Source organism: Thalassotalea litorea, from assembly GCF_005843925.1.
Classification (GTDB): Bacteria; Pseudomonadota; Gammaproteobacteria; order Enterobacterales; family Alteromonadaceae; genus Thalassotalea_A; species Thalassotalea_A litorea_A.
The window spans coordinates 1-185,585 of sequence record NZ_VCBC01000011.1 but is presented as its reverse complement, the minus strand read 5'-3'; the positions used below and the strand labels follow the sequence as shown (position 1 = coordinate 185,585).

147 protein-coding genes and 1 pseudogene are annotated in these 185,585 nt (G+C 44.6%); 38 read left to right on the top strand and 110 right to left on the bottom strand.

Annotated features, from left to right (window positions below):
* Window positions 1–620 precede the first annotated feature (620 nt).
* A complete protein-coding gene (locus FE810_RS12280; protein WP_138320352.1) occupies window positions 621–1,370 on the top strand; it encodes a hypothetical protein in 750 nt (249 codons plus the stop codon).
* 118 nt (window positions 1,371–1,488) lie between these two features.
* On the opposite strand, the gene fadA is transcribed toward FE810_RS12280, so the two are convergent.
* From fadA to ppa, 3 genes are all read right to left on the bottom strand, one after another.
* The gene (gene fadA / locus FE810_RS12275) at window positions 1,489–2,652 is read right to left on the bottom strand and encodes an acetyl-CoA C-acyltransferase FadA (RefSeq protein WP_138320366.1); all 1,164 of its coding nucleotides are present in this window, start codon (window positions 2,650–2,652) and stop codon (window positions 1,489–1,491) included.
* 16 nt (window positions 2,653–2,668) lie between these two features.
* Window positions 2,669–4,837, bottom strand: coding sequence for a fatty acid oxidation complex subunit alpha FadB (gene fadB / locus FE810_RS12270; RefSeq protein WP_138320351.1), 2,169 nt, complete (start codon window positions 4,835–4,837; stop codon window positions 2,669–2,671).
* Between the two features lie 373 nt (window positions 4,838–5,210).
* Window positions 5,211–5,759: an inorganic diphosphatase gene (gene ppa, locus FE810_RS12265; protein WP_138320350.1), complete on the bottom strand. Its 549-nt coding sequence runs from the start codon at window positions 5,757–5,759 to the stop codon at window positions 5,211–5,213.
* Between the two features lie 376 nt (window positions 5,760–6,135).
* On the opposite strand from ppa, the gene FE810_RS12260 reads away from it, so the two are divergent.
* The 3 genes from FE810_RS12260 to FE810_RS12250 all read left to right on the top strand — a co-directional run bounded on the left by FE810_RS12260 (window position 6,136) and on the right by FE810_RS12250 (window position 9,999).
* On the top strand, window positions 6,136–8,130 hold the full coding sequence (locus tag FE810_RS12260; RefSeq protein WP_138320349.1) for a sodium-translocating pyrophosphatase: 1,995 nt from the start codon (window positions 6,136–6,138) through the stop codon (window positions 8,128–8,130).
* A gap of 208 nt (window positions 8,131–8,338) precedes the next feature.
* The gene (locus FE810_RS12255; RefSeq protein WP_138320348.1) at window positions 8,339–9,520 is read left to right on the top strand and encodes a tetratricopeptide repeat protein; all 1,182 of its coding nucleotides are present in this window, start codon (window positions 8,339–8,341) and stop codon (window positions 9,518–9,520) included.
* Between the two features lie 41 nt (window positions 9,521–9,561).
* Entirely contained in the window at window positions 9,562–9,999 is a 438-nt protein-coding gene (locus tag FE810_RS12250) for a hypothetical protein (RefSeq protein ID WP_138320347.1), read from the top strand.
* A gap of 104 nt (window positions 10,000–10,103) precedes the next feature.
* Here the strand turns inward: FE810_RS12250 and FE810_RS12245 are convergent, their stop codons facing one another.
* The 15 genes and pseudogenes from FE810_RS12245 to FE810_RS12175 all read right to left on the bottom strand — a co-directional run.
* Window positions 10,104–10,844: a phosphoadenylyl-sulfate reductase gene (locus FE810_RS12245; protein WP_246037045.1), complete on the bottom strand. Its 741-nt coding sequence runs from the start codon at window positions 10,842–10,844 to the stop codon at window positions 10,104–10,106.
* A 5-nt stretch (window positions 10,845–10,849) separates the two neighbouring features.
* Window positions 10,850–12,571, bottom strand: coding sequence for an assimilatory sulfite reductase (NADPH) hemoprotein subunit (cysI, locus tag FE810_RS12240; protein ID WP_138320345.1), 1,722 nt, complete (start codon window positions 12,569–12,571; stop codon window positions 10,850–10,852).
* Complete coding sequence (locus FE810_RS12235) at window positions 12,571–14,379, bottom strand: assimilatory sulfite reductase (NADPH) flavoprotein subunit (protein WP_138320344.1); 1,809 nt, start codon at window positions 14,377–14,379, stop codon at window positions 12,571–12,573. Before FE810_RS12235 ends, cysI begins: the two co-directional genes overlap by 1 nt.
* A gap of 559 nt (window positions 14,380–14,938) precedes the next feature.
* Entirely contained in the window at window positions 14,939–16,948 is a 2,010-nt protein-coding gene (locus FE810_RS12230) for a hypothetical protein (protein WP_138320343.1), read from the bottom strand.
* A 114-nt stretch (window positions 16,949–17,062) separates the two neighbouring features.
* The gene (locus FE810_RS12225) at window positions 17,063–18,799 is read right to left on the bottom strand and encodes a Na(+)/H(+) antiporter subunit D (protein WP_138320342.1); all 1,737 of its coding nucleotides are present in this window, start codon (window positions 18,797–18,799) and stop codon (window positions 17,063–17,065) included.
* Window positions 18,789–19,043: a hypothetical protein gene (locus tag FE810_RS12220; protein WP_138320341.1), complete on the bottom strand. Its 255-nt coding sequence runs from the start codon at window positions 19,041–19,043 to the stop codon at window positions 18,789–18,791. The genes FE810_RS12225 and FE810_RS12220 overlap by 11 nt, the downstream gene beginning before the upstream one ends.
* Window positions 19,044–20,558 carry a proton-conducting transporter transmembrane domain-containing protein gene (locus FE810_RS12215; RefSeq protein ID WP_138320340.1) on the bottom strand — a complete coding sequence of 505 codons (1,515 nt, stop codon included), beginning with the start codon at window positions 20,556–20,558 and terminating at the stop codon, window positions 19,044–19,046.
* Window positions 20,555–22,096, bottom strand: coding sequence for a monovalent cation/H+ antiporter subunit D family protein (locus FE810_RS12210; RefSeq protein ID WP_138320339.1), 1,542 nt, complete (start codon window positions 22,094–22,096; stop codon window positions 20,555–20,557). The genes FE810_RS12215 and FE810_RS12210 overlap by 4 nt, the downstream gene beginning before the upstream one ends.
* On the bottom strand, window positions 22,096–22,452 hold the full coding sequence (locus FE810_RS12205; protein ID WP_138320338.1) for a cation:proton antiporter subunit C: 357 nt from the start codon (window positions 22,450–22,452) through the stop codon (window positions 22,096–22,098). Before FE810_RS12205 ends, FE810_RS12210 begins: the two co-directional genes overlap by 1 nt.
* Window positions 22,449–23,426: a DUF4040 domain-containing protein gene (locus FE810_RS12200; protein ID WP_138320337.1), complete on the bottom strand. Its 978-nt coding sequence runs from the start codon at window positions 23,424–23,426 to the stop codon at window positions 22,449–22,451. Before FE810_RS12200 ends, FE810_RS12205 begins: the two co-directional genes overlap by 4 nt.
* A complete protein-coding gene (gene mnhG / locus FE810_RS12195; protein WP_138320336.1) occupies window positions 23,426–23,752 on the bottom strand; it encodes a monovalent cation/H(+) antiporter subunit G in 327 nt (108 codons plus the stop codon). Before mnhG ends, FE810_RS12200 begins: the two co-directional genes overlap by 1 nt.
* Entirely contained in the window at window positions 23,749–24,039 is a 291-nt protein-coding gene (locus FE810_RS12190; protein WP_138320335.1) for an MrpF/PhaF family protein, read from the bottom strand. The genes mnhG and FE810_RS12190 overlap by 4 nt, the downstream gene beginning before the upstream one ends.
* Window positions 24,039–24,533 (bottom strand): Na+/H+ antiporter subunit E, encoded by a 495-nt coding sequence (locus tag FE810_RS12185; protein ID WP_171022349.1) that lies wholly within the window; start codon window positions 24,531–24,533, stop codon window positions 24,039–24,041. The genes FE810_RS12190 and FE810_RS12185 overlap by 1 nt, the downstream gene beginning before the upstream one ends.
* A 234-nt stretch (window positions 24,534–24,767) precedes the next feature.
* Window positions 24,768–25,631: a universal stress protein gene (locus FE810_RS12180; RefSeq protein ID WP_138320333.1), complete on the bottom strand. Its 864-nt coding sequence runs from the start codon at window positions 25,629–25,631 to the stop codon at window positions 24,768–24,770.
* Window positions 25,632–26,018: 387 nt separating this feature from the next.
* Window positions 26,019–26,330, bottom strand: a pseudogene (locus FE810_RS12175) (SLC13 family permease); the annotation flags it as partial.
* Window positions 26,331–26,559: 229 nt separating this feature from the next.
* On the opposite strand from FE810_RS12175, the gene efpL reads away from it, so the two are divergent.
* A complete protein-coding gene (gene efpL / locus FE810_RS12170) occupies window positions 26,560–27,132 on the top strand; it encodes an elongation factor P-like protein EfpL (RefSeq protein WP_138320332.1) in 573 nt (190 codons plus the stop codon).
* A 75-nt stretch (window positions 27,133–27,207) separates the two neighbouring features.
* Here efpL and FE810_RS12165 read toward each other — a convergent pair whose 3' ends face one another.
* A complete protein-coding gene (locus FE810_RS12165; RefSeq protein WP_138320331.1) occupies window positions 27,208–29,796 on the bottom strand; it encodes a glycoside hydrolase family 3 C-terminal domain-containing protein in 2,589 nt (862 codons plus the stop codon).
* Between the two features lie 21 nt (window positions 29,797–29,817).
* A complete protein-coding gene (locus FE810_RS12160; protein ID WP_138320330.1) occupies window positions 29,818–31,665 on the bottom strand; it encodes a sodium:solute symporter family protein in 1,848 nt (615 codons plus the stop codon).
* A 144-nt stretch (window positions 31,666–31,809) separates the two neighbouring features.
* Between FE810_RS12160 and FE810_RS12155 the strand changes: the two genes are divergently transcribed.
* Window positions 31,810–32,826, top strand: a complete 1,017-nt coding sequence (locus tag FE810_RS12155; RefSeq protein ID WP_138320329.1) for a LacI family DNA-binding transcriptional regulator — start codon at window positions 31,810–31,812, stop codon at window positions 32,824–32,826.
* 3 nt (window positions 32,827–32,829) lie between these two features.
* Here the strand turns inward: FE810_RS12155 and FE810_RS12150 are convergent, their stop codons facing one another.
* From FE810_RS12150 to dusA, 8 genes are all read right to left on the bottom strand, one after another.
* The gene (locus tag FE810_RS12150; RefSeq protein ID WP_138320328.1) at window positions 32,830–33,822 is read right to left on the bottom strand and encodes a DUF2333 family protein; all 993 of its coding nucleotides are present in this window, start codon (window positions 33,820–33,822) and stop codon (window positions 32,830–32,832) included.
* Between the two features lie 23 nt (window positions 33,823–33,845).
* The gene (locus FE810_RS12145) at window positions 33,846–34,283 is read right to left on the bottom strand and encodes a copper chaperone PCu(A)C (RefSeq protein ID WP_138320327.1); all 438 of its coding nucleotides are present in this window, start codon (window positions 34,281–34,283) and stop codon (window positions 33,846–33,848) included.
* 121 nt (window positions 34,284–34,404) lie between these two features.
* Entirely contained in the window at window positions 34,405–34,737 is a 333-nt protein-coding gene (locus FE810_RS12140; protein WP_138320326.1) for a hypothetical protein, read from the bottom strand.
* An 80-nt stretch (window positions 34,738–34,817) separates the two neighbouring features.
* Window positions 34,818–35,030, bottom strand: a complete 213-nt coding sequence (locus FE810_RS12135) for a PspC domain-containing protein (RefSeq protein ID WP_138320325.1) — start codon at window positions 35,028–35,030, stop codon at window positions 34,818–34,820.
* A gap of 214 nt (window positions 35,031–35,244) precedes the next feature.
* Window positions 35,245–35,907 (bottom strand): phage shock protein PspA, encoded by a 663-nt coding sequence (gene pspA, locus FE810_RS12130; RefSeq protein WP_138320324.1) that lies wholly within the window; start codon window positions 35,905–35,907, stop codon window positions 35,245–35,247.
* 2 nt (window positions 35,908–35,909) lie between these two features.
* Window positions 35,910–36,230: a hypothetical protein gene (locus FE810_RS12125; RefSeq protein WP_138320323.1), complete on the bottom strand. Its 321-nt coding sequence runs from the start codon at window positions 36,228–36,230 to the stop codon at window positions 35,910–35,912.
* A gap of 624 nt (window positions 36,231–36,854) precedes the next feature.
* Complete coding sequence (locus tag FE810_RS17095; protein ID WP_171022348.1) at window positions 36,855–36,998, bottom strand: hypothetical protein; 144 nt, start codon at window positions 36,996–36,998, stop codon at window positions 36,855–36,857.
* 353 nt (window positions 36,999–37,351) lie between these two features.
* On the bottom strand, window positions 37,352–38,341 hold the full coding sequence (gene dusA / locus FE810_RS12120; protein ID WP_281278332.1) for a tRNA dihydrouridine(20/20a) synthase DusA: 990 nt from the start codon (window positions 38,339–38,341) through the stop codon (window positions 37,352–37,354).
* A 749-nt stretch (window positions 38,342–39,090) separates the two neighbouring features.
* Here dusA and FE810_RS12115 point away from each other — a divergent pair.
* Complete coding sequence (locus FE810_RS12115; RefSeq protein WP_138320321.1) at window positions 39,091–39,987, top strand: hypothetical protein; 897 nt, start codon at window positions 39,091–39,093, stop codon at window positions 39,985–39,987.
* Between the two features lie 201 nt (window positions 39,988–40,188).
* Here the strand turns inward: FE810_RS12115 and FE810_RS12110 are convergent, their stop codons facing one another.
* Entirely contained in the window at window positions 40,189–40,827 is a 639-nt protein-coding gene (locus FE810_RS12110; protein WP_138320320.1) for a hypothetical protein, read from the bottom strand.
* Window positions 40,828–41,124: 297 nt separating this feature from the next.
* Between FE810_RS12110 and FE810_RS17090 the strand changes: the two genes are divergently transcribed.
* Window positions 41,125–41,301: a hypothetical protein gene (locus FE810_RS17090; RefSeq protein WP_171022347.1), complete on the top strand. Its 177-nt coding sequence runs from the start codon at window positions 41,125–41,127 to the stop codon at window positions 41,299–41,301.
* Window positions 41,302–41,423: 122 nt separating this feature from the next.
* Here the strand turns inward: FE810_RS17090 and arsH are convergent, their stop codons facing one another.
* The 18 genes from arsH to FE810_RS12020 form a co-directional block, all read right to left on the bottom strand.
* Window positions 41,424–42,203 carry an arsenical resistance protein ArsH gene (gene arsH / locus FE810_RS12105; protein ID WP_212744506.1) on the bottom strand — a complete coding sequence of 260 codons (780 nt, stop codon included), beginning with the start codon at window positions 42,201–42,203 and terminating at the stop codon, window positions 41,424–41,426.
* Window positions 42,204–42,357: 154 nt separating this feature from the next.
* Complete coding sequence (locus FE810_RS12100) at window positions 42,358–43,104, bottom strand: hypothetical protein (RefSeq protein WP_138320319.1); 747 nt, start codon at window positions 43,102–43,104, stop codon at window positions 42,358–42,360.
* A gap of 46 nt (window positions 43,105–43,150) precedes the next feature.
* Window positions 43,151–44,632: a DUF7133 domain-containing protein gene (locus FE810_RS12095; protein ID WP_246037044.1), complete on the bottom strand. Its 1,482-nt coding sequence runs from the start codon at window positions 44,630–44,632 to the stop codon at window positions 43,151–43,153.
* 121 nt (window positions 44,633–44,753) lie between these two features.
* Window positions 44,754–46,169 carry a c-type cytochrome gene (locus FE810_RS12090; protein WP_138320318.1) on the bottom strand — a complete coding sequence of 472 codons (1,416 nt, stop codon included), beginning with the start codon at window positions 46,167–46,169 and terminating at the stop codon, window positions 44,754–44,756.
* 137 nt (window positions 46,170–46,306) lie between these two features.
* On the bottom strand, window positions 46,307–48,247 hold the full coding sequence (locus FE810_RS12085; RefSeq protein ID WP_138320317.1) for a CRTAC1 family protein: 1,941 nt from the start codon (window positions 48,245–48,247) through the stop codon (window positions 46,307–46,309).
* 21 nt (window positions 48,248–48,268) lie between these two features.
* The gene (locus FE810_RS12080; RefSeq protein WP_138320316.1) at window positions 48,269–51,073 is read right to left on the bottom strand and encodes an Ig-like domain-containing protein; all 2,805 of its coding nucleotides are present in this window, start codon (window positions 51,071–51,073) and stop codon (window positions 48,269–48,271) included.
* A gap of 29 nt (window positions 51,074–51,102) precedes the next feature.
* A complete protein-coding gene (locus tag FE810_RS12075; RefSeq protein WP_138320315.1) occupies window positions 51,103–51,822 on the bottom strand; it encodes a DUF6445 family protein in 720 nt (239 codons plus the stop codon).
* Window positions 51,823–51,830: 8 nt separating this feature from the next.
* Window positions 51,831–52,598, bottom strand: coding sequence for a hypothetical protein (locus FE810_RS12070; protein WP_138320314.1), 768 nt, complete (start codon window positions 52,596–52,598; stop codon window positions 51,831–51,833).
* A gap of 41 nt (window positions 52,599–52,639) precedes the next feature.
* A complete protein-coding gene (locus FE810_RS12065) occupies window positions 52,640–54,016 on the bottom strand; it encodes a family 16 glycosylhydrolase (RefSeq protein ID WP_138320313.1) in 1,377 nt (458 codons plus the stop codon).
* Window positions 54,017–54,018: 2 nt separating this feature from the next.
* Window positions 54,019–54,996 (bottom strand): family 16 glycosylhydrolase, encoded by a 978-nt coding sequence (locus tag FE810_RS12060; protein WP_138320312.1) that lies wholly within the window; start codon window positions 54,994–54,996, stop codon window positions 54,019–54,021.
* A gap of 58 nt (window positions 54,997–55,054) precedes the next feature.
* Window positions 55,055–56,812, bottom strand: coding sequence for an Ig-like domain-containing protein (locus FE810_RS12055; RefSeq protein WP_138320311.1), 1,758 nt, complete (start codon window positions 56,810–56,812; stop codon window positions 55,055–55,057).
* A gap of 79 nt (window positions 56,813–56,891) precedes the next feature.
* The gene (locus FE810_RS12050) at window positions 56,892–60,581 is read right to left on the bottom strand and encodes a TonB-dependent receptor (protein WP_138320310.1); all 3,690 of its coding nucleotides are present in this window, start codon (window positions 60,579–60,581) and stop codon (window positions 56,892–56,894) included.
* A 148-nt stretch (window positions 60,582–60,729) separates the two neighbouring features.
* Window positions 60,730–62,163: a sulfatase-like hydrolase/transferase gene (locus tag FE810_RS12045; RefSeq protein ID WP_138320309.1), complete on the bottom strand. Its 1,434-nt coding sequence runs from the start codon at window positions 62,161–62,163 to the stop codon at window positions 60,730–60,732.
* Window position 62,164: 1 nt separating this feature from the next.
* A complete protein-coding gene (locus FE810_RS12040; protein ID WP_138320308.1) occupies window positions 62,165–63,592 on the bottom strand; it encodes an aldehyde dehydrogenase family protein in 1,428 nt (475 codons plus the stop codon).
* The gene (locus FE810_RS12035; RefSeq protein ID WP_246037043.1) at window positions 63,589–64,743 is read right to left on the bottom strand and encodes a mandelate racemase/muconate lactonizing enzyme family protein; all 1,155 of its coding nucleotides are present in this window, start codon (window positions 64,741–64,743) and stop codon (window positions 63,589–63,591) included. Before FE810_RS12035 ends, FE810_RS12040 begins: the two co-directional genes overlap by 4 nt.
* 366 nt (window positions 64,744–65,109) lie before the next feature.
* Window positions 65,110–69,915, bottom strand: coding sequence for an Ig-like domain-containing protein (locus tag FE810_RS12030; RefSeq protein ID WP_138320307.1), 4,806 nt, complete (start codon window positions 69,913–69,915; stop codon window positions 65,110–65,112).
* 432 nt (window positions 69,916–70,347) lie between these two features.
* Window positions 70,348–71,814: a sulfatase-like hydrolase/transferase gene (locus tag FE810_RS12025; RefSeq protein WP_138320306.1), complete on the bottom strand. Its 1,467-nt coding sequence runs from the start codon at window positions 71,812–71,814 to the stop codon at window positions 70,348–70,350.
* Window positions 71,815–71,841: 27 nt separating this feature from the next.
* Window positions 71,842–73,368, bottom strand: a complete 1,527-nt coding sequence (locus FE810_RS12020; protein WP_246037042.1) for a sulfatase-like hydrolase/transferase — start codon at window positions 73,366–73,368, stop codon at window positions 71,842–71,844.
* Between the two features lie 292 nt (window positions 73,369–73,660).
* On the opposite strand from FE810_RS12020, the gene FE810_RS12015 reads away from it, so the two are divergent.
* Window positions 73,661–76,105: an alpha-amylase family protein gene (locus FE810_RS12015; protein ID WP_138320305.1), complete on the top strand. Its 2,445-nt coding sequence runs from the start codon at window positions 73,661–73,663 to the stop codon at window positions 76,103–76,105.
* A 201-nt stretch (window positions 76,106–76,306) separates the two neighbouring features.
* Here FE810_RS12015 and FE810_RS12010 read toward each other — a convergent pair whose 3' ends face one another.
* The 4 genes from FE810_RS12010 to FE810_RS11995 form a co-directional block, all read right to left on the bottom strand.
* On the bottom strand, window positions 76,307–77,056 hold the full coding sequence (locus tag FE810_RS12010) for a FadR/GntR family transcriptional regulator (protein WP_138320304.1): 750 nt from the start codon (window positions 77,054–77,056) through the stop codon (window positions 76,307–76,309).
* Window positions 77,057–77,165: 109 nt separating this feature from the next.
* Window positions 77,166–77,801, bottom strand: a complete 636-nt coding sequence (locus FE810_RS12005) for a 2-dehydro-3-deoxy-6-phosphogalactonate aldolase (RefSeq protein WP_138320303.1) — start codon at window positions 77,799–77,801, stop codon at window positions 77,166–77,168.
* The gene (locus FE810_RS12000) at window positions 77,782–78,699 is read right to left on the bottom strand and encodes a 2-dehydro-3-deoxygalactonokinase (RefSeq protein ID WP_138320302.1); all 918 of its coding nucleotides are present in this window, start codon (window positions 78,697–78,699) and stop codon (window positions 77,782–77,784) included. Before FE810_RS12000 ends, FE810_RS12005 begins: the two co-directional genes overlap by 20 nt.
* 3 nt (window positions 78,700–78,702) lie before the next feature.
* Window positions 78,703–80,271 carry an MFS transporter gene (locus FE810_RS11995; protein ID WP_138320301.1) on the bottom strand — a complete coding sequence of 523 codons (1,569 nt, stop codon included), beginning with the start codon at window positions 80,269–80,271 and terminating at the stop codon, window positions 78,703–78,705.
* A gap of 447 nt (window positions 80,272–80,718) precedes the next feature.
* Between FE810_RS11995 and FE810_RS11990 the strand changes: the two genes are divergently transcribed.
* Window positions 80,719–82,704 carry a glycoside hydrolase family 127 protein gene (locus FE810_RS11990; RefSeq protein WP_138320300.1) on the top strand — a complete coding sequence of 662 codons (1,986 nt, stop codon included), beginning with the start codon at window positions 80,719–80,721 and terminating at the stop codon, window positions 82,702–82,704.
* A gap of 60 nt (window positions 82,705–82,764) precedes the next feature.
* Here the strand turns inward: FE810_RS11990 and FE810_RS11985 are convergent, their stop codons facing one another.
* Window positions 82,765–84,072 carry an MFS transporter gene (locus FE810_RS11985; protein ID WP_171022346.1) on the bottom strand — a complete coding sequence of 436 codons (1,308 nt, stop codon included), beginning with the start codon at window positions 84,070–84,072 and terminating at the stop codon, window positions 82,765–82,767.
* 288 nt (window positions 84,073–84,360) lie between these two features.
* Between FE810_RS11985 and FE810_RS11980 the strand changes: the two genes are divergently transcribed.
* The gene (locus FE810_RS11980; RefSeq protein ID WP_138320298.1) at window positions 84,361–85,314 is read left to right on the top strand and encodes a zinc transporter ZntB; all 954 of its coding nucleotides are present in this window, start codon (window positions 84,361–84,363) and stop codon (window positions 85,312–85,314) included.
* Between the two features lie 64 nt (window positions 85,315–85,378).
* On the opposite strand, the gene FE810_RS11975 is transcribed toward FE810_RS11980, so the two are convergent.
* Window positions 85,379–86,221 carry a LysR family transcriptional regulator gene (locus FE810_RS11975; RefSeq protein WP_138320297.1) on the bottom strand — a complete coding sequence of 281 codons (843 nt, stop codon included), beginning with the start codon at window positions 86,219–86,221 and terminating at the stop codon, window positions 85,379–85,381.
* A 130-nt stretch (window positions 86,222–86,351) separates the two neighbouring features.
* Here FE810_RS11975 and rimK point away from each other — a divergent pair, with 130 nt between their 5' ends.
* The 4 genes from rimK to FE810_RS11955 are packed head-to-tail and all read left to right on the top strand — an operon-like array spanning window position 86,352 to window position 89,612.
* A complete protein-coding gene (rimK, locus tag FE810_RS11970; RefSeq protein WP_138320296.1) occupies window positions 86,352–87,257 on the top strand; it encodes a 30S ribosomal protein S6--L-glutamate ligase in 906 nt (301 codons plus the stop codon).
* The gene (locus FE810_RS11965) at window positions 87,258–88,292 is read left to right on the top strand and encodes a succinylglutamate desuccinylase/aspartoacylase family protein (protein ID WP_138320295.1); all 1,035 of its coding nucleotides are present in this window, start codon (window positions 87,258–87,260) and stop codon (window positions 88,290–88,292) included.
* On the top strand, window positions 88,292–88,726 hold the full coding sequence (locus FE810_RS11960) for an ATP-dependent zinc protease family protein (RefSeq protein WP_138320294.1): 435 nt from the start codon (window positions 88,292–88,294) through the stop codon (window positions 88,724–88,726). The genes FE810_RS11965 and FE810_RS11960 overlap by 1 nt, the downstream gene beginning before the upstream one ends.
* 16 nt (window positions 88,727–88,742) lie before the next feature.
* Window positions 88,743–89,612, top strand: a complete 870-nt coding sequence (locus FE810_RS11955) for a mechanosensitive ion channel family protein (RefSeq protein WP_138320293.1) — start codon at window positions 88,743–88,745, stop codon at window positions 89,610–89,612.
* Between the two features lie 62 nt (window positions 89,613–89,674).
* On the opposite strand, the gene FE810_RS11950 is transcribed toward FE810_RS11955, so the two are convergent.
* The 6 genes from FE810_RS11950 to FE810_RS11925 all read right to left on the bottom strand — a co-directional run bounded on the left by FE810_RS11950 (window position 89,675) and on the right by FE810_RS11925 (window position 96,502).
* On the bottom strand, window positions 89,675–90,568 hold the full coding sequence (locus FE810_RS11950; protein WP_246037041.1) for a sugar phosphate isomerase/epimerase family protein: 894 nt from the start codon (window positions 90,566–90,568) through the stop codon (window positions 89,675–89,677).
* Window positions 90,569–90,578: 10 nt separating this feature from the next.
* The gene (locus FE810_RS11945) at window positions 90,579–92,312 is read right to left on the bottom strand and encodes a GMC oxidoreductase (RefSeq protein WP_138320292.1); all 1,734 of its coding nucleotides are present in this window, start codon (window positions 92,310–92,312) and stop codon (window positions 90,579–90,581) included.
* A gap of 66 nt (window positions 92,313–92,378) precedes the next feature.
* Window positions 92,379–92,972, bottom strand: coding sequence for a gluconate 2-dehydrogenase subunit 3 family protein (locus tag FE810_RS11940; RefSeq protein WP_138320291.1), 594 nt, complete (start codon window positions 92,970–92,972; stop codon window positions 92,379–92,381).
* 11 nt (window positions 92,973–92,983) lie between these two features.
* Window positions 92,984–94,210, bottom strand: coding sequence for an MFS transporter (locus tag FE810_RS11935; RefSeq protein WP_138320359.1), 1,227 nt, complete (start codon window positions 94,208–94,210; stop codon window positions 92,984–92,986).
* 41 nt (window positions 94,211–94,251) lie between these two features.
* Window positions 94,252–95,304: a sugar phosphate isomerase/epimerase family protein gene (locus FE810_RS11930; protein WP_138320290.1), complete on the bottom strand. Its 1,053-nt coding sequence runs from the start codon at window positions 95,302–95,304 to the stop codon at window positions 94,252–94,254.
* A 22-nt stretch (window positions 95,305–95,326) separates the two neighbouring features.
* On the bottom strand, window positions 95,327–96,502 hold the full coding sequence (locus tag FE810_RS11925) for a Gfo/Idh/MocA family protein (RefSeq protein ID WP_138320289.1): 1,176 nt from the start codon (window positions 96,500–96,502) through the stop codon (window positions 95,327–95,329).
* A 303-nt stretch (window positions 96,503–96,805) separates the two neighbouring features.
* On the opposite strand from FE810_RS11925, the gene FE810_RS11920 reads away from it, so the two are divergent.
* Window positions 96,806–97,522 carry an AraC family transcriptional regulator gene (locus tag FE810_RS11920; RefSeq protein ID WP_138320288.1) on the top strand — a complete coding sequence of 239 codons (717 nt, stop codon included), beginning with the start codon at window positions 96,806–96,808 and terminating at the stop codon, window positions 97,520–97,522.
* Window positions 97,523–97,620: 98 nt separating this feature from the next.
* Here the strand turns inward: FE810_RS11920 and FE810_RS11915 are convergent, their stop codons facing one another.
* Window positions 97,621–98,919, bottom strand: coding sequence for an amidohydrolase family protein (locus tag FE810_RS11915; protein ID WP_138320287.1), 1,299 nt, complete (start codon window positions 98,917–98,919; stop codon window positions 97,621–97,623).
* Window positions 98,920–99,155: 236 nt separating this feature from the next.
* On the opposite strand from FE810_RS11915, the gene zur reads away from it, so the two are divergent.
* The gene (zur, locus tag FE810_RS11910) at window positions 99,156–99,590 is read left to right on the top strand and encodes a zinc uptake transcriptional repressor Zur (protein WP_138320286.1); all 435 of its coding nucleotides are present in this window, start codon (window positions 99,156–99,158) and stop codon (window positions 99,588–99,590) included.
* A 40-nt stretch (window positions 99,591–99,630) separates the two neighbouring features.
* Here zur and FE810_RS11905 read toward each other — a convergent pair whose 3' ends face one another.
* From FE810_RS11905 to priA, 15 genes are all read right to left on the bottom strand, one after another.
* On the bottom strand, window positions 99,631–99,843 hold the full coding sequence (locus FE810_RS11905; RefSeq protein WP_138320285.1) for a DUF2375 family protein: 213 nt from the start codon (window positions 99,841–99,843) through the stop codon (window positions 99,631–99,633).
* A 103-nt stretch (window positions 99,844–99,946) separates the two neighbouring features.
* Window positions 99,947–101,038, bottom strand: coding sequence for an alanine racemase (alr, locus tag FE810_RS11900; protein ID WP_138320284.1), 1,092 nt, complete (start codon window positions 101,036–101,038; stop codon window positions 99,947–99,949).
* Window positions 101,039–101,059: 21 nt separating this feature from the next.
* Complete coding sequence (dnaB, locus tag FE810_RS11895; protein WP_138320283.1) at window positions 101,060–102,472, bottom strand: replicative DNA helicase; 1,413 nt, start codon at window positions 102,470–102,472, stop codon at window positions 101,060–101,062.
* 193 nt (window positions 102,473–102,665) lie between these two features.
* A complete protein-coding gene (locus FE810_RS11890) occupies window positions 102,666–104,210 on the bottom strand; it encodes a SpoVR family protein (RefSeq protein WP_138320282.1) in 1,545 nt (514 codons plus the stop codon).
* Window positions 104,197–105,495 (bottom strand): YeaH/YhbH family protein, encoded by a 1,299-nt coding sequence (locus FE810_RS11885; protein ID WP_138320281.1) that lies wholly within the window; start codon window positions 105,493–105,495, stop codon window positions 104,197–104,199. The genes FE810_RS11890 and FE810_RS11885 overlap by 14 nt, the downstream gene beginning before the upstream one ends.
* A 71-nt stretch (window positions 105,496–105,566) precedes the next feature.
* On the bottom strand, window positions 105,567–107,501 hold the full coding sequence (locus tag FE810_RS11880; protein WP_138320280.1) for a PrkA family serine protein kinase: 1,935 nt from the start codon (window positions 107,499–107,501) through the stop codon (window positions 105,567–105,569).
* A 451-nt stretch (window positions 107,502–107,952) separates the two neighbouring features.
* A complete protein-coding gene (locus FE810_RS11875; RefSeq protein WP_138320279.1) occupies window positions 107,953–108,906 on the bottom strand; it encodes a DUF4097 family beta strand repeat-containing protein in 954 nt (317 codons plus the stop codon).
* A 12-nt stretch (window positions 108,907–108,918) separates the two neighbouring features.
* On the bottom strand, window positions 108,919–109,443 hold the full coding sequence (locus FE810_RS11870) for an anti-sigma factor (protein WP_138320278.1): 525 nt from the start codon (window positions 109,441–109,443) through the stop codon (window positions 108,919–108,921).
* Between the two features lie 2 nt (window positions 109,444–109,445).
* Window positions 109,446–110,009, bottom strand: a complete 564-nt coding sequence (locus FE810_RS11865) for an RNA polymerase sigma factor (RefSeq protein WP_370738935.1) — start codon at window positions 110,007–110,009, stop codon at window positions 109,446–109,448.
* 187 nt (window positions 110,010–110,196) lie between these two features.
* Window positions 110,197–110,589: a YbaN family protein gene (locus tag FE810_RS11860; RefSeq protein WP_138320276.1), complete on the bottom strand. Its 393-nt coding sequence runs from the start codon at window positions 110,587–110,589 to the stop codon at window positions 110,197–110,199.
* Window positions 110,590–110,602: 13 nt separating this feature from the next.
* A complete protein-coding gene (locus tag FE810_RS11855; protein WP_138320275.1) occupies window positions 110,603–110,968 on the bottom strand; it encodes a gamma-butyrobetaine hydroxylase-like domain-containing protein in 366 nt (121 codons plus the stop codon).
* Window positions 110,969–111,039: 71 nt separating this feature from the next.
* A complete protein-coding gene (gene hslU, locus FE810_RS11850) occupies window positions 111,040–112,368 on the bottom strand; it encodes an ATP-dependent protease ATPase subunit HslU (protein ID WP_138320274.1) in 1,329 nt (442 codons plus the stop codon).
* Window positions 112,369–112,385: 17 nt separating this feature from the next.
* Window positions 112,386–112,904: an ATP-dependent protease subunit HslV gene (gene hslV / locus FE810_RS11845; RefSeq protein WP_138320273.1), complete on the bottom strand. Its 519-nt coding sequence runs from the start codon at window positions 112,902–112,904 to the stop codon at window positions 112,386–112,388.
* Window positions 112,905–113,079: 175 nt separating this feature from the next.
* On the bottom strand, window positions 113,080–113,673 hold the full coding sequence (locus tag FE810_RS11840; protein ID WP_138320272.1) for an SPOR domain-containing protein: 594 nt from the start codon (window positions 113,671–113,673) through the stop codon (window positions 113,080–113,082).
* 106 nt (window positions 113,674–113,779) lie between these two features.
* Window positions 113,780–116,005: a primosomal protein N' gene (priA, locus tag FE810_RS11835; RefSeq protein ID WP_246037040.1), complete on the bottom strand. Its 2,226-nt coding sequence runs from the start codon at window positions 116,003–116,005 to the stop codon at window positions 113,780–113,782.
* Window positions 116,006–116,532: 527 nt separating this feature from the next.
* On the opposite strand from priA, the gene rpmE reads away from it, so the two are divergent.
* Complete coding sequence (gene rpmE, locus FE810_RS11830) at window positions 116,533–116,745, top strand: 50S ribosomal protein L31 (RefSeq protein WP_138320271.1); 213 nt, start codon at window positions 116,533–116,535, stop codon at window positions 116,743–116,745.
* Window positions 116,746–116,889: 144 nt separating this feature from the next.
* Window positions 116,890–117,375: a ribonuclease E activity regulator RraA gene (gene rraA, locus FE810_RS11825; RefSeq protein ID WP_138320270.1), complete on the top strand. Its 486-nt coding sequence runs from the start codon at window positions 116,890–116,892 to the stop codon at window positions 117,373–117,375.
* Window positions 117,376–117,450: 75 nt separating this feature from the next.
* Here rraA and FE810_RS11820 read toward each other — a convergent pair whose 3' ends face one another.
* From FE810_RS11820 to FE810_RS11795, 6 genes are all read right to left on the bottom strand, one after another.
* Complete coding sequence (locus FE810_RS11820; RefSeq protein ID WP_246037039.1) at window positions 117,451–118,329, bottom strand: TraB/GumN family protein; 879 nt, start codon at window positions 118,327–118,329, stop codon at window positions 117,451–117,453.
* Window positions 118,330–118,724: 395 nt separating this feature from the next.
* The gene (locus FE810_RS11815; RefSeq protein WP_138320269.1) at window positions 118,725–120,125 is read right to left on the bottom strand and encodes a M20/M25/M40 family metallo-hydrolase; all 1,401 of its coding nucleotides are present in this window, start codon (window positions 120,123–120,125) and stop codon (window positions 118,725–118,727) included.
* 12 nt (window positions 120,126–120,137) lie between these two features.
* The gene (locus FE810_RS11810) at window positions 120,138–123,296 is read right to left on the bottom strand and encodes an efflux RND transporter permease subunit (protein ID WP_138320268.1); all 3,159 of its coding nucleotides are present in this window, start codon (window positions 123,294–123,296) and stop codon (window positions 120,138–120,140) included.
* Between the two features lie 3 nt (window positions 123,297–123,299).
* Window positions 123,300–124,394, bottom strand: coding sequence for an efflux RND transporter periplasmic adaptor subunit (locus FE810_RS11805; protein ID WP_138320267.1), 1,095 nt, complete (start codon window positions 124,392–124,394; stop codon window positions 123,300–123,302).
* A 114-nt stretch (window positions 124,395–124,508) separates the two neighbouring features.
* Window positions 124,509–124,850, bottom strand: coding sequence for an iron-sulfur cluster insertion protein ErpA (gene erpA, locus FE810_RS11800; protein ID WP_138320266.1), 342 nt, complete (start codon window positions 124,848–124,850; stop codon window positions 124,509–124,511).
* A 182-nt stretch (window positions 124,851–125,032) separates the two neighbouring features.
* Complete coding sequence (locus FE810_RS11795) at window positions 125,033–125,767, bottom strand: DUF6776 family protein (RefSeq protein ID WP_138320265.1); 735 nt, start codon at window positions 125,765–125,767, stop codon at window positions 125,033–125,035.
* Between the two features lie 103 nt (window positions 125,768–125,870).
* On the opposite strand from FE810_RS11795, the gene FE810_RS11790 reads away from it, so the two are divergent.
* The 4 genes from FE810_RS11790 (at window position 125,871) to hemL (ending at window position 130,498) form a co-directional block, all read left to right on the top strand.
* The gene (locus tag FE810_RS11790) at window positions 125,871–127,565 is read left to right on the top strand and encodes a chloride channel protein (RefSeq protein WP_138320264.1); all 1,695 of its coding nucleotides are present in this window, start codon (window positions 125,871–125,873) and stop codon (window positions 127,563–127,565) included.
* Window position 127,566: 1 nt separating this feature from the next.
* Window positions 127,567–128,004 carry a CopD family protein gene (locus FE810_RS11785; protein WP_138320263.1) on the top strand — a complete coding sequence of 146 codons (438 nt, stop codon included), beginning with the start codon at window positions 127,567–127,569 and terminating at the stop codon, window positions 128,002–128,004.
* A gap of 191 nt (window positions 128,005–128,195) precedes the next feature.
* Window positions 128,196–129,215: an aspartate carbamoyltransferase gene (locus FE810_RS11780; RefSeq protein WP_138320262.1), complete on the top strand. Its 1,020-nt coding sequence runs from the start codon at window positions 128,196–128,198 to the stop codon at window positions 129,213–129,215.
* A 2-nt stretch (window positions 129,216–129,217) separates the two neighbouring features.
* On the top strand, window positions 129,218–130,498 hold the full coding sequence (gene hemL / locus FE810_RS11775; protein WP_138320261.1) for a glutamate-1-semialdehyde 2,1-aminomutase: 1,281 nt from the start codon (window positions 129,218–129,220) through the stop codon (window positions 130,496–130,498).
* 50 nt (window positions 130,499–130,548) lie between these two features.
* Here hemL and FE810_RS11770 read toward each other — a convergent pair whose 3' ends face one another.
* Together FE810_RS11770 and FE810_RS11765 are read right to left on the bottom strand one after the other, a co-directional pair.
* Window positions 130,549–131,418 (bottom strand): glycosyltransferase family 2 protein, encoded by an 870-nt coding sequence (locus tag FE810_RS11770; RefSeq protein WP_138320260.1) that lies wholly within the window; start codon window positions 131,416–131,418, stop codon window positions 130,549–130,551.
* A gap of 147 nt (window positions 131,419–131,565) precedes the next feature.
* Entirely contained in the window at window positions 131,566–132,603 is a 1,038-nt protein-coding gene (locus tag FE810_RS11765) for a glycosyltransferase (RefSeq protein ID WP_138320259.1), read from the bottom strand.
* Window positions 132,604–132,643: 40 nt separating this feature from the next.
* Between FE810_RS11765 and FE810_RS11760 the strand changes: the two genes are divergently transcribed.
* Window positions 132,644–133,639, top strand: coding sequence for a 2-hydroxyacid dehydrogenase (locus tag FE810_RS11760; RefSeq protein ID WP_138320258.1), 996 nt, complete (start codon window positions 132,644–132,646; stop codon window positions 133,637–133,639).
* Here FE810_RS11760 and mrcB read toward each other — a convergent pair.
* From mrcB to FE810_RS11680, 16 genes are all read right to left on the bottom strand, one after another.
* On the bottom strand, window positions 133,636–136,008 hold the full coding sequence (gene mrcB, locus FE810_RS11755) for a penicillin-binding protein 1B (RefSeq protein WP_171022344.1): 2,373 nt from the start codon (window positions 136,006–136,008) through the stop codon (window positions 133,636–133,638). The two genes, FE810_RS11760 and mrcB, sit on opposite strands and share 4 nt — an antisense overlap.
* Window positions 135,998–138,592 carry an ATP-dependent helicase HrpB gene (gene hrpB, locus FE810_RS11750; RefSeq protein WP_138320256.1) on the bottom strand — a complete coding sequence of 865 codons (2,595 nt, stop codon included), beginning with the start codon at window positions 138,590–138,592 and terminating at the stop codon, window positions 135,998–136,000. Before hrpB ends, mrcB begins: the two co-directional genes overlap by 11 nt.
* Before the next feature lie 223 nt (window positions 138,593–138,815).
* Window positions 138,816–139,676 carry an alpha/beta hydrolase gene (locus tag FE810_RS11745; RefSeq protein ID WP_138320255.1) on the bottom strand — a complete coding sequence of 287 codons (861 nt, stop codon included), beginning with the start codon at window positions 139,674–139,676 and terminating at the stop codon, window positions 138,816–138,818.
* A gap of 422 nt (window positions 139,677–140,098) precedes the next feature.
* Window positions 140,099–141,025: a ribonuclease E inhibitor RraB gene (locus FE810_RS11740; protein ID WP_212744505.1), complete on the bottom strand. Its 927-nt coding sequence runs from the start codon at window positions 141,023–141,025 to the stop codon at window positions 140,099–140,101.
* Window positions 141,026–141,141: 116 nt separating this feature from the next.
* Window positions 141,142–142,029 carry a uroporphyrinogen-III C-methyltransferase gene (cobA, locus tag FE810_RS11735; RefSeq protein WP_212744504.1) on the bottom strand — a complete coding sequence of 296 codons (888 nt, stop codon included), beginning with the start codon at window positions 142,027–142,029 and terminating at the stop codon, window positions 141,142–141,144.
* The gene (locus tag FE810_RS11730) at window positions 142,026–144,782 is read right to left on the bottom strand and encodes a nitrate reductase (protein ID WP_138320254.1); all 2,757 of its coding nucleotides are present in this window, start codon (window positions 144,780–144,782) and stop codon (window positions 142,026–142,028) included. The genes cobA and FE810_RS11730 overlap by 4 nt, the downstream gene beginning before the upstream one ends.
* Window positions 144,783–144,815: 33 nt before the next feature.
* Window positions 144,816–145,202, bottom strand: a complete 387-nt coding sequence (gene nirD, locus FE810_RS11725) for a nitrite reductase small subunit NirD (RefSeq protein WP_138320253.1) — start codon at window positions 145,200–145,202, stop codon at window positions 144,816–144,818.
* 15 nt (window positions 145,203–145,217) lie between these two features.
* Window positions 145,218–147,749, bottom strand: coding sequence for a nitrite reductase large subunit NirB (nirB, locus tag FE810_RS11720; RefSeq protein ID WP_138320252.1), 2,532 nt, complete (start codon window positions 147,747–147,749; stop codon window positions 145,218–145,220).
* A 55-nt stretch (window positions 147,750–147,804) separates the two neighbouring features.
* Complete coding sequence (locus FE810_RS11715; protein ID WP_138320251.1) at window positions 147,805–149,007, bottom strand: alginate export family protein; 1,203 nt, start codon at window positions 149,005–149,007, stop codon at window positions 147,805–147,807.
* A 13-nt stretch (window positions 149,008–149,020) separates the two neighbouring features.
* The gene (locus FE810_RS11710; RefSeq protein WP_138320250.1) at window positions 149,021–149,869 is read right to left on the bottom strand and encodes an ABC transporter ATP-binding protein; all 849 of its coding nucleotides are present in this window, start codon (window positions 149,867–149,869) and stop codon (window positions 149,021–149,023) included.
* 255 nt (window positions 149,870–150,124) lie between these two features.
* Window positions 150,125–151,054 carry an ABC transporter permease gene (locus tag FE810_RS11705; protein WP_212744508.1) on the bottom strand — a complete coding sequence of 310 codons (930 nt, stop codon included), beginning with the start codon at window positions 151,052–151,054 and terminating at the stop codon, window positions 150,125–150,127.
* A gap of 120 nt (window positions 151,055–151,174) precedes the next feature.
* Window positions 151,175–152,518, bottom strand: coding sequence for an ABC transporter substrate-binding protein (locus FE810_RS11700; RefSeq protein WP_246037046.1), 1,344 nt, complete (start codon window positions 152,516–152,518; stop codon window positions 151,175–151,177).
* Window positions 152,519–152,873: 355 nt separating this feature from the next.
* Window positions 152,874–153,962: a CmpA/NrtA family ABC transporter substrate-binding protein gene (locus tag FE810_RS11695; protein ID WP_246037038.1), complete on the bottom strand. Its 1,089-nt coding sequence runs from the start codon at window positions 153,960–153,962 to the stop codon at window positions 152,874–152,876.
* Window positions 153,955–154,572: an ANTAR domain-containing response regulator gene (locus FE810_RS11690; protein ID WP_138320248.1), complete on the bottom strand. Its 618-nt coding sequence runs from the start codon at window positions 154,570–154,572 to the stop codon at window positions 153,955–153,957. The genes FE810_RS11695 and FE810_RS11690 overlap by 8 nt, the downstream gene beginning before the upstream one ends.
* A 208-nt stretch (window positions 154,573–154,780) precedes the next feature.
* Window positions 154,781–155,287 carry a hypothetical protein gene (locus tag FE810_RS11685; protein WP_138320247.1) on the bottom strand — a complete coding sequence of 169 codons (507 nt, stop codon included), beginning with the start codon at window positions 155,285–155,287 and terminating at the stop codon, window positions 154,781–154,783.
* Window positions 155,288–155,293: 6 nt separating this feature from the next.
* Entirely contained in the window at window positions 155,294–155,992 is a 699-nt protein-coding gene (locus FE810_RS11680; RefSeq protein ID WP_138320246.1) for an alginate export family protein, read from the bottom strand.
* Between the two features lie 202 nt (window positions 155,993–156,194).
* Here FE810_RS11680 and thpR point away from each other — a divergent pair, with 202 nt between their 5' ends.
* The gene (gene thpR / locus FE810_RS11675; protein WP_138320245.1) at window positions 156,195–156,785 is read left to right on the top strand and encodes an RNA 2',3'-cyclic phosphodiesterase; all 591 of its coding nucleotides are present in this window, start codon (window positions 156,195–156,197) and stop codon (window positions 156,783–156,785) included.
* Window positions 156,786–156,939: 154 nt separating this feature from the next.
* On the top strand, window positions 156,940–157,860 hold the full coding sequence (locus FE810_RS11670) for a UbiA prenyltransferase family protein (RefSeq protein ID WP_138320244.1): 921 nt from the start codon (window positions 156,940–156,942) through the stop codon (window positions 157,858–157,860).
* Between the two features lie 237 nt (window positions 157,861–158,097).
* Here FE810_RS11670 and pepB read toward each other — a convergent pair whose 3' ends face one another.
* Window positions 158,098–159,387: an aminopeptidase PepB gene (gene pepB / locus FE810_RS11665; RefSeq protein ID WP_138320243.1), complete on the bottom strand. Its 1,290-nt coding sequence runs from the start codon at window positions 159,385–159,387 to the stop codon at window positions 158,098–158,100.
* A 109-nt stretch (window positions 159,388–159,496) separates the two neighbouring features.
* The gene (locus tag FE810_RS11660) at window positions 159,497–163,045 is read right to left on the bottom strand and encodes a thrombospondin type 3 repeat-containing protein (protein ID WP_138320242.1); all 3,549 of its coding nucleotides are present in this window, start codon (window positions 163,043–163,045) and stop codon (window positions 159,497–159,499) included.
* Window positions 163,046–163,318: 273 nt separating this feature from the next.
* On the opposite strand from FE810_RS11660, the gene sfsA reads away from it, so the two are divergent.
* The 7 genes from sfsA (at window position 163,319) to panC (ending at window position 169,382) form a co-directional block, all read left to right on the top strand.
* Window positions 163,319–164,026 carry a DNA/RNA nuclease SfsA gene (sfsA, locus tag FE810_RS11655; RefSeq protein ID WP_138320241.1) on the top strand — a complete coding sequence of 236 codons (708 nt, stop codon included), beginning with the start codon at window positions 163,319–163,321 and terminating at the stop codon, window positions 164,024–164,026.
* Window positions 164,027–164,188: 162 nt separating this feature from the next.
* Entirely contained in the window at window positions 164,189–164,638 is a 450-nt protein-coding gene (gene dksA, locus FE810_RS11650) for an RNA polymerase-binding protein DksA (RefSeq protein ID WP_138320240.1), read from the top strand.
* Window positions 164,639–164,646: 8 nt separating this feature from the next.
* Window positions 164,647–165,576 (top strand): tRNA glutamyl-Q(34) synthetase GluQRS, encoded by a 930-nt coding sequence (gluQRS, locus tag FE810_RS11645; protein WP_138320239.1) that lies wholly within the window; start codon window positions 164,647–164,649, stop codon window positions 165,574–165,576.
* A 316-nt stretch (window positions 165,577–165,892) separates the two neighbouring features.
* Window positions 165,893–167,200 carry a polynucleotide adenylyltransferase PcnB gene (gene pcnB / locus FE810_RS11640; protein WP_212744507.1) on the top strand — a complete coding sequence of 436 codons (1,308 nt, stop codon included), beginning with the start codon at window positions 165,893–165,895 and terminating at the stop codon, window positions 167,198–167,200.
* Window positions 167,201–167,202: 2 nt separating this feature from the next.
* Entirely contained in the window at window positions 167,203–167,694 is a 492-nt protein-coding gene (folK, locus tag FE810_RS11635; protein ID WP_138320237.1) for a 2-amino-4-hydroxy-6-hydroxymethyldihydropteridine diphosphokinase, read from the top strand.
* Window positions 167,695–167,742: 48 nt separating this feature from the next.
* Window positions 167,743–168,537 (top strand): 3-methyl-2-oxobutanoate hydroxymethyltransferase, encoded by a 795-nt coding sequence (panB, locus tag FE810_RS11630; RefSeq protein WP_138320236.1) that lies wholly within the window; start codon window positions 167,743–167,745, stop codon window positions 168,535–168,537.
* A gap of 2 nt (window positions 168,538–168,539) precedes the next feature.
* Window positions 168,540–169,382, top strand: coding sequence for a pantoate--beta-alanine ligase (panC, locus tag FE810_RS11625; RefSeq protein ID WP_138320235.1), 843 nt, complete (start codon window positions 168,540–168,542; stop codon window positions 169,380–169,382).
* Here panC and panP read toward each other — a convergent pair.
* Genes panP through FE810_RS11605 form a run of 4 tightly spaced genes read right to left on the bottom strand, consistent with a single transcriptional unit; the run spans window position 169,379 to window position 173,421 of the window.
* Entirely contained in the window at window positions 169,379–171,013 is a 1,635-nt protein-coding gene (gene panP / locus FE810_RS11620; RefSeq protein WP_138320234.1) for a pyridoxal-dependent aspartate 1-decarboxylase PanP, read from the bottom strand. The genes panC and panP overlap by 4 nt on opposite strands.
* Before the next feature lie 44 nt (window positions 171,014–171,057).
* Entirely contained in the window at window positions 171,058–171,720 is a 663-nt protein-coding gene (trmB, locus tag FE810_RS11615) for a tRNA (guanine(46)-N(7))-methyltransferase TrmB (RefSeq protein ID WP_138320233.1), read from the bottom strand.
* Window positions 171,720–172,493 carry an ABC transporter permease gene (locus tag FE810_RS11610; RefSeq protein WP_138320232.1) on the bottom strand — a complete coding sequence of 258 codons (774 nt, stop codon included), beginning with the start codon at window positions 172,491–172,493 and terminating at the stop codon, window positions 171,720–171,722. Before FE810_RS11610 ends, trmB begins: the two co-directional genes overlap by 1 nt.
* 1 nt (window position 172,494) lies before the next feature.
* Window positions 172,495–173,421, bottom strand: a complete 927-nt coding sequence (locus FE810_RS11605) for an ABC transporter ATP-binding protein (protein ID WP_138320231.1) — start codon at window positions 173,419–173,421, stop codon at window positions 172,495–172,497.
* A gap of 183 nt (window positions 173,422–173,604) precedes the next feature.
* Between FE810_RS11605 and FE810_RS11600 the strand changes: the two genes are divergently transcribed.
* Window positions 173,605–174,066 carry a hypothetical protein gene (locus FE810_RS11600; protein ID WP_138320230.1) on the top strand — a complete coding sequence of 154 codons (462 nt, stop codon included), beginning with the start codon at window positions 173,605–173,607 and terminating at the stop codon, window positions 174,064–174,066.
* A gap of 47 nt (window positions 174,067–174,113) precedes the next feature.
* Here FE810_RS11600 and FE810_RS11595 read toward each other — a convergent pair whose 3' ends face one another.
* Together FE810_RS11595 and FE810_RS11590 are read right to left on the bottom strand one after the other, a co-directional pair.
* Window positions 174,114–175,475 (bottom strand): MFS transporter, encoded by a 1,362-nt coding sequence (locus FE810_RS11595; RefSeq protein ID WP_138320229.1) that lies wholly within the window; start codon window positions 175,473–175,475, stop codon window positions 174,114–174,116.
* A 134-nt stretch (window positions 175,476–175,609) separates the two neighbouring features.
* Entirely contained in the window at window positions 175,610–176,017 is a 408-nt protein-coding gene (locus tag FE810_RS11590) for an acyl-CoA thioesterase (protein ID WP_138320228.1), read from the bottom strand.
* A 245-nt stretch (window positions 176,018–176,262) separates the two neighbouring features.
* Here FE810_RS11590 and FE810_RS11585 point away from each other — a divergent pair, with 245 nt between their 5' ends.
* From FE810_RS11585 to FE810_RS11575, 3 genes are all read left to right on the top strand, one after another.
* Window positions 176,263–176,958, top strand: a complete 696-nt coding sequence (locus FE810_RS11585; protein ID WP_138320227.1) for a 2OG-Fe(II) oxygenase — start codon at window positions 176,263–176,265, stop codon at window positions 176,956–176,958.
* 14 nt (window positions 176,959–176,972) lie between these two features.
* Window positions 176,973–178,550 (top strand): amidohydrolase family protein, encoded by a 1,578-nt coding sequence (locus tag FE810_RS11580; protein WP_138320226.1) that lies wholly within the window; start codon window positions 176,973–176,975, stop codon window positions 178,548–178,550.
* Between the two features lie 420 nt (window positions 178,551–178,970).
* The gene (locus tag FE810_RS11575) at window positions 178,971–179,558 is read left to right on the top strand and encodes an outer membrane beta-barrel protein (RefSeq protein ID WP_138320225.1); all 588 of its coding nucleotides are present in this window, start codon (window positions 178,971–178,973) and stop codon (window positions 179,556–179,558) included.
* 101 nt (window positions 179,559–179,659) lie between these two features.
* On the opposite strand, the gene pssA is transcribed toward FE810_RS11575, so the two are convergent.
* From pssA to FE810_RS11560, 3 genes are all read right to left on the bottom strand, one after another.
* A complete protein-coding gene (pssA, locus tag FE810_RS11570; protein WP_138320224.1) occupies window positions 179,660–181,000 on the bottom strand; it encodes a CDP-diacylglycerol--serine O-phosphatidyltransferase in 1,341 nt (446 codons plus the stop codon).
* Window positions 181,001–181,165: 165 nt separating this feature from the next.
* Window positions 181,166–182,446, bottom strand: a complete 1,281-nt coding sequence (gene gabT, locus FE810_RS11565; RefSeq protein ID WP_138320223.1) for a 4-aminobutyrate--2-oxoglutarate transaminase — start codon at window positions 182,444–182,446, stop codon at window positions 181,166–181,168.
* A 96-nt stretch (window positions 182,447–182,542) separates the two neighbouring features.
* Window positions 182,543–183,994, bottom strand: a complete 1,452-nt coding sequence (locus FE810_RS11560) for an NAD-dependent succinate-semialdehyde dehydrogenase (RefSeq protein WP_138320222.1) — start codon at window positions 183,992–183,994, stop codon at window positions 182,543–182,545.
* A 111-nt stretch (window positions 183,995–184,105) separates the two neighbouring features.
* Between FE810_RS11560 and FE810_RS11555 the strand changes: the two genes are divergently transcribed.
* Window positions 184,106–185,041: a LysR family transcriptional regulator gene (locus tag FE810_RS11555; protein WP_138320221.1), complete on the top strand. Its 936-nt coding sequence runs from the start codon at window positions 184,106–184,108 to the stop codon at window positions 185,039–185,041.
* Window positions 185,042–185,585: the final 544 nt, after the last annotated feature.

The following is a 185,585-nucleotide window of genomic DNA, read 5'->3' as shown; positions in this document are numbered from 1 at the left end:
GTAACTGACATATAAACGTATTATTAAATAAATTAATAAAGACTCATGTGTCACAAATCATTAAGACTTTTCTATTTGCTCTTACGAGCTAATGGTAAAATCAATCTTAACGTGAGTGCCCACACAAATTGCTTGATAACTAATTGTTAAAGATCTGTACACAGATGTACTTACGTCGAATTGATTCATGGAAGAATATTCATTCGACGGCTCCTTGTTATGGGAGCGAAAACTAAATCACATTCGCTTAGTCTTCAATTCGCTGCAGGCCTTGCCCGAAGCAGGATGCGCATTCTACGCTATCCGGTTTTGATGTCAACCGCTTTTTGATAATTAATTCGAAAAAGTTGTTTTCGATTATTTCTCAGTTTCGGTTGTGATAACCGGGTTAAACCCGTGTGGTTATCGTATCAAAACACTTCGTTGGGATGTCCCGTGGAAGTGGATGCGCATTTTAGAGATTTTGAGTTTCCCGTCAACTCTTTTTTTCAAAAAATTTCATTTATTTGCAGAACTGGACGATAATTAAACAAAAGGGATTTTATGTTGATTATTAATTGTCCTTGTAGTTAGATAGGAGGGGCATAGTATGAAGTATTGACCTAAAAGAACATATATCTATGAAACGCCTATTTTGCTTAGTTTTACTCATATGCAGTAACCTAGCGCTTACCTCTGCAAGCTTCGCTATCGAAGCCAGCAAGCAAGAGCAATTACTACAGAACCTATTTGAGGCTCAGTTGTCTAGTACTAACTCGATGAAACGCAGTGTTAGTAGCTTGATTAAACATTACCCCCACCACGAAGCCTTCATACTCGATTACAGTTTTAAAAATTATCCGCAGCATTATAAACAGATAATTCGCGGAGCGTTATCTGCTAACCCACATTCAAGCGACGATGTTGTTTCGATGGCGCTTGCCTATGAAGTTGCTGCATGTAACGAGATTATCGCAACCGCCATTGATGCCGAGCCTGGTTATGCGAGTGATATTGTAAAGACTGCGACCCAATTGCGACCAAATGAACTCGACCAAATAGTGCGCGTGGCGATCACCACTAAACCCATTATGGCGGATAGCATTATTAATAGTGCCGCAAAAGAAAATCCTGATGCATTTGAATTGATCATGACCATGGCTTTTGAAGAGCTTCCGGATATGTTTATGTCACTTTTGAATAATGCATTTTCAAATTTTCCGGAAAACTCTGAGGAAGTTGTCGAGATCGCGATATCTTCATCGGAAAAAGTCGATGCTAGATTAGTGGTAGATAAAGCCGTACAGGCAGGGTTAAGTCAGGAAGCTGCCGTAAAAGCGGCAATCGCCGGCGGCGCTAAACAAGATGCCTGGGCACAAAATAATCGCTAATTGACGACCGGTAATTTACTGGGTCTTAAAATCCATTCCGCTTAACACATAGAAAAGCCAGCATAACGCTGGCTTTGTTGTTTGTGCAGTTCAGTGCCCTATCTATAAATTATAAGCTTTACACACGTTCAAAGACGGTAGCGATACCCTGCCCTAAACCAATACACATGGTTGCCAAACCAAGACTTGCATCTTTCGATTCCATTAAGTTAATCAAGGTTCCAGAAATTCTTGAGCCGGAACAACCCAACGGATGACCTAATGCGATGGCGCCACCATTGAGGTTAATTTTGTCATCTATCTGATCAAGCATACCTAACGACTTAATACAGGATAACGCCTGAGCCGAAAATGCTTCATTAAATTCAGCCAATTCGATATCCGCTATTGAAAGGCCAGCACGCTTTAACGCTTTTTTCGTTGCGGGTACCGGACCAAAGCCCATAGTAGCAGGATCGCAACCGGCAACACCCATACCACGAATTTTAACGCGAGGGGTTAAACCTAATTGTTTTGCTTTTTCTGCTGACATTACCAACATCGCACTGGCACCATCTGATATTGCAGAAGATGTACCAGCCGTAACCGTCCCATTGACAGGGTCAAAAACCGGACGTAAGCCAGATAAGCTTTCTACCGTACATTCTGGGCGAACAACTTCATCATGGTCAACCATGGTTAGTGCGCCTTGTTGATCATGTCCGGCAATTGCCACAATCTCATTGGCCCAGCGACCTTCCAAATGCGCTGCATGTGCACGTTGGTGAGATCGAGCCGCAAACTCATCCTGCATTGCTCGACTAATTCCATGCTGACGGCCTAGCAATTCTGCCGTAAGCCCCATATTACCTGAGGCTTTAGCCATGTATTTGGCCATCGCGGGTGCAAAGTCGATGTCATACATCATAGGAACATGCCCCATATGCTCAACACCTCCAATCAGATAGACATCACCAATACCGGCCATAATACTAGTCGATGCATCATGTAACGCTTGCATTGATGAGCCACAAAGGCGGTTTATGGTAACTGCCGCTACGTGTTTTGGAATACCTGCCATTAACGCGGCATTTCGAGCAATATTAAAGCCCTGCTCTTTGGTTTGCTTAACACACCCCCAGATGACATCTTCGATATCCGCTGGATCTAACGCTGGGTTGCGCAATAAAAGAGCACGCATTAATTGTGCTGATAACTCTTCAGCACGAACGTTTCTAAAGACTCCACCCTTGGAGCGCCCCATAGGCGAACGTACGCAATCAACTATTACTACTTCATTCATCATAATTTGTGCTCCCTTAACCTTTCTTTACATCAGTCGAGAAGTAAGACTTACCTGATGCCGCCATATCACGCAATCCATCAGTGACTTGATAGTATTCACCCAAATGCGCATAGCTATCCGCCATCGCGATAAACTGTTGCAAGCCGATCGTTTCCAGATAACGAATTGGACCACCTCTAAAAGGTGGGAATCCGAGACCATAAATCATCCCCATATCGGCTTCAGCAGCACTGGCAACTATCCCTTCTTCCAGACAACGAATGGTTTCATTCACCATAGGGATCATTAATCGAGCAATTATCTCATCTTTGCTAAACTCAGCGCCTTGCTTAGTTACAGCATTCAAGAGTTTTAGGCTATCCTGACTTAAGGTCTTTTGCGGACGACCGCGCTTGTCCTTTGAATACTCATAGAAGCCAACACCATTTTTCTGGCCATAACGGCTGTCATTCACCAATAAAGAAATTGGGTCATTATCAATTTGAGCCATACGAGTTGGGAAACCATCGGCCATTACATGGGTACAATGATTTGCAGTATCCAGACCAACAACATCAAGCAAGTAGGCAGGTCCCATCGGCCAACCAAAGTCTTTTTCCATCACTTTGTCGACGGTTGCGATATCTGCCCCTTCTAACACCAATTGACTAAAACCGGCCAGATAAGGAAACAGCACGCGGTTGATATAAAAGCCTGGGCAATCATTAACAACGATCGGTGACTTACCCATGCTCGCCGCATAAGCGACAACACTCGCGATGGTTTCGTCACTGGTATCTTTACCGCGGATAACTTCCACTAATGGCATTTTGTGTACGGGATTAAAAAAGTGCATCCCGCAGAAACGTTCCGGTCGATTCACGCTCTCGGCAAGTAAATCAATGGAAATAGTTGATGTGTTCGATGCGATAATTGCGCGGTCAGAAACGAACCCTTCCACCTCTTTTAATACAGACGCTTTCACATTTGGGTTTTCAACGACCGCTTCAACGACGATATCAGTATCTTTAATGCTGTCGTAATTAAGACTCGGGGTAATATTATTAAGTACAGACGCCATTTTCTTAGCGTTCAAGCGACCACGCTCAACCTGCTTGCCTAAAATATCAGCAGCGGTGCTTAATCCTAAATCGAGCGCTTTGTTATTAATGTCTTTCATCACGATCGGTGTGCCTTTATAAGCCGATTGGTATGCGATACCACCGCCCATAATGCCCGCACCTAATACCGCCGCACGCTCAATTTTTTTATCAATGGATTTTGCAGCCTTTTTGGCTTTACCCTTAACGACCTGATCCGATAGGAACAAACCCACTTGAGCCGCAGCCGCATCGGTTTTGGCCAGCATGCCAAATGCCTGGTTTTCCATTAGCATGGCTTCTGTTCTGTTCAGCAATACCGATTTTTCCAACAGCTTAACAACAGCCATTGGTGCCGGGTAATGCTTACCTGCTTTTGCGACAACCATACCTTTGGCGGTGTTAAAGCTCATCACATGTTCAATTTCAGAAAGTTTTACTGGCTCGAGTTTTTCCTGGCGTTTCGCTTGCCAGTCCAACGTTCCCGAGATCGCCTGCTTTAACATTTTAATTGCAGAATCACGAAGATTGTCTGGTGCCGCGACAGCGTCAATTGCATTGAAAGACAGGGCTTCATCCGCTTTATAGGGCTTACCGGTTGTCATCCATTCCAAAGCATTATCAACACCGATAATTCTCGGTAAGCGCACAGTGCCACCAAAACCCGGCATTAAACCCAGCTTTACTTCTGGCAGACCGATTCTTGCAGTGGTATCGGCAATACGATAATCACAAACCAGCGCGGTTTCACAGCCGCCACCTAACGCAAAACCAGTAATGGCTGCGATAGTCGGGATCTGTAAGTCTTCAAACTGGTCAAATATATCGCTACTGCTTTTAAATACACCAGCGATTTCATCATCTGGGGTTTTAAACATTTCTGTAAATTCAGTTATGTCCGCACCCGCGATGAAAGCAGATTTTGCCGATGTCACGACAACACCTTTAGCTTCGCTGTTCGCCGCGATCGCTTCTATGGCACTTTTGTATTCTTGTAATGTTGCCAGATTAAGAACATTGACTGAACCTTTGGCATTGAATTGCAACTCTACGATACCATCGTCGAGTAACTGGGCAGTTAGGCTGTCGCCTTGATATAACATGCCGAAACTCCTTCTTTGAATATGAGGATTGTCTTGTTGTAACGAGAAAGAAATACCACGCTCCAATTGACATTCGTTTGTCTGGGCGGGTTGCCTGACCCATTCAGTAATTTCGATGAATGGTAATTTAACAGGCGGATTGGTATTTATTTTAGTTGTCTGAGTGTGCCTTGTCCTGCAAAGCAAAGCAAGTTTTTTTAAACAAGCGTTTAAAGTACGCGTTTAACCTAGTCATTAAAGCAGAAATTGATTGAAGAGCAAGTCTATGGATCGGTAAGAAACTAATTTAACTCATTCAAATCATTGAAATATCCATAGCCAAAAACAAAAAAAGCACCCGAAGGTGCTTTTAAGTTTGGAAGTGACCGCACTTTTAGAAAGCCGGTTTGTCTTCCGTGTCTTCGTAACGCTTAACACTCGATAAAATTTCTTCTTTCGCCGCTTGAGCGTTGGCCCAACCTTCAATCTTCACCCATTTGTTTGGTTCAAGATCTTTATAATGCTCAAAGAAGTGAGCAATTTGGTTCAGCAATAATTCTGACATTTCAGTCGCTTCGTTAATGCCACGATAGATAGTGGATAACTTATCAACCGGTACTGCCAATACTTTCGCATCTTCACCAGATTCGTCGCTCATATTCAAAACACCAATTGGGCGACAACGAATTACCGCACCTGGCATTAGAGGGAATGGCGTCGGGACTAAAACGTCTACCGGGTCACCATCTAACGATAGAGTATGAGGCACATAGCCGTAGTTCGTTGGGTAGTGCATACAAGTTGACATAAAACGGTCTACGAAAATAGCACCCGAATCTTTATCAACTTCATATTTTACCGGATCGGCGTGAGCCGGAATTTCAATGATTACATTAATTTCATCAGGTAAATTATTACCTGCAGGTACTTTGTTAAGGCTCATGGCTCTTCCTACTAGTTAGGCTAGATTTTCAAAAGGGCATTATTATACCCAGATAAAATATAAATTCGAGATATTCGCTGACAAAACAAACAATATTTTCACAGTATTTGGCTCAAATCACTCAAGAAAACCTAACATTGACTACACTTTTTGCTGAACTAGGAGTAATGTAACAATTAACCGTGCGCGGTCTAGGTAGTTAAAATCGGGGTTCGCAGTATCAGTATTACCCAGTTTCTGGATAAATATCCAGGGTTAGCTGTTTACTATCGGGGTTCCACCGTATGTCCATGTTGTCTTATCGGTAACTCAACAGAGATCGAAAATAAGAACAAGTATTCACAAAACCTGTGATAACAAGAACAATGGGGATTCTATGGATAATCTACTTTATCTACCACCTGTCCTGGGCCTAGTCGGCCTGATCTTTGCGTTTATTCTCTATACCATTATCAAGTCTTATAAGCCTGGAAGTGCTAAATTAGAGAAAATCGCCAGTCAAATTCATATTGGCGCGATGGTTTTCATGCATCGAGAGTACAAGATGCTCGCCATATTTTCATTAGTACTTATCGTACTTCTATACTTTTTCGTCAGCCCGAATACGGCTCTGGCCTTTTTTGTCGGCGCTATTTCATCTGCTTTGGCTGGATATATTGGTATGTTTACGGCAACCAAAGCCAATGTCCGAACCACCAATGCCGCGCACGAACAAGGTGCAGGCCCGGCACTAACGGTAGCATTTTTTGGCGGTTCCGTAATGGGACTTTGCGTTGCATCTCTCGGTTTAATCGGTCTGGGCACGCTTTATTGGTATTTCGGTGGCGACCCTGAAACCACACATTACATTCATGGTTTTGGCATGGGTGCATCAACCGTCGCATTATTTTCCCGTGTCGGTGGTGGTATCTTTACGAAAAGTGCGGATGTTGGTGCCGATTTAGTCGGTAAAATTGAAGCTGGAATTCCAGAAGATGATCCGAGAAATCCAGGCGTTATTGCCGATAATGTCGGGGATAATGTTGGTGATGTTGCGGGCATGGGCTCTGATATTTTTGAATCCTATTGCGGTTCGATGATCGCATCGATTGCGATTGCCTCGACCATGGCTGTCGACTTACTCGGTGATCGTAATGCCCTTATGGCATTGCCATTAATGCTCGCTTCCCTTGGTTTAGTCTGCTCTATTCTCGGTATTTTAATCGTTAAAGTAATGTCCGGAAGTAAAGCGGAATTGGCCTTACGAGCCGGGACAATCTCTGCCGCAGTTATCTTCATTGTTGCTTCCTATTTCCTTATCGACTGGTTTGGTATTAATTCAGCGATTTGGGGTGCCGTTTTAGTAGGTGCGATTGGTGGTATCGTGATCGGTCTGGTTACCGAGTTTTACACATCAAGTTCACCGGTGAGAAAGATTGCACGTGCCGGAGAAACAGGACCCGCAACCGTCATGATCACTGGATTGTCGGTGGGTATGGAGTCCGTGGTAGTGCCAATATTAACGATTTGCGCCATTATTTTTACCTCGACCCATTTAGCAGGATTGTATGGGGTTGGTATAGCAGCCGTTGGAATGTTAGCAACCGTGGGCATTACTATGGCCATTGACGCCTACGGACCTGTCGCAGATAACGCGGGTGGTATTGCAGAAATGGCTGGACTTGGCGAAAAGACCCGCGAGATTACCGATTCTTTAGATGAATTAGGGAATACCACTGCGGCAATCGGTAAAGGTTTCGCCATCGGTGCAGCAGCACTCGCCGCGTTGGCAATTATTGCCGCTTACGTTGAAACCATGGGAGCGAAAATCGAAGATTTCAACCTTCACCTTGGCGACCCACAAGTACTGATTGGTCTGTTTATCGGTGGTATGGTGCCGTTCTTTATCGCATCAATCACTATGACTGCAGTTGGTGATGCCGCCTTTACGATGATTCATGAGATCCGCCGCCAATTTCGTGAAATTGATGGTTTATTAGAAGGCAAAGCGGAACCCGATACTGCCCGATGCGTAGATATTGCCACTACTGCCGCATTAAAGAAAATGATCCTGCCAGGTGTCATTGCCGTTGGCGTGCCGGTTATTGTTGGTTTTGGCCTAAGCCCACAAGCCCTGGGTGGCACACTAGGTGGCGCATTACTCGGTTGTGTATTAATGGCCTTGATGATGGCAAATGCGGGTGGTGCCTGGGACAACGCGAAAAAATATGTGGAAAAAGGTAACTTAGGTGGCAAAGGTTCTGAAACCCATGCGGCGACCGTGGTTGGTGATACCGTCGGTGACCCGTTTAAAGATACCTCAGGTCCATCGATGAATATTTTGATTAATGTTATGGCAATTGTATCGCTGGTAATTGCACCAGTTTTATAGCGCAAGCCATACAAAATAACCGAAAAAGGGAGCGATAATGCTCCCTTTTTTATGACTGGATGGCATCAAGCGCTATGCGCGCCCTGCAAGAGCCTACAATGTCGTTTGCAAGTTGAGCGCAAATTTGAGAATCTGTTTAGTTACATCGCCCGGGTTTAAGAAGCGGCGAGCTTGCATTAAAAATAATAATTCAGAGTATTAACAACATATGAAGCGCTCCATTTACACAAAGGTTTTTAAACTCCTATCTACTATTTTACTGGTTACTGGGGCGCTATCAGCGCCTTTGTCGGCAAAAGAAAATCGTGCACAGAAGCTTGAAGAATTCGGTGCGTTGATCGTAAATGTGCTTAATGAGCGTGATGCCGAAGCTTTTTGTCGCCAAATAGATTTCAACGACTTAGCCATGCGAGCGGCGAAAGATATTTTTGACAAAAAATCCGAGCAATCCGATTATGCCAGAGGTTTTAATAAAAGCTCGGCACAAATTTGTGAAAGAGTTGTAGCAAATCTTGAGTACGCTGAGGGTAAAACAAAGTTTCGTGGCATTGTCGAGCGTGATGGCCAGAAAAGAATTGTTGTTCGATTTGATTTGGGAGATTCTGGCTTTGACTATGTTGAATATCGAGTTAAAAGTCTGAACAACGAGTATCAGATATTCGACTGGTATCAACTGACTACTGGTCAGCTGGTCAGCGAGACTATTGGCGCCATGTCAAAATTGATGATGGATCCTAATCCTGGGATCTTGAAAAAGCTGTTAGACATTAAAACAATAGACAAAGACCTGTCGAGTCAAATGACAACAATGTTTCAGGCATTTCGCGATAAACGATTCAAAGACGTACTGACTGCGTATGAGTCGCTGCCCGATCCAGTGAAGTACTCTCGCATCATCATTACCTACGCTATGGCAGCGGCGAATCATTCCGGAGATGAAGCCAAATACAAGGGTATGTTATCGGTATTAGCAGAACATCACAGCAGCGATCCTTCCGCGGCATTTATGCTAGTCGATTACTACTACTATCAAGGGGACTGGGATAAGGTTTTGGCTTCTATTGATACACTTGAATCGAGATTTGGTAAGGATGCGATGCTTGAATTACTCAAAGCGAATGTGTACTGGGGCAATGGTGATTATCTGAGCCTTGAGCAACACGCAAAAAACGCCATTGCAATGGAGCCTGATTTCGAAGATCCATATTTCACGCTAGCACAAGGCTATATTGAACTGGAACAGTTTGAAAATGCGACCAATATTTTTGACCTGCTCGTAAACAATTTTGGCTATTACTTCAGCAAAGAAGAATTCGCTGCTGACCCAAGTTTTTCTATATTTGTCGCTTCTCAGGCTTTCGCAAACTGGGCTCATATTCACGAGGATTAATTTGCAGTAGCGGGGAATTTATCTACTGACAAAGACTAAAAATGACATTTAAATTTCCAATATTAATATCATTAATTCCTGTATTCATTGCCATCGCGGTCATACTAGCAGGCGTATATACTCGTTATAGAGATGGTAAGAGCACCGGCATTTATGTTTCCTTGGCCGGCTTTGGTTTTCTGGTGTTGTTCGGTCCGATGCTGTTTTTGGACACGGTTAAAGTATCGAGCAGGCAAATCGTTCAAAGTACTGGCTTTTGGTTTCATCAAACTCAAAAACACATCAACCTGACGCAAACACAGTACATTGAAATCAGTGGCAGCGAAGATGGTAAAGGTAAAACCTTAATCGTTTGGAAAGCATATAGTGCAGATGGTAGTGTTCATATCGTAGATCCAGGAGATTTATGGGAAAGCAACACGGAAGAAATTGTAGGCTATTTGGCTAATCAGGGTTTCGAGGTGAGGCAAATAAAGTAACCAAACACGCAATCAAGTAACACGTTAAAAGTTTACTACCAGAGCAGCGTCTGCAAAGTTTTGCTTTAGCTGCTCTAGTTTTATACCTAAGCACATTTAGCTGGTTAAATCCCATCCCCATCGGTATGCAATCCACATTCGCGTTGCATGCCATTAAAGCGAGTATCCTGCTCTTCCATTTGTGCAGATAAAGGCAAGCTCGAATGCTTATCGCCAACCGAGACATACCCTTGCTCCCATAAAGGGTGGTAAGGCAGATTATTGGCGGTAAGATATTCGTGAACTTGTTTATTACTCCAATCAATAATTGGGTGCACTTTAAAACGCCCACGGATCACCTGCAATACAGATAGACTCTTGCGATGATCGGTTTGACTGCGACGCACCCCGGAAAACCAGGTATTTACATTCAATTGTTCAAGCCCACGTTCTAGAGGTTCGATTTTATTGCGCTGGTTATAGTCTTTGAGAGCGACTTCATCCTGCTGCCATTGCTCACCATAGCGAGCACGTTGCCAGGCTGGGGAGATATCTGCACGAACGACATGAAGATTTAAGTTAAAACGTCGAGTGAGATCATCAATAAAGCGATAAGTCTCTTCAAACAAATAGCCAGTGTCGGTCAAGATCACCGGAATATTGGGTTGAATCTGCGTCATCATATGCAACATGACTGCAGACTGAATACCAAAGCTTGAAGTTAAGGCAAAGTGGGTGGGCAGGTTTTCTAATGCCCACGCAACTCTCTCAACAGCCGATTTTTGTTCGAGTTGCTGATTCCATTGCAACAACAATGAATCCGGCAAGGAAGCTGGAAAGCGGTTATTTACCGCGAGATTTGTCATAATCATTACCCATAAAAGTCAGTCGCACTGACTTTCACTTCGTCTACGATCCCTTCTCGAATGACAAAGTCACCAAAGCCTTCTTCATCATTACGTTTTTCAACCCACAACCCTATCAACTCATCAATGTCAGTCAATATCTGGCTGGAACTGATATTATCTTTGTACAGTTTCGGCACTCGGGTTCCGGCAATGTTGCCGCCCAGGTACAGATTGTATTTGTCTGGGCCGCGACCCACTAAGCCAATTTCTGCGAGCATGGCGCGACCACAACCATTGGGGCACCCTGTTACGCGAAAGATGATATGTTCATCTGCAATCCCATGTTTCGCTAACAAACCTTCAATTTGCGTCACATATCCGGGTAAAAAGCGTTCAGCTTCTGCCATCGCCAGCGGGCAGGTTGGAAACGCCACACAAGCCATAGAATTTTTACGCTGATTACTAACCGTTGCATCCATTAAGCCGTGAGTTACGGCGATGTCTTCAATGCGGGCTTTATCTGCTTCATCAACACCAGCAACAATCAAATTTTGATTGGCCGTCATACGAAAATCACCTTGGTGAATTTCGGCTATCTTACGCACGCCGGTTTTCAGTGGTGCCTGTTCGGTATCTTTGATGCGACCGTTTTCAATAAATAACGTTAAATGATGCTTATTATCGACACCTTCAACCCAACCAATGCGATCGCCGCGTTCGGTAAATTGATAAGGTTCTGATGCCGCGAATTTAATACCAGCACGGTTTTCCACTTCTTCTTTGAAACGATCACTACCTACACGATCAAGAGTGTATTTGGTTTTCGCGTTTTTACGGTTAACGCGATTTCCCCAATCACGCTGTGTGGTTACAACCGCGGCAGCTACGTCCAGCGTTTTCTCTAGCGGAATAAAACCGAAATCATCGGCACGACGCGGATAGGTGGATTCATCACCAAATGTCATCGCCAGCCCACCACCGACAAGAACGTTAAAACCGATAAGCTTGTCACCATCGCCAATAGCAACAAAGTTCAGGTCGTTAGCGTGCACATCCACATCATTTTGCGGCGGGATCACAACCGTGGTTTTAAACTTACGAGGCAGATAGGTTTTGCCTAAAATCGGCTCAACATCATCATTCGTCTGTTCAACTTTTTCGCCATCCAACCAGATTTCCGCATACGCTTTGGTTTTAGGAAGTAAGTGCTCGCTAATCTTAATGGCCCAATCATAAGCTTCCTGATGCAGCTTAGATTCCACTGGATTCGAGGTGCAAAGCACGTTGCGATTGACATCACCTGCCGTTGCGATCGAGTCGATTCCAATTTTATTTAACGTTTGGTGCATTAACTTAATTTTTGGCTTTAACACCCCGTGAAACTGGAACGTCTGACGAGTAGTTAAACGAATGCTGCCATAACTGGTGTGATCATCGGCGAAGGTATCAATGGCAAGCCATTGCGCTGGGCTAATGACCCCACCGGGCATACGGGCACGCAACATCACATTATGTAATGGTTCCAGTTTTTGCTTGGCACGTTCCGCTCGAAAATCTCGGTCATCCTGCTGATACATGCCGTGAAAGCGTATTAACTGAAAGTTATCGGACGTAAAGCCACCGGTGATTTCATCGGTTAGATCGTTGGCTATGGTACCGCGCAGATGATTACTCTCGGTTTTTATCCGTTCGTTTTCAGCCAAAGTACCCTGGACAATAACGTCTTCTGGAATATTGCCTTTCATTAATAAACGTCCTTTTGATAGCGTTTTTCAATTCGCATTTGTTTCAAATAGTCTTCTGCTTGCTGTTCGCTTTTACTACCTTGTTCGGCAATGATCTCAACCAATGCCTGGTGAACATCTTTCGCCATACGTGACATATCACCACAAATATATAAATGAGCGCCCTGCTCAAGCCACTGATACACTGCTTGTGCATTTTGCTTTAGCTTGTGCTGAACGTAGACTTTTTGTTGCTGATCACGTGAAAAAGCGACATCTAGACGACTCAGCTCACCGGATTTCAAATAAGCCTGCCATTCGGTTTGATAAAGAAAGTCCTGAGTAAAGGTTTGATCACCGAAGAATAACCAGCTTTTACCATCGGCATCGCGCGCACTGCGCTCCTGCACGAAGGCTCGAAACGGTGCGACACCGGTACCCGGACCAATCATAATGACATCGGTGCTGTCATTTTCGGGTAAACGAAAGTTATTGTTGTGTTCAATAAACACGTCAATTTCATCATCCGCCTGCAATTGCTCAATCAAATATGAAGAAGCGGTACCCGCACGTAACTCGCCGTCGATGTCAAATTGCATCAGTCCCACGGTTAAGTGCACTTCTTCATCCACTTCCTGCTGCGAGGATGCAATTGAATACAAACGAGGCGTTAATGCCGGTAGCAAATCAATCAATTCCTGAGCCGATAGTTGTCCCGGGTATTGTTGAATGATATCGACAAACTGTATTTGGTTTATCAGCTTTCGGGTTTGCTCACCATCGGCAAGAATATCTGCAAGCGCTTCGCTGTCAGATATCTGCTGCCAACGAATTAAAGTGGCTTTTGCTAACGCACCAATCTCTCGTTTACTCACCAGAGCCTGAGTCAAATCAAGTTCTGCGCCATCAATATTGACGAGTTCACTGCCATTCAATCCCAAAATCTCTAAAATTTTTGCAACTGCAGTCGCTGAATTTTTTGGCCAGATCCCAAGGGCATCACCCGGTTGATATTGAATACCGCTATCAGCCAAATCAATTTCCAAGTGTTGTACCACTTTGTTGGAATCGCGGCCGGTGATTTTCTGGTTTTCCAGGATCACCGCAGTGTATGGGCTTTCCTTGGTATAAGGGCTAGCGTGTATTGAGCTTGCTGCTTCATTACCGGCAACCGGAAGTTGCACAACCTGAGCGGTATTGGCGGCAAATAGCTCTTTTACTTTTTCAAGCTGAGCGGTTTGCCAGACATCAGAGTCAGATTGATAATCTACATCACAATCAACACGTTCAGATAATCGACTAGCGCCTAGCTTTTCCAGATACTGGTCAAAGTCTTTACCTGTCTGACAATAAAATTCATAGCTTGAATCGCCAAGTGCCAGTACAGAATACTGCAAGCTTTCGAGCTTAGGCGCTCGTTTGGAAGATAAGAAGTCATGTAAAGCCATGGCATCATCCGGTGGCTCACCCTCACCATTGGTACTGGTGATGATCAATAAATGGGTTTCATTCTTGATATTTTTTGGCTTGTAATCGCCCATGTTAACCAGTGTGGCGGCAATCCCCATCGACTCGGCGTTTTGCAATACCTTTTCTGCAACACCTTTGGCGTTACCGGTTTGCGAGCCAAATAAAATAGTAAGACTCGACTGAGCTTGAGCAGCGGCAGCTGGAAGCGCAGCGCCCCCCTCGCCTTCACTTTTGGCAGCCAGGTAACCACTGGCCCACGCCAGTTGCAACGGCGAATATTGATGGATAACCTGCTGTAACTGCTTGAGCTGATCGGCGCTCAAGCTGGCAGCGTTATCATTGTTTGCTTTAACCAACATGCTTTGTCCATAAATAGAGACGGAAGAATAATGGCTAAAGGATAAACATTGCTCAGTAAAACTTAAAAGAATAGATAACCATTTTTTATTCCAAAAAAGCATACAAGAGTTTATCAGGATGATTTTGAATTGTGTTAAAACCAGCGGGTTTCAGGAATACTACGAGGTTTTAGGGATTTTTCGCTTCGAATGACGTATTTTACATAGTCATGCAAAAATTAAAGAAGCTTTGACCATACTCGTATATCCACCGAAATAGTGAAACACACTAAGTGCAAATTAACAGTTACCCCGTTAAAGGTAAGTAGCAAGCCCGTCAAAAACACCAAGATTTTGGTGCTAAGAATTCCTGAAAAAGTTGAGAATTTTCACAAATATTCCTTCTTTTTCCGAGAAATTAGTTGATTTCAAAAATAGGAATCTTAGTTAATGCAACGGTATAAAATTCCTGAAATTCCCGAAACCTGAAATTTTGACAATTGTGTTAATTATCCCGATGCAATAAAAAAAGGAGTTTGATGCAAATGGCATCAAACTCCTTTTTTAAAAACATCTGTCGTTAAAGCTGAAAAATGTACATGTTTTTCGAAGATACGAACAAGGTATTTTCGTCCGCGGATAAAATCATTTTAATGCGAGAAGTAGGCATGTTTATTGTCTCGATATCGAAGCTTCCCACAGCTCTGTATGAAACAGCTTCAGGGCTTTGTAGTAAATCACCTACCTCGTACTCCCGTATCAAACAAGAGTATTGTCTACCATTGCCTGTGCAATACAAGGCGTAAGCCAAATCTCCCGCTTTGTTAAATTCTATAGTTTCTATCGTTTTCCCATCTTCAGTAATTGTAGGTAACGACAAAGCAGAATTAAATTCCGAATCAAACACATTCAATACCCGGTTTTGAGCAGAGCCATCTGCAGAAGCTAAAAGCAATGTTCTTTCACCGGTTAGATTAACTTTCTTTCCTGCACTGGTATCGGTCATTCCCTCATACGTTTTATGCTCTTGTGTCAGGAGATTGTATGTCGACAGTGGAAGACCACCGGAGTGAGCGATCACGAATACTGTTTTATCTCGGCTTAAAAGCGCACTTGAATAATTTGCTTCAAGAGTGTTCCACGTAGTTTCTTCAGTTTCAATATCTGTGCTAACCAAATAGTCTTGATAATGGTTAACAGAAACAAGTTTGCCGTTACTGTCTTGATATACCTGCTGACCGACATGACCAGGTAAATCGATTTCTTTGATAAAATCGTAATTATTAGCATTGACCATGGTTAAGGAATCATTAGTAGCATCTTGGATTAAAAACAGATAATTACCATCATTACTGACCAATACACGATCGACACTTGCATCGATATCGATAGCTAGAGGCTCCCATTTACCGCTATTATGCTTAATTGCGTGCCAACTACCATTTACCTGCCAGTACAAAATGTCCCGAAAAGCATCGTATATGCCAGAAGTCCCATTGAATCCGGAATCACCAAGTACAAGGAAATCTGTTGATGCTGCTTCATTGGTTATTTGTTCTTTAATCAATATTTCAATTGGTGCTGACTCTACTTTAGAGTTTTGTACCACTTCTAAAGAACCCGATTCCATTATTGGGTTAGCAACTAATTCGATTCTATAAGGAGATAAGTGACGAATTGCCGTGACATCCAGATTTGAAAATTTCTCATTTAGGCTAGCTACGGTTTGATTTTGCAATCCACAGCCTATCAGGCTTGCTTGAATCGGTTTGCCGACGTGATGCACCTTAGGGAAGAGGTTGTAAAATTCTCCATCTCCTCCTGCTTCATAATTTACATCGAAGTAGTAAGCTTTATCTAATCCTACAGAGCTGTCCTGGGTAACCTTTACTCGAGCACTATGTATTCCGCAAGAGGCGACTGAAGTTGCAAAGTTAACATTCAGCTTGTCACCATCAATGGCATAATCCATGTGTAACCAATCGGATTCGTCACCTTCATAAGAGGTAAGGAATGAAATTGAATCGGAGGAAATATCCAGGCCTTTGTAATCAATTTCAATCGAGTGGGCTTCAATTTGATGGCGATCCGCCAACTCTACATCTCGGTCAGGTACCGACGGTTGCTTAACAATATGGTAAGTTAGCTCTAAAGAGTCTTCGCCAAACACCTGATTACAATTGGCATCAAAACAGCCATATATTGTCAGAGTAGATTTGTATTCTCCTAATGGGAAATACAGAATGGGCTGCAAAGCCTCTAAGGTAATGGTTCCATTATTGGAGTTAACAATTTCAGCGGAGATATCAATGATAATGTTTCTGGTTTGTTCAATAACAAAATAAGCGTTCTTACCTTTTGCAATCTCATCCCTTACTTTATTAGAGATTCGTACCGATATATCAGCTGTTGGATAGGCTTGGCTTCCTTCGTACTCATAAATACTCACGGAATCCTGTGCGATCGATAAACCGGCGTCCCCGCCCTCCTTTGAAGAGCTACCTTCCGAACCGCCACATCCGGCAACAAATAGAGTCAACAAAAAACTCAAGAGAATCCTGTGTGATTTGGACTGGATATAAAACATCATCCTAATTTCCTTTATTATTATTAAAGTTAGAAGTTCACTAAATTTTTTAGTTAATACGCGCCTTGCATCAATGAAAGTGCAACAAAACGATAGTTTGTCGCCTTCCATACATCACTACACGTAATAAAGAATCAAAATCCCCGCCAACAGGAAAGCGACCCAGAGCACCATGGTTTCAATCGGCCAGAGTTTGGCAAAGTAACCTTTGGGCTGGTTTTTATCGTCATCGTAAGACATTCTGATTAATCGTCGGATGCCTATATTTGCCAGTCTTTCCAGCTTATTCATCATTTGCATGACGGAATAGTAAATGGGCACTACAAACCCAGGCGTTAGTTTGCGATAAAACCAGTCGGTATCGAGGTTGGTCGAAGGCAGCTCTGGCGGATACATATTCCTTAAATTTAACCAGGCAAAGGCAAGTGCGGAGAAGAATAGCAATTGCAATTGGGTTAGCACATGGGTTATGTCATAAGGTTGGTAATCAACTTCCCATGGCAGTAACGCATAAACGGTTTGTGCCGGGAAGGTACCTATGATGATACATAGCGTCGCGGCAATCGTCATCGCCGCTAACATGTTCTTTGGCGGCTCCGTAGTACGAATACCAGAATCATGGGCGAAGAAGGCAAAATATGGAATTTTAATACCTGCATGGTGGAATACACCGGCTGCTGCGAATAATAACGCCAACCAGACATAGTCATAACCCTCGGCAACCGCAGCGCTCATGATCATCGATTTCGATACAAAGCCACTAAACAGTGGGAACGCCGATATCGATGCGGCGCCAACAATACAGAGTATCGTGGTTTTCGGCATGCTTTTATACAGCCCGCCAAGCTCCGAACCGTTAATGCGCCCCGTCATGTGCAGCACCGCTCCCATGCTCATCATCAACAAGCCTTTAAAGATGACATCGTTAAAGGCGTGGGCAACGGCACCGTTTAGGGCTAATGAGGTACCGATACCAACACCAACGACCATAAAGCCGACTTGGTTAATCATGCTGTATGCCAATACCCGACGCAAATCGTTTTCGATTACCGCGTAGAAAATTGGGAAACAGGCCATAGTTACCCCAATCCAAACGAGTAGTTCGGTTCCGGGAAAGCCTCGGGCAAGTGAATAGACGGCAACTTTAGTGGTAAAAGATGCCAGGAAGATTGCTCCGGTAGGAGTCGATTCCGGATAGGCATCGGTTAGCCAGTTATGGAAAAACGGGAACGCACATTTGATCCCAAATGCAATAAATATTAACCAGGAACCCAGCTTTAAGATGCCATCATGTTCAAGACCGATTTCTTCAAACCGGACACTACCGGTTTGGGTAATAAAAATTACCGCGCCGGTCAGTAGTAAAACCCCCGAAAGCACTTTCATCACGATATAGCGCATTCCGGCACCATAGGCACGATCAGTGCGGCGGGCCCAGATCAAAAATACTGAGGTTAATGCTAACAATTCCCAAAAGATAAACAGGGTAATTAAATCACCGGCAAATACAGCGCCGACAGCACTGGCCGCATAACTTAAGCCCGCAACATGCTGCATGGTATCTTTTAAATGCAGGGCATACACTACGGCGATAAACGCGGCTAAATGGAACAGGTAGCCAAACATCAGGCTGAGTTTATCAACTCTTACTGGCTCGAGTTCAAGTCCCAGTAGTTGAAAAGTCCAGTAAACCCCGGGATCTATTGCTGCGAGTTGTAATGCGCCCCAAACAGGCGCCAATAACATGATGACGCTACGCAGATGACCACGCAAAAATATCGCTGCGAGTGAGCCGATTAACAGTGGTAGAAATGGCGGTAACTGTGGCAATAACTCTAGCAGGCTACTTATCATAGTAGGTTTCCTCCCGCATCAGGATTTTTCGCATCACTTTGGCAATCAATACCAAAATTACACAGCCTACAAAACCATATATGGCGTAAAACGCCGGAATATTTTCCCAGTCATGATAAATGTGGCGATGGACGATAAAATCGGCGACCACCAACAACACACAAATTACATAGAACACTTTAAGTATCATGCTGATATTTTCTGGCTTCTCGAAAAAGCCCGGTTTGTTATGCTCGTCACTCATCTATGACTGTCCTCTAAACTCGGTAGACACGTCAGGTATCAAATTAATCAAATCAATAATCGGCTGTGGATAGAAGAACAGTGCCACGCAAGCAGTTGATGTTATGCCGATAGCAATCAGGCTAGGTAATGGCGTTTTTATCGTTTCAGCTCTGCTCCATGGCTGTTGATTTTCATCCGGCGGGGTTAAGAACGCTTTTATCGGGATAGGTAAAAGGTAAACAATATTTAACAGCGTACTTATGGTTAACACCACCACAATAATTAACTTATCTGCCTCTAATGCGCCTGCAACCAAATACCATTTACTCCAGGTTCCGGCCATCGGCGGTAAACCGATGATGCTAAGCGTGCCAATCGCAAAAGCGACCATAGTTAACGGCATTTTTCTGCCCAGACCTACCATTTCACTAATGTTCTTTTTGTGAGAGGCCACCATGATGGCGCCGGCACAAAAGAATAAGGTGATTTTGCCGACCGCATGGGTAACGATGTGCAGGGCAGCACCTGCCGCTGCAATGGAAGATGCCAGTAAGGCACCAACAACAATATAGCTCAGCTGACTAACCGTAGAATAGGCTAACCGCGCTTTTAAGTTGTCCTTGGTCATGGCAACACATGATGAAAGTAGAACCGTTGCCGCAGCGATATAAAGCATCAAATCGGTGGTCATTATCTGACTTAGGTTTTCGATACCAAAGATATAAATAACCACTTTTAGAATGGTAAATACTCCGGCTTTTACCACGGCAACCGCGTGCAATAACGCACTTACCGGAGTAGGTGCAACCATCGCCGCAGGCAACCAACGGTGAAAAGGCATCAATGCCGCTTTACCAATGCCGTAACAAAATAGCACAAGCAGTAGCGCAATCAGGCCATCTGACTGTACGTCGGTGAAAATACCGCCAGGGGTAAAATCAAGTGTACCGGCGCTAACCCAGGTACCTAAAATGGCAAACAATAAAAATGCGATGGAGGTACCCAGTAAAATACCCAGATAAACTCGCCCGCCACGTTTGGCATCATCAGTACCGGCATGGGTAACCAGAGGGTACGTCGACAGCGTCAGTAATTCGTAAAAGATAAATAAGGTTAATAGGTTAGCGGAAAAACAAATTGCCATAACCGTACTGATTGCCAGAGCGAAGCAGACATAAAATCGGGTCTGGTTTTGTTCATTATGACCACGCATATAACCAATGGCGTATATGGTGGTAATGATCCACAAAAAGCTGGCGACTAACGCAAACAACACACCTAAAGGTTCGACGGAAAATGCAATTTCCAACCCGGACAATAAGCTCACCCAGGTTGTCGCCATCGTTATCTGATTAAAGGTGTTATCAGTAATACCTAATACTAAGGTAAACAGAGTAATGGCGGTTGCAATCGACACAGTCTCACGAAGATTTGGGTATTTACCGGTTAATACAACAAGTACAGCGCCAATCAGCGGGACAATGATCGTAAGGTTTATCAGTAAAGAAGGTTCCAGAGCAGACCAGATATTCATCGCGCGGCTCCCAATTCAGAAGCCGACTGAGAAGCCGATTGAAAAACTGCTTGAGCACTAGGTTCAAACAACCAGTTAGCTGCGGCATCGGCAGCGGTAACGCTAAGTGAGGTATCAATACCAAAGTAGATATTAGCGACAGCCAGGATCCACATCGGCACTAGCATCATTAATGGTGCTTCTTTTATGGTTTTGTCAGAAGCGCTCTGTACAGGATCTTTAAAATATGCCGCTTCAAGAATTCGGCCAATATAGACAATCGCAAGTAATGAGCCAATCAGCACTAAAAATGCAATCATCCAATGTTGCTGCTCTAGCGCAGCCGTCACTAAATACCACTTACTGACAAAGCCAGCGGTAAGTGGCACGCCAATAATACTTAAACCCGCTATGGTGAACGCAGCCATGGTCCATGGCATTGTTTTACCGAGACCTCTAAACGCCTTAATATCGGCCGAGCCGGTTCGCATAAATACCGCGCCAACTGCCATAAACAGTGCGCCTTTCATTAATGCGTGATTAAAGATATGCAGTAAACCGGCCATCAGGCCAGCTGTCGTAACCAAGCTAATACCGAGGATCATGTAGCCAATCTGGGCCACACTACTGTAGGCGAGCATGGTTTTAACATTGCTTTGCACTGTGGCGACAAAAGAACAGTTGAAGATAGCGACAATCGCCAGAACGAGGAGAATAACATCCATCCCCATGGAATAGAAAACGTATTCAGCGCCATAGATGGTAAAGATAAAGCGAATCATGACGTATACCGCAACTTTGGTCGCGGTACTCGCTAAAAACGCACTTACTGCCGATGGTGCGTGAGTATACGCCGGCGGTAACCACATATGCAGAGGGAATAAGGCTAGCTTGATACTCACACCGACAAGAATAAAGGCAAGGCCGGTATTCAGGGTGCGATTGTATTCGAATTCTCCGATTCGAGCGGCCAAATCCAGCATATTCAATGTACCGGTTTTCATATACATCATGCCGACACCAATGAGTATGAATGTGGCACCAATGGTTCCCATTACCAAGTATCGGAATGCCGCAGTCAGCGCTCTTCTGTCAGATGCTAAACTCACCAGAGTATAAGTGGCGAGTGAAGAGATCTCCAAAAATACGAACAGATTAAAAGCATCACCGGTTGTTAAGATCCCAGATAACCCGGTAAGGCACAATAGATGCGCGGTATAAAACAAGGTGTGTTGGCTTTGAGGGATTTCTGTCGCAATGCTGTCTTTTGCATACACAAGAACCAGCGTTGAAATACCGGTAACAACACTTAAAATCAAAGCGTTGGCAACATCGAGGCGCATTTCAATGCCCCAGGGCGGCTCCCAGCCACCTAAGGCATAACTCAAAACGCCCTGATCTAATGTCACCATCAATAACGAAACGGCAATACAAAAACTAATACCACTGACAATGGTTGCCAGTAACCAGGCAAGCTGACTTCGGCCTAAAAGCATACACAAAGGTGCCGCAATCAACGGCAGCACTATGGGTAAAACAGGAAAGTGCTGTTCAAACATCAGATTAGCGCGTCCTTGTCTTCAAATTCATTTTCTTCAACGGTACCGTAGGCGCGTTTTATTCTTACCACTAACGCAAGACCAACGGCCGTGGTAGCGACGCCAACGACGATGGCAGTAAGAATAAGCACATGGGGTAACGGGTTTGAATAACTGGTTATACCATCAGCAACGATTGGTGCGCTGCCGCCCTGTACTTTACCAATTGAGATATACATCATAAACACGGACGTCTGAAAAATGTTTAGCCCAACAATTTTCTTCACCAGGTTATTTGCAGAGATAACAATGTAAAATCCTGCCATCATTAAAAATACAACTATCCAGTAGTTGTAATAATCCACTATAAAACTCATTGAATGTTCGTCCTTTCTGCTTGCGCAGCGAATCCATAAAAAATACCGAGCATGGCTGCGAAAACCGTTATACCGATACCGAATTCGATAACAATAATGCCGATATGCTGGCCCACAACCGGATCGCTGGCCAGAACGTTGTAATCGAGGAAATTACCGCCTAGGAAGAAACTTGTCACGCCAGTCCCGGCGTAAATTAGTACACCCAATGCGGCCAGAACCTTCAGGAAATTGGGTCGAACAACATGGGTGGCCAGCGGTAAACCAAACACCAGGGCATAAAGAATAACGGCGGCAGCCGCAATAACCCCGGCCTGGAAGCCCCCGCCGGGGCCATAGTCACCATGAAATTGTACGTATAACGCGAACAATATCGTCATCGGGATCACTAACTTAGCGACCACTCTCAATACAAGGTGCGACTTTAAACCAGAATCAATGGCCACACCACCCGGCTTTGGCATCCCTAACAGGCTCAGCACCCCAATTGCCGCAGCAAAGACCACAGCGGTTTCACCTAAGGTATCAAACGCTCGGTAACTGGCCAAAACGGAGGTCACCATATTCGGTAAACCGATTTCTTTAGGAGACTCTTCGATGTAGCGAGGTGCCACGTGTTGATGAGCAGGGTTATCGGGATGACCAAAAGGTGGCATATCCAAGGTGCCGTATATTAATGCTGCACCCGTTATGATAACCACCAACAGTGGTAGCAATGCGGTATGGTTATTGGCTTTTTCTTTTCGACCGGTTAACGCCAATGTGCCAAGCATAAGAACGGTCGATATCCCGGCACCAACGGCGGCTTCAGTAAATGCCACATCAACGGCATCAAGGTTTACGAAAATCAGAGCCGAAAGAAAACTGTACAAACCAAACAGCATAACTACCGCGAACAGATCTTTTAAGAAGATAACCCGCAAAGCCGTTATTGCCAGCATGCCGAGCAAGACCAGGTCTATTAACTCAACCATTAGTCATTGTCCCCTTTTTTACTCTCGCGGATTTCTGCCAAGGTTAACAGCCCACCGTGTCTGGCAGATTTAGCCAAGGCATGTGATGCGGTAGGACTGGTTAACAACAGGAAAATCAAAATAAACAGAAGCTTAACGGCTACCAAATCAAAATCAGTACGTAGAATCAAACCCGTAATGATTAAAATGGTCGCAATCGAGTCGGTAACACTAGCGGCATGTACCCGAGTAAAAAAATCTGGAAATCTGAATAAGCCAATAGCACCTGTGAGACTAAAAAAAGCGCCTAATATCAACAAGATTGTGCTGATAACTTCCAATATCATTTGGACTTCTCCTGTGTGTCCTCATCCGGTTCTGATGCTGTATATTCGAAAAAACGCAGTACAGCTATCATGCCGATAAAATTAATTAGCGCATAAACAATGGCAATATCGAGGAAATCGGGACGCCCATTAAGAAAACCCATTATGGCGATAAACAAAGCGGTTTTGGTACCGACCATATTCACACCCAGAATGCGATCGTAAACGGTATCAGCTTTCAAAGCTCTGGCCAATGCCAGTGCCATTACCGAAAGTATTGCAACCGAAGTTGCTGCCAGCGCTAACATCAGTTTTTCTCTCCTGTTGCCTTTGCAATCTTGCTCGCCATTTCACCTTGTTGTAGCGACTTGATGGATTTTTCATCAAGCGCATGAACCGTTACATAATCATCGTCAATATCAACGCTCAGCGTACCTGGAGTCATAGTGATCGAGTTAGCATAGAGCACTCGGGAATGTTCCGGAATGTCAGTGACAGGTAATTTAGCCGTGGCAGGAGACAGTTTTTTAGAGCTACCCCAGACTAGCTTTGTAACTTCCAGACTAGATAACACCACCTGGCCGATAAGCCAGACGATATAACGGAAAAAACGAAGACTGAAAGACAGCTGTTGCGGCTCTTTATCTGTTTTATCCATTCGCCAGATTAACAGCACCACCAAGGCAACGGATACCAGGCCAAATCCCAGTAACAGAGGCTTAAAATATCCTGACAGCAATAGCCAGAATATTGCGAGTATAAGTGTCCAGGTTGTTAAGTAAATTATTGTTTTTCTATCCATAAGTGACTTTGAATACATTTTGACAACCTACCAAGGTAGCAAAATCATTTTTTATCCATTAGTAATGTTTTTACTGAATCGTATTTATATTATTTGGAAGTAAGGATGCGTGACATTATCTTACAGCAGATTGATTCACTCGCATAAGCGGAGCGTTATCGCCTGACTTCATTAACCAAACTGTTAACAAGGTTTTCTAATTCTTTTTTGCATTCTACTCAATTAAACTACTTGTTACTTGTTACTTGCGATGATCAAAGAATCAGTGCGTAAATGGTGTATCACTTTCTCAGCGACATTGCCTATCAACATGCCTTGTAATCCTCGCCTACCCAAACTCCCCATAATGACCAGTTCCGCTTTTAGCTCATTGGCACAATGAGGAATCGCTCTCTCTGGAGCCCCTGCTGTAACGTGCAGTTTTACATCGGGAATGTCATACCCATTAAGTAATTCAGTGAGTTGCTCTTCCCCTTCAATGCGGTGCTCCCGTGCATACTCCTGAACATCAATAATGTCCAATTCCCTTAAAATATTAGAAACTGGTAAGCTATATACCAGATGTATGGAGCAATCAAATTTCTGCCCCCATTTTTTTGTCCATTCCAGAATAGCATGATTTAATTCGCGATGAACGTCATCTTTTGCCGCAGGGTCGATAGCCGCAAGAATCACATGCTTCTTACGCCAACCTTGTTGACTGGCAATAAGCACAGGTACCTGCAAGCTACGAATCAACGCCCAGTCGCAAGGCGTATGAAATAACGTTTCTGAACGATGGCCTGCCTTCACAACTAAGTCGAAATCTTTTTCATTGGTGTAATCGACAACCCAATTAACAATGTCGTCGGTTACCACAACCTGACTTTTAATTGAGCCTTGTGGTTGATGGTTAGCAAAAACTTCCGTTACAGAATCTGCTAAAATTTTGCTTTGCTTATCTACACTGACTTCATCGTGTTGTTCAGTAGCAGTGATTTTGATAAAACGTACCACATCGATTTCAGTCCCTAATGGACCTGCAATATCACGAGCTTTCTTTAACGAGCAATTATTAGTTTCATTAAGATCGGTGATCACTAAAATCGATTTAGGCATAGCTATCCTGCAAAATTCAAAACAACAATTAATCTATAGAGTAAATATTACCTCGTCAAGACAGCTGCATGCTTTACAAGCAGGGCAATAGGCCTGCATGCATGTTAACGTTATGAATAACATTAACATATTTAGTCCGCGAACAAAGAGGTTTCCCCTAATCCCTAGCTAAAAACAAAGAAATGTAAATGAATGTGAATAGCCCTGCAATAGCACACATTTTGAGTTGATAAGCTGGCGTATATGTTAGTGAGCCGCCGCGTTGAACTTGAATTTGACTGTCTTCAGGGCGTTGTAGTGACATAGTGATTTCCATTGCACAAGGGAATTGTGTTCCTACAGGACCATAATCATTATCGGTTACGGTAAACGATAAAGTTCTAATATTTAGACGTGCAATCTCATCTCATTAAAAATGATGGCAGTGTTTAAATAGCGGATTACCATCAAACAAACCCAACTTAAGGCTAACGACACTACCACCCACATCAAAATGATTAAAGGCACACCAACTCTGACAAAATCACTAAACGAATAACGACCTGCATTCATAACCAATAAGTTAGTTTTATACGCCACAGGCGTTGCATAACTGAGGTTGGCGCCAAATAACAGCGCAAGAACAAACGGCTCCGGTGAGGCTCTCAACTGCTGGGCAACCGAAATCGCGATTAGCGTTCCGATAACTGTAACGGCAGTATTCGAACAAAGAGTGCATGCACTCTTTGGTAATAAAGGTTAATTATTTAAAATTAACCCGGCCACGGGAACAATCAAGGCAACATTTCCACTTCAATTGGCGTGAAAAACCCTCATTTTTGTTGAGTTAACTGTAACCTTTGTATAGGCATCGTGGTACTGCAGACTTGAGAGTACCCTAAGAACTTTGCTATCTTTCCCCTAACGTTTTCAACAAAGAGTTTTAGTTATGCCAAAGGCAAGTGAAATTAAGAAAAATGCCGCGATCGAATTTAATGATGGCGTTTACATTATTAAAGATATCGAGCGTTCGGTGCCCCAAGGGCGTGCGGGCGGAAGCTTGTACCGCATGCGTATGTACAATGTGGTTACAGGTCACAAAATTGACGAAACCTTTAAAGATTCAGAAATGCTGAATTTTGCGGATTTAGTACGTCGACCAGCAACATATTCCTATGTTGATGGTGATGAATACGTGTTTATGGATGACGAAGACTACACGCCGTATAACATCAACAAAGAAAACATCAGTGATCAGGTGCCATTTATCACTGAAAGTACTCAAGGTATCTATGCCATTATTGTTGATGAAAATCCGGTCGGAATTGATTTACCTGCAAGTGTTGAACTTGAGGTGACTGAAACCGAACCATCGATAAAAGGTGCGTCAGCAACATCGCGCAACAAACCGGCAACGCTGTCAACAGGTCTTACGATCCAGGTTCCAGAGCATATTTCTTCTGGCGATATGATCAAAGTGAACACCGAAGAGCGCAAATTTATGGGTCGTGGCGACAAATAGTTTTATTCCCTAATAAAAAAGCTAGCTCAGGTCTACCTTAGCTAGCTTTTTTTGTTTTATGTCTTTATATGACGGCTATTTAGCCACATAACTAAACGATTTACTCAGGCCTACATTGTCACTCGAATTGCCGATAAGAACCTTAAATTCGCCGGGTTCTGCTAGCCAGTTATTTGTTTTTTCATCCCAGAATGACATATCGCGTTTATCAATCTCGATAACCACATCCTGACTTTCACCAGGCTCTAAGAAGACTTTTGTAAAGCCTTTTAATTCTTTATACGGGCGCTTAACCGTCGAATGAACATCATGCAAATATAACTGCACCACTTCCGCACCGACGCGGTCTCCGGTATTTTGAACATTTACCTTAACTTTAAAACTGCCTTCACCGGCAAACGTATCCGATGGCAGGCGTAAATCACTGAGCTTAAAATCCGTGTAGGATAAGCCATGACCAAAGGCGAATAAGGGCTCTATGTTTTGCTGTTCAAACCAACGGTGACCGATAAATACGCCTTCTTTGTATAGCGATTCAACTTTATTGTAATCATCCAAAGCAATCGCTGGAGAATCTTCAAGACGTTTCGGGAGGGTCATTGGCATCTTGCCGCCGGGGTTTACATCACCAAATAACACATCGGCAAAGGCATTACCGGCCTCTTGCCCGCCGTACCAGCCCCATACAATCGCTTTGGCGTCCTGCTCCCATGGCATTTCAACGGCAGAACCTGCAACTAAAAATACTAACGTATCCGGGTTTGCGGATAACAACTTACTGATGATTTCATCCTGGGAATTAGGTAATTTCATATCGGGACGGTCTATCGCTTCGCGATCATCGCCATGGCTCAAACCACCGAAATAAATTACCGCATCGGCATTTTTCGCCGCGGCAAGATATTCCTCTTCCGACGCAAACAAGCTACCCGGCGCATCCCAACCAAGCACATATTCGCCACTACCACTGTAGTTGATGGTGAATTCGTATTCCGTGCCGGCGGTTAGCTCCGCCTCAGCGGTAAAACTCTGTTTATCGGCGCCTGTTGACTCAGTAATCACGGAATCACCATTGATAGCAATATCGATATCGCCAGCAACTTCCAGGTTCAAGGTATGTATCCCGGACTGTAAAGGCTTAACCTGAGCCTTCATGGTCACATAAGTCTGCTCAGCATTTGTCGCTTTGTATTCAGAGTTAACAATCCAGTTTTCGCTAACCAGCTCATTTCGTTCTGCATCCTTATAATACGCAACCGTCCACGCTGGTGTTCCGGTCCAGTGACGACTGGCAATGTAATCGGCAGCTATTGGCGCTAAAGAACTGGAGCGCGCTCGCATCACCTGGATATTCACACCTTCCCCTAACGCATTTTTCAGCCCTTCTAGCGGTGTTACTTCGTACAAAGATTTAACTTCTGAAGAGCCACCACCCTGGCCATGTTTTTTATCGGTATTGGGACCAAGTACCAAAACATTCTTCAGCCTACTTTTATCAAGAGGCAGGATGTTGTCCTGGTTTTTCAGCAGCACCACACCATTCGCGCCAATGGTTCTGGCGGCTTGCTGATGCTCTTTGGTATTGCGACTGCCCGCCATGCGATTTTCATCGAATAAGCCAACACGCTGCATCAATCGCAAGACCCGACGGACTTTATCGTCTAAAACCGATTCTTCAATCTTGCCGTCTTCAATCATTTTCTGAAAAGGCTTGGCCAGAAAGTAATCGTCGTAATTTTCAACGTTGGTACCCATTTCCAAATCCAGGCCGTTAACAGCCGCATCATAGGTATTAATATCGACATTCCAGTCGGTTAACAGTACTCCATCAAAGCCCCACTCACCTTTTAAAATATCCATCACCAGATGTTTCGACTGGTTAGCATTGGTACCACGAAATTCGTTGTACGCGCCCATGATGGAATAAACGCCACCTTCTTTAACCGCAGCTTCAAACGCCGGCAGATACACTTCCCTTAACGTTCTTTCATCCGGTTTAGCATTGACGCCAATACGGTTTAGCTCCTGAGTATTGAGCGCATAGTGTTTGGCATTGGCCGCCACATCATGGCTTTGAATGGCTTTCACTTCTGGCACAACCAAAGTGGCAGCCAAAAATGGGTCTTCACCCATATATTCAAAATTACGACCATACAAAGGCAGGCGAGCCAGATTAATTCCCGGACCTAAAATAATGTCTTTGCCCCGCTCTCGGGCCTCTGCACCGAGCACATTACCATGCAAGGTCGCCATGGTTGGATCCCAGCTTGCGGCAACCGAGGTTAAATGCGGTAAATACGTTGAGTGATCATCATCCCAGCCAGCCGAGTCCCAACTGTAACGTTCGATTTGATGACGAACACCATGGGGACCATCAGATAACCACAATTCTGGGATCCCGAGTCGTTCGATAGTATCAATATGAAACTTACCACTGGCATGCACCAGGGAGATCTTTTCTTCCAGGGTTAATTGCTGCAAAAGCGTTTCTACGTTGCTTTCAACATCTGCGAGTCTGGCCTGTTTATTCGGGTAGCTTGTTATCGCCTCAAGATTGTCCGCACCTTTAGAAGATGCCGAACTATTATCATCCGATGATGGCGCTGGGCTACAAGAAGCAAGCGTAATTGCTACCGTAGCCGTCAGTAATTTCACCTTATTCATAATCAATCCTAAATCCAATCGTTAATCTGTTGTTAATGCTTTTTGCCCTTGCGGGCCATGCTCATCTTCATCCGAAAGTCTATCCCACCACATCCGTTTTAAGTAGGCGGATGTCACTACGGCAACACCCAGAGCGATATAAAGTTCGGTCCATGACTGAATCACCAAAAATATCGCAGTCGCGGTTAATGATGTGTGCCAGACAATGCCAACGACAACGTTGGTAATGTCGCGAACAAACTGTCGGTTTGGCTCAAAATCTGGTTCGCTGCTTTGGATCTCAGCAATGACCGGTTGCCAGAAGCCCCATGGACGGGTTTTTTTATAAAATTTCATTAACGTTTGCATGTCTTCAGCCGGCGTTAAATACGTAGCAACAATACACCCGATAAACGACGTGACAAATAGTATTGGGAAACCTTCTAAAGGAGAAAGGTCAACAAACGCTAAAGGAATGGTTGTCACCAGGCCGGTTAACATACCGAAGAAATAACCATAGCCATTGAATCGCCACCAGTACCACTTCAGCATGTTCGCAGCGGTGTAACCGCCCCACAGCGCCGACACTAACCACATAATGATTTCATTTAGCGATGGTACAAACAAACCAATGGCCGTGCCGATAACTACGAATATTAACGAAACCAAATAACTGACTTTGACATAGGTTTTATCGTCCGCGTTCGGATTCATGTATTTTTTGTAAATATCATTGACCACATACGCAGGGGCGGCATTGGTAGTTGCGGCAAATGTCGACATAAAGCTGGCCAGTAAACCGGCGACTACGACGCCGAGCAATCCTGTCGGAATGTAATTGCTCAATGCGAACGGCAGAATTTGTTCAAAGTCCACATCCGGGCCCATTGCGGTTAAATCCGGAATGAAAAACGCCAGAGCCAAAACAGCAAGACCGGTGATCATCATATAACGAGGGATAATCAAGACAACGTTAACAAACCAACTCATTTTCGCCGCTTCCACAGGGGTTCTCGCAGAAAGTATGCGCTGCATATCATAGTTTGGCGCAGGTCCTGCCATGCTCGACAAAATGCCTTTAAACAAGACCAACATCATAAAAATGGTGAATAATGAATAGCCATCATCGATGATGCGTTGATTGGCAGAATCGAGAATGCCACGCCAGTCCATATCGAGTTGCCAGCCAAAACTAAGGTCATACCATCCAGCTGGTGTCACGGCCGCCAGCATCTCTGGCGAAACCTGCATCATCGCGATAACACCAATCGCAATACTCGCAATGGTCATAATAAAGAACTGTAAAACTTCGGTAATAACAACCGAGAACATCCCGCCTTTAACCACATAGACGGTGGTTATTGCGGTAAAGATAAGTCCGTAGGCAATTTCATTATGACGAGGATCGACCGCAAGTTGCCAGGGTAAAAACGCGGCAGCGAATTTGCCGATGCCGACAAAGCCATAGGCAAGAAAACCCAACACCGAAAACAGCGCAAATATAACGACAATTAAATGACTTAGTTTGGCCCCCTTCCCCTCACCAAAGCGAAAAGTAATCCACTCGGCGCCGGTCATCACCCCAGAGCGGCGCAGCCAGACAGATAAAAATATCATTAAAAATATTTGGTTAAAGGTAGGCCACAACCACGGAATATATATGCTTTTCAGGCCATAAATAAACAATAGATAGACCAGCCACATCGTACCGCTGATATCAAACATCCCGGAAGCGTTGGATAACCCCAGGTAATACCAGGGGAGGGATTTTCCCCCTAAAAAGTAGCCTTCAATATTTTTCGAGGCGCGTTTGGAGATCCAAAAACCCACCGCTAAGGTGGCAATTAAATACAAGGCAATGATGCCTAAATCGAGGGATGTTAAATTCATTATTATCGTAGTGCTCAGCAAAAAAACTTGCATTTTGACGTTTAAAACGCAAAATGTAACCGGTTACCATACAATCTATAACGATTTAAGCTAAATTACAATCGACGATTTAAAACGCAGTTAATTAACGATGTTGACAGGGATATGAAAGAGAAAAACGTCACGATTCGAGATGTTGCAAAACATCTTGGGGTATCAATAGCAACCGTATCCAGGGCGATAAGCCAACCGGATCGCGTTAGCAAGAAGAGTTTGGAACGAGTCCAAAAAGCGGTAAATGAACTCGGTTATCGACCAAACCTGCTGTCCCAAAATTTTCGCTACAAACGATCCAACACCTTAATCGTACTAATCCCAAATATTGAAAATTTATTTTTTTCGCAATTAATTCGGGGGATAGAATCCGTTGCTCAGCAGGCGGGTTTCAATGTGCTGCTAGGAGATACGCAAGACAGTCCAGAGCGGGAGCTTAATTATATTAATCTGGTAGAGACACAGCAGGCCGATGGCATCATTCAGCTCGCCACATTTAACCCAGAATTTTCGATTATACCTTCCACTAAAATTCCATTGGTTTCCGCCGGTGGCAGTGCCAACACCCCCTATCCGACAATACGGATTGACAATATTCATGCTGCAGCAGATATCGCCCGACACTTAATTGCGTTAGAACACACAGAGTTTGCGGTGATCACAGGTCTGAAAAATGATCAAAATACCCACGAACGGTTAAAAGGGTTTTGCGATACATTGCTCGACCATAGCTTAAGCCTACCTGATACCCGAATTTATAGCGGTGATTATTCGCTCGCCAGTGGCTATGAAAACGGACTACGGATCATCGCTAAACCTGAATCACAAAGACCAAGCGCTATTTTCTGCTTTAATGACGAAATGGCGATGGGGGCTTGTAAGGCAATAAGAGAGGCGGGGTTAAACATACCGGAAGATATTTCCGTGATAGGCTTTGATGGACTACAAATTGGCGAGTACAATGAGCCCGCATTAACAACAATAATGCAGCCTGGACGCTCCTTAGGGGAACAGGCTGCTCGTTATATCTTACAATGGATTGATGGTGATAAGCCCGATTACAATGACGTTATCGTTGAACATCAGCTACTCATTCGTCAAAGCTGCGACAAGCATAAGGTTAAATAGTCTTTAACCTTTACTTAATAACTCTCGTAAATCAATTAATGCCGCATTGGCGCGGGAAATATAGTTCGCCATCACCAGGGAATGGTTTGCTGACAATCCAAAACCGCTACCGTTTAATACCATCGGGCTCCATACCGTTGCCTGACTCGCTTCTAGCTCGCGGATAATTTGCTGTAAGCTTACGCCGGCATTTTTATCTTTTAAAACATCGGCAAAATCTACCTCTACCGCCTTTAAAAAGTGCAGTAATGCCCAGCAAGCACCTCTGGCTTCATAAAACTCATCGTCAATTTTCCACCAACTGGTTTTCACCATCCATTCAGCACTGCCTTGGGTCGACTGGCGAGCATTGCGATCACCAGCGAGATCCGTATTTAGCTGACTACGACCAACACTGGCACTCAAACGCTGTGAGTAGCTGCCTAATCGTTTTTCTACTTCTCGTAACCAATCATGAAGATTGTCTGCTCGTGCATAAAATTGTGCACCTTGCTGCTCCGGATCGGCGAGAATGTTGCGGAACTTGTACAAATCCTGAACGCCTTTTTTGTACATACTTTCCGAGCTGGGAAACGCCCATTTGTGGGCATCATTATTAAACTTTGGCTGCGCGCTTTTTAAAAATTTATTTTCCGAAGATTGCGATTGCGAACGAGAAAATGACTGACGCATGGCTAAGGACAAATCTCGCGTCATTTCCAATGCGCCATATTCCCAGGCAGGGATGTTATCAAGGAACACCGAGGGCGGCATAATATCATTTGCCAGATAACCACCGGGTTTGTCCCAGAGTTTTTCCGCAACCTTGATCAAGGTTGTGGTTGTGGTGTAGCCGACAACGGGATCGACATTGTTCGCCTGTGCTTCTTTTACTGCGACTTCTTTGACATTAAAGGTATCCGGTTCAAAGCTCCAGAAAACTCCTAACAGATAGAACAGGAACGCAATCACAACACCGATGATGGCGAGTGTTCGAAAAGACGTAAAAAAAGCCATAATAATTTCCTTTGGGATATTAACTAGTGATTATGCGCAGGTTTCAAACCTTTAACCGGCATTGTCACTGTCGTTTGTTGCTCATTGTCAAAATGCAATACAACATCAACCTGTTGTCCCGCTTTCACAGGCATGGTCGGGTTGAAAACCATCAAATGCAATCCGTGAGGTTGCAAGGTGACTTCTTCGCCCGCCTTAATAATAATAGAATCTAGCTTCCCCATTTGCATCATGCCATCTTTCATGGTGTGTTCATGTATCTCAATTTTCTCGCTGACGACGCTAGTCACGCTGGTAAACGTTATGTCTTTAGCACCAGAATTTTTTATCGTCATATACGCAGAGGTGACTTGGGTGCCTGGAATAAGCTCACGCATGTAGGGATCGGTTACTTCAATGTCCAGGGCAAATGCAGACGGAAGCAAAAACAGTAAACAGATTAGAGAAATGATTTTCTTCATGGAATAGTACCTCAACGACTCATGCTTTTTATTAGTGAGTAACAATAATCTCTTATTTATCAATACTCAGCAAGTTGCTTTTGCTCGTCGTTGCTGTGTTTATCTTATATTGCAACAGTGGTTACTCGGTTGTCGGTTCTCTGCACAACAACCAAATAACAAAGCCAAACAATAAAATTGGCCAAAATACGCTTAGCCCGACAACTGCTAATCCCGTCAATGCGGCCAAAAGCACCAGAATCAATGTACCAAACACGCTGATAAATAAGGTTAGGCCTACAATAAAAAATATCACCCCAATCAGGGCAGCAATGGCAATGGCCTCTATCGGCTCAACAGCTTGGTCGTCAATCACAATATCCATACCCAACCAGGCAAACATGGTGTTGCCAAACAGGTAGGTTAGCAACAAGGTAGCAATGATGGCCAGAAACAGAGACTTAGTGAATGACATAATAACTCCTTTGAATACGCCGTGAATAACAACGAAATGCGCAGGTATTACGCAGATATTGCGCAGGTATTAGCCTGCGCTTACAGGTAACGATTTGGCATGATTAAGGCTGCGACACCGTAAGCGACCAAAGTAACCGTTGGCATCATAATCAGTGCCAGAATCGCCAGCACCCTCACCACGATGCGTGGCATTGAAAAATGGCGAGCGAGGCCTGCACAAACACCACACAATTTTTTATGAACCTGATCTTTCGCAATTGACCGTTCAATTTTATATTTAACTTTACTCATACATCCTCCGCTAACGCGCCTGTTTAGACGAGCTTAACCGCTGAAATAGCGACTTAATCCAAATACGCCAGCACCGATAAAAAAGGTGATTACCGGCACTAACCATAGTGTCATCATTATTGAAAACGGAAACATGACTTTCTCCTTATCCATTCAGCAAATTCAGTTCGTTAAGAATTATTACTGAACCCTTTCTAAAACCTATGGTTGCCAACTATCCGTTGGCAACTTTCTTCTTCATTGCCTGCAATTCTTGTTCTATCGACTCTTCAGCCTCTAACTCATGAAATTGACTTTCCAGGGTTTTCGCCTCGGTCAAATCGTATGCTTCAACCTGAGCTTCTATACCGTCGACTTTTTGCTGAAATTTTTCGAATCGTAAAATGGCATCATCGATTTGCTCAAACTTTACGGTTTCACGCACTTTTAAACGCACTTCTGCAGATTGCTGACGCTTTACACTCGCTTCCTGGCGTTGTTTTGCTTCATTGAGCTTTTCCTGAAGACGGTTGCTATCGGTTTGAATCGATTCCAGCAACTTTTCTACTTGCACCAGTTGCGCTTCAATATCAGCGATAACCGGTTGGCATTGTTGTTTGGCAAGCAATGCCTGGCGCGCCAGATCATCACGACCTTTATTAATCGCTAACTCTGCTTTTTCCTGCCATTGCGCCGCTTTTTCAGTTTGCGTTCGCAACTGACGAGTCAGTGTTTTCTTCTCAGCGATTTGCTTGGCGGCCGAGGTGCGAACCTCGACCAAAGTTTCTTCCATCTCCTGAATGATCAAACGGATCATTTTTTCAGGGTTTTCCGCCTTATCCAGCAAGCTGTTGATGTTGGCGTTAATGATGTCGGTTAAACGAGAAAACGTACCCATTTTTATTCTCCTGATTTATCTTGTGTTTTATCTGAATCCGCATCGTCTTTATCGAAGTTGCTGATTTCACGAATGGTGACGGTTGGTACACCTTTATCCGTTACATACTGTGCATCGATTTTGAAGTTGTGCACTTCTTGAGCAATGCTGTTTTTAACTTGCTGGTGGAGTTGGTTCGCAACCATGCGACCTTGATTTTCCACCATCATGTCCAGGGCCGTTTGCAAAGACACTAACTGCTCAGCCTTTGCACCCGTGGTAAATAAAGTACTGGTTACTAGTACTAAAGAGGCGATACCGATTTGTTTGCTTAACGTGTTCATTTTCAACCCTTACCATACTGATTCGTATGTTTTGCTAATTAATGACTTAATCTTGTATAAGTACTTACAAGTGCTGTGCCAATTTGTTATTTTTTGTTAAGTGACTGTTTTCAAAGGGGTATATTAAAGAGTGATTTTTAATCATGGGAAGAGGCGTAGAAGAATCGATAGATCTATTAGCATATTTAACCAATGAGTTGGTGAAATTGACCAACATTGCATTTAGCTGTTGCCAAAGGTGCCAAAATTCGTAGTTCCAGAGAACCGAGAAGCGCTCCAGACACCGGGTAATCGATCCTCAAGGCTGATGAATGGCAAAAAAGGGGCGCTGATGTGTTGGTGAAAAAAACTGAAGATTTAAGATGGATAGAGAAAGCAGAAACTAGAAGCGGAAACTAGAAGCGGAAACTAGAAGCAGAGACTATAAGCTGAGAGAAGAAAGAACCCGGCCTTTGATTAGAATAAAGCGGATATACATTACAAGCCTGATTTTAAGGTATTAGTTTTAAGGTATTGCTTCTGATGTATTAGTTTTTTAGATATCAGAGCTCAGATTTACGAAGGCTTAAGGTATTTTCAGGTCTTTACCGATATTCTGAGTTTTAGAATTGAGGGATTAAGAGGTTACGTGTTTTTGGCCGAGCGCATTTGCGACTCATGAACGGATTCTACGTTTTCACGCTCCAGTAACGAAGCAATAATCGAACTACCTAACAAACAGGCCGCTGGCAGCATTAAAATAGCAAAAAATATCATTAAATTGGGCATATCAGCCTCGTCCTAATCTAAGTTGAAGAGCGCAAGCCTGGTGACTTTGCAAATTTATCCGGCTTAAAAAACCGTACATTCCGTATTCGCGTTTAAACCTGTCCCGGTTTGGATTTACTCTTTAGTCGCAGCAAATTACAAAAAGGTTCAGTTTTCTGCAAATTTATTTCCATTAATTTTCGAAATCTTTACGTTCCAAAAGGCTATCCGGTTCATTTTGCCGCATCGAAAGTCAAAATTTCCGTAAATAGGAATTCAGTATGGTTGGGGATAATGACAAGGAAGATATACAAACAAATACGGGACAGCCATTGTGTCCCGTTATTAACAAAAGCTCACGAAAGCGATAGCGCTTATTCGGTATCCGGCTGACCTGTCAGGGCATATGCCTCACGAAGCACATGAGAATTAGCCCCTTCTTTACCAGCGTTTTCCGATAAATAACGACGGAATTTACGGGCGCCAGGTAAGCCATTACACAAGCCCAGCATATGACGAACGATATGCCAAACCCGAGGGGTGTGCTGACCTGGTGCTGCAGGCGCTATCTGCTTATCAATATACTGACACATGTGATCGATAATCTCTTCGCGAGTTAATATCGGTGTATTCTTACCATAAATCACCTGATCGGCACTCGCCATCAAATAAGGGTTTTGGTAAAACTCGCGGCCAATCATCACTCCATCGATATGTTGCAAATGCTCTAACGATTGCTCATACGTGGTGATACCACCATTAATGGATATTTTAAGCTGCTCAAAATCCTGTTTAATTTGATACACACGGGAATAATCCAACGGTGGAACTTCACGGTTTTGTTTTGGGCTTAAACCACTGAGCCAGGCTTTACGGGCGTGAACAATAAAGTGTTCACAACCTGCTGCTGATACGGTTTCAATAAACTTGTGCAGAAACTCGTAGCTATCCTTATCGTCAATACCGATACGAGATTTTACCGTAACAGGTACCGAAACCGCCGCCTGCATATCACTGACACATTGCGCCACCAGCTCAGGCTCTGCCATTAAACAAGCGCCAAAACGACCGTTTTGGACCCTGTCCGACGGACAACCTACATTGATGTTGATTGCGTCATAGCCGCGCTGCTCGGCAATTTTGGCGCATTCCGTCATTGCTTTGGGATCGCTACCACCGAGCTGCAACACCACAGGATGCTCTTCGTCATTAAAAGCGAGGTAGTCGCCCTTGCCAAACAGAATCGCCCCGGTGGTTACCATTTCGGTATACAACACCGTGTGTTTACTCATTACCCGGTAGAAATAACGACAATGGCGATCAGTCCAATCCAGCATTGGCGCCACAGAAAGTCTATCGTTCACACAAATTTACTCAAAAACTAAAGTGCTGCAATTATAACGCAGAAAAAATCGGCGGTCAGGTCTTGAATTTCGCAATCGTCCGACTGATTGCGACTGATTAATGAATAGAGAAACAAGAGCAATTTCTTTCATCGAATATGCGCCTGTGGCATAAGCCTGAAAAACACCTTGGCTCTTATCGATAATGATAGTGGTTTGGTATTAAACAAACTCAAAAATATCCGGACGGATAGTGCCCATATTTGACTCTACAAAGAAAAACAACGGTTGAGCATTTAGTAGCAAAGCAAGTGCTATACATGGAGTTACTTTACCAACCTTATCTTTAGAATCGTTAAAGTTGGTGTTTTTAATCTCAGCATAAAAAAGCAATCAGTTTCACTATCATAAAATCGCCCCTTTTTCTCGGTAGCCCGCCTCCAAAATGCAATGCGACCTGATTCACGAAAAATCGATTCTCATTTTAATTGCAAAAATCTCGTTTGATCTGAAACCTCTGGACATTAAAAGCCACAACCAGTTGGGAGAGTTTCTTTTATCAAGATGCACGGTTCAGGACTGGAACCCATTAAATCAGATTGAAGGTTTAGTTCATTAATAACAACACATTACGACAAAGCACTGTCAGTGTTTAATCAACCCAGAATCCGACACCCTTCTTAAATCAACCACTTACCATGATGGCACGACGTTTGCTCAGTGTTCACTGCTGTACGATCTGTAACGTTAACCATGAGGAAATATTCAACATGAATATTCGAACCCTAATTTGTACAGTGATAGTAGTTTTGGCATTTGTCACTACAAAAAGCATGGCAGCTGCAATTGTTATGGAAGGAAACTACATTAAAACCGCTGTATCCGATGACGGTACGCTGGGATATGAAGGATTGGGAATTCTTTATGATCCAACTGGCACACAATCGTTTACCAATGATGTATTAAGTCCTGGCACTTCCTGGGAAATATTTTCAATCTCCTCCAATCAGACTGGATTGCTAGTTAACCGAAATCATGGGCATGATGATATCGAAGGCAATCTGTTTTTCATCAATTCACCGACCGAATACGGCAATTACGCAGGCTGGGACGCCATATACGAAGATTATTTCTGGCTTTCACTTAGATATTATTTCGATGACAACCTGCAGACTATCTTTATTGAGACTTTTATCTATGCGGTACAAGACCTAAATAACGTATCGTTCTTGCGAGCAATTGACCCTGATCAGGACTTTAGTGGTTATGGCTATTTTGAAACGTTTAACCTAAGAGGTTATGAAGATGCTCGACCGGAAGATTTTGTCTATGCGGTTGGGCCGGGGTCAGGCAGCATCATGGGCCTTTATAGTAACAGTGATTATTACCACAACACAGCATCCACAAACCCATGGTCTGAGGATCCACAGGATTATTTGAACGGTGGTGCGTTAGGCTATGGCGATCAGGCCATAGGTATTGCTGTAGACTTTGGTGATATCAAAAAAGGGGAGGTCGTTAGATTTGCATACCAATATATGTTTGGTCCAAATCTGGACACAGCATATGATCCAATCGTCACGCGGGTCGATGTGCCTGAGCCAACAAGTTTAATTATATTAGCTTTGTCAGTATTAGGAATCAGATATAGAAGCTTTACCAGATAACCATTAAAAAGGACGCTTCGGCGTCCTGTTCCCTAAACGCCCATCACGATATGATTTCGGCAAAGTTCTTTGAGAGAAATCGTAGGTCAGGTCTTGAATTTCGCAATTGAAACCTGACTGCTACCCCCTTGAAACGAAAAGCTCAACCATCTGGCTGAGCTTTTATTCGATCCAGTTAACACAGTTTCGGAACTGAACTAATTAATTCATCGTTTGATTATTTTTCAAAGATATTTTCTTATCTTCAATGTATCTTGAATCAAGGAAAGTAACTGAAGAACAGCTATCATCCCATATGGGTTCTTTCAGGATCCACCTGTAATCTGTCTCTAACCCAAAATGTCCTAGCTTGGCTTCCTTAATTAAATTACCACTTTTAAAGTCAATGACCATGGCGTACCAATCATTTTTCTCATGGGTTTTATCAGTCCCCCAATACGCCACATAACCACAGACAAAAGGAATTGAAAAATAGCCAAATTTTGGAAAGTCGACTTTGGTGGGAATGATATTATCTTGCGTAATATAAAACCAATCGTCCGTAACCCACCCGGAAACTTGGCGCTTCTTATTATTTTTATATTTGCTTTCGATAGCAGTCTCAAGGTCTTTCTTATTTTGGGCTTCACACGTGTTGAAAATTAAATGATCATCAATAATTCGTAAATCGATAACCCAAGCAATAAAATCTGAATTCACCGTTAATCTGGAACAGTAATACATACTTAAGTCATTATCGAATTCTACCTCTTCCCCTAAGGAAAACCAGTTATCAGCTTCCTTAGCAGCAAGTTGCCCAATTGAAAACAAAAACAGAGCAATTATTGAAAGTGCCTTCATATAAATTCCCGATATATAAAGATATAGTTAAAACTCAACCATACCAAAAAGCTCTCAGGACGCTTGGATACAAATTTAAACAAATAAATTTTTCAAGTTTTGGAAGAATAAACTAAGCAATCCACTCCCCTTTAAGGTATTGATTCAATTAAAACAATCAATAGAAAACAAGCTGCTAGCGGTTAATACCACTGACCAAGATGGGCGACATTGCGGATAAATGTCTGGAAAAGGGCGAGCAACTTTTTGAGGTTTTAGTACACTAAAAATTAGGTCTGCTGTTTTTGAGGGCGTATTATGCAAGAAACGAATGCTAATAAAGTATCATCTGACTCCGAAGAAACTGAGGAGTTGAGAAACCAACACCGCCAGGAGACGCTGAAAACTCGAACGCCAAAGCGTGATGAGCGTCACCGGGATGAGCGTCACTGGGATGAGAAAGAAGAGCCGTGTTTTGTCTTAGGCTATAACTAATAGCCATCTACCTTCAGGAAAACGCTCTATTGTGTTTTGAAGCGAAGCAACTGCTGCGCCCATTTGTCCTGAACACCCAGCCACTGAAGCAAGCTTTGGAGCTAGGTTTCGGTGGGCCTGGCTTAACAGCAAGATGCTTTCACTCCCAGTTTCTCAGGACTGCAGCACGATGTTTTAGCTTTTGACGTATTAGCTTTTGACGATTCGATAACATCGGCTTGAGCAACCTGCTTTGCAATGCGCGCTTTCATTTGCGTGTTTCTCTCGCTGTAGCGGTCAACCAGCATGTCTTTGTTGTCACGTGTTAATAGCGTGAACTTCATTAGCTCTTCCATCACATCAACAATACGCTCTCGATATGCCGATGCTTTCATCGAACCATCATCGTTAAATTCCTGCCAAGCTTTGGCCACTGAAGATTGATTAGGGATAGTTAACATTCGCATCCAACGGCCTAGAATTCGCATATTATTCACCGCATTAAAGCTCTGCGAACCGCCACTTACCTGCATGACCGCCAGAGTTTTTCCTTGGGTTGGGCGCACCGCGCCATCGCTTAACGGGATCCAGTCAATCTGGTTTTTCATTACCCCAGACATATTGCCGTGGATTTCCGGCGATGACCAAACCTGAGCTTCTGACCATTTCACCAGCTCGCGAAGTTCCTGCACTTTCGGGTGCTGCACAGATTCGCCATTATCAAATAGAGGCAGGTCTTTTGGGTTAAAAAACTTTACCTCGGCGCCAAAATGCTCAAGCATTTTTCCGGCTTCGATGGCCGCATACCGGCTCATAGATTTTTTTCGTAGTGAGCCATAAAGCACGAGTATGCGTGGCTTGTGGTTACTTGTCGCCATTGCTTCAGGCGTAAAGTTAAAGGTTTCGTTTTGCAAATAGTCCATAATTTTCTCCTGGTTTCTGGACATTTTGCTTATAAGACGAAGGTAATTTGAAAAAGACGAAATTATTTTAATAAATTATTGTATTCGCAAGACTCTTCCTGATTAACAGACAAAAATATATCCAAAAAGTTAGACTATTTAAGAAATGCTATGTTTACTGGCGCTTAAGTTTTGCCATCATTAAGCTACGCCTAGTACTTAATAATAGCCGTAAGCCCAAGCGCCCCAATAAAAAACTCGCACCGCCTATACCCGCAAAAAGTACAATGTTAGTGCCATAGTATTCATACATCAGCTCGTTAACAAAAGCCCCCGGAAATATGTACTCAGGATCAACCGCTAGTTCTTCGAAGATGATGCTGGATTGCACGACGTTTATGACCAAAAAGTAATACGATTCCATAACCAACAAAAATAAAGTGACAAATATGAGATAAAGGATTAATCCGGTTATATTCACCAATATCCCGGTCTTGCCACTCGAGTATTTCTCTAACCCAGCATAGTAAATACTTACCAACAACAGCGGTAGTAGATAAACCAGTTCACTTTTGTTAAGTGAAAAAAAGCCAGTAACAAACATAACCAACAAGACTAATCCGAAGCCTGCGCTAAACCTGAAAAAGCTTCTGTTAATTTGGGCCATAAAACTGGGCACTTTTTTGCCAGCTAACAGTCCACCTAAGCTAAGTGAAAGTAGAGTGATTAGAGCTATTGATATGTAGTGTATTATCGAAAAATAGTTCTCTGGAAAATTTTTCGAAATTAATGCGTGCATGCGCTGTGAATAGGAAGCATCTGAAAAGATAAAATCCGGAAAATAAATTACCAATAATCCAAATAGGACAAATAACGCGAACGAGAGCCCGCCTAATACATCCAGTGCTTTGTATTTACTCATTTTATTCAAGAATACACTCAGCAGAAAAATTCACCATAGCAATCCATTATTTCTCAGACAACTGATTCAAGGTGTAATAAACCTTATCAACACTTACCTGACGGCCTTTTGTATCGCGAAGGCCAGTAAAGTCTATCTGCACTACTCTGTCGGCGGCTAACGGCAACAAAACATCAATAGATTTACCATCATCAGCTAGGGTTACTTTAGAGATATTTAGCGATTCGAGATTCTTTTTCGGCGAGCCATAATTGCTGGAATAATGATAGTTCCAGTGCTGAGCGGTAAAGCTTGCAAGCGTTACCGAGCCTTTATCGAGCTTGTCGGTGAAAGTCAGGGTAAAACCCTGAGCATTCAGTTTGATATCAAGCAACTCAAATGGATTGGTGCCATCCCACACCACTTTTTGCAGACCAAAAGGCTTGCCACCAACAGCGCCCCAACCGCCAGCTGTCTGACCGATCCAGAGCTGGCCCTGGCTATCAAATTCGGCGCGGATATTGCCACTTTGAAACTTATTCATAAAGTTGATAACCGCCCCCTGATACTGACCATTAACCTTATCCAGCAACACCCGAAATACATTCGACTGAGTTTGATCGCCGATAAAGATCTGCCCGGCAAATGGTCCGAACTTACCTTGTGATTGATCCCATTCCGGATTTCCCGGCGAGTTAGACACTTCAATATGCGGGATCCAAACCACCGGTTTTTCGCTCATTGCCGCCAGTTCCTCGAGCGACATTTTCGCGACGCTGTCGCGGGAAAAACCCTCGATATCAATAAGCGATACCGGGTGGCCGTAAAACTTGCCCTTGCGCAATAAATGCATTTTTGAGGTGGGAACCCAATCGCCCTGATTGTCGGTAAAGAACACCTCCCCTTGTGGGCTTGCGCCTATACCTGCAGGAGAGCGAAGCCCCCAGGCGTAGGGTGAGTACTCACCTTGTGGGCTAACCTGATAAGCGAAACCGCGATGCCCGCCAGCACTACCCATGGCACCTAAGGTAAAAGCATCAGGATTGTTATGAGAAAGATTTAACGTGCCGTAGTAATTACCATCTAAGTCTTTCGCTGGGCCAAAGTTATATTCATGGTAATTATCATGAAAATCCCACTCACCGGCGAAGAACTGATAGCTGTCGGCAACACCATCGTTGTCGGTATCGGTTATTCGCGTTAATTCTGGCTTTTGCGCCACCACAATAGAACCATCATCATCCACCAATAGGCCAGTAGGTTCATGCAAACCTCTGGCAAACTGTTTCCAGGTTTCGTTCTTATAGGTCCAAACTTCACCAAGGCGGGTAGCGACATAAATGGTGCCATTTTTATCACTGTCGAGGCCGGTAATGTGAAACTGCACATCTTTTGGGGTGGTGATGGTTTCAATGTGATAACCATCTGGTTTGTATTGGTGCTTTGGCGCCTGATCGGCGTTTGCTGAAAATACCGCTAACGTTGCGACTAACGTCAGTGCCAGGGGCATAATTGCAAGCGGACGAGGTGTTGATAAATATCTGGTCATAATGATGTCTTTTTTATTATTTAATCGGTATCGATTTTAGCTTTAGCGCTTTGAATTAGCTTTTAGTCTTAGCGCTTTGAATTAGCTCTTTGAATTAGCTCTTTGAATTAACGCTTTTTATTTACATGGGATGTATTTGTGCGCTGACCAGAAAACTGGCAGAACCTTTATCATTGAGCTTAACGCGCTGCATTGTGTAATCTTTTTCGTCACTCGTTTCAGGCGTATTTGTACCCGGTACATTCCACGTTAATTTCCGCGATTTCGGCAGACGAATCGTTAACTCTTCGCCAGCGGTACCTGTCACCTGATAATGAATATCCAGTTGCTTTGATGTAACCGCCTTAGCACTTACCTGTACCTGATGACTTCCCTGTGTATAGCGAAACACGGGTTCGCCATGTTGCATTTGATACCCCATAAAGCGACAGCTTTCCTGAGTATCGAACGTAAGAGCCTTAGGCGAATGAAACACCCAATCGCCGAGTGGAATACTGGCATCTTCACCGCGACCGCCAATGTTAGGACCTATATTGAGAAACTCTCCCTGCCACAGGCCAACAATATCGCAACTACGGGAGTTAAAGGCATAGTTGATCTGTTGAGGGGTGGCTACAGAAATGGAATAGGCTGGCAAGTTCGTGACTTTGATGCGCTGCACCAGGGTTTCCCCTTCAGCATTTAAATTAAACTTTTTGTTTAACATGATTTTCTGAGCCCGGGTGGATAGTGCAAACTTTTTAATGCTCATATCATCATTGGTGGCAATCAATACCAGATTGCGTTGCCCGGGTTTACTGTCCGCCGAACGATAGGTGATTTTGAGTGTCTGCTTACCCCTTGCAACGACCCAGGTTGGAAACCATTCGCCAAAGCGGTTATCTCGGGCAATGGGCTTGCCATCGACCTCAAAATCGATATCCGCTTTTGCGCCCCACTCTATCCAAATCCGCGTATCTTCATCGCGACTGGTATAAAAATCTCCGGAAAATTCAATAATGTAATGCTGAATTTCTGGCAACCGAAAGTCGGCGAGATTTTTAGGCAAAGTTCCAGATTTCACCAATTTGTCATCACTTATGGTTCGATCATCCTTGCTTTGCATTTGATAAAGTTTGTAGGTCAGTCCATCAAACCCCTGACGCTGAGAGAGGATATAGGCAACGATAGATTGCAGTTGCTCAGAATTAAATACGCCCTTAAACCCTGGCATCCCGGCGTTCATAAAACCGGACTCGATGTTAGCAAGGATTTCAGAGGGCTGACTGCCGTGCACCCACTCACCATCTTTTAAGTTAAAGCCAGAACCACCGCTTAAGTCTTTACCATGGCAAGAAGCGCAAACCTGTTCAAATAAGGTTTGCCCTTGCGCGGTCACCGCAGAGTTTTGCGATAAGGTTGTTAGTAACTGATTCTGATGTGCATTTTTAGGCTGGTTTTCGACATTATTGGCAAGTGTTAAGCCACTGAACAGAAATAAACTAGCCGCAGTCATTCGGGTAAAAGCCCCGTATAATGCGCTTCCTTGGCGATTCATGATGATTGTACAACCCGGGCAAACTTGCCTATGCAATTAATAATGTTAGATAAAAACTATCTACCTGCCCGGTAATTGTCAACAATTTACAAGTAATTTAACGCCGTATAACGCCATCATTAAAAAAGGCTAAACGTTTAGCTTCCGGCTTTCAGGTTCTGATTAACTGCGCTTTTAGCGATCGTCAACTTCTCGCCATCAGGCCAGGTAACCGTTAAGGTATCGACTTGCTCACACCCGCCTAGCCCAAAATGCAGATAACGCTGGGCGCCGTTAGAATACGCGGCACTGGTGGCACCAAGGCGTTTAACCTGGGCGTTACCGCACGCAGTAACTGTGACGAGTGCGCCAAGTGGCGACGTAGCATTTTTCGGTGAGTTACCAACCTCGACACTGAGATAATTGCCAGCATTGTTCGCGCCATGATTATTGAACAGATGCCATTTGCCCCGCTCCTGGCCAATGATTAAATCCATGGCACCATCGAGATTAACATCCATCGAGCTTATGCCCATACCGATAGCGCCAAGCTCGTTCATGACAATATTATGCTCGCTTACTTGCTCAAAACCCTGGCCGTTATTGAGGAATACCAGAGCTTTGTTTTGAGTCACCAGATAACCACGAACGGTGATCACCAAATCACTAAATCCGTTGTTATCAATATCGGCAACCGTTGCACCGGTTGTGTGAGTGTCAAAGTCCAGATTCAGCGCTTTGCTTGCATCGACAAACTTGCCGTTGCGATTCTCCAGCATGATATCGGCAAGCCCGGATAACTCATCTTGTTCAACGATATATTGAGCGCCTTGTGGCGCCTTTTCTAGCTGACGAAGTATGCCGGTTGACGGTGACCAGATATTACCAGCGATGCGCCAGTTGCGATTGCCGATGTAACCTATGTATGTGCCTTTCTTTTCAGGATTATTCAGAGTATCGGGAAAGCCCAAAACATCACTGCTATCTAATTTGAGATTACGGCCAGAATGAGTTTCGCCGCTAAATTGGTAATCGTATGCCGACTCGCCAAGATGCAGGGCTTTATTTGGCCACTGCGATTGCAGATTTTCAATGGTAAGCACTTCACCAGCTTGTAGGTGATTAATATCAAATGCTCCGCGTTTATTGTAAAAACCCCATGCATTGAGTTTTTTATTGTAAAAGTTTTCGCCAGCGTTAAAATCTTTGCCGCGGGTAAAAAACAAATCGAAATCACCATCGTTGTCGTAATCGATTTCGCTAATGCTGGTGACATCTTTGAGTTTGAACGGAAATATAGCGTCGGATACGTCAGTGAAACTGAAATTGCCCGTTCCCTGATAAGCTTTTATCGCCCCATGTCCATACATCAAAATATCGACAAGATTGTCCTGATTAAAATCGGTAATTAACACCTTCTGACCATCAACAAACGATGCGGGTAGTGTCGCCTTTAATGTCAGCTCGCCATCGGTGTTCTCATACAAATAGTTTTCACTCTTCCCTTTCTTTTCTCGCGAAGGAAAAGCAAAGTTGAGCAAATCTAAATCACCGTCATTATCGATATCGACAAATTTAACGGTGCGACCCCGCATCATCGCCAAAGGCTCGTTAAAGTCGGCAAGCGGTGTGAACTGGCGCTGCTTGCTAACCTGATATATCTTGGAATTGCGAGCATTGCTGCCAGAACCACCACCACGAGAGATAATCAATTCGACATTACCATCAGCATCAAAATCAGCGGCTGACACGCCATGGGAGTCTCCCATTAATACATCATAGGGCTTGCTAAATTTGCCCCGGTTATTCCACATCACCCGAATCGCAAAACCGTGATCGTTAATAATTAGATCGTCATAACCATCCTGATCTAAATCGGCGACAACAGGCGCATCCCACTGTCGACGATTTTTCTCTTCACGGGGAAAACTTTTGGTCGAGGCTTTAAAGTCTACCATTGGCGTTGTTGTTGCTTTCTCGATATTGGCATTCGTTGTGCCCGTTTCGCTGTTAGCACCTGAGTTAGACGCGGCGTTTTGACAAGCCGCCAGCACAGTTATTGCGAAAGGTAAAAAGCATAATTTTGTTATTGTTGTCATGACTCAATGTACTCACATGGTTTACTTTTGAGATGAAAAAACATCCGCATTGCGTGAAGAAATCAGCAATCGTTTCAAGCTCAATGCGAATAGTAAGAGCAACGACCAGGTCATCGCACCACCACCTCCAGAGCCTCCGTCTGAACTTGTACCAGAATCACTGCCAGAGCCGGTATTGCCGCCAGAGCCGCTCGCGGCATTAACCTGAATATCTACATAAGCACTAAAACCACCATCGTTACTGGTAACCGTAATACGACTGCTACCTTCTGCAACCGCGGTAACTAAGCCGGTTGCATTTACGGTTAACACATTGGTGTTTTCACTTTGCCAGGTAAAGGTTTGATTGGTCGCATCCTGAGGAATGATATTCGCCACTAACTGCAAGGTATTGCCAATATCCAGTGTCGTTTGTGCTGCACTTAGCTCGACCGCCGTTACCGGAATATGAGTCGTTACTGTCTGGGTATCAACACTCAATAACAACACATCCATTGGCTGCATGGTAAAACCAGAAGTCAGCGTCTTTGCATTGATAATATTGGTTATTTGTTGCGGTGTACCGGTATCGGTCGCAAGCTGGATTTGCAATGCCTGCTGACTGGTATTGATAAGAGACATAACCTGGCGCTGCAACCCTTCATCAAAATACTGATTGGTTAACACACCAAACACAGGTTCTTCTAAAGCCGTTTGAGCCGCCGTTGCGGTGATTTTAACCGTTGCTGCATACCGGTTTTGATACAAATCAGTGATTTCTGTCGCCATGGTCAGAACATCCGAGGCCGGTATATGTACAGCCTTGGCAAATGCATCAATCGTACTACGGTTTTGACCTTGCTCGGTTTGCCCAAAACTTTGTGCAAGGCCGACAACTAACGCTGAGTTGTCCGCACTAACATAATCAACCAACGCCTGGTAATCCGTGTCACTGATAAAACTTGTGGGTGGGATCACTAACGTTTGCTCATTAGCGTTCAGTTGAGACAAAGTCTTGGGTGTCACAAAACCGACTGGAATATTGGTGATTTTCAAGGCCTCATATACCAGAGACATCTGCTGTGTATATCCGGGATCCTGAATCGCGGTATCCTGACTAAAATACAACATCAAATTACGCTGTTTCGGCACCAGATTCGTTACCTGATTACCATGGGCATTGATTTCTTTAAATGCCCTACCGTAGGCATCAAGCTGTATTGGCTGAGTCACACTGGTGCCAATAAAATCGGCGCGGGTATCGATACTGCCGTCATCCTTGCGGTTCCAAACCCAACTGGTGAAATTAGCCGTACCCTGAGTAACAGCTAACCAGATGGCGGCTCGGGTAAATTCTGCCGACATATGAAAATCACGCCAGCGGGCACCTGAAAGTCCATGCCATTCCGAGTCATAATATAATTTGTCAGGGGTAATGGATTTGAAAAAATCCAGCATCATTGCCTGGGAGCGCCATTCAAGACTATAGCGCTGGCGCCAGTCCTGGGCGTGGCGTACATCCCATTGCGCATCAAAGGACGACATTTGGCTATCAACACCCGGCATATCGACTAAATTAGCAATGGCTTCAAAGTCCAGACCTTCATCATGATATTGCGTATACAGCGATCGCTCGCCCATAATTTTTATGTGCGTTTTCGCCAAAGGATCAACACTATGCACGCTGGTATGTAAATACTCAAACCAGTCATTGACGCGATCCATATTAAATCGATTCCAGTCATACCAAACCGCACTGCCCTGCAAAGACATTGACAGAGGGATGGCATAGGCGTCGATGGCTTGCTCAAAACTGCTGTAGCTTGTTCCGTATTGCTGATTAAGCTTGCTAATATCCGAATATTTTGCCGCCAGCCAGTCTGCGAATTTGGCATAGGTGTAGTCGGATAAGCCGCGGTACGCATTGACCCCTCCCGCCCTTATCGAAAAGGTTGGTTCATTGGCCAGCATATGTACGCGTTCACGATCACCAAGTAATTCAAGGCCAGGTGTTAGCTGCAATTCTAACGTGGTGTCAATCCACTGTTTTACATTAGGGTTGTCAATATCGTAATCGGTAAATAGTCGGGTTCCGCTGGCAAAAGCCTGGGGATATTGGTCTCGCAACCAGGAATTTTGCGGCACGATATGGCCGAGAAAAAACTGTATTGGGGTTCGGTTCGCGGTTTTTTCTGCGTCAATTCTTTGCTGAAAATTGATCCTGCGCCAATTATTTAACGCGCTATCATTTTGTAAATCCTGTACCGAATAATATACCTCACCACCGCGACCAAAGGCCTGGGAAATATCTTCGTCTTTGGGTTGCCAGAAAAACTTACTGGCAATGACTTTATTGTCGCCAAGTCGATAAAAATCCTTGTCCTGCACTAACGTGCCCTGGGATAAATCCGGTGCGTTTGTCAGGCTAATATCGCCATCTATCTGTTGTTGTAATTCCGCGATTGCCGCATCGGCAACCTCGATGGCATCGGCTAGTTCATCAAAGGGCAACCCCGTAGCACCAACAGGGTCATTCTGACTGAAGTTTTTGGCATTATACATTGCCTGAACCTGTTGCGGATTGGCTCGGTCCCACGGCGCGAAGACATCTTTAAATAAGCGAATCGTGGTTTGAGATACCTGCGCATAATCTGTGGTTAAACCCAACGCTTTGGCTTCAGCAACTTTTGCATCCAATTGCTGTGATTTCTGTTCAAGTTGGGTTTGTAAGTCGCTAAACGCTTGTGCATTTGTCGCCCCGTCATAAATGCCCGCCATCACCGACATAGGCATGCAGAGGCTAATGGCGAGCACAGCCGAACTGCTCAGGTTAAATATTCGTTTCATAACAAGTCTCTAATTTATTATTTTTATGGTTATTTGGTTGGCGTGAATTCCACAAAGAAATTTGCCGTCAGGCGACCCGTTGTCGGATCGGCATTGACATCATGTTCCGGGTTTTCGATATAGGCAGAGTGCAACAAGGTTGACGGATAAATCACTAGCCGATTGGGCCGATAATCCACGTGCTTGATTAACTCAAAATGATCGGTCGAATCGGTGATGTATTTTTGCTCCGGGCCACCACATTGATCCAGGTGTTGCTGAGCCGTTTCCAGATATCGTGGCTTACGGTTGTCATTAATATTCTCAAAACCACTTGGCTTATGGCGATAAAAACCCGTACCCCCGAATTGCCCCGGATTAAGGTAATGGATGATCGCAAAACTAAAGCACGAGGTATTGTCATAATGGGGAATACATTGCAATAATTGCAATCTATTCTCAGGCTGAGTCAGCAACGAGTAACTGCCATTTTTAGGGTTCATTCGCAAATCCCGTGGCACCCCAAATACCTGATACAGCACTTTTGCGGCATGCGTCAGTACGGTCATACCGTAATCTTTTGATACCGGTGCCCGCACGCCGGGATAAAATGACTGTTGGTGATTGCGGTCACGATATTGCATGCCCGCAGCTTCCAGAATTGGCGCTGCGGTATCAAGCATAAAATCATCAATGACAAATATCGGCGTCTGCTCATGGCCTACCCGAAATGCCTGTTGTTGCATTCCGGGGTTCAGATGCATAGACATGGTGCGAACTACTTGGCTGCTTGAATTTCGAAATGCTTGCCAAATTTACGGCCAATAGGTTCTTCGCCGTCAACTTCGGTTAAATAGATGACCCAGGCATATTTGCCCGCAGGAAAAGAAGACTGCACATTGTTCATTGGCAAGTTAAATTTACCTGGCTTTTTCACCAAATATTTTAATGAGCCATGTTCTTCCCAGTTTTCGCTATCCAGCAATTTAATCCATAACTGACGCTCTTGCGTAATGTCATAGCGCACTTCCAAGTCCAGGTCTTGATCGCCATCAACGCTTGTTGGCCATTCAACTTTTTTTACCACGTCACGTTTAGCAAAACCCAAAGGCGCAGCCGCAGGCTTTTTAAACACCTTCTGGTCGAGCACTTGTACATTGACATTCGTCGGCGGCGCCAAACGGTCATTCCAGTTTTTTGCTCTTGGGGTCAGGTATGCGGAAACGCGATAATTGCCCGGCGCCAAATCTTCGGTATCTAACGTAAAGTGATATTTACCACTTTTTTTGATCCGCTTCATCGAACGTTTAACCGTGGTCCAATCATCGCTATTTTGAAAAGCGACATGCAAATCGCGTGTTTTTTTCACCGCCACTTCTAAATGCACTACAGGCTTTTCAGTGAATCCAATTTGCTCTTGTGCGGAAAGGCTAACGATTTCATCGGTTTTGGCGAGCGCGGTTTGCTGGACACACATAAGGGTCATCGCCAACCCAATCAAACTGAAGTTTTGCCAAAGTTTTTTCTTTAAAGTTAATGTAAACATTTATCTATCTCCCCATACTTACTTCGTCGATATAGCTACAGCTAAAGTTTTATAATGTTAATATCGTCGATATAGACTTCACTGGCATCGCCCTGGACATCTTCTTTGCGAATGACAATCCGCAGTCTGTCTTTTCCAGACGATGTTTTTTGTTGTACAAATTGCGTTTCAACCTGGGTCCATTGGTTAACCTCAACCTTCGAAATATCAATCGGCTTAAGGACTTGCCAGGGATCTTCCAAAATAGCGGTAATCGCCTTTAAACCACTGGCATTTTTTTTCAGGACTTTCATGGTTAACTGATAGTTACCTGGCGACAAGTCAATTGAACCATCGGCGGCAAAAGCTACCACTTCGTTTTCGGTAAATGGTTTTTGATGGGCAAATTTGAGGCTTTTGCGCCCGGTATTGAAGACAAAGTCGTCATGCTCGGTAATGTTCAGGTAATTACTGCTTTTATCGTCTATCCACCAGAATTTTTGATAACCATTTCGCGATTCAGGTTTGTAAACAACTTCACTTAGATACGGACCTTCAAAGCCAAAGAATGCCGGTTGTAACAGGTTGTCGTTTGGTTGTTGCCAAACACGAACATAATCAATTTCAAAATCGACAGGTAGCTCATGTTCCTCAGGGATGCCATGCCAGGGAAACACTTCCGAATCAAACCATAGCTCCAACGGGTTATTGAGCAACCAGGTATCCCCCATCTCTTTCTGGGTAGCGTGATGTACTAATTCCCCGTCGAGATACATTTTCAATCCATCCGGTAGCCATTCAACGCCATAGGTATAGAATCTTTCTGCCGTGCGTTCTGGTAAATCGTGACCATGCTTCCAGACTTTATTCTTTTTGGGGTGACCCGGGCGCCAGTCATGAATAGATGTCACAAAGCGCTTTTCAGGTTTGCGAGAACCGGTCTTTACCCGGCCAATTAATTCGAAAACATCCAGTTCCTGCTGGTAGCCCGTTCCCCAAAATGCGCCCGTCATCGCTGCATCTGGAATTTTCACCCGCACTTCCATATACCCATACAAAAATGTGTGATGGCTGATCACCGCCGCGGTGGTAATGTTTTCAAACTTGTCAATTTCTTGTCTGGCCGGTGGTGCTCCGACAAATGGGTAGTCTGGCTGCCATTGGGTACGCAGTTTTAGCATGCCATTTTCTAAACGCACATTATGTGGGGCAAACTGAGAAGGTGCGCGACCTTTCCATAAATAAAATTGTTGATCTGTGCCCTGCACATACCATTTAAAAGTATCAAGCTTGGCTCCGTTAAATTCATCGGAGACATCCTGGTTAAGTACCCAGTTTTTTTGGCTGTTTTGTTCAGACAGTGGCATGACTGGCGCAGCGATGACACTACTACAAATCAATAAGCTGGTAATAAACAGGCTGTTTTTCAATAGGTTCATCGTTATGGTTTCTTCTTGTACACTCGGACCCAGTCGACTTGCATAGCACTTGGATAACCGTCTGCCGTTGCCGCTTCAGGTACCTGACAACGGTTCAGGTTTTGTGGGCAATCTCGATAGCTAACCTGGGGAAACCTTAACCCTAATGACAGCGTCACATGCATTGGCAGGTGCCAATATAAATTCGGTTTTTCAGCGACTTTTTTGCCATCTAAATACCAGGTAATTTTATCTTCGCTGACTTCGGCGCCGTAAACGTGAAAATCATCACGAACATCGAAATCGGCATGTATTTTATTTTTCGTTAGTTCAGGGAATTTACCTGGCCTTTTCCACACTTCCTTACCGTTCTCGATAATACGGGTGTGTAAGTTCATATCGATAACTTCCGGACCATCATATTTTTGATATGTCCCTTCAATCCACTCAGACTGTTGCAACTCGACGATATCGACTTCCGAATAGGTCGGCTCGCCTTCTTTGGTGCCCTTAAGGCCCATCTTTGCAACTTCATCATTCAAACTGTAAATCCAAAATGCCGGACTCGAACCTGGGAACGTGGGCACGCCTTTAATACGCGCTTCGTAATACCCATAAGTTTGATAGCCATAGCTTCTGATGATGCCAGAGGTATAAAATAGATCTACATCGACTTTACGACGATTCTTGTTCCATCGTTTTGCCGTATGCTCAGAGTAATCAATTTGAATATTTAACAAGCCATCTTGTTGCCAGACATTATCCGGTTCCCAAGACCAAGGCCCCCAATCCGCAGGATCTTTATTCCATTTGTTCGCATCAATATCACGATTATCAAATTCATCGGATAGAGAATTAACCAGTTGCCATTGTTCTGATAATTGCGCAGGCAATACGGGTTGATAAGTCAGAGACGCACCGTCATCAGTAGATGGTTCACTGCTGCAGGCCATAAGTGTCAGACAAAGCAAGCCGACAAGTGAGGAAGTTGTTTGTTTCATAAGAATATCCAAAATGAAGGGAAAAAAGCCGCAACGTGTGCGGCTTCAATCAGTAACGCTACTTAACTTCTACGATGCCGTAGTTATCAAGCAAAATGGATTCAGCATTGCCTAAACCGTATACATCCCAGAACATAAATACCGCAGTAGAAACATTCCAGTGATCCGGTACAGTCCACTCACCATTCCCCGATAATGGGTTAGTAAATTCAACCAGCTGCCAGTCGGTAGTCGGTTTTAAAGTTGCCGTCACAGTACCCGCTATCGCACGACGCGGGTCAAAGCCAGCCAAACCGTCACAACCATTACATAACCAAGGTAACAGGGTATGCTCAAGCTTAACGTCTTCGCCATCTGCAGGTAGTTGATTCAACTTAGCCCAAACGGAGAACTTAAAGGTACGACCAACAGAAGCTTCACCACGACCATAGGTCGCTGCATGGTAGTTAAATACCTGGTTCCACTGTTGTTGCACGACATTGAGTACTCCATTGGCATCGCCATTCGAAGTAATCTGTAATGCCATGCCATCAAAGCCGCCAGCAACATGTACCGCTGAAGGACCCCAGCCACCACCATTGAGACCTAAATCTGATACATAGAATGTCGTACCATCCGCATTTGGCTCAGGATCACAGGCATAGTTGCGTTGCGCGGTGACTTCAACCGTTTGGCTCTTCACGTCTTCACCTTCGGTAGCTCCGGTATAACCGGTTTTGTAACCTACAGTGATCGTCGCCATATCGCCGGTACCAAGATTGTTGGTAAAGCTTCCAGTTTTACCGAATCCACCCGTGTCTTCTTCACTCAGGTAAACCGCATTGCCAGCATCAACCGTCCAGTCATAGGTGTAATCACCCATTAACTCGTCATTCACAATGGTTGGTTCCACTTCAATACCAATTGCGGAACAAGTTGGTACGTTCTTAGTACCTAATGGCGCGCCTAGTTCATTGAAATCCTGGTTTGCCACACTTAAGTAAAAACCTGCTGTTACCGTTACATTTGCCGTTGCAGACAAGTTAGGATTCTCTTCACTGTATGCGGTTATTGTTGTTTCACCGCGCCCTTCACCAGTGATAAGTCCCATATCGTCTACGGAAGCGACGGTAATATCCTGAGTGGAATACGTCAGATTGGAATTACACGCGTAAGCTGGCAACGTTGCCGTCAAAGCCTGCTTGGTTTCGCCTGCCGCCAATTCAATATCAAAAGCCTGAACACCAGTAACCGGGTCACTGATGGCATTAATGGTAAAGGTTAGATTACGTTTTTCACCGGATTCTTGTGCTGGGTATTCATAACCATTATCAACAATGTAGGAAATGTTATAGGTAACGGTTTTTGGGAAATCCAGGTAGCCATCGCCGGTTGGATTACCGTCAGCATCGGTAGCACCACGTACATCGGTGTCATCACATAGTCGTAATGCCTCATCGAATTGATCGGTATTTACCAATAACTTGGTACCATCTTCAGAGACTGAAAACGGTGAAATGTATTGATTTTGACCAAGGCCCGGTATCTGCGGGGTAATAAATGATGGATGTGTCGCTTCAAACAGAAACTCACGGGTCAGTACTAAGCCATCAGACGTTGCCGTTAGCGGCTGGCCATCAACCATAGCACCTTGTAATAAATCAATTTCCAGTGTGCCTTCCATTTCATCGGTTTCAACCACAAATGGCTCTTCGCTGAAGGTTACCGGAAATTTGGAATTAAATTCGTAATCTTTGCCTTCTTCGACACCACAAGCGGCTATAGCTAGGCTTAGCGCTGAAACTGTCGTTAGTTTTTTCAGTAAGTGTGTTTTCATCTTACGTCTCCAATTTTTTACCCCGAGCCGCACAATAACAGCTCGGGTATATTTCTTGTTCTAAGGTTTTTAGTTTTGTCTAGAATACGGCTCTGACACCCAAACGGAAGTGACGGCCGTTGTTATATACGGCTACTGTCCGGTCTGACGTTACGCCGCCATCGAAATAGTTACCATCATCAAGAACAACCTCATCCGAGGTATTACGCTTATCGTACGCGGTGTAAAAATCACGTCGAACATCATCCGTCAGGTTGGTCGCCTGGAATGTAATACTTAGGTATTGGTTAATGGCATAACTAGAACTGAAATCTAAACGGCTCGTCGAATCTTGCCAAATTGCACCACCATAGATGCCATCATCGACAAGTTGCTCGCTACTAAAGCGGTGCGCAAGACGCAACATCAAGCCATATTTTTCATAGAATACTGTGGTGTTGGCGGAATGTTCAGGTGTGAATTCCATTGGTAACGGCTGAGTGTAATACCCTGTAGTTCCAATTTCTTCGACCTCATTTTCCGATTCCTGATAGGTGTAGTTGAAGCTCATACCTAGACCAGAAAGTACGCCCGGCAACATGTCATAGTTCTGGGTGTAACCAAACTCTAAGCCAGTAATTTGCGCGCCTACACCATTTTTAATGGTATCAATATTGGCGGTATGACATTCGATTTCCCAATTTGTCGAAGAGAAACCAGCAACATAGCGGTGCGGCATACATTGATCAGCACCACCAGGCATACGGTTGGCATCGTAATCCAATAACAAGTCGGCATCAGCTAACTCATACTGAGTTCGAACATCTTTATAGTGGAAAGGTGTGGTGATCTCACGCTCAATCTTTTTGATATCCTTATGGAAAAACGCAAGAGATACCATGCCTGATTCGTCAAAATACCATTCCCAGGACACATCAAGGTTTTTCGATTCCAATGCTTCGAGATTAGCATTACCAGAGAAGCCGTTGGCCGTATCATCCCAAACGTTTTCGCTAATACTTAATGCAGGGTTTAATGAATCGAATCGAGGTCTGGTCATGGTTTTAGAAACCGCGAATCGACCAATCATTTCATCATTAATGGCATAGTTTAGATTCAAGCTAGGTAACAAATACTCATGCGTTGCTGCACCTTTGACCGGCGCTTCACGACGAGACGAGTTGTCTTGATTACCATTAGGACCGACAAACGAGGTTGAGCGATCCAGATACGGCCAGATTTCACCCTGGTTACTAAAGCCCATATGGTTACGGCCAGATGCCGCCACTAAATTGCCATTTACATCGGTAATTTGATTGGGCAAACCATCCATACGCACGAGCTGTGGTGTATCACCGGTGTAATCGATATAGACCAAACGGTTGGTATCCATACCACCTGGTAATACCCAGTTTCCGTTCACATATGGCGTGGTAGCATCGTTGGTGTAATCATAACCATGGGTCAATGCCCAGTCCCAACAACCGGTTAACTGATCTTCATTGGCTGGAGCCCAGCGAGTGTCAGCATTACCACTGATAGGGTCAACACCTCGAATCGCTTCTGGACACTGCGGTGAACCTTCAATATCGCCAAGACGACGCTCAATTAGCAGGTTATATGGGTCCAGCATATGTGGTGCGCGGTAATAGTTAATACCACCTACACCTTCAGAGCGGTTATCATCTTTGACGTAGCGCAAACCGACATTACCGGTTAGACGTCCATCAAGTAATTCAAAATTAAGTTTTGCATAAGCGGCGATGGTATCGGTTTGAATATTTCGTGTACCCTGGGTATTTTCACTTACGCCTACGGTGCCAGCATCTCGACCAGAAAACTCTTCAACGGCTTTGTATGCATCAAGCATAGGCCAGCCCCCCCAGAATGCAGCACTTGTATCGCTCACAATACCTTCCCCGAAATTATCATATGGGAAGGCTTCACCTGACATCATATCGAGCACCCCGATAGACTGCATGCCCACGGTTTCATAGGACACATTCGGGTTGGAGTTATCAATTAACGCCGTACCGGTATTCACCGTTTCATTTTGGGTATAAACGTCTTTTTCACGCTCAGAGTATTTACCACCAAACTCGAGGGAAGTAATACCAAACTTGTCGATTTCCCAATCAAAATCAACACGCAGTGAAACGTTATTATCGGTCTGTTCGTTATCACGGAAGTTCAGAGAGCCTAAATGGTTTGCACGCAGATCAAACGGGTTAAAACGGCTTGTTACCGAAGTTACACTACCATCATAAGGGTCAAAAACTGCTGGGGTCTGACCCATACTGAATGAACATTCCTGACCTTGGCTACAATCATAACCAATAGGTTCAATAATATCCGCAGGCATATTATCTAAAATACCAGCGCCAGTTGTTCCCCAGGTCGCCGTAGACAAACCAATATGCTTAATGGTTTCATCTAAGGTGTTAGAGTAACCGGCAAGAACACTCATAGTGAGCGAGTCGGAAAAATCGTGTTCAATGGCAAGCGAGACCACATCGGTGGTTAAATCGCGTTCACCCTGGGTGCGGTTAAAGAAACCACTGGCCTGACGGGAATAAGAACTCACCAAAGTGTTGCTATCGAGATCAACCTGATTCCATTCGGTAACCGGGTCTTCTGGGCTTAACGACACCACGGGTGCGAAATTTAAACGGAAATTGTGATAATCCGTTTCTACATTTTGCTGAGTATGGGTGATATCTAGCTGAATATTGGTGCTATCCAATGGTTGCCATTCAATCCCTGATGAAATTGTCATTCGATCACGGGTGTTGGTAGAAATAGAAACATCTGTAAAATCGCGGGCAGTTACATAAAGATCGCCTTCTACTAACGCTTGTGTTTCCGGATCATAGTTTAATAGACTCTCGATTGGATTCAGGATCTTATTGCCAGCTTCATCAAGAACATAGCTGCCATCATCATTGCGTTGGTAACCCAATACCCGAATCGGCTTACCTGTTGCCGCATCGGTTGCAGTACGGCCGCTACTAGCGTCTAAATCAACGATTTCCAATGCAGATTCAATATAGGTTGAGTTTAAACGGTCTTGTCTGGTCTCTTGTCTGTCTTTCGTCGCAGTAATGATGAAACCTAACGTATCGTCCATAAATTTATCGGCAAAACTACCAACAATGGAGCCATCATACTTATCAGAAAAATCATTGTAACGCGCTTCAACGCTCAATGATTTTCGACTTTCATTCAACTGCAATGGTTTAACGGTTCGCAGAACAACCGTTGCACCTAGTGAACCTTCTTCCTGGTCTGCTGACGATGTTTTGATAACATCAATGGAGGAGAGTATATCGGATGAGAACGAGCTTAGATCGACACTTTGAGTAGATTCAGCGTTTGCCTGATCACCTGAAAGACCACTGGTTAGCGAGACACCATTCATGGAAATCTGGTTCATATCCGGATTGGTACCACGAATTGAAATTCGTGCGCCTTCACCACCTTCTTCAATAACACTAACGCCCGTTACACGAGATAACGCATCGGCAATGTTTTTATCGGTTGATTTACCGACATCTTCGGCGTGAATTGAATCACTGACGCTGTCGTTAAATTTTTTGGCGTTGATCGCTTTTCTTAAGCTGCCCTTAAAGCCAGTAACTTCAATAACTTCAATTTCGCTACTTTCCGTTTCCGGACGTTCAACAGCTTCTTCAGCCGAAGCTTGCTGCTGCTCTTGAGCTACAGCTTGCTGTGCCATCAAAGACGCAATGATTGCGGCGGTAATTGCCGAAACCTTAAAATTGTGTCTCATTCCCCTCTCCTCTTGTTGTCATTATTTTTTAAGAAAAAGGCTCTGATTTACACCAGTTAATCCAATAAAGACATGCATTATTGAGTTAACAACATCGGGTGTACTCCCAGACTCCCATTTTCGCTTGGTTTTATGTTTTAACTTTCTGTTATTTCACTTTATTTGAGCGCTTGCTGCCTTCCACCGGTTTTAGGTGGTACATATCCATTCGCTCAATGTCGTAATTTTCAAATTGTCTTTTTAACAGCCAACGCGGTCGTTCAAGTTTCGACTCCCAGGCAAATAGCTGCTTAAACATATCCCGAACCTTTTCCGGATGCTCCGCCGCCAGGTCGTATTGTTCTTTTAAGTCTTCGCTGATGTTATAAAGTTGCGCTGGTCGATCGGGAAAGCGCATCAATTTCCAATCGCCAACGCGAATGGTGCCACGTACGTCTTTTTTCCAAAAAAGCACTTCATGTGGACGTTCTTGCGTGTCTTCGGTTAAGAAAGGCACAAGATCAACGCCATCGATGTCAGTTAACTGATCCGCATCACCGTTCGCGGCAGCATAAAATGTGGGTAACAGGTCCATTTGGCTAATTGGATAACGGTATTTGCTACCGGCTTGTATATGTGCAGGCCATTTCATCAGAAACGGTACGCGTAAGCCGCCTTCTAAATGATTTGATTTAGTACCACTTAGAGGCCAGTTGCTTGATGCATTGCGATCACTGGGACCACCATTATCATTGGTAAAAACCACAATGGTGTTTTCTTCAAGGCCAAGCTCTTGCAGTTTGTCGAGGATTTTCCCAGTGGCTCGATCCAACGCTAAGGTCATCGCCGCTAAGGTTTTACGCTCGCCGGTTAATTCAGGGAATTTGTCCAGATCTTCTTGGGTTGCATCCATTGGCGTGTGTACCGCGTTGAATGAAACAAAGGCAAAAAATGGCGTTTTCTTTTGAGCATTGCGCTCAATAAAATCAATGGTTTCATCGGCCAACACATCAGTCAGATAGCCTTCGTGTTCGCCCATCACTTTAAAATTACGCTCCATCCAGTCCAGCGGACTAGGTGGCGCTTTTGAATACGAGAAATAACTGCGAGCACCACCCCTGAAACCATAAAACTCATCAAATCCACGCTTTAGCGGATGAAATTTATCAGCACCGCCCAGATGCCATTTACCGTAAAATGCGGTGGCATACCCTTGAGACTTGAGATAATCGCCCATGGTTTTCTTATCAACCGGGATCCCCATATCGTTGTTATCTGCCGCCGAGTTCGGACTCATGTAGCCCGGCACATTGTTTTCTTCAAAGCCAAAACGCTGCTGATACATACCTGTCATCAGGCCGGCACGTGAAGGGCCACAAGTTGGGTCGGTAACATAGGCTTGTTCAAACAGCACACTTTGTTCAGCTAGCTCATCCAAACGCGGCGTTTTAAATTCTTTGCTGCCGTGAAAACCAAAATCGCCATAACCAGCGTCATCTGCCAGCAATAAAATGATATTTGGTTGTTGCTGTTGTTCTTGCTCAGTTGCTGCCTGCAACGTCAACGGCAATACCGCCAAAATGAGTAAAATTAACTTCTTCATATTATTCATTCACCAATACAGAAACGCGTTTTAACGTCATGTATTCTTCTAAACTGTATTTCGAGCAGTCTTTCCCAACGCCTGATTGTTTTAATCCGCCATGAGGTAACTGCACCGAGTAATGGGCTTCGTTAATACAAACACTGCCGGCCTGAATTTTTTCCGCAGCCTGCAAACCGCGTTGCAAGTTTGTGGTATAGACGTAAGCCGCCAGACCAAACTCGTTATCATTGGCAATGGCAAGAATGTCGTCATTATCCGAAAATGGCAGTACCGCAAGCACCGGACCAAAAATCTCTTCCTGAACCACAGACATGGTTAAATCAACGTCAGCAATAATGGTCGGTTGCAGGTAAAAGCCGTTACCGGCAAGCTTGTCGCCACCGGTAATTACCTTGGCACCATTGGATACTGCCTGTTCAATCAAACCAATAACGCGATCGCGCTCTTTGCCATTGATCATCGGACCCATTAAGCGACCTTCACCGCGACCCGCCTGCAGGGTTAATTCTTCTGCACGTTTACCCGCACGAGTTAAAAACTCTAAGTAAACGGACTCATGGACAAAACAGCGATTCGGAGATACACAAACCTGACCAGAGTTAGCAAATTTCAAATCAACGATATCCTGAACTGCTTTGTCTAAGTCGGCATCGTCGTATACAACAACCGGGGCGTTACCACCAAGTTCAACGGAAAAATGCTTTAAGTTAGTCAGGGAGTTCTTCATACAGTTCACACCGGCATTGGTGGAACCTATCATGGTGAACAACTTGGTTTTATCGCTGGTTAATAGCGGATCGGTAACATTGTACTGATCGCTGGAAATCATATTGATGACGCCGGATGGGATCCCAGCCTCTAGCGCGATCTCGGCACATCGCAGACTTGCCAATGGCGTGACCTGAGAGGGTTTGATAATGGTTGAGCAACCTGCAGCCAATGCCGGACCAATTTTATAGCCAACATTGAGCAATGGAAAATTCCAGGCCAGATAACCGACCACAACACCAAGTGGCTGGCGACGCATGTAATGTAAAAATCGACCGTCGGGATCAGGGATAACCGGTTGTTCAATGCGCTTAGCTTCTTCAATAAAGTAACGTAAACAGGTTACCAGCATGCCAAAGTCATATTCCGCATTGTCATAGGGTTTACCGGTTTCTGAAATCAGAATGCTGATGATATCTTCTTTGTTTGCTTCCAATAGGTCGGCATAGGCCAAAATCAGCGTTTCTCGCTGACTTAATGGCATTGAAGACCATAATGCAAAACCTTTATCTGCGGCAACTAAAGCCTGTTCAATGTGCTCTGGTTCAGCCTGAGGGGCATGTGCTACCACCTCACCTGTCGCCGGATTTAATACTGCAAAGGTTTCTTTGCTGCTGATTAGCTGACCATCAATCAGCATTTTATATTGAGCGTTCATAATGTTTCTGTCGTACTCACGTTAAATTCTTTCAACATATCCAAATCAATCTGGACACCTAATCCGGGCTCTGATGGCACGATTGCCTGACCCGAAACGACGCTGATATTGCGCGTGTAGAGTTGATCTCTTAATGGGTTTTCAGTGCGATCGTATTCCAGCAATAATTTCTTTTCTTCCGCACGACCTGGCTCTGGATAAGCGGTTGCTAAAAAGTGCACGGCCGCTGCCAGATTCAATTGCGTACCCCAAACATGGGGGATCATATTTAACCCTTGCGCCGAAGCTAAGGCACGGATTTTCAATGCTTCACTCGGACCGCCACAATAGGCTAAATCAGCCTGAACCAGCTGTACGCCACCTGTTTTTAACAGGCGTTGAAATCCATATCGAGTTTGTTCACATTCGCCAGTAGCAATGGCAACGGAAGTTTGGTCCTGAAGTTGACGGAATAATTCGGGGTGTTCGGGTGAAAGGGGCTCTTCAAACCAGACGTAGTTATGTTGCTCTAACACCTTGGCAATGCGAATGGCTTCCGGCAAGTCATAAGCGTGGTTTGAGTCTGCGGCCAAAATTGTATTAGGCAGTGCCTGGCGCATCGCAACAATCAACTGCTCATCAAAGTCTGGGTTCTTACCGACTTTGATTTTCATTGCTTTGTAACCTTGTTCAGCGTACCCGATTGCTTCTTCGACTAACACTTTTAGCAGCATCTGCTCGGGTAAGTCTTGAAAATACATGCCGGTGGCGTAGCAGTCAATACGATCTCTAAGCTTGCCGCCCATTAACTGGCTGACACTCACATTCAGAGCTTTGCCTTTGAGATCCCATAGGGCCATGTCGATACCGGACATACCGGCCATCATGATGCCTGAACGAGAAAAATCTAACGATGCTCGCCACATATGATGCCAAATAGCATCCGTGCCAAGAGCGTCCATAGCTAAGATTCGTGGCGCATAAAATTTTTCAATGGCGCCCTGGATAACATCGGCAGGACCATAACACTCACCCCAACCTGATAATCCTGTATCAGTAATGACTTCGACTAATAGCACGTTGCGCTGATTATAAGACCATTGAGAAAACCCAAAAGGTTGTTGCAATTCACAGCGCACATGGTGCGTTTTTATACATTCTATTTTCATCATTTGCCTGGTTATAAAGTCGTCCCTACTGGGAAGTGTTACGGGAAAAAACAAATCTTTTCTACATTATGACACCAATATAAACATATGATGTTTATATAATCAATATTTTTAATAACATTAAACAATGTTTTTCACCCACAACAGTGAGTTAAAACTAACCATACAGCTGCCTTTTTCGAGCAAGTAACTGGTAGACCTGAGGTGAGCGCGTGTTTACTCACCAACAAGAGCAAGTAAACACCGGTGGAAGGGATTATCTTAACGAAAGGTAACCATAAAAAAGCTCAACAATAATGTTGAGCTTTTGTTAAGTAAATGGTCATTTACAATATTTTCAGGTAAGCAAGTACCATTCAGGTTGTGGTGCTAATGCAATACACCTGTGACATCAAACTCACGGAAGCCGACATTTTGAGTACCTGGTGCTTCCACCACTAAGCGAATACGGCTTGCGGTCAGTGCGCTATCTGGCGTTGCATAAGTCCAACCGTTGACATTCGCATTGACCCAGGGAACCATGTCTTCCCAATTACCATTGTTGTATCGTTGCACTTTCCAGCGTGAGATTTGATAACTCGGAGCATTATCTTCTCTTACCGCAAACTCAAATTGACTGGCGGTGGTAAACAAATATTCAATCCAAACCGTTTCACCTATACCACTTTCCGTCGCTCTTGCTTCAACCACAAGATTGTCATCGTGAACATTAATAATTCGGTTGGGATCCCAATTTCCGCTATCAACACTATAGGTCGTCGCATTTGCCAGCGGCACCGGGTCACCAGTCGGTGGGGCAACAGGTTCGCTCACGGTTATCGATACCTGATCAGTCAGATCATTAACCGTTGTCACTGTAATATTGACGGTACCTGCGCCGACGGCGCTAATATTGCCGTTAGCATCGACCGTAGCAACCCCAGTATTGCTCGAGGCGTAAGTTACACTAAGATCATCGGCATCAGTCGGGGTGATGGTCACCGTTGTGGTTGTGGAATCACCCACATTTAATTCCGTATTCGCCACCACTAAGGTAACCGATGTTGCCGGATTTGCTGGATTTTGTGGTTCGCCAGATGAAGGTTGACCACCGATGACTAATTCAAAGTCATCGACATAGTACTGGCCGCCCTGATTATTCCACATCCAAAGGTTATAATTGTCTGCATTGTTCCCGGTTGTAAACGTAATCGACTGCTGCACATAGGTCTGGCTGGTAAATAGTGAGTTTTCAATAAAGGTATTGGTACTCAGATTCGTAACGCCGATATAGAAAGACTGACCTTGTCCACCAACTCGGCCCCAGACCGATAAGGTATATTGCGTGTTGGGTTCAAGCACTAACTGCTGATTCACGCCACCATTGCCATTTATAAGCGCGGCATTGTTTCCACTGTGGGCATTATTATTGATGACGTTACCGCCATTAATGGTCCAGTTAGCCGCGCCCTCTTCAAAGCCGGGGTTGAGCATAAGATTCACCGGCACTTCTGGTACCTCAACCGCAACCACGGTTATTTGTACCGTCGCCGTCAAGTCATTCACGGTCGTTGCGGTGATATCGACCACGCCTTCGGCATGGGCCACCACCACACCAGCACCATTAACACTGGCGATGCTGTCGTTGCTTGAAGTAAAGGTAACCGTTACATCGTCTGCATCCGCTGGCGTTACCGTTGCAGTTAAGGTGGTACTTTCATCTATCGTCAGCTCGGTAACGGGTGATGTCAGGCTGATAGCAGTAGCAGGATTGGCCGGAACTTCAGGCTCGACGGTGCCGGTAACCACCAATTCGAAATGATCAGCATAATATTCACCGCCCTGGTTATTCCATAACCAAATGTTGTAATTATCATTACTCTCGCCGGTGGTAAAGGTGATGGACTGTTGTACATAGCTAGTGCTCTCAAACAGGGTATTTTCGATAAAGGTACCCGTGGTTAAGTTAGTAACCCCCACATAGAAAGACTGACCCGCACCGCCAACACGTCCGAAAGCTGACAAGGTATAAATGGTATTGGCTTCAAGGACGATTTGTTGATTCGCCCCGCCATTGCCATTCACCAACACACCATTGGTACCACTGTAGCTAAAGTTGCTAATACTACCGCCATTGATGGTCCAGTTTGCAGCGCCCGCTTCAAAACCCGGGTTTAACAAAATGCCACCCGGCTCTGGTATCGCCGGTGGTGCTACATTGACCGTTACCGAATCGGTTAAATCATTCACAGTCGTGGCTGTAATAATCGCAGTGCCGACCGCAAGGCTGGCTACCAAGCCATTACCATCAACGGTGGCCACGGTTTGGTTGGATGAGGTGTAAGTCACGCTCGTGTCATCAGCATCTGCTGGTAACACCTGAGCGCTGACCGTGGTTGTTTCACCAATAATCAAATTGGCATCAACAATCGACAGATTAACTGACGTCGCAGGATTTGCGGGATCTATGGGATCCGTTGGCGTTTCTCCCGATAATGCTAGTAACAAAGTATCAATGGCAAAACCGGTTTCTGGGTCGGCAATAATGTGTTGCGCAGGAACACCCGGACTTATCCAGTTAGCCGGAATATTTCCGAACACCCTAGGGTCAGGTTGCATCGGCTGACGGCGCGGATCGTCCAAGGCGGTTAAGTTTTGATTTAAGGTAAGCGCAGCAATGCTCAGACCTGCAGGTGCCGTTTGCGTGTGACAACTCAGGCAAAAGGCATTTTGGCTTGAATCAGGTCGCGGAGCATCTAACAATAGCGGTCCTTCCGGGAAGTTAATATCATCACGAACACCGGTTAAACCATCAGCGATATTACCAAGGTGCGCAGCATAATCCGCAGTATAATCGTGATAACAAACATACTGGCTGTAAGTTGGTTTACCGTTGTTATTCAGGACTTGACTGAGTTGGTTATGGGTAGCAGCAGGCACAGTATTGGCAACCGCACTCCAGTCTCTGCCGGTCCAGTTAGTAACGCTGCCGTTGATACCGGCTAAGGTGCCGCTGGCATGATTACAGGCAACTTCGGCATTAACCTGCTCGGCGAACGCTTTAAAGTTATCAATCCAGCCGGTAAAACCCGTTGCATCACCAAGGCCGATAACCAGGTTACCTGGGGTTAAGGTAAACAGGGATGCATTGTTGCTGGTAAAGGTATCAATCTCCATGCCATTAACAAAGGTGCTAATGGTTTGATTGCGATTGCTCAGTTGGAAACCAAGATGAGTCCAGGCATTGGCATTGATGGTCTGAGTCGATGTGACAACATGTACCTCCTGGCCGCTAGCATTAACGAATACAATTTGATTGGTATTGCGAACCCGAATTTCGCTGCCATCCGGGAAAGCGATCAGACTGCGAGTGCCGGTTGTGGTTCTTGGATCGATAAAAATACTGTAATACCAGCTCGTTGCAAGAACATCGCGGGTTTGCATCGGGATCTCAAACTGTAGTCCAGCAGTATCGCCATCAAGCCAAAAGCCTTTACCATGGATACCGCCATGGGCAATATACTCGGCTCGCCCTTCACCTAAAATTTCCCCCCGACTTGGGATACGCCATTCAGAATCGGGGATATTTCCGGATAAATCGGGCAATCCACCAGTGGCAGCATTTTGCAAATAGCCTTCGCGCAAATCACGGTTGGCATTGCCCCCCTGGGTAAACCCCATCCAGACCGCATGCGCCATGTTGGCGTTGATAAAACTATTTGGATTCAGGTAATCATCAAACGCAACCTCATCACTAGAACGGCCGGTGCTCATTAACCAGGTCACATCCGCCGGTGTTACCGGGCGCATATTAAGGTGATAATTAAATCGGTGTTCGTTAGAGTCGAAGAAGGTGGTATTGCCTGAGTTGCTATCCGGCAATTGTCTCGGATTATTCAAATTATTACGACGACGGTTACGGGAATCTCCGACTCGCATATACCGCTCCGCGTAATTAGCGCCTTCATATAGTTCCAGCATCCGATGCTGGGAATCTAAGGTTCTAATTGGGAAATCAATATTGTTGAGCTGGTTATCCAAAACCACCATCTTGCCGCGGGTCCAAAGCCCCATCATTACCCGACCATTTAGTTTAGAGTGCTCTTCAAAGTCACCATTACAACCGAATCCAGGTACACAATCGATGTCCAACCCTTCACTTTGGGCATAATCATTTAAACGAGTAAAATAGGTCGTAAACGTAATATTATCGCCATCTTTATCCATCCACGGATAGGTACCAAATTCATAGTCTTCTTCGATCAGACGACCTTCGGAGTCGCGAAAAGGATGCATTGCCAGGCCATAGCGTTGATTGATAGTGTTATCGAACGGCGCATGACCCATCGGACGGATATCCGTATTTTGCCATTGTCTGACATCACAGGCCTGAGCGATCTGTTGGTTACCATCATTATCTGTGTAAGTCGGATTATCCGGATTTTGCGGTACCAGATAAGCGATGTCGGAACTGGAATTACGGCGGGTGCCGTCATTGTCATACCAACTATAATTGCTGCTAGGGTCGACTCGCATCGTCATCATTCTGCCATCACTAGTAATGGTTGGTTCAAAGAACGAATCGATATTAAAGACATTCCCGGTAATTTCCCGAAGTTCAGTTACCTCAACAATCTGGGCATTTACGGTTTTAGGGTTTTCCACACGAACTCTGAGCTCGGTGCCAAACAGTTGCCGCGAGTTGCTTCCATTGTTGGCACGTATGACAGTTAAATCATAGCAATCATCGGCACCATTAGGATTCGCTCCATTGATATCACAGGTAAATGGATTGCGAACCGCAGAGTTAGGCGCCATAGTCGGATCGCACAGGCCCGCGTGACCGCTACCACCATCTCCGGCGACAGTATTATTGCGCACGCCAGCCTCTAACGGCGCAAACTGATTTGGGTTCGCGAGAATAAACGTTCCCGCTGGTGAATTCATAAACGGCGCATCCATCTTTTCAGGTACCTGCAGACGAAATGCTACCTGCAATCCGGTGTCCAGATATTCGGGACGATGAGCCAGACCAACACGACCATCAGCACTGGTTTGCAGCGGTGGAATGGTGGGTTTGATGTATTGTAAGTTTTCTTGGGTGTGAACTTGCCGTTCAATGGTTGGCACTTCAGGGAGTGCCAGCACCTGTGCTGACAGCAAGGTTAATACGAAAGCAGATTTTATTATTTTCATTAGTTTCTCCTAACAAAATCACACTTCCATATGTTGATTTTTCATCGGGTTTAATGGTCATTTAACCTTACGTTGATAGCGTTATCGTTTGGTTTCGTTTTTGACCTGAGTTATTTTACTGCACACCTAAAACATATGATGTTTAAGAAAGATCTATGATTGAATAAATCTCATCTATGTTGCTTGAGAATATATCTATGAATTGCAAAGATCAAATTCTAAGCAGAAAATTTTCTTTCAGGATTACAATAAAAACGTTTCAAGATAGGGAGTTAGAGCTTCTTCGTTGCTGTTAGCCCTTTAACACGTTGGTGTTGAAACGTCTTATCGAAATGACAGCCAACCGGAATTTTAGAAAATTATTCTTGAGACAATGATGAAAAAGCCAGGTAGTCACGATGTACTACCTGGCTTTTTAGGGGGAGAAACGAGTTATTTGCTTTCGATTTTGAACGTTTCAGAAAATCTTGGCATATCATGCTGACGCCATTGATCGCCTTCTTCATGGATATGGAACCAGCGTGGTGGCACATTCGACCAACTCCAGTGAGCAACATCACGGATCATATCTGCCAGTAGCTGCGGATGCTTAGCACTTAAATCGTGCTGTTCACCAATATCGTTTTCGACATCGAACAATTGCCACCTGCCAGAGGCTTTGGTTCGTACCGCTTTAAACTGATCGCGACGAACCGAGACATCATGTGCGCCTAAACGGTGTCGCATCAGAAACAAACTCTCACCGGCGCGGACATTTTCATCCGTTATGACAGACGGCCAGATATCCTTACCATCGAGCGTCTTACCCGCAGGCAATGTGGCATTAGCAAGATTTACAAAGGTTGGGTACAAATCCAATGCGGATACTGGATATGCATAGGTTCCTGTTTCTTTTAGCCCATTAGGCCAATGCATCATCATCGGGACTCTGTGGCCACCTTCATGCGCACTGCCCTTACCTTCACGTAACGGTTTATTCACCCCGCCTCGGGAAACCTTGCCGCCGTTATCACTCAAAAATACGATTAAGGTGTTATCGAATTGCTTATTTGCTTTTAGCGTCGATACAATATTTTGTAAACCGCGATCCACAGACCAGACCATCGCCGCATAGGTGCGACGCTTTTTGTCTTTAATATGGGAGAATTTCGCTAAGTCTTCTTCGGTGGCTTCCAGCGGTACATGGGGCGCGTTATAAGCCAGGTATAAGAAAAATGGCTGATCTTTTTTCTCTGCGGCTTTGTTTATAAAGTTTACCGCCTCACGGGATAAGGCATCGGTAATGTACTCAGTTTCGCGAACTTCTTTGCCATTGTATTCCAGCGGCGTGATGTAATCGTTTAATCGCTGTAAACCCTGCTTACGCAGTCGTTCATATTGCGGACGATATTCAGAAGGAAAATACTTATGACCACCGCCTAAAAACCCATAGAATTCATCAAAACCGCGGCTATTCGGATGATAGGGTTGCTCTTCGCCTAAATGCCACTTACCGATTGCACCGGTAAAATAACCGGATTGTTGCAAGGTCTTACTGATAAATTGCTCTTTGACATCGATGCCTGTGCTCGAACCATTCACCGGCAAATTAAATTGCGAGCCAATTTTATGGGGATAACGACCGGTCATTAGTGCTGCGCGGCTAGGTCCGCAAAATGGATGGGCCACATAGGCAGAGCTAAATACCATACCGTCGTTTGCCAAAGCATCGAGGCTGGGTGTCTGAATATCGGTTTTATAATTATTAAAACCAACATCGGCATACCCTTGATCATCGGTGAGCACCAATAGAATATTTGGACGCTCGCTACCGGGCTCACTGCTATCAGCCCATGCGCTACTGATCGAAACCAATAGACTCGCTAACAGCGTTAATATTGTTATTTTTTTATAAACCATAATCTTTATGAATATCCTTTACACCCTTTAAAGATAAGCTTTCGCGTGATGGGTTAACTTTTCTAATGAAGGGTCTTCAACCCGTTTCAGCTCCTGTTTTAGCAGCTCGACCATCATCGCAATCTGTTTCTTATATTGTTTATTATTGATTTGATTGGTCACCTCACCAGGATCGTTTTGCAAATCGTAAAACTCGTCACGATTATCTCCAGGATTCCAGACAAACTTAAACTCTGGCGTGCGCACCGCGCGAATACCAAACCAGCTGCCGTTGTACCATTCATATGCATATAGCGCTAAATCCAGTTGCCCCTTTTCGGCTGCATCACCCTGCTCCATCAATGGTATCAGCGTATGTCCATCCTCATCACCATCACTGTCTAGCAACATCCAATCGGCTAGTGTTGCGGTAACGTCAACGACTGAGACCTGACGATTGACCACTCTGGATTCTAACTCAGGATTTTTCATTAATAACGGCATCCGCATCAATTCATCATAGGCATAGGGGCCCTTATCATAGAGCGTATGTTCACCGAGCATACTGCCCTGATCGCCCCATAACACAATATGCAAATCCTCATAAATACCTTCATCTTTGGCACTTTGTAAAAGGTCGCCAATGATTCTGTCGACCATAGCAATGGCTCCGTAGTAATAAGCACGGGCCTTGCGCCAATCCTGATCGCTCATATGACCAACATCATGCCAGGGCCACCAAATACCATCCTGAGCCAGTGGTTTAAAGACGCGTTTTGCCAGGTGGTTTGATGGCAGTTCAATGTCATTGGGATCGAACATGCTGGCGTACGGCTCTGGTACCCGATAGGCAGGGTGTGGTTGATTAAAGCTGATAACCCCAAAAAATGGGCGTTCATCTTCTGCCATTTGTTGTAGCATTTGCTTACCAGCAAGCATTTTCTTGTAAGCAACGGTATCCTCATAGGCACCATCTAACGTCATATAGTATTCGTGCTTCTCGTCGTTTTTATCGAGTTTGCCCTGATAATAGCCGGCGATTTGATCTACTTTACTGTAGGGTGTGTATACTCGGGAAAACCTTTGCCTTGGTTCATGACCATGAGCCAAATCTATCTCAGCGCCACGAATTTCGGTGCCACGAGCTCCTAAGTGCCACTTGCCAACATGTCCAACTAAATATCCCGCATCGGAGGCTCGACGCAACAAGCCACCTTCTTTTGGATCTAATTCGGCAAGGCGTGTGGTATACAGTTCTACGTTGTCATCGAGACCAGTTTTATGACCCCATCGCCCTGTATAAAAAGCGGCACGGGAAGGAGAACATAAACCCGTCGTGGTCATGGCATTATCAAAACGAGTTGATTCACTCGCCAACTGATCGATATTCGGAGTGTGAACCGGGCCACCTCGATACGAAAACGTATCAAAGCGCATGTCATCAAACATCAGTATCAAGACATTCGGTTTTTTCTCAGCTTTCGATGGTTTTGCATCAGTCGCCTGGACTTCAACGGCCGTGGCGATGACAAACGCAAGCATTAAGCACAATGATTTGGAAACATTATTAAACATAGTGATTGACCCAGTGCATGGATTTTTCTGCGGTTTGCGAAACAAGGCTGTAGTCTTCTGGACTGGTTCCAGACCAAAAAAAACCGCTAGGAACATTTCAAACTTGATTGCATAACACACTTCATATATGACGTATTTAAACATAATATGTTTCAGTGCGTAAACAGAAACTTAATAATCCACCTCAAAATTGAATCGCGTTTATACGTATGATGTTTGATAATGTGATACGTTAATGTATGATGAGTGTAAAAATAACACAGAACAATAATTTATTCAGAGAGAGAACATTATGAAACGCTGTCTCATAGCGACATCTTTAGCTTCAGCAATATTGCTCACGTTTGGTTGTGATAATCAAGATAAAGAAGCATTGAACACACCAACTGGCCAGCAACAACTCAGTGAGCAAAGCGCTCCTGCGGTTAGCTCCCTGGAACAACAAGCCCGTTCCAAGATGAATACGTTAAAAGAGATGATGGCACAGGCGCGAGAAAAAGACGTTGATGTTGCCAGAGAAGAAACCATTATGTGGTTTTCAGAACAGTTTCTGAAATTTGCCAACTGGGATGAAGCCAATCCGGACACCATAGAAGCCGCGTTTGGGTACGAACGTTATTATGCCAACGATAAGAAAAAGCTGGCAGCAGAGTTGCCGGATTTTGAACGCAGAAAAGTCATTGAAATCTTAGAGCGAGGTATTGACGAGCTTGGCCAGGAATTACGTGGTGAAATAAAACGCCGCCCAGTCAATAAAGTGGACTGGCAGGGAACCAAAGCTGCGGACAATATGTTTATCAGTAACGGAAAACCAATTTTCCCCTATGATTATTTTTCGAAAACCGTCGGCCAACCACTGACCAATACCGATATTTATAACGACCATTTAGGCGCGCTGTATCATGGCGGCGAAAATCTATATCCGGTCGATCATGATCGTGCCATCAATTCCTTTTTATTAAAAGAAGACGGAACGTTCGACGAAGAACTAATGAAGGAACTGACTGATATCCCGGATACCAATATCGGCTTTTTAGTGTACTGGATCATGGGCATTCCTGAATGGGTAGAAGAGAGAGAGCCGGAAGTTCGCAAAGGCCGCTCTTTGTTTACTGGATTTGATGTGGATAATCCGCTTGCCCGAGAGTTGTGGGGAAAAATTATCCGCAGAACCGCCGAATTAACCAAAGATAAAAAAGTGACGGAACTTGGCTTTGTTCTGGCAAACGAGCCGCATTGGTTCGCAGAAAAAGGACATTGGACCCAGAACTTTAAAGAAATGAATTCCATTTCTTCGTATACGCTGAACAAATTCCGAACTTGGTTAGACAACAAATATGACGGTGATATTGAGCAGTTGAATAGCAACTGGAAAAGTCAATTTGCCAATTTTGATAGCGTTGCTATTGAAATACCGATTGATCCAGCTTTACAAGGTGAGCCAATCTGGTATGACTGGAGTCGCTACAACATGGATCGGGGCACTGACTGGTTTACCTTTATGCAAAATGAATTGCACGCCGTAAATCCCGATGCTGACACCCATATCAAAATCATGCCACGCATGTTTATGGATAATGCCCGTTCAGGCGGTATCGATACGGAAGCTCTTTCCGAGCTGACAACCATGGTTGGTCACGACGCCAAGTCCTTTGGTAGCCGCAATATCCGACCGGGTAAGTCGTCAGAATGGATCGAAAAATACGCTTATCACTGGGGCGTAGTGGCTATGTTCCATGATTTCTTAGAGTCGGTTGCACCAGATAAGATCAATGTTAATTCTGAGTCGCACTTTTTGTCGTCTGGCCAATGGCGTGATCTGGACACCCGCACAAGTTACGTACGCAGTGTCTACTGGTTGGCAACATTGCTCGGTATGGATGCCAATATGGGTTGGTTCTGGGCTCGTGATCCCGATGGTTCACCAGAAGATCGCCTGGAAGGTGAGTTGGATTTCTTCGACCCAGGTCTGGGTGGCGCGTATGCAGGTTCGAACAATATGCAGCCGCATGTAACCAATGAAGTTACTCAGGTGATGTACGATTTGAACAGTTTCTCCGAAGAAATTGTTGCGCTGCGCGAGCAACGCCGTCCGATTCGTTTGTTCTACACCGAAACAACTGCCATCAATATTGATGATTACATGAGTCAGGGTTATAAGCTTTATGAGTCGATGTTCTTTGAAGGTTTCCCATTAGGGTTTGTCACCAAAAACATTATCGAAAAGCAAGATAACGACCTTTGGGACGTAGTAGTGGTGTATCGAAACCAATTTGTAACGGATGAAGAGTTCTCGACGCTGCAAACCTACTTAAATAATGGTGGTACCATTATTCTTGATACCGACAAGGCACTGACCTTGAACGAATATGGCCAACCAAGACAACAAAAATTAACCGCTGGAAAAGGTGAGTTAATCGTTTTACAAAGTGAAGATATTGCCGCGATAAAACAGGCTGCGTTAGCTCAGGTTTCTGACTCGAGTCGACCAGACGTTATGATAAGCGAAGATAATGGCTTACCTCATAAGGCCACTATGTGGCGAACTATCGCGCAAGACGATGGTAGCTACTTAGTGAATATTCTTAATGTTGGTCACAATACAGCGAAGCTTAAGCTTTCATTAAAAGACTCTCGCCCGGTCTCTATAACCAATCTAATGACGAGTAACGAAATGAATGGCTCGTTCGAACTGGAATCGGAAGGGGTATTGCTGTTGCAGGTGACGCCGAAATAGCAGGACGTAACCGCTGAGACCGTCAACAAGCGATACTTTGATTCGTGTTAATCATATTGTTGATGGTCTCAAAGTTGCTAGTTCCCAGCAGAGCATGAGCTGAGCGATAACTAACCACGAATAGATCGAGCGAGACAGGTATTTATTTGAGGGTATTAAAAAAGGGGCGTACGCCCCTTTTTTTATGCTTGGAAAGCAGACCTATTGGCCTCTGAAACCTTCACCAAAAGCGCTCTTGAGGCGGCGAATGGCATCGGTCAGTAATTTCTCTGTTAATTGCTCAGCACCAACACCGTCGCCTGAAGCAATCATTTCATATACGTCACGGTGAAACTTAACCGAATCGCTATTCTTACGCGGGTCTTGGTTAGTAATGCGAACACTGACTAACAGCGCAGAATAAATAACACCTTCCATTGCCGTCAGGAATTCATTGTGCGCCGCGCGCAGAACTGCGCGGTGGAATAATGCATCGGCCACAACAAATTTTTCCAGTGAGCCCGATTCCTGCTCCATACGGACAACGGCTTCTTCGATTTCCTTTAAGGATTTATCATCCGCTCTTTCTGCTGCCCAGCGTGCGGCTTTTGGCTCAAACGCGAGACGCACGTCCATCAACTGACTGATAAACTCTTTATTTGGCGGCGCGGTGATGTGCCAGGCCAGCACGTCATCATCCAATAAAATCCATTCATTACGAGGGCGAACTTTAGTACCAATGCCCCGGCGCACGTCGAGCAAACCTTTACCAACCAGTATTTTCACTGCGTCGCGTATCACGACACGGCTTACCTGATAGCGATCTGCCAGTGCATTTTCATCTTCGATCAATGAACCCGGCTCGAAAGAACCGGCAACAATACGTCGCCCCAGTTCACGTGCTACTTGTACTGACAAACTGGGTGTCATTTTCTTAGCACGTTTTAAATCGTAATAAACTAGTTCACTCATAATTCTATTCTTTCTTCCCTGACATGAAGATATTAAACATATTATGTTTACTTCGACGGCAAGTTACCAGCGAAAACTGTAATTTAGTTACAAAATCTAGCTAAAATACCTAAACGGGTAGGCAAGCTTTGAAATTATTCACAAAATTTCGGGCATTTTGGCGTATATCAGCCAACGTCATGGTTGGTTTGTACAAGGACGATCCCAACCCAAAACCTGCAGCACCGGCGCCAACATAAGGTTTCATGCTATCGATTGAAGGGTCTATACCACCAACCGGGTATAACCCTGTGCCTTGTGGCAACACCGACATCATGGCTTTCATCCCTGCAATTCCTACCATGGAAATAGGAAATAATTTCAACCCTGTTGCGCCTGCATGCAGCGCATTAAACGCTTCAGTAGGTGTGACGATGCCTGGAAATGTCGCACACCCCGCAGCGACTGACCTGGAAATCACCTCGGGAACGCAATTGGGTGTTACCACCAAGTTTGCACCTGTGGCAATAACCTGCTCAGCTAACTCCAGATTGGTGACCGTTCCTGCTCCAATCAAGTACTTCTGGGTACCGAATTCGTCGACCAACATTTTAATGCTCTGCAAAGCCTGAGGGCTATTGAGAGGCACCTCAATCATGGTAAACCCTTCCTCGATTAGGATGTTCGCAACGTCAATCACAGTATCGGGCGTCACCCCACGGATAATCGCGATAAGTGGTAGGTGGTCATTTAGAGTAGTGTTCATTTTGTAGTTCCGAGATCAATTTTTTCATTCCTGCCAAAAAGCAATCATTGCCTGAAAAGATTTGGCCGTTTTTCGACAATTGCTGTAAAGCTAATTCATAGCGCTGGCATAGCGCTTGTCCACCAACGAGAAAGACGTCCTGAACCGACAAATTACGTAATTCAAAACCAATTAAAAGGCCCGATAAATAATCTTTGATCTGTTGCTCTTTAAGATTATTGAATAGCCTGTGGGTCCAGGCAAGGAACATCTTATTCGTCAGTTCACCACTTTGGGCTTCTTTTACACCCTTAATAAAAGCCACCTGATCAAAAGTTTCACTTTTTGGTAGACCTTTGCCTAGCATAGTGTGTTCGCTAAACACCGAAAACACTTCGCCAGTCAGGTAACTGGAAAAATGATTTATCATGCCCTGCTCAAACGCGACTTGCTTACTATGAGTGCCCGGCAGAACAGCTTGAAAATCATCTTTGCGGATTAGCTCGGCTAATCCGAGGAGCTGCACTTCTTCGCCTCGCATCACATCATACTGATCGTTTTGACTGTTATGACTCACACCAGGGATAATTATTGCTTCACCACCCCAGGGTAGTTCGAATCGATATGCGTTCTTAACTAAGTCAGATGCGCAAGCCGGAGTTTGCGCATAGGGTACATTCACCCAACCTTTTGCACTCCCGACCATACCTGCCATAAATACAGGAAATGGGTTTTCCGGGTCTAGCCAATCACCCAACTGTTTTTGCAGCGCCTGGGCAAAATTTCCATCACTTACGCTTAACAATCCCAAAGATGCTTCTTTCGTCGCCAGCAATCGATGTTCCGCATCCATTGCGAAGGCGCGAAAATTAGTGGTCCCCCAATCAACAATAACGTGATTGATATTTGCTGTATCCATTACCTAAGCCTTCGCTAAATCCAATTCTATTTGTTCTATCGTTTTGCCCTTGGTTTCCGGCAAAATGAAATACATGATGATTAAGCCAATGGTGCCGATAATTGCATAAAGTGCAAAAATACTCGCCGCGCCAAGGTTATCAAGTTGCCACGGGAAAAACTGTTGTATCGACCAGGACGAGATTGTCTGAACCAATGCGGCAAATGGCAGCGCGACTGAGCGCACAGAATTTGGAAATACTTCGGAAAATATCACCCACATAATAGGCCCGATGGACAGGTTAAAGGCGGCTAAAAACGCGAAGATACCAAATAACACTAAAGGTGCGTTAACCCCTTCAATCGTCGCATTAATGATTGGGCCACTGACCAGCGGTAACTCTTTCTTAGTGAAGGTATCCGCCAGCGCTTTTTTCAACTCAACATCGCTGTTATAGCTGTGTCCTGCCAGAAGTTGTAATTTTTCTTGACCGATATTTTGTTTTTCAAGCTTTGCCGTAATGGTTGTCATTGCCGCGTCATCAAACACGTACTGGGTGTTCGAAAAGCCAAAATACGTTGAACCGTGAGCGACAACGACCAAGACTAACCCTGCCAGAGTTAATACCCGGCGGCCAAGCTTTTCAACAAAAGCGATGGCGATTAAAGTTGCCAGTAAACCCACTACACCTGTGGTTATCGTTTGCATAAACGTATCTTCAACACTCATGCCTACTTGCTCAAAGACCATAGGCGCAAAAAACAATACGGCATTCATCCCTGTTGCTCCCTGGACGATGGCATAAACCACCGCAACAAACAGCACTAACCGCATGCGTTTGCTAAACAACTCTTTTAACTGACGTTTGGTCGTTAACTTTTGCTCTTCCTTTAAGCTCTGCTTTACCTGGCTGACGACTTGTTCAACCTCATCCGGGGAAGCAATTTGAGCAAACACTTCGCGCGCTTCAGCCTCACGATTTTGCATCATTAACCAACGTGGAGATTCTGGTATTTTCAGCAATAGTGCAACCCACAAAGCATTCGCAATAAGTTCGGCACCGAGCATGACTCGCCACACATTGTCATTATTAAGCCAGTCGATACTTGCCATCGACTTGATCAAAAAGTAATTGATAACAAACGCGAGCAGCAGCCCTAACCCGATCATAAATTGGTTTATGGAGACGAATTTCCCACGCTTTTGAGCAGGGGCAATCTCGCCAATATACATAGCAGAGACCGTTATCGACGCAAAGGCTACACCACCAATAAAGCGACCGACAACCAGCATTTCATAATTCACCGCCGTTGCGGACAGCAACGAAGACAAAGAGTAAGTCAGGCCGATACCAAGTAACACTTTTGCACGGCCAAATTTTTCAACCAATGTGCCAGTAAAAAATAGTGCAACAATAACCCCGAGCAACGCACAACCGACCACTGTACCTTGTTGTAGGGCGTCCAATTCGAATAAAGAACTGACAAACCGTACTGCACCAGAAATATTTGCCGCATCCAACCCAAACACAAATCCGCCGAAAGCGGCAATCAGAGAAAATTGGGTGACATTGGCATTTGGACTTTTTTTCATAATTATTGCCAAACCTCTATACATAGCATTATATTAAACATATTATGTTTAACGGTATTCAAATACAACCTAAAAATGGCTTAATTTAACTTTCGAATTTACATTTTTCGTCAGTTTATCAAAGCTGTAATCGTTATGGGTATATTGAAGCTAACAACAAAGATGTTGTAAGCATGCATTTCACTTCTGCGTTGAAGACGGATTTCATGCCAGCACGCAAGTTAGTTGAGACATTAAGTTTCATTGGCTTTGTTCGATATACCTTAATGACTAACAAATGGGGCAGTAGTATTTGATAACAGCAGTAAAGTCGAGTTTAAGCCCTCGCAATGGCCTAAGCACGAAAGAATTAAAGTTTTTAGTGACAAGAAGAAGTAATATTTGTGATATCAATACAGACTTCTTGCCGGTACAGCGTAGACTAAAATAAACAACGAGATAGTAATAATGAACGCTCAGTATACTCACGACAAGGCAATTATCGCCAACGCAAATAGCCCACACGTTAAATTACGCGCCATAAATTTTGGCGACTGTCAGTGGACCTCAGGTTTTTGGGCTGAGAAAACACAAAAAGCCATCGATGTTATGATCCCTTATATGGGTGACGTTTTATGTGGTGATATCGGCCACGCTCTAAACAACTTTAAAATTGCCGCAGGCATCAAAGAAGGCGAACATCAGGGCATGTACTGGCACGATGGTGACTTCTATAAATTTATGGAAGCAAAGACCTATGCCTATGCATTGAGCAAAGATCAAAATCTATTAAAAGAACTTGATGAATACATTGCGATTATTGAAAAAGCGCAAGAGCCCGATGGTTATTTGCAAACGCAAATTCAATTAACAGCCGATGCGGATCGTTATGAGAACCGTAAATATCATGAAATGTATAATACTGGGCACTTATTAATCAGTGCCTGTGCTCACTATCGATTAACCGGTCAACGCAATTTCTTAGATTTAGCAATCAAGCATGCTGATTTGCTCTACACCATATTCTTCCCAGACACTAAACATTTCCAAAGATTTGGATTTAACCAGACACAGATTATGGGTTTGGTTGAGCTTTACCGAAGTGTAGGTGATAAGAAATATCTACTCTTGGCACAAAAATTTATTGATCGTCGTGGAACGTACGACATTGTTCATGATGCGACCACCGTGGGTTATCCGATTGGTGATATGGTGCAAGAGCGCACCCCGCTTCGAGAAGAAACCGAACCGGTTGGTCACGCTGTTCTCGCTCTGTATTATTATGCGGGTGCCGCAGACGTTTATGCGGAAACTGGTGAAACTGCATTAATTAGTGCTCTTGATCGTTTATGGGAAAGTGTTACGGAAAAGAAAATGTATGCCACTGGCGCTGTGGGTCAGACTCACTATGGCGCTTCGGTAAATCGCGATATGATCGAAGAAGGTTTTATCGACGATTACATGATGCCAAACCTAACCGCCTATAACGAAACCTGTGCCAACTTATGTAATGCCATGTTTAGTTTCCGTATGTTAAATATTCATGGCGATGCCAAATATGCCGACATTATCGAGCTGGTGATGCATAACAGTGGCCTGTCAGGTATTAGTGTCGAAGGTAAGGACTATTTCTACGCCAATCCTTTACGTATGATCCACAATACCCGCGATTATGATGCCCATGCCGATGTAACCGAGACTGCCAACCGTGAAGGGTATTTGTCTTGTTTTTGTTGTCCACCAAATTTGGTTCGCACCATTTCAAACCTCTCTGGTTGGGCCTACAGCATTGCTGAGAACGGCGTTTATGTAAATCTGTATGGCGGTAATGCGTTAAATACTCAGCTGAGTGATGGTTCCGAAATTAAGCTGATTCAAGATACCGAATATCCATGGAAAGGGTTGGTGAAACTGACTGTTGAGGGCTGTAAGTCCGATGCTTTTGATATCGCATTGCGTGTTCCGGGTTGGGCGACGGGTGCAACTATCACCATTAACGGTGAAGCGGCTAATGTCGATGCAACACCTGGTACCTATGCCATTATCAATCGTCAGTGGCGCGCCGGCGATGTGATTGTGATTGATATTCCGATGGAAGCCACATTTATCGAAGGTCATCCTCGCATCGAAGAGGTTCGCAACCAGGTCGCGGTTAAGCGTGGACCGGTAGTATATTGCATTGAATCACCAGATTTGCCTGAAAACACTGAAATTCTTGATGTCTATGTTGAAGGCGATGTCGAACTGAAAACCGTTCACAAGCCTGAATTTTTGGGTGGTATTTCAACCATTGAAGCAAACGTTCAGTTGCGACCTGTACCACAACAGGGTATGTATCGCGCGATGGAAAAACCACAATGGCAAACCCATAAGACCCAGTTTGTCCCCTACTTTTCCTGGAGTAACCGAGGTACCGCAGAAATGTCGGTATTCCTACCGGTCATCTGGAAATAACCCATACCGAATATTTCGGTATTTCAATATAGTAAAAAGCTCTGAATTTCAGAGCTTTTTTTATGCCCGTATTTTCCGATCTCGCTTGATGTAAACGAACAGTCGATAGCTCGCTACAGCGCCAATAACCGATATCACTGCCAGCAATAAGAACAAGTGATGGAAACCGGTAACGCCAGGTGCGCCATCCAATAATCGTCCGGCAATCGGGGCAAAGAAAATATCCGGAGTAAATCCAACGACAGAAATAATACCTACGGCAATACCGGTACGACTGGTTGCTACCTGACTTTCTTCCAGCAAGGCAAAGTAAATTGCTCTGATCGCAAATACCAACAAGAAAGTGGTAACAATATTCACTTTAATCCACACCGTTTCCGCATCGCCAAACGGCAGATAGATAAGGAAACTTGCCAGTAACAAAACAAAAATTGAAGTTACGGTTTTGCCGATGCCAATTTTGTCGGCAATTACCCCTGCCACTAATGCCGCGCCAAGTCTGACGTAAGACACATTAGCAACAAATTGCGAGGACTCAATTGGGGTATAAGAAAACACGGAGGTTAAATACAGACCAAAATAGTCCAGCCCTTTGTATCCACAATAAGCGGTTAGAACAATTAACCCTTGCAACCAGATAACCGGACGCTTGAGCACATAACCAATATCTTCCCATAGGGTATGTTGCGAACGAGCGTTTTTCCCCGACGGCATATCAAGGGGTTTATCATGCGCCTTATCAGACGATTCATTGAATTGCTCTGCCTCAGAATTATCCTGATAATTTTCTGAGGGAATTACAACGAGTACCAACAATCCGGCAGCACATGTGGCAATACCATAGAAACTGATAACCGCTTGCAGGCTCTGGCGCTGCTGATCGGCGCCATTAGACACTTCCGGGGCAACCATGCCCATTAAAACCACGCCTATGGTAGCCGCGCCGGCAGCGACAAAACCGCGTCCACCGTCCAATACCGCAAATGCCTTACCTTGTGAGTTTTCACCCCCCCAAAGCCGGGTTAATTTAATCATCGCTGCCCAGAATAGGAAAATTGTCGTCACCCCCCAATAGGCAAATAACAAAGTGAGCCCCTGTAGCGAGGGAATTTGCACCAAGTACAAGGCACCAGCAGCCGTTAGCAATAGTGAAACGCTCATTAGAATTTTCGGGGGAAATCGATCCGCTAATGGTCCGCCAGGAAAATAAGCAAGCATGGCCAACAAACCATAAAGGCCAAACACATCGCCTAGCTCGGTATTGGTAAGTTGAAACACTTCCAAAAAACTGGGACGAAAAAATCGCGCCACATGAAATGGCAAACTAAAAATTATCTCACCGGCCAATACCAGGGTAAAGATAATCAAAACGCGACGTAACGGAGAAATACTTTGAATGAAATCGTGCCTATAAAACCTTCATCGGTTAAAGCTTGAGCTATTTTAGCGAATAACACAACATGGCTTCTCAATGCCTGGTGATATCGGCTCGAACCTCGAGTTGACCTACCTTTGTCAACAATTGCCCAACACAGTTCAGCTTACAAAATACCTTGAAGCTATTTGATAACAAAAATCTAAGTTTCAATCAGTTACTTTCCTAGGTAAAGTAACGTTAACGGTATTTATGCGACGAATAACATAAAGGATCGCACTATGACAACGGTGCCAATAGAAGAATACGATTTCGATTTAAGGACTCAGAAACGGCGAGATCCTGATAAAGTCGACACCGAGCTAAAACGTCGTTGGTTACATTTAAATTATGCGAACCTCACCAACGTAGAGCAATTACAAGATTTTCCTTTAGATAGTGTGATTGCCGATGCTCTGCTATCAGAAGAAACCCGCCCGCGGGCACAGTTGCTCGAAAATGGCATTCTTTTGTCTCTTCGAGGGATTAATTTAGCGAAAAATTCCAAACCCGAAGACATGGTTTCAGTTCGGGTTTTCATAACTAAGGATTCCGTATTATCTACTGGCAGACGAAAACTTGTCGCACTAGATAATATCGCGATTGCGCTTGATTCTAATGCGGGGCCAAATGAACCATCTGCATGGCTGTGCACGCTGATTGCGAACCTGACAGACAATATGGCCGGTACGGTTCATTTTATCGAAGATACACTGTCGGGTTTTGAAGATTTAGCGATTGAAAATAAAGAAACGGCGTTTCAATCTGAGCTTGCCAATCTGCGCCGGCAAATCATTGCAATTCGCCGCTACTTAGGGCCTCAACGCGATGCCTTGCTGACTTTGCTCAGTGATAAAAACAAATTTATCGATGCTGAACACAAAATCGAAATCCGCGAATCGCTAAACCACCTGCAATTGTATATTGAAGAGCTGGATTTATGTAAAGAGCGGGCCAATGTATTGCAAGAAGAGATCAACGTAAACCTGGGCCAAACCATGAATAACCGCATGTATGTTTTGTCTATTGTTGCTGCGATTTTCTTACCTCTTGGGTTTTTAACCGGCTTACTCGGCATCAATGTTGGCGGCATGCCCGGCGCGGAAAATTCCAGTGCTTTTTACCTGGTATGTCTTTTTCTGCTGATAATCGCCCTGCTTTTAACAATAATATTGAAAAAAAGTCGGTGGCTATAAACCGTCCAGAAGCCAACAATCATTATTTTTTATTAAAAATCGGGTTTATGAAAAATTAATTTTATCAATTACGTATGTATGGGAATATTTGCAAGGCATCCTTTATGGTAGAGATTTTTTGATTTTGCGCCAGATAGACGGCAAAAATTTCTCGTTCATAAACCGGAGTATCATCGACTACAAACAATTTTTTCTTTCTTATATATTCAAAGCACAACTGTCTGGGCAAGTACGCGGAACCGCCAACGTCGAGAATAAAATTTAATGCAACACGGGGCTGGCTCATATGATGACGAGGCGCGATCAATTCGTTGAAATGCCTTTGAAACTGCGAGTTTACTGATTCACCATAATCGACCGTAATAAAATTTTCGATATCGCTGACCTGCTGATTTTCTATCGAGGAAACAAGCTGTAACGGTACAGTGGCTACTTTTTCAGTGATCACATCTTCGCTGTAGGTTGGCTCAAATAAAAAGGCAACATCAAGCAAACGGGTTTGAATTTGTTTACGCAGTTCAAGCGAAGAGTAAGTATTGGTATATAAGCAAACATCGTCCAGATTACGATGAATTTTTATCAACCAGTCTTGCAAAACAACATCCCAAATGGATGTGATAGAACCAACAAAAAGCTGCATCGAGTTATGCTGCGCAATCCCTACGTCCAACTTTGTTTTTTGCCATAAGGTCAGCATTTCCCGGGCATGCTTATTCAGGCGATGGCCCTCTGCGGTCAGTTTCAAACGTTTTTGCGAACGATCAAAAAGCAGTACGCCTAATTCCGTTTCCAATTGTTTAATGCGAGCGCTAACCGCAGCCTGGGTTAGAAACAAATTTTCCGCCGCTATCCGCACATGTAAGGTGTGACTGACTTCCAAAAAAGTCGATAAGAGTTCTATTTTCATCGCGTATATTAATAAATTATTTTTATCAATATACCATAGTTTATTTAGTTTTTGTTTTCACTAAGTTACCACTAAATTTAGCGCAACTTAATATTCCGCTGCCGATGCAGCAACTTTTGGAACTAAACACATGAAAATAGCGATTCTTTCCCGCGAACCAAAATCTTACTCTACCCGACGTCTGGTTGCGGCAGGTCGGGCAAAAGGCCATGAAGTCGATGTCATTGATACATTGCATTGCTATATGGATATCACCAGTAGTCGACCTACGGTCCGTTACCATGGAGAAGAGCTGCCACGATACGATGCCATTATTCCTAGAATCGGTGCTTCGATCACCTTCTACGGTACGGCTGTGGCTCGACAGTTTGAGATGATGGGAACATTTAATGTCAATGAATCCGTAGCTATTAGCCGCTCACGTGACAAATTACGCTCATTACAGCTGTTATCACGAAAGGGCATTGGCTTGCCACGTACGGGCTTTGCCAGCAAATCAGACAACATTAAAGATCTGATCAAGAACGTTGGTGGCGCGCCTTTAGTGATCAAATTGCTCGAAGGCACACAAGGCATTGGCGTGGTATTGGCCGATACCGCAAAAGCGGCAGAAAGTATTATCGAAGCTTTTATGGATTTGAAAGCCAATATTTTGGTACAAGAATTCATCAAAGAAGCGGGCGGCGCCGATATTCGTTGTTTAGTCGTCGGGAATCGAGTCGTGGCCGCAATGAAGCGTCAGGGGGCAGAAGGAGAATTTCGTTCCAACCTGCACCGAGGCGGTTCAGCAGAGATAGTGAAGTTGTCCAAAGAAGAGCGGGAAACAGCGGTTAATGCTGCCAAAGCCATGGGCTTAAACGTGTGCGGCGTCGATCTACTGCGTTCTCAATCAGGCCCTATGGTCATGGAAGTGAATTCTTCGCCGGGTTTGGAAGGTATCGAATCGGCGACAAATTTAGATGTTGCGGCAAAAATCATTGAGTTTATTGAAAAAAATGCCAAACAAAACAGCAATCGCACACGAGGTAAAGGATAAATGAACGAATTTGTAATCGGTGGGCAAACCATACTGCCCGGTGAAAGTAAAAAGATCGCGCTACCTGTTGCGCGACTTTATACCGACGCGGAAGTCGACTTGCCATTATATATTGTTCGTGGCAAACGCCAGGGCCCTACCGTATTTATCAGTGCGGCGGTGCATGGTGACGAGCTAAACGGTATTGAAATCATTCGTCGTCTGGTTAATTTAAAAAGCTTTAAAATAACTCGGGGGACGGTTATCGCGGTTCCTATGGTCAATGTCTATGGCGTCGTAAACCAAAGTCGTTATATGCCCGATAGACGCGACTTGAACCGTAGTTTCCCTGGCAGCTCGAAGGGCTCGTTGGCTGCGCGGGTCGCAAATACGTTTTTGCAGGAAGTGGTTACGCATTGCGATTACGGCATTGATTTGCATACGGGGGCGATTCACCGTTCTAATTTGCCGCAGATCCGCGCCGATTTAAACGATGAAGAAACCCAGCTGCTGGCAAACGTATTTGCCGCACCCGTTGTGCTGCACTCCAACGTACTTGATGGTTCGTTAAGAGAAGCCGCGGTAACCATGAATACCAAAGTTTTGCTCTATGAAGCGGGTGAAGCGCTGCGCTTTGATGAATTGTCGATTCGCATTGGCTTAAAAGGTATCATCAATATTCTCAGGCATTTAGGCATGATTGCTAAAGGCAAGCCGAGTAAATCCATGCGTGAACCTTTTGTTGCTGAAAATAGCGGTTGGGTTAGAGCCAGTGTTAGTGGCATCGTCACACATAATTTTGGTCTGGGTGATAGTGTCGAGAAAGGTGATGTTCTCGCCGAAATTGGCAGCCCTTACGGCGAGGTTTTAGGCAAAGTATTGGCCAATAATCGCGGGGTTATTATCGGAAAACAAAATATTCCTTTAATTCAAGAGGGAGAAGCAATGTACCATATTGCCTACTTTAAAGAAGATGAAGGCAAAGTTGCCGAGCACATTGAATCTGTGACCGACGACTTTGTTGGAGAAGCGCCCATCAAAGAGGTTTTGCTGTAATGGAAAAACCAGTGATTGGCAGGCTTGAGGAAATTGGCCTGCCGGATTTAGGCATTACGCAATTAAGCGCCAGAATTGACTCTGGCGCACAAACATCCTCATTGCACGTGGACAATATCAAAAAGATAAAAATAGATGGCAAACAAGGCGTCGAATTCGATCTTCATCCTGATTTTTATGATATCGAACATGTAATACGCTGCCGGGCGGCGATTTTTGATATCCGCCAGATTAAGTCTTCAAACGGTGTCAGTGAGCAACGTTTTGTGATCCAGACTATGGCGACCTTAGGCCAATTAACCTGGCCCATTGAAATCACCTTAACGGATCGTTCCGATATGACCTATTTGATGTTATTAGGCAGACAAGGGTTGGGAGACAAGTTTTTTATTGATCCATCCCGGGCTTTTATTATCAGTAACAGCGAAGAATAAAGAGTGGATTAGCACTATGATGGAACAACTAGACGCGATTTTAAATTATACCTTACTAACGTTTAACGAAGAGCCTTTAACGCTGGGTGAAGTCCTAATCATTCCTTTATGGCTGGGGTTAAGCTTTTGGGGGGTGCGCTTGATAATAAACCTGTTAACCAATGCGCTCACCCGTCGCGAAAAAGATCCAAACATTATCCAGCTAACGCAACGGGTACTCGCCATTATCGCCATAGCCATTGTGTTTATGACGACCTTGTCGATGCTCAATGTGCCCATTGCGGCATTTGCGTTTTTATCGGGTGCGGTCGCCATTGGATTTGGTTTTGGTGCCCAGAACATCATTAATAACTTTATCAGCGGTTGGATACTGATTGGCGAAAAGCCGATACGAATCGGAGATTTTCTCGAGGTCGAGGGCGTCAAAGGCGTGGTTGAGGAAATTAATACCCGCTCAACCCGTATTCGTCGTACGGACGGCGTACATTTGCTTATTCCCAATAGTAAATTGATTGAAAATACCGTGGTAAACTGGACCCTGCGCGATAGTTTGGTCCGCGGAACGGTAACCATTGGCGTACAATATGGTAGCGATTGCCAACAAGTCAAAGACCTGATTCTAGCTTCAGCCACTGCCCACAAAGATGTGTTAGAGGCACCAGCGCCGGCGGTATTTTTTCAGGATTTTGGTGATAACGCCCTTATTTTTGAAGTATTCTTTTGGATTAATTCAAAAGTTGATGGCGGTCTTAGAGCCGTTTCCAGCGACATTCGCTTTGACATTGATCGCGCCTTCAAAGCGCAAAACATCGTTATCGCTTTCCCGCAACGCGATATTCATATCGATGGCACGTTAGCGCTGACAAGATCCCCCACCAGGGCCTGAAATCCGTAAACCTTAACTCGCGAGATGTTATCACTTTTAAAGTCAATGACACTCGCGATGCATTATTTAATCGACGATTGATTTAGATAAATACTGAGGTATTGGTTGAGCGCATACAGCGATTTTTCCACCGCTTGCATGCGTGTCATCCCTTTTGGTGTTTCTTCCTGTTCCACCACCAACCAATGCGTATCGCCCACCTTTATATTTGCCTGAACCAATGCTGGCCAATCTGTTTCCCCGTTGCCAATCAAAGGGATTAAATCCGGGTATTTGTCCTGCGCTAATACTTTATAGTGCGTGGTCTGGGTGCGCCCTGGGTAACGTTTTACATAATCTACTGGGTCTTTACCGGCATAAGTGGTCCATCCCACATCCTGTTGCAAGATAACCGATGCATCGGTATTGGTAGCGATATAATCCCAAAAAGTGCCCCCCTGATAGTCATTAAATTCATGATCATGGTTATGAAACCCTACCTGCAACCCGAATTGTTTAAGCTGCTTCGCCGCCTGATTTAACAACTGCACCACTTCATCAATGCGTTGCGAGTCCCAGGCACGTTCATCCCAGCCGATAATTAAGTAGTTAACGTCCAGAGCCTGATAAAAAGCGACGGTTTTTTCCAGATTCTGAGCATTCAATTGCTCAAAACTGACATGAGCACCACTACCTTTGAGTCCCAGATTATCCATTGTCTGTTTAAGCGCTTTCGGGTTATCTGCATAATGACCAAAATCTCCGGCAAACTCGACGCCCGCAAAACCTAAATCCGCAAGTTTGATTAACGTGCCATCAAAATCTTTGTTTAAGTCTTCTTTTACCGACCAAAGCTGAATACTCACCCCCGGTAACGTTACATCGCTGTTTGCACTGACCATGCCTGATCCTCCAACCAACAAAAAACCAAACATTAACAACATCGCTATAGGCGTCTGTTTCTTACATCGCTTCATAATCTGCTCTCTATATCCGTTTATTTTTCATTTCATTGGCACAATACGCTGCCGCGCGGGCAGTAAATGCCATAAACGTCAGTGAAGGGTTTACCACCGCAGAAGAGCAAAACGCACTGCCATCTGTCACGAATAAATTGGGAATATCGTGGCTCTGGTTATAACCATTTAACACTGACTGTTTGGGATCCTTACCCATTCTTGCCGTACCAACCTCATGAATCGCCAGTCCTGGGTGATTGGTATCATACGATGTCCAGGACTCAACATTGGTTAGCCCCACATCGGTTAACATCTTTTCCGCCTGCTCGGCAGCGTCATCCATCATCAGACGTTCATTCTCAGACCAGGTACAATTGATATGCAGCTGTGGGATCCCCCATTTATCTTTTTTTGTCCCATGCAACGCTACCTCATTCTCGTACCTGGGTAACATTTCACCTTGGGCATATAGCCCGAAAAACCAATTGCCCGGCGTAATTAATGAAGCTTTATAATCGGCGCCGATACCATCTTCCTGGCTATTGTGACGCCAGTCGCTGCGCCCAGCCGCGCCTGCCAGCGCATAACCACGGACAAAGCCTTTTCCATAGCGCTTAGGCTCGTATCTGAAATTGGGAATATAAGGTCCTGTAGGACGACGACCTGAATAAAACTCGTTTTCAAATCCTTCGATGCTGCCGCCAGCACCGGCATTGTAGTTATGATCCATAAGATAATGACCAAGCACCCCAGAGCTATTGGCCAGTCCATTTGGAAAAGACTTAGACGTCGAATTTAGTAAAAGCTGAGTAGAACCGAGTGTCGATGCACATAAAAATACGACGTTAGCAAAATATTCTCGGGTGCTTAAATCGTCATTATCAATTACCCGGACACCTTTAACTCGATTGCTGCTTTCATCAAAAATCAAACTATGAACAACACTATTGGGAGCGATATACAAATTGCCGGTTTTTGCCGCCGCTGGTAACGTGGAGCTTTGCGAAGAAAAATACGCCCCAAACGAGCAGCCTTTTTGGCATTCATCCCGAGCCATGCAACGCATTCGCCCCTGCTCGATATGATATTGGGTCGGCTCGGTTAAATGCGCACATCGGCCCATTACCAAAGGCCTGTCCGGATAGAGACTAGCGAGTTTATGCTGGATCATTTTCTCTGGCGAATTCATTTCAAATGCCGGTAGAAATTCACTGTTGGGGAGTTGCGATAAATTGTCGTAGTTACCCGAAATACCCGCATGACGTTCCACATGCGCATACCAGGCTTCAATGTCTTTTAGTCGTACGGGCCAGTCTATGCCATGACCATCAGCCTTATTGGCATTAAAATCATAATCACTCCAACGATAGCTTTGCCGATGCCACAACAAGGATTTACCCCCCAGCTGATTTGCACGTATCCACTCAAATCCGGTGCCTTGTTCTGTTGAGTAAGGTAAATCCCGATCGTTGCCAAAAAACTGTTTGGTGGCATCATTAAATGCATAACATTTTCGCTGTACGTTATGCTGCTGTTCCGCCAGCAAGTTATCGACTTTAGTTCGGTTAGGAAACTGCCAAGGCCCCTTCCCCTCGGATGTATAATCTTGGCGATGCTCAACAACACGGCCTCGTTCTATCATCAAGGTTTTATATCCGCGCTCACAAAACTCCTTTGCTGCCCAGCCACCAGTGACGCCAGAGCCGACGATTAACACGTCAAACGTTTCTTTGCTTTCATTGATATAGCGATATTCTGACATTTCATCCAAACCTGATTTTAGTTATTGTTTTTGGACTATCCTTTACCATCCACGCCATTGTCGTTATTAATAACGAGCATGAGAACCGTAGTTTCTGGTCTCATTGGTGAATGGTATTGAACCGCGATATCCGCCTGGGACAGGCTGATAATTCAAGACCTTTGTCGCGCCAATTTCTGAAGTGAAGTAACCAAAAGCATTTAATGACTTTAAAAATTTAAAGTTTTCGATAAGTTTGGTATCGCCCCACTTTCCCCGTTCGATATTATCCAGGCATTGCTGCTTTTGGGTGTCGTTGAGACCGGTAAATGCCAGCTTAAACTGAGCGTTGCTAATGTTGTGAATGCTGCGTAGTACCGCGATGACGGCACGCTGTTGCGTCGGGGTATGTACAACAGATAATTGATGATCGATAAATCCATGACAATCAAGATCGGCGGCACCGGGCGTATCCGTTTTCGGAATAATCGTCTGGCAAACATCATGCAGGATTTGCATTTGCTCAAGGTTCAATAATGCGCCCGCTCTTATGTTTGAATCCAGCGACCTCTGATAAGCAAGAGCAGCACTGACATGGGTTGCATTGATCGTTATCAGTGCTGCCCCGGCACCCAATATCCGAGTCAAATTGGCAATAAACCTGCGTCTTTCCTGCTCCATATTACTCCATCCTAGTTTGAACTTGCGACCTGAGCGTTAGCTGTTTGTTTTTTAACCAACACATACAGAATGACAAAAGCGACAATCAGAATCAAAGGAAACATTAATAAGTTTTGCAATACCGTTTGCCCGGCAAAAATATTCGCCTCTACATCGCTTAGGTTCATTTGTTGTGCCTGTTCTGACGCGGTATCAATCCAACCACCAATCACTGGATTCCACATACTTACTGCAAACATGCCTACACCACCGATAAGCGACATGCCTAATGCGCCGGTTTTTGGCGTGTATTCGGCAACACAGCCGAGCATGGTTGGCCAAAAATACGTACAACCAATGGCAAATAGAATGGCTGCCACATAAATGAGATTTCCTGATGCAATACTCATCATGTAGATACCGGCACTGGCAAAGAGAGCCGAACCAATCAGGACGCCTGTGGGATTAAAGGTTTTGATAATAGGGCCGGCGAAGTAACGTCCTACCGCCATTAATCCAGTGATCAATGCCAGCACCAGCATTGGTGATGCGCCGCTGGCACCAAGGATTTTCTCAATCCACTGTTGAGTCCCCAGTTCGGTAGTCGCCGTTAACGTCATACAGATAACTAAAAACAGATACAGGGGATTGAACAGATTACGTAGGTTGTCTGTGGTGGAGTGCAATTTATCATCGTAAGTCGGAAACACCGTTTTCAACATCATCACCCCGTACCACAGCGTTGGAATGACAATGATACCGACCTGCCATTGCCAGTTCAGACCATAGCCCGTCATCAGGTTCGACAACAAGGCGCCGATGACTATGCCGCCAGGAAACCAGACGTGAAAACGATTTAACATGGTCGTTTTTCTGTCGGGATAAGTTTCCGCGATTAATGGGTTGCAGCCAGCCTCAACCGCACCATTGGCAAAGCCAATTAAAAATGTCGAGATAAGCAATCCCCAGAACCCACCGGCCGTAATGGTTAACACCAACCCCAGCAAGTGGCAAATAAATGCCAGAGCAATTAACTTACGGGCGCCAATGGCATTGTAAATAACCCCCCCGACCATAGTTGCCAAAGGAAAACCCAAAAAGGCCATCGCATTGATCCAGCCCAACTCGGTGCCGCCTAAGCCAAATTCATTGCCAAGCTGGCCGAGGATCCCGGCACGAATGGCAAACGTCATGGATGTAACGGTTAAGGCAATACAACATAAATTAAAGATTTTTTGATTATTGTTATCACTCATTATGTGTTCCTTCAGGTACGTAAAACGCAATAAGACGGGTTGCCTTACAGCCCTAAAATACGGTTGTTTAATTCGATATCCGGCTCACCACCGGCGAAATCATCAAAGGCTTTCTCAGTTGGGTTAATCAGGTGGTCAGCAATAAATTTTGCCCCCTCTGTGGCACCATCGACGGGATTTTTAATACAACACTCCCATTCAAGCACGGCCCAGCCATCGAAGCCATATTGAGTCAACTTGCTAAAAATTTGTTTAAAATCAATTTGTCCGTCGCCAAGCGAACGAAAACGTCCGGCTCTTTCAGTCCAACCGGCATAACCACCATAAACCCCGCATTTTCCGGTCGCATTAAATTCCGCGTCTTTAACATGAAACGCTTTAATTCGTTCATGGTAAATATCAATAAAAGCCAGATAGTCGAGCTGCTGCAGCACAAAGTGGCTAGGATCGTAAAGAATGTTGGCCCTAGGGTGATTGTTCGTCGCCTCGAGAAAGCGCTCAAAGGTCAAGCCATCATGCAAGTCTTCACCGGGGTGAAGTTCATAGCAGACATCTACTCCGGCTTCATCAAACTGATTTAAAATCGGTAGCCAACGCTCAGCCAATGCGGAAAAACCCTGTTCTACCAAGCCTTGAGGACGTTGTGGCCAAGGGTAGACCGTATGCCATAAATACGCGCCCGAGAAGGTCGCGTGGGATTTTAACCCCAGATATTCGCTGGCTTTGGCGGCCAATTGCATTTGTTGACTCGCCCATATTTGTCGCTGCTGTGGATTGTTACGAACCTCAGGTGGTGCAAAATTATCAAACATCGTGTCATAGGCGGGGTTCACTGCCACTAATTGTCCCTGTAAATGCGTCGACAATTCACTAATTTGCAAACCATGCTCGGCGGCAACACCCTTGATTTCATCACAATAGGTTTTCGATTCACCGGCCAATTCGAGATCGAATAATCGTTTGTCCCAGCTTGGGATTTGGATTGCTTTGTAACCTAAACCTGAAACCCATTGGCAAATAGCGGGTAAACTATTAAACGGTGCGACATCATCGGCGAACTGTGCAAGAAAAATTGCAGGGCCTTTTATTGCTTTCATAAATGTTCCTTATTTTCTCTGGTTATGACTTTGGGGAAAGTGAAAATGGATGCCATTTAATGTCCGATTGACTGGCACTGACAGCATTCTCGATAAACGCCATTCCGCGAATGGCTTCATCGATACCAGGCACATCAAATGTTTTATTTTCGCTGGTTTCACCCTGGTTCCATGCGTGTAATTGGGCAGCAAAATTACGGTAAATATTGGCAAACGCTTCCAGGTAACCTTCTGGGTGGCCTGCCGGAGTTCTGGTGGCAGCTTGCGCTAAAGGTGACAAATTACCCACGCCAGTTCGATATAAGCGTGTCGGTTGATCGTTAAATACCTGCCATAAACTGTTTGGTTCTTGTTGCGACCATTTCAATCCGGCTTTTTCACCGTAAATGCGAATCGTTAATGCATTTTCTTCGCCTACAGAAATCTGACTGGCCATCAGCACACCTTTGGCACCTCCGGTAAACTTGAGCAACACAACACCATCATCATCGAGTTCACGACCATCAACCACAGAATATAACTCAGCACAAAGCTGTGAAATTTGGTCACCACAAATGTACTCTGCCAAATTCGCAGCATGCACACCGATATCGCCCATGCAGCAACTTATCCCACTTTGGGCAGGATCCAAACGCCAACTCGCTTGTTTATTGTCAGCATCCGGAGCGTCGGCCAACCAGCCTTGGGGATATTCCACCACGATTTTTCGAATTGCACCTAACTGCCCTTCTGCGATCATAGCTTTTGCCTGCTTAACCATGGGATAGCCCGTATAGGTATGGGTCAGCGCATAAAGACGTTGGTTTAGATCGATTAGTTCTTTCAACTCTATGGCTTGTTGTAAATTGAACGTTGCCGGTTTATCGGATAGCACGTGAAACCCTGATGTAAGAGCTTGTTTGGCAATATCGAAATGTGAATTATTAGGAGTAACGATGGCGACGAAGTCCATGCGTTGCGCTTCAGGTAGTTCCGCTTCCATCGCGAACATTTGCTGGTAGCTGTCATAACAACGATTAGGATCCAGACAAAGTGCCTGGCCAGTCTTACGGCTGTTTTCGGCGCTGCGACTAAACGCACCGCACACTAACTCGATCTGACCATCAAGCGCTGCCGCCATTCGGTGTACTTCACCAATAAAAGCGCCCGAACCACCGCCGACCATGCCCATGCGAATTTTTCTTGTTGTTGTGCTCATGCTCAACCCTTATCGCTTAAATAAAAACATAAAAACTACAGAGCGTGAGATCAAGTCGGTTAAATACCTGCATAGTTCAGCTGTGTTATAAAAACAAAATCGACTCGCTTATGCAGAAATATCTACTATTTTTCTGACAATCTCACTCGCTCTGCTAATGATCCGTTTTGGTATTATTTGAGTCTATCGCCTGGTTGCAATTACTGTTAATACAAATTCGGATCGAATTTGTATTAATTCGGCGTTTAATAAATTTAATTCATGGCGTAGTATGAATAAAAACAACTCATTGCGTGCAGGCAAATGGACTATTTAAGACAGCTGAAAAATTTTAACTCGGAACAACTTATTACGATATTCGAGTTTATTCCCGATATTTTGTTTTGGGTTAAAGACACTCAATCACAGATTTTGTATGCCAATCAGGCGTTTCTCGATAACCTCGGAATTCACCAACTAGAAAAAATTCTGGGTCAATCAGACTACGCGTTTTCACCGCAGCATATCGCAAAACAGTTTATTCGCGATGATCAGCGGATTTTAGCGGGAGAGTTGGTCACCAATCGCATCGAAATGAATGTACTGGATGGTGAAGATATTGGCTGGTTTACGACCACTAAGCGCCCAATCAAAGATGATCAGGGGCAGATTATCGGTTCCTACGGTTATACCCGATCGCTTGGAAAAACGCCGCCATTGTTTAAATCCCTTGATGCAATCCATATTCCTCTGGAATACATCAAACAACATTACCAACAGCCAATAGCCATCGAAACCCTGGCGCAAATCACCTGTTTATCGATTAGCGCGCTAGAGCGTCGCTTTAAAAAGCATTTGGGTAAAACCCCAAAACAGTTCATCAATGAATTTCGATTAGAAAAAGCTCGAAAACTCTTGTTAGAAACCCAGTTACCCATTGCCGAGGTGGCATACAATACGGGCTTTACCGATCACAGTTACTTTTGTCGTCAATATAAAAGCATGTTTGCAGAACAACCCTCTGAAATTCGACAACGCTAGCGCCGACAGCTCAAAACCTTGACGCCTAAGCATGGATTATTAGACGTACGTTCATGCTTAGTTTCGATATACAGTATGGCGAATGGAATGGCTGCTGGTTATTTGCGACGAAATCTCGGGCGAAGGACCTTGGATGGTGCGACGATTTGTTGACCCTGTTTCATCGAATACTCTATGTGATTCAACGTCTCTAACCCTTCTCCCGGGTCCTTTGCCAGGACGAGAAAGCTGGCATCACAACCGACATCAAAACAACCAACTTTACGTTTTGGGAAAAGATGACGCGATGTTGAGAAAACCGTGTTCAAGGTTTCCTGACGAGAAAAGGCGCCGATTAAGTAATAATGTTTGGCTTCGTCAAACACCCGGGCGTATCCGCCGCTCCCCATTAAAATTGGAATACTGTAGGCCTGCAGCATTTGTAGGTTATTGCGCTGTAATTGATAATGCTGCTGCAATTCAGGATTTTTTTCTATGGTTTTGCCGCTTTGCCGGGCTACTGTGCGGGCAAGATGATAAACCGGGATCACTTTCACTTGGTTTTTCTGTATCGCCTGAATGGTTTTCATCGACAGCTTAGCGCTTTGTTGAATCGAGTCGTCATTGCTCAGACTATGCCCAGGTAACTGGGAGATAAAATCGACCCCTGCTTCTGCTGCAATACGTGTGTCATAGTCGGTTTCTACCTGAGCCATAACCTTAATTCCGTGGTGATGGAAGGTTTCCACGACATTGGCCATTAGCTCAGGATCCACGCCATAAGTAGTCTCAACATTCAGACGATTTTTTCGAGAGTGATGCCGCTCAGAATGATAGAGAAACACTTTAACCAACTGGCTTCCCTGTTCACTGAGTTGCTTTGCGGTTTTGGGAATATCAAATTTGTCCTTGATGCGATAAACCTGATTAGAACCGCTTTTGTTCAGTTCGTAGGGCGTTGGAGCAAGGCCAGCCAGGCTGTTATCAATCTCTTTAAAATCGGATGTGATGGCGCCTTGCATCAAGGCCATATCATAGGTTGTAGGACTGTTAAAGAATGACTTGAAACGCGGTAAATCGGTGCTGGAAGCGTTGGCATTCATGGTGTAAAAAACACCGCTGCGAAGTAATGCATCACTGCGGGTTTTATCAACCGCGGCAACATAGTGTTGCGCATCTGCCAGCGGAGGAACGAGGAAGAAATCGACCAAAGAGACCTTTTTTTGAGAACGAAAGCATTTGCTCAGGACCACAAATTTCTGTCTGAGTACGCATAAATCTTTTTTTACAAAGCCCAGTGCAGGATCCCAAGCCTTACCATCCATAAATAAGGTTGGTTGGTTTTGAGCCTTACAGATAAACACTGGAGAGGCGAACACCAATATCAATAAAATTGACAGTGGAAAGCGAAAGTTCATAAACAAATCTCAATGTCAGCATTTTGAACTGCTTAATCAAATCGCTTAGACGTCATACGGTTATTCTCAATAATCCCTGTCTATATGTTAGTACAGCTTTGCTTGCGGATAAAATTTAATCCGTCAATTAGGGCAATTAATCCGTTACTCTTACTAAACATTTAGGGTTCCCCCCAGGTTTAAGGAAAACCAATGACTGTGTTACACTGGATGAAAAGTCATAGTCCAACACAATTATGAAGGCACAAGAGCTCTTACAACAAGCCCAGAAAACCTGCAAACAACGCGGTGCCAGGCTAACCAATGCACGTGAACAAGTGTTTATGTTAATGGCGGAAAGTGAACAGGCCATCGGTGCCTATGATTTGCTGGAAAAATTACAAGCGATAGATCCTGGAGCCAAACCTGCCACCGTCTATCGAGCCTTAGATTTTCTATCGAAACAGGGCTTTGTCCATAAAATAGAGTCCATCAACGCCTTTGTCCTGTGCCACCACTTTAGTGATTGCTCACATCCGGTACAATTATTGATTTGCGATACATGCGGACACGTTGAGGAAATCCAGTCGGGACACCTGGATTTAGCGATGAGGGCAATGGCGGATGCCAGTGGATTCACCATTAATCATCAAATCGTCGAGGCACACGGCACCTGTCAGACTTGCCAATGAATAATGCTGTAAAGGCTTATTTTACGGCACGTAAATCGCCTCAGGAATAAACCTGACGATCACCTAAAGAGTTACGGACATGGCAGTCGCCATCTAAGATCGCAACGATAATTTTATCGTCCCGATAACCTTGCGGTAAAATTACCCGTTGATTTTTTTCGACATCGAGATTGCTGAGTACTTCGGCGCAAATAGACGTCATATCTGTTTGGTCATAATACAGCACTGTAATTGCTTCGTTGTTGGCATCCATGGTGAAGACCTTTTATCAATTAAATTGTTAAGCGTTTAGGCTTACTAACTTCCCGCCATCTGCTGCCGACTGCGGGAAAACAGGGAATATTAACAATATAGTCCTAGTTTGATAAAACGTCTATTTTCACCCGCGCAGTGATATTACATAACAATTCATAAGCAATGGTTTCGGCGTTTTCGGCAACTTCTTCAATCGCCAGGTTTTTTCCCCAAAGTTCAACATAATCGCCAATTTTCGCTTCGCTGTCGGCGCCTAAATCCACCGTAATCATATCCATAGAAACGCGACCGACTAACGGGACTTTTCGACCATTAACCAATACTGGCGTTCCGGCCTTTGCATGACGGGGGTAACCATCACCATAGCCAATTGCCACGACACCAATTTTGGTATCTTCTCTGGCAGTATAGGTGGCACCATAGCCAACACTGTCGCCAGCATGAATCGGTTTTACGGCAATCAACGACGAGCGCAAGGTCATCACTGGACGTAACTGAACTCCGTCAATGCTTACCGGGTACAAAGGGTTTACGCCATACAGCATGACTCCAGGGCGAACCCATTGATAATGGCTCTCTGGCCAGGCCATGATAGCTCCGGAATTTGCCAGCGAACGCTCAAAATCACCACTACCACAACAGTCATTAAACAACGCGATTTGTTGCGGCGTCACATCACTTTGTAACTCGTCAGAACTACTCAAATGACTAATTACGATGATGTTTTCCTGCACGCTCTGACAGGCTTTAAGACGTTGGTAAAAGGTTGGGAACAACTCGGGTTCTATGCCTAAGCGATGCATACCGGTGTCGATTTTTAACCAGACTTTTAATGCATTTATGTGCTCAGATGATAACGCTTCAAGCGCTTGCAACTGATATTCACAGTGCACTACGATTTGTAAATTGTGTTCGATAATCAAGGGCAATTCAGTTGCTGAAAAAAATCCCTCCATCAATACCAAAGGCGTATTGATGCCGGCTTCGCGCAGGGCAATGGCTTCATCAATTCGGGCGACACCATAGGCGTCAGCAGAGCCATTTAGATGACGTGCAACCGTCAATGCACCATGACCATAAGCATTTGCCTTTAATAGCGCCAAAACCTTGGTTTCTGGTGTTAGGTGCTTTACCAGTGCAAGGTTGTGGTCAAGGGCGTTTAAGTGAATATCTGCGGTGGCAATTGCCTGCATATCAGTCCTGCAAACTCGTTATTAGTCTTCTTCAAACGCCTGACCGGCGTAATTATCAAAGCGGGAGAATTGCCCCTGGAAGGTCAGACGTACTCGACCGATAGGGCCGTTACGCTGTTTACCGATAATGATTTCTGCGGTGCCTTTATCGGCGGAATCATCGTGATAAACCTCATCACGATAGATAAACATAATCAAATCCGCATCCTGCTCGATAGAGCCTGATTCACGCAAATCTGAGTTTACCGGGCGTTTATCTGCACGTTGCTCCAAACTACGGTTCAGCTGGGACAAAGCAACAACCGGCACTTGCAGCTCTTTAGCAAGGGCTTTCAATGAACGGGAAATTTCGGCAATTTCCAGGGTACGGTTATCACTAAATGACGGAACGCGCATCAATTGCAGATAATCGATCATAATCATCGACAAGCCACCATGATCACGGTGAATACGACGGGCACGAGAACGCACTTCTGTCGGTGTCAACCCGGAAGCATCGTCGACAAACATTTTGCCTTTTTCAATCAACAACCCCATAGTCGATGATAAACGAGCCCAATCTTCATCGCCTAACTGACCGGTACGTATCTTGGTTTGATCAATGCGACCTAAGGACGCGAGCATCCTCATCATAATTTGCTCGGAAGGCATCTCCAGTGAGAATATCAATGCCGGTTTATCCTGCATCATGGCGGCATTTTCCGCCAGGTTCATCGCGAATGTGGTTTTACCCATAGACGGACGAGCTGCAACAATGATCAGATCAGACGGCTGTAGGCCCGCGGTCATTTTATCCAGATCCTGGAAACCGGTACTGACACCGGTCACACCATCATGGGGCTGGCCATACAATTTTTCGATTTTATCGACGGTTTTTTCCAACACCGAGTGAATGTTTTCCGGACCTTCGGATTTATTTGCCCGTTGTTCGGCAATTTGGAATACCCGGGATTCAGCGAAATCGAGTAATTCACTACTTTCCCGACCCTGGGGATCATAACCCGCATCGGCGATTTCATTCGCGACGGAAATTAGCTCACGGGTAACTGCACGTTCTCGGACAATCGCTGCATAAGCATAAATATTGGATGCACTTGGCGTGTTTTTCATCATCTCGGCGAGATAAACAAATCCACCGACATCATCGATTTGTTGCTGATTTTCAAGCGCTTCTGACAAGGTGATCAAATCGACTGGATTGCCTTTCTCTATCAAATCACCAATGGTATTAAAAATAATACGATGCGAACGGGAATAAAAGTCCTGAGCAACCACGCGTTCAGCAACATTGTCCCAAGCCTCATTATCTAACAACAAGCCACCCAGGACCGATTGCTCAGCCTCCATGGAATGGGGAGCGACTTTCAGTTGTTCAACTTGTTTGTCCCGAACTGCTTTATTGATTTGCGATTGCGCTGCCTGCTTTTGCGCCATGAATTAACGACCCTGCTCGATTGTTAGCGGATTTAGCGATTATACCAACGATGAAAGATGCGATCGATTCTCATAATGGCTTTTTTGCTAATTTGACTCTCCACGATAAGCTATTGCGGGGCATAAATGAAGAGAAACTTACACCTTAACAACAAAATATCAGGCCCTGACAATTACGCGGGCCTGCATAGGTCTAGGCTGTATCTATTTTTGGTGGACAGGTACCAATTATCCTGGCATTACCACTCTCTTCACGTTGCACTAATTTAACGTCAAATTTCCATAGATAATACAGGTGTTTGAGCACTTCCTGGTAAGACGGGTGCAGTGGGACTTTTTGATGGGGAACATATTCTAAGGTTAAAGTTCTGTCGCCATTGATATCGGCATCAACAATTTGAATATTCGGTTCAATTTCACTGAGGTTATATTGATTAGATAAAGCCTGGCGGATCCGTTGGTAGCCCGTTTCATTGTGAATCGATTCGACGCGAATGTAAGGACTGGTGGCATCATCTTTAATATGAAACAGCTTAAGGTCTCGCATCAGTTTTGGCGAAAGATACTGACCAATAAAACTCTCGTCCTTAAAGTTTTCCATAGCAAAGTGCACCGCATCAAGCCAGTTGCTGCCGGCCAGATCGGGGAACCACTCCTTATCTTCAGCCGTTGGCTGCTCACAGATACGGCGAATATCGCTGAACATATGAAACCCCAGAGCATAGGGGTTGATCCCGGAATATCCCTGACTGTTGTAACCCGGCTGGGCAATCACGTTCGAGTGATGATGGACAAATTCAAGCATAAACTTATCGCTAAGCTTGCCTTCGTCATACAGGTGATTGAGTAAGGTGTAGTGCCAGAAACAAGCCCAACCTTCGTTCATAACCTGAGTCTGTTTTTGCGGATAGAAATATTGTGCCATTTTGCGAACAATGCGCACGATTTCACGTTGCCAGGATTGTAATAAAGGAGAATTTTTTTCGATAAAATACAGCAGGTTTTCCTGGGGCTGTTCCGGAAACCGAGGTTGTTGTTGTGTGGTTGACTGGTCTGGCTTTGCCACTTTTTGCCACAGACTATTTACCTGAGATTGTAAATATTCCTGGCGTTGTTTCTGGCGTTTACGCTCTTCTTTAAGAGAGATTTGTTGCGGCCTTTTGTAACGATCAACGCCATGGGCCATCAAGGCGTGGCAGGCATCAAGGGTCGTTTCTACTTCATCGACACCATAAAGCTCTTCGCAACGGGCAATATAGTTTCTGGCAAACAGCAGGTAGTCAATGATGGAACTGGCATCAGTCCAGGAGCGAAACAGATAATTGCCTTTAAAAAAAGAGTTGTGTCCATAACAGGCATGGGCCATCACTAACGCCTGCATGGTCAGAGTGTTTTCTTCCATTAAATACGCGATGCATGGATTTGAATTGATAACGATTTCATATGCCAGCCCCATATAGCCACGCTTGTAGGTTTGTTGGGTCTGGATAAATTTTTTGCCAAATGACCAATGGTTGTAACCGATCGGCATGCCGACGCTGGCATAGGCATCCATCATTTGCTCAGAGGTGATCATTTCAATCTGGTTTGGATAAGTATCGAGACGATAATGCTCAGCGACGCGCGCTAATTCCTGCTCATATTGCTGTAAATCGTCAAAGGTCCAGTCGGCACGATCTGGCAAACTGCCAACATAGGCGCCTGATGCCTCGGATACCTGTGGATTAATCTTTGACATTCGCGACTCCTGCTGAACCTTGTGGGGCTTTTTTAAACAAATCCCTGAACACCGGATAGATATCTTCGATTTCACGAATTCGCCGCATGGCAAAATGACTTTCCCGATTCGCCAATGCCCGGTAACGTTGCCATAACGATTTGTGTAAGTCCTGAGTGATTTCAATATACGCGTAAAAGCGAACTGCTGGCAGAATATGGCTTTTCAAAAGCTCATAACATTTTTCCGTATCATCCTGCCAGTTATCACCATCAGAAGCCTGTGCGGCATAGATATTCCAATCACCGGAGCTGTATCGCTCGGCGACGATTTCCTGCATCAGTTCCAGTGCGCTGGAGACAATGGTGCCGCCAGTCTCTCTGGAATAGAAGAAATCCTGTTCGTCGACCTCTTTTGCCTGAGTATGATGGATGATATACACCACATCGATGGTCTGATAGGTCCGGCTTAAAAACAGGTACAGTAAAATGTAAAAACGCTTAGCAATATCTTTGGTGGCTTGCACCATCGAGCCGGATACATCCATCAGACAAAACATAACGGCCTTCGACGTGGGCACGGCCTGCTTCTCATAGTTTCGATAATGCAAATCAAAACTGTCGATAAACGGCACGGCGCGGATGCGCTCTTTTAGCATGTCAATTTGTGCCTGAAGCTGTGCAACCACATCAGGATCCGGATTGTCGGTTGCCAATACCTGAGTCAATTCTTGCTCACACGCTTTCAATTCACGGCGCTTGCTACTGGTCATGGCAATACGACGTGCGATTGAGCCCTGTAAGGATTTCACGATATCGATATTGGCAGGAACACCTTCGGCGCAATAACCGGCGCGGACCGTTTTGTATTCCACCAGTTTATCCAATTGATTTTTCTGTAGATTCGGTAATTCCAGATCATCGAACAATAAATTCAGGTATTCATCGTGGGAGATGGAAAACACAAAGTCATCTTCCCCTTTCCCCCGGTCACTGGCATTACCGGAACCGCTTCCCGGGCCGGCCTGAGCTTTTGGTCGAGGAATTTTATCGCCTTCTGCAAATTGGTCATTGCCGGCAAAAACGCGATTTTTGGTACCGCCATCGCCTTGACGAAATACCGGTTCCACCAGATCTTTTCTGGCAATAGAGACATCTTGTCCACTGGTAAGGTCCGTCACCTGACGATTGTTAATACTATCGGCCAAAGAACGCTTTATTTGATTTTTATGGCGACGAAAAAATCTCTGGCGATTCACCATAGATTTATTTTTGCTGTTCAGTCGTCGATCAATAAAGTTAGCCATATTTTGTTAACCTTTGTTGAGTCTCTCTGGCAAGAACACCGGGTTTGCCGGCACCGATGAAACCATGGCGTTTACGAAGATTTTCTCACCCGCAGATACCACTCACTTAACAGGCGCACCTGCTTGCTGGTATAGCCTTTAGTGACCATACGTTCGACAAACTCGTCGTGTTTCTTTTGATCATCGGAGGATGTCTTGGTATTAAAAGAGATCACGGGCAGCAAGTCTTCCGTATTCGAGAACATTTTCTTCTCGATGACAGTGCGTAACTTCTCGTAACTGGTCCACATGGGATTATTGCCATTGTTATTGGCTTTGGCCCGTAATACGAAATTGACAATTTCATTACGGAAATCTTTCGGGTTTGAGATGCCTGCGGGTTTTTCGATTTTCTCCAGCTCATTGTTCAATGCACTGCGATCCAGAATCTGACCCGTTTCTGCATCCCGATATTCCTGATCCTGAATCCAAAAATCCGCATACACGACATAGCGATCAAAGATATTTTGCCCGTACTCAGAATAGGATTCGAGATACGCGGTTTGGATTTCCTTGCCGATAAACTCGATATACTGAGGGATCATATAACCTTTAATGAATTCCAGATATCGATCGGCAGTTTCTTTTGGCAACTGTTCACGTTCGATTTGTTGCTCCAGCACATAAAATAGATGAACCGGATTCGCGGCCACTTCATTGTGGTCAAAGTTAAAAACACGGGAGAGAATTTTAAACGCAAACCGCGTGGACAAACCGGTCATGCCTTCATCTACGCCAGCATAATCCCGATATTCCTGATAGGATTTGGCTTTCGGGTCGGTGTCTTTTAAGGTTTCACCGTTGTACACCCGCATTTTTGAATAAATGCTGGAGTTTTCAGGAACAACAAGACGGGATAACACCGTAAATTGTGCAAGGATATCCAACGTACCAGGCGCACACTGAGCATCCACCAATTCCGAGTTTTTCAACAGTTTTTGGTAAATTTTAATCTCTTCCGCCACGCGCATACAGTACGGGACTTTGACAATATATACCCGGTCCAGAAACGCTTCGTTGTTTTTATTGTTCTTAAACGACAACCATTCAGATTCATTCGAATGCGCCAAAATGATGCCGTCAAAAGGTAATGCCGACAATCCCTCGGTGGGGTTGTAATTTCCCTCTTGTGTGGCAGTTAATAATGGGTGTAGCACCTTAATCGGCGCTTTAAACATCTCCACAAACTCCATCAAGCCTTGATTGGCACGGCATAATGCACCGGAATAGCCATAGGCATCGGGATCATTCTGGGCAAAGTGTTCAAGTTGACGGATATCGACTTTACCGACCAGAGATGAAATATCCTGATTGTTGTCGTCACCCGGCTCGGTTTTGGCAATCGCGATTTGATCGAGAATCGACGGGTAGACTTTTACCACTTTGAATTGGGCAATATCGCCTTTAAATTCGTGCAAACGTTTCGCCGCCCACGGCGACATAATGCCATTCAGATAACGACTTGGGATATTGTATTCTTGTTCAAGAATTTTGCCGTCATTATCCACATCAAATAAAGACAGCGGATGGTCGTTTACCGGGCTACGCTGGCCATTGGCACTGAGCACATAGATGGGTTGTGACTGCATCAGGGTTTTTAGTTTTTCCGCCAGTGACGATTTACCACCACCAACCGGGCCGAGCAGGTATAAAACCTGTTTCTTTTCTTCCAGCCCTTGCGAGGCATGCATTAGGTAAGAAACGATTTGTTCGATGGCGTCTTCCATGCCATAAAACTCTGAAAATGCGGGGTATCTGGCGATCACCCGATTGGAAAAAATTCGACTAAGTACTGGCTGCCGGGAAGTGTCGACCATTTCCGGTTCGCCGATTGCGGCCAACAACCGCTCGGCCGCATTGGCATATGCCATTTTGTCGTCACGACAAAGCTCAAGAAACTGCGCCAGAGTATACTCTTCTTCCTGGGCCTGATCGTAGCGGCTTTGAAACTGCTGAAAAATACTCATAGTTGCCCCCACAAAATCATTCCACTGTTTGCGCTGTTTATCTTTCGGGGTTAATTAAGCGACGAATGCAATTGAGTTTTTTATACCTACATCTCAATACATTATTCTCTGCGCACAACGCTTGACTCACAGATTTACGATAAAAATCATTCGTAGCTTCGCTTGTATAATCACGTATACCGTCACGTGTCATTGGCACAGGCTTAAAATTGAAAGATCAACAGGCCTAGTTTATTAGACCGCAAAAGCGGCCATTAATTTAAATATAAGCGTAAATTTTGTACTGCGCCTGTTGTTGCGATGAATAATTGTCAATTTGTATTTTTGAAAAAAGATGCTAAATCAGCGAGTTGCAGCAAAACAAGGAATGGAGTTTATAGCCCCAAATTCTTGGGGCCAATTGTAGGTGCGAACAGACGAGCGTTAGGTTTCTCTATGACCTGGCCTGAGGTTAGTGACTTAACCGGACTGTGCCACTGACGGTACTGGCTTTAATCGACGCAGCGCCGGTACCAATGCGTGTTTCCAGACGACTACTGGGACCATATTTGGCTTTGACCACCGCATCATTGGATATGCGATTAACAATTTTACCGCCAGCATTGCTATCAACACGAACGCTGACATTCGCATCCTCTTGCACCACAAACGTAATATTGCCGCTCACCGAAGACATCTTAACAATACCGTCATCCATTAACACCGCAGTGGCATCAACATCGCCGCTAACGCTAGAAAGTGATAACTTAGATAAACCACGATAATTGACCTGCAAGTCACCAGACACCACATTGGCAATTAATTCGCTGGCTTCGCCACGGGCATCAATATTGCCGCTTACAGCATTAAGTTCAACTAAACCGTTAGAGTTTTTATCGGTAATATCGCCACTCACCGTGGAGAGAAAAACACTGCCGCGCAGGCCTTCACTATCAATATCACCACTGACGGTTTCAAGACGAACTTTTTGACCTATGTTGCGAGCCTCTACGTTGCCACTGACCGTCTTTAAATGCGCTCCCTGATCCAAATTTTCAGCCGAAACATTGGCCGAAACCCCGGCAAATTTAACCTTTACATTAATTGGTAGCGCAACGGTAAAATCGCTTTCTTGCTGCCTGGAACCCCAAAAATCCTGATCAATTTTGGCCGGCATTTTTACCTGAACATAAATGGTGTTACCTTTTTGCTCAAAAACAAAGTCGGTAGCCATTTCATCAACAACCCCGCTAACCCAGACCTCTTTGCTATCGGTACCTAAAATTGCAACTGTACCTCGCATATTTTCAATCACAACATTGGTATTGTCTGTAATGGGTAATCGTTGATCAATATTGCGACTTTCAAGGGCACATACCGAACTCGTCAAACCGGCGAAAAGCAGGGGGAAATAGATAAAGCGCATTGTGTTAACCTCTTATATGGTTTGCCATTTCGGGCTATAAAGCTGTTCCAGCAAGTTTAATTCCTGCTTTTGAGTCCACTTAAGCAAATTGAGTAAATCTGCATTTTGTGGGTCATCTTCCAGAGCGGTGAGCAAAGATTCACGGGCAGACTGAATTTCATCAAATTGCTGGCGAATATCATCCGGTAACGTATCCAAATTCGGTTTACCAAAGCTGACCAGCATATTTTGCTTTTCTTGAAGATATTGCTGCTCAATCATTTCAACCGCGGTCAATTGAGGAGCCTGCTCAGGACGGCTTTGATAATTAAAGGTAAGGATTACAGCCAATACGATGGATGCCGCCCAGGCCAGTGGTTGAAAATTCGCTCGAACAATGTTGCCGTTACTTGCACGCGGCTCTGATGCCGGCTGTACCTGCGACTTGATTTCGATCGCTCGCTCAATGCCTTGCCACAAATCTCGTTGTGGTTGGATCTCGGCGGACAAATCATCGATACGTTGCTGAAGCTGCTGTTCATTGATTGTTTCTTTCATGATTACAACCACTCCTGTAATAATTTTTTGGCTCTATGGTAGTGGGATTTACTCGACCCTACGGCCATATTTAACATGCTGGCAATTTCTTCATGGCGGTAACCTTCTACGGCAAACATCACGAACACTAGACGTGCTTTTTCTGGCAATTTTAAAATGGTTTTATCCAAATCGGATAATTCAGGATGCTCATTCACCGTTGGCTCGCTGATATGCGTATCTTCAATGCTAAACATTCGTTGCATCCAGTTTTTTTGCTTGCGCAGGTGACTTAACACCGTATTGGTTGCGACAGAATGTAGCCAGGTGGAAAACTTACTATCGCCACGAAAATTCTTTAACTTCAACCAGACTTGAACAAAGACCTCCTGGGCGACGTCCTCAGCTTGATCTCGCTGAGCAAGCATTCGCAGGCACAGACCATAAACTTTGCCAATATGTAGCTGGTACAGCTGTTGAAACGCGTGTCTGTCTCCGTTTTTTGCCAGCTCAATCCACTCCTTCTCCTGCTGAGAAGCAAACAATTGCTGGGCATCAATCACGGTTTGTTGTCCTGATAGTGTCACTGAATTTCGCATCTGGTTGGTTTGATTATTAGGATGCAGTATCTGCTAAAAAGGTTTAAAGCGAAATAAAAAATATTTTTCGGAAGGTGTTTAGCCCTGCAATTGACACTCGCCATGCATCTAACGAGAACAAACTACCACTGCCGATAATTCATTTTTGTAGCAATAGGTTACGAAAAAATACTGGTTAGTTATCAGGTTTTTCTTTGATAACTCGAGGGCAGGTATTCAGACTTAGCACGACGGTCAGACCGATCGCCAGAAAAGCGCCGACAAGAATACGCAACCAAAATTCCTGCAGAGCAAATATCAAACTATAGCTGCCAAATGCCAAGATCATGACCACGGCAATGATTTTGGTTTTCGAGCCAATACAGCGATGCTGCTGCCAGTTTTTAATTAAAGGTCCAAATAGCGGGTTATTACGCAGCCAGGCGTCAAGTTTAGGGGAAGACTTGGCAAAGCAGGCGGCAGCGACCAATACGAATGGTGTTGTCGGTAAGCCCGGTAAAATCGCGCCTAAAGAGGCCAACGCGACCATTAACAGGCCAAAAGCCAAATAGGCATAGCGGGTTAACATCAAGACCTCTTAATTACAGCTGCGTGATCTCTATTTTGGCTTCGCGAGTGAAACCCGTAACCGCGAGAGCGTCGATATACTCTTGCCATAAACGATTTTGGTTATGAGCAAACTCATGCAATAGCATGTCTCGGTAGACTGCCTGATGACCATCATCAAATTGAATGCGTACACCATGCTTGCCGACATTATCAATGGCAGATATCGCCACCAATTTTTTATTACTTAACGGAGGTTTGGGCTTACCTTTCACCGAGGTTTGTTCTAAAGGCGAATAGACCCGCAGGAACTCTGCGCTTATGTCGGCGGCGAAATCATCATCAAAGGTGAGCATCACAGAGCGCTTCGCCTTGTTGTACACAATGTCTGTCACTGCCATGGTCTATCTCCTTTACATGGTGAAAAGTCGGCATCAGAGCATGCTCTGACACCCTAACCTTAGCCTCAGTCTTATAGGATAAAGCGACTTAGGTCTTCATCCTGAACCAAAATTTCCAGTTTTTTCTGAACGTAAGCTTTGTCGATAGTGACCAGATTACCACTGTGATCATCGGCATGGAATGACAAATCTTCCATTAGGCGTTCCATCACGGTATGCAAACGGCGTGCACCGATATTTTCGGTGGTCTCATTCACTTGCCAGGCAGCCGTAGCTAACGCCTGTATGCCATCCTCAGCAAACTCGATTTTCACCCCTTCAGTCGCCATTAACGCAATATATTGCTCGGTTAACGACGCATTAGGCTCGGTTAAAATGCGTACAAAATCTTCGGTGGTTAATGCCTTTAACTCAACCCGGATAGGCAAACGCCCCTGCAACTCAGGGATCAAATCGGAGGGTTTTGCCATTTGAAACGCACCGGATGCGATAAACAAAATATGATCCGTTTTCACCATGCCATGCTTGGTTGAAACGGTCGAACCTTCCACTAATGGTAGCAAATCGCGTTGCACACCTTCGCGGGAAACATCCGGACCTGATGAGTCACCTCGTTTACAAATTTTATCCACTTCATCCAGGAAAACGATGCCGTGCTGCTCTACCGCTTCGAGTGCCTTTTCTTTAAGCTCATCCGGATTAAGCAGTTTCGAGGCTTCTTCTTCCTGCAATGCCTTAAAAGCATCTTTTATTTTCAACTTACGCTTTTTGCTCTTATCCTGTGAAAGGTTTTGAAACATGCTTTGCAATTGCGACGTCATATCTTCCATACCCGGAGGAGCCATGATTTCCATACCGACCTGAGGCTGAACAACATCGATTTCAATTTCTTTGTCATCCAGCTTGCCTTCACGCAGCTTTTTACGGAAAACCTGTCGAGTTGAAGAATTATCGGTTTCTTCCTGTTCACCAAAATTATTTCTAGGAGCCGGGATCAGCACATCAAGAATGCGTTCCTCTGCTGCTTCTTCCGCCAGATGGCGAACACGAAGCATCTCCTGCTCTTTGGTCATTTTCATCGCCATATCCGTTAAATCACGGATAATGGTTTCCACTTCTTTACCGACATAACCAACTTCAGTAAATTTGGTCGCTTCTACCTTAATAAAAGGCGCTTTTGCGAGTTTTGCCAGACGACGGGCAATCTCGGTTTTACCGACGCCTGTTGGACCGATCATCAAAATATTCTTTGGGGTAACTTCGGCGCGCAACTCTTCATCAAGCTGCATCCGACGCCAGCGGTTTCTTAATGCGATAGCGACCGCTTTTTTGGCATCCATCTGGCCGATAATATGTTGATCAAGTTCATGAACGATTTCACGGGGAGTCATGTTAGACATTAAAATAATTCCTTAACCTATAATTCATCGATGGTTAAATTCTGGTTGGTGAATACACAGATATCACCGGCTATTTTCAGGGACTTCTCAACAATATCACGTGCCCCAAGCTCGGTGTTTTCAAATAGAGCAGTCGCCGCCGCCTGAGCAAAATTACCGCCACTGCCAATGGCAATTAGGTCATTCTCTGGCTGCACGACATCACCGTTACCGGTAATGATTAACGAGGCCGTATGATCGGCAACGACAAGCATGGCTTCTAAACGGCGTAACGCACGATCGCTGCGCCAGTCTTTGGCAAGTTCAACCGCGGCTTTGGTTAGGTGCCCCTGATGCATTTCGAGTTTATTTTCAAATCGCTCGAACAGGGTAAAGGCATCGGCAGTACCGCCTGCAAAACCCGCTAATACCTTATCATGATATAAACGGCGTACTTTGCGAGCATTGCCTTTCATTACGGTATTGCCCAGGGATACCTGGCCATCACCGCCGATACATACTTTGCCATCACGGCGTACTGAAACAATCGTTGTCACTATCGACCCCTTATAAAAGTTGACACTTGTTGATGCTCGAACTGGCGGCTGTAACGCCGCGACAACGATTCAATAAGTGTGTTATCGCACGAACAGAATGTCAGTTTCCTGCATTTCTGTTCGCGGCGATTTTAATAAACGCTTATAGGGTATGTGGGAATGGTTAGATGAGATTTCAAGACCAGGGGTAAATCACGCAACCATTAATTTGGTTACTGCGTAATTCATGTTTAATTCGTTCAGCGGCACGTTTGTTGTCAAATGGACCGAGTACCACTTTATACCAAACACCGTTTGAACCTTCACTGCGGCGAACATCCGATGACTGACCGGTGCTAAACGCTATTTTCGCTTTTAACTCTTCGGCCTTTTGGCGTGATCGCAGTGACGCGCACTGTAATTTCCGTTTTTTCGGATCAGAAACTTCATAGCCACCACTAACTTCGACTTTTTTCGAAGGTAAGGTGGTCCAAAACGCTAATTCTTCTTCCGGTTTTTCAGGCAAGGGATCTGTGTTTTCCTGTGCCTTTTGCTGCACCTCGGCGATTTGCGACTCTAATGGTTGCCCTTGCTCCGCCATCGGGCCGGGATTTTCATCAATAAACTTTAGGAAATAAAACCCACCACCCACAATTGCAATGGCCGCGGTTGTGAAAATACGTAGCTTCCAATCAGCCGGTGCCTTCTTCGCACGAGTGCGCGGTGAACGGTACGGATTGTTCTTTTTCTTTTTTGGGCGTGCTTTGGAAATATAGTCTTTATGAGCCATTTTTATATCTACCTTGATCTCAATGGCAATTTTATCGAACCTGATCAGAATGTACAGTGTTAATCTTGGTTAATTTACGCCATATTTTGAGGACATCAACTCAGGCTTACCAACTCATGTCCTGCGGGTCGATATCGACATGCCAGCGAACTTTATTTTTGTCACCGTTTTGTTCGGCATTGGATATCAGCATTTGCGTGGTTTTATGGAGGCTTTTCCGGTCTCTACCCAATATGGTTAGATGGAAACGATATTTACCGGCCTTTTTCTCCATCGGTGCGGCAACCGGACCACAAATCGCACAGTCTCCCGCCATCAACGGGCTGCTAATATCCCGGAGGAATTGCTCTGGTTGATAAGCGTTATTCGCCTCCGCCCGTATCAATGCCTGAAATGAGAAAGGCGGCATCATTGCCTGGCTTCTCTCAACTAATGCGAACCGGGCAAAGTGTTCATAACCGTTATTAATTAGATCTTGTAACAGGGGGTGCTGTGGATAGTGGGTTTGAATCAATACTTTCCCAGGCTTGCTAGCTCGCCCTGCGCGGCCGGCGACTTGCACCAGCAATTGCGCCAGTTTTTCAGGCGCGCGAAAGTCATAGCTAAACAGCGCACCGTCAACATCCAGCATGACCACTAAAGTCACATTGGGAAAATGATGCCCCTTGGCCAGCATTTGCGTGCCGACTAAAATTTGGTACTCATTGTTTGCTATCGCTTCGAGGTGCTTTTCCAACTCACCTTTACGGCGTGTACTGTCGCGGTCAATTCGAACCGAATTAAACTGAGGAAACAACTCTTCTAATCGTTGTTCCAGCTGCTCGGTTCCTTGACCTAAGGGCGTCAAGCGAACACTGCCGCAATTTTGACACTGTTTTGTCACCCGTTTTTGACTGCCACAGTGATGGCAAACCAGCAATTGTTGATTGTGATGAAAGGTATACGGGCGATTACAGCGCTGGCATTCGCAAACCCAGTGGCATTCTTTGCAGGAAATCGCCGGCGCAAAACCACGACGATTCAAAAATAATAACACCTGTTCGCCTTTCGCCAGTGTTGCCTGCATTGCTTGCTGTACCTGATGAGATAAGCCATGCACCAATGGTTGAGCGGAAATATCAACCAAATGCATACTGGCTAACTTGCTGCTTCCTGGACGCTGAGTCAGTTGGTGATAATGGTAACGCTTTTCCTGAGCATTATGCAGTGACTCAAGTGACGGCGTTGCACTTCCAAGGATCACGGGTAACTTTTGTTGATTGGCACGTAAGATTGCCAAATCACGACTGTGATAGCGAAAGCCTTCTTGCTGTTTTAACGATCCGTCATGTTCCTCATCGACGACGATCAAGCCCAGGTTTGGCATCGGTGTAAACACACCCGAACGGGTTGCCAATACGATGGCAGCACTCCCTAATCTGGCTGACTGCCAGGTTTGTAATCGCTCACCATCATTAAGGCCACTATGATGTAGCATGATAGGTACATTGAAGCGTTTCTCAAAACGATGCAATGTTTGTGGTGTTAATCCAATTTCCGGCACCATCACCAACACTTGTTGATTTTGTTGCAGTACCTTTTCCATCACCTGCAGGTAAACTTCGGTTTTGCCGCTACCGGTAATGCCATCGACTAAATGACAGGAAAACTGATTAAGGTGCTGTGTAATTTGACTGACAACAAGGGCTTGCTCCGTCGTAAGTTGCAATTTATTTTCTTCAGTGACCACGGATTCATCAAAACGAAATACTTCACTCGGTAAGCGAGATTCAAGTAATAATTGTTTCTTTATCAATGCATTTAACTGAGCTTTAGTAAATCCCGACAATCGTATCTGTGGCCAGGTCATTGCCCCTTGCTTTTGCAATAAGGCAAACAGCGCTTTTTGTTTGATCGCAGTCTTGTTAATTGATTCCAGCGTTTCAGTCAGCTGTTGTTCCGACAATTGCGGGTCAACCTGCCAACATAAAGGTTGTCTTAAATCGATTTCATTGGCTTGACGCAGTAAAACGGGTAACGCCTGGGAAAAAACATCGCCGACCGGATGGTGGTAATAACGGGCACAGGTCAGTAAGAACTTAACTTGCTGTTCATCAAGATGGCTTTCAAGAGGCAGTATCGCCTGAATATCTTTGATTTTATCCGTCGCAAGTTCCGGATCACTTTGTTCACCGAGGACAACACCAATTAATGAGCGGTTGCCAAAAGGGATCTGCACCCTGGCACCAACCCCGATTTTCGCTTCAGCCAGGCGCTCTGGCAAAGCATAAGTAAAGGTTTGACGCATCGGGATGGGAGCAGCAATATTGAAAAAGCGTTGGGTTCGACTCAAAAATGTTCCTTAACTCACAACTAAAGGCTTGCGATCTAAGCGGTGCATTGCCATGAATTTCCCACCGCCGCGGTACTGTAATGTACTGTACTGTTGTTACCAGTAATAGCCTATTTTGACTTGTCTCAATTTAATTGGCAATCGCTTAAACCCGGTTAAGGCAAACGAGATAAGTCCGTAGCATATTCGAGGTAGATTTCGTTGCCCCAGCGACACACTGAACTACATACTCAACAACAGCGCGAATACACGATAAGCGACTTAGCATCACTAACCTCGCCATTACCTGTTCAATCACCCGTATCGTCAACAACGGTAAAGCCAACAAGCCGTGATGACAGCGAATTTTGATATAAACCCGATAATTTTTTACGGGCAGTTACAACCGGTGAAAAATTGTCTATTTTTTAACGTTTTTAGTTGATCCTCGGTAGATGTTCCCGTATTATTCGCCACCTTATTGATCACTCGTATGGTATCTGGCATTAGATCAGATGGCGATGCGGCCTTAAAAACAGAGGTTTTCCATGAAAGACGGTATTCACCCAAATTACACAGCTATCAAGGCAACTTGTTCTTGTGGCAACGTAATCGAAACGCGCTCAACTTTGGGCAAAGACATTTACCTGGACGTATGTTCTGAATGTCACCCATTCTACACTGGTAAGCAAAAAGCTGCTGAGACCGGTGGTCGTGTTGACAAGTTCAACAAGCGTTTTGGTGTGTTGGGCAAGAAATAATTGCCAAGCAACGAAACAAAAAAAGCGCCTTTTCGGCGCTTTTTTTGTTTCTGTCAGACTATCTAATGTTCTGGCCTTGTACCCTCAGAGCTTCACGTTATACTGATATTGAGTTTAGCGCCCCCGTTTAAACTGGAGATATCCATGGAATACAACACCTCAGAATTATGTAACCTGTACACCGACTTGGTCGATGTATTAGAGCCTATGCTGAGTAATTATGGCGGCCGTAGCTCTTTTGGTGGTCAGGTCGTGACCATTAAGTGCTTCGAAAGCAATGGCCTTATTGCGCAGATTGTAGAAAATGACGGCACTGGCAAAGTGCTGGTAATTGATGGTGGCGGGTCCTCACGCAAAGCATTAATTGACGCTTACATTGCCGAAGCCGCGGCAAAAAGTAACTGGGAAGGGATAATCTGTTTCGGTAGCGTCCGAGACGTTGATGCGTTAGAAGAAATCGATATCGGCATCCAGGCGATGATTTCCATTCCCGTTGGCGCTGTTGACAGTGAAGATGGTGAAGCGGATGTACCGGTCAATTTTGCGGGTGTCACGATATTACCGGAAGATCACATATATGCGGATAATACCGGTATCGTGCTATCGCCGGATCCCCTGGATATCGAATAGTGCCGAACTCTTCAATATCTCAGAATAAAAAAGGAAGCAATGCGCTTCCTTTTTAGACTTACCAGTATTGACCAATTACAGTTGTTTTACGGCATAACCTTTGTCTTGCAATGCTTTAATCACACCGTCATCGCCGACAAGGTGTAATGCACCGACCAAAATAAACTCTACGTCTTCGGTGGCAAAATAACCTTCGATGTCATCCATCCAGTTGTTATTGCGTTCGACAATCAATGACTGGTATGACTGCGGGAATTTCTCCTGCCAATCTTTCATTGATAAATCAACCAGAGCCTGGCTGTCACCCTGACGCCACGCTTCTTTCATATCCGTCATCATTTCGCCCAAACGATTCATATCATCCAGCGAGTAATTAATAAATTCATCTTCATAACCTTTCCCCATATCCGCAAGAAATGCAATTTGCTCTTCCGGTAATTCCAAAAAAAGGAACGACTTAGCATCTTGTTTACCCTGCAAGGTGTAGAACTCATCCACGCCGGCACCAAATATACCCAGGCGCTGTAACTCCAACATGGTTAACGTAATCGACAGCATCGAAGGTTTTAATGTTTTTAAGTTCTCAATCGGCAAGCCTTTTTCTGTCATGTAGGCATTCAGACGCTTCACCGTCTCAGGTTTTAATGCATCGGCATAAGTGCGGCCATCCAGATACATCATCTGCTGCATCATCGCTTGTTGGAATTGCGGTGTTTGCGCCGCGCCCATATCCATTTCCAGAACCAGCACTTGTGATTGTTGATAAGCTTTATCGAACTCTTCTGGTAACGGATAGTCACTTTGCGCTAATACATGAACAGTTCCACCTAAAAATACGGTTTGACCGTCTTTACTGACTTGCCATACCGATGATTTAGCATTGGCAAACATCGCCATACAAGACAAAGAAATGATGACGCTAAACTTCCATATTTTTGAGATTAATTTTGGCATTACTTTTCCTTAATAGAATCCATCAAAAGGGCTAACAAACTGTTTTGTATTAAGATACTGAGTGGAATCTGGCCATTTGTAAAACATTATTTTTATTTTCAACAGCCTAGTCCGATTGAGGTGGTTGGCGTTGTCCAGAAGCGCACAGTGATTGGGATGCAATTGAACATCACAGTTGAAGGTGGGTAGAGGCCCACGAGAATCGGGTATCCGGAGTCACTCATCGGGTTATCCTTTATAATGAACACCGTTTCGATTTGACAATTTCGTGCTTCAAAATACCTGGTTTTAAAATGTCCGCTGTAAAAATTGGCTTAACCGATTAACCCCACAAAGCCATCGTTTACCAATAAAAAAGGGAGCACCACGGCTCCCTTTTGATTCACAAATAGGACTTATTTACGAAAATCGATCTCGGTTTGCGCAGCGAAATACGCAAACATTGTATATACCGCAGTATTTTGACGAAGGTCGTCTGGATTTACCTTATCCAGAGTGTCATTCATCGTATGATGAACATCAAAATATTTCGAGCCATCCGGCGCAAAACGAGCAGCAGGAACGCCCTCTTTCGTCACCAGACTCATATCCGATTGTCCCTGAGCATTGTTTACCGGGTTAAACGATACGCCAAGTGGTGCCAGCACTTGCGCAAACTCACGTGCACCGGCTAACGCTTCGGCACCAACGCCAGTTTTAAATTCATAGATACGGCCAAGACCAAAATCCCACTCAGCACCAATAACATGATTTTTCAGATTCTCTTTATGAACGTTTACGTATTCTTTTGCCCCTAAAAGGCCGACTTCTTCACCGGCAAACAGGATCACTCGAATTGTCCGTTTAGGACGTTGTGGTAATTTTGCAATATGAGACGTTGCCGCCATCATCATCGCCATCCCTAAACCGTCATCGACCGCTCCGGTTCCTACATCCCAGCTATCCAAATGTGCGCCTAAGGCGACAATTTGCTCTGGGTATACAGAACCGGTAATTTCACCAATAACATTGGCACCTTTTACAGTAACCTTTTCATTGCGAACCGCAGTCACTTTCAGGAAAAATTCAACCGGCTTATTGCGCTTAAACTGATTGACCAGCATATCCGCATCGGGATTCGACAGGGCGACTGCAGCAATGCGCTCGACGCCGTCTTTATAACGAGTAATGCCCGTATGACCGGCACGATTATCATCGGTACCTACCGAACGCATCATAAAGGCGACAGCGCCCTTTTCAGCGGCAACTTGTGCACCTAAGACGCGCGCACCAACGGCCTTGCCGTAACCTTTACCGGTGAGGTGACGTTCCATTCGATAGGAAACAAACGCGATTTTTCCGTCCAGGCTACCGGATTCTGCTGCTTTCAATGCGTCGAAGTTTTCAAAATGTACAACTTCAGCCTGAATACCGTCATCACCAGTGCCGACACTTTCCCCCAACGCGATGGCAACAACCGGTTGTGGAAATGGCGCTAAAACTTTTGCCTCTACATCGCCACGGATCCATTGATAGTGAGTCACTTCTTCGGTCCAGACTTTATCGAAACCTAGATCGTTCATTTTCTCTACAGACCAGGCGATAGCACGCTTATCGGCTTCTGTTCCGATCATCCGGGCACCCACCTCGGTCGTCAGTGATTCCAAAATCTCATAGGAAAGATCTGAGTTAATTGAGGTTTCTTTCAGAGCATGCAATTGCTGTTGTTGTTCTTCATTTAGGTACTCAGCGCGAGCAACAAAAGCGCTTAAGGTAAACATCGCCATTAAGGCAATTTGGGGAAAACGAATAGACATAAGGTTCCTTATTTATACTTCTTCATAAGTGTTCATCAACGGCTTTGGTGGTTGATGATTACGTCGAATTTTACGGGTGAGTTTGGCTTTTGGCGCTGATTTGACGTCACGGATTGCCAGCAAGCAAGGCGTCAAAATCAAGGTAAGTAAGGTTGCGAATGCTAATCCGCCAGCAACCGCGGTTGCCAGTTGCGACCACCATTGGGTTGATGGTGCACCGAAAGTAATCTCGCGGCTGATAAAATCAATATTCATCTGTAACACCATTGGCAACAAACCAAGTATGGTGGTGATGGTTGTCAGTAAGACCGGACGCAAGCGCTGCGCACCGGTGCGTAAAATGGCTTCTTTTGCCCTCAACCCTTGTAGTCGTAAGACATTGTAGGTGTCGATCAATACGATGTTATTGTTAACGACAATCCCGGCCAGAGAAATGACCCCGAGGCCTGACATGACAATTCCAAATGGCTTGCCCGCCAGATACAGCGCAAAGAATACGCCGACGGTAGAAAATAATACCGCAGAGAGAATTAAAAACGCCTGATAGAAGCTATTAAATTGCGTCACCAAGATAATCGCCATCACAAACAGTGCGACAAAAAAAGCATTCATCAAAAAGGATTGCGATTCTGCCTGATCTTCATTCTGCCCCTTTACCGCCATACTCACCTGAAACCAGTCGATGTCTGATTGTTGCATTTGCTTTTGTAATTTCGGTAGCTCTTTGACCAGCTGTGCACCCGGTTTTAAATCCGCTTGCAACACCACCACACGTTTAGAATCAACCCGGCGAATGGTATCGACTTTTTGCGCCGCCTTGCGCTCGACAAAATTGGTAACAGGCACCAAGCCATCGAAGGTTTTCAAGCGTAGGTCATCTAGTCGGGCAATATTACGTTTTTCGACAGGAAAACGGACACGAATATCCAGCTCATCATCGACATCATCGGGACGATATTCGCCTAGTTTCAGGCCATTCGTCACCATTTGTACTGAGGTTCCGACTAGTGTTGCATCCGCACTAAACGTTGCTGCCAGCGCCCTATCCACTTTCAACTGCCACTCGATACCCGGTTTAGAAGAAGCATCTTCGATATTGGTAAAATTGCCATTCGCCTCTAACAATTGCCGCGCGGTTCTGACACTTTCCTGGAGCAGTGTTGGATTGCGAGAGGTAAATTCGATTTTTAAATCTTTACCTTGTTGTGGGCCATTTTCATCTTTACGAACTTCTACTTCGACCCCGGCATAATCCGCAAACCGTTGATGTAAATCTTCGACCACTTGATCTGCGGAACGACGAGATTGCCAGTCTTTTAGATTGATTCGGAATGTTCCGACTAAATCATTACCTCCAGTGCGGGTATAGAGGGATTCAATATCATCAATATCCAGGGTACGTTGTTCAATCTCGCGCATGATTTCGTCTTTTTCATGAATCGACAAATCACCATAGGATCTGACGCTCATATTCATACCATCGGGTTCCACATCCGGGAAAAACACCGCACCTAGATTCGAATTTGCGTAATTGACAATGACGGCAGCAGCAAACATTAATGTAAACCCTAGCACCATCAATGGGTGAGCAATGGCCTTTTCGAGCAAGCGCACATAATGCCCCTGCACCCCGGACAAAGAGCTAATATCGCCCGTTTCCGCCTGCAACATCTGCTGCTTTTGAGTTTCACTGACATCCCGACTTTTACCAAACAACGATCCCATCGTCGGGACGAAGACCAATGCCATTAATAATGACGCCGATAACACCGCAATCAGCGTGATCGGCATGTACTTCATAAACTCGCCCATCATCCCTGGCCAGTACAACAACGGCGCAAAAGCAGCTAATGTCGTTGCCGTAGAAGCAATAATTGGCCAGGCCATTCTTTTTGCCGCAAGCGCATAGGCCTGTTTTTTCTCCATGCCTTCGCTCATTTCCCGATCGGCAAATTCGGTAACAACGATGGCACCATCAACTAACATACCAACGGCCATAATCAAGGCAAAAAGCACGACGATATTTACCGTTAGACCAAAGACCGACAGCACCATAATTCCGGTTAAGAAGGATCCGGGAATGGATAAGCCGACCAGCAAGGCGGTACGAGCGCCGAGGGCGGCGATAATCACAATCACCACCAGTAATACCGCGGAAATCACATTATTTTGTAAATCGGTAAGCATGTCTTTGACAAACTTAGACTGGTCGCCAACGTAATCGACACGAATATGTTGAGGCCAAAGTTCACTTTCTTTTTCAATCAGGGCTTTCACATTTTCAACGGTTTGAATGATGTTCTGGCCCGGACGTTTTTTGACTTCAATGGATATTGCACGCTGTCCATTTAAGCGCGCAAAAGATGTTGGATCTTTATAAGAACGGCGGACTACCGCCACATCCTGAAAACGAATCACCCGATCGCCTTCAACCTTGACTGGCAATTCGTATAAGTCTTTTACCGATTCAAATACGGAAGGTACTTTTATCGCAAAGCGACCTTTACCGGTATCCATGGTTCCAGCTGGGACGAGTCGGTTATTGCGGGAAACCAAATTAAAAATATCATTTTGATCCAGGCCATAGCTTTCCATCAACAACGGGTCGACGATAATCTCCAACATATCTTCGCGGTCACCACCGATGTCGACTTCCAGCACCTGGGGCATGGCGGCAATTTTATCCTGCATATCCCGTGCAATGGTGATCAACCCTCGCTCAGAAACCGGACCAGATAAAAACACAATCACCGCCGGCTGCTGATTAGCCATGGTCACTTCGCGAACTTCCGGCTCTTCGGTTTCATCGGGCAACTTGGCTTTGGCGAGTGTCACTTTGTCGCGAACATCGGCCAGAGCTTCTTTCGGGTCCAGGCCGGCCACAAACTCCAATGTTACGCTGGCATGACCTTCACTGGCATTGGCGCGCATCTCTTCAACGCCTTCAATGGATTTCAATTCGTTTTCCATCGGCCGCACTAACATACGTTCAGCATCTTCCGGCGAAATACCATCGTGGATCATAGAAACGTAAATCACTGGAATTGTGATATCAGGATTGGATTCTTTGGGAATGGAATAGTAAGTCACACCGCCCGCAATGAGCAGCAGAATAAAAATCATTAGTACTGAGCGAGTGCGAAATAATGCAGCATCTATCAATGCGAGCATTGGCTATGGCTCCTTGGCGTCAGACGCTATCGCCTGAACTTTATCCCCTGGTCGGACAAACCCCTGTCCCAGAGTAATAATTTGCGCGGTATCATCGAGCCCCGCTAGCCAGACCCCATCTTCTTCGCTCTTCACCATTTGGATTGGGGTGAATTTAACGATGTTTTGTTCTACGGTTTTGACACCAATATTCCCCACCTCGTCGAGCGTGAGAATTGCCGGTGAAACCTTAATAGCATTGATTTCCTGCAAAGGTAATTCGACTTCTGAACTGATCCCCGCACGATAGCGATAATTGCTATTGGCAATGGCAATTTCCGCTTTAAAAGTATTGGTTTGTTCATTGGCGACACTTGCCAGATATCGCAAAGTGCCAGTGAGATCACGATGCGCAAGTAAATGAATGTTGGCCGATTGACGTTCTTTGATCTGAACGATTTGGTTTTCGGTCAAATGAGCCCGAATCACCAAAGGATCCAAGTCAGCAATGATTGCAATTTCATCGCCAGGGCTTAAATAGTCACCAACCTCTACCATACGCTCATTAAGCACCCCGGAGAATGGCGCGACGACTGTAGTATTGTCAATATCGGTTTGAGTCTGAGCGAGTAACGCTTTGGCATCCGTGACGTCAGATAACTTCTGTGCCAGAGCCGATTCCCCCTGAAAACCACCGCTAAACAATTTTTTTGTTCCGTAGTAATCGATGCGGCGCTGCTTTAGCAAGGTTTGATAGTGCTCTAGCTTGGCAGGTAAGTCATTGAGTGCAATTTTGGCAATCACATCACCCTTATTGACGAAGCTGCCACGTTCAGCGAAGACTTCGGTAATTGCCCCTTTTACCTGAGCTCGCAACGTCACAATACGATCGGGTTCAGTTCGACCATAGAGTTGAATAGTATTAATAATTGCCTGACTTTGGAACGTCTCAACTTTTACCTGTGGCAGAGGTAACTCTTCCACCACTTGCTCTTCATCACCGGAAGAAGAAAAGATAAAACCGCTCGCCAGCCACAGTATCAGCAACACGCTGATTACAATCGCAATTGTATAAGGGCTTTTATTATCGCCTGACTGACCTGAAGAAGTGACTTGCATCCAAGACCTTGCAAAAAAACGTTTCAACAAGTGTAAAAAATTCTGCCTGAATAAGCATCAATTTTTTCTAAATTGATGCAATCCGCAGAGAAACGATGAGGAAATTGTGAAAAATTAGATAGAAAAAGAAGAACCACAGCCGCAGGTCGTTTCTGCATTCGGGTTATCCACCAGAAAACGAGCCCCTTCCAGACCTTCAATATAATCAACGGTCCCACCGACCAGATACTGTAAACTCATTGGGTCGACCACCATGGTCACGCCTTGCTTTTCAATGGTCATATCCCCTTCGTTAACTTTCTCGTCGAAGGTAAAGCCATACTGGAAGCCTGAACAACCACCGCCGGTAACATAAACACGCAGTTTTAACTCAGGATTTTCTTCTTCGCTGATCAATACTTTAACTTTACTGGCAGCAGCATCGCTGAATTGAATTGGCATTTCTGGAGTTGACATAAAACCCTACTTACTTGGCATGTGAAAAAACAGTAATCCGGACTTTACGTCCAGCAGGGGCGAATTATCTTAAACCCGACACGTTTAATCAAGTATTAGCGTGTAATAATGATCATCGAGGGAGAATAAATGGGAATTCAACAACTTTATAACGATTTATCTATCAACCATTAAAGACGGAGCTAATTTCCCAGTGATGGCTCTTGTTCCGGCCACGGGTAAGATTCCTGCAAGCGACGATATTTTTGTTGCCCTTTCGCCGGAAGAATTGCCGCCACTTCAATTTTTTCAGGCACAAAGCCTTTAGGGAGGTTAAAATCGCCCTCAATCACCTGAAAATAGCGGAAGTTAAACGAACGTTTTTTACTATCGAGCTCGGATACATTGGCCAGTTTGATGGTTGCTGGGCGGTTATTTAAACTGCCGACAAACTCAACTTCAATATGACCGGAAGCAAAACGCTTAGATTTTAATTGTTGTACCAAAACGACTTTCAATCGGTAATGATTTTCACTGGCACTTGGTGAAACCAATACCTCATCAATCACAAAACCTTGAGCCTGCTTTTCCGGTGCCATGATTTTCTCATAAAACGCCAGTTGTTTTTTCAGCTCAAATTGTTGTTTTTCCAGTTCGTCGAGATTTTCCATCGCATCCTGATTAGCAAGGCGTTCGATTTCCAATTCAACATTGAGAATATTAATTTTGCTCTGTTGTTCCTCATTGAGACGATACAATCGTTCCAGACGCTCATTTTGAGTAACAATGATTTTTTCTTGATGGCCCTGATAAAAATTACCGACACGATAGGCTAACTGACTGATAACCAGAATGGTGATCAGGGTGAAAATCCAGAGTTTAAAAGCGCCAAACCTATGGTGTAGTCCGGCGAAAGTTATTTTTTTTAACCAGTTCATTATTAACGTATTTATACTGCACTTATGTTAAACTGCTTTGCATTGGTTATACCAATTCAGGTATTAGAAACAAACTATCACAGATTCGCACCCCGAGGGAAGAATGGCTTTAGCCAACTTAAGAATAAAACTCGCAAAACCAGAGCCTTCCTGGCAACTGTGTCTGTTAGGGGTCTTAGGCGCAACCATTGCCGCCATATTCATTATTTTTTTTCGTCTGGCGTTTGAAAATATACAGGCGATTTATCTACAAAGCATCGATGATTACACTAGCTTAACAGAATTCCAACGTTTTATAACCCCAGTGATCGCCACGCTAGGGATTTTAATCGTCGCCTGGATAACCGGCTTTAAATATACCCGTAGTGGCATCCCCTTTGTGATTCACCGCCTTAAAACTGCCTATGGCGCCATCCCTTTTCTCAATACAATCAATCAGTTCTTCGGCAGCATTTTTGCATTAGCCGGAGGGTTTTCTGTCGGTCGAGAAGGTCCGGCCGTTCATATTGGTGCCGCTTGCAGCACGATTTTAGCAAAGCGTTTTTCATTACCTCAAAATTCGATGCGCACCCTCTGTGCCTGCGGCGTTGCGGCAGGGATTTCAGCGAGTTTTAATACCCCATTGGCAGCGGTAATTTTCGTGATGGAAGTTATCTTAAGAGAATATAAATTACATATGTTCGTGCCGGTTATTCTTGCATCGATCATTGGTTCGTTAATGACCCACGCGGTATTTGGTTCCTATCATGAGTATGAGTTTTTCTCTTACCTGGTGATTGATTATACCCATTACCCCTGGTTAATTTTATTCGGCATCTTACTCGGGGTTCTGGCGAAGCTTTTTAATATCGGTATGCTCACGGTTATCCGGGTGAGTCAAAAACAGCATATGACGGTACGATTGCTCGTTGCTGCAGTCATTATGGGGTTGATGGGCGTATGGGTACCAGAAAGTATGGGCTCAGGCCTCAGCGCCATTGACTTAATCTTAGAAGAAGAGATGGTCTTTGCGCTTGTCTTCAGTCTTCTCTGTGCGAAAATGATCGCCACCATCGGCGTACTCGGTTTAGGTATCCCCGGCGGAATTATCGGTCCAACATTAGGGATCGGCGCGATTGCAGGTGCCCTGATGGCACTATTTGTCAGTATTTTCTTCGACAACATGATGTTTGCCGGAGACTATGCGTTGCTTGGAATGGCAGGCATGCTTGCCGCGACGTTAAATGCGCCGTTAGCGGCCTTATTGACCATCATCGAATTAGCCGATCAGTTACAGCTCGCACTACCTGCCATGGTTGTCATAACATCCGCGTATCTCACCTCAAGTCAGTTTTTAAAGAACCGTTCAATATTTTTGCTGCAACTTGAATTTCAGAATCTCAGTTATCAACCGTCACCGGTAGAAAATATCCTGCAAAAATATGGCGTACTGGCATATCTGGAAGATAAATATCGAGTCGTTAAAGATACCGAAGAACAAAACCTTGCGGAGATTATTCGGGCGACACCCGGTGAAGAGCAAATTATTGTGGATTTCCCAGGTGATGATGAAAATCCACAACAATTTAAGTTGGTGCAATACGATTTAAATTTACATCCGCTAGAACACGAAGGGCCGGCGTATCACCTGACCACAATGCCGGCCGTCGATAGCCAGGCGACACTGTCTGAAGCCTATTTCGCTCTGGTTGAACAACGTCAAGGAGCGGTTTGCGTCTACCACAAGGATCCAAAAAATATTATCGGGATAGTATCTTTTGATAGAATTCGTGGATTGTTAACTCAAGGAGCGATTTAGTATGAGTTGGTATCTGGTTATTAAAGGGTTGCACATCATTTTTATGGTGGCTTGGTTTGCCGGTATTTTTTATCTGCCGCGGATATTCGTCTATCACGCCGAAAGTGACAGTCTTGAGGTACGCGCGCAGTTGGCGATTATGGCGAAACGATTGCTGTACTTTGTTACCCCGTTTGCCATCCTGACCTTAATCTTTGGGATCGCATTGATTGTGATGCAAGGTATGGACTGGTTCCGCTTCTCTACCTGGCTGCATATTAAGATATTGCTGGTCACGGTTCTTTATATCTATCATGGCTATTGTTTTATTTTATTGAAACGATTTCAGGCGGATTGCAACCAGCGCACCGGGTTATTTTACCGAATATTTAATGAAGTGCCTGTGCTGTTTTTATTCGCCATCATTTTGCTGGCGGTTATGAAACCTTTTTACGGCTAATAAAGGCGCGAATGAACAATGGAAAACCCTTCTTGCGTGCCCGCGCAAGAAGGGTTTTCCGCACCGAAATCGCTAGCCCATTAGGGCATTACTATATTGGCTGAAATATGCTAAAGTTGCGGCCAGTTTTGCCCTGCTATTTAAATCCGTAAATAGGTTAGGGGCGATAGGTTAATTTAGGTTTTTGCTTTATGATGCAATTTCAAGGTAGCCATATTTTATCCGTGGCCCAGTTTGATCGAGAATCCGTATCACGCATTCTCGATGTTGCCAAATTAATGATCCCCTATGCCAGTCGACAAAAGCGCTGTCATGTTCTTGAAGGGGCAATTCTAAACAATCTGTTTTTTGAGCCCTCAACCCGTACCCGGGTTTCATTTGGTACTGCTTTTCAACTGCTTGGTGGCTTTGTCCATGAAACCGTCGGCCAAGAAAGCTCGAGCCTGTCGAAAGGTGAAAGCTTGTTTGACACCGCAAGGGTCATTTCCGGTTATGCCGATGTCGTGGCGATGCGCCATCCTGACATGTACTCGGTGAGTGAATTTGCCGAAGGCTCAACGGTTCCTGTCATCAATGGCGGTGACGGCGCCAATGAACACCCAACGCAAGCCCTGCTGGATTTGTTTACTATCGAAGCAGAAATGGCACGCTTTGGCAAATCGATTGACGGATTAAATGTTGTCCTGATGGGTGACTTAAAGCATGGCCGTACTGTGCATTCATTATCGAAACTGTTGAGTTTGTATAAGAACTTAAATGTGACCCTAGTGTCCCCTGACGCCTTGCAAATGCCGACATCAATTGTCGATGTACTCGACAACGCCGGCCATAAAATCACCATCACCGATAATATGGCGGGCAACCTCGACAGCGACGTGGTTTATCAAACGCGGATCCAACAAGAACGCTTTGCCAGCACAGAAGAAGCGGACCAGTATCGCGGTCACTTTAGTTTAAACAAACGAGTGTATGAGCAGTACTGTAAAGCACACACGGTTATCATGCACCCGTTGCCACGAGATTCGCGTCCGGAAGCGAATGAGTTGGATGTTGACTTAAATGATCACAATAACCTGGCGATTTTCCGTCAGGCGCAAAATGGCGTATTAGTGCGCATGGCCCTGTTTGCTTTAACCTTAGGGGTCGATGAAATCCTTCAAAAACACGAAAAACCGGTGACCTGGTTTTCTAACAAACAAAAAAGTGAGTAACTATGTCTCATTCTGAACAACTATTTCAGCAGGCGCAGGACACGATTCCAGGTGGAGTGAATTCACCGGTACGGGCATTTTCCAGCGTTGGTGGCACACCGTGTTTTATTAAACGCGCCGATGGTCCCTATATTTTCGATGCCGATGACAATAAATACATTGATTATGTCGGTTCCTGGGGACCAATGATTTTGGGCCACAACCATCCGGCCATTCGCGAAGCGGTGATTAGTACCGCTCAAAACGGTTTGAGCTTTGGTGCACCAACAGAGCTAGAAATTAACATGGCCGAAAAAGTACGTTCCATTGTCCCATCGATGGAAAAGTTGCGAATGGTAAGCTCAGGTACAGAAGCGACCATGAGTGCGATTCGCCTGGCTCGTGGTTACACTGGGCGTGATAAAATCCTGAAATTTGAAGGTTGTTATCATGGCCACGCGGACTCTTTGTTAGTCAAAGCTGGCTCCGGTGCCTTGACTCTGGGCGTACCAAACTCACCTGGTATCCCAGAAGATTTTGCCAAACACACGTTGACGGTAACCTTTAACGATTTGGACTCGGTAAAACAAATCTTTGCCGAATTCGGCGATGAAATTGCCTGCATTATCGTTGAACCTGTCGCCGGAAATATGAATTGCATTCCACCAGTACCGGGATTTCTTGAAGGCTTACGTACGGTTTGTGATGAATACAAATCGGTGTTGATTTTAGATGAAGTGATGACCGGTTTTCGTGTTGCATTAGGTGGTGCACAAGCCTATTACAACATTCAACCTGACTTAACGACCCTAGGCAAAGTTATCGGTGGTGGTATGCCGGTTGGCGCGTTTGGCGGCAAAGCCGAAATCATGGATTACATTGCACCGGTAGGTCCGGTGTATCAGGCAGGTACCTTGTCAGGCAACCCGATCGCGATGGCGGCAGGTTTAACGGCATTAAACTTGTTAAGTGAAAAAGATCACCATACCGAGTTAGCTGCTAAAACCAAACGCCTGGCTGAAGGCTTTAAACAAGCAGCCGATGACGCGGGTATTGCAATGACAGTTAACTATGTGGGCGCGATGTTTGGTTTCTTCTTCACCGAACAGGAAACCGTAACCTCATTCAGTCAGGCGACCGCTTGCGATGGTGAACGATTTAATCGATTCTTCCATCTGATGCTCGATGAAGGTGTTTACCTGGCACCCAGTGCATTTGAAGCAGGATTCTTATCCACCGCTCACACCGATGAAGATATCGATGCAACAATCGCTGCGGCGGCGCGTTGCTTTAAAAACCTATAAGGCATGACGCCACCTCCATCTGGGTGGTGGCGTTAAATTGTCCGACTATTTTATTTTTGGTAGAGCGAATCTTCATTCTCCCGCTCAATTAACAACGATAGCTTATTGAAGGCCTTTAACGTTAAGGCTGTGGCAATTAATACTTTTCCTAATACCCGCTTCTGTCGATAGCCAGCGACCTGAATATAGGTTAGTAACTTCTCGTAATAGTGATATAAACCAAGGTGACGTTGCATCAAGCTTTTATGTTTAGACATAACCTTAAGATGGCCTTTTAAATACCCTATCCAGTTACCGGAAAGGTGATCATTTAAATCGCGCCGAATCCCAACCAAAGGGGTTGCAATAAAGTGCTGGGTACAGCCACCGATAGCCAACCGCAATGAAAACTCCCAATCTTCTGTATTCCGCATGCTCGGGTCAAACCCACCTACGCGGCGAAAAGACGACGTTTTCATCATCACTGACTGAAACATCACATGAGCTTTAAAACAAATATCTTTACAAGTTAAATTTAATGGTTTGTTATTGTAAACAGCGCCTTGCCCAAATTCGCCAAACATCTTACAACCGGTATGAACCAAATCAACACTAGAATTATCTTCAAGATAAGCGTATTGAATTGCGAGCTTCTCGGGTTCCCAGATATCATCACTATCAATAAATGCCAGATACTTACTTTTGGCCATGTTTGCACCAATATTGCGCGCCATGGAAACTCCAACATTTTTGGGTAACTCTATGATAGTCGCGACTTTCGAAAATTGACTTAAAAATTCAGACGAGTCGCCGCCAGAGGCATCATTAACAATGATGATTTCACTAGGTTTCTCGGTCTGTTTAAGCACGGATTCAATCGTTTGACAAAATACCGCCTGACGTTGGTAGAACGGAATAATTACGCTAACGTTAATGGCCACTTGGCCTCCTTTAAATTATTATTAATATCCTTTTATAGTCCCTAAAACATAGGCGGGACCACACCAATGGGCCTTATAACTCGAAGTCAGAATTGCCGGGTTCATTGCGATTAAAAATATCTAATAAAACCGAACGGTGGGCATTTCCTAGTGAAGACGCCTTTTATCAATAAGGTTATCATTAGTGACGCTGTTTGCTTCAAAATCAAAAAGTAAAGTAGTCCTACTTAAAATCTTCATCATGTACGCATAAATCATGATTGCCCTGCCCGATAGATTTCCGCGAAGCGTTCCTGCAATGAACAGATACCGATACCAAAGAAAATAATATCCATAATTCCCAAGTTGTTTCTGAATGAGCTGTTTATGTTTTTTTAACACCTCGCGGTGTTCGTGCCAAAATAAATGCGAACAGTTATCACGCTCACTTTCATCTTCAGTGACTAACGGAACGCTGATATGCCGCAAACAATGCTGTTCGTAACCACTTTCAGCCAGTTGTATACATAAATCCCAGGAAGCCAATTTGGGAATAGCTAAATCTACTCCCGTGATATGTCGATATGTTGCTGTTTTTAACATGACACTTGTCAATTGTTTCTTTTCTTTAAACAAAATATCATTCGCTTGCAAAAGCTCAGGTTTACTTTTATAAAGAAAGTCATCAAGACTACAACAGCCGCCATAAACTGCTCCAGCATAAGGGTGGGATTCCATAAATTCATATTGATCTTTTAATTTATCTACCATCCATAATTCATTTGGCTCAAGAAAAGTAATATATTTACCCGAGGCCAGCTCAGCACCTTTTTGGCGAGCTTCTTCGAGACTCAGTTGGGCGTCAAGGTAGGTAATATTCGTTTGTTTTTTACAGACGTGAATTGATTCAAATTCGGGGTGCTCAAATATACCTTCGAGTAATATAATTTCCTGCGGTTGAGCCGATTGTGTAAATACTGATTGCAGTACTTTTAGAAACAGCTCGCTCCTTGAATAAAAAGGAACAATGACACTAACATTGATTTCCATTTCCACTTCCTTGTTAAGTAATAATTTTTTGCGTTTAAAATCCTTTACGCTATCGTCATATTTAAGTGCTATCTCTATGGCATATGAATAAATCACATAAGAAAAATATAAAGCAGATACTGATAACTCAGCTTTAAGATTAGATTCTATTGTCATAAAATCAAATAGTTAAACAGATAACGCTAAGAAGGTGCCAATGTACAAAGTCGCAATTTTCTCCAGCAAAAAATATGACCAACAATTTCTCGATCAATTTAATCAGAACAATGCTCTGGCATTACATTATTTTGAAAGTAGGCTCACCTACCAAACCGCAGAGTTAGCGCAGGGCTATGACGCCATATGTGTATTTGTGAACGATGTTATTGACCAACAGGTTCTGAAGCAATTAGATAGGTTTGGCGTAAGGGTCATTGCGTTGCGATGTGCAGGGTTTAACAATCTTGATTTAAAAGCTGCGAAGTCACTGGACATCAAGATTTGCCGCGTCCCGGAATATTCGCCAGAAGCTGTCGCCGAGCACACGATAGGGCTATTACTGACCTTAAGTCGTAAATTTCATAAAGCCTATCTTCGCGTCAGAGAAAACAACTTCGCGCTCGATGGATTGATGGGGTTTAACCTCCATGGGAAAACCGTTGGTGTTATTGGTTGTGGAAAAATCGGCCAGGCCACGATAAAAATTCTCCTGGGATTTGGCTGCACCGTGATTTGTCATGACCCTGCACCGAGTGCGGAAGCAAAAGCCCTAGAAATCGAATTCGTTGATCAAGATGACATATTTTCCCGTGCCGATATTATTACCTTGCATTGCCCCCTGACACCAAACACGCGACATATTATTAATCGCTCTTCGATTGCGCAAATGAAGTCTGGCGTGGTAATCATAAATACCTCCCGTGGCGGGCTAATTGATAGTGAAGCCATAATCAAAGGTTTAAAAACCCGCCATATCGGATTTTTAGGTATGGATGTGTACGAACTGGAAAGCGAGCTATTTTTTGAAGACCTTTCGGCCGATATTATCCAAGATGACGTTTTTACCCGTTTATTGACCTTTCCAAACGTATTGATCACCGGCCATCAGGGATTTTTCACCGAAGAAGCACTGATTACAATCGCCCGCACGACTTTGGATAATATTCAGTTGCTCCTCGATGGCCAACCTTGTGATAACGAATTGGTTTACTAGTTACCACCGCCCGTTGACGTGTCAGAAGAGCCCCCGAATAAGCGTTCAAACCAGGATTTTTTCTTAGGTTTTGGCTGTAAACACTTCTTACTGTGGAATAATCCGTCCCTGACCGCGGGATAGCGAACCATTGCCATGCATTCGTTCGTCACCGCGTTACCCGTCGCTAACTCAAAGTTGGTCATTTCCACCCCTTCAGGTAACAGATCAAAGCGACTTTCTCCGCCTTGGGCGGCAATAAACTCACTGTATAATGTTAACGCCCCAGAGCTTCCCGTCAGCCCCATCGACTTATTGTCATCACGGCCAATCCAGGTGGTCACTAAAGTCCCCTGATCATAACCGACAAACCAGGAGTCACGCAGGTCATTACTGGTGCCGGTTTTACCGGCTAAAGCCAGTTTAGGAAATTGCCAGCCCAATCGTTTAGCAGTGCCTTCTTTGGCGACATTTTTGAGTGCATAATCAATTAAATAAGCCCCCTGCAGTGACAATCGTTGATCTGCAACCTGGGATTGCTGCCAGACAACCTTGCCACCACCGGTATATATTGCGGTGATTGCCCGGGATTTATTGTACATACCGTTATTGGCGATGGTGGAATACCATTGACTCACCTGCAAAGGAGACATGCTAATCGAACCCAGTAACGTGCTCGGATTCCTTGGTACCGATGCTTCGTATCCAAGCGCATTCAATGTGTCTGCTACGCTATCTAAACCAAGCGTCATCCCCAGATTTACGGTAGGAATATTTAATGATTGCGTCAGCCCCTGTATTAAGCTGACTTTTTGTCGGTATTTACCATCGTAATTTTTTGGTTGCCAAACCTGGCCTTGTTCATTTTGTAAAGTCAGAGGTTCATCCGCTAATGGTGTGGCCAAATTGTATTGTTCAAAACGTTCCAGTGCTGAAACATAAACCGCAGGTTTAATGAGTGAACCAATAGGCCGTTTGGCATCCAAGGCACGATTAAAGCCGGAATATTTTACATTGCGATCGCCGACGATCGCGGCGATTGAAGCATCGGATACGTTGGTGATGATCATCGACACTTGCAAATCATCAACTCCTTGACGTTGCTCCAGGACGTCCAACTGATTAAGCACCGTCCGTTCGGCGTTGAGCTGTTTGACAAAGTCAAACCCAGTAAAAATTCTCAGCCCTGATTGTAACGCTTGGGTCGCACCAAATTGCTTCAACTCGCGACGAACTTGTTGACTGTATGCCGGAAAGCTGCGCTGTGCAAAACGCCGGTTAGGACGAATATCGAGGGATGATTCAATACCTTGCTGATAGGTTTCTCTATCTAACAGATGGTTTTCAAACATCACTCTGAGAACTAAATCCCGTCTTTCCAAAGCGCGCTCTGGGTGCTTCCATGGGTCGTAATAGGAAGGCCCTTTTACGATCCCAACCAATAACGCCACTTGTTCTTCCGTCAGTAATGATAGCGGTTTACCGAAGTAAAAATTTGCAGCCAGACCCATACCATAGATGCCATTGCCATAGTGCTGACCAAGGTAGACTTCATTGACATAAGCTTCGAGAATTTGATCTTTGGAATAACGCAGTTCAAGTATGACGGCAATTAGCGCTTCGTTGATTTTACGCCACAGTGTTTTTGCCCGATTCAGGTACATATTTTTAGCAAGCTGTTGGGTTAAGGTACTGCCACCTTGAACTCTTGCTCCGGCTTTTAGGTTTTGCCAAAACGCTCGGGCAATCCCTGTAAACGATAGGCCGTGATGGTGGTAAAAATCTTTATCTTCGACAAATAGTAAGGTTTCCACCATCGACTGAGGGATTTGCTCTAACGGCACAAATACTCGATCTTCCCCCTGGGACGATAAAATTCGCTCAAGAAGAATCGGTTCGAGTTGAATTTTATAGGTTTCGTGATCATTAAAAGACAGGCGATAAACTTCGCCGGCTTTTTGTTCTATTTCGATTTTCGCCGCTGCTTCCAGTCCCAAGCCAAAGTCAAATTCGCGGCGATAAATAATTAGGCGGGGACCTTTACGGGTGAATTCGCCTGGCTCGTCGACGCGGGAAACGCGAGAATAGTTCAGTTGTAGCAACTGCAATTCGATATTATCGAAATTCACACTTTGCTCTAATGTCAATGTGGGTACCGCGCCATAAACCTGAGCCGGCACCTGCCAGCGTTGCCCCTCAAATTTATGACGAACTTTCCCATCGAGATAGATCCCGTAAAAAACGAAAACAATGAGTACCACAAAAGCCAGCTTAAGGCCGGTCGTCATTAAATATCGAGTAAGCGTCTTACCATGCGTCTTTGGCTCTGCCTGGCTTTTCGCTTTACTGGTATTTTTCTTATTGTTTTTTGCCTTAGTTTTAGCGTTCATCTTGCATTCGTTTCTTAGTTTTAGTGGTTGCCCTGGCATTCTGAGGGTCGTCTGGCCAAAAATGTTTCGGATATCGGCCTTTCATTTCTTTTTGTACTTCACGGTAGCTTCCTTGCCAGAAGCCAGCAAGATCCTGTGTCACCTGAATTGGGCGACCCGCGGGAGATAATAATTCCAGTGTCACGGCAACACGACCGTTGGCGACAGTTGGAGATGCGGAAAGTCCATAGACTTCCTGCATGGGCAATGACACTTTTGGGGGCTGGTCAATGGTATAATGTAAACGGCGTCGATTACCCGTGGGACTACTATAATATTGCGGCGCCCATTCCTGCAAGCAGCTTTGTTGTTCATAACTTAAGCTATTATTAAGAATTTCCTTAAAATTAAGCGCTTGCAGTTGTTTTAAACTAACAATATCGTGCAGATAAGGAGCCAACCACTCGCGTAGTTGCGCAATAAGCACGTCCTCACTCCAATCTGGAAACTGCGTTCCCTCACTTTTGCTGTGCTGATGCGCAAGCCAACGACCACGGGATAGTAATTCAGTCACAGGTTGTGACCAGTTCAATACTTCAATCCCCTTCTTTTCAATGAAGTCACACCACATTTCAATCAGGGTTTGCGCATTGATTAAGTCCGGTGCTGCACTTCGTTCGAGCACTAAATTATCCAGGCAACGTAATCGTTCACCGCTAATTTTTTGTCGTTTCTCATCAAAATTCAGCTGGGTTTTATTGGTAATTAACGAGCCAAAATAACGCTCAATTTGCGCTTTGGGGATGCTCGCACCGAGGCGAATTTGCAGCGCCTTACCATGCAGATTTGCGATCGCGAGAAACTCTTCACCGGCAAACCTGTCCTGGGCATGAAGTTGCGCACCTTTTCCATTGGCACACAAGTACCCCTGTCCACTTATTCTTTTACCGGCGATGCGTTCTGGATAGGCAAATGCGACTAACAGCCCGAGATAATCAAACGGAAGTTGTCGTTCTGATACGACTAGCGACGATAAGCTAAGCTGTCTGGCCAATTGCTTGGCCTGACTTAAAATTCGCTGTATTAGGGCTTTGTTTTGATACTTTTCGCCACGGCTATTTGCTAACAATAAATGGATACGCAAGGCGATATCGCTTTCGTGAAACTCTGGATTAAATCGATATAAATCTTTTTCTTCGAGCAAAGCCGCCACTATGCAGGCCAACGAGGTAAGGCAATGGATGTTATCGTTGTTTTCTACGTGCTGGGCACGAATTAGCATATGTGCAAACCGTGGATGGGCGGCAAACTTGCTGACTGCCTTACCATGCGCCGTCAGTTGACGTTTGTCATTGACGACACCAAGTTGTAGTAAACTCTGCCAATTGCGATTTTCAGTCACAACATCCGGGCAGTCTAAAAACGGTAATTGCGAAAATTGACTGGCCCCCCAGGCGGCAATTTCCATCGTTGCAGGCAACAAATCCAATTGCAAGATATCTGGCTGCCCCTGTTCTTGGCGGCGCACAAACTCTTCTTTTGCGTACAGTCTAATCGCTCTTCCTGGACCGGTTCTTCCCGCTCGTCCACTTCGTTGAATGGCTGAAGACTGGGCGATTGGCTGACGCCTTAATTCATTGGTCAATGTGTCTTGATTAAAACTCGCCATATTCGCTAAGCCAGAATCAATCACCACTTCAATGCCATCAATGGTTATGGAAGTTTCCGCGATGTTGGTGGCCAAAACAATTTTTCTGTGGCCATTACCTGCTGGACGAATCGCATGCTGCTGGGCCTGCATGGTTAAATCACCAAATAAGGGTAAAACCTCGAGCCCTGTCATCTTTTGTTGGATGATAAATTCTTCAAGATGAGACTGCATAAATCGGATGTCTCCAGCGCCAGGGAGAAACATTAACATAGAGCCAGGCTCATTTATCAATGCTTGTTTGGTAACACTCAATGCGTGTTGACGATAATCGGTTCCTGGTTTCGCCGGCTGATAATGTATGTCTACAGGAAAGCTTCTGCCGGGACTGCTTAAGCTAATGGCATCAGGTAATGCCTGTTGTAACTCTTGCAGATCTATGGTTGCCGACATCATCAACATAACCAAGTCTTCACGCAGCGCCTGTTGGCTATCACGAGTCAATGCAAACGCCAAATCCGCATGTAAATTTCGTTCATGAAATTCATCGAATATCACCATTCCGATCCCTTCGAGCTCAGGATCATGCTGTAACATTCTTGCCAAAATACCTTCGGTAACCACTTGAAGTCTCGTGCTTTTTCCAACCTTGGATTCATTACGAATTCGATAGCCAACAGTTTCCCCTATCGATTCACCTAACTGTTTTGCCAGACGCATGGCGACAGATTTTGCTGCCAAACGACGAGGTTGCAGCATAATGATGGTGCCATCTATATGAGCAAGCTCATTCGCATCGTTTTGTAATAACCATAACGGTAACTGGGTCGATTTACCGGCACCGGGAGGCGCACTTAATAAAATGGTATTGTGGCTTTTAAGGGCCCCGATAAAATCCTGTTTGATCGAATCTATCGGCAATTCTGTTGAATCATTTGGGCGAGAATCAGGGTTCAAAGGTTACTCGAAAATCAAGATAAATAGCGTACTTTATAGTAGTGAGAGTTATAGCATAATCCGTCAAGTACATGAACAGCGGGAGTTGAAACTCTCGCCAAGAATTCAGTGTGTAGAGTTCAGAAAAGTCGACTTAATGTTGAATCATTCCCTGATACTGAATGTCTGTTTAGTCGGCTCAGTCATTTTCGTGGACACAATCAAGGGTTGTTGTAATGCGACATTATTGAATATGCTGATAAACGAACATTAACCCTTTTGTTAAACCAACAGGGAATGTTGAATAATGATCTGTACCTTCAATAATTTCTTCTGAAAATATTAACCCCTGATAGTTTCGTGCTCGAAGTCGTTCGGTAAATTTACGATGGCCACCTACCATATCTTCCGACCCCCCTTGCTGTAGGGTTTCTAATGCACCTGTTGCCATATAAACATTGGCCTTTAGTAAATTATTGTTGTCGGCGTAATCTTGCTCCAGATCGAAAATCCAATCTTGCTTGAACCATAATGACGGACTGGTAAGGATATATTGCGAAAATAACTCCGGCCGAGTCAGCAATACCCAAGCGCCGAACGAGCCGCCCAGAGACTGTCCTGCCAAAATCCGTTGCCGCGGGTTTGCTCGATAGTTTTGTTCGATAAACGAGAAAACCTCTTTCTCAATAAACGATAAGTATTGAGGCGCGCCTCCGGTCTGATATTTTTTCCAGCTCGTATCAACAACTGGGGTTAAATCTCTGACTCTGCTAAATTGGCCGTTCTCGCCATGGGCAAATGAAATTCCGACCACTATCACCTTATCCATTGGCCGCAGATGAGTAACACCGGCAGCGACTTTAAAGGTGTAAGGCCCATCATTGAGGTAAAGTACCGGATAGGTTTTAGATTCGCTTGCTTGCAAATGATAATCATAGGGAAGTTTCACATAGATATCGTAACTTCTGTCTAGTACCTTAGACTGCAATGTAATAACGGAACTTCGCTGAATTTCAAAGTGAGTACTCTCAGAGGCTTTAGCCTGAAGGTATCCAGAACAGAGTAGCAAACATAAAATAGTCGACTGGATTGAACTGAATTTCATTCTAATAGCTTTGTTTATCTGACAGTAAATCATTTTCATTTGGCCTTGCATAATCCATTGAAAGATATAGCTAATTAAGAAGCTAAAGATTCTATCTAGTAATATTCCAACTGCCCAGACAAATATCAAAACTAGTTGTTATTACGCCCTTGCGAATCAATCGTTTTTTGATCAAAGCGAATCTGTATGGGTGTTTCATTTTGCCAGGCAGCAATATGTAAATGCGGGTTGCGGGAGTAACCATTATTACCAATAGTTGCGACACTTTAACGATTAAGACAGAATGCAATAATTTCAATGAGTTTATATCAAGGGGTCAGAGTTGTTGTTATTTTCAACAACTCTGACCCCTTGATATTTATTCTCACTTTTTAAGGCCAATTTGATTTAGGAGAAACTAGACTTCATCCATGCTGGATTAACTAATTCGAGCAGTGCTTATCAATCAATTGCTGGGCAAACTCTTCCCCTAAATCTCTGGCTTTGCTCCAGCTTTCACACGCAGCTGGTGTATTCTTCAGAGAAAGTAGTGAATTGCCTTTATTCATATGGGCTCTTTGCAATGTCTCTGGTTCAACACGTAATGATTTGATTACTTGATCATAATCGTCAATGGCACCTTGATGGTCCTTGAGGTCATCTTTTAATGCACCGCGGTTTAGTAGAGCACTGAAGAAATTCGGCGCTATTTCAATTGCTCTGTCATAATCAGACATCGCTGCCGACGATGCGTAAAGCTCATTTTTAACAATGGCACGGGAATATAAAGCATCGACATCTTTACTGTTAATAACCAGAACATTTGACCATTGTATTATCGAACCTGATAAATCACCGTTGTTATATAAATCAATGCCCAAATCGAAAAATACATCTGCAGATGTATTGTCAAAATCCGGAAAAGATTGATTATCCTTATCATACATTGCACCATATCCATCTAATTCAGCGTCGTGCTCGTATCCTCTTTTATACAAATCAAGTGACCAGTACACCATATTATCAGCGGTCACTGGAAAAGCGTTGGTTACACCCGAAAATTCCCATAATCCACTTTCTGTTTGGACAATCTCTTTTAATCGATACGAATAGCTAGAAGATAAAAATTGAGCCAAAGCTTCAAGCTTTTCCTTCGAATCCGATAGGAAATGAAAATCAAACTCAAGAAGAGAGTTCTCTTGTAAGCCACCTTCTAGCATATTGTTAAACACTTGATCGGCAGATAAGGCTTGATCATGGTAATTATTTGCAAACTTATCCCAGGTAAAATACGTGTTTTCCATAGCAATTCCTTTTGATGAATAAATAAATGCCGTTACGAACAAGAAAAGAGAGTAAAAAATGCGCATTTAATCATGCTCGCTAGTTTTTGAAATTCAACAAATTAACAGCCAGATAAAGAGAGTGCAATGATTAGTGTCATTGCACTCTGTATGGAATGGATTTACCAAAAAATTGGGGAAACTTAAGCTGACACGCTTTGGGAAAACAACAAAGAAGCAGCAACTTGATGACGTTTGTTTACCACTTCACCAACGACAATTAACGCCGGACCCTGAAACTCATGGGCAGAGAAAACCTGTTCAGCTGTTGCCAATGTTGCGCAAACCACTTTTTGTTCCGCTAGTGTCCCTTGATCGATAATGGCCATCGGCATATCGGTGCGCATGCCATGATGTTGTAAGCGCTCGGCAATTTGCACAATACGTGACAGTCCCATATAAAACACCAAAGTGTCTTTTTCCTGAGCCAGAATTTGCCAGTCACAGCTTAAATCATCACTTTTTAATGACGCAGTGACAAATTTCACACTCTGGGCGCAATCGCGATGGGTAAGTGGGATCCCGGCATAAGCAGCACAACCGGACGCGGCAGTAATACCTGGGATCACGGCAACAGGAATATTATTCTGGTTTAAGATTTCAGTTTCTTCCGCCAGACGGCCAAAAATGCTTGGATCACCACCTTTTAAGCGTACCACTCGACGCCCGGTTTTTGCCTTCGCAAGCAACAATTCGCAGATTTCATCCTGTTTCATACTGTGTTTACCACAGCGTTTGCCAACAAATAATATTTCTGCGTTGCTCGGAAAGTATTGATAAATATCTTTCGAAACCAACCAATCGACCAGAATAATGTCAGCACTTGCAATTAAACGATGAGCTTTCAAGGTAAGAAGCTCAGGATCGCCAACGCCAGCACCGATAATATAAACGCTGTAATCCGGTGATTTCGTTAAGTCACGTTTAGCAACCGCCCCATTTAAGCTATCGTCTTTATTGAATTTAAAGCGCTGCCAGGAGTCCTGCATCTTACGAAAAAGTGGGTGAATGTCAGCGAATGCTGTGATCATGCGACCTCCTTGCTAGGAATAATTAAAGATTGCTGTGGCGCTTTATTGTGATGCTCTAAAAGCGCAGCGAGTTCAGGTTTACAGGAGCCACATTTCCCACCACAACCGAGGGTTTCAGTTAATTCAGTAACCGAAGCAGCCCCCTGTTCAATGGCATCAACAATTGTTTGTTGGTGTACTTGAAAACAACTGCACACCTGCCTCCCCAGACAAAACTCTGTTGATACCATTGAAGTTAACAGAGCGCTTCGATCGTCACTGTTAAGTTGTTCCTGATCAAAACAGTGCTGCAGCCAAGGACGATTAAACTCCTGGGGTAGCGCACTGAACTGACCATAAAACACCAGGCTTTCCTGGTTAAATGCCAGCAATGTTGTTTTATTAGTGTTGTTATCAATTTGCTGTAACCAACGATATTGACCCGGTAAAAATGTTTTGCACCAGCTCAGTAAATCTTCAGGAACACGATTCATCGCCAGTTGCCACTGCTGTAATGCTCTATTTGGGTAATTTAACCAAAAATCATCTGCGCTAAGGCGTTCCGGAATCATTTTCGAGAGTAAATTATCGGTTTCCTCGGTCAGCGAGTGAGCGACGATGGTGACATACGTTTCATAAGCCTTTGGCGCTATCGCGACCGGTGTTTGCTTAAGTTCTGGCTGACCCGAAATCGGATCGTTAACACTGGAGTACAGTGCTGAAACACAACCGTGAGATGCAAATGTTCGGCTCCAGTGAATCGGCGCAAACACTTCTCCTGAACGAACGTCTTCAGTGATATTAGCCGCCATAATCAACTTACCAAAACGAGAAGTCGCTTCGACATAGTCGCCTTCTTTGATTTGCTGCTTGGCCGCGTCTTTAGGATGAATGTGTATTAAAGGTTGCGGGCTGTGTTCGTTTAATGCATCGGCTCGACTAGTGCGAGTCATGGTGTGCCATTGATCGCGAAGGCGACCAGAATTGAGAATAAAAGGATAATCGTTATCAATCTTTGCTTGCGGTAACTGTGGCGTTATTGGCAAAAATCTAGCCTTGCCTGAAGGTGTTGAAAATTTATTGTCCGAGAATACCTGAGCACAACCATTGGGGTAATTTGCATTTACCGGCCATTGTACTGGTTTTAACAAGTCATATTCAGCATCGCTTAACTGCGCTAACGCAGAAATGTCGAGTAACCGTTCGCCATTATTTTCATAGCCGGTTAATTTAGCATATTCACGGAAAACATCGGCCACAGAAGCGTAGTCAAAACCAGAAAAGCCCATAGCTTTGGCAACTTCAGCAATAATTTGCCAGTCGCTTTTGCTTTCACCAGGGGCGGCAATAATACCGCGCTGCCTGGACATAAGACGCTCGGAATTGGTTACCATACCATCTTTTTCTAACCAACCCGCGGCGGGTAATGTCACATCGGCTTTGCTGATCGTATCGTTGGTCGCTACACAATCAGAAACCACGACCAGTTCACATTTATCCAGAGCATCCTCAATAACCTGGCGGTTTGGCATGCTCACCAATGGATTCGTCGCCATAATCCAGACTGCTTTGATCTTGTTATCTTTGATAGCATCGAACATATCGACAGCTTTTAAGCCCGGCTGCTGAGTCATTGTCGGACTTTGCCAGAACGTCTGTACACTTTGGCGATGCTGGGGATTTTCAATATCCATATGAGCGGTTAACTGATTGGCAAGCCCACCAACTTCCCTGCCCCCCATGGCATTCGGCTGACCCGTTATTGAGAAAGGGCCACATCCTGGACGGCCAATTTTTCCACTGGCCAGGTGACAATTGATAATGGCATTACATTTATCAACGCCAGTACTGGATTGATTTATCCCCATCGAATAAAAACTAATTGCGCGCTTACTTTCAATAAACCATTGATAACAATCAAGTAGCTGTTCGATACCAAGCTCGCAAATTTGGCTGACTCGTTCCGGGGTGTAACTGCTGGCACTCGCTAATGCTTGTTCAAAGCCTTCACTGTGTTGCTGAATAAAGTGGCTGTCACAGGCATTTGCGGCAGCAATAAACGCGAGCAAGCCGTTAAAAAATACGGCATCAGTGCCAGGTTTTAATGGTAAGTGTAAATCCGCCATAGCCGCGGTTTGAGTGCGGCGAGGATCGATGCAGACAAGCTTCATATCAGGATTGATTTGTTTCGCATGCTGCATGCGCTGGAACAGCACGGGATGAGTCCAAGCGGCGTTAGAGCCAACCAAAACAATGAGATCGGTTTGTTCCAAATCCTGATAACTGCATGGCACGACATCTTCACCAAAAGCACGCTTATATGCAGCGACCGCTGATGACATGCATAAACGAGAGTTAGTTTCGATATTGCCACTGCCGATATAGCCCTTCATAAGCTTATTGGCGAGATAGTAATCTTCTGTCAATAATTGCCCAGACACATAAAACGCAACGGATTCCGGTCCATGTTCAGCGATAATGTCATTAAATTTATTGGCAACATGCTCTATGGCTTGAGACCACTGAACCCGCTCGTTTTTGATATGCGGATACAAAAGCCGGTCATCCAAGCTAGTGGTTGCTAAAAGGTTTTCGCCTTTAACACACAAACGGCCAAAATTCGCTGGATGATCCTGACTGCCTTGCAGAGAAACAGCTTCAATCTGAGTTGATTCCGGGCTAACTTGTTGATGAATATCAACGCCACAACCCACACCACAATATGCGCAGGTGCTTTGTTTAATGCCGGCAATGTTACGGAGTTCTCTGGTCATAATTCTCACACATGGCTTAACTACACAGACTGCTTAGTCTGAAATTAAAAGTTGTACTTTTCCGTCGTTGATACGGGTCGGATAAACAGATATCGAAATGCTTTCATCTGTCACGCATCGACCATCAATGAGCGAGAACGGTTGTTTAAACAATGGTGATGCCACAACAGGCTCTGAATTAACACAGCCGACAATACCTCGGTACAGCACATTTGCCTGACCAATAGGGTCAAAGTTACTCACCGCATATATTTGTTGGGCTTTCAAAGCAAGTTGGAAAATCGCGACTTGTTTCCCATTCTCCAATAGTGCCGCGACACCCGTATCTTCGATTAATTGATCCTGTCGACAAATATCGACCCATCGTTGTGATTGAGTTGCTGTTGATAACTGCTCATCTGCATACGCTAACGTTGTCATCTTGTTCTCCTATCATTAATCTTGAACGACTATGGCAATGGTTTTTTCTTCGGGGCGTGCCGGGCGTATTTGCCCACGCTCCTCGACAAATTGAATATTACTATCCGGTTTGTCTGAATTGACGAAAGGCTTAAAACGCTCAAGCGCCTTCGGATCTTCTAACGTGGTTTTCCATTCACACTGATAAGTACCTACGATACTGTCCATGTGTTGCTCAAGGTATGTAGCAAGACCTAAGCTGTCATTGATTACGACATCCTGCAGATACTCAAGACCACCTTCCATATTGTTCATCCATACGGAGGTGCGTTGCAGACGATCCGCCGTTTCGATATAGAACATCAAAACTCGATCGATATATTTAATCAGAGTTTCATCATCGAGATCGGTGGCAAATAAATCTGCATGGCGAGGTTTCATACCGCCATTACCACACACATAGAGATTCCATCCGTTTTCGGTGGCAATAACACCAATATCTTTACTTTGCGCTTCCGCACATTCACGGGTACAACCAGATACGGCGAATTTCAGTTTATGAGGAGAGCGGATGCCTTTGTAACGATCTTCGATAAACAGTGCCATCGAGACACTGTCTTGAACGCCAAAGCGACACCAGGTGCTACCGACGCAGGATTTCACCGTACGAACCGATTTACCATAGGCGTGACCCGTTTCAAAACCCGCATCAACCAGGCGACGCCAGATTTCCGGTAGCTCTTCTTTACGGGCACCGAATAAATCAATTCGCTGACCCCCAGTAATTTTGGTATACAAATTATATTGCTTGGCAACTTCACCAATCACGATAAGTTTATCCGGGGTAATTTCACCACCTGGAATACGTGGCACTACCGAATACGTGCCATCTTTTTGCATATTCGCCAAAAAGGTATCGTTGGTATCCTGCAATGGCTGGTGCTTTTTATCGAGAATGTATTCATTCCAAACGGAGGCAAAAATTGAAGCGGCCGTTGGTTTACAAATATCACATCCAAGCCCTGAACCATGGGCTGCCATTAAATCGTTAAAATTGGTGATTTTTTCAATTTTAATTAGATCGAATAGTTCGCGACGAGAATAAGGAAAATGCTCACAAATATCCTTTTTCACTTCGACACCACGGCAACTCAGTTCATTGCTACTGACATCTTTAAGTAACGCCACACAACCACCACAACCGGTACTGGCTTTGGTACATGACTTAATAAAATCTAATGTTACCGCCCCTTCGTCGATGGCGGTGATAACATCCGCTTTGGTGACGTTATGACAGGAACAGATGGTTGCCGTATCCGGCAAAGCATCCGCACCTAACAGCGGTTTATCTGAGTTCGATGGCAGAATCAAACTTTCCGGTTGTGCAGGTAAATCGATGCCGTTAAGCATGTATTGCAACAAGCTATCGTATTCACTGGTATCACCGATTAATACTGCGCCAAGCAGTTTCTTCTGCTCGCTATCAACGATCATGGCTTTGTATACGCCGTTAACCTGGTCTTCATAACGATAGGTTAATGAACCCGGTGTTTTACCGTGGGCATCGCCAATAGAGCCAACATCAACGCCCATCAGCTTTAACTTGGTGCTCATATCCGCACCGGTAAAGCTTGCAGATTGACCTTGCAGGTGTTCTGCGGCAACTTTCGCCATGGTGTTACCAGGGGCGACCAAGCCAAAGATAAAGTTATTCCAAAGGGCACACTCACCTATCGCGTAAATATTTTCATCGCTGGTCTGACACTGGTTATTCACAACAATTCCGCCGCGTTCACCAACATCAAGTTCCGATTGGCGAGCCAACTGGTCATAAGGACGAATACCGGCAGAGAATAAAATCAAATCGGTTTCAAGCTCTTCACCGTCACTAAAACACAATTTATGTCGACAGCTATCACCCGCTACAATTTGCGTTGTGGCGCGGTTAGTGTGAACCTGCACGCCCAACGATTCGATTTTCTGTCTAAGAATATCACCACCAGGCTTATCAATTTGCACCGCCATTAACTGCGGCGCAAATTCAACGACATGGGTTTGCAAACCAAGATGATGTAAAGCGTTTGCGGCTTCTAGGCCTAACAAGCCACCGCCGACAACAACACCGACTTTACTTTTAGACGCGCAGTGAGAAATCGCCTGCAAGTCTTCAATTGTCCGATAGACCAAACAATCGGGATTGTCGTTGCCTTTGATCGGCGGAACAAATGGATAAGAACCCGTGGCTAAAACCAGTTTGTCATAGCTAAACACTTCCCCTGTTTGGGTGGTTAGTGTTTTACCCTGACGATCGATGGTATCGACTTTGGCATTGATTCGAAAATTCACCTGCCATTGTTGGTACAAATCCATACTGGTCATGGCCAAATCATCGGCACTTTTACCGGCAAAAAACTCCGACAAATGAACGCGATCGTAGGCAAGGCGAGGTTCGGCAGATAACACCGTTATTTCAAATTGTTCCGCGTTAGCCGACTGGCTTAATTGCTCGACAAAATGATGTCCTACCATGCCGTTACCCACGACGACGATATGTTGTTTCTTACTCATAATTTTTCCCGTTTACTTCCAGGCCGTTAGGCTTCTATAACTTTTTCAGATTTTGTTAGAATTTCGCGCCTAACCAAAACCAGACTTTGTCGGTGTCAACTTTGCCTGTGGCATTGTCACCGCTTTGATACAATCCGACCTTCACTCCAGCGCTATAGTGCTTAGCAAATGCCATGGTATATTGGGCATCCCACTCGCTGCCAAAATCATCAATATCGGCGGTACCGTCATTCGCAGAAAAGTCGTGATAAGCAACCAACCAACTACCGGACAACAGCTTGCCAGAGAGACTGATATACGCATCTTCCAATCCCTGCGCTGGCGTTCCTAAAAATTGGTCGGTCCAACCGTTAAATTTGTGTAGCGTTGCCAATGGCGTGGAGAAACCATAAGCCCCGTCATCGCTGCCAAGCACTTCATAACCAACTTTTGCAGTAATACCGGAGAATACAACGCCACCTTCAAGCAGGTAGTAGTCGGCATCAAATTCTGATCCATTGATTTCACTCGATTGAGTGGCATACTCACCGGTATAAAGAAATGACAGTGTTTCGCCAGCAGATTTACCCGCAAATCGCAAACCCCAGGTATCATAGGTTTTGGTGATGCCAGTATCTTCATCCAGCAAATAGCCGTATCCGGTTAGGGTGCCAAGTGATGTTTTGTAGCCAACATTGAACAGGTGATCTTTTGAGTCAAGATCTCTTTGCTCAGCAAAAATTCGGTTACGTTGAGTGATGTAACTGTATTGCATGGTTAAATCGTCGATACCACCATAACTAAGAGTTGCGGCATCAAAGGTTTGCTTATCCTGACGCCAGCCAACGTGACCAACAAAACGATGGTTATCCAGAGTAATGACCTGACGACCGACTTTGGCGGCAAATCCAGCGTTGCTGTATTGCACAAATCCCTGGTCCAATTCGGTAGTTTCAGGATCCGCTATCACCGAATAATCGGTATTCATGCCAAGCGTATTGTTGTAATCATCCACGCCAAATACGGCGCGCGAGTCTTCAAACTCAACCACACCACTGAAATTGCCAACAGAAGGCGTGGTATACGATAACGTGGTTCGCAATGTCAGTGCATCGGCATCCTTTAATGCGTTGTCCTGAGACACTGATTCATGGCGCAAGCGAAAATCGACTTTCGCGCTTCCGGCATCGGCGAATGCACTGTGGGCGACTGGCGCCAATAGGGTAATAAGCAGCGCACTTTTTATAGCATTGGGTAATAAGTTTTTTGTTGTTAACATGATAATTTCCTTATCAGGCGACTGCGCTTTTTGATTCATCGGCTTCTTTTTTGACCGGTTCACTGGGCGCAATCACCTCTATTTTTCGTTGTTTTTCATAAAGGAAGGTCAACACTTCGGACCTTAATTCGTTGTATCTTGGATCATTGGCCAGGGCTAATCGGTCACGAGGGCGAGGTAGGTCGACATCAAGAATTTCACCAATTGTCGCTGCCGGACCGTTGGTCATCATTACAATGCGGTCGGACAACAATACCGCTTCATCAACGTCATGGGTGATCATGATCACCGTATTGCTCAGCTCATCCTGAATTTCCATTAATGAATCTTGCATATGGGCACGGGTTAATGCATCGAGTGCACCAAAAGGTTCATCCAATAGTAAAATTTCTGGCTGCATCGACAATGCTCTGGCAATACCCACACGTTGTTTCATTCCTCCAGATATTTCATCCGGACGTTTGTGCATGGCATGTTCCATATGAACCAGAGTTAAGTTGTGCTCAATCCAATCCTGCATCTCTTTTGCCGACATCGTCTTGGAAAACACTTGTTTAACCGCTAATTCAACATTTTGATAAGCCGTTAACCACGGTAACAAAGAGTGATTTTGAAAAACCACCGCCCGTTCAGGGCCGGGTTCATTCACTTCTTTATTATTCAGAAGAACTGCGCCATTGGTGGCTTGATGCAATCCGGCGACCACATTCAACACCGTGGACTTACCGCAACCGGAATGGCCAATCAAGGATATAAACTCGCCTTTTTTGATTTTCAAATCGACTTCTTTAAGGGCCGTAAAATCCCCTTTTGGTGTTGGAAACACCATATCGATTTTGCTGATATCTAAAATCGTAGTCATCTTAATATTCCTCTCAAGGGCCTGTTTGTGTTCTCGGTTCGCTGCAGTGAATTGTTTGGGTTTTGACCAAGGCTTGTTCTTTTTAGCGTGCTCATTGCACGGTAACGAGAAAAGCTCAGGTCGGATTCAAACCAAACACTGTTCGAAGAATTCAACTGGTGCCCTTATTACCTTTTCCACTAGTTATTGTCTGACTTCTTTAGTTCAAGTATTTGATTGAACAAAAGCCGTTATCGAGTGGGTCAACAGACCCTTTTAGCGTTTCGCCGAAGCTTTATCCCAGGACAACCAACGTTGTAATTGCAACATCGCGCGGTCCAATAAAAAGCCAATTAAACCAATCACAATCACTGCTGCCATAATGCGAGACAACGACTGTGAGCTTCCGTTTTGAAATTCATCCCAGACAAACTTGCCAAGTCCAGGGTTCTGCGCCAGCATTTCCGCGGCAATTAACACCATCCAGGCAATACCGAGAGACATCCGCATCCCGGTAAATATCGCCGGTATCGATGCAGGAAGTACGATTTTGCGTACATGAGTAAGAGCAGGAAGTCGCAGAACTTGTGAAACATTCACCCAATCTTGATTAATTGAAGCGACGCCAACAGACGTGTTAATCACCATTGGCCACACACAACATAAGGTGACAGTGATTAAGGAGTTCACAAAAGACTTAGAAAAAAACGGGTCATCCGATACGTACAAGGCACTGACTAACATGGTTACCAAAGGCAACCAGGCCAATGGCGATACCGGTTTGAATACCTGAATAATCGGGTTAATCGCTTGGTTTAATGTATGACTCAAGCCAATCGCGATCCCCAAAGGAATGGCGATAATTGCGGCGAGAATAAAGCCGCTTAGAACGGTCTTAAGGCTGGTTAAGATTTGATCCAAAAATGTTTCTTTACCGGTGTAGGCGCGAACTTTTGGGACATAATTCGGATCTTTTGCGATACGATCTGCATTACGTTTATGCTGACGCTCGTAAAAAGCCAGCTCTTTATCCCGTTCGCTGACATGTTCCTGATACAAATTGTCAAACTGGGTAATGACCGCTCCAGGTCCAGGAAATTTTCCTAACGAAGTTGTGACATTATTGGCGGCAATAGACCACATCAATAAAAAGCCCAGTAATCCAAGGATCGGCAATAACGCTTGCTTTAATTTCTGTCCCGCCATCAATAGGCTTTGTTCAGAGAAAGACTGCTCCCGATCTAAGTTGATCAGATTTCGGATTAAAAGACTCATCTCATACTCCAGGTTAAATTCATGAGTTAGGGTTAACGGCCACTGGCCAATTTAAATTTTTTCACCAGCTTTCAAGCCGATTTCAAACTTCTTGAGGTAATCGTTTGGCTTAGTGCCGTCATAAACGATGCCGTCAATAAAATGCGTTTGTGGTGAGCGGAAGCCATCTTCATTGGTAAAATCGGGGAATGCACTAGCATCCATGATTTTCTCGTCAATTAAAGACTGTGCCGCTTTTTGATAGATATCAGGTCGATAGACTTTAAACGCGACATCTTTGTACCAACTGTCTGGCTTATCATCGCTGATTTGTCCCCAACGGCGCATTTGCGTCAGGTACCAAATTGCGTCGGAATAATAGGGATAGGTCGCGTTGTAGCGAAAGAAAACGTTAAAGTCAGGCACTGCACGCTTGTCGCCTTTCTCGTATTCGAATGTCCCTGTCATGCTGTTGGCAATCACTTCATAATCGGCACCGACATAGCGAGAATCCGACAAAATTTTCACCGCTTCTGGACGGTTGCCATTTTCATTTGCATCTAACCACTCAGCAGCACGAATCAATGCTCGGGTCAGACGAATCGTGGTGTTTGGATATTTTTCTGAAAATTCCTGAGTAATGCCGAATACTTTTTCCGGGTTGTCTTTCCAGATTTCATAATCGGTAACAACGGGAACACCAATGCCTTTAAATACGGCTTGTTGATTCCAAGGTTCACCCACGCAGTATCCATAAATGGTGCCCGCTTCTAATGTTGCTGGCATTTGTGGCGGTGGCGTCACAGAAAGAAGAGCCTGGGCGTCAATTTGTCCCGAGGTATCACCTTTATGCGGTGCATAAAAACCTGGGTGAATTCCACCCGCGGCAAGCCAGTAGCGCAATTCATAGTTGTGAGTAGATACCGGAAAGACCATGCCCATGTTAAAAGGCTTGCCTTCATCTTGAAATTTCTCAACGATCGGCTTTAACGCATCCGCTTTGATTGGGTGCACTGGGCGACCATCAGCTTGTTTAGGAATATTGACTTTCATCTGCTCCCAGATTTCATTGGAAACAGTGATACCATTACCGTTTAAATCCATCGAAAATGGGGTGATGATATTGGCTTTGGTACCGTAGCCAATGGTTGCCGCAATTGGCTGACCCGCTAACATATGCGCACCATCGAGGCGACCATCAATGACACCATCAAGCAATACTTTCCAGTTCGCCTGAGCTTCAATCGTGACGTATAGGCCCTCATCTTCGAAAAAGCCTTTTTCATAGGCAATCGCGATAGGCGCCATATCAGTCAGTTTAATAAAACCAAAAGTCAGCTCTTCCTTTTCGGGATAGCCCAACTCTTCAGCATGAATAGATGTACAAACAATAAAACTAAACGCAGTAAGAACCATTGAGAATGCATGGCCTATTCGTTTGATCATTTTGTTTGAACCCGTTTTTGAAAGTTGAAACATAATTTTCTCCAAATAAAAAAGCCCGCCGTCACCATTCCCCAAAAATGAGATTGGTTACGTCAGGCTTCGATGCCAAACTAATGAAAGACTACGCCGTTGCAGTTCTATTAGTTAATGAATTTTTTGAGCGCCCCGTAGGGCAATTAAAGGTACGCTGTTGCACCTGATGTATGTAATGCATATTAAATGCCAAGATTAAAAAACGTGATTTTTATTGGCCTTGAGAGAGATCCTGGAAAATCATTAGAGTAAAAACTCACCGGATTGCATACATTGAGTGCAACCAACATAACTATCTTGGTGCAACATCCTGATTCGCGGTAAAATACTGGCGAAATAAATCTTGTCGATATATATGCGGCAACTGCAACAGCGCATGGCTAGGATTGTCCAGATGCCCGGATTTTTGCATCACTTCCAGTAACCAGCGCCCATCATCAATACTTGGGCAGTTGAGGCTTGCAGATTCAGAATCGGCGAACTGGTTATAAGTGTTTATTTGTCGTGGCGGCAGGTCTTTGTAGGTCAAACAGCTACCAAGCAATGAAGGAGCAATGATATTTAGATCCATATTTAAATACTGCGAACCACTCAATAGCTGAGCCGCTTCAAATCGATTAGGGATCGATTCAAGCCAATGACATGCATCATTTAAAGCTTGTACCAACGCTTTACAAGTGTTGGGATTTTGCATCTGCCAACTTGCCAAAACTGCCAATACTTTTTCAGGAAAATCCATCCAAATGTCAGACGAGGTGGCAGCGGTAAAGCCTAACTGCGCTCGAACCGCGAAGGCATTCCACGGACCGCCCACACAAAAGCCGTCAATCTCGCCGGATTTCAATGCCGCAATCATGTTTCCAGGAGGGATGATAAGCAGCTCAATATGACTTAAGTCGATGCCACCGGCACTTAACCAATCCAGCAATTGGTAATAGTGACAACTATAAGGAAATACCGTTGCGAATCTGAGTTTCTCACCATTAGCGATTTTCTTGTTAACAATCGATGCAATCGCAGTGGCGCTAATAGGTTGTCCTTCACCCAATCTGTGTTCGTCCAGGTGTTTATACCACTTTTGACTAAGCGTAATGGCGTTACCATTGCGGCTTAGAACAAAAGGTGTAATCATCGGGATCCGTTGCCCATCCAGGCCTAAACTACTGGCAATTGGCATCGGCGCCAGCATTTGAGCACCATCGAGTAGGCCCGCGCAAACCTTATCGCGCATGGTTGCCCAGGAATTTTGTTGCTCCAATGTGACATCAAGACCGTAACGTTCAAAAAAGCCATACTCTTTTGCCACTACCAGAGGTGCGCTGTCGGTCAATGGCATAAAGCCAACTTTAAGCGAGCGTTTTTCCATTATTGAATCAGCCATGACTACCTCCAAGCATATTGGCCAGGGACAGGATATTCCTGGCGACATCTTCCATTTTCTGGCTGTTATCCATGGCGATTTTACGAATATGGTGATACGCCTGCTTCTCGGAGCAGTGCTTGTTTTCCATCAGCCAAATCTTTGCCTGTTCAATAACTTTCTGACTCGATAGCTTTTGCTTAGTATCAGCAAGTTCCTGCTTTAAGTTTTGGTGTTCTTTAAAGCGCGCTAACGCGATATCAATAATCGAACGAACTCTACTGCTATCAACCCCCCCTGTGATATAGGCGCTAACACCGGCCTTGACCAGCTCTTGAATAACTTGACTATTCTGGTCTTCAGAAAACATCACCACGGGCTTAGGTGCGGTTGTTGATAGCATGTTCAGACTATCGAGCATATCCCGATCCGGAGACTCAATATCGATAATGATAATATCCGGTTTTGACTCCCGGACTCGGTGAAGTAAAGACATCCCAGAGGCGGACGCCCATTCAATTTGATAGTGTTCATTGTCAAAGGCCTCAGACAAGATATGGGTCTTATGACTGTTATAATCCACTAGTAAAAGTTTAAGTAGGGGCTGGGTATCTGATTTCAAAATACTCATCGGCACATCTATTGTTAATTAACCAGGTTGACGCGCAGAAGAAACTGCACAATACAATTCCCATACAAGTTTTGTGCCAGTTAATAGAATACGCCAAAGCGCAATGATAGGGAGGGTATTCTCGTTATCAATATAAGCATTTGCCAAAGAATGAATTAAATTAAGGCAAGTGTGCGCCAAGATGGCGCATTCAAACCGAGTTTTCTCGTTAAAATGTCGCTCCAATCCAAACCCAGAGTTTATCGGTATCGGCCTTTTCGGTAGCAAGGTCACCACCTTCGTAGTTCGCGTATTTGACGCCGGCAGAGAAATGCTCTCCAAGGGGTTGGGTGTACTGAGCATTATACTCTTTGCCAAAATCATCAATCAGAGGCGCGACATCATCCGCTTCAAAGTCGTGATAACCAAGGCTCCATTTGCCGGAAAAGATGCCTCCCCCGAGCGTGGCATGCCAGTCATGCAACCCCTGTGCGGGTGTTGTTAAAAATTGATCGGTAAAGCCATTGAATTTATGTAAGGTTGCAAGCGGTGTCGCAAAACCAGCCAGACCGTCATCACTGCCAAGCGACTCATAACCGAGGATAAACGTTACAGCACGAAAGTGGATACCCGCTTCAATAAGGTGGTATTCAGGATCAAATTTTCCTACTGGGGTTTGCAGAGTTTGCTCCGCATATTCGGCATTTAACAACCATTGCTGCCCGAATGCCTGCAACTCTCCCTAATAACGAATACCATAAGTGTCATTAGTATTGCGAATACCCTCATCTTCTTCGAGCATATAGGCATAACCAATTAAAGTGCCCAAACCAGTATCCCAGGCAAGGTTTATCAGTTGATCTTTACTATTCAAATCCCGATCTTTGGCAAAAATCCGGTTGCGTTTGTCAATATAGGCGTAGTTCACTGTGATGCTATCGAATAGCTTCCAGGTAACACTCATTGCATCAAAGGTTTGCTTATCCTGACGCCAGCCAACATTGCCAACAAATCGCTGGTTATCAAGACTAATCACCTGACGTCCCAACCTAGCGGTTATGGTTTTCGTCTTAAACTGCAGATAGCCTTGGTCAAATTCCGTGGTTTTGGGGTCGGCAATCACCGAGTAATCAGGATTCATCCCTAACGTATCGCTATAATCATCAATGCCAAACACCGGCCTTGAATCCTCGCCCTCGACGTACAGTGAAAAACCGAATATTTTTGGGGTTCGTAATCCAATTGTGGTTCTTAACGTTAATGCTTTCGCATCGTTGAGCAAATTGTTTTGATCTACGGTCTCATATCGAAGTCGAAAATCCGCCATAAAAAGATCATTATCTTCTTCCTCAGCGCAAACTACGGGGGCAACAAACAATGAAGATAATAATATTGGGGCAAAGGAATAAACCACTAATCGACGAGTCTTCACAGGATTCATGACAACAACCACCTACTAAATTTAATGTGCCAGAAGATATAGTTTTGATCCCCGCAATGGCGACAAAAATCTGCTACAAGTATTGCGCAAGACCAGATAAAGACAAGAAATCGAAGTCTGAGTGGGTTTCTTGGTATCCGTTTTTTCACCCGTTAGATGGGATACTTTAGACACCCGAATGACTTTTGGTTAACCTTACAGCATGATAATCCCGCAAAAAACAGAGCCCGGCAAACGCATATTTTTTGCTGTGTCCTTTGATGAAAGGCAAAAACAGCAATTAGACAACTGGCGCGATCAAAATCTACCGACATTAGTAAAGCCTGTGCCTTACCTCAATTTTCATATGACGCTACGCTACATAGGTCAATGTCAGCTAGAATCGATCGATAAATTAATGACTTTGGCGAATACCATCACCACCCCGTCAATGTCGTTAACCATAAACCGATTGGGCCATTTCAAAAAACCTAAAGTGCTATATCTCGGCTTATCCGATATCCCCGAAGCGTTACAATTGCTAGCCGCGAAAATCAATGCCTTAACCGATCAGGTAATGATGAATAAGGTTTTGAGTAATCACGCTGTGAATAACGAGAATTCAGGTTCTCAAGCGCACACTGAATACAAATTTACACCTCACATTACCCTGGCTCGCAAGGTTACCCGTCCTGTATATCTGCAACAACCCTTTGCAATTCCAATGATTGTAAAACGATTTGCCTTGTTTGAATCGGTATCGACTCCGGCGGGGGTAGTCTACACTGAGTTGAAGTGCTGGCGATTGCGCTGATTTTAGCAATCGGGCTGGGTTAAGAGTTTTGGCTAGATTTGACCATGGGGCCTGAGGTTCATTGAATATCATGAAAATAACATACCCTCGGTTCACATAACGATACCCATTGGTATAGAATCTCTGGCCAGTTTTCCGTGTTTGAGAATGATAAATGTCACTGTATCCACAACTCCTGCTTGGCGCAATTCGTCCCCGCAGTCTTTTTCTTCCCTGTAGCGCAATTATTTTGGGCAGTGGCCTTGCCGCTTACGATGGCTTTGTCGATGGCCGGCTATTCACCAGTTTGCTATTTATCACGATGCTAGGGCAAATTGTGACCAACCTTGCCAGTGACTATCAACGGGCGTTTATCATTCATGCGAGTCAGCCACAATCACGCGACCAATCTGTCCACCATCAACATATACAATCCACCATGCTGAAGTTAATTCTCGGCTTGTTCATTTTATTTTGTGCGGCTCTCGGCGCGTTAACATTTACCAGTACTGCAGTGGCCCCGGTGAGCATGACGCTCATGGTTGTATGTTGCTTACTGTTGTTATCCGTTTTACGCCACAAAACCCGGCGTGGGTTGCCCGCTGACAGATTTGGACAAATAGGCTCTTTGGCTATCATGGCAATGCTTAGTGCCATTCTGCCCTTTTTCATTAGCCATTATCTGCACACTGCTAACGTGCAAATTACGGATGTTTTGATTGCCGCTGCCGCAGGATGCCTGGCGCTTATGAACTGGTTTAGCGAACAGATAACACTGCGGTTATCCGCCCATGAATCTCTGCGATTGGATAGTGATGGTGAGCCATTGGTAAAATCACCACCGGCGATTGCGAATCTGCTCAATGCCCAAACCATTGCATTGGTTGTTGCGGTGCTTTGTACGGTCGCGTTAATTGTCAGTGAACAATTACCGTTACTTTGCTTTGCATTTATTTTCACCATTCCATCATTAGCGGCGACCATTATTACCACGCGTCATCTACCCGATAGCGAGACTGCACAAAGCCAGATGACCAAAACCGGTATCGCCAGCTTTTCTTATTGGGTGCTTTTTATCATTGGATTGATGTGGTAACGGGAGTTTCTCGCGAAAATTGAAACTCCCTAAGGTGTCAAAGGTGTCAAAGGTGTCAAAGGTGTCAAAGGTGTCAGGATATTATGGCATGCACTAGCAGTCGCAATGGCTAAAACCAAGCAGGTTCTGCCATATCTCACAACTAGCATTTTGAAGAATCAAGGGTAACTTTTCGTCGCGGACTACGGCCAACAGCGGAGTAAAAAGCTCAGCCGTTTACCGTATTCGCATACTAATTTACAAAATCAGGCTGGTAATGGTGGCAATACCGCTACCCGTTGCCCCTGCCGCCCACATGCTATTACTGCGCTCGTGATAACACGCTGACAAATCGATATGTAACCAGCCCTTCCCTTGAGGTTCGACAAACCTTGCCAAAAACCCAGCGGCATTGCTCGCCCCACCGCCGCCTCCGCCTTTTTGCGTGGTAGAATTTGCGGTATCTGCAAACGCGGAAGGACATTTACCCTGATGAAAACTTTCCAATGGCAATGGCCAGGCGGGGTCATTCACGTCATCGGCAAGTACGAGAGCATTAGCCATCAATGACTTATCCATAGAAAACAGGGCATTGTATTCCCCCCCTGTGGCTAACATCGCCGCACCGGTTAACGTCGCGGCATCAATAATCATTTCTGGGGTATCTTCGCTCGCCGCAATCAAGCCATCGGCCAGCACCAAACGTCCTTCGGCATCGGTATTGGCAATTTCCACGCTTGTGCCGTTTTTATAAGTCAGAATATCGCCAAGCTTATAGGCGTGATCACTGACCATGTTTTCCGCACAGCATAAAATCAACTTCACCCGTTTATTCAAGCCCCATTGAATGGCTAGTGCCAGTGCCGCAGCCGCTGTTGCCGCGCCACCCATATCGCATTTCATCGAGAACATGCCGGCACTTGGTTTTATCGAGTACCCACCACTGTCAAAGGTAATGCCTTTGCCAACTAAGACGGCGTAAACCGGGGTATCCGCATCACCACTTGGATTGTAATCAACCGTTAACATCGCAGGCGGGTTCACGCTGCCTTTGCCGACATTGTAAATACCAGTCCATCCCTGTGTTTCCAGATCTTCACCAATGATGGTATCGATACGGATAGCATCCGGTGCCAGGGTTTTTAAATAATCTGCAGCTTGATTCGCCAGAGACACCGGCACCAATTGCGATGGTGTTTGATTGATTAAATCGCGAGCCCAGGCGTAAACCGCCTGCTTTTGATGCAATCGGTTGACCATATCGGCAGCACCGCAAAATAGTACGTTCTCGAGTTTCCCCACCTTGGTAAAGCCCTGAGCGAATGCCCATTGAGCGTTCTCACTCCAGTAATCACCTTGAAGCTGCGCCGTTTCAACTCCCAATGCTTCGATTTTTCGACCCGCCTGCTGAATGGCTCGCAAGTCTATATTTTCCAAGGAACCAACGCATATCTCGATATCATCGTTTACAAATCTAAGTAAGTTACCCGATTGCCAGTTATCACTCGCACCCTTTGTTGCCAGCTTAATCGTCGCGGCTGCAGTCATTGAAAAAATCCTTTATAACAGTTATCAGTAGTTCGATTATAGTGACAATCAACACTTGGATAAAGACAAGGGAAGCATTCTCGCTTCCCTTGTCTGTAATCCTTAACCTCTACATAAACCGCCTGCGGCTTCTGAAGATAAAAATTGTTGCCAAGGCCAATAGTGGTAGTGTTCCAGTACTCCCACCTCCGCCATCACTTTTATTGGCTTTGTCACTTTCCTGGTTAGCTTCGGGAGTCAAATACGAAGTGTTTAAGCGGCTGACTTCGATTGATTGCAGTAGCTGATCCGGATCATGAGCCCAACTCACTTGACCGACACCTTTCAGGAGTGTCATCTGATACTCATGAATATCACCATGTTCAAATCTATTAACAACATTTATGGTAATAAATTCATAGGTTTTTCCCTGCCATTGCATCTCACCAAAATTAATTAACTCAAACTCTCGGGTTTGCGGTGAAGTAAACACAGCACTACCGGATTCATCATAAAGAATAAGGCTCATCTCAACGGAAAATTTTTGGAACTGCGAAAGTTTCCTTGGTAAGTAGCACCAGTTATTCAATTCTATTTCAGAAATTGACTCTCCCACATCCGGACGCTCTTCTATATACAGGCATTGCTCTTCCATAATTATTGCCCAGCGCGCACCATCATTGGTTTCAACAAGAAATTCATTATTACGATTTCCTTGCGTCATTATCTCAGTCCATGTGGCATCGCTGGAAACATACGTCTTGGTGATATCTCCTAGCGGGAAATAGTCCATCAGATTAAACGTTAAGTACTCATCAAATGCACCAGGATCACGATCATTCAATATTTCTGTGGCATTATCGACACCATCGTTATCCTGATCTAGTCGGCCATCATCAGGATTGCGCTCATCCAGAAAATGAAAACCCTGTTCTGTTTCATTGTCGATGCCATCGCCATCGATGTCCTGATCACAAACATCGCCATACTCATCGCCATCTAAATTTTCCTGTCCGGGGTTTGCTATTGCCGGACAGTTATCTAACCCATCAACAAAGCCGTCACCATCAGTATCGATGTCTGGCGTGTTCGGTGTCGAATCACACTCATTGCCGATACCATCACCGTCGTTATCATTTTGCCAGGGATTGTAAATAAATGGGCAGTTATCTACCGTATCGCTGATACCATCATCATCTGAGTCAGGACTGAATGTAAAATTGTCCAGATAATAGTTAGTCTGAGTTTCATGTCCCCAAAGAGTATCCGCGCTGATTCTAAATGATAGAGTCTGGACACCTTCTGGTATCGTAAATTGATATCGATACCAATTATTTTCCAGAGATGTTCGGGAGCCTCGAATCATCTCACCATTGAGAAGTACATTAAAATCATAACGATAGTCATAGTCACCTACCACTTTATAATCAAAATGCAAAACACCTGCGTTAAAATAACCGGCCAAATTCACTTCGTTAAAGTTTTCAGTATGCAACGGAGCAACCGCCATCAAAACGCCCTGAGAGCTACCATCCAGATATGTCAATATCCAAGGCTGGTTTAATGAATCAATGCTGTTGTAAAAGCCCAGAGGCCAGCTATCGTTAAAATCCTCGGTTAATGAGCTGATCGGCGAAGGTATTGAGGATGCATCATTCATATCTGAGCGATACAAGAATTCAATCAGATTGTTAAAACCGTCATTATCCATATCTAACAAAGCATCCGCTGCATCGAGGGGATCCAGACCAAACGCAATTTCATCCGAATCAGGTATCGAATCATTATCATCATCCAAATCACAGACATCCCCTGATGAATCAGCATCAGAATCCAGTTGATTCATATTTGCATCCGCCGGACAGTTATCAATCAGGTCGTGCAGACCATCGCTATCGGCATCTGGCATATCATTTAAGTTATAGTGTTGAACCTTTAACAAGCCATCTTTACGAGTTAATAGTGCCAGATCCTGTCCTAATCCAAACATTTTCAAAAGTTCGGCACCTTTGAAATTAGCCTCTGATAGTAATTGATAATTACTCCCCCAAAACTGCAGATTTTGGGTACCTGCCCTGAGTGTAATTAATTGCTGGGTATGCCAAACAGCATCACTGATGTCGTTGGCAAGAGAATTCAGTATATTCAACGAGATGGCGTCTAATAATTGGCCTGCGCCATTAAGTAGCAATTGTTTGTCATAGCTATTTAACAACGGACGGGAGACGCGTAAATCTCCGCCGTGATAGGGAGAATCACCATGTCCGTCTAATAAGCCTGTTTCAGGGGCAATACCGGCCCACTCCAGGTCATTCGGGGACGTTCCGTCACGATAGTGATAAACGCGGTTGGTATTGTCATTAAATAAATAGGTCGAACTGGTGTTACGCCAGTCGTCACTGGAAACGATGGTACCTGATTGATCAAATGTATAATGCGTGTTCCAGGCGCCCGAACCGTCTGCTGCAAACAGATAATTACCGGCAGAGATTAAGCCTCTAACGCCTGTAGCCAGTGTAGTAAAATGAGTTTCTTCAGGGCTACTGTTGGTGAGATCAAAATAGGTTACCTTGCCAGTCGGATAGCCTAAATATAAACGTTGATGGCTATTCGATACCGTCATCCAGGCTGGAGGATCAATTAGCGCCCATGAAGAAAGAAAATCTTCTTCTGATAACGACCAACGATAGATTGTTAATGATTCATGATCCAGCATATAGATGGTGTCCATACCATCATCACCGTACAACTCTGGTTCAATAAAGCTCGTGTGCGGATCGCCGGGTTCTCCGGCCTTAGGTAAACTAAATGAAGAAACGTCATAAGCCTTAACTTCGGTTACCCCGTCTGAATCAATAAAAGCGATAACTTCCGATTCATTGCCAACAATGAAGTAGACATTATCATCAAGAGCTACCTGGCCTAGTTCGATATTTGTTGGTGAAAATAAATGTAACTGGTTGCCATTTGCAACCACCGGGTTGTCTTCAATAAACGTTAATAAATCGACATTTACCGAAAGACTGCCAGCGTACGTCAGATCCGAGGTGAAATAAATCGTTCCACTATTGTCGTAAATTTTATTTTCACTGGCGTTTAAGTAAAGTTCCGATGCGCTCGGATAATCACCATGATATGGACTTTCCATCGCAGATACCGGTAACTCATTGACATCCAGCTCAATTTTGTGGATATCAGAAGGGGACACCCCAGAATCGCGGTAGTAAAATGCATTTTTTACGGAAGAGTATACGAGTTGTCTGGGCCTATACCATCGTGAATACTGATTTACCTTAGTGGTATCATTTTTATCTATTGAAACAATATTGTCATTTTCTACAAAGTGAACTTTGGATGGTGTTACCGCAATTTTCTGAATATCCGCGGTCGAATTGCGAATAAAGCTTGCGTCTCCCGTCGCAATATCAATCGCATATAATTCACGATGATAGGCTACGTAAATAGTGGTGCTATCTAACGCGAACGCCGTTGGCACTTTAGCCAAAGCCAATTCACCCAGAAACTTATTCTGTTGTATATCGTAACGCGTTATTTTGTTGGGGGCAGAATATAAGGTGTATACAACTTTATCCTGTACTTTGATTGCTTCTCTCGCTGCTGTCGCAGTGAAAGATGTCAATACGGACAGGAACACCCAGATATACCATGTGTTTTTCACGTTTACTTCCCTTTTTTATTTTATTGATGCCATTACCCAAGGGAATATAAACGACACTAAAACCTGTCAGTGACCTTCCCTGTCGATAAATTGTGTAGCGTCTAACTGCCGTTAGAAGTTTGCAATTTCTAATTGAGAGGAAGATTAACAAAGCTACGAAATATTTTCTAGTTACCCTGGCGCTGTAATTATTCGTTACCCACCAAATCTCTCGCGATATTAGCGTTAACTGTGATTTAATAGGCCCAATAGACGTTAACAGCAGAACGAACAATGCAGTTTGCAAAACCTCTCCGATCCGCCACTTTGATCAAGCGCTATAAGCGTTTTCTTGCCGATATAAAACTGGAAGATGGCCGCGTTATTACTATTCACTGCCCCAATACCGGTGCGATGACGGGCTGTGCCGAGCCGGGATTTACTGTTTGGTATTCAACCTCGGATAGCAAAACCCGAAAATATCCACAAACCTTTGAGCTCGTGCAAAATGATCAGGGGCATTGGATTGGCGTGAATACCGGCCAAGCCAATAAACTCGTCGTTGAAGCAATCTCAAAGGGGGTGATCAGTGAACTAACGGGTTATCAAAATTGTCAAACAGAAGTGAAGTATGGCGACGAGCGATCCCGGATTGATGTAATGTTAACGGATCCCGACCGGTCTGATTGCTACGTGGAAATAAAATCCACGACATTACTGGTAGACGGACAAGGCTATTTTCCCGACGCGGTCACCACACGCGGACAAAAGCATATCCGCGAATTAATGGCGATGAAAGCACAAGGATACCGGTCGGTTTTAATGTTTTGTGTGCAACATACAGGCATTGAACAAGTCAGCATCGCGGATTTCGTCGATCCGCACTATGCGGCACTCATTATCCAAGCGGTTGCCGTTGGAGTGGAAATTCTTTGTTACGGTTGTGAAATAGATGAATTGGGCATAAATTTGGTAAAAAAATTAGATTTTGCTTTACCTTAGCCTTGATAAAGAAACTAATCGCCCTTATATAGCGAGTCGATATCGCCAATAGTATTGAAATTCAGGCATTGCCAGTGTTTCGACATTCTGTTATAGATACACAATTAATTTAATCGCGCTATTTAATCGCTCTACAAATGACGTTGTTTTAGGAGATTCGGCATGCCAACAAATATAATGAATAATCCGACGGGCTTTCTTGCCAAAGCTGGCGTACAGCCATACAAAGAATCGGCAGGCGAAGAATACATGAACCCTGCCCAGGAAGATCACTTTCGCATCATCCTGGAAGCTTGGCGCACGGAATTACGTCACAACGTTGACGGAACCGTAAACCATATGAAAGATGAAGCTGCAAACTACCCGGATCCCGTTGACCGTGCAGCTCAGGAAGAAGAGTTCAGTCTCGAGCTCCGTACTCGTGACCGCGAACGTAAGCTAATAAAGAAGATTGAGAAGACGCTGCAACTTATCGAAGACGGTGAGTTTGGGTTCTGCGACTCTTGTGGTATCGAAATTGGTATCAAACGACTGGAAGCTCGCCCTACTGCGGATTTATGCATCGAATGTAAAACCCTTGCAGAGATTAAAGAGCGTCAAATGGCAGGCTAACGTCTGACGTGACTCTCAGCAACCCTCTCAATGCTTTTCTAAATAAACGCCCTCAGGATCAATATCGAGGGCGTTTTGCTCCATCCCCCTCCGGACCTTTGCATTTTGGTTCTCTTATTGCTGCACTTGCTAGTTACTGCCAGGCAAAACACGCGAATGGCAAATGGCTGGTACGCATCGAAGATATTGATCCTCCCCGTGAACAACCGGGAGCTGACAAAGCCATCCTTAAGACACTGGAAACCTTCGGCCTGCTTTGGGATGAAGAGGTGCTGTATCAAAGCCAGCAGCATGAACTGTATCTGGATACGCTTGCATACCTAAAGGATCAAAGCTTGACCTATGGGTGCAATTGCACCCGCGCACAGATAAAAAAAACTGGAGGCGTCTATCAAGGTCACTGCCGAGACTTAAACCTAAGTGGTGAAAACTTGCTTGCTAATAACCTGGCAACGCGGCTGGTCAATATTCACCCCTGCATGCAATTTCAGGATAAGATTCAAGGCGTTGTCACCCAATCAAAAAATCTTGCCTGTGAAGATTTTATAATTTTCCGACGAGATGGCCTGTTTGCTTACCAATTAGCGGTCGTTGTTGATGATATCTATCAGGGCATCACTGAAATCGTTCGCGGTTGTGACTTACTGCAACCGACATGTCGCCAGCAGACCCTTTACAAAACACTAAACATATCCGCACCAGACTATGCCCATGTCCCCTTGGCAGTTACCGAACAAGGTTATAAGCTCAGCAAGCAAAATGGCGCCCCTGCTATCGATGCTCACCGTCCTCAGGAGCTTCTCTATCTAGCTTTAAAATTCCTAGGTCAAAACCCGCCTGCAATGCTACTTGAGGCAAGTATCGACGAATTTATCCATTTTGCGGTCGAACACTGGGATCTTACTCAAATCCCCAAAAAGCAGGAAATCGTATACTGATTGCCTCGCATACCTGATGTGACCGAGTCATCGAGTTTAAGTAAAATACTGAATGGATTTTGTTGGCTATACTGAGAACACCAGCACCACGCACGCAAATTATCAATTAAATCAAAGCATCCCTGTGCATACTCGAAGGTAAACGGGTATAATGGCCGCCTATTTTTAAGACGACCAACTACTGGTTCTGTTTGAAACCTAATTGGTGGTTGAGGTAAGCAAGATTAACGTATTGAAAAAGCTGGTAAAAAAAATACTAGGAAAGGCGCCAAACATGGACAATGAACAGGCTAAGGGTGAACAGTTTCCCCGCGTCCTGTCGCGCGATGAACACAACATTTCCCGCAAAGACATCAGCGATAATGCCCTGAAGGTACTCTATCGTCTGAATAAAAGCGGATATGACGCATATTTGGTGGGCGGCGGTGTCAGAGACATCCTGCTCGGTGAACACCCAAAAGATTTTGATATTGCCACCAATGCGACACCGGAACAAATCAAAAAATTATTCCGCAACTGCCGTTTGATTGGGCGACGCTTTCGACTCGCTCATATCGTATTTGGCCGCGACATTATCGAAGTGGCCACCTTCAGGGGACACCACAGTAACTCTGAAAACAAAGAATCGCGTCCAGGGAAGCAGGATCATTCAAAGCGCAGTGACGACGGCATGTTATTGCGTGATAATATTTACGGTAGCATCGAAGAAGACGCAGAACGTCGTGATTTCACCATCAACGCTCTGTATTACTCCACAAAAGACTTTAAAGTCTTTGATTTCGCCAACGGCCTTGAAGATATTGAGCGCCGCAAAATTCGTTTAATCGGCGACCCAGAAACCCGTTATCGGGAAGACCCGGTGCGAATGCTTCGAGCGATAAGATTTGCCACTAAACTTGATATGGATATTGCCAAAGATACGGCACAACCGATTCGAGAATTGGCACCACTTATGGCAAATATTCCTGCCGCCCGAATGTTCGAAGAATATATGAAACTCTTTCTGTCGGGCAAAGCACGGGCAAATTTTGATTTGCTTGCCGATTATCAACTGCTGGAATTTCTATTCCCGCATATTAGCCAAACTCTCGCCCAAGATGCAGACGATAAGAGCATTGACTTTGTTCGTCAGGTCTTATTTAACACCGATAAGCGGATCAATGACGGCAAACGAGTTACGCCAGCATTTTTATTAGCCGCGGTGCTTTGGTACGAAATTGAGAAGCAAAACCAGCAACTGTTAGCCAATTCTGACATATCATCACAAGATGCATTTTTCGTGGCGATGAGCCAGGTATTGCAAGAACAGCAACGCAGTATCGCCATTCCAAAACGCTTTCAATTACCAATGAAAGACATATTTGCGCTGCAGCATCGACTGACACGTCGAGAAGGTAGTCGTGCGTTTAAAACGCTCGAGCATCCAAGGTTTAGAGCCGGTTACGATTTCTTATTGTATCGGGGCAAGGTGGAAGGCGGTGACGTTGAAGAGTTGGCACAATGGTGGACTAATTTTCAGGAAGCGTCGCCGGATACCCAGCAACAAATGTTAAAAAGCTTTAAAGCGCCACGTAAACGCCGACGCTCACCGAGAAAACGCACCCCGTCAGCGGGCAAGGAATAGCGATGACTCGTGTTTATCTGGGCTTAGGGAGTAATCTCGAACAACCGGATCAACAATTACGCTGGGCGGTGCAACAGTTATCGGCACACTCTGATATTTCGATAGTGTCATTATCGAGTATCTATCAGAGTCGCCCGATGGGACCACAGGATCAACCGGACTATTTAAATGCGGTGATCAGCATTGAGACTGAACTCGCGCCCATCGCACTGCTTGATGTCACCCAGCAGATTGAACTGGATTCGGGAAGAGTACGTAAAAATGAACGCTGGGGAGCGAGAGTTTTAGATATAGACATCTTGCTTTTTGGTCAACAGACAATTAATCTACCGCGCCTTGAAATTCCGCATTATGGAATGAAAGAAAGAGAGTTCGTTCTCTATCCCTTAGCTGAGATAGCCGAAGACCTCATATTGCCAGAAGGCGAGAAATTGACGGAATTATTAACATCCGTCGCCCCTAACGGAATAAAAGTTCAGGGGAATTTGCGCTAAAATTGTTTCTGTGCCAAGGTACACGAATCACTGAAAAAGTATGTATTTATGAGTAGAATCACCATCAGTAAATTGCAGGCTATGAAGTCTGCAGGCGAAAAAATTTCCGCGATAACGGCATATGACGCCAGCTTTTCCCGATTATTCGATGAAGCCGGTATGCACGTCATGTTGATCGGCGATTCACTAGGAATGGTACTGCAAGGCACCAGTGACACTTTACCTGTCAGCATTGAAGATGTTGAGTATCACACCAAATGTGTCCGTAATGGCGCATCAAAAGCGCTAATTATCGGCGACATGCCTTTTATGACCTATGCAACGCCAGAACAAGCCTATGGAAATGCTGCTAAGTTAATGCAAGCCGGGGCGAACATGGTTAAGGTTGAAGGCGGCGAGTGGTTATTGGATACGATTTCAGGTTTGGTTGAGCGAAGTGTCCCTGTTTGTGGCCATCTTGGACTCACCCCGCAAGCTGTGAATGTATTCGGTGGTTTTAAAGTTCAGGGGCGCGATTCCGAGCAGGCGAAACAAATCCTGGAGCAAGCATTAAAGCTTGAAGAAGCGGGTATACAGCTATTAGTGTTAGAATGCATTCCAGCAGATCTTGCCAAGAAAATTAGTGAAGCGTTAACCATACCTGTAATTGGTATTGGTGCAGGTAAGCATACCGATGGTCAAATCCTGGTGATGCACGATGCAATCGGTATTTCATTTAGTAAAATTCCAAAATTCTCACGAAATTTCTTAGCAGAAACGGGCAATATCAGTGACGCAATTGCTCTTTATATCGATGAAGTAACACAAGGACGTTTTCCAAGCGAAGAGCATAGCTTTAAGTAGTCATGAAAACCGTAAAATCAATTGCAGAGCTTCGCTCGGTATTAAAGTCCTTTCGAGATAAAGGCTTAACCATTGGGTTTGTCCCAACCATGGGTAATTTACATCAGGGGCATTTGTCTCTGGTCGATGCTGCAAAGCAACATGCCGATATTGTTATCGCCAGCATTTTCATCAATCCGATGCAATTTGGTGTTAACGAAGATATCGATAATTATCCTCGCACGCTTGAACAGGATAAAGCCAAACTCATAGCTGCAGGTGTCGAAGTACTGTTCACACCGACCCCAGAAATCATCTACCCAAAGGGTCTGGATAAACAAACGTTTGTAGAAGTCCCAGGTTTGTCCGGCAGTTATTGTGGCGAGAGTCGTAAAGGGCATTTTCGCGGTGTAACAACCATTGTCTGCAAGTTATTCAATTTAGTCCAACCGGATATTGCCTGTTTTGGCTTAAAAGATTATCAGCAAGTACAGATGATCCAAACCATGGTTGAAGATTTATCAATGCCGATAAAAATTGTGCCTGTTGCAACAAAACGCGAAGCAACTGGTTTGGCGATGAGTTCAAGAAACTCCTACCTGAACGATACGGAAAAACAACAAGCCACAAATTTGTATCAGATTTTACAGTGGGTCAGGCTTAGACTTTCCGAGAGCCGGGACTTTGAACATATTGAAATGATCGCCCGCTCAAAAATCGATGCCACTGGCATGCGTACCGATTATATCGATATCTGTAACGCCCAAACTCTGGAGCCGGCAAGCCCAGAAGATACCTCATTGGTTGTTCTGGCCGCAGCCCATTGCGGCAAAGCCAGACTAATTGACAATATCCAGATAGATTAATCTGTTATCAAAATTTGTAATTGAGCAAGCAAGTCTGTTTGCTCGTTTGCGATTTCTTCCTGCTCAACCAATACCTGCTGTAAAATATCATTCGTTGTCAACGGATTTGCCAGCACCACTCGAAACACGCTAATCGCCGCACTGCTCTGCCCTTGCCGAGGAATTCTCGTGCGTGACACAAAAGACTTACCCGCTTCGCGCTGCATTTTCTGCATCACGACCGTTAGTCGATCCAGTATCTCATTTACTTTTACCGCTTGTGACGTAGTGCATTGTTGTAAATACAGCTGAGTCGCTTTGGGCACGTAGCGATAAGTCAATAAACACAGCTCAGGCTTACTCACCAGTTGAAAATCATCGTTCCTTTCAATTAAACTTGCAAAATACTTAGCTTTTTCAATGCCTTGATTGATTAATAACTCGTATCCAGGGCGGGAAATGATATGCAAACTGGCATACAGTAACATCGCCATTCCCGGGCGCGATCCTTCCAGTGTATGACTCCCTAAATCTTTGGAGCCTTTGCGTAATATGTATTCTGCATGATGCGCTATCGCAGCAACCACTTTTGGGTTTTTAAACAACACCAGGCCTGCGCCCATTGGAACATACATTTGCTTGTGGGCATCAATTGTTACGGAATCTGCCAGTTCAATTCCTTGAAGCCGCGAACGGTATTTATTGGAAAACAGCGTCGCTCCACCCCAGGCAGCGTCCACATGAAAATGCGCCTGATATTGCAGAGCGATTTCAGCCAATTGCGTTAATGGATCCAAGCTGCCGGTTTCCGTGGTACCGGCAATGCCGACAATCGCCATCACTTTGATATTGTTTTCTTCAAGCTCGGCACACTTTTCTCTTAATCGCTGGCAATCGATACGATGCTCAGTATCCGTCGGTATCGCAATGATACTGCTATGACCAAGGCCAAGAATGTTCGCGGCTTTTTTCAATGAATAATGACCGCGTTCGGAAACCAGAATCGCTAAATCTTCATAACCATAGGTCTTCAAGCCTTTCGCTAAACCTTCTTCGGATACGCCCTTGTAGCCGGGCTTTGCCGCTAGCAAACGATTGCGAGCGACCCACAGCGCCGTAATATTGGCAACCGTACCGCCAGAACAAAAAGCCCCTAGCGAAGAGTCCGCAAAATGCATCCAGTGATGATAAAACTCATCGTCATTACCGTAAACCAAGCGGTGCATCATTCCGATAACCTGTCGTTCCATCGGCGTAAAGGCTTTCGAGGTTTCAATTTTCACCAGGTTCTGATTAAGTCCCACCATTAACTTTGATAATGGCAGCAGAAAATAAGGCAGCGCTGAGGTCATATGGCCGATAAAGCCAGGAGCCGAGGTATGCACGGATTGAGCAATTAAGGTATCAAGCAGTTGGCTGGTATGGGCAGAGACATATTCAGGACGTTCCGGTAACGCAGAACTGGCAAAATCTTTTTCTATTTCCGATAACGGTTTATCGGTGGCAACGATGTGGTTACTCAAAAAACCATTAAGATTTTTCGAGATTTCCGCTTCAATTTTACTTAATGTTGAACTCGGTGCCTCCGGAATCGTAAATATCCGCAGCAAAGCGTCGTTATCTGCTTGTGCATAACGCTTGTCATTCGCCATATTTCAATTACTCACAGATTACTGACCCAAAGGATCACCAGCAATTACAGTTGCTCGAATTTTAGTTGCCAGCAACGCTGCCCACTTGCCTGATATTTGGCTTCAAATGGCGTTAACGCTTCAGTGTCAGCAACTTCAGTGATCGAGCCCGTTTTTCCAGCCAAGGTCGCGGCTCTTTGAAACTCTTGCAAATAAAGCTGCCAGTTAGAGCGTAATGTTAACGACTTGCCAATTTGGAGAATATAGGGGAATACCGAACTTCCATGCCAGCGTCGTTGCAAATGTTTTGCTTTTGGCCAGGGGTTGGGATAGAGCAAAAAATGCTGCGCTACCGGCCACTGATTTTGCACTACCAGACGATAAAAATCGTTTAAATCAGCTCGCACCAATGCAAAATTTTCCGGTTCATCCGCATCCTGAACGTTACGCTGAATGCGATGCAGGGATTTATCGACTCCGATCACCAAGGCATCAGGATTGCGACGCGCCAAAATGCGAGTGCTTTGGCCCACCCCACAACAGGAATCTAAAATAATTTTACCGGAAAAGTCTACGACCTTTTCATTAACCTGATTAAACGCTTCCAGTGTATGAACCGAAATGGGTTTTAAAAATTCATGGGATAAATGCTTTTTAACCACATCGTCTAGATGTTCATTTAACCCATTTTGATTGGTTACGATCGCTTTTGAATCACCATAACTCATTAACTTCTTAGACCTATGCCTCGAGAAATAAGATACATGGCAATCGCAAATAAGGTGACTATAAAGACACCGATGACACTAAAAGCCACGGCCAGACTCACGTCACTGATGCCTAAAAACCCGTATCGGAATGCATTAACCATGTAGACAATAGGATTAATTTTAGACACTCCCTGCCAAAATTCAGGTAACAAGGAGATCGAATAAAATACACCACCTAGATAGGTTAATGGGGTAAGTACGAATGTCGGAATAATTGAGATATCGTCGAAACTGCCCGCAAATACGGCGTTAATCAAACCGCCTAACGCAAATACTGCCGAGGTGAGCATCACTGTTGCAATAATAACCCAGATATTATGAATCTGGATATCCACAAAAAACAGCGCAACAATCGTCACGATTAGCCCAACCAAAATACCGCGAGCCATACCGCCACCAACGTACCCTGCAACAATGACCCAGTTCGGTACAGGAGCGACGAGCATTTCTTCAACGTTACGTTGCCATTTGGCACTGAAAAAAGATGAAGCGACATTCGAATAGGAATTGGTGATGACTGACATCATAATCAAACCCGGCACAATAAATGACATGTAATCAAACCCGCCCATTTCACCTATGCGCTTGCCAATCAGAGAGCCGAAAATAACAAAATATAAACTAATGGTGATCGCTGGCGGCACTAGGGTTTGCACCCAAATCCGCATAAATCGGTTAACTTCTTTGTGAAGAATACTGCTAAGTGCAATGCGTGTCGTGGTAAAGGACATATTATTGAGCTCCCTTATCATTATTTGCCACTAAAGTAACAAACAATTCTTCCAGACGATTGGCTTTATTTCGCATACTTTGCACTTCGATTCCTTGCTCAGTTAATTGCGTAAATACGGCATTCACGCTTTGTGATTTAGCAATATCGACTTCCAAGGTGTGGTCGTCAAGTAAACGATGGTCGACATCTTGCAACTGTGGCTGGGCTGCGCCAGGTTTTAAATCGAGAACAAATGTTTCGATATGCAACTGAGAGAGCAGAGTTTTCATATCGGTGTTTTCGACAATCGTGCCTTTATCAATAATGGCGATATTGCGACACAACATTTCCGCTTCTTCAAGGTAATGGGTTGTTAAAATGATGGTGATCCCCTGGCTATTTAATTCGCGCAGGTAATCCCACATATGACGGCGCAATTCAATGTCTACGCCAGCCGTTGGCTCATCCAATATCAACACTTTGGGTTCGTGCATCAAAGCCCGGGCAATCATCAACCGACGTTTCATACCACCGGACAAATTACGCGAAGGTTGATCGTGCTTATCCCATAAGTCGAGTTGCTTAAGGTATTTTTCGGCTCGTTGCTTGGCAACTTTACGATCGACGCCATAGTAACCTGCCTGATTTACCAGAATTTTCATCGGCGCTTCAAACTGATTAAAGTTAAATTCCTGAGGGACTAAACCTAAAAAACTTTTCGCTTTATCCAGCTCAGAGTCAATATCATGACCAAAAACACACACCTTGCCTTCGGTTTTATTGACCAGCGAAGTAATGACCCCAATGGTTGTTGATTTTCCAGCACCATTTGGACCAAGCAAAGCGAAAAAATCTCCTTGCGTAACCTGTAAATCAATACCTTTAAGTGCCTGAAAACCACCTTTGTAGGTTTTCTTTAAGCCTGAAATTTCCAAGGCTGCCTGCATCTGCATTTCCTCATACCCAAGTTGGGATGACATTAATCATTGAATGGCGAGTCTAATAAGGATAGTTGAAAGCGGGTTTCAAAATTACCTTACGCTCAAAGGGTTAGCATTTTACCAACATAAATCAGCGATTTCCTGTAAAATTTAACAATCCTTACTTCCACCCCTTGAAAAAATAGCTCAGTGAACAAGTCAGTACTCGTCAATCAATTGATATCGACCCTGGAAGCAAAACTTCAGGCAACAGAAGATGCAATGCTTGCAGCCCATGCGGCGGCAACGGATGAGCAAAGCGTCCCCGAAACTCAATATGATACCCTGGGTCTTGAAGCGTCTTATTTAGCGCTGGGTCAATCGAAAAGGTTGGCCGATTTGAAAGGTAAATTAATGGGCCTGCGGAATTTTTCGCCTCGCAACTTTACCGATGACGATGAAATTTCTGCCGGAGCGCTGATTACTTTTGCGCAGCTCGATGTGAAATATTTTCTTTGCCCTTTTAGCAGTGGCGAAGTGTTACAGGATGGAGGGGTTATCGCGATTAGTCCCGACAGTCCAATCGGTAGTGAAATTCAAGGCTTGGTGGCTGGTGATGAATTGAAATTTCCAAATCAGTTAAACCCTAGAGAAATTACCAAGGTTGAATGAAGTAATTAATCACCGTCTTCAGTAAGCACTTTCTTGACTGAGCACCATTAAGAAAACTGGGCCTTGATAGCACTCACATCGGCTTGCTTCTCATCGATTTTTAAATAAGCGACCGATTCTGAATACACAATGGTCGACTCTATAACACCAGGCATACCCATTATTTTTTGCGCGACTTGTTTAGCATGCTCTTCATCAGAAAAATTAATATTAAAGCTAACACTTTTCGCTTTGGCGGGCATTTTCATCGACAACGCCATTACCAGCCAAATACATAAAGCAGCAGCAGCGAATAAAAACACGCCCGATTGGGAGTAATTCATTTGCACCACACCACCAGCAAGTCCACCGACAAAAGCTCCGAAAAATTGACTGGTTGAGAAAATCCCCATGGCACTGCCTTTGTCCCCGGCAGGGGCAATTCGAGATAGTGTGGAAGGCATGGTCGCTTCAAGATAATTAAATGCCACAAAAAACAACACCACAGTCACCACCAATGCAATAAAGCTTTGCTGATAGAACCACAAAGCCAATGCACAATTGATAAGCAACACGATGGCCGCACAAAAAACCAACTTTTCTTTATTCTTCTTTATCGCCCAGATCATAAAAGGAACCATTAGAACAAAGGCGACAAGCAAAGCCGGTAAATACAATTGCCAATGGTGATTCGCGGCAAAACCTAAATCAACCAACATCGAAGGCAAGGCTACAAACATCGCGGTTAATGCCAGATGTAAACTAAAGACACCGATATTTAGCCGCATCAATTGCGGGTTAACAAACATCATTTTCAGTTTCGCGGGGACCGCTACAGTATCCCCTTTCGGTGACACATTAATGGCATCGGGAACCGCAAATTTAATGACCAGTATTCCGCACAGGGCTAACAACGCCGTTACCCAAAATACGCCTGAAAGGGCAAAGCTATCAGCAATCACGGGACCTAGTACCATAGCTAACGCGAATGACACACCAATAAACATGCCGATAGTCGCCATAACCTTCGGTCGTTGTTCTTCACGCGATAGATCCGCAGCTAAAGCGAGGACGGCACTGGCAATCGCCCCCATCCCCTGTAGCGCCCGACCGGCAACCACACCATAGACCGATTCCGACATAGCGGCGACGATACTACCAATGCAAAAGATAACCAGACCCGCATAAATTATCGGTTTACGCCCAAACTTGTCTGATAAAATTCCCATCGGAATTTGTAATAACGCCTGAGTAAACCCGTATGCACCAATGGCCAACCCAAGCCACAATCCATTAAAACCTTCAAGTTCGGCACCGTATACCGCGAAAATTGGCAGGATCATAAACAATCCAATCATCCGCAGGCCAAATACACCGGCCAATGATAATGCGGCTTTTTTCTCGATAGGGTTCAGGGCGTCTTGATTCATAAAGGTGTAAGGGTTTTTAACTATTGGTTGATTGAAGAGGCAAAACGGCAACGTTCTACCTCGTAAAAAAGAAATTAGTTTAACATGTCAGGCTTGTCAGTAGCACCTGCTTAAGGGAGTTTTTTCATTTCCCACTAAGAGCGCTTGTCTGGCGTTGGTCCATGGCTTAGCAATATCTTTTTTAAGCTATCGGTGATCGCCACTGCGCCTTGTTGCTGATAACAAAAATTCACCATCACTGCGGTTCCACTCGCCCGGCACTCTCCTTGCTGCCAGACTTCCTGATACACATCGAAAGAGGAATTGCCAACTCGCGATACATAGGTACGCACTTCAATTTTTTCACCATAATAGATTTGTGCATGAAAATGCACATCCATTTTAGCCAGAATGAGTGGCCAGGTTTTCAGGTCTAAATCTGGCGTAAATAATTTAAAAACGCCCGCTCTCGCGCCCTCAAACCATACCGGGATACACGTGTTGTTTATGTGCCCAAGCGCATCAGTATCGCTAAAGCGTGGGTAAAATTCTTCACTAAACATTTTAACTCCCTTAACGTTTAAAAAGTGTGTGCAAGCTGAAGTTGTTATACGCCGGATTTCATATTGCGGCAAAGTCTAAACCACTAAACAGACTTTCGACTTAACGTTTTACGCAGTTATACAGTTACTTATTTAGATAACTGGACCGACATCCACATACACAGTGAACCACCTAGCTATATAACTTGGTATAACGCTAAAATTATTGCATAGTAACGCTACGTTTTACCAAAAATAATGTACCCGTGACCGATTTCATTGAAGTATACGAGAACGCCCTGTCAAAAGAGTTTTGCCAGCAGTTTATCGAAAAATTTGACCAAAGCCCCCATCAAACGGCCGGTTCAACCGGTGGTGGCGTGGATACCAGTAAGAAAATCAGCTCTGATATCTACTTAAATAAACACCCGGAATTTCAACCCATGTTAAGTACCATATTGCAGGCTACAACCCGCAATATTGAAGCGTATCTAGAAAAATACTATTTTGCGTTAATTAGTGGCATTTCACTTACAGTCAATCATCCGGTCACAGGCAAGCCGGTACAATTAACTGCAGAAAATTTTCAGGAAGTCGGCAAGCCTAACCTGATGAATCTAATTCGCTATTTGTTTCAGCTCGCACCTATCAATGCACAGAAATACGATAAGGGCGTAGGAAATTACGGCTATTGGCATTCAGAAATTTTTCCGCAGTTAAATGGCAATAAGGCATTACACCGAAATTTGTTATTTCTGATTTATCTCAATGATGTCGAAGAAGGTGGTGAAACGGATTTCTATTATCAGAACCGAAGCATTCGCCCCAAAGCGGGAACCATGGTTATTGCACCTTGTGGTTTTACCCATACCCACAGGGGTAACATTCCAGTTTCAAACGATAAATATGTGTTAACCTCATGGATGTTATTTAATCCGGCCGAGCGGATATACACCCAATAAAAGAACCTATTACGATGAAAACATTAAAACAATTGCTAAACACCACAACCATTAGCGCCTTGCTTTTGAGTATCGTGAGTTTAACCGCGAGTGCTGCTCCCGAAAAGGCACCGGAGCGTGAGAGAGGTGATGGACCCTATAAGCGGTTAATTTTACGCGGTGCGAACGTTGTTACGGGTGAAGGGGCTCCTGCTCAGGGGCCGATGGACATCGTGATTGAAAATGATCGAATTGTCGCCATGGTAAACGTCGGCAATCCCGGGGTGCCAATCAAGGCAAATCGCCGTCCGGTGGCAGAGGCTGGAGATCAGGAATTAGATGTCACAGGTCATTATATTTTGCCGGGCTTTGTCGATATGCATGGTCATATTGGCGGCAGCGCTAAGGACATTCCTGCGGAATATGTTTTAAAACTTTGGCTTGCTCATGGTATTACAACGGTACGCGAGCCAGGCAGTTTCAATGGTGTAGACTGGGTACTGGATCACGTTAAACGTTCAGACAAAAATACCATTGCCGCGCCGCGAATTGTCCCATACGTTGGCTTTGGCATGGGTCAGCAAGAGTCTATCACCACCCCAGACCAGGCAACAAAATGGGTGAAACGCATCGCTCGGGACGGCGCTAAAGGTATTAAATTTTTTGGTGCTGAGCCGGAAATTATGGATGCGGCACTGACCCAGGCAAAAGAATCGGGTTTAGGAACCATGATGCACCATGCACAGCTTGAAGTCGCACGAATGAACGTTCTTGATTCTGCACGCATGGGCTTAACGACGATGGAACACTGGTATGGTTTACCGGAAGCATTATTTGAAAACCAGACGATTCAAAACTATTCGCCAGATTACAATTACAACAATGAAATGGATCGCTTTGGCGAGGCAGGAAGATTATGGGCACAAGCAGCAAAGCCTGGAAGCGAACATTGGAATGCGGTGCGCGATGAGCTGATAGAGCTGGATTTCACCATCAATCCGACCATGACCATTTATGAAGCCAGTCGTGATTTGATGCGGGAAATGAATGCCGATTGGCATGATGATTACACATTGCCGACTCTGTGGAACTTCTTTCAACCATCCCGTTACGCCCATGGCAGCTATTGGTTTGACTGGACTACCGATGATGAAATTGCCTGGAAACATAATTTCCAGCAATGGATGGCGTTTTTGAATGACTATAAAAACCATGGTGGCCGAGTAACCACGGGCTCTGACTCTGGTTATATCTTCAAAATCTATGGCTTTGGCTTTATTCGCGAATTAGAACTGTTACGCGAAGCGGGTTTCAATGCATTGGAAGTGGTTAAAAGCGCGACTTATAACGGCGCTGAAGCTTTGGGCATGGAGCAGGACATCGGTTCACTACGGGTGGGCAAAAAGGCAGATATGGTCATTGTTAAAGAAAACCCATTGCGCAATTTCAAAGTGCTTTACGGCACGGGTCACTTCCGCTTAGATGATAACAACCAACCAACGCGTGTTGGTGGTGTTGTCTATACCGTCAAAGACGGCATTGTTTATGATGCGAAACAGTTGCTGAAAGATGTTCGGGAAATTGTTGACGCGGCGAAAGCTGAAGAAAAATAAATAGGATCGATGAATTTTTCCTTTGCTGTGAGCGAAACTGCAGCCTTTTTCAGCATCACGTTCTCTTGTATTTCCACCGTTATCCCGCACTTGATGCGGGATCTCCTGCCGCAGGCTGTGGCTTTATTTATTTCAACTTCTTAATATTAAGATAAGTAAATGAGCCTCAGCAAAGCGAAAAGTAAGCCCTAACTTAAATGTCGGAATGAGCATAGGATGTACTTATGCAAATTGCTTCATGGATAAAAATGTTCTCTTGGTGACTGAGTACGTATTCAAAGACTGTCTATGGCGAGTTTGCGTCGAACGGTAATATACCGTAAGTTAACTGTTCTTACTGTTGGGTAAAAAAGCGCGGCTGTGTCGCTCAAAATAGTTGAGCAGATTGAGATTTAAATGTAAGGAAAGGAACCGATAAATATGACAATAAAAATAGCAATGGCAGTAGTATTAATATTGTCAGCCAGTTCGGTTCAGGCGGCCGACTCCATACGTTGGAACGCTATCAGTGCATCCTATCAATCCGTTGATGTGCTGGACGAAACACTGACTGGTTATGGTTTGTCATTCACCAAGCAACTTCTCGATACCAATGCATTTTTCTTAGGTAGTGCTACCGACGTGTCTAAAGAATTTGATCAATTTGATGCTGAATTACAATTCAATACCTATAACTTTGGGTTCGGTTATAAAAACACAATCACAAATTCACTCGACTTTTACGGCACAATTACCTTTGAAAAAGCGGAAGCTGAATCCCAGGTTGGTATTATTAAATCGACTACAAGTGAAAACGGTTTTGGATTAAGTGCGGGCGTTCGTTGGTTGTTAATCGAGAGTATCGAGCTCGGCGGCTCTATTGGATATATCGAAGTTGATAGGAAACCCAGTACAGGATTAAACGTATCGGCTTTGTTCCATATAAGCGATTCGATATCTCTGGGGGCTGGCTATAGCGTTGCGGAAGATGTTAATAGTTACTCCGCTTCAGCGATGTGGTTCTTTTAAGAGTTTTACATTCACACCACCTAATCGTTCGCTATGAGTTTAACCGATGGGCGAATGCATGGATGCAAGCGGAACAGCAATGCAATGAGCATCGCTCCCGCTTACAAAAACCGCTTTAATATGCGATCAAAGCTGGTGAGTTGAATTCGACGTAAAAGCTCTCTGACTTTTTCAGGATACTCTTTGCTCGTTTCAATATCGCTAAAATGGTTCACCCGAGTGGTGTATTGCAAAATATTTTCAAGTTCCTGATGCCATTTATCCAACAAGTGTCGGTGTTCGTCAACGATAAACAAACCGTTTTCGATGTCCAGATTCCAGGCTCGAGGATTCATATTACTCCCCGTTAATAAATGATATTTTTCGTCTGCAACAATACCTTTTAGGTGATAACTATTATCGCCGTGATACCAAAGTCGAATATTCAGCTGACCTTTATCAATGAATTTTTGATGCCGTTTAACAAATCGACTAAGCAATACTTCATACAAGTAAGGCACGATGCCAATCGTTGAAAACTGTGCTTCATCGGCGATATAAAAATCATTGGCCTTTTTATCTCCAACAACAATGGTTACTTCGACTCCGCGCTTGAGTGCGCTTCGAAGATCTGATCCAAGTGGTTTGGGCAGATTGAAATAAGGCGTGAATATCACCAAGCTATCTTGAGCACTTTTCACAATTTTACGAGCAGCTTGATTTAAACCATTGCCACGTTTACCAAATCCAACCAATGGCTGAATTTGCATGGGCGCTTGCTCCGTATTAGGACTTCGCACCTGATATTTTGCTCTTCGAAGCAGTCCCTTTAATTGTTTAATCAGAGATTTTTGTTGTTTTTTATCTACGCTTTCTGGGACATTAATTCGAGGTGCCAAGCCGGATTTCACGAAATTCGACTGGAGATAATCGACGAAGCTGTTGGCAAGACCTGCTTGAGTTATCTGATGATATCGATCGCAACGATATTTATCTCCAACATCCAGGTAGACATTATTTAAACTCGCACCGCTGTATAAAACCGTGTCATCAATAACAAAACCTTTAAGGTGCAATACACCAAGAAATTCTTTTTGCTTAACTGGGACACCAAAAATCTCCAGCGCATCAGGAAATGACTTATTGATATCGAGATAAAGCTGGCGGTTACCAAGGGACTTTTTCTCGCCAATTAACCCCCGTTGAGCACGGTGAAAATCAACAAATACGCGGATCACAAGTTTCGGGTTTGCTTGCTTCGCTGCGACGAGTGTATCCAGAATTTCCCGGCCGGCTTCATCATCCTGCAGATATAAAGCGGTGAGATAAATACGCGTTTTTGCACGCTTGATTAAGTCGAGCAGGCGCAGACGAAAATCTTCTGCACTCAACAGGACATCAATTTCATCCGAATGTAATGGAAGGGCATTGCTTAAAGGTATTTGCCGATAGCGGGCTAACATTTTTGGTCTGGTTATACTTGAAAATTATGCCTTGATTATAAACGTAAACTTCGCGCAAACGGAAATAAAATCTGCATTCGCTGTGCGCAAAATTTTCTGCGATGAGCGCAAACAGAGGTGGTTTGAGCCAGAATTGACTTTCTGGCTCGACCTCGACCACATAATTTATCCGGCGGCATGGGTGAATAACTGCTCAAACTTGTCTAACCCCTCATTGGCAATATCATCGGTCATGGTTAACGCCGGTAAGAAACGGATCACATTACCATAGAAACCACAGGCCAATAAAATCAGTCCATGTTCAGCAGCTTTTGCAATTAATGATTGTGTTAGTTCAGGGTTTGGGATGAATTCTGTTGCTGATTTTCCGAGTTCAAGGGCGATCATTGCACCTTGATTGCGGACATTGTGAATAAGGTTAGGGTAGTGTGATTGCAATGCAATTAAGCGCTCATGAAACAATTGCCCCAATTGATTTGCTCTTGCGATCAGGTTCTCTTCTTCGATGATTTCCAAAACCGATAACGCCGCGGTGCAAGCGACAGGCGACCCACCGTAGGTACCGCCAAGACCACCAGGAAGCGGTGCGTCCATGATATGACTTTTACCAACAACAGCAGCGATCGGGAATCCCCCGGCAATGCCTTTTGCCATTGTCGTCAGGTCGGCTTCAACGTCAGCATGTTCAAAACTAAACATCTTGCCGGTTCGGCCAAAGCCAGTTTGAATTTCATCGGCGATTAGCACGATCCCGTATTCATCACAACGCTCGCGTAACGCTTGTAAAAATGCAGTTGGAGCAGGATAAAAACCTCCCTCCCCTTGTACGGGTTCAACAATGATCGCAGCGACATCCGATGGCGCAATATCGACTTTGAACAGGGTATCAAGTGCCTTTAATGAATCTTCAGTGCTGATATCATGACACTCGATGGGAAACGGGGCATGAAAGATATCAGACGGAAATGGTCCAAAAAGGTTTTTATACGGCGTAATTTTGCCCGTCAATGCCATGGTTAAATTGGTTCGGCCATGAAAACCACCGTTGAATGCTATAACGCCGCGACGCCCCGTATGCGCTCGTGCAATTTTCACACAATTTTCAACGGCCTCCGCGCCTGTGGTGACAAAAATCGCCTTCTTTTCGGAATCACCTGGTGCGGCCTGTGTCAGTTTTTCTGCTAATTCAATCGCGCTTTCATAAGGGGTCACCATCACACATGTATGGGAAAACTTATCTAATTGTTGTTTTACCGCATTAATGACCTTAGGGTGTGAATGCCCGGTGTTACAGACGGCGATTCCCGTTGCAAAATCAATATAGCGATTGCCTTCGATATCCCACAGTTCTGCATTTTCACCTCGTTCAATATAAACCGGGTAAATATTGCCTTGGCCTCTGGCAATCGCATGGGTTTTTCTTGTTTGTAAATCCTGATTTTTCATAATTTTTCCTCTTAGCCTGTATTTTTTTACTCGTGCCCAGACAAGCCAATCCTTTTAAAATGTTTATCGAATAGTTAGAGATCTATGCCCAAGGGTTTAAATACCGCCCATGCATAGGTATTTAATTTCCAGATAATCATCGAGCCCGTAATGTGAGCCTTCACGGCCATTTCCAGATTGTTTTACCCCACCAAACGGCGCTGCGGCATTTGACACAATCCCTTCATTGATACCTATCATGCCGTATTCCAGAGCCTCGGCAACGCGCCATACTCGTCCTATATCCCGAGCGTAAAAATAGGCAGCTAATCCATACTCGGTATCATTCGCCATAGCAATGGCATCGGCTTCTTGATCAAATACGATAATCGGCGAAACAGGGCCAAATATTTCATTTTTGGCGATTGCCATATCATTTGAAACATTGGTCAGTACCATAGGGGCTAAAAATTGATCAGGCATATCCGTTGGTTCGTGCCCGGTTAACAACGTCGCGCCTTGCTCTAATGATTTAACGACCAACGCTTTTACATCAGATGCGGCTTTGCTGGAAATCAAAGGACCAATATCCGTGCCCGTATCCAGACCATTGCCGACTTTCAAATCAGCAACGGCTTTGGCAAATTTTTCAGTAAATTCTTTAGCCACACCTTGTTGTACAAAAATTCGGTTAGTACACACACAAGTCTGTCCGGCATTGCGGTACTTAGAAACTAACGCTCCTTGAATCGCCGCGTCTACGTCGGCATCATCAAAGACGATAAATGGTGCATTACCACCCAGTTCCATCGAAACTTTTTTAACTGTGGTTGCGCATTGCGCGATCAGTTTCTTGCCAATGCCCGTAGAACCCGTAAAGGTGAATTTAGCAATATCGGGATGTTGCGTTAATACTTCACCAATCCCTTGCGCATCAGAACCAACCACAACATTAAATACCCCGGCAGGAACACCGGCTCGTTCCGCAAGCTCGGCCATCGCTAGCGCCGACAAAGGCGTTTGTGAAGCAGGGCGCACCACGAAAGTACAACCCGCTGCCAACGCTGCCGCAGCTTTACGAGCGATCATGGCATTGGGAAAATTCCATGGCGTAATCGCGCTTACAACGCCAACCGGTTGCTTGATTACCAGGATTTTTTTATCCCGACTTGGCGCTGGAATGGTATCTCCATAGATGCGTTTACCTTCCTCAGCGAACCACTCGATAAAAGCAGCGCCATAAGCGATCTCACCCTTAGCTTCGGCAAGAGGTTTACCTTGTTCCATGGTTAGAATTTGGCCGAGGTCGTCCTGATTAGCCATCATCAATTCAAACCACTTACGTAAAATACCAGCCCTTTCATTTGCGGATTTAGCCGACCAGGATGGTAATGCCGCCTTTGCTGCATTCACCGCCAGAATGGTTTCTTCTGCGGTAATATCGCTAACTCTGGCAATTTCTTCACCCGTAGCCGGATTGGTGACGGCAATGTCTTTCTCACTGCTATGCCAGCTTCCGTTGATGTAAGAAAACACCCTTAGTAATTCATTATCTGCCAACGTGATCATATTTAAGTCCATGTTTTTTTAGATAACACTATTAAAATTCAATTTTTAAAACTTATAAATACAAACTTATCAATGTATAGTTTGATAAATACCAAACCAACTAATCAGAACATGATGCAATTATCTTTGAATAACCCAAGACATCTCAGTGACTACGACCTGCGATTATTGAAAGTATTTCAGGCGGTTGTAGAGCATGGCGGGTTTTCCGCGGCAGAGCCACATTTAGGGATAACCAAAAGTACCATCAGCATCCACATTAGTAATCTGGAACAGCGCATGGGCTTTAAGCTTTGCCAACGGGGACGAAGCGGTTTCACTCTGACACATGAAGGGCAAAGTGTTTATCATGCCGCATTAGGACTGTTTGAGTCTGTGCAAGACTTTTCTATGTTGGTAAATAGTCTGGGTTCAGAATTGAGCGGTGAACTGGTTATCTGGTGTTCAGAGCAATTAGATCAGGAAAAACAATTAAAGTTTGTTGAAGTGGTAAAGCAAATCCACCGCAAACATCCCGCTTTACATATTGAATTGGACACCATGTCCATTGATCAGATTGAGAAAGGGCTTCTACAGGGGAAGGTCCATGTGGGGATTTTTCCCGCCTATCATAAAATCGATGGATTAGATTATTTACCGATACATAAAGAGCAAGTTTTTCTCTGTTGTGACAAAAAGCATCCTTTTTTTAATCAAACAGACCATCAAATAAGTGATGAAGATTTTGCTAATGCCGAAACCATTCATCCTGGCATCGACATAACCGGAGAAGGAAAAGCCCAGTTAGAACGGTTTAATCTTAAAGCCAAATCCTATCAGTTCTTTATGCGTAAGATCCTTATAAAGTCCGGCGAGTATTTAGGTTTTATGCCCCAGGGCCACATCCAGAAAGAGCTTAATGATGGCACTATACGCTTAATCAAACCCAACTCCATCAATTACCATTTCACTTTATCTCTGGTGGTCAATAAAAGCCCGAGAGAGAGCAAAAAACAAACCATTGCGATGGAGACGATACTGGCATCATTCAAAGATGACGAGCAATGAAAATAAGTAAAGTTTGAGGAAGTGGACAGGTGGAGTCGAATCAGAAAGTGATTCGAGGGTGAGGCTGCGCGGGTGGATAAAACCTTAGTTCCGGCAGGTTTTTAGGTGATAACTGCGTAGGTGGATAAAACCTTAGTTCCGACAGGTTTTTAGGTGACGACTGCGTAGGTGGATAAAACCTTAGTCTCGGCAGGTTTTTAGGTGACGACTGCGTCATCTTCACACTCAACTCCGTCATCCTCACGAAAGTGGGGATCTGCTTTTGCTTTGGATCCCCAGTAGTGTCTGGGAATGACGGCAAGGGTAGTCACCCTAGGAGAACTTTAGTTCGATTTATCACCAGACGCAGGCTTGTTTGCTTCGGCTGTCACCCTAACACAGCGTTTTTAGCTGTGTTTGTCACCTTTAGAGCTTTAACTTGCACTTTGTTCCGTCATCCTCACGAAAGTGGGGATCTGCTTTTGTTTTAGATCCCCAGTAGTGTCTGGGAATGACGGCAAGGGTAGTCACCCTAGGAGAACTTTAGTTCGATTTGTCACCAGAC

Bases quoted from the DNA above. Each gene is read 5' to 3' on its own strand.
- efpL (WP_138320332.1), top strand. From the start codon at position 26,560: ATGCCAAAGGCAAGTGAAATTAAGAAAAATGCCGCGATCGAATTTAAT.
- FE810_RS11940 (WP_138320291.1), bottom strand. From the start codon at position 92,972: ATGGAGCAGGAAAGACGCAGGTTTATTGCCAATTTGACTCGGATATTG.
- dksA (WP_138320240.1), top strand. From the start codon at position 164,189: ATGCCAACAAATATAATGAATAATCCGACGGGCTTTCTTGCCAAAGCT.
- cobA (WP_212744504.1), bottom strand. From the start codon at position 142,029: ATGATCACAGCATTCGCTGACATTCACCCACTTTTTCGTAAGATGCAG.
- FE810_RS12230 (WP_138320343.1), bottom strand. From the start codon at position 16,948: ATGATGTTTTATATCCAGTCCAAATCACACAGGATTCTCTTGAGTTTT.
- fadB (WP_138320351.1), bottom strand. From the start codon at position 4,837: ATGTTATATCAAGGCGACAGCCTAACTGCCCAGTTACTCGACGATGGT.
- rraA (WP_138320270.1), top strand. From the start codon at position 116,890: ATGGAATACAACACCTCAGAATTATGTAACCTGTACACCGACTTGGTC.
- mrcB (WP_171022344.1), bottom strand. From the start codon at position 136,008: ATGAACGCTAAAACTAAGGCAAAAAACAATAAGAAAAATACCAGTAAA.
- FE810_RS11605 (WP_138320231.1), bottom strand. From the start codon at position 173,421: ATGCAGGCAGCCTTGGAAATTTCAGGCTTAAAGAAAACCTACAAAGGT.
- FE810_RS11555 (WP_138320221.1), top strand. From the start codon at position 184,106: ATGATGCAATTATCTTTGAATAACCCAAGACATCTCAGTGACTACGAC.
- FE810_RS12035 (WP_246037043.1), bottom strand. From the start codon at position 64,743: ATGATGAAAATAGAATGTATAAAAACGCACCATGTGCGCTGTGAATTG.
- FE810_RS11785 (WP_138320263.1), top strand. From the start codon at position 127,567: ATGAGTTGGTATCTGGTTATTAAAGGGTTGCACATCATTTTTATGGTG.
- FE810_RS11810 (WP_138320268.1), bottom strand. From the start codon at position 123,296: ATGCTCGCATTGATAGATGCTGCATTATTTCGCACTCGCTCAGTACTA.
- erpA (WP_138320266.1), bottom strand. From the start codon at position 124,850: ATGTCAACTCCAGAAATGCCAATTCAATTCAGCGATGCTGCTGCCAGT.
- FE810_RS11590 (WP_138320228.1), bottom strand. From the start codon at position 176,017: ATGTTTAGTGAAGAATTTTACCCACGCTTTAGCGATACTGATGCGCTT.
- FE810_RS12185 (WP_171022349.1), bottom strand. From the start codon at position 24,533: ATGGATAGAAAAACAATAATTTACTTAACAACCTGGACACTTATACTC.
- FE810_RS12095 (WP_246037044.1), bottom strand. From the start codon at position 44,632: ATGACCAGATATTTATCAACACCTCGTCCGCTTGCAATTATGCCCCTG.
- FE810_RS11780 (WP_138320262.1), top strand. From the start codon at position 128,196: ATGATGCAATTTCAAGGTAGCCATATTTTATCCGTGGCCCAGTTTGAT.
- FE810_RS11925 (WP_138320289.1), bottom strand. From the start codon at position 96,502: ATGAGCACAACAACAAGAAAAATTCGCATGGGCATGGTCGGCGGTGGT.
- pssA (WP_138320224.1), bottom strand. From the start codon at position 181,000: ATGTTAGCCCGCTATCGGCAAATACCTTTAAGCAATGCCCTTCCATTA.
- FE810_RS12030 (WP_138320307.1), bottom strand. From the start codon at position 69,915: ATGAAAATAATAAAATCTGCTTTCGTATTAACCTTGCTGTCAGCACAG.
- FE810_RS11575 (WP_138320225.1), top strand. From the start codon at position 178,971: ATGACAATAAAAATAGCAATGGCAGTAGTATTAATATTGTCAGCCAGT.
- FE810_RS11715 (WP_138320251.1), bottom strand. From the start codon at position 149,007: ATGTTAACAACAAAAAACTTATTACCCAATGCTATAAAAAGTGCGCTG.
- FE810_RS11885 (WP_138320281.1), bottom strand. From the start codon at position 105,495: ATGGCTAACTTTATTGATCGACGACTGAACAGCAAAAATAAATCTATG.
- FE810_RS11930 (WP_138320290.1), bottom strand. From the start codon at position 95,304: ATGAAAGCAATAAAAGGCCCTGCAATTTTTCTTGCACAGTTCGCCGAT.
- FE810_RS12210 (WP_138320339.1), bottom strand. From the start codon at position 22,096: ATGTTTGAACAGCACTTTCCTGTTTTACCCATAGTGCTGCCGTTGATT.
- FE810_RS11905 (WP_138320285.1), bottom strand. From the start codon at position 99,843: ATGGATGCCAACAACGAAGCAATTACAGTGCTGTATTATGACCAAACA.
- FE810_RS11870 (WP_138320278.1), bottom strand. From the start codon at position 109,443: ATGAAAGAAACAATCAATGAACAGCAGCTTCAGCAACGTATCGATGAT.
- FE810_RS11710 (WP_138320250.1), bottom strand. From the start codon at position 149,869: ATGACTACGATTTTAGATATCAGCAAAATCGATATGGTGTTTCCAACA.
- cysI (WP_138320345.1), bottom strand. From the start codon at position 12,571: ATGAAAGGCAATATTCCAGAAGACGTTATTGTCCAGGGTACTTTGGCT.
- FE810_RS12235 (WP_138320344.1), bottom strand. From the start codon at position 14,379: ATGTTGGTTAAAGCAAACAATGATAACGCTGCCAGCTTGAGCGCCGAT.
- FE810_RS11955 (WP_138320293.1), top strand. From the start codon at position 88,743: ATGATGGAACAACTAGACGCGATTTTAAATTATACCTTACTAACGTTT.
- dnaB (WP_138320283.1), bottom strand. From the start codon at position 102,472: ATGGCGCAAAAGCAGGCAGCGCAATCGCAAATCAATAAAGCAGTTCGG.
- FE810_RS11945 (WP_138320292.1), bottom strand. From the start codon at position 92,312: ATGTCAGAATATCGCTATATCAATGAAAGCAAAGAAACGTTTGACGTG.
- thpR (WP_138320245.1), top strand. From the start codon at position 156,195: ATGATAATCCCGCAAAAAACAGAGCCCGGCAAACGCATATTTTTTGCT.
- FE810_RS11690 (WP_138320248.1), bottom strand. From the start codon at position 154,572: ATGAGTATTTTGAAATCAGATACCCAGCCCCTACTTAAACTTTTACTA.
- FE810_RS17090 (WP_171022347.1), top strand. From the start codon at position 41,125: ATGCAAGAAACGAATGCTAATAAAGTATCATCTGACTCCGAAGAAACT.
- FE810_RS12040 (WP_138320308.1), bottom strand. From the start codon at position 63,592: ATGAACGCTCAATATAAAATGCTGATTGATGGTCAGCTAATCAGCAGC.
- FE810_RS12115 (WP_138320321.1), top strand. From the start codon at position 39,091: ATGAATATTCGAACCCTAATTTGTACAGTGATAGTAGTTTTGGCATTT.
- FE810_RS11890 (WP_138320282.1), bottom strand. From the start codon at position 104,210: ATGTCAAAGATTAATCCACAGGTATCCGAGGCATCAGGCGCCTATGTT.
- FE810_RS12090 (WP_138320318.1), bottom strand. From the start codon at position 46,169: ATGAATCGCCAAGGAAGCGCATTATACGGGGCTTTTACCCGAATGACT.
- FE810_RS12025 (WP_138320306.1), bottom strand. From the start codon at position 71,814: ATGGTTTATAAAAAAATAACAATATTAACGCTGTTAGCGAGTCTATTG.
- FE810_RS12010 (WP_138320304.1), bottom strand. From the start codon at position 77,056: ATGAGTGAACTAGTTTATTACGATTTAAAACGTGCTAAGAAAATGACA.
- FE810_RS12245 (WP_246037045.1), bottom strand. From the start codon at position 10,844: ATGACAAATCTCGCGGTAAATAACCGCTTTCCAGCTTCCTTGCCGGAT.
- FE810_RS12250 (WP_138320347.1), top strand. From the start codon at position 9,562: ATGACATTTAAATTTCCAATATTAATATCATTAATTCCTGTATTCATT.
- FE810_RS11580 (WP_138320226.1), top strand. From the start codon at position 176,973: ATGAAAACATTAAAACAATTGCTAAACACCACAACCATTAGCGCCTTG.
- FE810_RS12075 (WP_138320315.1), bottom strand. From the start codon at position 51,822: ATGTCTATGCATCTGAACCCCGGAATGCAACAACAGGCATTTCGGGTA.
- FE810_RS12215 (WP_138320340.1), bottom strand. From the start codon at position 20,558: ATGAATATCTGGTCTGCTCTGGAACCTTCTTTACTGATAAACCTTACG.
- FE810_RS11990 (WP_138320300.1), top strand. From the start codon at position 80,719: ATGAACGCTCAGTATACTCACGACAAGGCAATTATCGCCAACGCAAAT.
- panC (WP_138320235.1), top strand. From the start codon at position 168,540: ATGAAAACCGTAAAATCAATTGCAGAGCTTCGCTCGGTATTAAAGTCC.
- alr (WP_138320284.1), bottom strand. From the start codon at position 101,038: ATGCAGGCAATTGCCACCGCAGATATTCACTTAAACGCCCTTGACCAC.
- FE810_RS12000 (WP_138320302.1), bottom strand. From the start codon at position 78,699: ATGGATACAGCAAATATCAATCACGTTATTGTTGATTGGGGGACCACT.
- FE810_RS11965 (WP_138320295.1), top strand. From the start codon at position 87,258: ATGAACGAATTTGTAATCGGTGGGCAAACCATACTGCCCGGTGAAAGT.
- hemL (WP_138320261.1), top strand. From the start codon at position 129,218: ATGTCTCATTCTGAACAACTATTTCAGCAGGCGCAGGACACGATTCCA.
- FE810_RS11795 (WP_138320265.1), bottom strand. From the start codon at position 125,767: ATGAACTGGTTAAAAAAAATAACTTTCGCCGGACTACACCATAGGTTT.
- FE810_RS12255 (WP_138320348.1), top strand. From the start codon at position 8,339: ATGAAGCGCTCCATTTACACAAAGGTTTTTAAACTCCTATCTACTATT.
- FE810_RS17095 (WP_171022348.1), bottom strand. From the start codon at position 36,998: ATGCCCAATTTAATGATATTTTTTGCTATTTTAATGCTGCCAGCGGCC.
- FE810_RS12110 (WP_138320320.1), bottom strand. From the start codon at position 40,827: ATGAAGGCACTTTCAATAATTGCTCTGTTTTTGTTTTCAATTGGGCAA.
- FE810_RS11980 (WP_138320298.1), top strand. From the start codon at position 84,361: ATGACAACGGTGCCAATAGAAGAATACGATTTCGATTTAAGGACTCAG.
- hslU (WP_138320274.1), bottom strand. From the start codon at position 112,368: ATGTCTAACATGACTCCCCGTGAAATCGTTCATGAACTTGATCAACAT.
- FE810_RS11840 (WP_138320272.1), bottom strand. From the start codon at position 113,673: ATGGCTCATAAAGACTATATTTCCAAAGCACGCCCAAAAAAGAAAAAG.
- FE810_RS12145 (WP_138320327.1), bottom strand. From the start codon at position 34,283: ATGAAGAAAATCATTTCTCTAATCTGTTTACTGTTTTTGCTTCCGTCT.
- FE810_RS12155 (WP_138320329.1), top strand. From the start codon at position 31,810: ATGAAAGAGAAAAACGTCACGATTCGAGATGTTGCAAAACATCTTGGG.
- FE810_RS11915 (WP_138320287.1), bottom strand. From the start codon at position 98,919: ATGAACTTTCGCTTTCCACTGTCAATTTTATTGATATTGGTGTTCGCC.
- FE810_RS12260 (WP_138320349.1), top strand. From the start codon at position 6,136: ATGGATAATCTACTTTATCTACCACCTGTCCTGGGCCTAGTCGGCCTG.
- FE810_RS11740 (WP_212744505.1), bottom strand. From the start codon at position 141,025: ATGCGCATTTTTTACTCTCTTTTCTTGTTCGTAACGGCATTTATTTAT.
- FE810_RS12070 (WP_138320314.1), bottom strand. From the start codon at position 52,598: ATGTTTACATTAACTTTAAAGAAAAAACTTTGGCAAAACTTCAGTTTG.
- FE810_RS11730 (WP_138320254.1), bottom strand. From the start codon at position 144,782: ATGACCAGAGAACTCCGTAACATTGCCGGCATTAAACAAAGCACCTGC.
- FE810_RS12085 (WP_138320317.1), bottom strand. From the start codon at position 48,247: ATGACAACAATAACAAAATTATGCTTTTTACCTTTCGCAATAACTGTG.
- FE810_RS11820 (WP_246037039.1), bottom strand. From the start codon at position 118,329: ATGCCAAAATTAATCTCAAAAATATGGAAGTTTAGCGTCATCATTTCT.
- FE810_RS12060 (WP_138320312.1), bottom strand. From the start codon at position 54,996: ATGAAACAAACAACTTCCTCACTTGTCGGCTTGCTTTGTCTGACACTT.
- FE810_RS11595 (WP_138320229.1), bottom strand. From the start codon at position 175,475: ATGAATCAAGACGCCCTGAACCCTATCGAGAAAAAAGCCGCATTATCA.
- FE810_RS11950 (WP_246037041.1), bottom strand. From the start codon at position 90,568: ATGAAGCGATGTAAGAAACAGACGCCTATAGCGATGTTGTTAATGTTT.
- pspA (WP_138320324.1), bottom strand. From the start codon at position 35,907: ATGGGTACGTTTTCTCGTTTAACCGACATCATTAACGCCAACATCAAC.
- zur (WP_138320286.1), top strand. From the start codon at position 99,156: ATGAAGGCACAAGAGCTCTTACAACAAGCCCAGAAAACCTGCAAACAA.
- FE810_RS11680 (WP_138320246.1), bottom strand. From the start codon at position 155,992: ATGAATCCTGTGAAGACTCGTCGATTAGTGGTTTATTCCTTTGCCCCA.
- rpmE (WP_138320271.1), top strand. From the start codon at position 116,533: ATGAAAGACGGTATTCACCCAAATTACACAGCTATCAAGGCAACTTGT.
- mnhG (WP_138320336.1), bottom strand. From the start codon at position 23,752: ATGATATTGGAAGTTATCAGCACAATCTTGTTGATATTAGGCGCTTTT.
- nirB (WP_138320252.1), bottom strand. From the start codon at position 147,749: ATGAGTAAGAAACAACATATCGTCGTCGTGGGTAACGGCATGGTAGGA.
- FE810_RS11920 (WP_138320288.1), top strand. From the start codon at position 96,806: ATGGACTATTTAAGACAGCTGAAAAATTTTAACTCGGAACAACTTATT.
- gabT (WP_138320223.1), bottom strand. From the start codon at position 182,446: ATGAAAAATCAGGATTTACAAACAAGAAAAACCCATGCGATTGCCAGA.
- FE810_RS12165 (WP_138320331.1), bottom strand. From the start codon at position 29,796: ATGAATAAGGTGAAATTACTGACGGCTACGGTAGCAATTACGCTTGCT.
- FE810_RS11700 (WP_246037046.1), bottom strand. From the start codon at position 152,518: ATGGTTCTTACTGCGTTTAGTTTTATTGTTTGTACATCTATTCATGCT.
- FE810_RS12200 (WP_138320337.1), bottom strand. From the start codon at position 23,426: ATGGTTGAGTTAATAGACCTGGTCTTGCTCGGCATGCTGGCAATAACG.
- FE810_RS12140 (WP_138320326.1), bottom strand. From the start codon at position 34,737: ATGTCATTCACTAAGTCTCTGTTTCTGGCCATCATTGCTACCTTGTTG.
- FE810_RS12125 (WP_138320323.1), bottom strand. From the start codon at position 36,230: ATGAACACGTTAAGCAAACAAATCGGTATCGCCTCTTTAGTACTAGTA.
- FE810_RS12220 (WP_138320341.1), bottom strand. From the start codon at position 19,043: ATGAGTGACGAGCATAACAAACCGGGCTTTTTCGAGAAGCCAGAAAAT.
- FE810_RS11745 (WP_138320255.1), bottom strand. From the start codon at position 139,676: ATGAAATTCAGTTCAATCCAGTCGACTATTTTATGTTTGCTACTCTGT.
- FE810_RS12045 (WP_138320309.1), bottom strand. From the start codon at position 62,163: ATGAAGAAGTTAATTTTACTCATTTTGGCGGTATTGCCGTTGACGTTG.
- fadA (WP_138320366.1), bottom strand. From the start codon at position 2,652: ATGAATGAAGTAGTAATAGTTGATTGCGTACGTTCGCCTATGGGGCGC.
- FE810_RS11805 (WP_138320267.1), bottom strand. From the start codon at position 124,394: ATGCAAGTCACTTCTTCAGGTCAGTCAGGCGATAATAAAAGCCCTTAT.
- FE810_RS11960 (WP_138320294.1), top strand. From the start codon at position 88,292: ATGGAAAAACCAGTGATTGGCAGGCTTGAGGAAATTGGCCTGCCGGAT.
- panB (WP_138320236.1), top strand. From the start codon at position 167,743: ATGAGTAGAATCACCATCAGTAAATTGCAGGCTATGAAGTCTGCAGGC.
- FE810_RS11880 (WP_138320280.1), bottom strand. From the start codon at position 107,501: ATGAGTATTTTTCAGCAGTTTCAAAGCCGCTACGATCAGGCCCAGGAA.
- nirD (WP_138320253.1), bottom strand. From the start codon at position 145,202: ATGACAACGTTAGCGTATGCAGATGAGCAGTTATCAACAGCAACTCAA.
- FE810_RS12065 (WP_138320313.1), bottom strand. From the start codon at position 54,016: ATGAACCTATTGAAAAACAGCCTGTTTATTACCAGCTTATTGATTTGT.
- FE810_RS11670 (WP_138320244.1), top strand. From the start codon at position 156,940: ATGTCACTGTATCCACAACTCCTGCTTGGCGCAATTCGTCCCCGCAGT.
- rimK (WP_138320296.1), top strand. From the start codon at position 86,352: ATGAAAATAGCGATTCTTTCCCGCGAACCAAAATCTTACTCTACCCGA.
- FE810_RS12225 (WP_138320342.1), bottom strand. From the start codon at position 18,799: ATGATAAGTAGCCTGCTAGAGTTATTGCCACAGTTACCGCCATTTCTA.
- FE810_RS12080 (WP_138320316.1), bottom strand. From the start codon at position 51,073: ATGAAACGAATATTTAACCTGAGCAGTTCGGCTGTGCTCGCCATTAGC.
- FE810_RS11855 (WP_138320275.1), bottom strand. From the start codon at position 110,968: ATGGCAGTGACAGACATTGTGTACAACAAGGCGAAGCGCTCTGTGATG.
- ppa (WP_138320350.1), bottom strand. From the start codon at position 5,759: ATGAGCCTTAACAAAGTACCTGCAGGTAATAATTTACCTGATGAAATT.
- FE810_RS12015 (WP_138320305.1), top strand. From the start codon at position 73,661: ATGAAACGCTGTCTCATAGCGACATCTTTAGCTTCAGCAATATTGCTC.
- FE810_RS12050 (WP_138320310.1), bottom strand. From the start codon at position 60,581: ATGAGACACAATTTTAAGGTTTCGGCAATTACCGCCGCAATCATTGCG.
- FE810_RS12005 (WP_138320303.1), bottom strand. From the start codon at position 77,801: ATGAACACTACTCTAAATGACCACCTACCACTTATCGCGATTATCCGT.
- folK (WP_138320237.1), top strand. From the start codon at position 167,203: ATGACTCGTGTTTATCTGGGCTTAGGGAGTAATCTCGAACAACCGGAT.
- FE810_RS12160 (WP_138320330.1), bottom strand. From the start codon at position 31,665: ATGAATTTAACATCCCTCGATTTAGGCATCATTGCCTTGTATTTAATT.
- FE810_RS12100 (WP_138320319.1), bottom strand. From the start codon at position 43,104: ATGAGTAAATACAAAGCACTGGATGTATTAGGCGGGCTCTCGTTCGCG.
- FE810_RS11705 (WP_212744508.1), bottom strand. From the start codon at position 151,054: ATGGCGGGACAGAAATTAAAGCAAGCGTTATTGCCGATCCTTGGATTA.
- arsH (WP_212744506.1), bottom strand. From the start codon at position 42,203: ATGGACTATTTGCAAAACGAAACCTTTAACTTTACGCCTGAAGCAATG.
- FE810_RS11995 (WP_138320301.1), bottom strand. From the start codon at position 80,271: ATGAAAAAAAGTCCAAATGCCAATGTCACCCAATTTTCTCTGATTGCC.
- FE810_RS12135 (WP_138320325.1), bottom strand. From the start codon at position 35,030: ATGAGTAAAGTTAAATATAAAATTGAACGGTCAATTGCGAAAGATCAG.
- FE810_RS11975 (WP_138320297.1), bottom strand. From the start codon at position 86,221: ATGAAAATAGAACTCTTATCGACTTTTTTGGAAGTCAGTCACACCTTA.
- FE810_RS11790 (WP_138320264.1), top strand. From the start codon at position 125,871: ATGGCTTTAGCCAACTTAAGAATAAAACTCGCAAAACCAGAGCCTTCC.
- pepB (WP_138320243.1), bottom strand. From the start codon at position 159,387: ATGACTGCAGCCGCGACGATTAAGCTGGCAACAAAGGGTGCGAGTGAT.
- FE810_RS11560 (WP_138320222.1), bottom strand. From the start codon at position 183,994: ATGATCACGTTGGCAGATAATGAATTACTAAGGGTGTTTTCTTACATC.
- FE810_RS12180 (WP_138320333.1), bottom strand. From the start codon at position 25,631: ATGCCTAAATCGATTTTAGTGATCACCGATCTTAATGAAACTAATAAT.
- FE810_RS11815 (WP_138320269.1), bottom strand. From the start codon at position 120,125: ATGTCTATTCGTTTTCCCCAAATTGCCTTAATGGCGATGTTTACCTTA.
- sfsA (WP_138320241.1), top strand. From the start codon at position 163,319: ATGCAGTTTGCAAAACCTCTCCGATCCGCCACTTTGATCAAGCGCTAT.
- FE810_RS11760 (WP_138320258.1), top strand. From the start codon at position 132,644: ATGTACAAAGTCGCAATTTTCTCCAGCAAAAAATATGACCAACAATTT.
- FE810_RS11875 (WP_138320279.1), bottom strand. From the start codon at position 108,906: ATGCGCTTTATCTATTTCCCCCTGCTTTTCGCCGGTTTGACGAGTTCG.
- FE810_RS12190 (WP_138320335.1), bottom strand. From the start codon at position 24,039: ATGTTAGCGCTGGCAGCAACTTCGGTTGCAATACTTTCGGTAATGGCA.
- FE810_RS12020 (WP_246037042.1), bottom strand. From the start codon at position 73,368: ATGTTTAATAATGTTTCCAAATCATTGTGCTTAATGCTTGCGTTTGTC.
- FE810_RS11860 (WP_138320276.1), bottom strand. From the start codon at position 110,589: ATGTTAACCCGCTATGCCTATTTGGCTTTTGGCCTGTTAATGGTCGCG.
- trmB (WP_138320233.1), bottom strand. From the start codon at position 171,720: ATGAGTTATGGTGATTCAAAAGCGATCGTAACCAATCAAAATGGGTTA.
- FE810_RS12150 (WP_138320328.1), bottom strand. From the start codon at position 33,822: ATGGCTTTTTTTACGTCTTTTCGAACACTCGCCATCATCGGTGTTGTG.
- FE810_RS12280 (WP_138320352.1), top strand. From the start codon at position 621: ATGAAACGCCTATTTTGCTTAGTTTTACTCATATGCAGTAACCTAGCG.
- FE810_RS11695 (WP_246037038.1), bottom strand. From the start codon at position 153,962: ATGGCTGATTCAATAATGGAAAAACGCTCGCTTAAAGTTGGCTTTATG.
- FE810_RS12205 (WP_138320338.1), bottom strand. From the start codon at position 22,452: ATGAGTTTTATAGTGGATTATTACAACTACTGGATAGTTGTATTTTTA.
- panP (WP_138320234.1), bottom strand. From the start codon at position 171,013: ATGGCGAATGACAAGCGTTATGCACAAGCAGATAACGACGCTTTGCTG.
- FE810_RS11765 (WP_138320259.1), bottom strand. From the start codon at position 132,603: ATGACAATAGAATCTAATCTTAAAGCTGAGTTATCAGTATCTGCTTTA.
- FE810_RS11610 (WP_138320232.1), bottom strand. From the start codon at position 172,493: ATGTCCTTTACCACGACACGCATTGCACTTAGCAGTATTCTTCACAAA.
- FE810_RS12055 (WP_138320311.1), bottom strand. From the start codon at position 56,812: ATGAAAACACACTTACTGAAAAAACTAACGACAGTTTCAGCGCTAAGC.